At 61.4% G+C, this 228,836-nt stretch carries 226 protein-coding genes, 2 tRNA genes and 1 pseudogene (2 of these 229 running past the window's edge); 57 read left to right on the forward strand and 172 right to left on the reverse strand.

Annotated elements, in window-relative coordinates:
* Together EPO61_07715 and EPO61_07720 are read right to left on the reverse strand one after the other, a co-directional pair.
* Positions 1-2,244 carry the 5' portion of a vitamin B12-dependent ribonucleotide reductase gene (locus tag EPO61_07715; protein TAJ08786.1) on the reverse strand. 1,311 nt of this gene lie to the left of the window's left edge, so only the first 2,244 of its 3,555 coding nucleotides appear in the window; its start codon is at positions 2,242-2,244; its stop codon lies beyond the left edge, outside the window.
* Between the two features lie 391 nt (positions 2,245-2,635).
* Entirely contained in the window at positions 2,636-3,010 is a 375-nt protein-coding gene (locus tag EPO61_07720) for a DUF4359 domain-containing protein (protein ID TAJ08787.1), read from the reverse strand.
* A 146-nt stretch (positions 3,011-3,156) separates the two neighbouring features.
* Between EPO61_07720 and EPO61_07725 the strand changes: the two genes are divergently transcribed.
* Positions 3,157-3,450 (forward strand): hypothetical protein, encoded by a 294-nt coding sequence (locus tag EPO61_07725; protein TAJ08788.1) that lies wholly within the window; start codon positions 3,157-3,159, stop codon positions 3,448-3,450.
* 4 nt (positions 3,451-3,454) lie between these two features.
* Here EPO61_07725 and EPO61_07730 read toward each other — a convergent pair whose 3' ends face one another.
* Positions 3,455-4,639: an MFS transporter gene (locus EPO61_07730; GenBank protein ID TAJ08789.1), complete on the reverse strand. Its 1,185-nt coding sequence runs from the start codon at positions 4,637-4,639 to the stop codon at positions 3,455-3,457.
* A 127-nt stretch (positions 4,640-4,766) separates the two neighbouring features.
* On the reverse strand, positions 4,767-5,174 hold the full coding sequence (locus EPO61_07735) for a hypothetical protein (protein ID TAJ08790.1): 408 nt from the start codon (positions 5,172-5,174) through the stop codon (positions 4,767-4,769).
* 205 nt (positions 5,175-5,379) lie between these two features.
* Here EPO61_07735 and mtaB point away from each other — a divergent pair, with 205 nt between their 5' ends.
* Both mtaB and miaB read left to right on the forward strand, forming a co-directional pair.
* Positions 5,380-6,741: a tRNA (N(6)-L-threonylcarbamoyladenosine(37)-C(2))-methylthiotransferase MtaB gene (gene mtaB, locus EPO61_07740; protein TAJ08791.1), complete on the forward strand. Its 1,362-nt coding sequence runs from the start codon at positions 5,380-5,382 to the stop codon at positions 6,739-6,741.
* Positions 6,738-8,093 carry a tRNA (N6-isopentenyl adenosine(37)-C2)-methylthiotransferase MiaB gene (miaB, locus tag EPO61_07745; protein ID TAJ08792.1) on the forward strand — a complete coding sequence of 452 codons (1,356 nt, stop codon included), beginning with the start codon at positions 6,738-6,740 and terminating at the stop codon, positions 8,091-8,093. Before mtaB ends, miaB begins: the two co-directional genes overlap by 4 nt.
* Positions 8,094-8,421: 328 nt before the next feature.
* Here the strand turns inward: miaB and EPO61_07750 are convergent, their stop codons facing one another.
* The 7 genes from EPO61_07750 to EPO61_07780 all read right to left on the reverse strand — a co-directional run bounded on the left by EPO61_07750 (position 8,422) and on the right by EPO61_07780 (position 16,100).
* Complete coding sequence (locus EPO61_07750; protein TAJ08793.1) at positions 8,422-11,058, reverse strand: PAS domain S-box protein; 2,637 nt, start codon at positions 11,056-11,058, stop codon at positions 8,422-8,424.
* Between the two features lie 76 nt (positions 11,059-11,134).
* Positions 11,135-12,052 carry an urease accessory protein UreD gene (locus tag EPO61_07755; GenBank protein ID TAJ08794.1) on the reverse strand — a complete coding sequence of 306 codons (918 nt, stop codon included), beginning with the start codon at positions 12,050-12,052 and terminating at the stop codon, positions 11,135-11,137.
* Positions 12,019-12,687, reverse strand: a complete 669-nt coding sequence (gene ureG / locus EPO61_07760; GenBank protein TAJ08795.1) for an urease accessory protein UreG — start codon at positions 12,685-12,687, stop codon at positions 12,019-12,021. The genes EPO61_07755 and ureG overlap by 34 nt, the downstream gene beginning before the upstream one ends.
* A 35-nt stretch (positions 12,688-12,722) precedes the next feature.
* On the reverse strand, positions 12,723-13,406 hold the full coding sequence (locus tag EPO61_07765) for a hypothetical protein (protein TAJ08796.1): 684 nt from the start codon (positions 13,404-13,406) through the stop codon (positions 12,723-12,725).
* A 133-nt stretch (positions 13,407-13,539) separates the two neighbouring features.
* Positions 13,540-15,258, reverse strand: coding sequence for an urease subunit alpha (ureC, locus tag EPO61_07770; protein ID TAJ09003.1), 1,719 nt, complete (start codon positions 15,256-15,258; stop codon positions 13,540-13,542).
* 2 nt (positions 15,259-15,260) lie between these two features.
* Positions 15,261-15,722, reverse strand: a complete 462-nt coding sequence (ureB, locus tag EPO61_07775) for an urease subunit beta (GenBank protein ID TAJ09004.1) — start codon at positions 15,720-15,722, stop codon at positions 15,261-15,263.
* A gap of 75 nt (positions 15,723-15,797) precedes the next feature.
* A complete protein-coding gene (locus tag EPO61_07780; GenBank protein ID TAJ08797.1) occupies positions 15,798-16,100 on the reverse strand; it encodes an urease subunit gamma in 303 nt (100 codons plus the stop codon).
* Positions 16,101-16,271: 171 nt separating this feature from the next.
* Here EPO61_07780 and EPO61_07785 point away from each other — a divergent pair, with 171 nt between their 5' ends.
* On the forward strand, positions 16,272-17,312 hold the full coding sequence (locus EPO61_07785) for an urea transporter (protein TAJ08798.1): 1,041 nt from the start codon (positions 16,272-16,274) through the stop codon (positions 17,310-17,312).
* Here the strand turns inward: EPO61_07785 and EPO61_07790 are convergent.
* The 8 genes from EPO61_07790 to EPO61_07825 form a co-directional block, all read right to left on the reverse strand.
* A complete protein-coding gene (locus EPO61_07790) occupies positions 17,309-18,688 on the reverse strand; it encodes a porin (protein TAJ08799.1) in 1,380 nt (459 codons plus the stop codon). The genes EPO61_07785 and EPO61_07790 overlap by 4 nt on opposite strands.
* Before the next feature lie 180 nt (positions 18,689-18,868).
* Positions 18,869-19,579, reverse strand: a complete 711-nt coding sequence (urtE, locus tag EPO61_07795) for an urea ABC transporter ATP-binding subunit UrtE (GenBank protein ID TAJ08800.1) — start codon at positions 19,577-19,579, stop codon at positions 18,869-18,871.
* A complete protein-coding gene (gene urtD / locus EPO61_07800) occupies positions 19,563-20,372 on the reverse strand; it encodes an urea ABC transporter ATP-binding protein UrtD (GenBank protein ID TAJ09005.1) in 810 nt (269 codons plus the stop codon). The genes urtE and urtD overlap by 17 nt, the downstream gene beginning before the upstream one ends.
* Before the next feature lie 24 nt (positions 20,373-20,396).
* The gene (urtC, locus tag EPO61_07805; protein ID TAJ08801.1) at positions 20,397-21,554 is read right to left on the reverse strand and encodes an urea ABC transporter permease subunit UrtC; all 1,158 of its coding nucleotides are present in this window, start codon (positions 21,552-21,554) and stop codon (positions 20,397-20,399) included.
* 94 nt (positions 21,555-21,648) lie between these two features.
* Positions 21,649-23,250 (reverse strand): urea ABC transporter permease subunit UrtB, encoded by a 1,602-nt coding sequence (gene urtB, locus EPO61_07810; GenBank protein ID TAJ08802.1) that lies wholly within the window; start codon positions 23,248-23,250, stop codon positions 21,649-21,651.
* Positions 23,247-23,663 carry a RidA family protein gene (locus EPO61_07815; GenBank protein ID TAJ08803.1) on the reverse strand — a complete coding sequence of 139 codons (417 nt, stop codon included), beginning with the start codon at positions 23,661-23,663 and terminating at the stop codon, positions 23,247-23,249. The genes urtB and EPO61_07815 overlap by 4 nt, the downstream gene beginning before the upstream one ends.
* 81 nt (positions 23,664-23,744) lie before the next feature.
* Positions 23,745-25,064, reverse strand: a complete 1,320-nt coding sequence (gene urtA, locus EPO61_07820; protein ID TAJ09006.1) for an urea ABC transporter substrate-binding protein — start codon at positions 25,062-25,064, stop codon at positions 23,745-23,747.
* A 94-nt stretch (positions 25,065-25,158) separates the two neighbouring features.
* Positions 25,159-26,562, reverse strand: coding sequence for a hypothetical protein (locus tag EPO61_07825; protein ID TAJ08804.1), 1,404 nt, complete (start codon positions 26,560-26,562; stop codon positions 25,159-25,161).
* A 304-nt stretch (positions 26,563-26,866) separates the two neighbouring features.
* Here EPO61_07825 and EPO61_07830 point away from each other — a divergent pair, with 304 nt between their 5' ends.
* On the forward strand, positions 26,867-27,916 hold the full coding sequence (locus EPO61_07830) for a hypothetical protein (protein TAJ08805.1): 1,050 nt from the start codon (positions 26,867-26,869) through the stop codon (positions 27,914-27,916).
* A 21-nt stretch (positions 27,917-27,937) separates the two neighbouring features.
* On the opposite strand, the gene EPO61_07835 is transcribed toward EPO61_07830, so the two are convergent.
* From EPO61_07835 to EPO61_07845, 3 genes are read right to left on the reverse strand one after another with little or no spacing between them, the layout of a single operon-like run.
* Positions 27,938-28,648 (reverse strand): hypothetical protein, encoded by a 711-nt coding sequence (locus EPO61_07835; GenBank protein TAJ08806.1) that lies wholly within the window; start codon positions 28,646-28,648, stop codon positions 27,938-27,940.
* A 17-nt stretch (positions 28,649-28,665) separates the two neighbouring features.
* Entirely contained in the window at positions 28,666-29,085 is a 420-nt protein-coding gene (gene mutT / locus EPO61_07840; protein TAJ08807.1) for an 8-oxo-dGTP diphosphatase MutT, read from the reverse strand.
* On the reverse strand, positions 29,082-29,816 hold the full coding sequence (locus tag EPO61_07845) for an A/G-specific adenine glycosylase (GenBank protein TAJ08808.1): 735 nt from the start codon (positions 29,814-29,816) through the stop codon (positions 29,082-29,084). The genes mutT and EPO61_07845 overlap by 4 nt, the downstream gene beginning before the upstream one ends.
* Positions 29,817-29,970: 154 nt before the next feature.
* Here EPO61_07845 and EPO61_07850 point away from each other — a divergent pair, with 154 nt between their 5' ends.
* Positions 29,971-30,330: a pentapeptide repeat-containing protein gene (locus EPO61_07850; protein ID TAJ08809.1), complete on the forward strand. Its 360-nt coding sequence runs from the start codon at positions 29,971-29,973 to the stop codon at positions 30,328-30,330.
* A gap of 104 nt (positions 30,331-30,434) precedes the next feature.
* On the opposite strand, the gene EPO61_07855 is transcribed toward EPO61_07850, so the two are convergent.
* The 5 genes from EPO61_07855 to EPO61_07875 all read right to left on the reverse strand — a co-directional run bounded on the left by EPO61_07855 (position 30,435) and on the right by EPO61_07875 (position 32,865).
* Positions 30,435-30,827, reverse strand: coding sequence for a response regulator (locus tag EPO61_07855; GenBank protein TAJ08810.1), 393 nt, complete (start codon positions 30,825-30,827; stop codon positions 30,435-30,437).
* A gap of 71 nt (positions 30,828-30,898) precedes the next feature.
* Positions 30,899-30,975: transfer RNA gene (locus EPO61_07860), tRNA-Arg, on the reverse strand.
* Between the two features lie 346 nt (positions 30,976-31,321).
* Positions 31,322-31,398, reverse strand: a tRNA-Pro gene (locus EPO61_07865).
* Between the two features lie 102 nt (positions 31,399-31,500).
* Positions 31,501-32,118, reverse strand: a complete 618-nt coding sequence (locus tag EPO61_07870) for an XTP/dITP diphosphatase (GenBank protein TAJ08811.1) — start codon at positions 32,116-32,118, stop codon at positions 31,501-31,503.
* A 3-nt stretch (positions 32,119-32,121) separates the two neighbouring features.
* Positions 32,122-32,865: a ribonuclease PH gene (locus tag EPO61_07875; GenBank protein ID TAJ08812.1), complete on the reverse strand. Its 744-nt coding sequence runs from the start codon at positions 32,863-32,865 to the stop codon at positions 32,122-32,124.
* A 353-nt stretch (positions 32,866-33,218) separates the two neighbouring features.
* On the opposite strand from EPO61_07875, the gene EPO61_07880 reads away from it, so the two are divergent.
* The gene (locus tag EPO61_07880; protein ID TAJ08813.1) at positions 33,219-34,376 is read left to right on the forward strand and encodes a response regulator; all 1,158 of its coding nucleotides are present in this window, start codon (positions 33,219-33,221) and stop codon (positions 34,374-34,376) included.
* A 5-nt stretch (positions 34,377-34,381) separates the two neighbouring features.
* Here EPO61_07880 and EPO61_07885 read toward each other — a convergent pair whose 3' ends face one another.
* Positions 34,382-37,279 carry a GAF domain-containing sensor histidine kinase gene (locus EPO61_07885; GenBank protein ID TAJ08814.1) on the reverse strand — a complete coding sequence of 966 codons (2,898 nt, stop codon included), beginning with the start codon at positions 37,277-37,279 and terminating at the stop codon, positions 34,382-34,384.
* Positions 37,280-37,412: 133 nt separating this feature from the next.
* On the opposite strand from EPO61_07885, the gene EPO61_07890 reads away from it, so the two are divergent.
* Positions 37,413-37,919 (forward strand): hypothetical protein, encoded by a 507-nt coding sequence (locus tag EPO61_07890; protein ID TAJ08815.1) that lies wholly within the window; start codon positions 37,413-37,415, stop codon positions 37,917-37,919.
* 49 nt (positions 37,920-37,968) lie between these two features.
* Here EPO61_07890 and metH read toward each other — a convergent pair whose 3' ends face one another.
* The gene (metH, locus tag EPO61_07895) at positions 37,969-41,676 is read right to left on the reverse strand and encodes a methionine synthase (GenBank protein ID TAJ08816.1); all 3,708 of its coding nucleotides are present in this window, start codon (positions 41,674-41,676) and stop codon (positions 37,969-37,971) included.
* Positions 41,677-41,941: 265 nt separating this feature from the next.
* Here metH and EPO61_07900 point away from each other — a divergent pair, with 265 nt between their 5' ends.
* Positions 41,942-42,706, forward strand: coding sequence for a hypothetical protein (locus tag EPO61_07900; protein TAJ08817.1), 765 nt, complete (start codon positions 41,942-41,944; stop codon positions 42,704-42,706).
* A 73-nt stretch (positions 42,707-42,779) separates the two neighbouring features.
* Here EPO61_07900 and EPO61_07905 read toward each other — a convergent pair whose 3' ends face one another.
* Entirely contained in the window at positions 42,780-43,211 is a 432-nt protein-coding gene (locus EPO61_07905) for a DUF2784 domain-containing protein (GenBank protein ID TAJ08818.1), read from the reverse strand.
* Positions 43,151-43,510 (reverse strand): hypothetical protein, encoded by a 360-nt coding sequence (locus tag EPO61_07910; GenBank protein ID TAJ08819.1) that lies wholly within the window; start codon positions 43,508-43,510, stop codon positions 43,151-43,153. The genes EPO61_07905 and EPO61_07910 overlap by 61 nt, the downstream gene beginning before the upstream one ends.
* A gap of 64 nt (positions 43,511-43,574) precedes the next feature.
* On the opposite strand from EPO61_07910, the gene EPO61_07915 reads away from it, so the two are divergent.
* The gene (locus tag EPO61_07915; GenBank protein TAJ08820.1) at positions 43,575-44,015 is read left to right on the forward strand and encodes a hypothetical protein; all 441 of its coding nucleotides are present in this window, start codon (positions 43,575-43,577) and stop codon (positions 44,013-44,015) included.
* 3 nt (positions 44,016-44,018) lie between these two features.
* Here the strand turns inward: EPO61_07915 and EPO61_07920 are convergent, their stop codons facing one another.
* The 3 genes from EPO61_07920 to EPO61_07930 form a co-directional block, all read right to left on the reverse strand.
* Entirely contained in the window at positions 44,019-44,342 is a 324-nt protein-coding gene (locus tag EPO61_07920) for a DUF2007 domain-containing protein (protein ID TAJ08821.1), read from the reverse strand.
* A complete protein-coding gene (locus EPO61_07925; protein TAJ08822.1) occupies positions 44,272-44,733 on the reverse strand; it encodes a DUF1499 domain-containing protein in 462 nt (153 codons plus the stop codon). The genes EPO61_07920 and EPO61_07925 overlap by 71 nt, the downstream gene beginning before the upstream one ends.
* Positions 44,734-44,823: 90 nt before the next feature.
* Complete coding sequence (locus tag EPO61_07930; GenBank protein TAJ08823.1) at positions 44,824-45,108, reverse strand: hypothetical protein; 285 nt, start codon at positions 45,106-45,108, stop codon at positions 44,824-44,826.
* An 87-nt stretch (positions 45,109-45,195) separates the two neighbouring features.
* On the opposite strand from EPO61_07930, the gene EPO61_07935 reads away from it, so the two are divergent.
* Together EPO61_07935 and EPO61_07940 are read left to right on the forward strand one after the other, a co-directional pair.
* A complete protein-coding gene (locus EPO61_07935; GenBank protein ID TAJ08824.1) occupies positions 45,196-45,954 on the forward strand; it encodes an iron-containing redox enzyme family protein in 759 nt (252 codons plus the stop codon).
* A complete protein-coding gene (locus EPO61_07940; protein ID TAJ08825.1) occupies positions 45,951-46,838 on the forward strand; it encodes a formylglycine-generating enzyme family protein in 888 nt (295 codons plus the stop codon). Before EPO61_07935 ends, EPO61_07940 begins: the two co-directional genes overlap by 4 nt.
* Before the next feature lie 9 nt (positions 46,839-46,847).
* Here EPO61_07940 and EPO61_07945 read toward each other — a convergent pair whose 3' ends face one another.
* The 3 genes from EPO61_07945 to EPO61_07955 are packed head-to-tail and all read right to left on the reverse strand — an operon-like array spanning position 46,848 to position 48,089.
* A complete protein-coding gene (locus EPO61_07945) occupies positions 46,848-47,516 on the reverse strand; it encodes a hypothetical protein (GenBank protein ID TAJ08826.1) in 669 nt (222 codons plus the stop codon).
* A gap of 1 nt (position 47,517) precedes the next feature.
* Entirely contained in the window at positions 47,518-47,841 is a 324-nt protein-coding gene (locus EPO61_07950) for a hypothetical protein (GenBank protein ID TAJ08827.1), read from the reverse strand.
* A gap of 23 nt (positions 47,842-47,864) precedes the next feature.
* Positions 47,865-48,089, reverse strand: coding sequence for a zinc ribbon domain-containing protein (locus tag EPO61_07955; protein ID TAJ08828.1), 225 nt, complete (start codon positions 48,087-48,089; stop codon positions 47,865-47,867).
* Positions 48,090-48,253: 164 nt separating this feature from the next.
* On the opposite strand from EPO61_07955, the gene EPO61_07960 reads away from it, so the two are divergent.
* Positions 48,254-48,520: a hypothetical protein gene (locus EPO61_07960; protein TAJ08829.1), complete on the forward strand. Its 267-nt coding sequence runs from the start codon at positions 48,254-48,256 to the stop codon at positions 48,518-48,520.
* 146 nt (positions 48,521-48,666) lie between these two features.
* Positions 48,667-49,791 (forward strand): radical SAM family heme chaperone HemW, encoded by a 1,125-nt coding sequence (gene hemW, locus EPO61_07965; GenBank protein TAJ08830.1) that lies wholly within the window; start codon positions 48,667-48,669, stop codon positions 49,789-49,791.
* A 2-nt stretch (positions 49,792-49,793) separates the two neighbouring features.
* On the opposite strand, the gene EPO61_07970 is transcribed toward hemW, so the two are convergent.
* The gene (locus EPO61_07970; protein TAJ08831.1) at positions 49,794-50,150 is read right to left on the reverse strand and encodes a hypothetical protein; all 357 of its coding nucleotides are present in this window, start codon (positions 50,148-50,150) and stop codon (positions 49,794-49,796) included.
* 194 nt (positions 50,151-50,344) lie between these two features.
* Here EPO61_07970 and EPO61_07975 point away from each other — a divergent pair, with 194 nt between their 5' ends.
* Positions 50,345-50,542 carry a hypothetical protein gene (locus EPO61_07975; GenBank protein TAJ08832.1) on the forward strand — a complete coding sequence of 66 codons (198 nt, stop codon included), beginning with the start codon at positions 50,345-50,347 and terminating at the stop codon, positions 50,540-50,542.
* Positions 50,543-50,648: 106 nt separating this feature from the next.
* Here the strand turns inward: EPO61_07975 and cax are convergent, their stop codons facing one another.
* The gene (gene cax / locus EPO61_07980; GenBank protein TAJ08833.1) at positions 50,649-51,722 is read right to left on the reverse strand and encodes a calcium/proton exchanger; all 1,074 of its coding nucleotides are present in this window, start codon (positions 51,720-51,722) and stop codon (positions 50,649-50,651) included.
* A gap of 58 nt (positions 51,723-51,780) precedes the next feature.
* On the opposite strand from cax, the gene EPO61_07985 reads away from it, so the two are divergent.
* Together EPO61_07985 and EPO61_07990 are read left to right on the forward strand one after the other, a co-directional pair.
* Positions 51,781-52,473 (forward strand): hypothetical protein, encoded by a 693-nt coding sequence (locus EPO61_07985; GenBank protein ID TAJ08834.1) that lies wholly within the window; start codon positions 51,781-51,783, stop codon positions 52,471-52,473.
* A gap of 52 nt (positions 52,474-52,525) precedes the next feature.
* Positions 52,526-52,822, forward strand: a complete 297-nt coding sequence (locus EPO61_07990; protein TAJ08835.1) for an adaptor protein — start codon at positions 52,526-52,528, stop codon at positions 52,820-52,822.
* 66 nt (positions 52,823-52,888) lie between these two features.
* Here EPO61_07990 and EPO61_07995 read toward each other — a convergent pair whose 3' ends face one another.
* Positions 52,889-53,206: a hypothetical protein gene (locus EPO61_07995; GenBank protein ID TAJ08836.1), complete on the reverse strand. Its 318-nt coding sequence runs from the start codon at positions 53,204-53,206 to the stop codon at positions 52,889-52,891.
* Positions 53,207-53,524: 318 nt separating this feature from the next.
* Between EPO61_07995 and EPO61_08000 the strand changes: the two genes are divergently transcribed.
* From EPO61_08000 to EPO61_08020, 5 genes are read left to right on the forward strand one after another with little or no spacing between them, the layout of a single operon-like run.
* Positions 53,525-54,199 carry a DUF3386 family protein gene (locus tag EPO61_08000; protein ID TAJ08837.1) on the forward strand — a complete coding sequence of 225 codons (675 nt, stop codon included), beginning with the start codon at positions 53,525-53,527 and terminating at the stop codon, positions 54,197-54,199.
* 2 nt (positions 54,200-54,201) lie between these two features.
* A complete protein-coding gene (locus EPO61_08005; protein ID TAJ08838.1) occupies positions 54,202-54,645 on the forward strand; it encodes a DUF5069 domain-containing protein in 444 nt (147 codons plus the stop codon).
* 2 nt (positions 54,646-54,647) lie between these two features.
* Positions 54,648-55,166 carry a heme-binding protein gene (locus tag EPO61_08010; protein ID TAJ08839.1) on the forward strand — a complete coding sequence of 173 codons (519 nt, stop codon included), beginning with the start codon at positions 54,648-54,650 and terminating at the stop codon, positions 55,164-55,166.
* 34 nt (positions 55,167-55,200) lie between these two features.
* Positions 55,201-55,899: a hypothetical protein gene (locus tag EPO61_08015; GenBank protein TAJ08840.1), complete on the forward strand. Its 699-nt coding sequence runs from the start codon at positions 55,201-55,203 to the stop codon at positions 55,897-55,899.
* 54 nt (positions 55,900-55,953) lie between these two features.
* A complete protein-coding gene (locus EPO61_08020) occupies positions 55,954-57,108 on the forward strand; it encodes a hypothetical protein (protein TAJ08841.1) in 1,155 nt (384 codons plus the stop codon).
* 101 nt (positions 57,109-57,209) lie between these two features.
* Here EPO61_08020 and EPO61_08025 read toward each other — a convergent pair whose 3' ends face one another.
* The 8 genes from EPO61_08025 to EPO61_08060 are packed head-to-tail and all read right to left on the reverse strand — an operon-like array spanning position 57,210 to position 61,915.
* Positions 57,210-57,428, reverse strand: coding sequence for a ribbon-helix-helix protein, CopG family (locus EPO61_08025; protein TAJ08842.1), 219 nt, complete (start codon positions 57,426-57,428; stop codon positions 57,210-57,212).
* Positions 57,425-57,817: a putative toxin-antitoxin system toxin component, PIN family gene (locus EPO61_08030; protein TAJ08843.1), complete on the reverse strand. Its 393-nt coding sequence runs from the start codon at positions 57,815-57,817 to the stop codon at positions 57,425-57,427. The genes EPO61_08025 and EPO61_08030 overlap by 4 nt, the downstream gene beginning before the upstream one ends.
* Positions 57,814-58,080 (reverse strand): CopG family transcriptional regulator, encoded by a 267-nt coding sequence (locus EPO61_08035; protein TAJ08844.1) that lies wholly within the window; start codon positions 58,078-58,080, stop codon positions 57,814-57,816. The genes EPO61_08030 and EPO61_08035 overlap by 4 nt, the downstream gene beginning before the upstream one ends.
* 54 nt (positions 58,081-58,134) lie before the next feature.
* Positions 58,135-58,863: a TPM domain-containing protein gene (locus EPO61_08040; GenBank protein ID TAJ08845.1), complete on the reverse strand. Its 729-nt coding sequence runs from the start codon at positions 58,861-58,863 to the stop codon at positions 58,135-58,137.
* Positions 58,857-59,627, reverse strand: coding sequence for a nucleotidyltransferase domain-containing protein (locus EPO61_08045; GenBank protein ID TAJ08846.1), 771 nt, complete (start codon positions 59,625-59,627; stop codon positions 58,857-58,859). The genes EPO61_08040 and EPO61_08045 overlap by 7 nt, the downstream gene beginning before the upstream one ends.
* A 7-nt stretch (positions 59,628-59,634) precedes the next feature.
* Positions 59,635-60,972 (reverse strand): monooxygenase, encoded by a 1,338-nt coding sequence (locus EPO61_08050; GenBank protein TAJ08847.1) that lies wholly within the window; start codon positions 60,970-60,972, stop codon positions 59,635-59,637.
* Positions 60,973-60,979: 7 nt separating this feature from the next.
* On the reverse strand, positions 60,980-61,540 hold the full coding sequence (locus tag EPO61_08055; protein ID TAJ08848.1) for a hypothetical protein: 561 nt from the start codon (positions 61,538-61,540) through the stop codon (positions 60,980-60,982).
* Between the two features lie 3 nt (positions 61,541-61,543).
* Positions 61,544-61,915 carry a hypothetical protein gene (locus EPO61_08060; protein ID TAJ08849.1) on the reverse strand — a complete coding sequence of 124 codons (372 nt, stop codon included), beginning with the start codon at positions 61,913-61,915 and terminating at the stop codon, positions 61,544-61,546.
* Between the two features lie 179 nt (positions 61,916-62,094).
* On the opposite strand from EPO61_08060, the gene thiS (EPO61_08065) reads away from it, so the two are divergent.
* The 9 genes from thiS (EPO61_08065) (at position 62,095) to EPO61_08105 (ending at position 67,642) form a co-directional block, all read left to right on the forward strand.
* Positions 62,095-62,295: a sulfur carrier protein ThiS gene (gene thiS / locus EPO61_08065; GenBank protein ID TAJ08850.1), complete on the forward strand. Its 201-nt coding sequence runs from the start codon at positions 62,095-62,097 to the stop codon at positions 62,293-62,295.
* Complete coding sequence (gene cysK / locus EPO61_08070) at positions 62,292-63,221, forward strand: cysteine synthase A (protein TAJ08851.1); 930 nt, start codon at positions 62,292-62,294, stop codon at positions 63,219-63,221. Before thiS (EPO61_08065) ends, cysK begins: the two co-directional genes overlap by 4 nt.
* A 104-nt stretch (positions 63,222-63,325) precedes the next feature.
* Entirely contained in the window at positions 63,326-64,132 is an 807-nt protein-coding gene (gene moeB, locus EPO61_08075) for a molybdopterin-synthase adenylyltransferase MoeB (GenBank protein TAJ08852.1), read from the forward strand.
* A 14-nt stretch (positions 64,133-64,146) separates the two neighbouring features.
* Positions 64,147-65,397, forward strand: coding sequence for a threonine synthase (locus tag EPO61_08080; GenBank protein ID TAJ08853.1), 1,251 nt, complete (start codon positions 64,147-64,149; stop codon positions 65,395-65,397).
* Positions 65,394-65,669, forward strand: a complete 276-nt coding sequence (locus EPO61_08085; protein TAJ08854.1) for a MoaD/ThiS family protein — start codon at positions 65,394-65,396, stop codon at positions 65,667-65,669. Before EPO61_08080 ends, EPO61_08085 begins: the two co-directional genes overlap by 4 nt.
* Positions 65,670-65,909 (forward strand): FeS-binding protein, encoded by a 240-nt coding sequence (locus tag EPO61_08090; protein ID TAJ08855.1) that lies wholly within the window; start codon positions 65,670-65,672, stop codon positions 65,907-65,909.
* 11 nt (positions 65,910-65,920) lie between these two features.
* The gene (gene moeB, locus EPO61_08095) at positions 65,921-66,724 is read left to right on the forward strand and encodes a molybdopterin-synthase adenylyltransferase MoeB (protein ID TAJ08856.1); all 804 of its coding nucleotides are present in this window, start codon (positions 65,921-65,923) and stop codon (positions 66,722-66,724) included.
* A 1-nt stretch (position 66,725) separates the two neighbouring features.
* Positions 66,726-67,205 carry a M67 family peptidase gene (locus EPO61_08100; GenBank protein ID TAJ08857.1) on the forward strand — a complete coding sequence of 160 codons (480 nt, stop codon included), beginning with the start codon at positions 66,726-66,728 and terminating at the stop codon, positions 67,203-67,205.
* 98 nt (positions 67,206-67,303) lie between these two features.
* The gene (locus EPO61_08105; protein ID TAJ08858.1) at positions 67,304-67,642 is read left to right on the forward strand and encodes a hypothetical protein; all 339 of its coding nucleotides are present in this window, start codon (positions 67,304-67,306) and stop codon (positions 67,640-67,642) included.
* Positions 67,643-67,746: 104 nt separating this feature from the next.
* Here the strand turns inward: EPO61_08105 and EPO61_08110 are convergent, their stop codons facing one another.
* The 14 genes from EPO61_08110 to EPO61_08175 form a co-directional block, all read right to left on the reverse strand.
* Positions 67,747-67,956, reverse strand: a complete 210-nt coding sequence (locus tag EPO61_08110) for a hypothetical protein (GenBank protein TAJ08859.1) — start codon at positions 67,954-67,956, stop codon at positions 67,747-67,749.
* A 30-nt stretch (positions 67,957-67,986) separates the two neighbouring features.
* Positions 67,987-68,181, reverse strand: a complete 195-nt coding sequence (locus EPO61_08115; protein ID TAJ08860.1) for a hypothetical protein — start codon at positions 68,179-68,181, stop codon at positions 67,987-67,989.
* A gap of 159 nt (positions 68,182-68,340) precedes the next feature.
* Positions 68,341-70,065, reverse strand: coding sequence for an ABC transporter ATP-binding protein (locus EPO61_08120; protein ID TAJ08861.1), 1,725 nt, complete (start codon positions 70,063-70,065; stop codon positions 68,341-68,343).
* Between the two features lie 114 nt (positions 70,066-70,179).
* Complete coding sequence (gene def / locus EPO61_08125; GenBank protein ID TAJ08862.1) at positions 70,180-70,710, reverse strand: peptide deformylase; 531 nt, start codon at positions 70,708-70,710, stop codon at positions 70,180-70,182.
* 127 nt (positions 70,711-70,837) lie between these two features.
* On the reverse strand, positions 70,838-71,674 hold the full coding sequence (locus tag EPO61_08130) for a HEAT repeat domain-containing protein (GenBank protein TAJ09007.1): 837 nt from the start codon (positions 71,672-71,674) through the stop codon (positions 70,838-70,840).
* Between the two features lie 48 nt (positions 71,675-71,722).
* Positions 71,723-74,836 carry an efflux RND transporter permease subunit gene (locus EPO61_08135; GenBank protein ID TAJ08863.1) on the reverse strand — a complete coding sequence of 1,038 codons (3,114 nt, stop codon included), beginning with the start codon at positions 74,834-74,836 and terminating at the stop codon, positions 71,723-71,725.
* A 49-nt stretch (positions 74,837-74,885) separates the two neighbouring features.
* Positions 74,886-76,028 (reverse strand): efflux RND transporter periplasmic adaptor subunit, encoded by a 1,143-nt coding sequence (locus tag EPO61_08140; protein ID TAJ08864.1) that lies wholly within the window; start codon positions 76,026-76,028, stop codon positions 74,886-74,888.
* Positions 76,025-77,419, reverse strand: coding sequence for a TolC family protein (locus EPO61_08145; protein TAJ08865.1), 1,395 nt, complete (start codon positions 77,417-77,419; stop codon positions 76,025-76,027). The genes EPO61_08140 and EPO61_08145 overlap by 4 nt, the downstream gene beginning before the upstream one ends.
* 115 nt (positions 77,420-77,534) lie before the next feature.
* Positions 77,535-78,638 carry a spermidine/putrescine ABC transporter substrate-binding protein gene (locus EPO61_08150; GenBank protein ID TAJ08866.1) on the reverse strand — a complete coding sequence of 368 codons (1,104 nt, stop codon included), beginning with the start codon at positions 78,636-78,638 and terminating at the stop codon, positions 77,535-77,537.
* A 113-nt stretch (positions 78,639-78,751) separates the two neighbouring features.
* Positions 78,752-79,066 (reverse strand): hypothetical protein, encoded by a 315-nt coding sequence (locus EPO61_08155; protein TAJ08867.1) that lies wholly within the window; start codon positions 79,064-79,066, stop codon positions 78,752-78,754.
* Between the two features lie 133 nt (positions 79,067-79,199).
* Complete coding sequence (locus tag EPO61_08160; GenBank protein ID TAJ08868.1) at positions 79,200-79,970, reverse strand: ABC transporter permease; 771 nt, start codon at positions 79,968-79,970, stop codon at positions 79,200-79,202.
* Positions 79,967-80,914, reverse strand: a complete 948-nt coding sequence (locus EPO61_08165; GenBank protein TAJ08869.1) for an ABC transporter permease — start codon at positions 80,912-80,914, stop codon at positions 79,967-79,969. The genes EPO61_08160 and EPO61_08165 overlap by 4 nt, the downstream gene beginning before the upstream one ends.
* Positions 80,869-81,966, reverse strand: a complete 1,098-nt coding sequence (locus EPO61_08170) for an ABC transporter ATP-binding protein (protein ID TAJ08870.1) — start codon at positions 81,964-81,966, stop codon at positions 80,869-80,871. The genes EPO61_08165 and EPO61_08170 overlap by 46 nt, the downstream gene beginning before the upstream one ends.
* 14 nt (positions 81,967-81,980) lie before the next feature.
* Entirely contained in the window at positions 81,981-82,295 is a 315-nt protein-coding gene (locus EPO61_08175; GenBank protein ID TAJ08871.1) for a hypothetical protein, read from the reverse strand.
* Between the two features lie 123 nt (positions 82,296-82,418).
* On the opposite strand from EPO61_08175, the gene glgC reads away from it, so the two are divergent.
* Genes glgC through EPO61_08190 form a run of 3 tightly spaced genes read left to right on the forward strand, consistent with a single transcriptional unit; the run spans position 82,419 to position 86,600 of the window.
* Positions 82,419-83,657, forward strand: a complete 1,239-nt coding sequence (gene glgC / locus EPO61_08180) for a glucose-1-phosphate adenylyltransferase (GenBank protein TAJ08872.1) — start codon at positions 82,419-82,421, stop codon at positions 83,655-83,657.
* Complete coding sequence (locus EPO61_08185; protein ID TAJ08873.1) at positions 83,632-85,488, forward strand: hypothetical protein; 1,857 nt, start codon at positions 83,632-83,634, stop codon at positions 85,486-85,488. The genes glgC and EPO61_08185 overlap by 26 nt, the downstream gene beginning before the upstream one ends.
* Before the next feature lie 56 nt (positions 85,489-85,544).
* Positions 85,545-86,600: a DEAD/DEAH box helicase gene (locus EPO61_08190; protein TAJ08874.1), complete on the forward strand. Its 1,056-nt coding sequence runs from the start codon at positions 85,545-85,547 to the stop codon at positions 86,598-86,600.
* Between the two features lie 110 nt (positions 86,601-86,710).
* Here EPO61_08190 and EPO61_08195 read toward each other — a convergent pair whose 3' ends face one another.
* From EPO61_08195 to EPO61_08295, 21 genes are all read right to left on the reverse strand, one after another.
* A complete protein-coding gene (locus EPO61_08195) occupies positions 86,711-91,210 on the reverse strand; it encodes a hypothetical protein (protein TAJ08875.1) in 4,500 nt (1,499 codons plus the stop codon).
* Positions 91,211-91,255: 45 nt separating this feature from the next.
* Positions 91,256-93,010 carry a hypothetical protein gene (locus EPO61_08200; GenBank protein TAJ08876.1) on the reverse strand — a complete coding sequence of 585 codons (1,755 nt, stop codon included), beginning with the start codon at positions 93,008-93,010 and terminating at the stop codon, positions 91,256-91,258.
* A 143-nt stretch (positions 93,011-93,153) separates the two neighbouring features.
* Positions 93,154-94,632 carry a glycogen synthase GlgA gene (glgA, locus tag EPO61_08205; GenBank protein TAJ08877.1) on the reverse strand — a complete coding sequence of 493 codons (1,479 nt, stop codon included), beginning with the start codon at positions 94,630-94,632 and terminating at the stop codon, positions 93,154-93,156.
* A 47-nt stretch (positions 94,633-94,679) separates the two neighbouring features.
* The gene (locus EPO61_08210) at positions 94,680-95,063 is read right to left on the reverse strand and encodes a hypothetical protein (protein TAJ08878.1); all 384 of its coding nucleotides are present in this window, start codon (positions 95,061-95,063) and stop codon (positions 94,680-94,682) included.
* 83 nt (positions 95,064-95,146) lie between these two features.
* Positions 95,147-95,503 (reverse strand): DUF971 domain-containing protein, encoded by a 357-nt coding sequence (locus EPO61_08215; protein ID TAJ08879.1) that lies wholly within the window; start codon positions 95,501-95,503, stop codon positions 95,147-95,149.
* 136 nt (positions 95,504-95,639) lie between these two features.
* Complete coding sequence (locus EPO61_08220) at positions 95,640-96,920, reverse strand: adenylate/guanylate cyclase domain-containing protein (GenBank protein TAJ08880.1); 1,281 nt, start codon at positions 96,918-96,920, stop codon at positions 95,640-95,642.
* A gap of 546 nt (positions 96,921-97,466) precedes the next feature.
* On the reverse strand, positions 97,467-98,402 hold the full coding sequence (recO, locus tag EPO61_08225; protein TAJ08881.1) for a DNA repair protein RecO: 936 nt from the start codon (positions 98,400-98,402) through the stop codon (positions 97,467-97,469).
* Complete coding sequence (locus EPO61_08230) at positions 98,287-99,297, reverse strand: hypothetical protein (GenBank protein TAJ08882.1); 1,011 nt, start codon at positions 99,295-99,297, stop codon at positions 98,287-98,289. Before EPO61_08230 ends, recO begins: the two co-directional genes overlap by 116 nt.
* A complete protein-coding gene (gene mgtE, locus EPO61_08235) occupies positions 99,294-100,634 on the reverse strand; it encodes a magnesium transporter (GenBank protein ID TAJ09008.1) in 1,341 nt (446 codons plus the stop codon). The genes EPO61_08230 and mgtE overlap by 4 nt, the downstream gene beginning before the upstream one ends.
* Positions 100,635-100,828: 194 nt before the next feature.
* Positions 100,829-101,713 carry a GTPase Era gene (locus EPO61_08240; GenBank protein TAJ08883.1) on the reverse strand — a complete coding sequence of 295 codons (885 nt, stop codon included), beginning with the start codon at positions 101,711-101,713 and terminating at the stop codon, positions 100,829-100,831.
* A 6-nt stretch (positions 101,714-101,719) separates the two neighbouring features.
* Positions 101,720-102,076 (reverse strand): septum formation initiator family protein, encoded by a 357-nt coding sequence (locus EPO61_08245; GenBank protein ID TAJ08884.1) that lies wholly within the window; start codon positions 102,074-102,076, stop codon positions 101,720-101,722.
* Positions 102,077-102,100: 24 nt separating this feature from the next.
* Complete coding sequence (locus tag EPO61_08250; GenBank protein TAJ08885.1) at positions 102,101-103,384, reverse strand: phosphopyruvate hydratase; 1,284 nt, start codon at positions 103,382-103,384, stop codon at positions 102,101-102,103.
* 70 nt (positions 103,385-103,454) lie between these two features.
* A complete protein-coding gene (gene gatB / locus EPO61_08255) occupies positions 103,455-104,879 on the reverse strand; it encodes an Asp-tRNA(Asn)/Glu-tRNA(Gln) amidotransferase subunit GatB (protein ID TAJ08886.1) in 1,425 nt (474 codons plus the stop codon).
* 3 nt (positions 104,880-104,882) lie between these two features.
* A complete protein-coding gene (locus EPO61_08260) occupies positions 104,883-105,203 on the reverse strand; it encodes a YtxH domain-containing protein (protein ID TAJ08887.1) in 321 nt (106 codons plus the stop codon).
* Positions 105,193-105,603 (reverse strand): DUF948 domain-containing protein, encoded by a 411-nt coding sequence (locus tag EPO61_08265; GenBank protein TAJ08888.1) that lies wholly within the window; start codon positions 105,601-105,603, stop codon positions 105,193-105,195. Before EPO61_08265 ends, EPO61_08260 begins: the two co-directional genes overlap by 11 nt.
* 92 nt (positions 105,604-105,695) lie before the next feature.
* A complete protein-coding gene (gene gatA / locus EPO61_08270; GenBank protein ID TAJ08889.1) occupies positions 105,696-107,162 on the reverse strand; it encodes an Asp-tRNA(Asn)/Glu-tRNA(Gln) amidotransferase subunit GatA in 1,467 nt (488 codons plus the stop codon).
* A gap of 28 nt (positions 107,163-107,190) precedes the next feature.
* On the reverse strand, positions 107,191-107,541 hold the full coding sequence (locus EPO61_08275) for an aspartate 1-decarboxylase (GenBank protein ID TAJ08890.1): 351 nt from the start codon (positions 107,539-107,541) through the stop codon (positions 107,191-107,193).
* A 62-nt stretch (positions 107,542-107,603) separates the two neighbouring features.
* Positions 107,604-107,891 carry an Asp-tRNA(Asn)/Glu-tRNA(Gln) amidotransferase subunit GatC gene (gene gatC, locus EPO61_08280; protein ID TAJ08891.1) on the reverse strand — a complete coding sequence of 96 codons (288 nt, stop codon included), beginning with the start codon at positions 107,889-107,891 and terminating at the stop codon, positions 107,604-107,606.
* 105 nt (positions 107,892-107,996) lie between these two features.
* Positions 107,997-109,826: a glutamine--fructose-6-phosphate transaminase (isomerizing) gene (glmS, locus tag EPO61_08285; GenBank protein TAJ08892.1), complete on the reverse strand. Its 1,830-nt coding sequence runs from the start codon at positions 109,824-109,826 to the stop codon at positions 107,997-107,999.
* A gap of 6 nt (positions 109,827-109,832) precedes the next feature.
* The gene (gene glmU, locus EPO61_08290; GenBank protein TAJ08893.1) at positions 109,833-111,449 is read right to left on the reverse strand and encodes a UDP-N-acetylglucosamine diphosphorylase/glucosamine-1-phosphate N-acetyltransferase; all 1,617 of its coding nucleotides are present in this window, start codon (positions 111,447-111,449) and stop codon (positions 109,833-109,835) included.
* Between the two features lie 72 nt (positions 111,450-111,521).
* A complete protein-coding gene (locus EPO61_08295) occupies positions 111,522-112,202 on the reverse strand; it encodes a DUF502 domain-containing protein (protein TAJ08894.1) in 681 nt (226 codons plus the stop codon).
* Between the two features lie 122 nt (positions 112,203-112,324).
* Here EPO61_08295 and EPO61_08300 point away from each other — a divergent pair, with 122 nt between their 5' ends.
* The 9 genes from EPO61_08300 (at position 112,325) to EPO61_08340 (ending at position 122,345) form a co-directional block, all read left to right on the forward strand.
* Positions 112,325-113,008: a dTMP kinase gene (locus EPO61_08300; GenBank protein TAJ08895.1), complete on the forward strand. Its 684-nt coding sequence runs from the start codon at positions 112,325-112,327 to the stop codon at positions 113,006-113,008.
* Positions 113,009-113,098: 90 nt separating this feature from the next.
* Complete coding sequence (holB, locus tag EPO61_08305; GenBank protein ID TAJ08896.1) at positions 113,099-114,130, forward strand: DNA polymerase III subunit delta'; 1,032 nt, start codon at positions 113,099-113,101, stop codon at positions 114,128-114,130.
* Positions 114,131-114,171: 41 nt separating this feature from the next.
* Positions 114,172-116,172, forward strand: coding sequence for a methionine--tRNA ligase (metG, locus tag EPO61_08310; GenBank protein TAJ08897.1), 2,001 nt, complete (start codon positions 114,172-114,174; stop codon positions 116,170-116,172).
* Positions 116,173-116,188: 16 nt separating this feature from the next.
* Positions 116,189-117,037 (forward strand): hypothetical protein, encoded by an 849-nt coding sequence (locus EPO61_08315; GenBank protein TAJ08898.1) that lies wholly within the window; start codon positions 116,189-116,191, stop codon positions 117,035-117,037.
* Positions 117,034-119,046: a hypothetical protein gene (locus EPO61_08320; protein TAJ08899.1), complete on the forward strand. Its 2,013-nt coding sequence runs from the start codon at positions 117,034-117,036 to the stop codon at positions 119,044-119,046. Before EPO61_08315 ends, EPO61_08320 begins: the two co-directional genes overlap by 4 nt.
* Positions 119,043-119,756, forward strand: a complete 714-nt coding sequence (locus EPO61_08325; GenBank protein ID TAJ08900.1) for a class I SAM-dependent methyltransferase — start codon at positions 119,043-119,045, stop codon at positions 119,754-119,756. The genes EPO61_08320 and EPO61_08325 overlap by 4 nt, the downstream gene beginning before the upstream one ends.
* 333 nt (positions 119,757-120,089) lie before the next feature.
* On the forward strand, positions 120,090-120,425 hold the full coding sequence (locus EPO61_08330) for a glycosyltransferase family 2 protein (GenBank protein ID TAJ08901.1): 336 nt from the start codon (positions 120,090-120,092) through the stop codon (positions 120,423-120,425).
* A complete protein-coding gene (locus EPO61_08335; protein TAJ08902.1) occupies positions 120,425-120,793 on the forward strand; it encodes a hypothetical protein in 369 nt (122 codons plus the stop codon). The genes EPO61_08330 and EPO61_08335 overlap by 1 nt, the downstream gene beginning before the upstream one ends.
* 43 nt (positions 120,794-120,836) lie before the next feature.
* On the forward strand, positions 120,837-122,345 hold the full coding sequence (locus EPO61_08340; GenBank protein ID TAJ08903.1) for a B12-binding domain-containing radical SAM protein: 1,509 nt from the start codon (positions 120,837-120,839) through the stop codon (positions 122,343-122,345).
* Here the strand turns inward: EPO61_08340 and EPO61_08345 are convergent.
* The 4 genes from EPO61_08345 to EPO61_08360 all read right to left on the reverse strand — a co-directional run bounded on the left by EPO61_08345 (position 122,317) and on the right by EPO61_08360 (position 126,216).
* Positions 122,317-122,853, reverse strand: coding sequence for a phosphatase PAP2 family protein (locus tag EPO61_08345; GenBank protein ID TAJ08904.1), 537 nt, complete (start codon positions 122,851-122,853; stop codon positions 122,317-122,319). The two genes, EPO61_08340 and EPO61_08345, sit on opposite strands and share 29 nt — an antisense overlap.
* A 68-nt stretch (positions 122,854-122,921) precedes the next feature.
* Positions 122,922-123,368 carry an energy transducer TonB gene (locus EPO61_08350; GenBank protein TAJ09009.1) on the reverse strand — a complete coding sequence of 149 codons (447 nt, stop codon included), beginning with the start codon at positions 123,366-123,368 and terminating at the stop codon, positions 122,922-122,924.
* A gap of 45 nt (positions 123,369-123,413) precedes the next feature.
* On the reverse strand, positions 123,414-125,846 hold the full coding sequence (locus tag EPO61_08355; protein TAJ08905.1) for a TonB-dependent receptor: 2,433 nt from the start codon (positions 125,844-125,846) through the stop codon (positions 123,414-123,416).
* A 94-nt stretch (positions 125,847-125,940) separates the two neighbouring features.
* A complete protein-coding gene (locus EPO61_08360; GenBank protein TAJ08906.1) occupies positions 125,941-126,216 on the reverse strand; it encodes a hypothetical protein in 276 nt (91 codons plus the stop codon).
* A 242-nt stretch (positions 126,217-126,458) separates the two neighbouring features.
* Between EPO61_08360 and EPO61_08365 the strand changes: the two genes are divergently transcribed.
* A complete protein-coding gene (locus tag EPO61_08365) occupies positions 126,459-127,535 on the forward strand; it encodes a 3-deoxy-7-phosphoheptulonate synthase (GenBank protein ID TAJ08907.1) in 1,077 nt (358 codons plus the stop codon).
* A gap of 5 nt (positions 127,536-127,540) precedes the next feature.
* On the opposite strand, the gene EPO61_08370 is transcribed toward EPO61_08365, so the two are convergent.
* On the reverse strand, positions 127,541-127,957 hold the full coding sequence (locus EPO61_08370) for a transcriptional repressor (GenBank protein ID TAJ08908.1): 417 nt from the start codon (positions 127,955-127,957) through the stop codon (positions 127,541-127,543).
* 144 nt (positions 127,958-128,101) lie between these two features.
* On the opposite strand from EPO61_08370, the gene EPO61_08375 reads away from it, so the two are divergent.
* Positions 128,102-128,881: a TatD family deoxyribonuclease gene (locus EPO61_08375; protein TAJ08909.1), complete on the forward strand. Its 780-nt coding sequence runs from the start codon at positions 128,102-128,104 to the stop codon at positions 128,879-128,881.
* On the opposite strand, the gene EPO61_08380 is transcribed toward EPO61_08375, so the two are convergent.
* Positions 128,868-129,401 carry a hypothetical protein gene (locus tag EPO61_08380; GenBank protein ID TAJ08910.1) on the reverse strand — a complete coding sequence of 178 codons (534 nt, stop codon included), beginning with the start codon at positions 129,399-129,401 and terminating at the stop codon, positions 128,868-128,870. The genes EPO61_08375 and EPO61_08380 overlap by 14 nt on opposite strands.
* 141 nt (positions 129,402-129,542) lie before the next feature.
* On the opposite strand from EPO61_08380, the gene EPO61_08385 reads away from it, so the two are divergent.
* A complete protein-coding gene (locus EPO61_08385) occupies positions 129,543-130,925 on the forward strand; it encodes a hypothetical protein (protein ID TAJ08911.1) in 1,383 nt (460 codons plus the stop codon).
* Positions 130,926-130,937: 12 nt separating this feature from the next.
* Positions 130,938-131,672, forward strand: coding sequence for a tRNA pseudouridine(38-40) synthase TruA (truA, locus tag EPO61_08390; protein ID TAJ08912.1), 735 nt, complete (start codon positions 130,938-130,940; stop codon positions 131,670-131,672).
* A 246-nt stretch (positions 131,673-131,918) separates the two neighbouring features.
* Here the strand turns inward: truA and EPO61_08395 are convergent, their stop codons facing one another.
* The 21 genes from EPO61_08395 to EPO61_08495 form a co-directional block, all read right to left on the reverse strand.
* The gene (locus EPO61_08395) at positions 131,919-132,821 is read right to left on the reverse strand and encodes a GIY-YIG nuclease family protein (GenBank protein ID TAJ08913.1); all 903 of its coding nucleotides are present in this window, start codon (positions 132,819-132,821) and stop codon (positions 131,919-131,921) included.
* 601 nt (positions 132,822-133,422) lie between these two features.
* A complete protein-coding gene (locus tag EPO61_08400) occupies positions 133,423-134,754 on the reverse strand; it encodes a caspase family protein (protein ID TAJ09010.1) in 1,332 nt (443 codons plus the stop codon).
* 242 nt (positions 134,755-134,996) lie between these two features.
* Complete coding sequence (cysE, locus tag EPO61_08405; protein TAJ08914.1) at positions 134,997-135,632, reverse strand: serine O-acetyltransferase; 636 nt, start codon at positions 135,630-135,632, stop codon at positions 134,997-134,999.
* Between the two features lie 59 nt (positions 135,633-135,691).
* Complete coding sequence (locus EPO61_08410; protein ID TAJ08915.1) at positions 135,692-136,060, reverse strand: four helix bundle protein; 369 nt, start codon at positions 136,058-136,060, stop codon at positions 135,692-135,694.
* Positions 136,061-136,094: 34 nt separating this feature from the next.
* Complete coding sequence (locus tag EPO61_08415; protein TAJ08916.1) at positions 136,095-136,577, reverse strand: 2-C-methyl-D-erythritol 2,4-cyclodiphosphate synthase; 483 nt, start codon at positions 136,575-136,577, stop codon at positions 136,095-136,097.
* Between the two features lie 59 nt (positions 136,578-136,636).
* Positions 136,637-137,305: a 2-C-methyl-D-erythritol 4-phosphate cytidylyltransferase gene (gene ispD / locus EPO61_08420; GenBank protein ID TAJ09011.1), complete on the reverse strand. Its 669-nt coding sequence runs from the start codon at positions 137,303-137,305 to the stop codon at positions 136,637-136,639.
* Between the two features lie 43 nt (positions 137,306-137,348).
* Complete coding sequence (locus tag EPO61_08425) at positions 137,349-138,371, reverse strand: TRAM domain-containing protein (GenBank protein TAJ08917.1); 1,023 nt, start codon at positions 138,369-138,371, stop codon at positions 137,349-137,351.
* An 81-nt stretch (positions 138,372-138,452) separates the two neighbouring features.
* The gene (locus EPO61_08430; GenBank protein TAJ08918.1) at positions 138,453-140,012 is read right to left on the reverse strand and encodes a DegQ family serine endoprotease; all 1,560 of its coding nucleotides are present in this window, start codon (positions 140,010-140,012) and stop codon (positions 138,453-138,455) included.
* 54 nt (positions 140,013-140,066) lie between these two features.
* Positions 140,067-140,990: a class I fructose-bisphosphate aldolase gene (locus EPO61_08435; GenBank protein ID TAJ08919.1), complete on the reverse strand. Its 924-nt coding sequence runs from the start codon at positions 140,988-140,990 to the stop codon at positions 140,067-140,069.
* Positions 140,991-141,025: 35 nt separating this feature from the next.
* Entirely contained in the window at positions 141,026-142,036 is a 1,011-nt protein-coding gene (locus EPO61_08440) for a class 1 fructose-bisphosphatase (protein ID TAJ08920.1), read from the reverse strand.
* A gap of 118 nt (positions 142,037-142,154) precedes the next feature.
* Entirely contained in the window at positions 142,155-142,850 is a 696-nt protein-coding gene (locus EPO61_08445; GenBank protein ID TAJ08921.1) for a DUF3108 domain-containing protein, read from the reverse strand.
* A gap of 113 nt (positions 142,851-142,963) precedes the next feature.
* On the reverse strand, positions 142,964-144,364 hold the full coding sequence (locus EPO61_08450) for a phosphomannomutase/phosphoglucomutase (protein ID TAJ08922.1): 1,401 nt from the start codon (positions 144,362-144,364) through the stop codon (positions 142,964-142,966).
* 62 nt (positions 144,365-144,426) lie between these two features.
* Positions 144,427-145,893 carry a mannose-1-phosphate guanylyltransferase/mannose-6-phosphate isomerase gene (locus EPO61_08455; protein ID TAJ08923.1) on the reverse strand — a complete coding sequence of 489 codons (1,467 nt, stop codon included), beginning with the start codon at positions 145,891-145,893 and terminating at the stop codon, positions 144,427-144,429.
* 69 nt (positions 145,894-145,962) lie between these two features.
* Positions 145,963-146,439 (reverse strand): HAD-IIIA family hydrolase, encoded by a 477-nt coding sequence (locus EPO61_08460; protein ID TAJ09012.1) that lies wholly within the window; start codon positions 146,437-146,439, stop codon positions 145,963-145,965.
* Between the two features lie 141 nt (positions 146,440-146,580).
* Entirely contained in the window at positions 146,581-147,588 is a 1,008-nt protein-coding gene (locus tag EPO61_08465; GenBank protein TAJ08924.1) for a GDP-mannose 4,6-dehydratase, read from the reverse strand.
* Between the two features lie 21 nt (positions 147,589-147,609).
* Entirely contained in the window at positions 147,610-148,452 is an 843-nt protein-coding gene (gene rfbD, locus EPO61_08470) for a dTDP-4-dehydrorhamnose reductase (protein ID TAJ08925.1), read from the reverse strand.
* Positions 148,440-149,468: a dTDP-glucose 4,6-dehydratase gene (gene rfbB / locus EPO61_08475; GenBank protein ID TAJ08926.1), complete on the reverse strand. Its 1,029-nt coding sequence runs from the start codon at positions 149,466-149,468 to the stop codon at positions 148,440-148,442. The genes rfbD and rfbB overlap by 13 nt, the downstream gene beginning before the upstream one ends.
* 2 nt (positions 149,469-149,470) lie before the next feature.
* Positions 149,471-150,232, reverse strand: coding sequence for a spore coat protein (locus EPO61_08480; GenBank protein TAJ08927.1), 762 nt, complete (start codon positions 150,230-150,232; stop codon positions 149,471-149,473).
* A 20-nt stretch (positions 150,233-150,252) separates the two neighbouring features.
* Entirely contained in the window at positions 150,253-151,257 is a 1,005-nt protein-coding gene (locus tag EPO61_08485) for an SDR family oxidoreductase (protein TAJ08928.1), read from the reverse strand.
* Between the two features lie 132 nt (positions 151,258-151,389).
* The gene (locus EPO61_08490; GenBank protein ID TAJ09013.1) at positions 151,390-152,085 is read right to left on the reverse strand and encodes a glycosyltransferase family 1 protein; all 696 of its coding nucleotides are present in this window, start codon (positions 152,083-152,085) and stop codon (positions 151,390-151,392) included.
* A gap of 467 nt (positions 152,086-152,552) precedes the next feature.
* Entirely contained in the window at positions 152,553-153,320 is a 768-nt protein-coding gene (locus tag EPO61_08495; GenBank protein ID TAJ08929.1) for a class I SAM-dependent methyltransferase, read from the reverse strand.
* Positions 153,321-153,463: 143 nt separating this feature from the next.
* Between EPO61_08495 and EPO61_08500 the strand changes: the two genes are divergently transcribed.
* Complete coding sequence (locus tag EPO61_08500; GenBank protein ID TAJ08930.1) at positions 153,464-154,381, forward strand: glycosyltransferase family 2 protein; 918 nt, start codon at positions 153,464-153,466, stop codon at positions 154,379-154,381.
* Here the strand turns inward: EPO61_08500 and EPO61_08505 are convergent.
* The 34 genes and pseudogenes from EPO61_08505 to bamA all read right to left on the reverse strand — a co-directional run bounded on the left by EPO61_08505 (position 154,311) and on the right by bamA (position 189,670).
* Positions 154,311-155,330 (reverse strand): class I SAM-dependent methyltransferase, encoded by a 1,020-nt coding sequence (locus EPO61_08505; protein ID TAJ08931.1) that lies wholly within the window; start codon positions 155,328-155,330, stop codon positions 154,311-154,313. The two genes, EPO61_08500 and EPO61_08505, sit on opposite strands and share 71 nt — an antisense overlap.
* On the reverse strand, positions 155,331-156,263 hold the full coding sequence (locus EPO61_08510; protein TAJ08932.1) for a glycosyltransferase family 2 protein: 933 nt from the start codon (positions 156,261-156,263) through the stop codon (positions 155,331-155,333).
* A 4-nt stretch (positions 156,264-156,267) separates the two neighbouring features.
* Positions 156,268-157,152, reverse strand: a complete 885-nt coding sequence (locus tag EPO61_08515; GenBank protein ID TAJ08933.1) for a glycosyltransferase family 2 protein — start codon at positions 157,150-157,152, stop codon at positions 156,268-156,270.
* 174 nt (positions 157,153-157,326) lie between these two features.
* Positions 157,327-158,655 (reverse strand): SGNH/GDSL hydrolase family protein, encoded by a 1,329-nt coding sequence (locus tag EPO61_08520; protein ID TAJ08934.1) that lies wholly within the window; start codon positions 158,653-158,655, stop codon positions 157,327-157,329.
* Positions 158,655-158,942, reverse strand: a pseudogene (locus tag EPO61_08525) (hypothetical protein). The gene EPO61_08520 and the pseudogene EPO61_08525 overlap by 1 nt, the downstream one beginning before the upstream one ends.
* Positions 158,943-159,908: a glycosyltransferase family 2 protein gene (locus EPO61_08530; GenBank protein ID TAJ08935.1), complete on the reverse strand. Its 966-nt coding sequence runs from the start codon at positions 159,906-159,908 to the stop codon at positions 158,943-158,945.
* The gene (locus EPO61_08535) at positions 159,842-160,732 is read right to left on the reverse strand and encodes a glycosyltransferase family 2 protein (protein TAJ08936.1); all 891 of its coding nucleotides are present in this window, start codon (positions 160,730-160,732) and stop codon (positions 159,842-159,844) included. Before EPO61_08535 ends, EPO61_08530 begins: the two co-directional genes overlap by 67 nt.
* Positions 160,733-160,761: 29 nt before the next feature.
* Positions 160,762-162,612, reverse strand: a complete 1,851-nt coding sequence (locus EPO61_08540) for a hypothetical protein (protein TAJ08937.1) — start codon at positions 162,610-162,612, stop codon at positions 160,762-160,764.
* A gap of 220 nt (positions 162,613-162,832) precedes the next feature.
* The gene (locus EPO61_08545) at positions 162,833-163,228 is read right to left on the reverse strand and encodes a hypothetical protein (GenBank protein ID TAJ08938.1); all 396 of its coding nucleotides are present in this window, start codon (positions 163,226-163,228) and stop codon (positions 162,833-162,835) included.
* Positions 163,225-164,922 carry a hypothetical protein gene (locus tag EPO61_08550; GenBank protein TAJ08939.1) on the reverse strand — a complete coding sequence of 566 codons (1,698 nt, stop codon included), beginning with the start codon at positions 164,920-164,922 and terminating at the stop codon, positions 163,225-163,227. Before EPO61_08550 ends, EPO61_08545 begins: the two co-directional genes overlap by 4 nt.
* A gap of 113 nt (positions 164,923-165,035) precedes the next feature.
* On the reverse strand, positions 165,036-165,512 hold the full coding sequence (locus EPO61_08555; GenBank protein TAJ08940.1) for a hypothetical protein: 477 nt from the start codon (positions 165,510-165,512) through the stop codon (positions 165,036-165,038).
* A complete protein-coding gene (locus EPO61_08560) occupies positions 165,488-165,811 on the reverse strand; it encodes a glycosyltransferase family 2 protein (GenBank protein ID TAJ08941.1) in 324 nt (107 codons plus the stop codon). The genes EPO61_08555 and EPO61_08560 overlap by 25 nt, the downstream gene beginning before the upstream one ends.
* A gap of 26 nt (positions 165,812-165,837) precedes the next feature.
* Positions 165,838-167,448, reverse strand: coding sequence for a hypothetical protein (locus tag EPO61_08565; protein ID TAJ08942.1), 1,611 nt, complete (start codon positions 167,446-167,448; stop codon positions 165,838-165,840).
* 117 nt (positions 167,449-167,565) lie between these two features.
* Positions 167,566-168,534 (reverse strand): glycosyltransferase family 2 protein, encoded by a 969-nt coding sequence (locus EPO61_08570; protein ID TAJ08943.1) that lies wholly within the window; start codon positions 168,532-168,534, stop codon positions 167,566-167,568.
* The gene (gene rfaQ, locus EPO61_08575) at positions 168,470-169,504 is read right to left on the reverse strand and encodes a putative lipopolysaccharide heptosyltransferase III (GenBank protein TAJ08944.1); all 1,035 of its coding nucleotides are present in this window, start codon (positions 169,502-169,504) and stop codon (positions 168,470-168,472) included. The genes EPO61_08570 and rfaQ overlap by 65 nt, the downstream gene beginning before the upstream one ends.
* A gap of 11 nt (positions 169,505-169,515) precedes the next feature.
* Positions 169,516-170,649 (reverse strand): glycosyltransferase family 1 protein, encoded by a 1,134-nt coding sequence (locus tag EPO61_08580; protein ID TAJ08945.1) that lies wholly within the window; start codon positions 170,647-170,649, stop codon positions 169,516-169,518.
* On the reverse strand, positions 170,646-171,425 hold the full coding sequence (locus EPO61_08585; protein ID TAJ08946.1) for a glycosyltransferase family 2 protein: 780 nt from the start codon (positions 171,423-171,425) through the stop codon (positions 170,646-170,648). Before EPO61_08585 ends, EPO61_08580 begins: the two co-directional genes overlap by 4 nt.
* A gap of 8 nt (positions 171,426-171,433) precedes the next feature.
* Positions 171,434-172,279, reverse strand: coding sequence for a hypothetical protein (locus EPO61_08590; GenBank protein ID TAJ08947.1), 846 nt, complete (start codon positions 172,277-172,279; stop codon positions 171,434-171,436).
* Positions 172,276-173,052: a glycosyltransferase family 2 protein gene (locus EPO61_08595; GenBank protein TAJ08948.1), complete on the reverse strand. Its 777-nt coding sequence runs from the start codon at positions 173,050-173,052 to the stop codon at positions 172,276-172,278. The genes EPO61_08590 and EPO61_08595 overlap by 4 nt, the downstream gene beginning before the upstream one ends.
* Complete coding sequence (locus EPO61_08600; protein TAJ08949.1) at positions 173,045-174,064, reverse strand: glycosyltransferase family 9 protein; 1,020 nt, start codon at positions 174,062-174,064, stop codon at positions 173,045-173,047. The genes EPO61_08595 and EPO61_08600 overlap by 8 nt, the downstream gene beginning before the upstream one ends.
* A gap of 19 nt (positions 174,065-174,083) precedes the next feature.
* Positions 174,084-175,121 carry a glycosyltransferase family 9 protein gene (locus EPO61_08605; GenBank protein TAJ08950.1) on the reverse strand — a complete coding sequence of 346 codons (1,038 nt, stop codon included), beginning with the start codon at positions 175,119-175,121 and terminating at the stop codon, positions 174,084-174,086.
* Positions 175,121-176,875, reverse strand: coding sequence for a lipopolysaccharide heptosyltransferase II (waaF, locus tag EPO61_08610; protein ID TAJ08951.1), 1,755 nt, complete (start codon positions 176,873-176,875; stop codon positions 175,121-175,123). Before waaF ends, EPO61_08605 begins: the two co-directional genes overlap by 1 nt.
* On the reverse strand, positions 176,868-177,902 hold the full coding sequence (lpxK, locus tag EPO61_08615) for a tetraacyldisaccharide 4'-kinase (protein ID TAJ08952.1): 1,035 nt from the start codon (positions 177,900-177,902) through the stop codon (positions 176,868-176,870). The genes waaF and lpxK overlap by 8 nt, the downstream gene beginning before the upstream one ends.
* A 17-nt stretch (positions 177,903-177,919) precedes the next feature.
* Positions 177,920-179,299, reverse strand: coding sequence for a 3-deoxy-D-manno-octulosonic acid transferase (locus tag EPO61_08620; protein TAJ08953.1), 1,380 nt, complete (start codon positions 179,297-179,299; stop codon positions 177,920-177,922).
* 130 nt (positions 179,300-179,429) lie between these two features.
* Entirely contained in the window at positions 179,430-180,038 is a 609-nt protein-coding gene (locus EPO61_08625; GenBank protein TAJ08954.1) for a DUF374 domain-containing protein, read from the reverse strand.
* Between the two features lie 67 nt (positions 180,039-180,105).
* Entirely contained in the window at positions 180,106-181,860 is a 1,755-nt protein-coding gene (msbA, locus tag EPO61_08630) for a lipid A export permease/ATP-binding protein MsbA (GenBank protein ID TAJ08955.1), read from the reverse strand.
* Positions 181,848-182,987, reverse strand: coding sequence for a lipid-A-disaccharide synthase (locus tag EPO61_08635; protein TAJ08956.1), 1,140 nt, complete (start codon positions 182,985-182,987; stop codon positions 181,848-181,850). Before EPO61_08635 ends, msbA begins: the two co-directional genes overlap by 13 nt.
* Positions 182,988-183,068: 81 nt before the next feature.
* A complete protein-coding gene (locus EPO61_08640) occupies positions 183,069-184,031 on the reverse strand; it encodes a Gfo/Idh/MocA family oxidoreductase (GenBank protein TAJ08957.1) in 963 nt (320 codons plus the stop codon).
* Positions 184,028-184,888, reverse strand: a complete 861-nt coding sequence (locus tag EPO61_08645) for an LpxI family protein (protein ID TAJ08958.1) — start codon at positions 184,886-184,888, stop codon at positions 184,028-184,030. Before EPO61_08645 ends, EPO61_08640 begins: the two co-directional genes overlap by 4 nt.
* Positions 184,889-184,891: 3 nt before the next feature.
* On the reverse strand, positions 184,892-185,695 hold the full coding sequence (locus tag EPO61_08650) for an acyl-ACP--UDP-N-acetylglucosamine O-acyltransferase (GenBank protein ID TAJ08959.1): 804 nt from the start codon (positions 185,693-185,695) through the stop codon (positions 184,892-184,894).
* A 64-nt stretch (positions 185,696-185,759) separates the two neighbouring features.
* The gene (fabZ, locus tag EPO61_08655; protein ID TAJ08960.1) at positions 185,760-186,248 is read right to left on the reverse strand and encodes a 3-hydroxyacyl-ACP dehydratase FabZ; all 489 of its coding nucleotides are present in this window, start codon (positions 186,246-186,248) and stop codon (positions 185,760-185,762) included.
* A 1-nt stretch (position 186,249) separates the two neighbouring features.
* Positions 186,250-186,828 (reverse strand): OmpH family outer membrane protein, encoded by a 579-nt coding sequence (locus EPO61_08660; GenBank protein ID TAJ08961.1) that lies wholly within the window; start codon positions 186,826-186,828, stop codon positions 186,250-186,252.
* A gap of 15 nt (positions 186,829-186,843) precedes the next feature.
* Positions 186,844-187,389 carry an OmpH family outer membrane protein gene (locus EPO61_08665; protein ID TAJ08962.1) on the reverse strand — a complete coding sequence of 182 codons (546 nt, stop codon included), beginning with the start codon at positions 187,387-187,389 and terminating at the stop codon, positions 186,844-186,846.
* Between the two features lie 25 nt (positions 187,390-187,414).
* On the reverse strand, positions 187,415-189,670 hold the full coding sequence (bamA, locus tag EPO61_08670) for an outer membrane protein assembly factor BamA (GenBank protein ID TAJ09014.1): 2,256 nt from the start codon (positions 189,668-189,670) through the stop codon (positions 187,415-187,417).
* Positions 189,671-190,059: 389 nt separating this feature from the next.
* Here bamA and galU point away from each other — a divergent pair, with 389 nt between their 5' ends.
* From galU to EPO61_08695, 5 genes are all read left to right on the forward strand, one after another.
* Positions 190,060-190,938, forward strand: coding sequence for a UTP--glucose-1-phosphate uridylyltransferase GalU (gene galU / locus EPO61_08675; protein TAJ08963.1), 879 nt, complete (start codon positions 190,060-190,062; stop codon positions 190,936-190,938).
* Positions 190,939-191,017: 79 nt separating this feature from the next.
* The gene (gene lon / locus EPO61_08680; protein TAJ08964.1) at positions 191,018-193,507 is read left to right on the forward strand and encodes an endopeptidase La; all 2,490 of its coding nucleotides are present in this window, start codon (positions 191,018-191,020) and stop codon (positions 193,505-193,507) included.
* The gene (thiL, locus tag EPO61_08685; GenBank protein TAJ08965.1) at positions 193,401-194,579 is read left to right on the forward strand and encodes a thiamine-phosphate kinase; all 1,179 of its coding nucleotides are present in this window, start codon (positions 193,401-193,403) and stop codon (positions 194,577-194,579) included. The genes lon and thiL overlap by 107 nt, the downstream gene beginning before the upstream one ends.
* 27 nt (positions 194,580-194,606) lie before the next feature.
* Positions 194,607-195,095 carry a DUF2062 domain-containing protein gene (locus EPO61_08690; protein ID TAJ09015.1) on the forward strand — a complete coding sequence of 163 codons (489 nt, stop codon included), beginning with the start codon at positions 194,607-194,609 and terminating at the stop codon, positions 195,093-195,095.
* Between the two features lie 4 nt (positions 195,096-195,099).
* Positions 195,100-196,512, forward strand: a complete 1,413-nt coding sequence (locus EPO61_08695) for an HD domain-containing protein (protein TAJ08966.1) — start codon at positions 195,100-195,102, stop codon at positions 196,510-196,512.
* Between the two features lie 40 nt (positions 196,513-196,552).
* Here the strand turns inward: EPO61_08695 and EPO61_08700 are convergent, their stop codons facing one another.
* The 10 genes from EPO61_08700 to thiS (EPO61_08745) all read right to left on the reverse strand — a co-directional run bounded on the left by EPO61_08700 (position 196,553) and on the right by thiS (EPO61_08745) (position 206,312).
* Complete coding sequence (locus EPO61_08700) at positions 196,553-197,200, reverse strand: hypothetical protein (GenBank protein ID TAJ08967.1); 648 nt, start codon at positions 197,198-197,200, stop codon at positions 196,553-196,555.
* Complete coding sequence (locus tag EPO61_08705) at positions 197,145-198,077, reverse strand: M23 family metallopeptidase (GenBank protein TAJ09016.1); 933 nt, start codon at positions 198,075-198,077, stop codon at positions 197,145-197,147. The genes EPO61_08700 and EPO61_08705 overlap by 56 nt, the downstream gene beginning before the upstream one ends.
* Complete coding sequence (pafA, locus tag EPO61_08710; protein TAJ08968.1) at positions 198,077-199,453, reverse strand: Pup--protein ligase; 1,377 nt, start codon at positions 199,451-199,453, stop codon at positions 198,077-198,079. Before pafA ends, EPO61_08705 begins: the two co-directional genes overlap by 1 nt.
* A gap of 107 nt (positions 199,454-199,560) precedes the next feature.
* Positions 199,561-200,244 carry a proteasome subunit alpha gene (gene prcA / locus EPO61_08715; GenBank protein TAJ08969.1) on the reverse strand — a complete coding sequence of 228 codons (684 nt, stop codon included), beginning with the start codon at positions 200,242-200,244 and terminating at the stop codon, positions 199,561-199,563.
* Positions 200,245-200,246: 2 nt separating this feature from the next.
* The gene (prcB, locus tag EPO61_08720; GenBank protein TAJ09017.1) at positions 200,247-201,014 is read right to left on the reverse strand and encodes a proteasome subunit beta; all 768 of its coding nucleotides are present in this window, start codon (positions 201,012-201,014) and stop codon (positions 200,247-200,249) included.
* Between the two features lie 129 nt (positions 201,015-201,143).
* The gene (locus EPO61_08725; GenBank protein ID TAJ08970.1) at positions 201,144-202,625 is read right to left on the reverse strand and encodes a proteasome accessory factor PafA2; all 1,482 of its coding nucleotides are present in this window, start codon (positions 202,623-202,625) and stop codon (positions 201,144-201,146) included.
* A 22-nt stretch (positions 202,626-202,647) separates the two neighbouring features.
* On the reverse strand, positions 202,648-204,417 hold the full coding sequence (arc, locus tag EPO61_08730) for a proteasome ATPase (protein ID TAJ08971.1): 1,770 nt from the start codon (positions 204,415-204,417) through the stop codon (positions 202,648-202,650).
* 84 nt (positions 204,418-204,501) lie between these two features.
* Entirely contained in the window at positions 204,502-205,143 is a 642-nt protein-coding gene (thiE, locus tag EPO61_08735; GenBank protein TAJ08972.1) for a thiamine phosphate synthase, read from the reverse strand.
* Between the two features lie 91 nt (positions 205,144-205,234).
* Positions 205,235-206,008, reverse strand: a complete 774-nt coding sequence (locus EPO61_08740; GenBank protein TAJ08973.1) for a thiazole synthase — start codon at positions 206,006-206,008, stop codon at positions 205,235-205,237.
* 73 nt (positions 206,009-206,081) lie between these two features.
* Positions 206,082-206,312 (reverse strand): sulfur carrier protein ThiS, encoded by a 231-nt coding sequence (gene thiS, locus EPO61_08745; GenBank protein ID TAJ08974.1) that lies wholly within the window; start codon positions 206,310-206,312, stop codon positions 206,082-206,084.
* Between the two features lie 120 nt (positions 206,313-206,432).
* Between thiS (EPO61_08745) and EPO61_08750 the strand changes: the two genes are divergently transcribed.
* Entirely contained in the window at positions 206,433-206,900 is a 468-nt protein-coding gene (locus tag EPO61_08750; GenBank protein TAJ08975.1) for a histidinol-phosphatase, read from the forward strand.
* A gap of 28 nt (positions 206,901-206,928) precedes the next feature.
* Here the strand turns inward: EPO61_08750 and EPO61_08755 are convergent, their stop codons facing one another.
* The 11 genes from EPO61_08755 to EPO61_08805 are packed head-to-tail and all read right to left on the reverse strand — an operon-like array spanning position 206,929 to position 215,703.
* Positions 206,929-208,275, reverse strand: coding sequence for a S41 family peptidase (locus EPO61_08755; GenBank protein TAJ08976.1), 1,347 nt, complete (start codon positions 208,273-208,275; stop codon positions 206,929-206,931).
* A gap of 37 nt (positions 208,276-208,312) precedes the next feature.
* The gene (locus EPO61_08760; protein ID TAJ08977.1) at positions 208,313-209,515 is read right to left on the reverse strand and encodes a hypothetical protein; all 1,203 of its coding nucleotides are present in this window, start codon (positions 209,513-209,515) and stop codon (positions 208,313-208,315) included.
* Complete coding sequence (locus tag EPO61_08765) at positions 209,512-210,411, reverse strand: ABC transporter permease (GenBank protein ID TAJ08978.1); 900 nt, start codon at positions 210,409-210,411, stop codon at positions 209,512-209,514. Before EPO61_08765 ends, EPO61_08760 begins: the two co-directional genes overlap by 4 nt.
* Entirely contained in the window at positions 210,408-211,076 is a 669-nt protein-coding gene (gene ftsE, locus EPO61_08770) for a cell division ATP-binding protein FtsE (GenBank protein TAJ08979.1), read from the reverse strand. Before ftsE ends, EPO61_08765 begins: the two co-directional genes overlap by 4 nt.
* Before the next feature lie 54 nt (positions 211,077-211,130).
* On the reverse strand, positions 211,131-211,508 hold the full coding sequence (locus tag EPO61_08775) for a YraN family protein (protein TAJ09018.1): 378 nt from the start codon (positions 211,506-211,508) through the stop codon (positions 211,131-211,133).
* An 8-nt stretch (positions 211,509-211,516) separates the two neighbouring features.
* Positions 211,517-212,176 carry a ribonuclease HII gene (locus tag EPO61_08780; protein ID TAJ08980.1) on the reverse strand — a complete coding sequence of 220 codons (660 nt, stop codon included), beginning with the start codon at positions 212,174-212,176 and terminating at the stop codon, positions 211,517-211,519.
* Between the two features lie 55 nt (positions 212,177-212,231).
* Positions 212,232-212,672: a 50S ribosomal protein L19 gene (locus tag EPO61_08785; protein TAJ08981.1), complete on the reverse strand. Its 441-nt coding sequence runs from the start codon at positions 212,670-212,672 to the stop codon at positions 212,232-212,234.
* On the reverse strand, positions 212,669-213,445 hold the full coding sequence (trmD, locus tag EPO61_08790; protein ID TAJ09019.1) for a tRNA (guanosine(37)-N1)-methyltransferase TrmD: 777 nt from the start codon (positions 213,443-213,445) through the stop codon (positions 212,669-212,671). The genes EPO61_08785 and trmD overlap by 4 nt, the downstream gene beginning before the upstream one ends.
* Positions 213,446-213,447: 2 nt before the next feature.
* Positions 213,448-214,014 (reverse strand): 16S rRNA processing protein RimM, encoded by a 567-nt coding sequence (gene rimM, locus EPO61_08795; GenBank protein TAJ08982.1) that lies wholly within the window; start codon positions 214,012-214,014, stop codon positions 213,448-213,450.
* Between the two features lie 10 nt (positions 214,015-214,024).
* Positions 214,025-214,306 carry a 30S ribosomal protein S16 gene (gene rpsP / locus EPO61_08800; protein TAJ08983.1) on the reverse strand — a complete coding sequence of 94 codons (282 nt, stop codon included), beginning with the start codon at positions 214,304-214,306 and terminating at the stop codon, positions 214,025-214,027.
* A gap of 50 nt (positions 214,307-214,356) precedes the next feature.
* Positions 214,357-215,703: a signal recognition particle protein gene (locus tag EPO61_08805; protein TAJ08984.1), complete on the reverse strand. Its 1,347-nt coding sequence runs from the start codon at positions 215,701-215,703 to the stop codon at positions 214,357-214,359.
* Positions 215,704-215,943: 240 nt separating this feature from the next.
* Here EPO61_08805 and EPO61_08810 point away from each other — a divergent pair, with 240 nt between their 5' ends.
* The gene (locus EPO61_08810) at positions 215,944-216,342 is read left to right on the forward strand and encodes a PilZ domain-containing protein (protein ID TAJ08985.1); all 399 of its coding nucleotides are present in this window, start codon (positions 215,944-215,946) and stop codon (positions 216,340-216,342) included.
* A gap of 117 nt (positions 216,343-216,459) precedes the next feature.
* Positions 216,460-216,717: a DUF4321 domain-containing protein gene (locus tag EPO61_08815; protein TAJ08986.1), complete on the forward strand. Its 258-nt coding sequence runs from the start codon at positions 216,460-216,462 to the stop codon at positions 216,715-216,717.
* A gap of 90 nt (positions 216,718-216,807) precedes the next feature.
* Here EPO61_08815 and uvrB read toward each other — a convergent pair whose 3' ends face one another.
* The 6 genes from uvrB to EPO61_08845 all read right to left on the reverse strand — a co-directional run bounded on the left by uvrB (position 216,808) and on the right by EPO61_08845 (position 224,987).
* The gene (gene uvrB / locus EPO61_08820) at positions 216,808-218,802 is read right to left on the reverse strand and encodes an excinuclease ABC subunit UvrB (protein ID TAJ08987.1); all 1,995 of its coding nucleotides are present in this window, start codon (positions 218,800-218,802) and stop codon (positions 216,808-216,810) included.
* A 92-nt stretch (positions 218,803-218,894) separates the two neighbouring features.
* Positions 218,895-219,173 carry an STAS domain-containing protein gene (locus EPO61_08825; protein TAJ08988.1) on the reverse strand — a complete coding sequence of 93 codons (279 nt, stop codon included), beginning with the start codon at positions 219,171-219,173 and terminating at the stop codon, positions 218,895-218,897.
* A 236-nt stretch (positions 219,174-219,409) separates the two neighbouring features.
* On the reverse strand, positions 219,410-220,183 hold the full coding sequence (locus tag EPO61_08830) for a hypothetical protein (protein TAJ08989.1): 774 nt from the start codon (positions 220,181-220,183) through the stop codon (positions 219,410-219,412).
* A 103-nt stretch (positions 220,184-220,286) separates the two neighbouring features.
* Positions 220,287-221,330 carry a potassium channel protein gene (locus EPO61_08835; GenBank protein ID TAJ08990.1) on the reverse strand — a complete coding sequence of 348 codons (1,044 nt, stop codon included), beginning with the start codon at positions 221,328-221,330 and terminating at the stop codon, positions 220,287-220,289.
* A gap of 86 nt (positions 221,331-221,416) precedes the next feature.
* Positions 221,417-222,838, reverse strand: a complete 1,422-nt coding sequence (locus tag EPO61_08840; protein TAJ08991.1) for an HlyD family type I secretion periplasmic adaptor subunit — start codon at positions 222,836-222,838, stop codon at positions 221,417-221,419.
* Positions 222,825-224,987 (reverse strand): type I secretion system permease/ATPase, encoded by a 2,163-nt coding sequence (locus EPO61_08845; protein TAJ08992.1) that lies wholly within the window; start codon positions 224,985-224,987, stop codon positions 222,825-222,827. The genes EPO61_08840 and EPO61_08845 overlap by 14 nt, the downstream gene beginning before the upstream one ends.
* 79 nt (positions 224,988-225,066) lie before the next feature.
* On the opposite strand from EPO61_08845, the gene EPO61_08850 reads away from it, so the two are divergent.
* Entirely contained in the window at positions 225,067-226,935 is a 1,869-nt protein-coding gene (locus tag EPO61_08850) for a transglutaminase family protein (GenBank protein ID TAJ08993.1), read from the forward strand.
* Positions 226,936-226,970: 35 nt separating this feature from the next.
* Here EPO61_08850 and EPO61_08855 read toward each other — a convergent pair whose 3' ends face one another.
* On the reverse strand, positions 226,971-228,836 hold the 3' end of the coding sequence (locus tag EPO61_08855; protein TAJ08994.1) for a hypothetical protein. The gene runs 4,659 nt beyond the window's last position; 1,866 of the gene's 6,525 nt are visible here — the last part of the coding sequence; the start codon falls outside the window, past its right edge — the gene reads right to left on this strand; the stop codon is at positions 226,971-226,973.

Here is a 228,836-nt window from a genome sequence, read left to right on the forward strand (position 1 = left end):
CAGCGCCGCCCCGTCGAAGCCCTTGGCTTGCAGGCTCTCATGGTTGATGAACGGCGCCCCCTTGAGCGTCCTGCGGCCGGTGCAGAAGGTGACGATCTCCTGGACCTGCGCCTCGTTGTACCCGAGGGTGACCAGCGCCGGCGGGATGCTTTGGTTGATGATCTTGAAGTAACCGCCGCCGGCCAGCTTCTTGAATTTCACGAGTGCAAAGTCCGGCTCGATCCCGGTGGTGTCGCAGTCCATGACGAGGCCGATCGTGCCGGTGGGGGCAATGCACGTCACCTGCGCGTTGCGGAACCCATACGCCGTGCCCAGTTCCAGCGCCTTGTCCCAGGCCCGCCGCGCTCCGATCAACAGATCCGGCGGGCAATATTCCGGCTGAATGCCCTGCGGCTTGATCGTCAGCCCTTCGTACTCCTCCGGCGCCGCATGGTAGGCGGCCCGCCGGTGGTTGCGGATGACCCGGAGCATGGGTTCGCGGTTCCGCGCATACCCGTCGAAGGGGCCCAGCTCGGCCGCCATCTCCGCCGAAGCCGCATAGGACTCGCCGGTCAGGATCGCCGTCAGCGCCCCGCAAATCGCCAGGGCTTTCGGGGAATCGTAGGGAATCCCCTGCCGCATGAGCACCGTGCCCAGGTTGGCATAGCCCAGCCCCAGCGTGCGGTAGATGAAGCTCTTTTCGGCAATGGCCTTGCTCGGGAACGAGGCCATCAGCACGCTGATTTCCAAGGCGATGGTCCAGAGCCGCACGGCATGGCGGAAATCATCCAGCCGCAACTGGCCGTCGGCTTCGTAGAATTCGCTCAGGTTCAGCGAGGCCAGGTTGCAGGCCGTGTCGTCCAGGAACATATATTCGCTGCAAGGGTTGGACGCATTGATGCGCCCGTCCTCCGGGCAGGTATGCCATTCGTTGATCGTCGTGTCGTACTGCGTGCCGGGATCGGCGCAGATCCAGGCGGCCCAGGCGATCTTGTCCCAGAGCTCGCGGGCCTTGATGGTCTTGGTGACCTTGCCGTCCGTGCGGCGCTTGAGCGCCCAGTCCCCGTCCTGCTCCAGGGCCTCGAAGAACCCGTTGGGAATGCGCACGCTGTTGTTGGAATTCTGTCCCGACACGGTCTGGTAGGCCTTACCGTCCCAGTTCGTGTCGTACTCGTGGAAGACGAAGTGGGTGAACCCTTCCTGGGCATAGGAGAACATCCGCTGGAGATAGGCTTCCGACACAGCCGACTGCCGCGCGGCCTTGATGGCCCGTTTGAGGGCTTCGTTCTTCGCCGGATCGATCTCGACTTTCATCGTGCCGTTGCCGTCCTGCACGTGACAGGCGCGGAGTACTTCGTTCAGCCGCTGCGCGCAGATCTTGGAGCCGGTGACCATGGCCGCCACCTTCTGCTCCTCGACCACCTTCCAGTCGACGAACTCTTCGATGTCGGGATGGTCCAGGTCCAGGCAGACCATCTTGGCCGCACGCCTCGTGGTTCCGCCGGACTTGATGGCGCCGGCCGCCCGGTCGCCGATCCGGAGGAAGGACATCAGGCCGGAGGAACGGCCTCCGCCCGAGAGGGGCTCGTTGTCCCCGCGCAGCTTGGAGAAGTTCGTGCCGGTGCCGGACCCGTATTTGAACAGCCGCGCCTCCCTGGTCCAGAGGTCCATGATCCCGCCCTCGTTGACCAGGTCGTCGTCCACCGCCTGAATGAAACAGGCGTGTGGCTGGGGATGTTCGAAGGCGTTCGTCGCCTTGACCATCTCCTTGCTCTTCGGATCGACGTAATAGTGCCCCTGGGACGGGCCGGAGAGGCCGTAGGCGTAGTGCAGACCCGTATTGAACCATTGGGGCGAGTTGGGCGCCGCCATTTGGCGCGCCAGCATGTAGCACATTTCGTCGTAGAACGAGGACGCGTCTTCGTCCTTGGTGAAGTAACCGTAGCTTTTTCCCCAATAGGTCCAGCAACCGGCCAACCGATGGAAGACCTGCCGCGCATCCCGCTCGCCCCCCAGCACCGGCGTGCTCTCCTGGGTGAGCAGGGGCTTCCCGTCGGGACCGACCTGGGGCACTCCGGCCTTCCGGAAGTATTTCTGCGCCAGGATGTCAACGGCGAGTTGGGTCCATTTCTCTGGCACATCGATGTTGTCCAGCTTAAAGACCGTGGAGCCATCAGGATTCTTGATCTCTGAGGAACGCTTGGCGAACGGCATGTCCTGATAGGGACTCTGCCCCCGTTGCGTAAATCGACGCTCGATCCTCACAATGTCTCCCTCCTGCTGGTTATGGGACCCGACTCTGGCTCAACGGCCTGTGGGTGCCAAAAAGAAAAGCGAACACCGGGAGTCCGCAGTGTTCGCTTCCGTTCAGGAAACCCCTGTTCTGGCTTGTTCGTCCGGCTGACCCTCGAGTCTGAGAGGTTCAGATCGCGTCATCTGAGGCCCTCGTTCGACATGTGCATCACCTCTAGGAAACCGGACGAACCGCAATATATGGCGAAGCCAACTGTTTGTCAATACCAAATGTTGTGGGGTCCTGTTGATCGGCAGGGAAAGGCTGTGGATAGAAAAAACGCCGCGTCCCGTGCGGTTGGGACCCAACTTGATCGTCAGATATCAACAGGCAACCGGGCTGCGGAATGCCCTTGGGAAGGACTTAGTTCGCCTGCTTGAGTCCGAGCGCTCCGATTTTTTTCGTCACTTGCTCGACGCCTTGCACGGGCCAAAACACTCCTCCGGCTCCGAGCACCAGAACCCGCTCCCCCAGGAAGCTGGTTTCAAAGAGGCTGAAGAGTCCGTAGCTGCGGCGCACCGTATTCGGACGAACGACGGCCCCGATCACTTGCCGGCCCTGCGGCGTCGTCAGTAGCGCACCCGCCAGATCCGACTTGCCTTGCGGCCACTGCTCAAGCGCCAGGACCAGACGTTGTTCCAGGAAGGCGACATAGTCCTGCGTCGTCGGATTGGTCAGCGCAAGCCAGACGCTGATCCCCAGCAGCGCCACGACGAAGCCCAAACTCCGGTTACTCATGTCCGTTCGCCCCGGCCCATGCCGCCAGACGCCGATGCGACCAATGCGGCGCCGGCCGGTTTGACAATCGCCCGCTGCTCGCCTATCTTCCGTCCGATTCGCCGTTCATTGCGCGACATCGCATCACACCAGCCTCGGAGGTTGTCATGTACGTCTGGAGCAAACGCCTTGTGATCGGATTGCTGGCCGCCTTCGGCCTGCTGCTCGTCATGTTTGTCATCGAGGGCCAGGCCGGCGGCACCAGCACGCTCAAGATGCATACGATACGCTGGATCACCCTGAACTACGCCGGCCTGGTGCTCTGGGTCTTCGTCTGGATGATCGACCAGGCGCGGGTGCGCGGGCAAAACGTCTGGCTCTGGCTGCTGCCGTTTCTGTTCGCCCCCCTGCCGACGCTCATGGCCTTCGTCTTGTTCCTCCAGCGACCGATGAAAACCTGATCTCTCACGACGCCTCCCGCGCCGCCACCTGCCTGCGCAAGGACCAGATCAACCACAGGCCGGGGATGGCGGCCAGGGCGGACAACCCAAAGAACGACGTCCACCCCAACAGCTCCACCAACTGAGCCGACGGCCGGCCCAAGAGCACCCGTCCCAACGCTTCCACCGAGGAGAGCGCGGCAAACTGCGTCGCCGTGTACCGGTGATCGCACAGCCCCATGACCAACGCCACAAACGCCGCGGTCCCCATGCCCCCCGAGAGATTTTCGATCATCACCGCCGCGATGAGCAGGACGTAGCTTTTTCCCGCCCAGGCCAGCGCCATGAATCCCAGGTTGGACACAGCCTGGAGTATCCCGAAGAGCAGCAGAGCCCGCACCAGCCCCAGCCGAGGCAGCAGCGCGCCCCCGATCATGGCGCCCCCCAAGGTGGCCCCCAGGCCCAACCCTTTCATCCCTCCCACATCGCTCGGGGAAAATCCGATGCCGGTGATCAAAAACGGGGTGTTCAAGGCCGCGGCCAGGGCGTCCCCCACCTTGTAGAGGGCCACCAGCAGAAGCAGCGCCCAAGCGGACGGCCGCCCCAGGAATTCCTTCACCGGCGCCCACACCGCTTCGGCGAGGGTGTGGGGCACATCGGGAGGAGTCGGCGGCTCCGGACTCACGACAATCGCGCCTAGTCCGACGGCCATGCACAAGACCATGAGCAGATAGGTATTCATCCACCCGACCCTGTCGGCCAGGATCAACGCCAATGATCCCGCCACCAGAAGGGCGAGCCGATACCCGGCTACCCACACCGCCGCCCCCCATCCCCGCTCCTTGGGTTCCAACACATCGGTGCGGTAGGCGTCGAAGACGATGTCCTGCGAGGCCGACAAAAAAGCCACCAACAGAGCCAGCGATCCGAACATCGGCAGGGCCGTCCGCGGCCCGGTGAGGGCCATGCCCGCCACCCCCGCCATCAAGCCGGCCTGGGTCAGAATCATCCATCCCCGGCGGCGCCCCAACCAAGGGGGCACAAATCGGTCCATCACCGGCGCCCAGAGAAATTTGAGGGTATAGGGCAACCCGACCAGGCTGAACCAGCCGATCGTCGCCAAGTCTACTCCCTCAACGGTCAGCCAGGCTTGGAGCGTGCCGGAGGTCAGGGCCAGCGGCAAGCCGGAAGCAAATCCGAGCGGTAGCATGACCCCGAGGCGACGATGGCTGAAGGTCTCGAGGAAGGAAGGCCGGCTCACCTGACCGGGGCCGACTGATGGCCGAGCAGGATCGGCAACGGAACGGTGGAGGTCCCTGTGTCATGGGACACGGGCATCAACAAGGCTGCCCGTTGAATACACAGGGTTTGAAGCGCGTCCGGTCGAAGTCGATGTTCTCTTGATAGACCTTTTCGTTCCCGTTCACCCCGTCCTGCTCCGGATCGTTCCACATCGTGTGGTTCCACCAATAGAAGAGCGGATGGGGCTCCGTATAATAGACCGGATTGCCGTAATGGCTCCGGGAATACTCCTGCACCAGACGGCCGGTAACGTAATCCACTTCCCCGTTGCCCTTCAACGAATAGAGCATGAGGAACATGCGGGCTTCATGGTCGTACAGCTCGTCCACGCGGGTGCTTTCGTCCGGTTCGACGGGCAGGGTTTCTTTCGGCCAGCCGGCAGGAGGGGCGCATAGCATCACGCCGACCACCGCAAGCGCAAACCAGGCTCTGAGTCCGTTCATTCCCGCACCTCCCTGTTCCCACTACACCGGTTCACGCCGCACGAGGCACCGGCCGGCCAACAGGATCCATGCGCAACCGCACGTTTTAAATAGTACCCAGCCGGACCGATCCTGTCAACGCTCCTTCAACCCGCTCGTGCATACGGCAGCCTCGCCCGGCGCCTCCTTGCCCCGCTCAGCTCCACTCCCCTATAATGGCAAACCTATGCACCTCGATTCGCAGACGAAACAAGTCTTGGAACCGCGGCAAGCCCGTCCCAGGGCTTCGCTGCACACGATCGGCTGCCGGCTCAATCAGGCGGAGACCGCCCTGCTGGCGGACCGGCTCAAGCGGGACGGTTACGAGCTCGTGGCGCAGGGCGAGCCGACCGACCTATTCGTGTTGAACAGTTGTTCCGTCACCGAAGATGCGGAAAAGGACTGTCGCTACCAGATCCGCCGGACCTTGCGCCATTCTCCCCGCGCCTTTGTGGCCGTGACCGGATGCTATGCGCAAACGGGCGTTGAGGCACTCCGTCGCCTCCCCGGCATCGACCTGATCGTCGGCGGTCAGTACAAGATGGAGCTGCCCGATTACCTGCCGGCGCCGTCGGGCCTCATGAAACAGCCGGCGCCTCGGGTGCTGCACACGAGAACCATCGAGCGAGCCGATTTCGTCCTGGACGGAACCGGCGACTGCGACTCCACGAGAGCCAACCTGAAAATCCAGGACGGCTGCGACTTCATGTGTTCGTTCTGCAACATTCCCTTCGCCCGGGGCCATGAACGGAGCCGGCAGCTGTCCGACGTCTTGCGCGAAGCGGAGGCGCTGATCGCGCGAGGACACAGAGAGCTGATTCTGACCGGCGTCAACATCGGACAGTACCGGCACGACGGGCGGTCCCTGCTGGATCTGATCAAGGAACTGGAGCAAGTCGACGGCGTGGCGCGGATCAGAATTTCCTCCATCGAGCCGACCACGATCCCCGATGCTTTGCTGGACCATATGGCCGCCTCCGCGAAACTCTGTCACTACTTGCACATCCCGCTGCAGAGCGGCGACGACGGCATCCTGCGGGCCATGAACCGGCGGTACCGCGCCGGCGACTACGCCTCCTTCCTGAAAAAGGCCGCCGGCCTGATCCCGGACCTGTGCCTCGGCACCGATCTCATGGTCGGCTTCCCCGGCGAAGATGACCAAGCCTTTGCCAACACCTACCGGCTGGTCGCCGACTTGCCCCTGGCCTATTTTCACATCTTCAATTTTTCCGCCCGGCCAGGGACCGCCGCGGCCAAGCTGCCCGATGCCATCCAACCGGCAGCCCTGAGCGCCCGCGCCAAAGCCCTGGCGTCGCTCTCGCGCGCCAAGCGGCTTGCGTTTTACCAGCGGTTCACGGGCCGGACCTTGCCCGTCCTCTTCGAGGCCAGGGAACCTGCCGGGCTCTGGACCGGCTGGACCGGCAACTATCTGCGCGTCGGCGTACGGAGCGACCGGGCACTGAGAAAACAGATCGAGCCGGTCGTCGTCACCGGCGCGATGGACGGGCTGGCCGTAGGACACCTGAGCGGGACCGGAGGTTCGGCATGATCGCGCGCGGGCCGGCGGCCTATCAGGTCCATATCGAGACCTTCGGCTGCCAGATGAACGAGTACGACACGGAACTGGTCCGCTCCCTGCTCAAGGCCAAGGGCTTTGCCTTCACCGAGGATCGGGAACGGGCCGACGTGGTCCTCATGAATACCTGCGCCATCCGCGAGAACGCGCACAACAAGGTCTATGGGCATCTGGCGACGCTCAAGACCATCAAGAAGCAGCGGAACCTCGTCGTCGGCGTCCTGGGCTGCATGGCCCAAAACCTGAAACAGGAATTGATGGAGCAGGCATCCATCGTGGACGTGCTGGCGGGGCCGGACGCCTATCGCAAACTGCCGGACCTGCTCACCCGGGCCATCGAGGCGCAGGAGCAGGGCCTCACCGCGAAGGGCCTTGCTGTCGACCTCTCCGAGTACGAGACCTACGAAGACATCCTACCGCAGCGGGCCGAGGGCCTCAACGCCTGGATCGCCGTCATGCGGGGCTGCGACAACTTCTGCACCTTCTGCGTGGTGCCCTATACCAGGGGCCGGGAACGTTCGCGGGACCCGCAAGGGATCATCCGCGAGGCCGAACACCTGGCGGCCCACGGCCACAAGCAAGTCACGCTCCTGGGACAGAACGTCAACTCTTACCGGCATGACGGATGGGATTTCGCGCGGCTGCTCACGGCCGTCGCGGAGGTGCCCGGGATCGCCAGGGTCCGCTTCACCTCCCCCCACCCGAAGGACTTTCCCCCGGCCTTGTTGGACGCGGTCGCGGACCATCCGAAGATCTGCAAGCACATTCACCTGCCCCTGCAATCGGGCAACGACCGTATCCTGCACCTGATGGACCGGACCTACAGCCGCAAGGAATATCTGGCCCTGGTGGAGGAGATCCGACGCCGGAACCAAAACATCGCGCTGACCACGGATGTCATCTGCGGGTTTCCCGGCGAGACCGAGGAGGAATTCCTCGACACGTATCGGACGGTGCAGGAGGTTGGCTATCACCAGGTCTTCGTCTTTGTATACTCCGAGCGCAAGAACACGATCGCAGGCAGAAAATACCCGGACGATGTCCCGGATGCGATCAAATCCGACCGCGCCACCAGGCTTGTGGAAAGGCAAAAGCTCATTGCGCTTCGGAAGAACCAAGACCTGATCGGCTCAATCGTCGAGGTCCTCGTCGAAGGCGACGCGAAGAAAGCTTCCACCCAATGGATGGGCCATACGGACTCCAACGTGACGGTCGTCTGGGGAAAGCAGGGGGCCCACGCCCGCCTCGGCGACCTCGTACCGATTCGCATCACCGATGCCTCCGTGACCACCCTCTATGGCCACGAGCTTTCGGCCCGTTCTTAGTTTCACACAACCGTCCGCATGGAGACCCCGCGCCAATTTAGGCGGGCAGAGGACAAACTTTGCTCCTGCCACAGGCCGGACGCTTGGCAGACCAAAGCCCAAGCCATAATTTTTCCAATGAATTACCATGCCCGCGCCTCCTGCGGGAGCTGGCATCCTGTTTGCTTTTTCACAGGGCGGCGTCTTCCTGGCGAGGGAACCGGCATGAGCGTCGAACGGATCATCTCGGTGGGGCTGCTGGGCTGGCTGGTCGTCGGCATCGTCCTGATGGGCCTGGACATTTGGTAGCCGGGGCCGCCGCACCGATGCAGGGTCGGGACGGCCTGAGTCAGGTGCTCGTCGAGAGGAGCGTCTCCCGCACCTTGCTGAGCAGCACCGAGGGCGTGAACGGCTTTTGCAGGAACACGTTTCCCTTGCCCGACAGGCCATGAGCCAACACATCTTCGCCGGCATAGCCCGACATAAAAAGAATCTTCATGTCCGGTCGGAGGGGTAACAGGCGGCGCACCACCTCCGGCCCGCTCATCAGGGGCATGACCACATCGGTCAGCAATAGGTGAATCGTCCCTTCGTGTTGCTGCGCGAGACGGACGGCTTCGTTGCCTCCGCGAGCTTCCAAGACCCGATATCCGTTCTGGTCGAGAACGGATCGGACCATATTGCGAACGATGTCTTCGTCTTCCACCAACAACACCGTCCCTGTCCCTGCGGTGACCTCCGGCGCCTGTATGCCCTGAACGTCTCCGGCCGCCTCTTCCACGAAGGGCAGGTAGATCGTGAACTTCGTGCCGCGGCGAGGTTCGCTCTGCACCTCAAGACACCCGCCGCTCTGGATGACGATTCCGTACACGGTAGAGAGTCCCAGACCCGTTCCCTTCCCGGTCTCCTTGGTCGTAAAGAACGGCTCGAAGATCCGCTCCAAGGTCCCCGCATCCATCCCGCAACCGGTGTCGGCAACCTCGACCATCACGTACGGGCCAGGCTGCACGGAGCCATGCCGATTCGGTCCGATCCGACCGGCCTGGACGTTGGCCGTTTCGATCGTCAAGCGTCCGCCCTGGGGCATGGCGTCCCGCGCGTTGAGCACCACGTTCATGAGAACCTGTTGCACCTGTCCCGGATCGGCCTTGACTTGTCCCAAGGCAGGAGCCAGCCGCGTGCCCAATTCGATGTGCTCGCCGATCAGACGACGGAGCAGCCGCTCAAGATCGGCCACCACCAGGTTCAAATCCAGCACTTTGGGTTGCAGGACCTGGCGACGACCGAAGGCCAGCAACTGACGGGTCAAGGCCGCGGCCCGGTCCCCGGCTTTTTTGATCTCCCCCATGTCGGATCGCAGCGGATCCTGTTCGCCGATCCGTTCCAGGGCCAGGTCGCAATATCCGAGAATACCGGTCAGCAGGTTATTGAAGTCGTGGGCGACGCCCCCGGCAAGCTGCCCGACCGCCTCCATTTTTTGCGACTGACGGAGCTGCTCTTCCAAATGCTTGCGGTCGGTGATGTCTTCCGAGAGGCCCAACAAATACCTGGGGCGCCCCTCCTGATCCAGGATCGGAACTTTCAGCGTGCGCAGATACCGCAGCCCCTTGTGCCGGGTCTGGATCGGCTCCTCCGGTATTTCGAGCAACCGTCCGCTGGCCAACACTTCCCGATCCTTGGCGGTAAAGAAATCGGCTTCGTCTTTGGGAAAGAAGTCATAGTCGTTCTTGCCGATCATCTCCTCCCGCTTGTACCCCACCAGTTCCTCGCCGGCTTTGTTGAACAGCACGAAGCGGAGATCCTGGGCATCCTTGACGAAGAACATGTTGGGGCTGTGTTCGACGATGGAGCCGAGCAGCGCCTGCACACGCCCCGCCTCCGCTTCAGCTTTTTTACGGGCGGTAATATCGCGGATGGCGGCCAGGCGGGCCTTTCGTCCCTGATATTCGTAGGTCCGGCTAATGACCTCGCAAAACAAAAGGGTGCCGTCTTTACGGACTTTCACCGCCTCATACGGGGCTTCCAGCGCTTCGCGGACGCTCTCACTAACCAGTGTCCTCGATTCGGGCGCCACAAAGTCGAGCACATGCTTCCCGATGACTTCGGGAACCGTATAGCCGAACATCTTGGCGTAGGCTTCGTTGGCTTCAAGTATCACTCCGTTCTCATGGATCGCGATCGCATCGAAGGTCGCTTCGATGATATTCCGGTAGCGGCTTTGAGTTTCCCGCAACCTGTCTTCCGCCAGCTTGCGTCCGGTGATATCTTGGATCTGGCCAATAAAATGGACGGGCTGCCCCTGCGCATCCTGCACCAGCGACACGCTCAGGAGAATCCAGACGATGTGCCCTCCCTTATGGAAATACCGTTTCTCCATCTGATACGAACGAATCTCCCCGGCCAACATCTGACGCACATGCGCAAGGTCGCGCTCGAGGTCCTCGGGGTGCGTAATGTCCTGGAACGTCGTCTGCGTCAATTCTTCCGCCGAGTACCCCGTGATCTCGCACAGGGATCGGTTCACTTTGAGAAAGCGGCCGGTCGGCGACACGAGCGCCATGCCGATCGCGGCATGCTCGAAGGCGCTCGTAAATTGCTGTATGCTGAAACGCAACGCCTCTTCGGCCCGTTTACGCTCGGTGACGTCCTGGATCGAGGCGACAGTGACCCGCCTGCCTTGCAGTTGCAGCCGAGTCGCAGTGATCGCGACATCGATGATCGTGCCATCCTTTTTTCGATGCCGCCATTCCCCCGCTTCGACCAACCCGACCGGAGTTTTCGAGAAGTATGCCAACAAGGCGGGAACATCCTCAGGCGGACGAATGTCCAGGACCGTCATGCCGAGAAATTCCTCTCTAGAGTAGCCATAATGGGCCACCGCGGCATCGTTCACGGCAAGGAATGCGAGGGTCTCCATGTCGAAGACACACATGGGTTGGGGATTCTGGTCGAAGAGGAGTTGATACTGCCGCTCAAGTTCTGGCATGCCCCCTCCGGGACGAACCGCACGATAGGCGAATCATGATAGCCGCGCATGCACACCGCGTCAAAACCCTGTCGGTTCAGTAACGGCGCAGCTCCAGCATGGGGCGATTCCACAAGCACAACCGCGCCGCAGCCCAGAGGGCGGTGAACGTCCGGGCCAGGGCCGGAGCCGAGCAGGCCAGCAGCTTGACGGCCAGGCCCGGCACGGCCGGTTCTGAGACGCCGCCCAAGACCTCCTCCGGATGCTCATCCAGGATCAGCGCCAGTTCCTCCTCCAATCTCTTCCAGCGCTCGGCGTCGACCGAATCGCCGACCAGATAGAGCGACGCGACATAGTCCCAACTCCGAGCGAGTCCCGTTCGATATGGCCCTCTGACACCGTCGAGATCGTACCGCTCGACCAACGAGCGGCCATCGGCCATGGCAATGCGAATCTCATTCTCCAGCCTGGTGAAGGCCCAGCGCTCGCCCCTGGCGATGCGGCCGCAGGCCAAGGCATCCCAGAGCAGCAGCGTCGCGCCCGGCTCCAGCCGGACATGAATGGCCTGCCGGTAGCGGGCCCCGGCGAAAGGAATCGTGAGGTCCGGAACCCATTCGAGAATGGCCCGCTCCCCGACGGACAGGTCGACGAGTTGCGCCGAAGGCTCCGACAGGGACCGGTAGACGCGGTTCGCGGAGGGAGTCGAAAAGATTACGTGGGTATCCGGGCCCAGTCCGGCGTCGAGCGAGAGCCGGTCTCCCCCGACCAGCCCGCCGGAGGGGTTCAACAACGGCTGGTAAGCGCAGCCTGTGTCGTCAAGTCGAATGGGCGGCGACAAGTGCCACGGAGTGTGGCAGCGGGAATGGGTCAGGACGGTCGTCCGATCACGCTGCTCATAGCGGAGGGTCAGTGCGCCGATCCGGCCGACCGAGCGCAAGGAGTCGGCATGAACGGCCTGGCGCCCCATGTATCGCGGCCCTTTCAGCGATTCGCTGGAATACGCGCCCGCACCCATTCCACCACCTGGTCCAATCCCTGACCGGTCGGCAGGTTGGTGAAGATAAAGGGCAGGCTCTCGCGCATCTTCTTGCTGTCACGGTCCATCACGGAGAGGTCGGCCCGTACGTGCGGGGCCAGATCGATCTTGTTGATCACGAGCAGGTCCGATCTGGTGATCCCGGGTCCGCCCTTGCGCGGAATCTTGTCGCCCGCCGCCACGTCGATCACATAGATGGTATAGTCCACGAGCTCGGGGCTGAACGTCGCGGCCAGGTTGTCGCCGCCGCTTTCGATGAACAATACGCGGACATCCGGGAACCGCCTCACCAGATCGTCCAACGCTTCCTGATTGTGCGAGGCATCCTCGCGGATCGCCGTATGAGGACAGCCGCCTGTTTCCACGCCCAGGATGCGCTCCGGAGGAAGGACGCCGCGCCGCGTGAGGAATTCCGCGTCTTCCTTGGTGAAAATATCGTTCGTGACCACGCCGATACTGTGGCTGTCCCGCAGCTTGCGGCAGAGCGCCTCGACAAGGGCCGTCTTGCCGGAACCGACCGGGCCGCCGATCCCGAACGTAGGGATCTTGTTGGCACGGGCCAGCGTGGGTTTGCCGTTGCCCTCATGATGGTGGTCGTGATGATGTCCGCTCATAGGATTGTGATTGGTGAATAGTGAAATGTGATCGGTTAAGAACGGAACAATCGCGACGCAAGGCGACTGTGCCTCATGGCATGGATGTCCTGTACCGGTGTCCAGGCGGTCATGGTCGCGTCAACGACGGCGCGACGGCTCAGACGGCTGATCATCGGAGCCCAGGCGGTCAGCAACCGCTGGCCTTCGCGTTGGCCGATCGGAAGCAGCTTGAGCGACGCGGACACGAACCCGACCGCCTGCTGGTACAGGAACGCCGTCACCGTCTGCTCCCTCGTCCATCCTGTTTCGCCCAACACCAACCCAAGCGCGACCGCCAGGTGTCCGGGCGCGCGACCGGCCTCAACTTCCCGGAGATACGTTCGAATGACCGGAGACGCGCCGTCTTCCACCACCGCTCCCCTGAGCACTTGGCGTCCCATCTGCCGGCTGGCAATCCGACTTTCCCTCCCGGTCATCATCGCGTCCAATGCCTGATCGGCCTCCCACGCCCCTTGTCCCTTGCCTCTTGCCCCTTGCCACGCCTTCGCAACCGCGACCGCTTCGCGGGTCCCCATCCCAGTGGTAAAAAGTTCCTCAACATAGCGCGAAAGGCCTTCGGAATCCTTCACCGCCCCGCCTTGCACCGCCGCCTCCAGGCCTGACGAGTAGGCAAACCCGCCGGCCGGGAAAAAACTATCCACGAACCGGATGCCGCGCAGGAGTGAAAGGGTGTTCATTTTTTTCAAAGGATGCTCAAAAAGGTCATCCACCGAGGCCGCAGGGAGTTCGGCGACTGAGACGTACGTTTTGCAATACGTCGCAGGGAGACGAGCGACCGAGAACAAAGTTGGAGGCCTTTTTCAGCATCCGTCAAAAGAGGAAGTAACGTTGTGCCATCGGAAGCAATGCCAGCGGCTCGCAGGACAGCTTCTGCCCGTCGGCACGAACCACGTAGGTCTCCGGGTCCACTTCGATCCTGGGCAGCGCGTCGTTCAATTTCAGATCGCGCTTGCCGATTCCTCGGCATTTCTTGATGACGGCCAGCCGTTTCTGGAGGCCCAAGGTCTTGGGCACTTCCCGGTCCAACGCCGCCTGCGACATGAACGTCAGGCTGGTGCTGTACAGCGCCCGCCCAAAGCTCCCGAACATGGGCCTGGTGAGCACCGGCTGCGGCGTCGGGATCGAGGCATTGGGGTCGCCCATCGCCGCGGACATGGGGAATCCGCCCTTCACCACGATCTCCGGCTTGACCCCGAAGAAGGCCGGTTTCCAGAGGACCAGATCGGCTAGCTTGCCCACTTCGACCGAGCCGACTTCGTGGGCGACGCCATGGGTAATCGCAGGATTGATCGTATATTTGGCCACATACCGCCTGGCGCGAAAATTATCGTGCGTGACGCCGGCCCCTTCGCCTGGGCCCTTGAGGTGCCCGCGTTGCAGCTTCATCTTGTGTGCCGTCTGCCAGGTGCGGATGATCACCTCTCCGACCCGCCCCATCGCCTGCGAATCAGACGACATGATGCTGATGGCGCCCATGTCGTGCAGGATGTCCTCGGCGGCGATCGTCTCCCGCCGGATGCGGGACTCGGCAAAGGCGATGTCTTCCGGCACACGGGGGTGGAGATGGTGGCAGACCATGAGCATGTCCAGGTGCTCGTCCATCGTGTTGACGGTAAAGGGCATGGTGGGGTTCGTGGACGAGGGCAGCACGTTCGGTTCGCCGCAAACCTTGATGATGTCCGGCGCGTGGCCGCCGCCCGCCCCCTCCGTGTGGAACGAGTGGATCGTCCGGCCGGCGAAGGCCTTGATCGTATCCTCGACGAACCCGGCTTCGTTCAGCGTGTCCGTGTGAATCGCCACTTGCACGTCATACTGCTCGGCCACGTCCAGACAGGTGGAGATGGCCGCGGGCGTCGTCCCCCAATCCTCGTGGAGCTTGAGTCCGATCGCGCCTGCCTCGATCTGTTCGTTGAGCCCTTCGGGAAGCGACGAGTTCCCCTTGCCCAGAAATCCCAGGTTGATGGGGAATCCGTCGGCCGCCTCCAGCATCCGGTGGAGGTTCCAGGCGCCTGGCGTGCAAGTCGTGGCGTTCGTCCCCGTGGCCGGCCCGGTCCCTCCGCCAATCAGCGACGTGAGGCCGTTGGCCAGCCCTTCCATGATGATCTGCGGACAGATGAAATGGATGTGGGTATCCATGCCACCGGCCGTCACGATCTTGCCTTCGGCCGAAAGGACTTCCGTGGCGGCGCCGACTTCCATCCCCGGCGTCACTCCATCCATCAAGTCCGGATTGCCCGCCTTGCCGATGGCGGAAATGCGCCCGTGCTTGATGCCAATGTCCGCCTTCACGATGCCCCAATGGTCCAGGATCACCGCGTTCGTGATCACGAGGTCCAACGCGCCGGCGGCGCGGGTGGCCGCAGGTGATTGCCCCATCCCGTCCCGAATGACTTTACCGCCCCCGAACTTGGCCTCTTCGCCAGGTGTCGTGAGATCCTTCTCGATTTCGACGATCAGCTCCGTGTCGGCCAGGCGAATCCGGTCCCCGGCGGTCGGCCCGTAGAGGTCTGCATATTGGCGGCGAGGAATCTTCATGGGCGCGCTCCCTTCACGAGAAAGCCCCGTTCAGCCGCGCGGGCCATGGCCTGGGCCTTCACCTGCGGATCGTCCAGACGGCCATGGGTCAGCCCGTTGATGCCATAGGCCACCCGATTGCCGCCGAGGGCTATAAGCGTCACCTGCTTCTCCTCTCCCGGCTCGAACCTCACCGCCGTCCCGGCCGGAACCAAGAGCCGGAAGCCGTAGGTCTTCTCTCGGTCAAACCTGAGCGATCGGTTGACCTCGAAAAAGTGACAGTGCGACCCGACCTGAATCGGCCGGTCCCCCACATTCGCCACCGTGACCTCCACCGTGCGACGCCCTTGCAGGGCGACGATGTCGCCCGTTCCCAGGATGATCTCCCCCGGAATCACATCGGCCGGTTGCGGGGCTTTGTGAGAGGGAGCCGGCCGGGAAGCCTTGGCCTGAACCTTGGCCGACGGCTTGGCTTTCATTTTCTTCACCGGTTTCTTCATCGCCAGACCTCGCCTCGCAAGGACATAACTAGCTCAACCGTTACATTCTATTTATCATCTAATTGGTTCATGAACTGTGACTAACTTCGTTCCGTCTGGAAAGGTCCCTTCGACCTGGATATCATGAATCATCTCCGGCACTCCCGGCATGACATCGGCCCTGGCCAGGAGCGTGGCCCCATAACTCATCAGGTCGGACACGGTCCGCCCATCCCTGATCCCCTCCAGCAGAGCCGCCGTAATATAGGCCACTGCCTCCGGGTGGTTGAGCTTCAATCCGCGGGCTTTGCGCTCTTTGGCCAGTTGCGCCGCCACATAGATCAAGAGCTTTTCTTGTTCTCGCGGTGTCAAATGCATAGGCTTTCTTCCCCAAAAACTGGCAGTTGGATGATCGCGGGCGGCGTGCGAAAACTATCACTTCTACCCACCTCAGTCAACTTGCCAACCCCATAGTTCTTGACCCCTCCCCGCCGATTACCTAGAGTGGGAGCCCTTGGCGCAGCAGGACCGCCAACCGCAGGAGCAGCGATGACGCAGGGACCGTTCCAAGACCGATTCCGAGACCATCCGAACTTTGGAATCGCGGATTGGGTGCTGCGCGGGATCGGCCAAGTCGTGTTCCAGAACAATCCGCTCTCCGGCGCAGTGATTCTCGCGGCGATCTTCTACAACTCCTGGATCTACGGGGTGGTCTGCCTGCTCGGCACGATCGTCGGCACCCTGACCGCCCTTGGCTTCAAAGCCGATAAGGGGCTGATCAAGGATGGCCTGTTCGGGTTCAACGGCGCCTTGATCGCCCTGGCCCTGGTTGCCTATACCAGCCAGGACTTCGCCCACGGCAACCTGCCCAACTGGTATCTCTGGTCCTATATCGTCGTCAGTGCGGCGTTCACCTCCGCGCTCGTCCCAGCGTTCGGCTCCCTGCTGGGACAACACAGGGTTCCAGGCCTTACCATGCCCTTCGTCCTGTCAGGCTGGTGGTTCCTGGGCGCCCTCCTGCAGTTCAGCACCATCGATGTGTCCTCCGCACTCAAACCCACTTCCCCCGCGGACTTTACCGGCCCCAGGCCGGACTATACCTGGGGGACCTGGTTCTATGGGATCACCAACGGCATCGCGGAAATCTTTTTCCAGGACGATTGGGTGTCAGGCGTGATCATCCTGGCTGGCATTGCGATCAATAGCAGGATCGGCGCCGGCATGGCCCTCCTGGGCTCGACCCTCGCCGTCGGGGTCGCCGTGGTCTACGGAGCGCACGACAACGCGATCCGCGACGGGCTGTTCGGCTACAACGCCTCGCTCACCGCCATGGCCCTCGGCGGCCTCTTCCTGGTTTTGAACTGGTCCGGGTTCCTCTACACGGTCCTGGGCATTCTGGTCACGGCCCGGGTCTGGGCCTCGATGGGCATCTTTCTGGAACCGACGGGCATGCCGGTGCTCACCTCCGCCTTCGTGTTCGTCACCTGGCTGATGCTCCTGGCCGCACCGAGCTTCACGGCGCTTAGGCCGATCGTGCCGGCCGAGGCCACGAGGCCCGAAGACCATCTCGCGCGCCGCCAGAACGGCTAGAAAAAATAGACGACGTCCAGCGTCAGCGTCGGCTGGTAATTGGTTGCACGATTGCCTTGCTGAAAGACATTCCGGTCGGACTTGTCGTACCGGTACTCCAGGCGGGTGAGGAGCGACGCGAAGGGGCGGTACTGGAGGGTGCCGGTGGTTTCCCAGAGGGTCTGAGCCACGTCACGGGACGTTCGATTCTGCGTCGCGCCGAAACAGACGTTGGCTTTGGGGAAGGATTCGGTTCCGTTGCAGGAGACGAATCCGCCTGCGTCCTCGAAGACCTCGGACCGGAATCTGAATCCCCACTGCTTCGTCACATCATAAATGAAATAGCCGGCCACCCCGTCCCAGCGCGCATTCCCTCCCCGACTGAGATCGCTGGCCCGCTCCTGGTTGGCGTAATAGGCTTCCAGAACCATCGACGCCTTCTCCGTGAGCTGGTAACTCAAGAACCCTCCGCCAAGAACACGATTCCCCTCCGACCTCGGACGCTGCCCCGGTCTCGGCCCGAAGAGTCCATAGAAGGTCGCCTTGAATCGTTCGGTCGGCGTCAGCACGAGGGCGGACTCCACCATCGGCTTGTTCGTGGAGTCCCCGGTCGCCGAGGTGATCGAATTGATCCCGCCGATCGAAAAAGAAACCTGCTTGCTGAACTCATAGGAAGCCCGCAGCCCGAACGTCGTGAAGGGCTGGCCCAGCCCGAACAGCCAGGACCGTGAATAGTTCGGGTTTTCCGGACTCTCCAGGCCCTCGAAGCCGATCAGGGTATTGATGCGACCGGCCTTGATATCCAGGCCCTTCCCGATCGGCAGCACGTACTGGGCATAGAACTCCTGGAAATCCGCATAGGGACTGAGGTTGGTGCCCCCGATAAATTGGGAGTCCTTGCCCGCGTTGAACTTGACGTGGAACCCGGCCCGATCCCAGCCGGTTCCATCCGCATGGGCTTCACGATCGAGCACGAACTTGGCGACGTTCGGCCGGAACTCGTTGGCATTGACGTCGAAGATGCGCAGTTGGTTGATGCCGTTGGAAGGGTTGTTGAAGTTCTGGGTGTAGGAACCTTCGAGATAGCCGGAGACGGATATGCCGAGAGTCTTGGAAACGATCTGTCGCCCCTGATCATCCCGCCTCCCGTCCTCAACCTTGGCCGGCTCGTCCAAAGCCAGAACGAAACCAGCTTGCCCCTGAAAGCACAAGGCAAAGAGGATCGTCCAAACACAGAAACAACTCAGACGAGACAGGATGATTCGACGCAGGTGGGCCTCCACGCAATGCGCGAATCTTGCCTGAAGCCGGATAGAAATGGAAGGGATCGGAGGACCCGGGTTGGGGCGAGAGACTAGGACGCTAGACAGGGCGACGGTGACCGAGGTTGCGCACATCGAACGAGCACCGCTTCATCGTGCGTGTTCTGCGAGCAACCCTCTTCTCTTACCTCTCACATCACGTCGGGGTGGTGCTTCTAAGGCTGGCTGGGATGCCCTCGACTGCGCGCGTCGAGCGACCACTTTCTGAAGTGGGGGCTTCGCGAGCAAGGAGGGCGCCCAGCCAGCCCCATCCTCTCACACGATCAAATGCTGCTTCACCTGCTCTTCGCTCAATTCGGCCGCCCGCCCCGACGCCACCACCGCCCCTTTGGCCATGATCACGTAGGTGTCGGCCAGCCGCGCCGCAAACTCCATGTACTGCTCCACGAGCAGGATCGCGAAGCGCCGTTCGGCCTTGAAGCTTTCAATGACGCTTTCGATCTGCTCGACGATGGAGGGCTGAATCCCTTCCGTCGGCTCGTCCAGGAGCAGCAGCTTGGGCTTGGACAACAAGGCCCGGCCGATCGCCAGTTGCTGCTGCTGCCCTCCGCTCAAGACCCCGCCAGCCCGTTCCAGCATCTGCGCGAGAACCGGGAACAGTGAAAAAACCTCGTCGTAGGCGGCTTTCTCCGAACCGCCGTTCTGGGCCAAGGGCCCCGCTTCATAGCCTAATCGGAGATTCTCCCGGACCGTCAGGTGCGGAAAAATCTCGCGCCCTTGCGGCACATAGGCGATGCCACGCCGCACGCGCCGATCCGGGGATTCGTGCGCAATATCGTCGCCGCCGAACTGCATTTTTCCGGTCCGCGACTTCAGGAGCCCCATGATGGTCTTGAGCAGAGTCGTTTTGCCGACGCCGTTCCGGCCCATCAAACAGACGACCTGGCCCGGGCCCACCTCCAACGACACATTGCGCAGGATATGGCTCTCGCCGTAATAGACGTTCTGGTTATCGAGCCGCAGCATCGTCTTTCTTCTCTTTTTTCCGGCCCAAGTAGATCTCCATCACACGCGGGTCGGATTGGATTTTCTCCACCGGCCCTTCGCAGAGCACCGTCCCTTCGTGCAACACCGTGACAGTCCGGGCGATCTGTCGCACAAATTCCATGTCGTGCTCAATGACGATGATGGAATGTTTTTCCGCGAGCGAGAGCAATAGCTGCCCTGTCTGTTCTGTCTCCTGATCCGTCATGCCGGCCACCGGTTCGTCCACCAGCAGGAGCGCCGGGTCCTGCAGCAACACCATCCCGATCTCCAGCCACTGCTTTTCGCCGTGGGAAAGGGCGCCGGCCCTGCTCCCCCGTTTGTCCTTCAGCCCGATCGTGGCCAGCCCCGACTCGATCCTCTCGGTCTCCTGTCTCGTAGCCTTGGCCCAAAGGGTGGCAAAGACTCCCTTGCTGGCCCGCTTGACCGACAACTCCAGGTTTTCCCAGACCGTCAGGTTGCCGAAGACCGACGGCGTCTGAAACTTGCGGCCGATGCCCAGCGCGGCGATCTGGTTCTCGCGCAGGGGCAGCAAGTCCTGGTCCCTGCCGAAAATCACGCGCCCGGACTGGGGCTTGGCCTTGCCGGAGATCACGTCCAGCAACGTGGTCTTGCCGGCCCCGTTGGGCCCGATCACCACACGCAGCTCGTGATAATTGACGATGAAGTTGAGATCGCGGAGGGCCTTGAACCCGTCGAAGTCGACCGTGACGCCTTCGAGGTAAATGATGGAGCCCCGCTCGGCTGCGACGTGCACTGTCTCTTCGTCCTGCATGGTTCCGTTCATCGCATGCCCACGTTAACGGGGGCCCGGCTCGGAGGTCGCGAGCGGTTTGTCCAAACCGTTGCCGGCTCGCCGCGACGACCAGCTGCCACCCAGTTTCCGCAAGAGGCCGACGCAGCCATCGGGAAAGAACAAGACGACGGCGATAAAGAGCCCGCCCAGGAAAAACGGCCAGAGCTCGGGGAAATGATTGGTCAGGATGCTCCGTCCCAGGTTGACGCCGACCGCACCCAGCACCGCGCCTACCAACGTCCCACGCCCGCCGACCGCCACCCAGATGACCATCTCGATGGAAGGCAACACGCCGATTTGCGCCGGGGTAATGATGCCCACTTGCGGTACGTAGAGAGCCCCGGCCAGGCCGGCCAGGGCGGCCGACACGACGAACACGAACAGCTTGTAGTTGGCCGGGGAATAGCCGGAAAAGAGCACCCGTTGCTCGCTGTCACGGATCGCCACCAGCACCTTGCCCGTGCGGGACTTGATGATCCGGCGACAAAGAAGGTAGGCGGCCCCCAGGAAAAAGACCGTCACGACATAGAGGGCCCGCTGCGTGCCCGGTTCGCTCAGGCGGAACCCGAAGAGGGTTTTGAAGTCGGTCAACCCGTTGGTGCCACCCAGGTTGGTTTCGTTCCGGTTGAAAACCAGCCAGGCCGACAGGGCCAAGGCCTGCGTGATGATCGAGAAGTACACGCCCTTGATCCGGCTGCGGAAGGCGAGAAATCCGAAGATCGCGGCGAAGATCGTCGGGACCAGGATCGCCGCGGCCACCGACAGCCAGGCGCTGGAGAACGGCCTCCAAAACAGCGGCAGCTCCTTGACTTGGTTCCAGACCATGAAATCCGGCAGCGCGCTGCCGTAGACGCTCTCGGTCCCGATCGAGAGCATCATATGCATCCCGATCGCATAGGCCCCCAAACCGAAAAACACCCCGTGGCCGAGGCTCAGAATGCCCGTGTAGCCCCAAATCAAATCCAACCCGAGCGCCAGGATGGCGAAGGCTAGGAACTTGCCGAAGAGATTCAGGGTGAAGTCGGACACGTGCAGCGGAGAATCCGTTCCGGGCAGCACGTTCAACAGAGGCAGGACGATCAACAGGACAAAGCCGACCAGCCAGAAGGAAAGCCCTTCGCCCCGCTGGGTGGTGTGGTCGCCATTCTGTTCTTCACTCATCTTGGTCTAGGGTCATGTTGCGGTGAAGTGTTCATTGTGAGTGATGAGGTATCAACTCGCAACTCAAAATTCAACACGCAGCACTGATTCTGATTTATGATTCGACGTGCCGCCCCTTGATCGTAAAGAGCCCCGAGGGCCGCCACTGCAAGAACAGGATCACGAGGACCAGAATGAACACCTTGCCGTAGACCGCGCCGAAACTCGGCTCCAACAGCTTGTTCAAGCCCCCGATCCCCAGCGACGCCACGATCGTGCCCGCCAACTTCCCCACCCCGCCCGTTACCACGACCATGAACGAATCCACGATGTAGTTCTGCCCCAAGCCCGGCTCGACGTTGCCGATGAGCGTGAGCGCGCACCCGGCCAGCCCGGCAAGGCCGGACCCGAAGGCGAAGGTGTAGGCATCCACCTTGCGGGTCGGAATCGCCAGGCAAGCGCTCATGTTCCGGTTCTGCATGACGGCCCGGACCTTCAAGCCCACGCCGGTGCGGAACAACAGGAAGTAGATGCCCAGCACGCAGACGGAGGCCAGCCCGATGATGAACATGCGATTGTACGGGAGCTGCACGCCGACCATCAACTGCATCCCTCCGCTGAGCCAGCTCGGCGCCACAACCGACGTCAGATCCCCGAACACCACACGCGCCCCTTGGATCAAGATCAAACTGACGCCCCAGGTGGCCAGCAGGGTTTCCAGCGGACGTCCGTACAGGAACCGGATCAGCGACGCCTCCAGCAACAAGCCGAACAGGCCGGCCGCCAGGAACGAACAGGGCATGGCCAGCAGAAAATAATAGTCGAAGAGGCCCGGAGGCAGCCACGCTTTAAATCCCTCCTGCGTCAGAAACGTCGCATAGGCTCCCAGCATCATGAACTCGCCGTGGGCCATGTTGATCACGCCCATCAGCCCGAAAATAATCGCCAGGCCCAGGGCCATCAGCAACAGAACCGAACTCAAACTGATGCCGCGAAAGAGGGTCTCGATGGCGCTGGTCCAGCTGCTCCATGTTTCGATGCGCTCGATCGCCTCCGCGGCCGCCTTGGCGACCAGGGCCTGCCCCGGTGCCTGATCTCCCGATCCGGAACCGGCCGCCTGCTCCTGCCCGGGAATCGCCGAAGGAGCCTGGCCTGATCCAGTCGAAGAACCGGCCAGCTCTTTCAAGGCCGGAACGGCATTCTGACTATGCAACTCGCCCAGTTTGGTTGCGGCCGCCGCCTTGAGGGCCGGGTCGGCGTCGGCCAGCTTGATCAGGCCGATCGACTCTTCGATCTGGTAGCGGACCCACCGGTCCTGCTCGGCCGGGAGCGCCGCCTCCAGCCAGACCAGGGCCATCGGATTACCGGTCGTGGCCAAATCGGCTGCCGCCGAACGCCGATCCTCCTGCTTCTGACTCGTCAGTTTCGTCTTGTTCTTGAGCAGATCCAGGACCGGCTTGATCGCCATCCGCAAGCTGCGATCTCCCTCCGCCCGCATCGCCTCCAACTTCGGCAAAAGGCCGGCGTCGCCCCGGGTAATCAACGTCTGGACCGCCGCTTCTTGAACCGCCGCATCTTCGCTGGCCAGGCCCTTGAGCGCCTCATCAATCATAGCCGACACAGTCGATGGAGCGGTTTGGGCCGGTTCCTCAGCCCAAACGCCAACGACACTGCCGCACAAGACGGCCAGCACCACTATCCACCACACCTTCTTCATGCGGGCTTGCCCGATCCCGACTGCGATGCAACCATCACCGCATCCGCTTCGATTTCCACGAGCATCTCCGGGGCGATCAGGCGGCTGACCTCCAGCACCGTCGCAGCCGGGCGAATCTCGCTGAAGAATTCCCCGTGCGCCTGGCCGACTCTTTCCCAATCCGCCATCCGCGTCAGGTAGACCCGCGTGCGCACGACATCCTGCAACCGGGCGCCGGCCGCCTGAAGCGCCTTGTCGATTTTCTTGAGGATCTGGACGGTTTGCGCATAGGCGTCGTTCTGGCCGACGATGTGGCCCGCGTCGTCAGTCCCCGTGGTTCCCGACACGAACACCTGCGCGCCGATCCGGACCGCACGCGAATAGCCTATTTTCGATTCCCACGGGCTTCCCGTTCCGATATTTTGCCGCGTCATGTCCCCCCCACGCCGGCCTCACAACATAGGTGTGGCGCGACAAGATACTGCCGCGCCACACCCGGATGCCCTCAGACCTGCTTAGGCCTTTTTCTGATAGGTGCCCTGGTGGCTAATCCAGTCGCAGCCCTTGTCGGGATTCGTGTATTCGCTCCAGGGCTCAGGCTTCACCAATCCCTTGGACCGCCAGACCGTCTTGAACTGCCCGTCCTTCAAGATCTCGCCGATCAGGACCGGCTTGTTCGTATGGTGATTGGCCTCGTCCATCTTGATCTCGCCGCCCGGCGCCAGGAACTTCTGTCCGTACACGGCCTTCCGCACCGAATCCACGTCGGTCTTGCCGGCCTTCTCGACCGCCTGCTTCCAGACATGGACGCCGAAGTAGGCCGCCTCGATTGGGTCGTCCGTAACCCGCTTGTCTCCGTCCGGCAGATTGTTCTTCTTGCAATAAGCCTTGAAGTTGGCCACGAACTGTTTGTTCTGCGGCGTATCCACGCTCTGGTAATAGTTCCAGGCCGCCAGGTGCCCGACCAGCGCGGTCGTGTCCATTCCGCGCAGTTCGTCCTCCGCCACGCTGAAGGCCATGATCGGGGCATCCTCGGCCCGCAATCCCTGATTGGCGAATTCCTTGTAGAAGGGCACGTTGCTGTCGCCGTTGATCGTGCTGATCACGGCCGCCCCGCCCCCCGCGGCGAACTTCTTGATCTTGCCGACGATGGTCTGATAGTCCTGATGGTGGAACGGCGTATACTCTTCCGCGATGTTGGCCGCCGGCACTTTCTTGGCCAGCAACATGGCCCGCAAAATCTTGTTCGTCGTGCGGGGGTACACGTAGTCGGTGCCGAGCAGGTAGAACTTCTTGAACCCGCCCCCTTCCTTGCTCATCAGGTATTCCACGGCCGGCACCGCCTGCTGGTTGACCGCCGCGCCCGTATAGAACACGTTGTGGGAGCACTCCTCCCCTTCATACTGCACCGGGTAGAAGAGCAGCCCGTTGTTCTTCTCGAAGACCGGCAGCACGGACTTGCGGCTTACCGACGTCCAACAGCCGAAGGTCACCGCCACCTTGTCCACCAGCAGGAGTTGTTTGGCCTTCTCCGCAAAGAGGTCCCAATTGGACGCCGGATCCACCACCACCGGCTGGATCTTGCGGCCCAGCACACCGCCCTTGGCGTTGATCTCCTCCACCGCCATCAAGACCACATCGCGCAAGGACACTTCGCTGATCGCCATCGTGCCGCTCAAGGAATGGAGCACGCCGATCTTGATGGGCTCCTTGTCCGCCGCATAGGAGAGGGCCCAGTTGCCCAAATCTCCCAGCAGGGCCGCAACGCCAAGGCCCGCGGCCACCCTCGTGCCTTTTACCAGAAAATCGCGCCGGGACTCCCCGACCCCGGTCATGTCCCCGCCCTCGACTTGCTGATCGTTCTTCTTGGAAATCGGTGCCATGGTTGTCGCTCCTTTCAGATGAGTCCGAAGGACTCACGTACCGCTCTCAAAAGTTGTACCACACGGACATGTTGTACTGCTGGCCCGAGAACCGTTCCATGGTGGTCCATTGGGTCCAGAGGTTCTGGAACTCCGCCCCGAAGTAGAAGTCGGCCCAGATCGGCCGGACGTAGGTCGCATACATCCGTTGGTTGGAGAGGTACTGGATGTTCGCTGCCGTCGTGCTGCCGCTCAGGTCGTTCTTGTTGGGATTGTCGAAGCCATAGCCGACCAGGATCGTGCTGGGCGAGTGCGACGGAGCATAAGACAATTGGCCCCAACCGACCAGGGCCCGGACCGGCTTGCCGGTCGTCAGGTTCAACTCCTGGTTGAAGCGGAAGAACTCCACCCCCATGGCCTGGCCATAGGCAATTTCGCCGGAGAATTTCAGGTTCTTCGTGAGCGGATGCACCGCTTCGACGCCGAACAGATACGAATTGATGTCTCGCCCGGCTTGAAACGTCGTATTGCCTGTAATCGGCGCGGAGCGGTAGTACCGATAGCCGACGCTGGCCGCCAACATCGAACCTTGCAGGTTCCCGGTCCCGCTGTAGGCCAGTCTGCCTCCATAGTAGGGATTCTGCACCGGGTCGTTGAACGGCGCGACGTTGGTCGGACCGCCGCCGACCTGGGCCGACGGGATCGTCGTAGGCCTGGTTTGCGTATTGCCGCAGCAGGCCGACAGACCACGCTCGAAGCGCATGACCGTCACCAGGCCCTCGAGGTTTTGATTGAATTGGTGCCGCACCGTGACTTGCGGCAGACGTTGCCAGAGGTTTCCGCCGTAGCCCATGATCGAGAAGTCGATCAGGTCCGGGTGCAAGGACATGATCGGCGTCCAGTCCATGCCGGCCGTCAGGCTGGTCTTGTCGTTCGTATACTTCACGAAAGCCAGGCGGAGACGGGGCGAGATGTTGCCCGCGTTGTCCGTCTGTGAGTAGAAATCCGCCTCGACCACACCGGTCAGAGAATGCTTTCCATCGGTCCGGTCAGCCCGGAGGCCAAATACGCTGTAGCGCGGGTTCAGCGTCGAGGTGGCGTTGTTGCCCTTGCCGGCCGCCGTGGCATATCCGTTGAACTGTCCCGGGTCCAAGGGGTTGTTGTTGCGGCTGCTATAGATCGCATCCAACTCGATGCGTCCATAGGGGGTGATGCTCCCCTTGCTGCCTTCCGTGTAGATGGCCGAGAGGCAGCCGGCGCAGAGGTGCGTCGCTGGTTCTTCCTTGCGAATCAACTGCCCGGCTCCTTCTTCTTGCTGCGGCGCCACCTCCTGCTTGTGCAACTCCTCGAGCATGGGCTTCGGACCGCCATCCTTCTGTTCCTGCGCAAATGCCGGCGCCGCGCCGACCATGAGCACTGCGGCCAACAGCGTCAGGCTGATGCCGCCCCACATACCAAATCTCTTCAACATGACCTCCTCCGTATCCCCAAATCGTTCAATGTGAAAATGAGACCGGAGGGCTTCAAGGCAAAAAAAAACGCCCTTCCGGTCCGCCGTGGACCAAAAGGACGCCATTGTCCTTCACCGTTGTCGACGCCGAAAGCGTGGACGACATTGTCCGCCGCGCTCGCGCCTACGTGTATTGGGCGCCACTTATACCAATCCACCCGATTCCTGTCAACCATTTGTTTCCCGATTCTTTCTTTCTGCCCGGCCCGGTCTTTGTGGTACACTGCGGCGCACTGAATCGGAACCCAACCCAAGCCCTGCTCACATGATGCCACCTCCTTCGCATCGGTCTCCACGGCCCTTCGCGTCTCTGCTGGCCGCTGTGCTGACCGGCTTGTTTTCGGCCGGCTGTGTGTCGGCCGCAGGCCCGGAGATCATCGTCTACGACAGCCAGCATGGACGCGTCTACTTGGAGGCCCTGCCGGACAAGGCCCTTCAGGCCGCCCATCCCATCACCCTCCCGGCAAGCACGATCACGCAGACGCTGCGCGGGATCCAGGTCGTGGGGGACAAGAGTACGGTCCAAGGCCTGTTCGACGGCAAGCCCAAGCCGACCCGGGTGTTCACGGACGAAGAAGTCGCATTCCTCACCCCGCCTCTGATCAAAGCTCTGGCCCAAGCCAGCGCATCACAGCAAGTGGGGTTTCGGGTCTCCCATCTGGTCAGCCCCATCGCCTACCAGGAGCGAGAGGGCGCCGCTGTGGGCTCTTCCGAGTCGCCGCCTTACGGTCCGGAGCCGGAAACGACTTCCGGAAGTCTCTATGTCCACGGCCTGTCCTTGCACCTCACGCTGGCGGAATACCATCATCGGCCGACGCGGCCCGATGCGATCAACATGCCGAACCGTCAGACTCCCGACCGGACTGGATTAGACCGGCTCCAGGTCCTGTTTACGCCGGAGGCGGCCAAGCGGCCTGATTCGTTCAAGCAGTCCGGCTTTTTCGGCGACTCCGACGCCACGACCCTGGTGATCGACTACCAGCTTTTGGCCAAACTGCCGGTCGCAGCGCCCGCCCAACCGGCCGCGCCTTCGTCCCGGCCCCTGCCGGCGAAAGATACAAGCGCGGCGAAGGGAGCAACCGTACCGGCGCCGGCCAAAGCCCTGGCCCAGCCTCAGCCGGCCCAGGCGGAAGGCTCGGCCTCGGAGATGCAGTCCGTCAAGGACCTCTTGATCAAGAAGGATCTGGAGATGCAGGAGCTGAAGGAGGAACTCCGCGCAATCAGGAAGCAACTGGCCGAGCAGGATGCAGAGAAACAGAAGCTGAAGAAGAAAAAGAAGCCGACTCCTGCGCCGACTACGCCACCGATCCCCTGAGCGCCGCTGGACGCACGGACCTCACCGCACCTCGATCAATTCTTTCATCGCCAGCACCTGGTCGCGCGGCAGGAGCGGCCGGTAGTTCATCCGGCAGTAGCAGGCATAGGTCACGTAGGTGTCCTGCAAGCAATACTCAGCGATCTCCCTGCCCTGACCCTTGGCCCACATCTCCGCCACCTGCTTGCCGCTGCCCGACTTGCTCTCGACGTTCAGCGCCCGCGCCAGCACATCCAGCTTGACCCAGCCCCGATTGTCCCAGTTGCTCCAGACGGCCATCGTATCGTAGACCGGCTCGGTCCTGAACTTGGCGAGGTTGATCTCCAGACTGGGCTTCACCTGATGAATGACGGATCGCTTTTTGATAAACGGCAGGTCGAACCCCAGGCCGTTGTGGGTGATGAATGAGGAGGGGCGCAGTTGGCCCAGCTTGGCCCAGAATTGCCGCAGCAACTCCTGCTCGTTCGCGCCATACCAGGACACGGCCCCCAGCGGGTCCAGCTGGTCGGACAGTTGAATGAGGCCGATGCAGACGATCCGGCTGAAGGTCCCGTCGAACGAGGCCCGTTCGTACTGCTCGTCCTCGTTGCGCTTTTGCGCGTCCGCTTCGGCGGACGCGAACAAGTCGTCGGCCGGCTCCCCGTCCCCGGCCGGAGGGCCGGCGAGCCCCACCAATCGCGCCCATTCTTCGCGGGGCGGCTGCACAGTCTCGATATCGAGCACGACTTTCATGGAATAGCCTTCGGCAATCAGCTCTCAGCCATCAGCTCTTCGAGCAGCGCTCGATCGGCTGCGGGGAATTCGAACCGGCGCAACTCCTCCGGCGCCACCCAGCGGAGTTCTTCGCAGTCCAATGCCCGCGCCTGTCCGGCTCGAATCGAACAGCGGAAGAAATGCAGCTCGACCGACTTCTCCGGATACTCATGGCGGAGGACCCGATAGAAGACCGGCTGTGCAACCTCGATCCCCAGTTCCTCGCGCAGCTCCCGGCGCAAGCAGTCCTCCAACGATTCCTCCGCTTCCCGCTTGCCGCCCGGAAACTCCCAGAGGCCGCCCAGATGGACGCCGGGTTTGCGACGTGCGATCAAATACCGGCCCTCCTGCACGATCAAGCCGGCCGCAACTTGAACGACTGTCGTTCGTTTCTCGTCGCTTGCGTCACGCTTCACGTTTTTCGTCCGACGGGTCCGTCAAAGGGGTAACTTTTGCAGAACGACTTCATCGGACAGAGCAAGCAGTAGGGATCGCGGGCCGTGCACAGGAGGGCGCCGAAGTCCATCAAGGCTTGATTGAAGTCATAGCCTTTGCCCTTGGGAATCAACGCCTCGGACAAGGCCCAGAGCCGGGCCTTTTGCGCCTTGGGATCGCCCTGGCCGACAAAGACCCGGTGCAACACCCGCATCACATTCGTGTCCAGGATCGGCGCGTCTTCGTTGAAGGCAAAGGACCGGACGGCTCCGGCCGTATACCGGCCGATCCCCTTGAACGAGAGCAGCTCCTCCGGATCGTTGGGCAGCGTCCCCCCATAGCGGGCCACCGTTTCGCAGGCGATGCTGTGTAAGCGGTGGGGACGGATATTGTAGCCCAGCGGGTACCAGGTCTTCCGCACTTCTTCCACGGGCGTCTGGGCCAGATGCCGAAACGACGGGTACCGCTCCAGAAACTCATGGTACTTGGGAATGACGCGATCCACCTGGGTCTGCTGCAGCATCACTTCGGAGACCAGAATCCTATAGGGATCGGAGGTTTTCCGCCAAGGCAGGTCCCGCCCGTGCTCCCGATACCATTTGAGCAGCCGCGCCTGAAACCGCCGCTTGGCCCCCGGTTCGACCTGCACGGACGGGGCGACGCTCTTGGCCCGTTTGCGCTTTTTCTTTTGCTTGAGTTTGGCTGACTTCATGCGGGTCACCGACCAGCCCAAACCATACTCCGCCGGTACCGCCAAATCAACGGGCGAGCCTGCCACAGGAGAGCTCTCAAGAATCCGGCCCAACCTGCCGACAAGGGGGTGAAGCGTTGATCAGGCCGCCGCTGCCTGCTGAAGGGAGACCCCCATGCCCCCGACGATAACCAGAGGCGGACTCAGGTGCCCGCCTGACCGGATGTATCAACTCCTGCGCGAGGGCAACATCAAGGAGTTCAACGCCATCAAGGCGGGGGGCGATAAGGCCGATCTGACCGGCTGCGATTTCCGAAACGTGGACCTGCGTGGGCTCGACGCTCAGGGGCTTGATTTCAGCGACTGTTATTTCCGGCAGGCAGACTTGCGCGGCGTCGACTTCCGCCACTGTCGCTTGGAGGGAGCCAGCATCAACGCCTCCAAGGTTTCCGGCGCCTATTTCCCGGCTGAACTCTCGGCTGAAGAAATCACCATGTCTCTGGTCTATGGAACCCGCCTGCGGTGCGGACGCTGATCCGTTTGTGGACAGCCCGGCCCATCGACTCCATCGAAGCCTTGGGGTGAACGCCCCGCCATTCTGCCGGTACCCGCCCCCCATGCCACCGGCATAACGGACCGTTAGTCCCGGCTCTGCAGCGCATCCTGGACTTTTTTGAGTAAATCTTCCGCGTCGAACGGTTTTTGAAGAAACGCCGCGCGCGCGTTCAGACCGAAGTTCTGCTTGAGCAAATCAGTGTCAAAGGCAGAGATGTAGAGGAGGTGGATCTGAGGGTGAAACGCCTGGATGTTGGCGGCCAGCTCCGGGCCGCTCGTGTCGGGGATGACGACATCCGTGAGCAACAAGTGGATGGGGCCCGGGTGCTGTCGGCACAGCGCAAGGGCCTGTGTCCCATCGTGGGCCTCTAGGACCTGGTATCCTTGTACGGCAAGGACCCTGACGATGAACCGTCGGATTTCAGGTTCATCCTCGACTAGGAGCACAGTAATTGCCGCCGACGGTTCTGCCATCATTTTTGCCCTACATCCGCATCTCACCCATCCTTACATGTCCGATATCGGACGCCGGTTGCCAAACTTGAGGGTGGCGCGCCCGGCAGGAATCGAACCTGCGACCCCGAGCTTAGAAGGCTCGTGCTCTATCCGACTGAGCTACGGGCGCGTAGCGACACCTCGTTTAGCGATCAAACGCCATGGCCCGCCGGTACTGCTGGCGCGCCACTGCCTGATTCACAGCCATCTGTGAGCACCTGTCGCGCCAAACGACGAGCAAGCGAGACGCGCAATCGTTGAAGATATTCGGCGGCGGCGCCTATCGGAGGGTGCGCCACCTCAATAGCCATGAGCGAAGCGAGGAGTGGTCGGGGCGAGAGGATTAGGTCTCCGGCGCCAGGCTCCGCCTGCGCCTCCGACCGGCCAGCTCGCTGCCGGGCTAACATAGCCTCTTCCTCCCTATTCGGTCGGCGCTCGCTGGCTTCAAATCCTCTTCAAGACCCATTCTGTATTTTTGGTCGGGGCGAGAGGATTTGAACCTCCGACATCCTGCTCCCAAAGCAGGCGCGCTACCGGGCTGCGCTACGCCCCGAACCTTAGCTCGTATACAGGCAACGGCGATCTCGGCACCGACGCTCGCTAACCCTTAGGTCATGCATCTATGATTTCATCTCGGAAAGGGTTGAAGCCCATTTCATTTAATCCTTGGAAGCTTTCCTCCCAAGAGTTCTTTGACTTTGGCAAAGGCCCTGGCCCGGTGACTCACGCGGTTCTTTTCTTCCGGGGTGAGTTGCGCAAGCGTCTTGCCGAGCTCCGGCACGAAAAACACCGGATCGTATCCGAATCCTTGGCTGCCGGCCGGCGCTTCGGCGATCACCCCTTCGAGCGTTCCCTCCACGACATCCACAGGCTCCAGCCCCGGCCAGGCCACGGCTGCCGCCGTGACGAACCGCGCCCGACGCTGCGTCCGAGGCACGCCCGTCAGTTCCCGGAGCAACTTCCGCCAGTTATCTTCATACGTGGCGTGCTCCCCGGCATAGCGCGCCGCATAGATGCCGGGCCGTCCCCCCAGCGCATCCACCATCAACCCCGTGTCGTCGGCCACCGCAGGCAATCCCGTATGGCGCGCAATGGTCTTGGCCTTCTTGATCGCATTGGCCTGGCAGGTCTCCCCATCTTCAACCACTTCCGGCGCATCCGGAAATTCGGTCAACGTCCTGGTCCTCACCCCCAGATCGCCCAGGAGTGCGGCCAGCTCCGCGCCTTTGTCCCGATTCCTCGTCGCCAGCACCAGTTCCGTGACCAGGCGCATCCTTTACGCCAGGCTCCCCACCAGTTCTTTTTGCAGCGCCACCAATTCCTGGATCGCATGCCCGCCCATCGTCAGAAATTCGTCCAGGTCCTTCTTGGCAAACGGCAGGCGCTCGGCGGTTCCTTGAACCTCCACGAACCGGCCGTTGCCCGTCATCACCAGATTCATATCCACTTCGGCCCGCGAGTCCTCTTCGTAGGCCAAGTCCACGAAGACCTCGCCGCCCACGCGGCCGATGCTCACTGCGGCCAGGTAGTCCGTCAACGGGCGGGCTTTGATGAGCCCCTTGGTCTTGAGGACCGCCAAGGCGTCCGCCAGCGCGATGAACGAGCCGGTGATGGACGCGGTTCGCGTCCCCCCGTCCGCCTGAATCACGTCGCAGTCGATCCAAATGCTTCGTTCGCCCATCTGCTCCATATCGGTGACCGCCCGTAGCGCGCGCCCGACGAGGCGCTGAATCTCCAGGGTCCGGCCCCCTTGCTTGCCTTTGGCGGCCTCGCGCTGAGTCCGCTCATGCGTGGCCCGCGGAATCATGGCATACTCGGCCGTCACCCACCCTCGCCCCTTGTCCCTGAGAAAGGGCGGCACCCGTTCCTCGATGGAGGCCGTGCAGATGACCTTGGTGGCGCCCATTTCGATCAGCACCGAGCCTTCGGCCCACTTGATGAAATCCCTCGTGATCTTGACGGGCCTGAGTTGATCCTTCCGGCGCCCGTCCTGGCGCAAAAGCCGTGCGGCCTGATTCATGCGTGCCTCCCCTTAACCTTAAGCCCAGGCTCCGGAATTATAAAGGAAACGACGAGAGGAACAAAGCTCAATCACCGGGACGCGCCGATGCCGTTTCGTCCGGCTTCCCTCCACGCACGGACACAGCTCGAGCCACCCCTCGCCGCCTAGCCAGCCATACACGAACGACCAACAGCCCCAGGATCAGGACGCCGACGCCCAGGACAAACAGTTTTTCATGAGGGAAGACATAGGGCACGACACCAGCCTAACCGGTTCCCTCTCTGCTGGCAACCCTTTTGGACACCGCTCGCATCCCAGTGCCTTTACCGCGCACTTACCGGTTGACTGGGGTTATCCCTGATCTATAATGCATGCAGCGGGAGGCCGGACCACCCATGGCACAATTCGAATCCGAACAAGCCGCCAGCATTCTCATCGTCGAAGACGAAGATGCGACCCGGCGCCTGCTGGGCCGACTGCTCGAAGGATACGGCTATGCCTGCACCCTCGCCGGAGACGCGCAGGAGGCCCGCCGCCGGCTGAGCGAACGGGAGTTCGCCCTGATCCTCTGCGACGTCAACATGCCGGGCGAATCAGGCCTGGACTTGGTCCGGCAGGTCCTGAAGGACTATCCGCAGACCGCGGCCGTAATGGTGACGGGGCTGGACGATCCCCAATTGGCCAACGTCGCGCTGGAGTCGGGAGCCTACGGCTACATCCTCAAGCCCTTCGAGACCAACGAAATCCTCATTAATATCGCCAACGCCCTGCGCCGGCGGCGTCTGGAGATCGAGAACCACGCCCATCGGGAACATCTTGAGCAAATGGTGCGGGAACGGACGGCCGAATTGAGTCTGGCCGTCACGCGCCTCGAAGAGGCGGAACAAAGCCTCCGGCTCTCCCAGGAAGAGACCGTCCAGCGCCTGGCCATTGCCGCAGAGTTTCGGGACAAAGGCACGGCCCAGCACATCAAGCGCATGAGCCACTACTCGGCCCTGCTTGCGCGGCGTTATGGATTGGACGCGGACCACTGCGAGCTGATTCGCATCGCCAGTCCCATGCACGACATCGGGAAAATCGGGACCCCCGACCATATTCTGCTCAAACCCGGCGGATTTGGACCCGACGAGTTCGCGGTCATGACGCGCCATACGGAAATCGGCTACCAGATCCTGGCCGGGTCGGATTCCGCACTGCTGCAGCTGGCCGCCACCATCGCTCTGACCCATCATGAAAAGGTCGACGGCAGCGGGTACCCGAAGGGCTTGGTGGGCGAGGCGATCCCGCTCGAAGGCCGGATCGTGGCCATCGCCGATGCGTTCGATGCCCTAACCACCAAACGCGTATACAAGCCGGCCTTCTCGGTGGAACAGACGACCGATATCATGAGCCAGCAGCGCGGTACGCATTTCGACGCGGCCTTGCTGGACCTGTTCTTCGGCTCGAGGGCTGAGGTCTTGCTGATCAAGAACCGGTACGGAGACCGAGAAGGAGAGAGCGCCACGCCAGGAGAGACCGTTCCCCGTTGATCCGCTCAGCGAGCAGACGCCGGATTCTGCATGCGGGCATCCAGCGCCGTCCGGATGGCTTCCGCCAGCGCGGCAGCCGAAAAAGGCTTGGACAGGAAGGCATCGCCCAAGTTTTGGACGCCCTGCTGAAGATCCTGATCTTCGGTATATCCGGACATATAGAGCAGGCCGGCGCCGGGCCGCAAGACGGCAAACCGCTCGGCAAGCCCGCGCCCGTTCATGCCCGGCATCACGACGTCGGTCAGCAAGAGATCGATGGGCGCCGGATCGCGGCCACATAGCGCTAGGGCTGCCTCGCCATCGGCGGCTTCGAGCACCCGATATCCATGAGACCGCAATACGGCCCCCACAAAATTTCTGACCGCTTCTTCGTCTTCCACCACCAGGACCGTCTCCGTGCCGCCAAGAGCCTGGGCTGGCGCGGCCGGAGCCGAACCCGTTTCGATCGCATCTCCGGCGGCGGGGAATTCAATCGTGAAGGTGCTGCCCAGCCCCGGCTTGCTCTCCGCTGCGATCGTGCCGCCGCTTTTCGTCACAATGCCATATACCATGGCCAGCCCCAATCCCGTTCCCTTCCCCGGAGCTTTTGTCGTAAAGAAGGGCTCGAAGATATGGGCGAGCGTGTTCTCATCCATCCCCTGTCCCGTATCGGACACCGAGAGCCGAACGAGCGACGACCCCGGCGCCTGGCCGGGCTTCGCCACGGACTCGGCCGGAACGTTGACCGTCTCGAGCACGAGGCTGCCCCCCTGTGGCATGGCATCGCGGGCGTTGATGGCCAGATTCATCAGGACCTGCTCCAACTGCCCCATGTCGGCCTTGATCGGGAACAGCTTCGGTGCCAGGCGTGTCTCCAGCTCAATATGCTCGCCGATCAGACGTCGGAGCAGCCCCGCGGTATTGCCGACCACCCGATTCACATCCAATGCCCGCGGCTGCACCACCTGCCCCCGGCTGAAGGCCAGAAGCTGGGCGGTCAGCGCGGCGGCCCGTTCGCTGGCTTTCAATATCTCCTCGGCATGGTCGCGGAGCGGACTGCCGGGGGCCAGCTTCTGGAACAGCATCTCGCCGTATCCGGTGATCGCCGTCAGGAGGTTGTTGAAGTCATGAGCGACGCCGCCGGCCAGGCGGCCGATGGCTTCCATCTTCGCCGCCCGCTGGAGCTGTTCCTCCAGATGTTTACGCTCGGTGATGTCGCGCATGAAGCAGTGATGCCCGGATTCTGACGGCGATCCGGCCACACTTTTGACCATCATGATGTGCTTATAAAAGACCGTGCCGTCCTTGCGAACCGCGCGCACTTCGGATTCGGCTTTCCCTTCCCGCAGCATGCGGTCGTAGGTTTCACGGACGATCCGGTGATCGTCAGGATGAACCGTCTGCGTCCGGGGCATCCCCACCATCTCCTCGGGGGTATAGCCCAGCAAACCGGCATAGATGGGATTGACTTTCACATAGCGTCCCTGCGCATCGATTTCAGAAATGCCCGGCATCGCCTGTGCCAACGCCACGTTCTGCTCCCGGAGGATGGCCTCGGCGCGCTGCCGTTCGAGTTCGGCCCCGGCTCTGGTCGCAAAGATGGCCAGCACCTGTCGGATTTTTTGCTCATCATCCAGCGGCCGATCATGCAGGACGACCAGCAGCCCCAAGACTTTTCCCTGGCGGTCGACTAGCGGCATCCCGCAATAACCTTCGGCCTGCAACTCGGCCAGAAAGGGATAGTTGGGAAAGTGCCGCTGGACTCCCTGCCCGAAATATTGGGGGTCCTCGGCCACCACACGCTCACAGGGCGAATCCGCCAGCGCGTACTCGAAGTTCGGCCTAAAGTCTTTCCCCGCCCAGACCGCGATTGTGCGGATGTGCGTCTTGTCCCGCACCACTTCCCCGACCAGCGCATACCGCACCTTCAGCGCGATGGCCAGGTGGGAAACCAGCGAGTGAAAGAAATCATCCCCCGCCGCCCGGGCCGTCCCCTTCTCGATCGCGCCGAGGGCTTCGGCCTGGTCTCGAATTTTCTCCATCGCCGCTTCGATGCGATTCGCCTGATCGATGACGGCTTGATCGTGGGCCTGGATCAGTTGCTCCTGCACGGCCATCCGTGCCTGCAACCAATTCACCACGTTGATCGCCCGCTCGCCCTTCGCGAGGGCGGCTTCACGGGGCTCCTCCCGCTCGGTAAAATCCGCCCGACCGTCGAACGGCAGGAGCGCGATTTTGACGCTCAGCGTCAACGTCCGGAACAGCTCGGCGGTGTCCCGTGGAATGGGCACCCTAGAGAAGAGGATCACGGTAAAGAGCGAGCCGGACGGCAGCAGACCGCCGAAGCCCAGCACCGACCGCACGCCGTACGGCACCACGAACTGCGCCTGGCCCGGCACGTAGGGACTACCCAGTGCCTCGGAAACGTGGAAGACGTTGTAACTGGTCTCGTGCCGATCCAGGAGCAATTCCGTGTGCGACTCCAAAATCGTCCCGAGCTCCACGCCGAACTGGGTCATGAGTTGGGAAAACATGGGGAACTGGGAAACGAACTGATGGTCGGCGATCGGGATGGCTTTGAAGCGCTTGGATTGATGCCGGTCGTTCCATTCCGGCAAGAGCCCGGCCGTGGCCATCAAGGTGAAGCAGGGTATACTCGGCGCCGCAGGCCTCGTCCCCAGCAGACCCCTGGCGTAGCGTTGGAGCTCCTGATCCAGCCCGCCGAACGGATGGGTCTTGAACAGCCGGACGAGGACACAGTCTTTCTTTCCCGTCTCCGAATCGCCAAGGTGTCCATAGAGGTGGCGGACGATCCGGCCGGCCGCCTCTTCCAGGCTCTGCGCTTCAGCGCCCAGCTTGCGAAGCTCTGCGCCGCATTCGGCCATCTCCTTAAGGGAGAAACGCGCCAAGTGATACATTGACATCCGGCCCCCATTGGCCTTATATTCTACGTCGTTTACGCCGGTGAGTCCTCAGGGTTCGTCCTGCCAGGCACTGAATCCGGTCAATTCAAATCCACGTCAACCAAACGCTCTCCATCGAGCGGAGGAGTGTGTCATGCCAACGTGCGTTGCCCCCCAATCGTCCCGCAACTGGCTCGGGTATCTCTGCGAATCGCAAATGTCCAACGGCTCGATGCCTTCCTGGGAAGCCGCCGCCTATTTTACCGACAACCTGTTTGGAGAGGCCCCGAATCCCCGGCTGCATGAATCGAAATCCCCGTATGAGTCCATTTCGCTGTTCTTGCAGCGGGTCTACAACCCGATCGTGGAAGCCGCGACCAGGGCGGTGGACCTGCCAGCCTCCTCGATGATCCACGTTTTCACCGACATCAGCCTGATCGGCAATTCCGCCGTGCTGGTGGTCTATTTCCCCGGCGAGAACCGACCCCATCAGTTGTTGCTCCTGGACGCCGCTCGGGCCTGGGACCTTGTGTTTCCCGATGCCGATGCGTTCAACGCCTGGGCCGAAGAGCGGTACAACTGGATCATCTCGGCCCTCCAATCTGCCGTGGCCAGACAGATGGCCGAGCCCGAGATCGAAGCCGCGACGGCCTCCGTCTAACCGATAACCTCCTGAGCCTCTGCGGAGCGCACCCCCGTCTCCGCAGAGCTCATGATCCCGCCCCCCCCGCCGGATCGTAATTCAAGTTGGGCGCCAACCAGCGTTCCATCTCCCGCAGATCCATCCGCTTGCGCCGGGCGTAGTCCGCAACCTGATCGCGGCCGAGCTTCCCGACGGCGAAGTACGTGGATTCGGGATGGGCGAAATAGAGCCCGCTGACCGAACTGGCCGGACACATCGCAAAACTTTCCGTGAGCGTGATCCCCGCCTGTTTCTCCGCCTGCAACAGATCGAACAGCAGCCGCTTCTCCGTATGGTCCGGACAGGCAGGATACCCGGGAGCGGGACGGATGCCCCGATACTTCTCCTTGATCAACTCCTCGTTCGAGAGCCGCTCGATTTTGCCGTAGCCCCACTCCTCCCGAACCTGCTGGTGCAGACACTCCGCAAAGGCTTCCGCCAGCCGGTCGGCCAACGCCTTGGCCATGATCGAGTTATAGTCGTCATGGTCTTTCTCGAACCTGGCGCAGAGGCGGTCCAGGCCGACGCCCGTAGTCACGGCAAAGACGCCCAGGTAATCCGCGAGCCCGGTGAATTTGGGCGCGATATAATCGGCGAGAGCCAGATTGTGCTGATCCGCCGGCTTCTCGCTCTGCTGGCGGAGCGTGTGAAAGACCGTCCGTACGACCCGGCGGGTGTCATCCTCATAGACCTCGATGTCGTCCCCGACCGAATTGGCCGGGAAGAACCCATAGACCCCGCGGGCGGTGAGCAGTTTGCCGGCCACAATCTCCTTGAGCAACTGTTGCGCCTCCGCAAACAATTCCTTGGCCTTGGCGCCGACCGTCGCGTCCTCCAGAATCTGGGGGTAATGTCCGCGCAACTCCCAGGCATGGAAAAACGGCGACCAGTCGATGAACGGCACGAGCCGCTCCAGAGGAAACGCCTCCAGCACTTTGGGGCCGAGGAACGAAGGCTGGGGCCGGTCCACGGCCGGCCAGTCGAACGAAGGCTGGCCCTGCCGCGCCTGCTCCAGCGTCAACAGCGGCTTCGCCGTTTTGGTTTGATGCGCGTGACGGATCTGCTCCTGATCCGTTCGGGTCTTTTCGAGAAAAGCCGCTCGTTGGTCCTGACTGATCAACTGACTGACCACCCCGACCGCGCGGGACGCATCCAGCACATGCACCACGGGCGATGCGTAGGCCGGCGCGATCTTGACCGCCGTATGGGCTTTGCTGGTGGTCGCCCCGCCGATGAGCAGGGGCACATGAAACCCCTCGCGCGCCATCTCGCCCGCAACGTGGACCATCTCATCCAGCGAGGGGGTGATCAGGCCGCTGAGGCCGATCATATCCACCTTCAGGTCGCGCGCGGTCTGGAGGATCTTCTCGCAGGGCACCATGACCCCGAGGTCGGTGATCTCATAGCCGTTGCAGCCCAGCACTACGCCGACGATGTTTTTCCCGATGTCGTGGACATCGCCCTTCACCGTGGCCAGGAGCACCTTGCCCTGGGCCTGGTAACTACCCAGCTTCTGCTTCTCGGCTTCCATGAAGGGCAGGAGATAGGCCACGGCCTTTTTCATGACCCGCGCGCTCTTCACCACCTGGGGCAGAAACATCTTGCCGGCCCCGAAGAGATCGCCGACGATGTTCATGCCGGCCATCAACGGACCTTCGATGACGTGCAGCGGCCGATCGTATTTCTGCCGCGCCTCCTCCACGTCAGCTTCGATGTGCTCCACGATCCCCTTTACCAACGCGTGCGAGAGCCGTTCTTCGACCGTGCCCTTCCGCCAGACATCCTCCTCCACCACTGCCTTGCCCCGTTGCTTGACCGACTCCGCGAAGGTCACCAACCGCTCGGTGGCGTCGGGGCGCCGGTTCAGCAGCACGTCCTCCACCAGCTCCAGCAGGTCCTTGGGAATCTCCTCGTACACGGCCAGCTGTCCCGCGTTGACGATGCCCATGTCCAGCCCGGCCTTGATCGCGTGGTAGAGAAAAGCCGAATGCATGGCTTCCCGCACGACGTTGTTGCCGCGGAACGAGAAGGAAATGTTGCTCACCCCCCCGCTCACCTTGCACAGGGGGAGCGTCGCCTTGATCCGCCTGGTCGCTTCGATGAAGTTCACCGCATAGTTGTTGTGTTCCTCGATGCCGGTGGCGACGGTCAGGATGTTCGGGTCGAAGATGATGTCTTGCGGCGGAAATCCGACCTTCTCGGTCAGCAACTTGTAGGCGCGGGTGCAAATTTCAACCTTGCGCTCCAGCGTATCCGCCTGACCGACTTCGTCGAAAGCCATCACGACGACCGCCGCCCCGTACCGCCGAACCAGGCGCGCCTGGCGGAGAAACGCCTCTTCCCCCTCCTTCAGGCTGATCGAGTTCACCACCGCCTTGCCCTGCACGCACTTGAGGCCCGCCTCGATGACCGACCATTTGGAGCTGTCGATCATGATCGGCACGCGGGCGATGTCCGGCTCGGAGGCGACCAGGTGGAGAAATTTCTCCATCACCGCCTTCGAATCCAGCATGCCCTCGTCCACGTTCACGTCGACGATTTGCGCGCCGCCCTCCACCTGCTGCCGGGCGACGCTCAACGCCTCTTCGTACTGGCCGCCCAGGATCAGCTTGGAGAACTGGGGGGAGCCAGTCACATTGGTCCGCTCGCCGATGTTGATGAAGTTCATGTCCGGCCTGATCGTCAGCGGCTCCAGCCCGCTCAGGCGGGTATAGGGCTCCGGCTTGGCCGGCACATGGGGCGGACAATCCCGGACCGATTCGGCGATGGCCCGGATATGAGCCGGGGTCGTCCCGCAGCAGCCGCCCACGATGTTCACCCAGCCCTGCGAGGCGAAGTCCCGCAAATCGGCGCCCATAATCTGCGGCGTCTCGTCGAACCCGCCGAAGGCGTTGGGCAGGCCGGCATTGGGATAACAGCTGATGGGGACCGGCGCGATCCGGGCCAGTTCTTCGATGTAGGGACGCATCTCCTTGGCGCCGAGCGCGCAGTTGATCCCCACGCTGAGCAGCGGCATGTGGGAGATGGAGTTCCAGAAGGCCTCCACCGTCTGCCCGGAGAGCGTGCGCCCGCTCCGGTCCGTGATCGTCACCGAGACCATCACCGGCACGCGCCGGCCCGCCTCCTCGAAATACTGATCGATCGCGAACAGGGCGGCTTTGAGATTCAGCGTATCGAAGACCGTTTCGCACAGGAGCAGATCCACGCCTCCGTCCATCAGGCCGCGGACCTGCTCGGTGTAGGCCGCCACCAGTTGATCGTAGGTGACCGCCCGAAACGCGGCATTGTTCACGTCGGGGGACATGGAAGCCGTACGGTTGGTGGGCCCGACCGCCCCGGCCACAAAATGCGGGCGATCCGGCGTGGTTTCCATCACCGTGTCGACGGCCCGGCGGGCGACTCTGGCCCCGGCCAAATTCAGGTCATAGGCCAGCGACTCCAGCTTGTAGTCCGCCATTGAAATGGACGTGGAATTGAACGTGTTGGTTTCGATGATGTCGGCGCCCGCCTCCAGAAACTGACGGTGGATGCCGGCCACGATCTCCGGCTGCGTGATGCAGAGCAAATCGTTGCAGCCCTTCAGGTCGTGGCTATGCGCGGCAAACTGCCGTCCCCGAAAGGCGGCTTCATCCAGCTTGTGCGTCTGGATCATCGTACCCATCGCCCCGTCAATGACGACGATGCGGCGCTGCATGATCCGACGGAGAGTCTCAGCCCCGTCTATTTCTCGTCCCATTGTTCCTCTCGGAATATGACTGTAAACCGGCTCTACATCTGAGAATTCGCACTATACTGGAACACCGGAAACCGCGCAAGACGCGGCCTTCCCGCTGCCGTGATTCCCGACCGCACCAGAACATTGACAGCCGTGCGCTACCGTCATCCGTTGCCTTGACTTTGCACAGACCCGTGGATAGGATGCGCAGGGACTGAGGGTTTTCGTGACTGCGCACACCTTCAACGTTTCTCTCCCGTTCATTTTTCCCCCTCTACGGCTATCCTTGCGTTCGTTCGCGGCCTCTGCGCTGGGACTCTTTGTGGTGCTTCTTCTCGGTCCGAGCCGTTCCGAAGCCGCCGCCATTTTCGAGGATGGTTACCTGGGGCTCACGCAAGTTGAGCTTCGTGCCAAGCTGGGCCAGCCTCAGGCCGTCCGCGACCGGAAAGCCGCCCTGCGGGTATTCAACTACTATTCCTTTTCGGATTGGGAAAAATTCTACAAGAAATTGGTCGCCCCGCAGAACGGCGAGGATGTCTACACGTACAAGCGGGACGGCGTGGATGTCCGCTACTCCTTCGGCTACGTCACGGACCTGAGCGACACGTCGGATGCTCCGCCGCTCTATGTCAATCTGGTGGACATCGAGTTTTCCCCCGCCGTGCCGATCGAGCGGATATCCTCACTGGTGCCTGAATTCCGCCCGCCGGTTGAACCGGCGGCGCCGGCGTTTCGCTCCAATATCTGGGTGCTGGTGTTCAAAGGCCAGCCTTCTCCTGCGGCACGCTTTATCGTGCGCGAACAGGCCAAAGACCGGCTGGACTGGACCCTGGCATTCCAACTGTTCACGTTGCAGGGCCTGCCGGAGTTCCTGACTCTCAAGGCCCCCATCGACCGGCTGGAGATCAGCGCGCAAAGCATCCAACTGGTCAAGCAGCGCCAACGGCTCACACACGAGCCGATCCTCAACCCTTTCTCTCCGGAATTTTCCCGCCAGGCCCCTCCGCCGCCTCAGGCCAAAAAGATTCCCCTGCCCAAGTACGCCGACTAGCTAAAAGTTGGAAAGTCCGTAAAGCCCATCAAGTCGTCAGGTCTGAAGTCTCACTTTGATAACTTTACGACTTTCAGACTTTTCGCCTGTAGACCCAGACTGAGAGTCCGACCACGCACATAGTGGCAACCAGCAGCATCAGCGGAGGGACCCGCAGATAAACCAACCGTTCGGCGTAATGGGCGAGGAAGTCTCCTGTGTACGTCAAGGTCGGATCGTGTTGCCGGCGGAGCCAGACCTCCAGGTAGGTCAGGGGACAGACCCAGTGGAACAGTTGCAGGCAGACACTGAACACCAGGGCTCCCACATGAAGCCATTTCCCCCAGCGACACCGTCGGACCAGCAGCGCGCCGAACAGGAGAAAGCCGATCCAGAGGAGATGGATGAGGACGACGAAGTCAGCAGCCAACTTCCAGGCCATGGCCCTCCCGCAAATAGCACCGTCTACGCTTCTTCGAAACGAATGTCTTTGGCATCCGCCAGGGAAAGATAGGGCTCGCCCCATTGCCGGGGGCTAAGCAGGCTCCACTCTTCCGCCAAGGCAACCGGTTTCATCCTGATGCCCCAAAGCCCCCCAAAGACCAGATAGGCCAAGCCGGCCCCGGAATCCTCGACCAACTGTGCAGAGGCGGGACAGAGCGGATGCTCCTGATCATCCGTCCAGCCGGTCACCCAGCACCACTCTCCTTGCGCACTCCGTTCGTAGCTCCGGACCTGCGTGACCCGCTTCGCCAGCCCCGCCTCCTTGAACCGGGCAAAGACCGACTGTTCGCAGTTGGGATTGCTCTCAACCTCAACGAACATGGCACTCATCCGTCACCGGTTGGCTTGACGGTCCTTTCATACGGCTGTTAGACTGCGCCGCGTCATGACAACATCTCACGGTCACATCCAGGATACTCCCCGGCCCAACGCTTTGGCTGCGTCCGACCTGGCGCACGCGCAACCCCCTGCCGATCCGGTCCCGTCCGAGCCAACGTCATGGATGTGCCGGAAACCGGTCCGGGCCGCAATCTACACCGGCATGGCCGTGCTCTTCCTGCTCATGCTGACCTGGCGCTACCTGCCGGGCTACCTGGACCCGACGTTCGAAAAGCACATCCAAAACAAGCAGGTCATGATCGGCATGACGAAGCAGCAGGTCCTCAAGGCCTGGGGCTCGCCCTATACGATCAACGTGAGCTATACGAAAGAGGGTATCAGGCGGGAAGAATGGATTTTCGAGGACTGGAAGGACTCGGCCACCGTCAAGCACCGCTACCTCTACTTTGAAGAGGATACCCTGGTGAGCGGCTGGTATTACCAGTAAGCGTCACCCGGCTTCGCCGAGATCGTGCGGCAACGTCAGCCGCCCCAACAACGTGCCGGCCCGCCCCAATTCCGATTCATGCACCATCACCTCGCGCCGATTGAAGGGCAAGGACAGCCCAGGGTACAAGCCGCCGAAGTGTTCGTTCTTGACAAAATACCGGATTCCGTTGCCGTCCAACAGGCTCTTGATCAGCGCCAGCTCTCCTTCGTCCTGCGGCTCGATCAGCCTGACCATGTCCATGCAACCCTCGTTGCTACCGATGTTCGTCGGGACGTTGCAGTTGGGCATCCAGCGCTTCGAAGAAGGCGCGAATGTTTCTGGCATTCTGTCCGAAGTCCCCTTTCCCGACACGCGAGGCGGACCGGACCGACACCACCGTTTTGCCCTCTTCGTCCCGCACCCGGATCGTCACATCGTCCACAAACCGGAAGAGACGGCTGGTGGCCTCGGCTCTGATCTCCCCCGACTCAGGCCGATGAGCAACCAACGACCAGCGTGGAAGACGATGGATCGCATGCAGCGCCGCGTCGAACACCAGCTCTGGCTTGGCCGCATAGGTACGTGGGACGAGATCCGGATATTCCGGCGTCTTGCCGGTTTCCACATCATTGATCACCGGCCAACAGCCAGTCAGCGAAACGAGGAAGACGCCCAGGACAGCCAGACCGACGAGGACCGTCATCATGCCGGTGCGCAAGGCCTCTCTCCGTTCCATTGTGGCCCGATTGTCTTTTGCTTGTCGAACCCCGTACACTCAGTGTGGCCAGGGGAAAGATAGAAGACCGCCTGGGCCTGAGAGCCTCTGCTACGGGGTCTCGGTGATCTGGACGCGACGTTCTTTTCCGGCTCCACCCGACACGGTCAGGACCCGCTTCCACTCACGGATTTGATAGGTCGCCCAGGCGTTCGGCTGGTCTTTGAAGAACGCCTCCGGGTCCTCGCCGGCGGCGTTCAGATAGATCGGCTCGGTGAATCCCTCGTCGAGGACGTAGTCCAGCAGACAGTCCGTGGTGAAACCTTTGCCACGCAGGGAGACCTCGGCCAGGAGATTGAGGATAGCGTCCGGATTTTGAATCGTGATCGGGTTCATGCCAACGACCCCATGGGCATCACACAGGCGTCCAATGAATGCATGCTGGATTCTAGACAGAGGTCCCAACGAAAGCAAGGCGGACGCATGGTAAAGAGCCCTCTGCCGCCCGATCAGTTCCGCGAGCGATTGCTCCGTTTCCTGGACCGCAAGGACCATTGGGCCTGGCCCCATTTCAGCGAGGGCCTGGCGACCAGAGAGCAGCTCAAGATTCACTTCCAGCAGGAATATGCCGTCTATGTCCGGGATTTTCCCGTCCTGCTCGCCCGCATCCACGGCCGGAACCCGCCCGCGCAGGTCCGGAGCATGCTGGCGAAAAACATCTACGAAGAGGACACGGGCGGCCTGTCGCTGGGCCGTTCCCACCCGGACCTGCTCCTGACGATGATGGAGGGCCTGGGCTTTCCCGCCAAGGATTTTGAGCGAGTGCGCCTGCTGCCGGCCAGCCTCGCCTATCGCCGCTGGCTGGATCGAGCAACAGACAACCGGGACTGGGTGGTCGGCGCCGCGGCGCTGACGGTCTTCGTGGAAGGCAGCCTCAACGACCGTCAGGAACTCCTCCATCCCTCCGAACCGAAAACCGAGGCGGAGATCGAAACCCATATCGCCCGACATCCGCTGGTTCGCCACTATGGCGTTCCCGCTGCGGCCATGGACCTGACCCGGGCCCATCAGCTGGTCGAGGCAGGACACAGGCACGACGCCTACGACATGGTGCTTGGCTGTGCGACGACGGCGGCGCAGCAACGGGCGGTGCTGGCCTGCCTGAAGACCACGCTGGCGCTCTGGCTCCGCTATCGCGACGGCATCGCCCGCGCGTGCGGCCTGAAGCAACCCAGATCGTGATGCGATATACCTTCCTGGCCGTCTCGGTCTGGTTGAGCCTGATCGGCTGCCAATCGCTCGCCCCTCTCCTACACGACGAACCTGACATGGTCCTGATTCCCGCCGGCCCATTTCTTATGGGCAGTCCGGAAGGAGAGGACGGGTTTTCCGACGAACGACCCCAGAGGACCGTGACCCTCCGCGCCTTCTGGATGGATCGGCATGAAGTCACCAACGACAAGTACGAGCAGTTCATCGCTGCCACAGACCACAGGCCCCCTAGTAACGTGAACCCGGATGTCACGCTCTGGTTTCACGGCAAGCCGCTCCCGGATAGCAGGCGGCATCCGGTGGTGAATGTCGCGTGGCACGATGCCGTCGCCTACTGTCAGTGGGCCGGCAAACGTCTCCCGACCGAAGCGGAATGGGAAAAGGCGGCCAGGGGCCAGGACGGGCGCCGCTACCCCTGGGGAAACGAGTGGGCCTTGAAGCGGGCCAACAGCGCCAGCTACTGGGCCGGCCGCACCGTCGAATTCAAAGATGGAGCTGAGTGGAAAGCCTTCTGGGTCACGGGCGAGGGGTCGCGCCTTTCGGAGGAGCGAGGCCTCAGGGGAGAAGTGCTGACCTTGCCGGTCGGGAGCTTCCCTGAAGGAGCCAGCCCCTACGGGCTCCTCGATATGGCCGGCAACGCCTCGGAGTGGGTGCAGGACTGGTTCGAGCCCTATTACTATCTCAAAGCGCCTCCCGCCGATCCCAAGGGACCGGACGGTGTGCTCTTGAAAGTCGTGCGCGGAGGATCCTGGTTGAAACCGGCGAAGAGTTTGCGGACGGCCGACCGGGATTACGGATTTCCGGACGACCGCCAGAGCGGGACCGGCTTCCGCTGCGCGAAGGATGTGTCGTAAGCCTTCCACTTAGCGGAGCAACAAACAATCCACCCGCTCGATTCGCACGACCGGCATGATCAGGCCCCGGCCTTCCTCCTCGTGCGAGAAGTCATAGACCAACGACTCCTCCGGGATCAATCGGCCGGTCATGGCTATGTCGATCTCAATCCGCTGCCCTTTTTCGAATTTCCGGCGCAAGGTTTCCCGCAAGCTGGGGTTGGGAATCGCCGTCAGGTTGGAGGGGAGATTTTCCGGCTTGAACCTCACGACGCCCCAGCCGGTTGGGTTGAACTTCGGACCGAGCGCCACGCTGAACCCGCCGGTTTTGGGATCGTACCCGGACAAGACGCCCGACCAGAGAAACGTGACCAGCCACTGGAGCGCCGGCTTCCCGACACGCTTGGCGTCACGTTCGCGATTCAAGGCAAACAGCCGGTCGTCATGACCCGGATCGTGATGCCCCTGTCCATAGACCGGCGCCCAATCGGGCGGCATCCCGTCCAGCGCATGCAGGAACTGCTCGATCGCGGCGGTTTCGACAAGGAGATGAGTACCGGACGGGAGAAGGGACGGTAGCTTGTCTCGTTCCACCACCAGCAGGGGGCGAACGCCGGTGACTTCCTGGCCGAAGAGGAGCGACGGATCGGCCGTCGCGAGGCCGATAATCGCCAGCACCGCCAGGCCTCGCACGGTCATGCTACTTCGCGCCGGCCAGCGCCTGGTCGAACGTCTTGCGGAGCGACGCCACGGCTGCATGGTCATCCGCCAGCACCCCGGCTTCAATCAGCACCGCCAGGCGGGGCGAGGGGTCCAGCCGCCGCAAGGTCGTGGCGTCGAACGCCAAACCCCTCTCGATGACGTGCCGGTAGGTACCCAACCAAGCCTCCGTGATAGCTCTGAGGCCCGCATCGGTCGGCTTCATTTTTCCCAGCTTCACCTGCTGGAGTAATTTCGGGATGGGATCGGCTTGCGAGAGGGTCGCAATGGCTTGCCGGACGGCTTGCTCGTCGGTCTCGCTCATCTGGAAGACTTTTTCAACGGCCGCTAGTTCATCGAACAGGCGCCGGGACCGCGCGGATCGCCGCAAGACCCGCAGCCGCCTCCGGCGCCGCCGGAGGAAGGCACGCCGGTCGCGCCCACGGCAAAACCGGAAATCAGTTTCTCCAGCCTCGTCGCCTTGCAGGAAGGACAAGCGGGTACGGTGGAACCCTGGACGATCATCTCGAACTTATGCTGGCACTCCCCACACACATATTCAAAAATCGGCATCGTTCCTCTCCCCTGTTAACTCATGTGGGTGCTATTATAGGGCCTCGCGCCGCATACCGCAACGGTGCCGGAGCGGTTCGCAGCGCTCACTGTCGGCAAAAAGCCTCTCCGGCCCCAGTTGATCGAAGGGGCCGGTTCAAGCGAAGCTTGGTATGGAGGATGACATGTTTCAAGAGGAGAAGACGTTTTCGTTCCGCTTCAGCCTCGAAGCTTCCTTTCCCGACGACTATGAAGGCGAAGTGGACAACTATGCCTGGGTCCAGGAATGGGAACGGTTGGTCAAGCCCGAACTCCTCCGGGTCCTCTTCGAGTCCCTCCGGCGGCATCCGTCCTGGTCGGCTCATGTGCGGAACCGCGGGCTTTCTCCGCTGGATGAAATTGAAATTTCCCTGGTGAAGGATTTCTCGAAGCCCTCGCTCGGCTTGGGCTGAGACTTAACGTTCACTGTCGGCAAAGGATCTCTCCGGCCCCGGCTGATCGAAGGGGCCGGCCTAGCAAGCTCGATCATATTTCACGGGCGGCAAAAAACTTCTCCGGCCCCCTTTGATCGAAGGGGCCGGCTCAAGCGAAGCTTGGTATGGCGCTTGGCATTTACATTCACGTCCCCTTCTGCCGCACCCGCTGCAGCTTCTGCGCTTTCTATCTCCGCATTCACCGGGAAGACTGGGCGCAAGCCTATGTCGAAGCACTGGCTCGCGAGATCTGTCTGCATGCGGCGCAGAATAGTTTGGGGGGCTGTCTGCCGGACAGCCTCTACTTCGGCGGCGGGACCCCGACCACGCTCCATCCCGGGCAGCTCGTCGAAATTCTCGCCCTGGTGCGGGACAGCTTCGGGCTGGCCAGGCAAGCGGAAGTGACCGTGGAAGCGCACCCGGACTCGGTCACCGAAGAAGGGCTGCAAACCCTCCGCGAAGCCGGGTTTAACCGGATCAGCTTCGGCATCCAGTCAGCGGACAAAGAGGAATTGCTCCAAGTCGGCCGCAAGACGGATGGGGCGTCCGTCGACCGAGCCGTCGCCCATGCCCGAGCAGTTGGTTTCGCCAACCTCAACCTGGATCTGATCTACGGGTTGCCGGGCCAAACCCTCGCCAGCTGGCATGAGACGCTGGCGCAAGCGTTGGCCTTGGCTCCCACCCACCTGTCCTGCTATGCCCTGACCGTCGAAGACAAGACCCACCTCCAAGTCTCCCTGCACCGAGGCGACCTGCCTGAGCCGGACCAGGACCGACAAAACGCCATGGAAGATGAAGCCGCGCTCCGTTTGACGGAAGCGGGATTCGACCGGTACGAGATTTCCAACTACTGCCGGCCCGGCTCTGCCTGCCGCCATAACTTACTCTACTGGCAAGGGGGAGACTACTTGGGACTTGGCCCCAGCGCCCAATCCTACCTCGACGGCTGCCGCTTCGGAAACGTGGAAGACCTGACCGCGTATCAGGACCAGCTGGCGGCCGGCCGGCTTGCCACAATGCAGACGGAGCAATTGAGTCCCGCGCAACGTCAGCGGGAAGCCTTGGTGTTCGGGCTGCGCCTCACCGACGGAGTCCGGCTCAACGGATCATTGGCACAATCGGCGGACCAGTGGAAGCAGAAGCTGCAACGGTTGGAAAGAGACGGGTTGATCGAGCTGGAAGCGGACCGAGTCCGGTTGACTGCGTTGGGGCGGCGATTTGCCGACCAAGTGGCGGTAGAACTGTTGTAACGCTAGCGTGTGAGTAAGTAATGCAGTGCCGTGTCGGCCAGAATCGCCCCCCAGGCCGTCATGTTGAGCGCGGCGAGCGTCCGATCCTTCCCCCACATGTGGAACAAGGCCAGAGCCAAGACCACCTGGGTGACCAGCGAAAAAGGCCGATGCACGTGGGCGGAGATGGCTCCCCGTTCGCTGGCAACAGCGGCAATCGCCGCCAGCAGGTAGCCCCCCAGGGCTCCCGCCTGGAGCCAGACCGTTGTGGAACCGCTGGAACGACGCACCACATGGACCAGGGCCCACGTCAGGCACACCACAACGATCAGGAGCAAGAGAGGAAACAGCGGCCACAGGACTTTGGCACTCAGGACCATGGTGCATCTCCGAATTCAGGCCGCCCCTGACGCAAGCCGGCCAAACGGCGCCAACTCTAGCAGTCAGGTCGGAATGAGTCAATCACGTGAATGTGCACAGGGGCTTGCACAGAGCCCGCAGCAGGGACCTTGACAAAAGGCCGGCGCGGCGGTAGGAAGAGGTCTGAGCCATCCAGCAAGATACGAGGGTCATCATGCCGGTGAACATGGATCCCAAGAAGCGTAAGAAAGCGGCGGCGCAAGACGCGCAGGCCGGCGGCGATTCTGCCTCGGGGACGAAAAAAGAGAATCTCGAAGAAGTCACCGAGCGGGACAAGGAATTGGCCGCGGCGGACGCCGAGTGGAAGAACCTCTGGGACGCCACCGAAGTCATCGACATGGACCGGTGGTAACGAACCGAATTATGAATTTAGAATGGTGAATTCTGAATTGATAGAATCAACACGCTGAGCACAATAATTCATCATTCAACATTCATCATTCACAATTTATGAGAGACTAGGCGGGCAGGAAATAGAACGCGAGCGCTAAGATCAGATAGACCCCGATCAACATCGCCCCTTCCATCCAGTTCGACTCCCCATCCATCGACACGAAACCGACCACCAGCACGGAGATGGTCACCGCCGCCACTTCGAAGGGCGTAAAGATCAGATCCAGCGGCATCCCCATCAGGTAGCTGGCAAACACCAGCACCGGCGCGACGAACAAGGCAATTTGCAGACTGGACCCGATCGCGATACCCAAGGCCAGGTCCATCTTGTTCTTCATCGCCACCATGACCGCCGTCGAATGCTCCGCCGCGTTGCCGACCAGGGCCACAAGAATGACCCCGACAAACACCTGCGTCAGGCCCAAGCCCTTGGCGGCCGGCTCGATTGCGCCGACTAGGATTTCGCTCATCACCGCCACGGCAGCCGTCACGACCGCCAGCACCCACACGGACTTGCGGAGCGGCCACGCGTCCTCGCCGGTTTCTTCCGCATCAACCGCCTCCCCCACATACAGGTGCCGGTGGGTCTTGAGCGAGAACAGCAAATTCAGCAGATAGATGGCAAAGAGAATCACCGCGATACCGAGGCTCAAGGCCCGGTCCACCGCCACGCCTTGCTCCTTGGCGGTGACATCCGAGATGGCCGGCACGACCAGGCCGACCGCAGCGATCAGCAGGAGGCTGGCCCCCACCCCCGCGGCAGTGCGGTTGAACCGTTGCTGTTCGTGACGGAGCCCTCCCGCCACCATGGAAAAGCCCAGGACCAGCAGAATATTGCCGATGATCGAGCCGGTAATGGAGGCCTTAACGACGTCGTGCAACCCCTCTTTGAGCGCCACGAAGGCGATGATCAACTCCGCCGCGTTGCCGAGCGAGGCGTTCAACAATCCGCCCAGCCCGGCCCCCACGTGGCTGGTCAAATGTTCCGTGGCCTTGCCCAACAGGCCGGCCAATGGGACAATCGCCAAGGCGGAGGAAAAAAAGACCAGCATGGGATCGGCATGGAGCAGCTCCAATGCCACAGCCAGCGGCACGAAGAGGAACAGGATATTGAGCCCGAGGGTGAACCGCTTGAACATCGCGGCAGAGTAGCATAACCGGCTCAAGGCGGCATAGCCCCAGAAACGGACTCGTTCTATGGCTGACTCAGTCTCCCCGTCACCATCTCGCCAGGCCCTTTACTACCCGTTTCACCTGTGCCACGAGCGGACGCTCACGCGCCTCCTGGATACATACGCCTCCGTCCATTTCAGGGACTACATGGCCTTGCAACTGACGCAGTTCAGCGGCACCACCGCCTACGCAGACCGGATGGGCGGCTATCACGAAGCCCTGTTCAAGGCGGGCCGCATCGTCCAGGGGTATAACGTCAGCGGCCCGCTCAATGAAGAAACGATCGCCGCGGTGAACCGGGATCTGGCCGACCCGGCCTGGCGAGCGGAGTTCCATCGAGCCTTGCGGGAAGACCGGCGTTTTCAGCGGGGACTCTTCGACCTGTCCCACGGGATGCGGATCGGGAATCAACTGGTGCCCGGCCCGGCCGTCCTGCTCAGGCTCATCGAAGCAGAGCGGGTCGCGCACCCCTGGACATTCGCGGAGCTGCAGCGGTCGAGCGGATCGTCGTCGTCATTGGAGGACAGCTACGGCTACGAGTACGGGCTGGCCCTGGTCAAAACGTCCGCCGCGCTCGCCTACACGATCCGCCTCGCTCGCCAACACGGGCTGGAGGCGGTGACCGACTCGGAATCTCACTTTCGCTTATTAACTCGGACCTGCGACAGGGACGGAATTGCACTGCCCAACCAGTGGCTCCCCAGAGAAGGCTACTGAGAAGAGGACCGGGCTTGGCAGGCCGGCAGGCTGCTTGTTAGAATATTCGGCAATGGCTGAGTCTCCAGGCACAGTTGCCGTTCCCGAGACCATCGAGGAAGAACACACAGGCGTCGGCGATGGGCTGGAAGCCCGTGTGATCGTCTACAACTGCAACTGCCACACCTATCAACAAGTCATTGCCCTCTTTTGCGAAGTCATTCCCGGCATGACCCCCGCAAAAGCATTCGAGCTCGCCTGGCGCATCGACCATGAAGGCAGCGCTACGGTCTATCAAGGTGAGTGGAAGACGGCCGAAGGCATCGCGAAGTTTCTGGCCGGCGGTGGGCTACGGGTCGCGCTCCAATAACAAGAAAGGGGCAGGCGATGCTCTCGCCTACCCCTCCCGTTCGTCAATATTGGTGCGTTAGGACGGTTACCGGTGCGAAACTTTCCGGCGAGGCCGTGCTTTGCTGGTGGCAGCCCGCTGAGTGGATCGCGCCGACCGTTGGGTGACCTTCTTCCGAACGGAGGCCTTCGGCTTCGCATGGCTCTTCCCGTCCTTCTGATGCGCGGTGGGCCAGGCCGGAATCCGGCTGGGCTTGCTCAGAAGTTCGCCGCTATACACCCGAACCTGGTACAGTTCGAAAAGCTTGGTGATCGCCTTCGGATCTCCCTTGCGGGCCGAGTTCAAGAGTCGGCGCCGCTGATTCAATTCTTCTTCTTCAGTGTGGGACGCTGCTCGTCGTTCCATATCCCCCCTGACCTTTCTCCAGCCCACTCCTTTGGGTTGGACTTCGTAATGCTGAGATAGAATGGCAGAATATATACTAAGAGCCCTCATTTTTCCAGCAAAATGGGCATTTTTACTGCACAAGGCCTTAAATGGGGCTCTTCAAACCTGTTGACAGTGAACGCAAGTTATTGATATTGCAACAATATGTTTGATTGCGGTGTTCCGCATACAATCGAAGCCGCGACTGTAGGTTGTCCCAGGCGAAAACCGGCGATATAATCGCCTGCCCTTTCATGCGCACAAGATAACGCCCCATGACAAAAAGGAGCCTAACCGATGGAAATGTATAAGCGAGAAGAAGGAAAGACCGACGTCCAGGACGACCCCAAAGCCCGCGCCCTCTTAAAAGGGGCCTTCGAAAAGACCTCCCGCTGGCAACCGGACTTCAAAGGGTTCACCGCCGACCTGACCGTGAACGTGAACGGCAAGGAAATCCGGGGCAGCGTCACTGTGAAAGGACCGCGCGACGTCAGCGTCAGTCTGCCAGACCCGGAAGTCCAGAAGTGGGCGGAAGGCCAGATCGGCATGATCGCCGTCCACCGAGCCCCACGCAAATTCGAGGAGGCGGACGGCAAGTACTCTCTGACTTTGGGAGAAGATCGCGACCATCCGCTCGGCCCCAAGCTGACCATCCATGGGGACGGGATGCACTCGTACTACCGGGTCAAGGGCGACCGGATCACCCAGATCAACCGCAAGATGCCGCACACGGCCTTCACGATCAACGTGGAGGACAGCGCCCTGACCAAGGACAACAAGTTCCTCACCACCCGCTACACGGTCTATTACTACAACCCGCAGGACAGCAAGCTCACCAACGTGGAGAGCTTCATTGACACCCACACCCGCATCGGCTCGTCGGACTTGCCGGCCGGCCGACAAATTATCACCTACGAGAACGGAGAGGTGGCTGCCAGGTCTCTTACATTTAAAAACCACAAGATGCTGTGAGCATGGATCTTCGCAAGCAGTTCCCACGCAGCCCCAAAGACAAGCTGGTCGGCTATGTGCACTTAGCCCGGATGATCGACAAGTGCCGGGCGACATTGGCCAGCACGCAGGGCGAGTACAAATACCCCTGCCCGATGGACCAACGGCTTTTGGATTTTGCCGGCATCACAGCGGAGCAGTTCACAGAAGCGGCCCGCGGCATGACGGACCCAGCCCTGGCCGAGTGGTTCAAGAAGAGCGCCACATCGCACAGTCCCGCCGAAATTGAGCAATGGAACGCACGGTTCCTGACCTGGGAGCCGGACACAGAAGAAAAGCGGGTCTACTTCAAAAAACTGCGCGATGCGGTGGACCCAAGCAGGCCCGACATCACCGCCTGGGCCGACCTGCTGGACTTGGATGAAAAACGACCTGTGCCGAAACGAACGGCGAACGTGAGGGGATAAGAATGGAACTCGTGAAATGGATGGGTCTGCTGACTCTGGCCGTGATGATCAACGGGAACGTCCTCGCGGTCGCCGAAGACCTGCCCCGCGAAGCGGTCCTGCCTCTGGCCCTGGCCAACAAGGCCGCGGCGGCTGCGGTCGAGAAGTGCAAGCAGGACGGTTACAAAGTGAGCACCTCCGTCGTGGACAAGGCGGGCGTGCTGAGGGCCTTCCAACGGGGCGACGGAGCCGGACCACACACGGTGGATAGCAGCAGAAAGAAGGCCTACACGGCCGCGAGCCTGGGCAGGACCACGAGCGAACTGGGTGAACTCGTCGTCAAGATGCCGCACCTGCAAGCCATAGGAAAGATGAACGAGAGCATCATCATCCTGGGTGGTGGGCTCCCGATTCAGTTCGGCAATGAAGTCGTCGGCGGGATCGGCGTCGGCGGCGCCCCAGGCACCCAGCTCGACGACGCCTGCGCCCAAGCGGGTCTGGATGCGATTGGGGCGGTATCGAAAGTAGCTGGAACGAAATAGGCGACTCTGCGTGAGTTCATATACAGAGCGATACGTGGCCTTTCTTGATGTTTTGGGCTTCCGTGATTTAATTCACCAGTCTGTCGGTCAGAATGCACCAGTCACCGTGGATCAGATCTGCTCCATATTAGACATCCCGCCGCCAATTGGCGAAGACAAGATGATCCTTGGACGTATCGGAGATATATCAAGGTCTGGCCATCGATTGACCGCTTTTTCAGATAGTATTGTCCTCACGACAGATCCCACCGAACAGGGGCTAATGCACTTGCTCCATCATGCGGCAAAGATCGGCTTTAACTTGGCTCGCCTCAACGCTCTATATCGAGGGGGTGTAGTGCGAGGGCTCGTTTACCATGACGACCAACAAGTTTTCGGTCCAGCAGTGGTCACTGCGCATGACATAGAGAAACATGGAAAATGGCCACGTGTTGTTCTGAGCGAGGAAGTCATACGAGCAGGCCGCTCGGCCGAAGAACCTGTCAGGACCGTGTTTAGCCGTCTTACCCGAGTTGACGATGATGGGAAAGTATTTGTTCACTATTTGAGAGTTCTTCGCATGGTTGCAGATATGAGTGGGCCCCTCCCCGCTGATATGCGCACCATTCATGAAGGAATTACTTCGTTCATAATGAACGAACTTTACCGACTTAAAGATAGGCCAAATGATAGGGAAAAGGTCGAGTGGTTCCGATCCTACTTCCATTGGGCTATAAATGCGCCTACGCCTTAGACAGATAGCTACTGGCTATCTTACTGACTAACACTAGCTTACACTTCGCATGGTATGAGCGAACTAATTTACCATCCTAATCGTTACGCTTATTGCCGACCATTTATAAAAACTCTTCTCTCAATTTACAAACAAAACGCTGGAACGGGAACGCCGACAATGGAAGCTCTCAATGCCATTGGCGATTCTTATATGCAGCTATACAACACTGCCGTCCAAAAGATGCCTTTTGAGCAACGCCCAATGAATACGGGCTTCATGAGCAAAGAAGTATCGCTTTTTATGCACTTCGCAAGGTTCGAAGCAAATGGACGAAATATCTTTCACTTTCAACCCGCGCTTACCTCGCTTCTGCGGAAAACGGATGTGGACGATGTTCTGCTCCACACCATTAGGTTGCCATATGATTGTTTTCACATGACTTTTGAAAAGCAGCCAGACTTGAACCTTTGGGGACAAGGTTACTTCGTAGACGGGGCCTACATTTCAACAGTTTCAAGCAGGACAGCAAACATACTGCAAATTCTATTGACCACGCTTAGGACTGACCTCGATTATTCAACCAAGCCCAATTTTATATTGCATCCTGATCGTTACTATTATTTTTCTCTCGACCTTATTCCGAAAGAAACAAATGTAAAGACCGCGATTGAGAGATCTCTGAAAGAACATCAGCCCTTCAGCCCCAAGGATATTCCCGACACTACGGGCACTTATAGAGTTGAAGGTAAGACCATTTCGCTTATTGATCGAGGAAAACTTTCGCAGATTGAGGTTGCTGAAGAGAATCGACTGGGATTCCCGATCTTCCTCGAAGCAATCAAACTCGTCATCAATGGACTTTGCTATCTGTCTTCACAACATAAACAAGTCAACACTCGTTTTCCTGAAAGTGTACCAACGGCGCTCCTTCAGAAACTCCAAGCCACAAAAAGGCCTACTGAAATTTCAAGGACAACTCGCAAGCTCGCCAGTATGGGATATACGAGAATTCACTTCTGTGGTGATGAAATACAACGGGAAGCCAACTGCCTGCCCACCGGGCAAGAACTTCCCACTCATTGGAGAAGGGGTCATTGGAGAAATCAAGCCTTTGGTGAGCGATTTTCCGAGCATAAACTTCTGTGGATTAAACCTACGATGGTTCGCAAGGACAAAGGTGAACCTTCACAAGGCCACATCTATGAGGTTGAAAGCGCCGACAATTGACCAACCTGGTGCGTCGTTCGTCACCCCAGCGCTTCACTTCAGTCCTTCTCCGCCCATCCCCCCGCCGAAGCCGCATTGGCCGCTGTTACTGAGGAGATCCCTCAGGACACGCCCATGAGAACATCTTCGTCCGTCAGGTAACCGTGCGCCCGAGCGAAAGGCATCGCTTTGCGCCGGAGCCGCGCAAGCAGAAGCAATGAAAGCTGACGCCGCAGGGCGTCCCGCACCACCTCGCTTCGCTTGCGTTTAGAGCGGCGACAGACCCGGCCCAGCATTTGCGCCAACTCATCATCCAGCCTGACAGTCACTATGCGTTTCATGTGGTGAGATATTCTCGCAATGAGATCAGCCGAATCCCTCGATATTCCTTCAGGCCCAGCATCGCCTTATCGCCTGTGACGATGCAATCAGCCTCGCCCGCTTCGGCGCACTCCAGGATTCGGTTGTCCGGATCATCTGCGAACACCTTGACCTTGTGTTCTGGCCTTACCAACTCGCCCATTTCAGTTAATGTGACGGCCAGGTGGCTTAACGTGTCTGGATCATGACTAAATTTCCCGGCCAAGGTCGAGAGAACTTCATCAAGGATCGCTTTGGAGATCAGGAGATCGTCTGCGCCATCGAGGATTCGGAGCAAGGCTTTTTCGGCTTGGCTGCCCGGGAAGATCAACGCCGAAATGTAAATGTTGCTGTCAAACACCACCCTCACTTTTGAGCCAAGTACTTGCGAAGGTCTCGCTCCGTGAGGATTCCCTTCTCTCTGGCTTTCTTTGTCCAATAGCCCTGCGCAACGAAAAAACTCTGTTTGAGCCGTTCGCGCTTGGCCGCCCGCAATGCCTCCTGGATCACTGCGCTAACCGTCTTGCCTTCTTCGCGCGCCAGTTCATCCAGCTCTTTCGATAGCGCGGGAGGAAGAGAAATGGTTTTCTTGACAGCCGTGCTCATGGTGCACCTCCGGTATGAAAAAATCATACCACAGTCGCCCGCACCACACCAGTCAGGAGGACACAATCGAGCTTGCGCCCCCTACTTCAGCCCCTCTCCGCCCATCCCCCCGCCGAACCCGCCGAAGTTGCCGCCGAAGCCGCCCTGACCGCTGCCCCAATATTCGCCGCGGCGCAGACGGCCGAAGGGATGGCGTAAGTCCGGACGGCTGATCCACCAGAGAAAGGCCAGCGCGCCGAAGCCGGTGAAGAGGGTCAGAAAGATGCCCAAGCCCTTGAGATGCGAGCGGGGCGGATCGCCGACTCGGATCTCCTGCGCGGCTGAGGCCAGGGCCACGGAGGTTCGGTAGAGCCCTTCTTCAAACTGTCCATGCCGGAACGAGGGCTCGATGTACTGTGTGCTGACTTGTTCCAAGATCTTCGGCGTGATCACGCCCAACAGGCTCCGCCCCATCGTAATGGCCGCCTGTCTCTCCTCCACTGCCGCCAACACCAACACCCCATGGCCCCTCTGGGCGGTTCCGATCCCCCACCGTTGATAGAGAGCCTCCGCATAGTCGTTCGCGGTTTTGTACGGCTTGATCGTCTTGACCGTGACGATCACCATCTCGACGCCGGTCTTCCGTTCCAAATCCTGGCAGACGGACCGGATATTCGCCTTCCACTCGACCCCGATCACCCCCGCATGGTCTGTGACATAGCCCAGCGGTTCCGGCAGCGGTGTCTTCTCTCCCGGCAAGGCAAGCGCCGGACCGGCAGAAGCGGCCCATGCCAATATCACCACCCATGCTGTGACAAACGCCTTCACCATTTGCCTTCCGCTTTCAATTGTTCCACCCGTTGAATCACCCCTTCCAGCGAGGCGACATACCGGTCGAAGAGCCTTGGCACTTCCAGCGGCCCAGGCGTGCTCTGACCGCGCTTAAGGCTCAGCACTTCTTGAAATCCAGCCGGGTCTATGCCCAATTGGGCTTGGAGTTGATCGAAGAACCCCTCGCTCTGGGCCGGCACGGACAGGCCCTTGATCCGCAGGAGACCCCTCAGGCAGGGCAAGAGCGATGTCAGGGACAGGGGCAGGAGGATCAGGATGGCCTCCTGCTTGCCGCCGCCTTCGACGAATCGCTGCCGCAACCGGAGGAGATTGCCCCGGATTTCCTGCTTACATTGCAGACCAAGGTTGCGCTGATCCACGTGCAGCGAAGGAAAGGGATCGCGGCCGACGAGCAGCACATGCCGTTCCTTCATTTCCAGATATTCGAGCGGAAAGAGAGCCGCCGAGGCCTGTAACTCTTGCTGCGTCAAAAACAGCGGCACGACGATGCGCTCCTTACCCCAGCGTTTATGAATCTTCGCATACTGTTCCAGCAATGCCGTGTCCTGCTTCGCGAGTATGATGAGAACATTGAGATTGGACCGGTCCGGCAGGAACTCTCCGCCCGCAGCGCTGCCATAGAGAATGATCGCTTCCAAGGCCTGGCCGAAGAGTTTCGTCACCTCCTCAAGATAAGACCGGAGCGTTTGCCGCACCTCGGCCGGCAGGTGCTTGGGGATACCTTCTGTTGAATCCTGACTCATCTTCTATCTACGCCCCCCTTACCGTTGCGTCCGCCGGCAGCTGATCCGCATGGGGATCGGGCAGGAACCCGGCAATCATCAACCGATCCAACAGTCCAAACGGCGGCTCGGATCGAAACCCGGCCGTTGTGGCCAGCACCCGATAGCTCAGCCGCTTGTTGCGCTCCATGCCCTTGAACACCCGGTCGCGCAAATAGGCCAGCAAGGGATTGCCCGTGTTCCAGAACAGGACTTGCTCGTCCGCCAATTTCTGGAGCATGTCCACTTGCGGCCGACGGACCCGTTCGTACTCGGCCAAGGCCGAGGCCGACCAATCGTTGCGCTCCAACCACCGGGGGATGAGATCAGCCAGGGCCATCGCATCCACCATCGCTTGCATCCGGCCCTGCGAGGCATGGGGATTGATCGCATGGGCCGCATCGCCGATCAGCACGGCCCCATCGGCCACCCAAGTCTTGGCTTTCACCCGGCCTGTGGGCAGGTAGGCGGTCTGCTTCCAGTCCACCAGACTCTCGGCCATCGGCGCCAAAGTCGGATCAATGGCCAGCCATCGTTTTCGCAGCGCATCGAGTCCCGCGTCCTTGATCTGCTGCATGGACCCGGCCGGAATCATATAGAACAGATAGGCCTTGTCGCCTGCCGCCGGAAAGGCCCCGAGGATCGTCTTCTTCCCCACAAAATAGCGGGCCTCTTCCATGTCCTTGGGCCGCTCCAGGATGGCAATCAGATAGCCCTCCGGGTACATGTACAGCTTGGCTGCAATGCCCAGGGCTTCTCGCACGTGCGACCGAGCCCCGTCTGCTCCCACGACCAGCTTGGCCGAGACGGTCATGGGCCGACCGTCACATTCCACCTCCACACCGACCACGCGGCTCCCCTCGCGCAGCAGCTTCTTAAATGTCGCTCCGTAGCGAAGGCTGCCTGGGGCCCGAGTCTCCAGTTCCCTGAGAATCGCATGGTGGGCCACGTTCGGCAATGTCACCAGCGCCCGATTGTAGGGAGGGGGCAACATTCCATAGTCAATCGTACACAATCGTTCACACCCGCCCGCCCTGGGCGCGCCAAGACACGCCCCTTCCCGTGCGCCACCCACGCGGCAGAAGTGAAAATACCGCACCGGCCTCGTGGCATCCGCCGGGAGCTTGTCGAGCAGCCCCAGGCGATCCAAAATCTGCTGCCCGTTGGGCTGGAGAATCTCCCCCCGCAGGCCTCCGGGTGGCCCAGGCGCCTGCTCCAGGACCAGCGCCTTGATCCCCTTCTGCGCCAGCGCGAGACCCAGCACGGCCCCGCCTCCGCCTGCGCCAATCACCACCACATCCGTCCGTTCTGTCATCGCAGCAGCCACGAGGTCCTCATCGCCAGTCCCCATACCGGACTTGGTCTTTCCACATGGACAGGAACTTCTCTCGCGCGTGCACACTGGTCGCATGGTCGGTGATCACATCCAGCCGCTCGTCGTTGTACCGGTGGCCGCTGGTGGTCTGGTTCATCGAGCCGGAGGTGTTGATCTCGTCGTCGATGACCACTTGCTTCAAATGCATGAGCCCGTCGTGCTGGTTGACCTTGATGGGAATGCCGGCCAGTCTGAGCGTTTCCAGCGCCGCCCTCTGCTTGGGGTCCTTGAGTTTCTCCCGGTCGGTGATCACGCGCACATCCACCCCCCGCTTATGAGCTGTCACCAAGGCCTGGACCACCGGCGGAAAGGTGATGCCATACACCGCCACGTAAATGTATCGCTTGGCCTTGCCATAGAGGGCCACGAGCTTGTCGCCGGGCAAGTCCTCCGGCGCATAGTAGAGGTCGATCGTCGCAGCTTCGGCGGTTGGAAGCGAAGGGACCGGCAGGGCCCAGCCGATCCCCAACAGCCCCAACAGTAGAACCGGCACCAGGCGCCAGACAGGAAGAGATGTCATGTGTCAGTCTTCGAAGAGGTCGCGGAAGTGATCCTCGGACGATTCCCAGGCCTGCGGTGATGTCTTTTGAAGCCACTCTTTGAGGAACGCCTTCTGGCCGGGAGTCAGCATTTGCTTGATCTGATGCGAGCGACCCTGCAGCGGTTGCAGGAAGCCGGCCCGCTTGTTGAAGTCCAACGTGGCGGTGCGGACATAGATGTTCGTGTAGGCCTCGGGCGATTCGTCCCCGTCTCCCTGCACCCAGACGGAGAGAAACTTTTCCAGCTTGAGTCCGGCACTATCCAACGCCGGATCCTGGTCGTGAAACAGCTCGTTCTCGGACTCTTTCAGCGGCACCGCTTCGTTGTGTCGAAACAAGAAGTTCTGCTTCCACATGCAATCAACAATCCCCTTCGTTGAATCCTTTGCCCATCTCGTGCCTCGTACGGGCACGAAAAGTGGCCATACTGTAGGGGAAACCCTTGGAAAGTCAAGGCGGTCTCCTTGACAAGGGCTTGCTGAGTTTGTTAGCGTTTGAAACTTCTTTTCTCTCTCACGGACTCAGGAGCCGTTGCATGCAGGTGAAAATCAACGGGAAATCGGAGGAAGTCCAGGGTGCGACGGTTTTGGACCTCCTCAAAGCCAAGAATATCGACCCGCACATGGTCGCCGTCGAGTTGAACAACACGATGCTGGAACGAGACCATCTGGGGACCGCCCAAGTGAAGGACGGGGACCGCCTGGAGTTTCTCTTTTATATGGGAGGTGGCCGTTGACCGCTCGCTCCCACAAGACCATCGTCGAACTCATCGGCAATACACCGCTGGTGCGGTTGAACCGCCTGTCCCCCGAAGGCGGCGCCACGATTTACGCCAAGGTGGAGTACTTCAATCCCGGCGGCAGCGTGAAGGACCGCATCTGCCTCAACATGATCGACGAGGCGGAGCGGCAGGGCAAGCTCAAGCCGGGCGGGACGATCGTCGAGCCGACGAGCGGGAACACAGGGATCGGGCTGGCGCTCGTGGCCGCGGTGCGCGGATACAAGCTGATCCTGGTCATGCCCGAGAGCATGAGCATGGAGCGGGCGAGCCTGCTCTCTTCTTACGGGGCGCAACTGGTGCTGACGGCCGCCTGGGAAGGGATGAAGGGCTCGATCAAGGAAGCCGAGAGCATCGTGGCGCAGAACCCGTCCTATTACATGCCCGATCAGTTTTCCAATGCGGCCAACCCGGCCATGCACCGGAAGACGACGGCGTTGGAAATTTGGGAGGCGTTGGACGGCAAGATCGACGCCTTCGTGACCGCCGTCGGCACGGGCGGGACGATCACCGGCTGCGGCGAAGTGTTCAAGGAACGGAAGCCCCAGGTGCAGGTCATCGCGGTCGAGCCGGCCGGATCGCCGGTGCTCTCCGGCGGAGACCCGGGCCCGCACAAGATCCAGGGCATCGGCGCCGGGTTTGTTCCGAAAGTGTTGAACCGAAAAATTCTGGACCGGGTGATCACCGTGACGGATGACGAAGCTTACCAGACCTCCAAGCAGCTCGCGAAGAAGGAAGGGCTGCTCGTGGGCATTTCGTCCGGCGCCAACGTGTTCGCCGCCCAGAAAGTGGCCCAGGAATTGGGACCAGGGAAAAACGTGGTGACGATTCTCTGCGACACGGGCGAGCGGTACATCAGCATCGAGAAGTACTTTAACATTTGAGCCAAATGGTCAAAAAGTCGACAAGTCGGAAAGTCTTCAAGTCGCTCGGCCAAAGATTTTCTGCTTAACGACTTTCGGACTTTACAACTTTCGGACTCACAGATATGAACTTCACCGACGAACAGATCACGAGATACAGTCGGCATATCCTCCTGCCCGAGGTGGGCGGGAAGGGGCAGAAAAAGATCGCCCAGTCGAAGATCCTGATCGTCGGGGCCGGCGGCCTTGGCTCCCCTGCCGCCTTCTATCTGGCCGCGGCCGGCGTGGGCACCATCGGATTGATCGACAGCGACCTGGTGGACCTCTCGAACCTCCAACGGCAGGTCATTCACCAGACCCCGGACGTCGGTCGCTCCAAAGTGATCTCGGCCAAGGAGAAGATCGAGGCGATCAACCCGGACGTGAAAGTCCTCACCTACGAGGACCGACTGGTGGCCAAGAACGCGTTGGACCTGATTCGCGCTTACGATGTCGTCATCGACGGCGTGGACAACTTCCCGGCCAAGTTCCTGATCAACGACGCCTGCTTCTTCGCCGAGAAGCCGTTGGTGCACGGCGGTATCCTGCGGTTCGACGGGCGCGTCACGACGATCATCCCGAAGAAGTCAGCCTGCTACCGGTGCGTCTTCAAGACCCCGCCGCCCCCGGGCCTGGTCGCGAGCTGCCAGGAAGCCGGCGTGATCGGCGTGTTGGCCGGGATCATCGGCACTCTCCAGGCCACGGAAGCCCTGAAGCTGGTACTGGGCATCGGCCGGCCGCTCACCGACCGGATGCTGGACTTCGACGCCCGCCGGACGACGTTCCGGGAGATCAAGACCAAACGGAACCCGAACTGCCCGCTCTGCGGTTCTCATCCGACGATCACGGAACTGTTCGACCATGAGCCGGAAGTCTGTGCCGTTCGGACCTAACTGGTGGTGATGTCATGGCCAAGATGAAAGCGCTGATCTGCCGGGAATGCGGGAAGGAATACCCGACCAAGGCGATCCACGTCTGCGAGCTCTGCTTCGGCCCGCTGGAAGTGAAATACAACTACGAGGAGATCAAGCAGAACATCTCCCGCAAGAAGATCGAGTCCGGACCGCACAGCATGTGGCGGTATATCGACCTGTTGCCGGTCGAAGGCGCGCCCTCCGTCGGCCCCCATGCCGGCTTCACCCCCATGGTGCGGGCGAAGAACCTGGGCGCCTTCCTGGGCCTGGACGAGCTGTACATCAAGAACGACACGGTCAATCACCCGACCCTCTCCTTCAAGGACCGGGTCGTGGCCGTGGCCCTGACCCGGGCGCGTGAACTGGGCTTCGAGACCGTCGCCTGCGCCTCGACCGGCAACCTGGCTAATTCCGTGGCGGCCCATGCGGCGGCCGCCGGCATGCGCTGCTACGTGTTCATCCCCGGCGATCTGGAAGCGGCCAAGGTGCTGGGCAACCTGATCTACAAACCCAACGTGGTGGAAGTCGAGGGCAACTACGACGACGTCAACCGTCTGTGCAGCGAGATCGCCGGCGAGCACAAGTGGGCCTTCGTGAACATCAACATCCGGCCCTACTATGCCGAAGGGTCCAAGACCCTGGCCTTCGAAACCGTGGAGCAGCTGGGCTGGCAGGCGCCGGACCAAGTGGTGATCCCGATGGCCTCCGGTTCCCTGCTGACCAAGATCAAGAAGGGCCTTCAGGAAATGGAGACCTTGGGGCTGATCGGCAAGGTCAAGACCAAGATCAACGGAGCCCAGGCGGAAGGCTGCTCTCCGATCTCGACCGCCTTCAAGGAAGGGCGCGACTTCTTCAGGCCGGTGAAACCGAAAACCATCGCCAAGTCGCTGGCGATCGGCAACCCGGCCGACGGCTACTATGCGTTGAAGGCGACGGCCGAAACCGGCGGGGCCATGGACATGGTGTCCGACGAGGAAGTGGTCGAGGGGATCAAGCTGCTGGCGCAAACCGAAGGCATCTTTGCGGAGACTGCGGGCGGCGTGACCATCGGAGTCCTGCAGAAGCTGGTCAAGCAGGGCATCATCAAAAAAGGCGACGTGACCGTCGCCTACATCACCGGCAACGGGTTGAAGACGCAGGAAGCGGTGATCGACGCGGTCGGCCGCCCCGTCCGCATCCAGCCCAGCCTGGTGAATTTCGAACGAACCTTTAAGATGGGGAAGAACGGAGGGGCCGACGCATGATCAAGGTCCGCATCCCGACCCCCTTGCGCCCGTTGACCAAGGGCCAGGGCGAAGTCGAGGCAAAAGGAGCCAACATCGAGGAGATGGTCAACCATCTGGAAGGCGCGCACCCGGGCATCAAGGGCCGGCTCTGCGACGAGAAGGGCGAGCTGCGCCGGTTCGTGAACATCTACGTCAACGAAGAAGACATCCGGTTCCTCAAGGGCAAAGACACGATCTTGAAGGACGGGGACGAAGTGTCCATCGTGCCGGCGATCGCGGGAGGCAACTAAATGCCCAGCTTGCGCTTCCACATCCGATTCCCGGAGCAAAAGATCAAGGAGCCGATCATTTACCAGATCGGCCATGAGTACAAGGTCGTCACCAACGTCCGGCGGGCCGACGTGCGCGAGACCACCGGCTGGATGGACGTGGAGCTGACCGGCGAGACGGGCGAAATCGAACGGGCGGTCGATGGACTCAGAAAGAAAGGGGTCCTCGTGGACCCGATCGAGCTGAACGTCGTGGAGTAAGGGCCGCACCGATGGAATTCACCGACGCACAAGTCCAACGCTACAGCCGGCACATCATCCTGCAGGACGTGGGCGGCAAGGGACAGAAGAAGCTGGCGCGCGCCAAGGTCCTGGTGATCGGGGCCGGCGGGCTCGGCTCCCCTGCGGCGCTCTACCTCGCGGCGGCCGGCGTGGGCACGATCGGTCTCGTGGACGGGGACGTGGTGGACCTGTCCAATCTTCAGCGGCAGATTCTCCACACGACCGCGACGCTCGGCCAGCCGAAGGTGGAGTCCGGACGCAAGATGCTGGCGGCGCTGAACCCGGACATCACGATCAAGACCTATCAGGAGAACGTGTCGGCCGACAACATTATGGGGCTCCTACACGACTACGACATCATCCTGGACGGGTCCGACAACTTCTCCACCAGGTTTCTCGTGAACGACGCCTGCTTCTTCGCCAAGAAGACGCTCGTCTCCGGCAGTATCTTCCGGTTCGAGGGTCAGCTCACGACTATCAAGCCCCATGAAGGCCACCCATGCTATCGCTGCCTCTATCCGGAACCGCCCCCGGCCGGCTTGGTCCCCAACTGCCAGGAAGCCGGCGTCCTGGGCGTGCTGGCCGGCACGATCGGCGTACTGCAGGCCTCCGAGGCCATCAAGGAAATTCTCGGCATCGGCGAGACGCTGGCCGACCGGCTGCTGCTCTACGACGCGCTGGAAATGAAGTTCCGCAAGCTGGGACGTCCGAAGGACCCGGACTGCCGCCTCTGCGGCCCCAATCCGACTATCACCAACCTGCTCAGCGACTACACCGTCTCGTGCAGTTTGTGACGTGTCGCTTCTGAAGATTCCCCGCCAGATCCTCGACGAGATGGTGGCCCACGCCCGCGCGCTGGATCCCTACGAATGTTGCGGTCTGCTGGCCGGCACGGACGGAGCCGTGTCGAGACACTATCGCATCACCAACACCGTGGCGAAGGACGCGCAGGCGGTGGAGGTGTTCGACGCGGCCAACGTCAAGCAGCTCGCGGACCTGTCGGAGGCCCAAAAAGCCGAAGTCGCCTACTTCATGGACCCCAAGGAGATGCTCGCCGCCTTCAAGGACATGCGGGAACGGAGCCTCGACCTCGCGGTGATCTACCATTCCCACACCCATTCGCCCGCCTATCCTTCCATGACCGACGTGGGCCTGGCCCTCTATCCGGACGCGGCCTATCTCATTATCTCCCTTGAACTCAAGGCTGCGCCAGACTTGCGGATGTATTCCATCAAAGGCCAGCAAGTCACCCAGATCGAGTTTCAGGCGATTTGAACCTCGGCGCAACCCTGCCCGTTCGTCGAGCCAAAATCCAGTAGACCGTTCCCGCGAACGATGCCATAATAATTCCAAACTTCTTCAGGGAGGGTCCCGTGCAGATCGCTACCCACTTTTTTCGATTCTTCCTGGCCGCTATGGTACTGGCCTGCTTCTCCTGGGTCGTGCCGGCCGCCGCGGAGGACAAGAGCATTTATAGTCCGATCATCTTCGTGGACAAGGAGAAAGGCTTCATCGTGGTGTCCAACTCGGGGGCGGTCTTCGGCGTGGAGGTTCCCGAGGCGGCCAAACCACATCTCGACAAGCTGCCGGTGTCCGGTATGCTGGACATCGTGGTGGAAGTGAGGCCCGGAAACGCGCCGCTGCTCAAAACCTGGAAACTTGCAGCGGGCGACTCGGCCTGCAAGATATTCGACGGGAAGACCTGCAAGTAGGCAGAAGGGCGGCAAGTCGAAAAGTCTGAAAGTCATCAAGTCAGAACAATCGGCGGCAACCCAACATTCTCGATTTTCTAACTTGTGGACTTTCAGACTTCGGATTATTCGGAACTGCCGAGCATATCGTCGATCAGCGGACGGTTGATGTCGGTACACCCCAGACAAATCGCGTCGAAGAGCGCTTCGTGATCGGCGACGTAGTTGCGGCCGTCCACCAGCTTGTCGGCAAGCACGTGCTCATGGCACGTGTCGCAGAGCATCATGAAGCCCCGCATCACGGACACGGTCTTTCGCCCGGCACTCCCTTGCATGTTTTTATCTCCCGGCCCGATGAGACAGAGCTACACGGACCCCTTCATTTGCGCATGCCAGAAATCCTCGGTCTCCAACTCGATCCCGCATCGGGGACATTCGTAGGGTTTGTCCGGCGGGGGGACTGAGAGCGACGTATTCTGAACCTGCCCCAGACAGACGTGAAAAAAATGCCCCCTGGCATGCTCGCTATCCAACGGTTCGTTTTCGTACAACAGCACCATCGCTCCGACTCCTGATTTCACCAGGCCAAAGTATACCCATCCATTGCTCGTATCCGCAACCGGATACGCCGGGGCACGCTTGACTATGCGGGCCATACCAAGCTGCTCGCACAGATGCGATAGATAGGTGGACCGGAACGCGGGGTTGGTTGTGCGGAGCTAGACCTGAAACTGAGCCTCGTAGAGGCCGGTATAAAGACCGCCTCGCGCCAACAGCGCTTCATGGGGCCCCTCCTCTACAATCCGGCCCTGCTCAACCACCAGAATCCGGTCCACGTCATGCAGGGTGGACAGGCGATGGGCGATGATGAACGTGGTTCGCCCTCGGGTCAGCACGGCCAGCGCTTCCCGGATCTTCACTTCGGTCTCGGTGTCGATATTGGAGGTCGCCTCGTCGAAGACCACGATCGGCGGATCCTTCAGCAATACCCGCGCGATGGACACCCGTTGTTTCTGGCCGACCGACAGCTTCACGCCCCGCTCTCCGATCCAGGTGTCATAGCCCTCCGGCAACGAGGCAATAAACTCATGGGCGCGGGCCGCGCGGGCCACCTCCTCAAGCCGGTCCTGGCCGGCGGCCAGGTCTCCATAGGCAATGTTCTCCCGCACCGTGCCGTTGAAGAGAAACGGCTCCTGCTGCACCAGGCCGATCTGGCCGCGCAAAAAAGCCAGGGGAAGGGTGCGGATGTCATGGCCGTCGATCACGACCGCCCCTCCCCGCACATCATAGAAGCGCATGAGCAGCTTGAGCATCGTGCTCTTGCCGGCCCCGCTGGGACCGACCAACGCAATACGTTCCCCCGGCTTGACGGCCAGCGAGACCTCGCGGAGGATCGGCACATCCGGCCGGTAGTGAAACAACACCCGCTCGAATTGCACCGCCCCGACCAACCGCCGGCTGGGCGAGACGGCCCCCGGCCGGTCGCCGACTTCGGGCTGTTGATCCAGAATCTCGAAGACCCGTTCGCTGGCGGCCAAGGCATGCTGCAGCATGTGATTCACCGAATGGATCTGGTTGATCGGCACGTAAAACAGCGCCAGGTAGGACAGAAACATCACCAGCTCACCGACCGTGAGGACGCCGCTCAGAACCTCGCCGGCCCCGTACCAAAGGATCAACAGACTTCCGAGACTGCCCACAAAGATCATGCCCGGTGAATACACCGACCAGAGACACATGGCCTGCAGGTTGCTCTCGCTATATTGACGGCTGATAGCGCCGAATCGCCGTTCTTCGTAGGCCTGCCGGTTGAATCCCATCGTCTCCCTGATGCCCGAGAGGGCATCCTGGAGATAGGCGTTCAGGTCGGCCGCGTGCTTGCGGATCTGGTGGTAATAGCCATGCACGCGCTTCGTGAAGAACATGGCGGAAAGGATCAGCACCGGGATCGGGAGCATGGAGAGCAGTGCCAGCTTCCAGTTCAGCGCGAACAGCATGACCGTGATGCCGGTGAGGGTCAACGAAGCCGTGAGCATCCCTTCGAGGCCGTCGATGAAGATCCGTTCGACGTGCTCCGTATCGTTGGTGACCCGCGACATGATCTCGCCGGTGGAGCGGCTCTCGTAGTAGCTCACTGAGAGCCGCTGCAGGGCGGCAAACACCTGCTCGCGCAGCTCATGCACCACCCGCTGCTCCAGCGTGTTATTGAAGCGGATACGGAGGGAGGCGAACACATTTTTCAACGCATAGGCAGCCAGCAGGCCGGCGATCACCCGGGGCAGAAGATCCGGGCGGCGGGCCTGGATCACATCGTCGATGACGACCTTGATCAGCCAGGGCGGCACCAGCTCCAGCGCCGTGACCAGGCAGGCACAGAGCAGCGTGAACAGGGCCAGCGCACGATAGGGTCGGAGATAGCGAAGGACTCGCAGGAGAGATTTCACGGGCAAGCAGGAACGGTGAATGATGAACGATGAACGTGCGTCAGAGGCGGGATGTAACGACAGTGTCCGCGAGGCCGAACTCTACATTCCGCATTCATCATTCACACTTCAAATCTAGATGACAGAGGTCGGTTCCTTCCGCCAGTATTGATCGAATTCCTCGAGCTGGGTGAGCGTGGAGAGGTCGGCCATCCGATCCAGGAACAGCTTGCCGATGAGGTGATCCATCTCGTGCTGGATGCACACGGCGAACAGGCCGGTCGCATCGAACTCCACCGCCGCCCCCTGCCGGTCCAGCGCGCGGACCCGGACCATCGAGGGCCGCGTCACCTTTCCGCGGAGCCCGTCTACACTGAGACAGCCCTCCCACATCTCCTCCTGTTGAGGACCGTAGTAGACGATCACCGGATTGATCAGCACGGTATCCGGAAACCCGCCCTCTCCCGGGCACCCCATGACGAGGAGCTGCTGGGAACGGGAGACTTGCGGCGCCGCCAACCCGATGCCCTCCTCTTCGTGCATGGTTTCGAACATGTCCTCGATGAACTGCTGCATCGCCTTGGATCGGATCTCAGCCGGATCCACGGGGCGGGCAAGTTGCCTGAGAACCGGATTGCCGACTTTCGCAACGGGCAGGACCGCCATCACTGCTGCTCCTTGCACAAGCTACGTCACGCAAGGTGCCACCACCTTGCGCACATTTTATAACACAGGCCCCCGCGGAGCCGCAACCAAAGGCCCGGGCAAGAATCCACGTGATAAATCAGCCGGTTCAGCCCTGGGGCTGCGGATTTTTCGGACGGCGCGGATCGGGCAGCTCAAAGGTATCCCGGACCGACGTCCACCAGTCCGCCCATTCCTGGGCCCATTCCTGGCGATTCTCCTTGCTGGAGGAGTCCCAGTCGTGGATCTCGCTCTCATGTCTTGTCAACAGCCAAAGCGAGTGAATGGCCGAGATCGACACGAACCGCTCCGGATCGGAGAGCAGACCGATCAAGACTGGCACGACGGCCTTCTGCCGGACATACCGCGCTTCGAACGCCGCCACCTTCCTGACCGAAGCATTTTGGTCCTTGGCCATCGCCTCGATCGCCGGCGGCGCCAGGGCCGGGTTGAGCCGGACGGTGGCCCGCAAGGCATGCTCGCGCACACGGGGCATGTCATTCGATTCTTTGGCGGCCTCCACCAACGCCGGCGCCGCGCTGGGATCCTTGATCATCAGAAGGGTTTCGATCGCGTTGTACCGGATTCTGGGGCCCGGCATCGTCAGGGCTTTGATCAGCACCGGTACCGCGGGCGCCCCCAAGTGGACGAACTCCCCCATCGCCCAAAATTCCTGTTTCCCTTCCAACAGCGGCAGGAGCGCCTCGGCGCGCTTCAGCTCCTCCGGCCCAAGCGGCTGGTTGGACGGAGGCACCGAGGTCGCTGGCCCCGCTTCCACCTTGGGCGGCAGATCGTAAGGCATCTGCACCGGAACGGGGCGGGCCCACTCCCCTTCCTCGCCCGTCGCCCCGACAAGCCCGGGGCACAATATCACCGCGCTGCAGAGGAGAATGGTGCGCAAATCGCACCCCTCCCGCTGCTTGTGCCGGCTCCGACAAAATTTCATGAACGCCATCGCCAAAATTCCTTTCGACCGTTCGTTGTCGTTTCCAAACTATTCGTCCCCTGGCTGTAGTTCCAATGGTTCGGCAACCCGCGCTTCCCGTTCTCCGCTTCGCCCACGATACACAAGCTGGTAGAGAACCGGCAAGACCATCAGGATCAGCACGGCGGAGGTGAGCATTCCGCCGACCACCACGCGGGCCAACGGCTGCTGAGATTGCGCCCCGATCCCGGTGGCCACCGCCGCCGGGAGCAGCCCGATGGCGGCCGCCAGGGTCGTCATCAGCACGGGACGCATCCGGACCTCCGCGCTCGTCAAGATCGCGGTCCGCAGGTCATGTCCCTCTTCCAAGAGGTCGCGAATCCGGACAATCAGAATCAGACCGCCCTGGATCGCGACCCCGAAGAGAGAGATGAACCCCACCGCGGCGGAGATGCTGAAGTCGGTGCCCGTGAGCACCAGCGAAAAGACGCCGCCGATCAGCGCGAACGGCACCGCGATGAACACCAGCACCGCATCCTTGAGCGAGTTCACCGCCAGGTATACGAGGAACAGCACGATCACCAGGCTGATCGGTACAATCGTGGCCAGCCGTCTCTTCTCGTCCTGCAGTTGATCGTACTCCCCGTGCCATTCGATCCGGTATCGCTCGGGCAGCTGCACCTGCGTGCGGATCCGGGCTTCCGCGTCCTTCACCGTGCTTTCCAGATCGCGGCCTCGGACGCTGAACTTGATCGGGATATAGCGTTCGCTGTTCTCTCGATAAATGATGAACGCCCCGGTTTGATTGGTGATCTCGGCCAGCTGCTTGAGGGGAATCCGCGCCCCTTCCGGCGTGCTGACCTGGATATTTCCGATCGTCTCCATATCCTGGCGGAACTCCGGCAGGAACCGGACCACCAAGTCGAACCAGCGATCCCCTTCATAAACCTGTGTTACCGCCTGCCCTCCGATCGCCGCCTGCACGACGCTGTTCACATCCGCCACCTGCAGTCCGTACCGGGCACACTCTTGCCGATCCACCTTGATGACCAGGTTCGGTTGCCCCAGCAGTCGGAAGATGCCCAGGTCCTTCACGCCCGGCACCTGCCGCATGACCTTCTCGATCTCGACGGCCTTCTCTTCCATCAACTTGAGGTCTGTCCCAAACAGTTTGATGGAGTTCTCGCCTTTGACCCCGGACATCGCCTCCTGAACATTGTCCTGGATAACCTGGGAAAAGTTGAAGTTCACCCCGGGGATCTTCGCGAGCTCCCCTTCGATCTCCTCGATTAGCTTATCCTTCGAGCTCACTTCCAGCCGCCATTCCTTTTTTGGCTTGAGGCTGACCAGAAATTCGGCGTTGGAAAAGCTGGTGGGATCGGTGCCATCGTCCGGTCGGCCGAGTTGCGAGACCGCCCGGTCCACCTCGGGGTAGCGGCGGAAAATACCGCGGATTTCTGCGGCCAAGCGGTCCGCCTGTTCGAAGGAAATGTCCACCGGCATCGTGGCGCGGACCCACAGATTGCCTTCTTCCAGCGCCGGCATAAATTCCCCGCCCAGAAAGGGCACCACCGCCAGCGCAACCAGCAGCAGCGCAACCGCCACACCGACCACGATGAACTCGTGGCTGAGGGCCCAGTGCAGTGCGTCCAGATAGACGCGCCGAATCCAGCGGACCGGGGCCGTTTCCTCCTCGCTGATGTGCCCCGTGAGCAACAACGAACAGAGCGCCGGAGCGAGCGTGAAGGCCATCAGCAAGGCCCCGGTCAATGCGAAGCCATAGGTCAGCGACATGGGGGCGAATATCTTGCCCGGTACGCCGGTCATCGTGAACAGCGGAATGAAGGCGACCACGATGATCGTGGTCGCGAAGAAGATCGGGCGGCCGACTTCCCGCGCGGCCCGCATAATGTGCATCGGGACCGTCAAGCCTGGCCCGGCTCGGTGGGACAGGTGGGCGAAGATGCTCTCCACCATAATGAGCGTGGAGTCCACGATGATGCCGAAGTCGATGGCACCGAGCGAGATCAGGTTGGCCGATTCTCCGACCAACACCATCATGCTGAACGTGAACAACAGCGCCGCCGGCACCGTCAAAGCCACGATCACCGCGGTCCGCATATGTCCCAGGAACACGTAGAGGATGATGAAGACCAGCACGATCCCGCTGATCAGGATGTCCATAACGGTCTCGACCGTGGTGTGGATCAGCACCGTCCGATCGTAAAAGGTCTTCACCTGCACGCCCTTGGGCAATTTCCACGTGTTCAGTTCTTCCACCTTTGCCTTGACCTTCTCGAGCACCGGGAGTGCCTTGGAGCCGCGGGCGAGCAGCACCACCCCTTCCACCACGTCATCCCGATCGTCGATGCCGACCTTGCCCAGGCGGACCCGGTGTCCGACGCTGACCTTGCCCAAATTCCGGACATAGATCGGCGTCCCATCCTTTTCGGCCACGACGACGTTCTCAATATCGTCGAGGCTGTCGATCAGTCCGACGCCCCGCACGTTGAAATTTTGCGCCCCCGCGGTGAGGTAATTGCCGCCGACATTGGCATTGCTGTTGGTCAACCCCGTCATCACTTGGGGCAAGTTCACGCCGTAGCTAATCAACGCACCGGGGTTGAGATCGACATGATATTCCTTGGTCGTCCCACCGAACGCCGTCACATCGATCACGCCCGGCACCCGCTTGAACTCCCGTTGCAGCTTCCAATCCTGCAGGGTTTTCAGCTCGGTGAGAGAGGTTCCGTTTCCGACCAGCTCGTAGCGATAGATTTCGGCAATGGCCCACCAGGGAGACAGGGTCGGCTGAGCCGGGTCCGGGAGATTGAGCATCGACAGGCGGTTGAGCACCTCCTGCCGGTCCCGGAAGTACTCGGTGCGAAAATCGAAGTACACCTTGATGTCGTTGAGACCGAAAATGGACAAGGACCGGGTGTCAGAAAGCCCCGGCATGCCGGCCAGGCCGATTTCAATGGGGATGGCGATCTGACGTTCGATCTCCTCCGCGGACCACCCGGGATACTGGGTGATGATCTCGACCATCGGAGGCGACGGGTCTGGGTAAGCGACCACGTCAAGGATATGGAAGGCGTAAAGCCCCCCAAAGAGCAGCAGCAGGCCGAGGGCGCAGACAAAGAATCGTTGCCGGAGGGCGAACTCAACGATGTGTGGAATCATCGGATTGCACGGATGGGTGAACGATCGGACGGGAACCGCTCGGCAGACATCATCCTTTGACCTCCTGGCCTTTGACCAAGACGGCCCCTTTGGTCACGATTCGCTCCCCCGGTTTGAGCCCATCCACCACCCGCACCTGGTCTCCCGAAGCCGTCGCGATCTTGACCTCGCGCTTGAGATACTTGCCGTCTCCTTGCACGACGTAGACGAAATGCTTGCCGTCCGCTTCCAAGACCGCTTCCTTGGGCACGGTCAGGAAGGCGCTGGCATCGCCGACCTGGATGTGCAGACGGGCGAACATTTCAGGCTTGAGCTTGTGCTCCACATTGGTCACCCAGGCCCGGACCTTGATGGTCCTGGTGTTGGGGTCCACGACATCGCCGATCGCCGCAATGGCGCCGGGGAAGTTGGTAGTGGGATAGGCCTCCACGGTCACAACCGCCACCTGCCCGACGTGGACCAGATCCAAGTCCCGCTCGTACACATCGGCCACGACCTGAAGATTGTCCAAGTCCGCCACCGTAAACAGCACCTGGGACTGGTCGCCGCCCACGATGGAGCCGGGCGTGACGGTCCGCTCTACCACCGTGCCGGTCAGCGGGCTCTTCATGTCGAACCGGGCCGTGATCTTTTGTTCGGCCAACGGCTTGTCCAATTCCCCGGCCGGAACCCGCAGCGAAAGGAGCCGTTCCTTCGCCCGACGAAACTCCGCTTTCGCCTTGACCAGGTCGTTCTCCGCTTGTTTGTAATCCTTGAGGGGAATCGCCTTGTTCTCGTACAAGTCCTTGGCCAGATCATAAGCACGGATGGCAAAGTCCATGTCGGACGCTTCCTTGATGAAATCGGAATAGGCGGAGGTGATGTCCGGGCTGTCGATGATCAGCAGCACATCTCCCGCCTTTACCCGATCGCCCAATTTAGCCCGCACCTCCAAGACCCGTCCCTGCAGGGGAGAGGAAATGCGCGAGTAGCGGTCCTCCCCATACGCAACCTTTCCGGACAGGGTCACGACCGGATTGACCTGGCTCGTTGAGACCACGGCGGTTTCGATGCGTCCCTGCCCGGTTCCGGAGGGAGCGGGAGCAAGGTGGGGGGTCGCCGCGCTGGACGCGGTCGGCTCTTCATGCTGCCCGCAGGACGACAGCAGCAGGAACGGCGCGATCCACAAAACTGAACGAAGCCATCGGATCATGATGTAATCTCCCGCCCGACTGCACTTTCCAACAGGAACACGTTTCGGAGATAGCTATACAGCGCCTCGATATAGCTCTGTTGAATCGTCCGCGACGTCCGGGCCGCGTCGAGCAGGTCCAGGATGGTGGCTCCACCCCGCTCGTAAGCCCGCTCCACGATGGTCAAGGTCGAGCGGGCGTCCTCCAAAACGCCGGCCCGGTAGGCCTCCACCAGCCGACGACTTTGCACCAAGTTGATATAGGCCACGTCCACCTGGGTCTCGACCTGAATCAAGGTCTTGCGAAGATCCGCCTCGGCCTGCTGCACCGAGACTTCGGCTTGCACGATGCCGCCCTGATTGCGATTGAACAGGGGCAACGGCACGCCCATGTTGAGCACCACCTGTTGCTGGTTGTCCGGACCGTGAGCCCCCTGAAGCGCATAGCCACCCCCAATGGTAATGTCCGGGTACTTGTAGGCCTGGGCCAACTTCAGATCGGCCATTCGCTGGGATTGGGTCAGACGCTTGACGCGAATATCCGGCCGGGTCTCCAAGGCGATGATCCGCAACGCATTGATGTCCGGCTCGAACCGGTGGTAGTCCAATTCCGTGGTCAGCACCAGTTCCACAACCGGCCTGAGGTTCAGGAGCACGCGCAAGTCGGCTCTGGCGTTCTCCGCATCCTGGATGGCCTGGATGACTTGCGATTGAAAATCCACCACCTGGAGGCGGATTCTGATCAGGTCCACCTCCGCGATGTAGCCCTTTTTGAACCGGATCGTATTTACCTCCAGGATGCGGGCAAAGCGATCGCGGTTCTCCTCGGCCAAGGCCAGACGCCGCTGGGCCAACTGCACCCGGTAATAGGCATCCTTGACGGTGAAGCTGAGCTGACGGATCGTGTCTTCGAAGTTGGCCTCGGCCGTTTTAGCCCCGAAGGCGGCGCTCTCGATACGGAATCCGCGCTTGCCGGCCATTTCAAAGAGTTGCTGGATCTGAGTGGTAATTTGCCCGCTATCGGACATCGTTTGGAGACGGCCGTTTGATTGGGTATAGGCGCTCAAGGTCCCGATGGACAGATAGGGGTTCGGAAACAAGGCGGCCGTGATCTGCTGGCCCTTGGCCTGATCGATCCCGAACTTGGTGATCAACAGGTCCAGGTTTTCGCGGAGAAAGAGTGCGATCGCTTCGTCCAGACTGAGCCTTGAGACGGATGGTAAGGACGAATCAACCGGCGGCAGCATCGCCTGTTTCGCTGCCGGCTGGGTCCCGGCCTTCACGGAAGACTCGGCCGCGGCAGACCGCCCGGGCAGAAGGCAGACGGCCAACAGAATCACCGTGATCCCAACGCTTCGAAGCGCCACCCCGCACACAGACCGATACCCGCCGCTCACCATGTCAAAAACCATAGTTCCCTTTGCTCGGACCGGGAAACAAGACCTGCCTCTGCGAGGCTCAGTCACATTGACTAATCATTATAGCGAGTTCCCGCAGGCTGTAAAAGCTCAATTTCTGCCGATACCTTCATTGCAACTTCACCTCGGTCCAGGCCCGGTCGTACAAACGGGCGGCTTCGCCCAGATCCGACATCCATTCCAGCCGATCAAAGACGGAATCCGGGGGATAGATGGCAGGATTGTCCCGATATTGCGCCTGCACCAGCGCTTGCGCCTCTCGATTCGATGTCGCAAACAACAGCCGCTCCGTGGTCCTGGCGGCCACGTCACGGTCCAGCAAATAATTGATGAACCGCATGGCCAGTTCTTTGTGCGAAGAGGCCTTGAGCACGACCAGACAGTCGGCCCAGATCGTCGCGCCCTCCTTGGGAATCACATATTTGATCGAGGGACGCTCGGCCATGGCCCTTGCCACCGTCCCGCCCCACCCATGGGCCAGCGTCACTTCGCCATAGGCCAAGAGTTGCTGGTAGTTCTCGCTCGTGTAGGTCTTGACCAGGTCTTTCTGTCTCGTTAGCTTGGCCTTGGCCCTGGCGATCACCACGGGATCGACGGCGTTGGCGGACTGCCCCAGCGTCCGCAGCGCCACCCCGAATACCTCCCGTTGATCGTTCAACATGCTGATCTTGCGCTTATAGCGAGGCTCCCAGAGCGCCTCCCAGCTGTCGGGCGGCACGGGTATCACGGCTGAATCGTAGCCGATGCCCACCGTTCCCCAGAGATAGGGAATGGAGTACTGATTGTCGGGATCGAAGGGCAAATGCTGCAATCGTTCGAACACCAACCGGACGTTCGGAATCCTGTCCAGGTCCAGCTCAGCCAGCAAGTCCTGCTTGATCATGATGGCGACCATGAAATCCGACGGCACCACCACGTCATAACCGCCGGCCCCGCTCTGCAGCTTGGCCAGCAGCTCTTCATTGCTCCCGAAGGTGTCCACCACGACCTTCACGCCGGCCTCCCGCTCGAAGGCCTGGATCACATTCTTGTCCGCATAATCGGACCAGGTGAAGTAATGCAGCGTGACCGGCGGACCTCCGGCGAACCTGGCCGGCAGCCCGCTCATAAGGCCATCGCCGGGCCATTGCTGATGGACCACAAGGAGGACTAGGGCGGACAACAACACACCCTGCACTATTTTCCACGGCCACTGGTATTGTGAGAGATTCATATGTGCTCGCTATATAGAAAAGGGTATCCCCATTCAGACCTGGACGAGCCCATCCTCCACGGCGGAAGGCATGGCACGCACACGATGGTTTCAGGCGTCGAGACGGAACGGATTTAGCGAACCGGGGGGGCGCGAGCGACGGAAAAACGGAGCAACAGATACGAAGAGCCGCCAGGGCGCTGCGGATCGGACGTGCTGCGTGCAACGGCAGGCGACAGCAGGGACAGATAGCAGCCGGCGAAGTCCTGCTGGTGATCGGACAGGGGGAGTGCCCCCTTGTCTTCAGCCGGATCCGCTTCGTCCCAATCCTCCAACGCCGCCTGCGTGAGTGAAACATCCGAGGCCTGACTGGAGGGAAGCCCGACCAGACATACAAACAACAAGAGCGCGACGAAGAAACAGCCCCCCGCTCGCAAAGATGGGAGCATGGAGGCACGCCGGCTTCGAGTTATCGTCAGTTTCACGCCAAGCCTCGGCATCAATAAAAACGCGCTCTTGAAGCTTCGGAGTTCCTACTCCCTAACACAGGTTTTTACGTCTGTCAACGAACCGGCCGCTTGTTCACCGCCGCTGCAAGGCCAGTGAAGCGCCGATCAGCGCCATGGAGACCGCGACCAGGACGGCCGAGAGCGCATTGATCGCCGGCGTCACGCCGGATTTGACCATGGAATAGACATAGAGCGGCAAGGTTGTGGACCCGGGTCCCGCCGTGAAAAAGGTCACAATGAAATCGTCCAGTGAAATCGTGAATGCCAGCAGGACCGATCCCAGAATCGCCGGCATCAGCAGCGGCAACGTCACGCGGCGGAACGCCTGCCACGACGTCGCCCCCAGATCGCGCGCCGCCTCTTCCAACGACGGGTCCAGCTTCCGCAGCCTGGCCCTCACGATGACCAGCACGATCGGCACATTAAACGCCGCATGGCCGATCGTGACGGTGATCAGGCTGAGCGGCAGCTTCACCAGCAGGAAGAACAGCATCAACGAGACGCCCATCATGATTTCCGGAATCACCAGCGGCAACAACATGGCCCCTTCCACGACCTCCCGCCCGCGGAACGGACGCCGCTCCAGCCCCACCGCGGCACACACGCCCAGCCCGGTCGCGACCACGGTCGAGACCACCGCGACCACCAGGCTGTTCCGGACGGACAGGCCCAGGGCCGTCTCCTCCGCCAGCAGCCGATACCACTCCAGCGTGAACCCCTGCCAGGTCGCCGACAGGCGCGACGCATTGAAGGAGAACAGGATCAGGACAATGATCGGCGCATAGAGAAACACCAGGTTCGCCACGCTGGCGCTCAACAACCAGGGCTGTCGTCGGCTGCTCATCCTCGTGCCCACTCCTTGCCCCTGCCGGCCCCCTCCGCACGCAAGTAGATCGCCAGACCGAGCAGCACCGACGCCATCAGCACCAGCGAAATCGCCGATCCGAAAGGCCAATCCCTGGCCACGAGAAACTCATGCTGGATCAGGTTGCCGATCATCATGGTCCTCGCGCCCCCCATCAAGTCCGGCGTCATGAAGGCGCCCACTGACGGGATGAACACCAGGATGCAGCCGGCCGCCAGCCCCGGCTTCGTGAGGGGCACGATCACGCGCCACAGGACGGCCCAGCGAGAGGCATAGAGGTCCCAGGCCGCTTCTACCAGCGAGGGAGACAGCCGTTCCACCGCCGCATAGAGCGGCAGGATCATGAAGGGCAGGTAGCCATAGACCAGGCCGATCACGATGGCCGTTTCGGTATAGAGGACGTCGACCGGACTGCCGATAAGGCCCAGGCCGGCCAGCACCTGGTTCATCAGGCCCTCGGTGCGGAGAATGAAGATCCAGGCATAGGTCCGGACCAGAAAGTTGGTCCAGAAGGGAATCATGACCAGGAGCAGCCAGATGCCCTGCCGACGGGCGGGGAGCCGCGCAATGTAATAGGCGATCGGGAACCCCAAGGCCAGACACAAAGCCGTCGTGACGAACGCCAGGAGGACCGACCGGAGAAAGACCTTCACGTAGAGGGGGTCGAGGACGTTCGCATAGTTGGCCAGACTCAGGATCCATACCACCCCGCCGTAGGTCCCGCGCGACGCGAAGCTGATGGCCAGCATCAGCGCCAGCGGCACGAAAAAGAAGAGCCCCAGCCAGGCCAGCGCAGGGAGAAGAAGCAGACTGGGAGGGCGCGGAACGAGAGTCGCACGAACGGATGCAGGCCGGTCGGGTGCAAGCACATCGGGGTTCACTCGGGCAACACCACCGCTTCCTCGGCACGCCAGCGGAGCCATACGGACTCCCCCGGTTGGTAACGCTTCTGCCCGTTGCCGGTATTGGGAACCAAGGCCTGCCAGGAGAGACGATCGGAGAGCGCCAGGAAATACTGCGTCTCGCTCCCGTTGTAAATGACTTTGCTGACCCGGGCGGGCAGCACATTATCATAGCCGTCCACCTGCACGTCCGCCGAGAGGTGCAGCCGCTCCGGACGCAGGACCAGCGTCGCCGGACTGCCGATCCCGACGCCGGCCGGACAAATGGCCGCCACAGGGAACGTCGCAGGCAGATCGGCTGCTCGCACCGTGCACCGGGGCCCGCTCACCGTCTCGATCCGTCCGGTCAGACGGTTGGACCGGCCGATAAAGTTGGCCACGAACACCGACTGGGGCGCCTCGTAGATGTCCCGCGGGCTGCCGACTTGCAGCAACCGCCCCTGCCCCATCACCGCAACACGGTCGGACATCGTCAGCGCTTCTTCCTGGTGATGGGTCACGCAAATAAAAGTCAGGCCCACCCGTTCCTGGATGGTTTTGAGCTCCACCTGCATGTCCGTGCGCAACTGCTGATCCAACGCCCCCAAGGGCTCGTCGAGCAGCAGGACCGCCGGCCGATTGACCAGGGCACGCGCCAGCGCCACCCGTTGCTGCTCCCCGCCCGACAGCTGCGCGGGTAACCGGTCCTGCTTGCCCTGCAAGCGCACCATGTCCAGCGCCTCCTCCACGCGCGCGGCAATGTCGGCGCGGGGCACGCGGCGCATCTCCAAGCCGAAGGCGATATTGCCGGCGACGGTCAGGTGGGGAAACAAGGCGTAGGACTGGAAGACGAGATTGACCGGCCGCTCATTGGGAGGGACCCCGCGCACCGAACATCCGTCGATCAGGATGTCGCCCGCGTCGGGCGACTCGAAGCCCGCCAGCATGCGCAAGATCGTCGTCTTGCCCGACCCGCTGGGCCCCAGGATGGAAAAAAACTCGCCGCGCCGGATGCTGAGGGAGACCCGGTCCACGGCAAGGGTATCGCCATGCCGCTTGCTGACGTCCCGCAATTCGACGCTGGACTCAGCCATGCCCTGCACGCCCGCTACCGCGCCAGACCTATCTTCGAACGGCGTTGCCGCGTCTGCTTCCGCAATCGCACCAACTCCCGGTGCTCCTCCAGCAACTCCCGCCGCAATACTTCATGGTCTGCGCTCACGATCCTGACCAGACGGTCGGCATCCTCCGCATGGTCCCGCACCAGCTCCGACAGGGTCCTGACCTGACGCTCCAACCGATCCACCCGCCACAGCAGACTCTGCAACAGTGGTTGCGTGGCACCGTCCAGCGGCAGCTTGTCCAACCGCTTCTTGACTTTCGCGAGGCCCGTACTCCGCTTCGGCGTTGCCTGCCTGGGCATGCTCCCTCCTCTGTGCATCAATGCGCTGCCGATATTAAGGGGCTAGTATCGTCCGACCGGCGGCGGCTGTCAATCGTTCCGCGGCTTCCTATTTGATTGCGCTCCTGTTACAATTTCGCCCGTATGCAAAGCATCCTCGCTATGGTCCTGGCCGGCGGCAAAGGGGAACGCCTCTTTCCATTGACCCAGCATCGCGCCAAACCGGCGGTGCCCTTCGGCGGCAAGTACCGGATCATCGACTTTACCCTCAGCAACTGCCTTAATTCCGGCCTCCGGAAGATCGCGGTGCTGATCCAATACAAATCCCACTCCCTCGACCGCCACATCCGGACCGGCTGGAACATCCTGAATCCGGAGCTTGGAGAGTTCATCGCCTCGATCCCGCCCCAGCAGCGCATCAGCGAAGACTGGTACCGGGGCACCGCCGACGCCGTCTTCCAGAACCTCTTCCTGCTGGACAACGAGCAGCCGGCCTTCATCCTGATCCTGGCCGGCGACCATATCTACAAGATGGATTACTCGGAGATGTTCGACTTCCTGCAAGAGAAGCAGGCGGATGTGGTGGTGGGCGCCATCGAGATCCCCATGCAGGAGGCCGGCCGGTTCGGGGTCATCGGCGTCGACGAGCAATACCGAATCCAGCAGTTCGCGGAAAAACCCGAGCACCCTACGCCGATCCCGAACGACCCCGACCATGCCTTTGTCTCGATGGGGATCTACCTATTCCGAACCGACGCGCTGCGCGATCACTTGATGCGCGACGCCAAGGAGGACAGCCTTCACGACTTCGGCCGGAACATCATTCCCCGCATGATCCGGGAGAACCGGGTCTTCGCCTTCAAGTTCCAGGATGCGAACCGTAAAGCCGTCAAGTACTGGCGCGACATCGGGACGCTGGACGCCTACTGGGAAGCGAACATGGACCTGGTCGCCGTGGACCCCCTCTTCAATCTCTACGACCAGCACTGGCCGATCCGTACCTATCAAGGCCAGTTCCCGCCCGCTAAGTTCGTATTCGCCCAGGACTTCCAGGGGGGGCGGATGGGCGTGGCGCTCGATTCCATTGTCTGCGGCGGTTGCATCATCTCCGGCGGCCGGGTGCAAAATTCCCTGCTCTCGCCCAACGTCATCGTCCAGGACCATGCGGATGTCCGGGAGTCCATCGTGATGGAAAACGTGACGATCGGTGAACAGTGCCGCATCCGGCGCGCCATCATCGACAAAGACGTCGTGATCCCGCCCAAGACCGAGATCGGCTATGACATGGAGGCCGACCGGAGCCGCTTTACCGTGACCGAGTCCGGCCTAGTGGTTATTTCCAAGGGAATGAAATTGCATGCCTCCGTCAATCCATCCGGTTGACCTGATCAACGCCCTGCGCGCCAAGCACCTGACCCCGGCCATCGTCTTTCTGACTTCGCGCCGCGCCTGCGACGACGCGATGCAAGCCTTCGAGCGCAGCCAAGTCGAAATCCCGCCCGCGCGCCAGGACGCCATCGCGGCGGTGCTTGCGGAGCTGGTCGCGCAGTATCCGAGCATCGCCGAGCATCCCCTCCAATCCGTGGTGCAGCGCGTCGGCGTGGCCGCGCACCACGCGGGGCACCTGCCGTCCTGGAAAATCGCCATCGAAGAACTCATGCGGCAGGGTTGTTTAGACGCCGTCTTCGCCACCACCACCCTGGCGGCCGGCGTGGATTTCCCGGCCCGCACCGTGGTGATCACCCAATCCAGCGTGCGCAAGAGCCGGGACTTCACCGACCTGACCATCAGCGAAGTGCAGCAACTCGCCGGCCGGGCCGGGCGGCGCGGGAAAGATCTGGTCGGCTTCGCCGTGCTCACCCCCTCCCCCTACATTGATTTGAGCGTGATCACCAAGGGCCTGACCGGCCAGCCGGAGGCGATCGACAGCCAGTTCGTCATCTCCTATCCGATGATCCTGAATTTGCTCAAAGCCCACCCGCTGGATCAGATCCAGGCCATCCTGGCCAAGAGCTTCGCCCAGTTTCAACTCAACCGCCGGGCGGAAATCTTGGAAAACAAGCTGGATGTCCTGCACGTCCAGATGGAGCCCTATGGCCCGCGCGTCTGCACGGACTGGATCACGCAATGGCAGGTCTTCGACCATGCCCGGAAACAGAAAGCCAACCGCGTGCAGATCAAACGGCACGAGTCGCCCGAGCTGACCGCCAGGCTGCAATTCCTGACGCCCGGCCGGGTGGTCGGGGTGCCCAAAGCCCGCGGGATCATCCTGCGCCAGTACCGCAGCAAGGGCCAGAGACAGCCAATGCTCACGCTCCTGCGACCGGGCGGAGCCGTCACGGAATGTCCGGCCTCAACCGTCATCCAAGTGTTCGACAAGACCTTCGAGGTAGCCGAAGCCCCTGTGTATCCCTGGTGCACGCCGGGCTGCCTGGATGAGCTGACGCACCAGGCGGACGACCTGCCGGTGCGGATGCCAGTGCTGCCCATCCTCGTGCAGGAGAAACCGGAAGAAAGCCAGATCGTGCAGACATTGAACGACGAGTTCCCCTGCCCCACCTGCCCGTCGCGGCCCGCCTGCCAGAAGGACCATGCGGGGGCGCTCAAGCTCCGGCAGGAGGTGCACCGGAACCAAAAAATGATCCAGGCCCTGCACACGGGGCTCTGGCACCGCTTCCAGTCCCGCACCGAGGTCTTGCAACAGCTCGGCTACCTGACACCCACCTGCCAGCTGACCGAGATCGGCGAATGGGCCAGGCTGATCCGGATCGACCACTCTCTGCTGATCACCGAACTGATCCGCGCCGACGCCTTCAGCGGGATCGAGCCGCAGGTCCTCGCCGGTATCATGTCCAGCATCGCACACGACGACGACCGCCCCGGCGCCTTTCCTCGCATCAGTCCGGGGTTGGCCTCGCTCTTGGGGCAAGTGCGACACCTCGCCGAGTCGTTGGAGCCGCACGAAGCCCCCCCGCTCCTGCGCGCCGATATCGCGGCCGTCACGGAGCGGTGGATCGGCGATCCGACCTTGACCTGGATCGGCCTCTGCCGCCTGACCACCATGGCCGAAGGCGACATCTACCGATTGCTGGCCAGAACCCTGGAATTTCTGTCACAGATCCATACGCTGCGGGGCACCCATCCTGGCCTCGCCGACTGTGCCAGCCGCGCGATCAAGGCCTTACGGAGGGGCGTGCTTGAAGAGTTACCGTAAAACACGATGGATAAGGCATAACACATTAGATTTAAAGTGAAATAAATCTGAAATATATGACCACAGACGAACTTGAAAAACTCCTCGAAGAACAGCCGGTCAGCCGTCTGCACCGGCTGGCTCGGGGGCGCATCCACCGGCACTTCCGTCTGGGCAAACGCCGGCTGATCGAAGCGTTGTTGCGGTGCACGCCGGAGAACCGGCCCGGGCTGGAATCCGACCTGCAAGCCCTCATGCAAGAGCCGCTGCCCGCGCCGCCCGTTGCCGCCAAGGAGCGGCGCCCGGCAGGCCCGCAGCCGGCCAGGTCCGGCAGCCTACGCAGCGCCCATCCGGCCCAGGCCGAACCGACCGAGCCGGCCACCGATCTCACATCGTTCCTGGAGGGCATCGGCGTCCCAGCGCCCCAACCCTTCGTGCCGGATGGCTGGCAGGAGGAGGCCGTGGCGCACCTGGCCACCGGAGACGTGATCGTCAGCGTGCCGACCGGCAGCGGCAAGACCTATGTCGCGCTGGAAGCCACCAGGAGGGCGATCGCGGCGGAGCGGACCGTGATCTATACGTCGCCCCTGAAGGCCCTGTCGAACACCAAGTTCACCGAATTCTCGCGGCTGTTCGGGCCGGACAAGGTCGGGATCCTGACCGGGGACCGGAAGGACAACGCGCAAGCCCCGCTCCTGATCATGACCACCGAAATCTTGCGGAACCTGCTCTACGACGCGGCGAGCGGCGAGATCGACGTGCGGTTGGACACCTTGGGACTGGTCATCATGGACGAGTCCCAATATATTTCCGATCCGGAACGCGGCGTGGTCTGGGAAGAGACGATCATCTTCTGCCCGGCCCAGGCGAAGCTGCTCCTGCTCTCCGCTTCCATCGGCAACCCGCAGGATGTGGCCGACTGGCTCACCAGCATCAGGCCCAGCCCCTGCCACCTGATCCGGCATAACCGCCGCACTGTGCCCTTGCGGGCCGGCTACCTCCACCCCAACGGCAAACTCTCGCCCCTCTTCCGGTCCGTCGGCATTCCTCACGGACAGGGAGGCGCCCTCCACCCGGAGGCCAAGCGGCTCTTTGCTCAGTATGAGGAAGAGACCATCAGGCCGCGCCGTTAGCATCTCGAACAATACGCCCAGCTCCAGTCCGCAAGCTAGAAAGATGCATGCAGAAGACCGGACTTATTGCTGCATTGCAAAGCCTGCCTCGAAACTTTCTTCGTCGACGCTCAGCGCCGGCCCTGGCCAAAAGCACCGATATAGGTCCCTCCCGTTCCCTTAGAAAGCAACGGCGAGCCGGGTCTCAGCCGGAAATCCCCCCGCATGTCGTCCACGAACAATGGATCGGCTGAGATGTTGGTGCCGGAAGGGGTGACGTCGAGGTAGTTGCCTTCGGGGTTGCCGTAGACATTGTTGTGTTCGATCCGGGTTTCGGACTTCCGCACGACGATGCCCTTGCTGTTGAAGGCCACGATGTTGTTGTAGAGCGTGACCTTGCTGCCCACCTCTCTGCCGGGTGAAAATGCATCGGTATAGACGCCGATGTAGACCCCGCTGCCGCTGTTGCCATATTTGCGCGACTCGGCGGAAGTATTCCGCACGATCGTATTGTTCTCCAGCGCCACCTCCGATCCGAGAATGTCCAGGCCAATGTCGTTGTCCTGAATCAGGTTATGTTCCAGCTTGACGTTCTGCGCGTTATTGATGCCAAGGCCCATCCCCCAGCCGGAGACCACACAGTTCTTGATCAAAACCGGCTTGTTGCCTCCTACCCGGATGCCCTCGATCAACTCGCCCTTGTCCGTGCGCTTGGCATAGCCGAGGAAGTGGACGTTCTCCAGCGTCAGGTCCTCGTTGTAGGTAGAGAAGTCCCCTCCCCGTATCGTCATCCCGCTGATCTTGATCCGTCTGGGCTCCTTGCTGTCCCAGCCGAAGGTGATCGCCGGCCCCCGTGACGCGCGCATGCTCTTCGTGAACTCGTCCTTGGGGGTCATGTCCACCAGGACCTTTCTCGGATCGGTCGAATTCCCCAGCAGCGTAACAGAAACCTCGATCGAGAAATCGGGTTCCACATAGGTGCCCGGCTCGATCTTCAAGGTGTCGCCGGCGAAGGCCTCCTTGAGCGCCTGCGCGATGGAGGTGTAGTCGCCGCTGCCGTCCGCCGCCACCAGGATCGTCCTGGGCCCGGATCCGGTGCGGCTGGCGGTGCGATCCTTCTTGCGCAGCTCTCCGAGGTAGTTCTTGCAGTCGTAATTGTCCGGCTCCACCTGGAGCGCCCTGGTGCAATCGGCGATGGCGGCCCGGAGATCCCCCTTCTTTTCTCGCATCTGGGCTCTTTTGAAATAGAGTCGGCCATATTTGGGTTGGAATTCGATGGCCTTGGTGTAGTCCTTGATGACCCCTTCCACCTCTCCCTGCTGCTCGCGCAGCTCCGCTCGTCGGATATAGGCCCAGGAATCGGAGGGATTGCGTTCGATGGATTTGGTGTAGTCCTGCATCGCCCCGGCAAAATCTTTCATTTCGATCCTGAGAGCGCCTCGAATCTGATAGTAATCGGTCCCGGTCCCCTTGGGTTGCAGGGCGATGGCCTGGGAGTAGTCCTGCAGGGCTCCGTCTAGGTCCTTCAATTCCCTTTTGAACCCCGCCCGGAAGCCATAGACGTCAGGATTGTCGGGCAGCAATCGAACGGCCTGGTTCGCGTCTTCCAAGGCGCCCTGCAGATCCTGAAACTGATTTTTTCTGAAGTTCGCCCGTTTCTGGTAGTTCTCGGAGGTGGGGCTCATCCGGATGATCTCCGCATAGTCCTGAAGAGCGCCTCTCGGGTCCTTTAAGTACACCTTCACGTCGATCCGGTTGAAATAGAGATTGAGGTTCTTGGGGTCCGCGGCGATGGCGCGGTCGTAGTCCTGCAAGGCGCCCACATAGTCCTGACTGGACGATCGCGCGCCGGCGCGCCGCACATAGAGCTGCGAAAGGTCGGGCGCCATCTCCAGCAACCGGCTGTAGGTGGCCGCCACCTTCTGCGACCGCTGCGTGTAATCCTCCTTGCCGGTCAAGCCGAAATCCTCGATCGCCGAATAGGTCCAGTAGTCGTCTGGATTCTTCCTGATCACCGCCAGGGCGTCCTTGAGGGCGCTGTCCATGTCACCCTGCCTGGCCCGAATGCCAGCCATCTTGAGCTGCAGGCTGGGGCTCGGCGACAGCTCATAGGCTTTGGAGTAGTCCTGCAGAGCCCCGTAGAGATCGCTGAGCTTGTTTTTCCGAAACTCGGCGCGCGTCTCGTAGTTGGACCCGTCGGACTGGACCTCGACGGCCTTGGAGTAGTCCTCCAGCGCCCCGTCCAAATCGTTGAGTTCGATCTTGAGCTCCGCCCGGTTGCGGTAATACCAGTCATAGCCCGGGTTCAGCTCGATGGCTCTGGTGGTGTCCTCGATCGCCCCTTTCAGATCCTTGAGCTCATATTTCTTAAAGGAGGCCCGATCCCAGTAGCCCGAGGCGGTCGCCACCATGCGGACATACTGTTCCATGTCCTGCAGGGCGCCGGGGATGTCTTGCGCCTTGACCTTGAGCTTGGCCCGAAACGTCAACAGACCGGCGTCCCGTGGATAGGCCTGCATGACTTTGGTGGCGTCGTCCAGCGCACCCTCGAAATTCTTGAACACGTCGGCCTTGAAGGTGGCCAGGTTCTTGTAGTTGTCTACGGACGGGTTGAGCTGGACCGCCTTGTCGTAATCCTTAAGCGCGCCCTCGTTGTCCTTAAGACTGGCGCGCCAGCCGGCGCGCAGCCTGTAGGCGTCGTCCTGATTCGGCGCCAGCTCGATGGCTTTCGTCGCGTCCTCGACCGCGCCGGCCACGTCGCCGATTTGATAGCCGCTCCGAAACGTGGCCCGGCTGAGGTAGCTGGCGGCGACGGGCTGGACCTTGATGAGCTGGGCGTACTCCTTCAAGGCCCCTTCCTTGTCCTGCAGGGCCAGACGAAGGTCGGCGCGGGCTTCATAATGGCTCGGGTCGTTCGGAGCCAGTTGCATCGCCTGGGTCACGTCAGCCAGGGCGGCCTGCGGGTCATTCAAGGAGTAGCGAGAAAAGTAGGCGCGCTTCCGGTAGTTCTCGGGGGTGGGGTGCCTCCGGATGATCTCGTCATAGTCCTGCTTGGCGCCTTCCGTATCTTTCAGCTTGAGCCTGATCTCCGCCCGATAGGTGTAGCCCTCGTCCTCTGCCGGCGCAATGTCCACCGCCTTGGTCGCATCGGCCAGGGCGCCGTTCAGATCGTTCAGCTTGTCTTTCTTGAATGAGGCCCGGCGGCGGTAGTTGGCCGGAGTCGGCTGGAGGCTGACGACTTTGCTTAGGTCCTGCAGCGCGCCGTCTCTATCGGCCAGATCGGCCCGGAGATCGGCGCGGTAGCCGTAGTTATAGTCGTAGGTTGGCTCTAACTCGATGGCCTTGTTGACATCCTCCAGCGCCGCCTTGAGATGCTTCGTCGTGTAGCGCCGGAAGGAGGCGCGCGACATGTAATTTTCAGGCGAGGAATTGAGCTCAAGGGCCTTGGCATAATCCTGACTCATGCCCTCCGTATCGCGGGATTCCCTGAGCCCGGCCCGGTAGATGTACGCCTTGTCGTTTCGCGGAGACAGCTCAATGGACTTGTTGGCGTCATCCAGAGCTCCCTTGAGGTCATTCAAACTGTAGCGTCGGAAATACGACCGGTCATGATAGGCGTCGCTGCTTGGGTTCAGGCTGACCACCTTGGCCCAATCGTCCCCGGCGCCTTTGACGTCCCCGAGCGTGAACTTGAGCGAAGCCCGCTGCCGGTAGAGCCAGTCGCTCTGGGGGTCTGTCTTGACAGCGACGTCAACCAGCTCGAGCGCTTTCGTCCAGTCGCTCTTTGCTCTTGCCTTCGTGTCCGGTCCGGTGGTGTAGGACAACAGGTCCCCGCGCATCTTGAGCAGCCGCCATTCCTTCGGAGCGAGGGCAATGGCCTTGGTGTAGTCCTCGATCTGGGCCGGCCGTGGCTGCTGGGTTTGAGCACGGTAGGCGTAGAGCCAGGGATTGTCAGGGGCACGCCGGAGGAGGGCCGTGAACTGCTCGAAGGCGGTGGAATTCGCCGGCTTGGTGTAAAGGAGCGTCCCATAGGCCGGCAGGCTTTGGGGCTCGATAAGGATCGCCTTGACGAGATCCTGCACCGCGCAGTCCCGGTCGCTGAGAGCGGTCCTGGCTTTGCCTCTGATCTCATAGGCCAGCGCATATTGAGGGGCACGTTCGATCGCTTGCGAAAGGTCGCGAACGGCCTCCGTATGTTGCTTGAAGACATAGAACCCGATGCCGCGGACCAGCCAGTCGTCGGCTGTGGCGGGCTGCAGCGTGAGGATCGGTTGCGCCTCCCGCCTGGCCCAGTCCGCCCGGCCAAGTTCAAACTGGCTCAACGCCCCCAAGGCCCGGGCCAGCGGCCAGTCGCCCTTCTGTCCAAGCGCCTTGGCGAACTGATCGATCGCGCCCTGCAGATTATGCCGGTCCCGCTCGAGCTTGCCCTGAACGAAGGATTTCCAGGCCGGAGCCGATTCCCCCGCGCCGAGGAGACCCTGTTTTTCAACCTTGCCGCCGGTGGGTTGCGGACAGGAGCCGGACTGCTGGCCGTCTTTCTGCAACAGCTCGGCTGAGGACAGCAGTGGATTCGACAGCGGAAGCAGCACAACCAGGAGGCAGCAGGCAAGCCGGAGGATCAGCGTCATCATCACACCCTCATTTCTTGGAGACTCCGGAGCAGAGCAGAAAAACGGTCAGCGCTCGGCGTCCTGCGCACAGCGGAAGCCGATAAAGCCGGTCCGCATGGTCGGCGCGTAGGACATCCGGCTCACGGTCAGGAGCGCCCGCGCCTGGAAATCCCAGGAACCGCCGCGGATCACCTTCTCCTCTCCGCTAGCCGGCCCGGAAGGATTCTGGTTCGGCCCGTGTCGGTAGTAGTCCTCGTCGTACCAGTCGGCCACCCACTCCCAGACATTGCCAGCCATGTCATGGGCTCCGTAGGGACTCTTTCCCTCCTCATAGCTTCCAACCGCCTTCAGCCCAGCCGTGGATGAATATCCGCTTTCAACCTGATAATTGGCCAGCCTGGGATCGGGCGGATCGTTGCCCCATGGATAGAGCCGTCCATCTGTCCCTCTGGCCGCCTTCTCCCATTCCGTTTCGGTGGCCAGCCGCTTGCCGGCCCATTGACAGTAGGCAAGCGCGTCGTCCCAGGTCACACCGGTGATCGGCTGGCCCGCTTGATAGGTATAGGAGTTGCCCCAGTTTTCCGGCTCTTTCCTCTTCGTCGCAGTGAGAAACTTGCCGTATCGCGCCACAGTGACTTCATACTTGTCTAGATAGAATGCATCGAGGGCGACGCGACGTGTGGCCGACCCGGAGGCCATCGTGAATTCGCCTGCCGGGACCAGGACCATGGGCGCGCCGTCTTTCCCGATGATCTCCTTGATCTGGTAACGCGGTTGCTCATAGGGCCGCGCCCGGGCCACGTCCACGGACTTGGACGGCTGAGCCGGTTTCGCCTGTTCGGCCAGCTTCCGTTCCATCTCTTCCATCCGCTTCTTCATGGCGGCGACTTCGTCCGCAGGGAGGGCGGGTACACGTGTCGGCGCCTCGGCTATCGCCGGCGCCTTGGCCGACGGCGCAAAGAACACGAATTCCCCCTTTTCCGACGAGAGCGCCCAGAGCTCCGGCCGTTGCTGGCCCTCGGACTCGGCCGGCACACGGCCATCGAGGTAGGCATACAACTCGGAAGCTGGGATCACGCCATCCTGATTCAGGTCCGCCAGACCATCCTTCAGACCCTTCAGGATAAAATAGGTGAATACGCTGTGCCCCCATTGCGGTCCCTCAACCACCTGCTGGCCCGCTCCGCCCGCCGTGATGAGCTGCCGGCCTGGCTCTTTGGTGATTTGCTTCAGATAGGACTCCGTTTGCGGGGGCAGGCTACGAAACTGCTGACCGGCAATGCCGCCATAACAGACATCCACGAGAAAGAGCACGTGCTTCGACGGCAGAAGCGCTGCCAGGTTCCTGATTTCGGCCATATTGATGGCCGTGCCATGCAGCCGCTCACGATACGCATCCACCGGCAGCAGATAGCCCATGGGTTGGCCGCCGCTGATCGTCCGGGTTTCGCCATGTCCGGCATAAAAGACCAAGAGCCGATCCTCCGGCTTCATCCGAGCGGGCAGCTCATCTCCCAGCACCGCGCGGATCCGCTCGCCGGTAGCCTGCTGGTTCAACAGCCGAATGACGGTAAACCCTCGCCGTTCCAGCTCTTCGCCGATGGCCTGGGCGTCGGCCACGGCATAACGCAGTTTCGGAATGTTGTGCTGGTACTCGTTGATCCCGATAACGACGGCCCAGGACTTGCCATAGTGGGTGCTGATGTATGCCGCCGGATCCTTGCCCTCGATCTTCACCCCGCGCGTCTCGGCGAGGGCTGGCGCAAAGCCAACCAGAACACATGTGGCGAAGAGCAGGCTGAAACTGATGAGGCGGCGCATGGGACACCTTTAGACAAGTGTATGCGGGCATGCTAGGCCAAAACACGCAGCGGGTCAATACGCCGAGCGGCGTGCGCACTTGCGCCAGACGTCTGCCAATGCAAACAATCCGGCGCTTTCAGCGCGATCTATCGAAGCAATGGCTAGGTATGAGAATGGAGGGTCGTCACCTGCTCGTAGAGGTCGGAATAGGCGCGGGCAGACTTGGCCCAGGATACATCCGTTTTCATGCCGGCCTGCATCAACGGCGCCCAGCGTTTGGGGTGGGCATAGACGACCAGGGCCGCGCGGATGGTCGAAAGGAGCGCTCCGGCTGTCGCCTCTTTGAAGGCAAATCCGGTGGGGTTCTCGCTCACCCCGTAGGACACCACCGTATCCGCCAGCCCGCCGGTTTGCCGGACGATCGGAACCGTTCCATACCGAAGACTATAGAGCTGGCTCAAGCCGCAAGGCTCGTAGCGCGAGGGCATCAAGAGCATATCCCCGCCCGCCTGAATGCGATGGGCCAACCCGTCATCGAATCCGATCCGCAACCCGAACTTCTGCGGCCACTGTTCCTGTAACGACCGAAACCGTACTTCCAGGTCCGGATCGCCGGATCCCAGCAGGACCAGCTGCAGATCCTCCGTCATCAGCGCCGGCACGATGTCGGCCACTAGATCCAGGCCCTTCTGGTCCGAGAGCCGGGAGATCACGACGAGGAGCGGGACGTTTCGCACCGGCAGCCTCATTTCCTGTTGCAAGGCCACCTTGCACACCGACTTGCCGGTAATCGTGGTCAAGCTGTAACGGCTGGCGAGGTAATGGTCCGTTTCCGGGTCCCAAACGTCCGTATCGATGCCATTTGCGATCCCCACCAGCCGGCTTGCCCGCTCCCGCACCACTCCCTCCAACCCGAACCCGAACTCGGGCGTTTGGATCTCGCGGCTGTAGGTCGGGCTCACGGTCGTGAGCCGGTCGGCGAAGAGCAGGCCGCCCTTCATCAGGTTCAGCTTGCTGTAGAACTCCAGACCGGCCGGCGTGAACAAGTCCACTCCCAGCCCGGTCCTGGAATAGTCGGCCTCGGGGAAGTGGCCCTGATAACCGATATTGTGGATCGTAAAGACAGTGCCAAGATGATTCGCCTCCGGAACCTGCGCGTAGAGGGTCCGGGGATACACCATGCAGAGGGCGGTTTGCCAATCGTGGGCGTGGAGCAGATCGGCGGTCCAGCCGTCCTGCGCCAGTCGCGGGAGCAACTCCATCACCGCACGGCACAAGAAGGTGAACCGATCGAGGTTGTCCGGATAGTCGAGCCCTCTCTCCCCATACAGACCCGCCCGCGCAAAAAACGGATCGTGCCGCACGGCCAGGACCGGGATCTTGTCTTCCGAAAAGAAGCCGCGCTCAATCACGGCTGGGATCAGCCCGGAAGCGGAGGGCACCTCCATCTTGATCCATTCCTTGAAACCATAGGCAGCCCCGTCAATCGAGCCATAGCGTGGGATGACGAGACGGACCCGATGGCCCAGCTTGGCCAAGGCACAAGGGAGGGCGCCGGCCACATCCGCCAGACCTCCGGTCTTCGCAAACGGAGCGGCTTCGGGAGAAACGAAGAGAATATTGAGGGGCTTGTGGACCATCAGCAGGATGGAGGGTGAGCCAACAACGGCAGACAGAGGCTCCTGGGTTACTTAGGCACCGTGAGAGACTTTTCCAACCCGGTCTTGTAGATGTCTTCCTGCTTCCAGACCTTGCCGATCGTATGGAGATGTTCGGCCCCTAATTTCTCGCGGGAGACCAGCCGGCCCTCCAGGAATCCGAGCAACTCCCCACGCTCCAGATAGATCATGAAATAGCCGTCGCCGGTTCGAATGGTCGCATCCCAGCCGGCCGGCGCCTGGCCCATGGGGATCCGGAAACTCGGCACCCAGTTGCCGTTGTCAGCCGGGAGAAACTGGGCATGCTCCCCATGCGCATAGGTAGGCGGGCCCCAAACCTGCACAAAGGCCTCCGGTCCCAGGACCTGTCCGATCAGCTCGTTGTTCTTGATGTGGGCTTTCTGCACATCCATGGGCGGCAGGAGCTGTAAGTCGATCGGCAAATACGAACAGGCCGTCAGGAGCAGACAGGACAGCAGGAAAATGATTAGACGCTTCAGAGGAGCCTCCGGCTCTTGGGCTCTTGGGGCTTGACCGGCACACAGGTATCACATTGGCAGGCGCGCCGCAAGAAGGTATAGGAAAAGAGCCCCGTATCGTGCCCGTCGCTGAACGTGAACTTCAGGGCATACCGCCCGACCGGTTCGATGTCGTTAACCGCCACGAACATTGGAATGTCGTCGGCCTTCAAGCGCAATTCCCCGGTCCATTCATCGGTGCAGGCCGCACAAGGACAGTGCAGGCGCAGATAGCGGACCGGATAGACCCCCTTGTGCCCGTCGGACCAGTCGATCCCGAGCACTCCCTTCTCCAACCAGCTCATGTCTCTGGGTTCAAGAACGCTAGTAGCCATGCCTGCCCGCTCCCCTACCATCTCTGTCAGGCGCACCATACCAGAGACAGACAGACTCCGACAAGCTGGCACCCATTGATCACAACAGGATAACGGAGGAATTGAGCAGCGGACGAGTACCGCGGAAGGGACTGCGTCAAGCCTGGGGTTCTTCGGCGACCATCGAGCGAAGCACAGCCTGGATCGCAGGCTGATCGACGCGGATCACCTCGGTGACAGACAAGTTGGCGATATCGGTCGATTTGGGAATGCGCTCCAGATTCGGCAGGTCTACAACACGGGAATAGGTCTTGGGAATAAACAGGTCCCGCCCCTCCATCGGCCGGCGGATCCCATACTCCACATGATCCAGTATCTGCGAGGGCAAGGCGCTCAGCATATGCTTGCTCACCCACAAGCAGCCGTTCCGCCCTATGCCCGAGACGCGCGCTGTCACGTTGACCGTATCCCCCAATGCGGTGAATTCCGGAGTGGAAGCCGAGGGGATGTAGCCGATCCATTCACGCCCCTCGTGAAGCCCGATGTTCAGCACCAGTTCATTGAGCCATTGTTTCTTCCGCTTCCACTCCCGGTTGATATCCGCCATGGAGCACTGAATGGCATTCGCACAGAGCAGGGCATTGACACTGTGGCCGAACGCATCGCCCGGCTTGGCCAGGAAGAACTGCACCACCCCGTCACCCACATGTTTGCCCGAATAGCAGCCATAGTCGCGGAACGGCTTTTCCAGCCTAGCCCACATGGCCGTAATCAGGTCAAAATATTCCTCGGGCGGCAGGTCGGCCGAGATTTTCACGGAGTTCTGCAAATCAGCCACCAACACCGCCATGGCGCGCATGGCCGGCAGCTTGTTGATGAGCAGATCGTTGATGATGTTCCGCCTACCGGTCAGCAGATCCAAAACCGGTGCCAAATTCACGACGGTTGGAATCCAGATGATCAGGATCCCCTCCCGGAACATGGCCGCAACGCGGTGATACCCCTCGCACCGCGACGACTTGAAGCGAAACCGCTCTTCCCGATAGTTGATCTGGGGCAAGGCCTCGACCTCGTCCGGCCAGATTCGGCCCAGCCAACTTACGGTATCGATACCCAACGGCACCAAAAGCGGATTCCGGGACGGCGGAGGGATATCCCCCTGGACCAGCGGCAAGTGGCTCTTGATGAAGCCATCGAAATCCGTGACGAGGTCGCGGGTTTTGCTCGTGAACGCCAGCGAGAAGAAATGCCGTTCTTCGATATTGCGGAGCGTGCGGACCGACTGCCCGAAGATCAGCTCCTCGGCTTGGGGATTAATCCATTCAATATCCCACTGCCGATTGACCATGTAGGCGGGATACGCGATTTGGGTAATCGCCTCCGGAATCGTCGTCTGTGTTTTTGCACGAATCGCCATCACGTCCTCGAAACTTCCCATCTCCTACTAAGGGAGTTCTGCTTAGAGAAACCACACCTATCTAGATTTGTCAAACAAAAGACGATTTGCCGGCTGGCACGTAAAACTAGACGAACATTGCGTGCAAGAGATGAATAGCCAAGCAATGCAGGACGTTACGGCACCCGTTTATCGATTATAGAGCCCTTGTTGCGTGGAGTCCGGTCCTATGCTAGCGTCGAGACGGCAGCTGGAGGTCCTGCCATGAGAATCTTGCTTGTTCTTACGCTTGCCCTGCTGGCTACCACGGCCGCTGCCGAGGTTGGAGTCCCAATCAGGCCGGGCTCGTCTGAAAACCAGCCGGCGGTGATGGAATCCCTCGGCACCGGTACGGGCGTGCCCGTTTCGCCTGACGCTGTCCCGACTCCCATGGTCCCGCTCGCACCTCCACAGGCTCCAGCCTCTAGAGTTTCTCCCGGTCCTTCTCCGTCCTCTTCTTCCTTCTCTTCTCCGCAGACCGGCGGCGAGCCTCCGCCGCAATTCGACCCTTCTATCCTACCGCAGATGAACGATCCGCCCCGCCCCGATCTATATCGGCCCGACTTGCGGTAAAGCAGGCTTCACCTCATATGGTGGTTCCGGCTCGGCGACCAGGAAGTCCACCGGCGGGAGGCGTTTGCCCGCCACAATCGTGACATAGGCTTCGATGGCCAAGTCCAACTCGATCCGCACCTGGCCCGAGGCTTTGAGACGGCTCAACATTTCCGGGGTCATCCGCAGCGCCTGTTGCAGAAAGGCGAGGCTGCCGGGAGACAGGAACAGGTACCGGTCGGATCGACGGCTCGTACAGCCGTCGCAGACGAGCCCGCCGGCCAGGGCCGAGAAGCGCCCCGCCGAACCGACCCCCGAGGCCTGCGTATCCCTACCGCAAGCAACGCAATGGTCGGTCTGCGGACGAAACCCGGTGAGTCCCAACAGTTTGATCTGAAACAGCAGCGTGGTGAGGCCCGGATCGTGACCTTCGTTGAGCGAACGGAACCCCCGCAAGAGCGTGTCGAAGATTTTGGGCGCCGGGTCTGCGTCCGGCGTGATGGCCGTGACCAGGTTGGCCATGCGGGCCGCCCCGGCCATAATCGCCAGGTTCTCGCGCAAGGCCGGGAAGGTTTCCCTGATGTCCGCCTGCGAGACGCGGTGCAACGTGTCGTTGGGTTTCTCAAACAGGTTCAAATCGCACTGGACGAAGGGTTCCAAGGCGCTGCCGAACCGGCTCTTGATCCGCCTGGCTCCCCGCGCCACTCCGCGCAGCTTGCCGAACCGCAGCGTGTAGAACGTGACGATCCGGTCCGCCTCGCCCCACTTGCGGCTCTTGAGTGTGATGGCGGGGGTCTTCAGCAGCGGCATGCGCCCCTCATCGTTTCTTCCCCCCTCGCGGCTGGGGCACAGGCTTCGGGGCGGCAAAGTCCACATGCACGTCCACGTAGGGATCGGCAATGTGCTCCGGAAAGGGCGGAAAGGGATGGGCATCGACGACACTGTCCATCCCCGCCTGGTCCACCTGCTGGCTTCCGGAGGACCGTTCGAGCGCAACCATCCTGGCAACACCGTCCCAATAGAGCCGGAATTGCACGCGCGGCAACCGGATCGGCGACGTTTTGGCCCGGACCCTTTGCCTGAACTGTGCGGTGACGCGCTGTTCCAGCGCCTGCCAGTAGTCCATGGACTCCACGGATACGGGGATCGGTTTGGGCAGGGGTAAGTCCGATTCCGTGATAACCCCATCCAGTACCGGAGAGACCGGCTCCCGTTCGATGCCCGGCAGAGGAGCCGACTCGGTCATGACGGCAGGCGCGACCGGTTGCGTAACTTCAGGAACCGCCTCCGGCTGGGCCGGTTCCGGCTTGGCCTCAACCTTGCGCTCAGGATGCGGCTCCAGGTTGATATAGACGGAGCGATGCAGAAACGGCGTGAGACCCATGCCCCGCAACCTGGCGAACGATACGTCCACCCGGTGAAACCGCTGCCGGAAATCGCGCCGAGCGGCTTGTCCGTTCGGCGAAGGCTCCTCTCCCCCTCCTGTTGTCGTGGCCGGCAGATCCAGGCTCACTTCGGCCTGCCAGGAACGGGGCCCTTCGCCAGGAGCCAGAGAAACCATGACTCGGGTCAGGAGGGTTCCTTCGACGATGGCCACCATCTCCTGTGGCCCTGCCGGCTCACCATGCAAGCGCAGGGTCAGGGTAGCCCGTGGCTCGGCCTGGAGCGGCCCTTGTCCCGGTTGTTCCGCCAGTTCGAAGACCACGGATCGGCCCCCGCTTTCGTGGAGCGCAGCAGGAGGCGCGGCCGCCACAAGCCCGCTGAGGCCAAGGCTTGTCCAGAAACAAGCCGCGCCAACAGTCCAATGGGCCCAACGGGCACCCGTCATCGGAGATGTTCCAGCAGAAGGGTCGAGAGGGCGAGATAAATCGTGATGCCGCTGATGTCGTTGGCCGTGGTGACAAAGGGCCCGGCCGCCACCGCCGGGTCCACACCGATCCGCTTGAGCACGACCGGCATGATCGTCGCCATGCTGGTGGACACCAGAAAGGCGATCATGAGCGAGGCCCCGACGACCATGCCGAGAAACCATTGGCCATGCCAGAGCCACCCGACGATGGTAAGCAGCACCCCGCAGGTCACCCCGAGGATGAAGCCGATGCGGACCTCGCGGAAGAAAACCTTCCACACGTCCGACAGCTCGATCCGGCCCGTCGCCAACCCCCGGATGATGAGCGTCGAGGATTGGAGTCCGACGTTGCCGCCCATCGCCGCGATGACCGGGATAAAGGTGACGATGGCCACGACTTCCTGAATGGTGAACCGAAAGAGCCAGAGTATCCAGCCCGAGACCAGGCTGCCGACGAGGTTCGTGAACAGCCAAGGCAGGCGCCGGCGCGACGAATCCAGGCTGGAGGACTCCATGAGGGCGTCCTCTTCCGTGGCCCCGGCCATCTTTAACATGTCTTCCGTGGCCTCTTCCCGGATGACGTCCACCACGTCGTCCACCGTGATGATGCCGACCAGCGTGTTGTCCTTCTCGACCACGGGAATGGCCAGCAAGTTGTAGCGCGCCACCTGGCGGGCCACCTCTTCCTGGTCCACATCCACTGCGACGCTCATCACGTCGGTGGCCATGATGTTCTTGAGCGGCGTCCCCGGTGGGACGGTCAGGAGCTGGCGGAGCGACAGGACCCCGACGAGATGCTCGTCCTTGTCGGTGACGTAGATGTAGAAGACCATCTCGGCGTCGGTCGCCTGCTGCAGGCGCCGGATGGCCTCCTGGGCCGTCGCATCCTCCGGCAGTGAGAAGAACTCCGTGGTCATGATGCCGCCCGCCGTATCCTTGGGGTACTTCAGAATCTCGGCGATCTCGGTGGAGTCCTCCGTCTTCATCAACGTGAGAATCTCCTGGGCCTGCTCGTCCGGCAGCACGCCCAGGATGTCGCCTACGTCGTCCGGCCCCAGGTCTTTCAGCAGCGCGGCCACTTCCGAGGCGGGCATGTCCGCCAGCACTTGCGGCACGCTCCCGTGATCCAATTCGCTGAGCACCTTGCCCCGTTCCGCCTCTCCGCGCACCAGCTCGAACACCGTGCGCTTTTCCTTCTGCGAGGACAGGTGCGCGATGACCTTGGCGATATCGGCCGGATGCATGCGGCCCATCATCTTGCCCAGATTGGTGATCGCGCCGCGGCGCAGCAGACGCTGGAAGGAGGCCAATACCAACTCGAACTTGCCCTGCCCCTTCTCCGGGACCTCCTTGGAAAGGTCCTTCAGCAGGTCCTTCTCGGCTTGTCGGGTACGTTCGGTCGGCTGCATCTCTAGTCTCTCACGTCAACAAGCCGAAAAAGTTGGAAAGTCTCTTGGTGTGCGGTTCTTCAACGTTACACACTTTCAAACTTTTCGACTTTCTCACTTATTTAGTAGCCCAGCTCGACAAGCGTCTGCTCGTCCTCGCGCCAGGACTCTTTCACGGTCACCCACAGCTCCAAGAACACTTTCATCCCGAAGAGCTTTTCCATTTCGACCCGCGCCTCGGTCCCCACCGTCTTGAGCAGCTCCCCGTGCTTCCCGATCACGATCGCCTTCTGGGAGTCCCGTTCGACGAAGATCGAGGCCTGAATGCGCGCCAGCTTGCCTTCCTCCTTGAAGCTGGTGATCTCCACCGCCACCGCATAGGGCACTTCGTCGCGCGTCAGATGAAGAATTTTCTCCCGAACGATCTCGGCCGCCAGCGTGCGCATGGGTTGGTCCGTGAGCATGTCCTCCTCGTATCCCGCCTCCCCTTCCGGCAGCGCGGTGACGGTCAGCTCCAGGAGCCGGTCCACGTTGATCCCGTTCTTGGCGGACAGCGGTACGATCTCCGACCAGTCCAGCATCTTCCGGTAGGCGTCGATGAGCGGCAGCACCCGGCTCTTGTTGACCGCATCCACCTTGTTGATCAGCAGGAACGCCGGCGGTCGCCCTTCCTTTCGCGCCTCGCGCACCTGCTCGATCGCGAACCGGTCGCCGGGCCCCGGCGCCGCCGTGGCCTCCACCATGACGTAAAACAGGTCCGCTTCCTTCATGCAGTCCATGGTGGTGCGGACCATCCGTCGATTCAGTTGATGTTGGGGCTTGTGAATGCCCGGCGTGTCCAGCAGCGCGAACTGCGCGCCGGGGAGGTGCACCACGCCCAGGATGCGGGTGCGGGTGGTCTGGGGCTTATCGGAGACGATTGCGATTTTTTCTTTGAGGAGCGCGTTCAGCAGGGTGGATTTCCCCACGTTCGGGCGCCCGATGATCGCCACCGTTCCCGTCTTCATGATCCCTCACTTCGTCGGCTCAACCTGTCCGATCTTGACCGGTTCGTCCACAACCTGATAGACCGTCTCGCCCTTACGGACGAACCCCAGCCGCTCCCGGGCCACTTCCTCGATGCGCGCCGGATCGCTCTGGAGCCGGCTGATATCGGTCCGCAACTCCGCGTTGGCCTTGGCCATGGCCTGGATTTCAAGCTCCAGCGCCTGGGCGTTTTTGCGCATCTCCAGATATTTCGGAATGCTCATCTCTCCGAAGAAGGAGGCCGCCACGAGGGCCGCCATGACACCGCCCACCAGCCATGGCGCCCGCCGGAGCGTGAGCTGATGCCGGTGCAAGGTGTTATGGCTGCGGTTTCGTCTGGTCACCACACCTCCTCCGGGGTGCTGGCGCTAGCGGGCGGCGTTGACGGCCCCGCGGCCGCGGTAGACCGCCTGAGCGCCCAACTCTTCCTCGATGCGCAGCAGCTGGTTGTACTTCGCCACCCGGTCCGTCCTCGACAGGGAGCCGGTCTTGATCAGGCCGGTGTTCAACGCTACCGCCACGTCCGCAATCGTCGTGTCCTCGGTTTCGCCGGACCGGTGCGACACGACCGCCGTGTAGCCGGAACGCTTGGCCAATTCGATGGCCTCCAGCGTTTCGGTCAGCGTCCCGATCTGGTTCAGCTTGATCAGGATCGAATTGCCGATCCCGTCCTTGATCCCCCGCGAGAAAATCTCCACGTTGGTCACGAAAATGTCGTCGCCCACGAGCTGCACCCGGTTGCCCAACCGCTCCGTGAGCATCCGCCAGCCTTTCCAGTCCAGCTCGCTCAGCCCGTCCTCGATGGAGAGGATCGGATACCGGTCCACGAGCTTGGCGTAGTAGCGGATCATGTTCTCGGAGGACTTCTCCTCTTTTTCCGCCTCGAGCACGTACCGGCCCTTCTCGTAGAACTCGCTGGCCGCCGCGTCCAAAGCCAGGGCGATGTCTTTGCCTGGCCGGTACCCGGCCTGCTCGATGGCCTGCATGATCAGGCTTAAGGCTTCTTCGTTCGACTTGAGGTCCGGCGCGAACCCGCCCTCGTCCCCCACCGCCGTATTGAGCCCGTGCTTCTTCAGCAGGGATTTCAAGGTATGGAAGACCTCCGTGGCCATCCGCAGCGCCTCGCTGAACCGCGCGGCGCCGACCGGCATGATCATGAACTCCTGGAGGTCGAGGCTGTTGTCGGCATGGGCGCCGCCGTTGATGATGTTCATCATCGGCACGGGCAGGACCCGCGCATTGGCGCCGCCGATGTAGCGGTAGAGGGGCAGGCCCGTTTCGGCCGCCGCCGCCTTCGCGACGGCGAGGGACACGCCCAGAATGGCATTGGCGCCGAGCCGGCTCTTAGCCCTGGTGCCGTCCAGCGCGATCATGGTCCCGTCCACCGCCGCCTGATCCAACGCTTCCATCCCCAGGAGCTTCGGCGCGATGGCCCGGCTGATGTTGGCAACCGCCTTGGAGACACCCTTGCCCATCCAGCGCTTCTTGTCCCCGTCCCGCAGTTCAATCGCTTCCTTCTCGCCCGTGGACGCGCCAGAAGGCACGGCCGCCCGTCCCTTAGCCCCGCTCTCCAGCGTGACATCCACTTCCACCGTCGGGTTGCCGCGTGAGTCCAGAATCTGCCTCGCCCTAATTTCCCTGATCGCGCTCATTCCTCACTCCAGTTAAAAAGTCCGTACGGTCGCCTCATCTCAACGTCGCGTGCCCGTGCAGCCGCGACTTCTATCCCGCCAGTTTTTTCTTCAGCAACTCGTTCACTTTTCCCGGATTGGCCTTGCCACCGGAGGATTTCATGACTTGGCCGACCAGGAATCCGAGCACAGCTTCCTTGCCGCCCCTGTATTGCGCCACCTGCGCTTGGTTCCTGGCGATCACCTCATCAATGATCTTCGCAAGCGATCCTTCGTCCGAGACTTGCGTGAGCCCCTTTTCTTTGACGATCTGTTCGGGAGACTTCCCGCTGGCGTACAGCTCCGGGAATATCTCCCGCGCGACCTTCAGGCTGACCGTGCCCTTCTCCACCAACTGCAACAGGCTGACGAGCCGCTCCGGGCTAACCGGCGAGGCGGCAGCGGACATCCCCGCGTTATTCAACTCACGCAGCAGTTCCCCCATGACCCAATTGCTCACGGTCTTGGGCTGAGGAAAGAGCCTGACACAAGCCTCGAAGTAATCGGCCAGGGCCTTGCTGCCGGTCAATACTCCCGCATCATACTCCGGGAGGCCGTGCTCGCCGACAAAGCGCCGCTGGCGGACCGCCGGCAACTCGGGCAGGGTCTTGCGCAGGTCGTCGATCCACTCGGGGGCAAGACTGAGCGGGACCAGATCAGGGTCCGGAAAATACCGATAGTCGTGCGCCTCTTCCTTGCTCCGCATCGTGGCGGTCTCGCCCTTGTCCGAATCCCACAGGCGCGTTTCCTGGGCGATCTTCCCGCCTTCATTCAGCACTTTGGTCTGTCGCTTGATCTCATACTCGATCGCCTCCTTCACGAATTTGAAGGAGTTGATGTTCTTCAGTTCGACCTTCGTGCCGAATTCTTTTTGTCCGACCGGCCGCAACGAGAGATTGGGCTCGCAGCGCAGACTCCCCTCCTCCATGTTGCCGTCGCAGACCTCCAGGTACATGAGAATCTCCCGCAACATCTTCAGATACGCCACCACTTCGTCGGCCGAGCGCATATCCGGCTCGGTCACGATTTCCAGCAACGGCGTGCCTGCCCGGTTCAAGTCCACGCGGCTCCCGTTGACGCCGGCTTCATGGATGTTCTTGCCCGCGTCCTCTTCCAGGTGCGCACGGCGGATGCGAACCGGCTTCTTCGCCGGGCCGACCTCCACCGACCCGTGCTCACAGATCGGCGCTTCGTACTGCGAGATCTGGTAGCCCTTGGGCAAGTCGGGATAGAAGTAGTTCTTGCGCGCGAACCGGTTCTGCTCGCCGATCCGACACTGCAACGCCAGCCCCGTCCGGACCGCCATCTCGACCGCCTTCTTGTTGATGACCGGCAGGGTGCCGGGCATCCCCAGGCAGATCGGGCAGGTCTGGCTGTTGGCCGGCAAACCGAATTTGGTCCCGCAGGCGCAGAACATCTTGGACTGCGTGAGCAGTTGGGCATGGACTTCCAGCCCGATCACAACTTCGTACGACACCCGTTAACCTTTCTTCTCTCCCGCCAGCCGATCCCGCTCGCGCCGCATGGCCTCGCGGCCGGCATCGAGGGCCTCGCTCAGAATGGACTTCTTTTCGTGGATGGCCTCGCGCCCCTTCTCGACCACATGGTCGAACGCCTCGGTGGCCTTGCCGGCCAGATCGCGCAGGTCATCTTCGGCCTTCCGGGCATAGCCGCGTAATTGCTCCCTGGTGTCGCGGCCCGATTGCGGAGCCATTAACAGGGCGACCGCCGCACCAACCAGAGCCCCGCTTAAAAACGCCAACCCGACTGCCCCCGGTGAAAATCCGCGATCATCCGCCATTGGACTGCCCTCCTTCTCCATGAGACATCCGTGCTTTCACCACCGACGACGCGGCTTTGAATCCGGCCACCAGGCCGGCCACATTCCTCAGCCACGCACCGTTTCGCCCCCGGACCGTGTCATGCACGTTCTGCACGGTCTCGCCGACTTCTCCGACCGCGTGGAGGAACACCGCCGCATGCTCGATCCCCTCCCGCGTATACTCGGCCAGCTGGTTCAAATTCTGGGTCGTCTCGCGCATCTCTTTCAGCAACGACGGCAGATCCCGATTCATTTGGGCCAGCAAGAGTCCCGATTCCGCCACGGTCTTCTTGAGTTCGATCAGCACTGGGACTAGGACGCCGACAAACACGGCCACGCCCAATGCCACCACGATCGCCGCGACTTCTATGCCCGTCATGCTTCTCCTCCGTTAAACGCGAACGGCAAACAGTGAATTCGAGCGAGCCCTCTTGTCTTTCTAGCCCCCCTCACTATTTACCGCTCACCTTTTCACCTGATATTCGGCCGCTTGGCCCGCCAGCCGGTCGCCTGCTCGTAGGCATAAGCGCCGCGCAAGAGTGTTTCCTCTTCGAACGGCCGACCGATGAGCTGTAGCCCGATCGGCAGCCCCGCCTTGCTGAACCCGCAGGGCACCGAAATGGCCGGGTTCCCCGCCAGGTTTACGGAGATCGTATAGATGTCCGAGAGGTACATCTGCAACGGATCTTCGGATTTTTCACCCAGCTTGAACGCCGGCGTCGGCGTCACCGGCGTGACAATCAGATCCACCTCGCGGAACGCCGCCTCGAAATCCTGCCGGATCAAGGTCCGCACCGCCTGGGCCTTGCCGTAGAAGGCATCATAGTAGCCGGCGCTGAGCGCATAGGTACCCAGCATGATCCGCCGCTTCACCTCCGGCCCGAACCCTTCCTGCCTGGTCTTCATGTACATGTCCAGCAGGTTCCCGGTTTCTTTGGACCGGAGCCCGAACTTGACCCCGTCGTACCGAGCCAGGTTGGAGCTGGCCTCCGCCGTCGCAATCAGGTAGTAGGTGGCGATCGCCGCATCGGTCCTCGGCAGGGCGATCTCCTTGACCTCCCCCCCCAGCTGCTTGATCTCTTCGATGGCCGCCTGCACCGCTTGCTCGACCTCCGGGTCCAGCCCTTCCGCGAAATATTCCCGCGGCACGCCGACCTTCAACTTCTTGAAGTCTTTCTTCTTGAGTGCCTTGGCATAATCCGGCACCGGGAGGTTGGCGCTGGTGGAATCCAAGGGATCGTGCCCCGCGATTACGCCCAGCAACATCGCCGCATCCGCCACGTCTTTGGTGATCGGGCCGATCTGATCCAGCGATGACGCGAAGGCCACCAGGCCGAAACGGGACACCCGCCCGTAGGTGGGCTTCAACCCGACCACCCCGCAACAGGCAGCCGGCTGCCGGATGGAGCCGCCCGTATCCGATCCCAACGCGGCGGCGCAAAGATCCGCCGCCACGGCCGCCGCCGATCCGCCGCTGGACCCGCCCGGCACCCGACTCAGGTTCCATGGGTTCCGGCTCGGACCGAAGGCCGAGTTCTCCGTCGAAGAACCCATGGCAAATTCATCCAGGTTGGTCTTGCCCAGCAGGAGATAGCTTTGGCCGCGCAACCGCGCGATCACGGAGGCATCGTAGGGCGGCACGAAGTTGCCGAGCATCCGCGAGGCACAGGTCGTCAGCACGTTCTGCGTGCAGATATTGTCCTTGACCGCCACCGGCATGCCCATCAGCGGCATCGTACGACGCCAGCCCTTGAGCTTTTCATCCAGGGCTGCCGCCTGGGCCAGAGCGGCCTCCTTTGTCAGCGTGATGTAGGCCCGGACCTTGGGCTCCAGCTGATTGAGACGCAGCGTATAGGCCTGCACGATCTCGCAGGCCGTGACTTCGCCCTTGGTGAACTTCTCCTGCAGTTCGCGCAACGTCAACTTGTAGAGCGACATGAACCCTCGACACCGGATGACTTACGGTTTACCTTACAATCTTGTTGCGCTCGCCCACTCGGATGATCTTGGGCACATGACGCTTAATCTCATCCTCCGCGTAATACTCGTAGCAGAAGATGATGATCTGGTCGCCCACCGCTCCCTTACGGGCCGTCGGGCCGTTCAGGATCACCTCGCCGCTCCCCCGCTTTCCGGCCATCGCATAGGTCGTGAACCGCTCACCGTTGTTCAGGTTGGAAATGACGATGGCCTCGTAGGGCAGGATGCCCGCCGCATCGAGCAGATCCTCGTCCACGGTCAGACTGCCCTCGTAGTCCAGGCAGGCATCGGTCACCGCCGCACGGTGTATTTTGGATCGCAGCATTTGTCGAAACATGATTGTCCTCTATGTCAGGTCTGTGTATGTTGCATGGCCGCGGTCCGTACGAACTCCGCCGCCTATTCCAGAATCCGCGGCACCCGAAAATGTCCGCTTTCACTTTCCGGCGCGTTCGCCAACGCCTTCTCCACCGGCAGGCTCGGCCGCGCCTTGTCCTCCCGAAAGACGTTGGTCTGTTCCAACACCGTCGCGGTCGGCTCCACACCAGAGGTCTCCAACGTCTTCAACTTCTCCACATAGGTCAGGATTGCACTGAGCTGCTTGCTGAACGCGTCCCGTTCCATCTCGGTGATCTCCAGCCGCGCCAGCTTGGCCACGTGCTCGACGTCTTGCTTGGTGATCTGCATCAAAAACCTCAGTCCGAAAGTTTAAAAGTCCGAAAGTCGTCAAGTCATGAAAGCCGCGGACTTGACGACTTTCAGACTTTCCAACTTGAGAGACCCCCAGATTTACTATTCCACCGTCACGCTCTTGGCCAAATTCCGCGGCTGATCCACATCCGTACCCCGCAGCACCGCGATGTGGTAGGCCAGAAGCTGCAACACCACCGTAAACAAAATCGGCGTCAGCAGCGCCGGCACCTCGGGAATCGTAAAGACCGCGTCCGCCACATTGCCCAAATCGCGCTCGCCCTCGCTGACCAACGCAATCACCGGCGCATTGCGGGCCTTGACCTCCATCAGGTTGCTGACCGTCTTTTCGTAGAGACGGTCGCGCGGCGCCAAGACCACCACCGGCATGTCCTGATCGATCAGCGCGATCGGGCCGTGTTTCATTTCCCCGGCTGCATAACCCTCCGCGTGGATGTAGGAGATCTCTTTGAGCTTCAACGCCCCCTCCAGCGCGATCGGATAATTGATCCCGCGTCCCAGGTAGAGGAAGTTCCGTTTCTCATAATACCGTTTCGCGATCGCCTGAATCTCTCCATCGCGTCTCAGAATCTGCTCGACCAGCGACGGCAGGGCCACGAACCGCTCCAGCCATACACGCCCGTCGTTGGCGTTCAGTACCCCGCGCACGCGGGCCAGATGCAAGGCCAGCAAATAGAGCGCCGCGAGCTGCGCCGTGAAGGCCTTGGTCGAGGCCACGCCGATCTCCGGCCCGCAGTGGGTATAGAGCACCCCGTCGGATTCCCGCGCCAGCGTGCTGCCGACCACGTTGACGATGGAAACCACGCGGGCGCCCCGCTGCTTGGCTTCACGGGCCGCCGCCAGCGTATCCGCGGTCTCCCCGGACTGGGAGATCGTGACAAACAAGTCGTCCTTTTCGACCAGCGGGTTCCGGTACCGGAATTCCGATCCGATATCGACTTGCACCGGCGTCCTGACCATCTCCTCGATCAAGTATTTGCCCACAAGACCGGCATGCCAGGAGGTGCCGCAAGCCACAATCCAGACGCGCCCGATCTGCGCAAACTGCTCGTCGGTCAAGCCGATATCCGGCAAATCGGCTTCGCCGGTTTCGAACGTGTACCGGCCCCGCATCGTGTCCCGGATCGCCTGCGGCTGTTCGAAAATCTCCTTGAGCATGAAGTGGGCGTAGCCGCCTTTTTCCGCCGCCGCTGCATCCCAGGACACCCGCGTGACCGGCCGGCGCACCGGCGCACCCGCGGCATCCGTGATCGACACCTGCGACGGGGTCATCAGGGCCACGTCCCCCTCCTCGAGATACGTTACTTCCCGCGTATGGGCCAGCATGGCCATCACATCCGAGGCGACCAGCGTCGCGCCGGCGCACTGGCCGATCACCAACGGACAACCGGACCGAGCCGCGACCAGCGTCTGCGGTTCCCGCTCGCAGATCGCGGCGATGGCATAGCTGCCACGGATGTCTTTCGTCGCCGCGCGCACGGCCTCCACTAAACGCATCCCCCGGTTCACATTCCGGCCGATCAAGTGCGCCACCACTTCCGTGTCGGTTTCCGATTCGAACCGATAGCCGGCCTGCTGCAGTTCCTGTTTGAGCGCAACGTAGTTCTCGATGATGCCATTGTGGACCAGCACACAACCACCAGAGCGATGCGGATGCGCGTTCTGCTCGGAGGGCTTCCCGTGCGTGGCCCAGCGCGTATGCCCAATGCCGGTCCGGCCGGAGATCGCCCGGTCGGCCAGCGCCTTTTCAAGATTGGCCAACTTGCCGACACTGCGCCGCACCTCGATGGTGCCGTCGTGCAGGACGGCAACCCCGGCCGAATCGTAGCCGCGATATTCCAGGCGCCGCAGCCCATCCAGCAGAACAGGCACGGCCTCCTGATCACCGACATATCCGACGATGCCGCACATATCCGTTCAGCCCTTTGCTTTTCTTGTTTTTCGTTTGGCCATACCGCCCTTCGTGAGGCGCGAGGGATGAGGCACGAGGGGTTTTCGGAGCGTCACCTCCCGTTTCACGTCTGACGCCTCTCGGCCCTCTGAGGCCATCAACACCCGCCGGCGCGCCGCCCAACCGGGACGGTTGACTTGCGCGGCCCGCGAGACGGCCAAAGCATCAGGCGGCACATCCTGCGTCACCGTCGAACCGGCGGCGATCACGGCCCCACGGCCGACCTTCACCGGCGCAACAAACTGGCTGTCGCTGCCCACGAAGACGTCGTCTTCGATCACGGTCTCGTGCTTATGGACGCCATCGTAGTTGCAGGTGATCGTCCCGGCACCGATGTTCACGCCTCGCCCGATCCGGGCGTCGCCCAAATAGCTCAGATGGTTGGCCTTGGACTCCTCGCCCAGTTCGGTTTTTTTGATTTCGACGAAGTTCCCGACCTTGGCGCCTTTCCGAAGCACCGTACCGGGGCGGAGATGCGCGAAGGGCCCGATCGTGACGCCCTCCTCCAGGCATGCGTCCTTCACCACGCAGCCATCTTGCACCACGACACGCCGGCCCACCTCGCTGTTCGTCATACGCGTCTGGGCATGGATGATACAGTCCTCGCCGATTTTGGTATGCCCTTCCAACGTCACGTTCGGATAGATCACCGTGTCCTGCCCGATCTCGACATCGTGATCGATCCACGTCGTGGCCGGATCGCGCAGCGTCACCCCCGCCTCCATCCACCGGTCGCAGATCTCCCGCCGGATGATCTGCTCGGCTGTCGCAAGTTGCTGACGCGTATTGATACCCAGCGATTCCTCGGCGCTTGGCGCAGCCATCGCCGCCACCGTCATCCCCCGCTCCACCGCCAAGCCAACGATATCCGTGAGGTAGTACTCCCGCTGCGCATTCCGCGGCGCCAGTTTATCCAGGGCTTCGAACAGAAAGGACCCGTCCACGACATAGGTGCCGACGTTGATCTCCCGGATCGCCGTCTCGATGGCGGTCGCATCGCGATCCTCCACGATGCGCAACACCGGCCCGCCGGCGCCTTGCCGCACCACACGGCCGTAGCCGGCCGGGTTGTCCAAGAGGGCCGTCAGGATCGTCACCGTCGCTCGTTCGGATTCGTGCAACCGGATCAACGCCCGAATGGTCCCCTCCCGCAGCAAGGGGGTATCCCCGTTCAGGATCACATAGGTCGAGGCCGGCGCGCCCCGCGCGCGCAGGAACGCGCCGCGGGCCTGCATCACGGCATGGCCGGTGCCCAACTGCTGCTGCTGCTCGGCGATGAGAATCGAAGGCGTCGAAGCGGCCCCTCGACCGACATGGGCCGTGAGCCCCTTCTCGCGCTTTGCCGAACCACGCGCGCCGGCCGCGCCATGAGCGTCGATCACCGCCTTCACCTGCTCCCCCTGATGGCCGACCACGACGACCGTCCCCGCGCCGGCCAGCCGAGCCGCCAAATCCAGCGCATACAGAATCATCGGACGGCCCGCCACTGCATGCAGGACTTTGACCTGCTTGGACTTCATCCGTTTCCCCAGCCCCGCCGCCATGACAATCGCGGCGAGACCTGCAAGGGGAGATTTGTGCATCTGTTGATCTGTTGCTTGCTTCATTTTCGGACGACAATCACTCCATCACCAGATCGCCCAACCAACAAACTCTCATGCGATCGGAACCTCCACGCCGGGGCGCTCGGCCGACGCCGGCGCCGACTTGGGCTGCACGACCGCCGGCATGGACGGCGTAGGCTGGTAGAGTCCGCCCGATACGATCAGCTTCATCGCTTCTTCCACACTGATGTCCAGCGACACGACCTCTTGCTCGGGCACCAACAAGAAATAGCCCGAGGTAGGGTTCGGCGACGTGGGCACATAGACGTTCAACAATGGCTCCGTGGAAATCTGCTGCACTTCGCCACGCGTGATGCCGGTCACAAACGCGAAACAGTAATGGCCGTTTTTGGGAAACTGGATCAGGACGACGCGGTTGTACTTTTCCTTGTCCTTGAAGGACAGGATGTCCATCATGGCTTTGAGCGTCGCGTAGATGCCGCGGACCACCGGGACTCGGTGCAACCAATCCTCCCACAGCTTGACGACCTGCCCCCCGATGATGTTGGTCGCCAGCAGACCGGTGGTAAAAATCAACGCAATCAGGGTGAGGATGCCGATCCCTGGTACGTAGTACTCGGGAATCACGAACTTCGCCAGCACGCCCCCCAAGATCCCGTCCACGGTCAGGAACAAGGTCTTCAGAATGAGCACCGTCCCCCAGATGGGGGTAATGACCAGCAACCCCGTCAGGAAGTAGCGTTTGAGGGAAGCTTTGAGTGTCTTCACCAGGGTGCTCTCCTTGCGGCCTCATCATACAGTCTTCAAAATGGTGTCGCAAGCCTTTTCTTGCTATTTTCAAGCACTTGGACTAGGATCGCCCGTCTCAAGCAGCGGAGAATCGGGAGGGGGAAATGGGTGCCCAAAGGGGGGGCCGTCGAGGCCTCCTGATCACCGTCGAGGGGGTCGAAGGAAGCGGGAAAACCACCCAGTGCGCGAGGCTGGCCAAACGCCTCCGGGAAGCAGGCCACCGGGTCCTGGAGACCAGGGAACCGGGCGGGACGCCCCTGGCCGAACGGATCCGCTCTCTGTTCCTCGGCACAGTTGTCGGCACAGACCCGGCCGAACCGATCACGCCGGAGTGCGAAGCCCTGTTGGTATTTGCCTGCCGCAGCCAACACGTCAGGCAGGTGATCGAACCGGCCATCAGGGAAGGGACGATCGTCCTCTGCGACCGTTTCGTGGACTCCACCCTCGCCTACCAAGGCTATGGACGCAGGCTGGACGTCAAGACTCTCCGGACCCTCAATCGGTTTGTCACCAACGGACTCGCCCCTGTGCTGACACTGCTGTTCGACCTCCCGGCTCAGGCGGGCTTGGCCCGTCGGCGGCGCAATGAACTGGAATTAAATCGTCTCGATCGGGAAGCCAAACAATTCCACGAACGGGTGCGCCGGGGATTCCTCGCGCTGGCCGCCCTAGAGCCGCGCCGCGTCAAAGTGCTCGACGCCCGAGCGGACCCGGACCAGGTGGAAGCAGCGGCCTGGACGCTGGTCCAGCGATGCCTGGCAAAACATCAGAAAGTCTCCAAGTCATAAAGTCTGGAAAGTCACGCTCATGGTAAAGAACCCCATTCCCCCTGCTTATGGCGACTTGATAACTTTCCGACTTTACGACGCTTTCTAACCATGCCGTTTAACCAGCTCATCGGACACGACCGGCCCAAGGCGATCCTCAAGGCCTCGATCCTCCACGACCGGATCGCCCACGCCTATCTCTTCCATGGAGAAGAAGGCATCGGGAAAAAACTGGCCGCCACCCTCTTTGCCCAAACCGTCAACTGCGAAACGCCCTATGGCGCCCAAGGCCCCGATGCCTGTGGTACCTGCCGCTCCTGCGCTCAGATCGACGCACGCACGCACCCGGACTTTCTCCTGATCGAACCGGACCGCGAACTGGCCAACCCCCAGATCAAGATCGAGCAAGTCCGCCAGTTGGAAGAACAGATCGTCTATCGTCCCCTGGTCAGCCCCTGGAAGGTCTACCTCATCGACGACGCGGACCGGCTGACCCAGGGCGCTGCCAACGCGCTGCTTAAAACGCTGGAGGAGCCGGCCGCACACAGTCTGTTCCTCTTGGTCAGCAACCGACCGTCGGCCTTGCCGACGACCGTCCGCTCGCGCTGCCAGAGCATCCGCTTCGTGCCGCCCGCCAGAACCCAGGTCGAAGCCGCCCTGATCACGCAGCGGAACCTGCCGCCGGACGATGCGCACTTTCTGTCCATGATCGCCCAGGGCCGGATCGGGCTGGCCCTGCGGACCGACCTGGCCGAGGCCCGCAAACAACAAGACGAGTTTTCTTCCCTCACCGACCCAGCCGCCCTGCGCTCCATTGCGACGATTTTGATGGCGGCCGAGTCGCTCCATAAATCGGACCGGGCCCTCGAAGCCCTGGAGTGGATGGCACGCTGGGGCCGCGACCTTCTGCTAGTCCGCCTGGGCGCCGACCCGGACCATCTGCTGAACCGAGACCGCTTGCCGGAATTACAGCGGGCGGCTGCAACCGTCCAGCCCCAGCTGCTAGCCGAGGTACTGGAGGAGATTCAGGCGGTCGAGCGCAACGCCGGTCGCAACCTGAATCTTCAAATGGCCCTGGAACAGATCCTCCTCCACCTGCGTGATGCGGTCGCCTCGCCGGCCCTCGCCGGCCCTCCCCGATAATCTAGCTTTCGAGGCCGCCTCCCTGCTATCTTTAGCCTGCCATGCCGAAGACTTTCTACATCACGACGCCGATCTATTACGTCAACGACGTGCCCCATATCGGACATGCCTATACCACCGTGGCCGCCGACGTGCTCGCCCGCTACCGGCGACTCCGTGGCGATGACGTGTTTTTCCTGACCGGCCTAGACGAACATGGACAAAAAGTCCAGCAGGCTGCAGCCAAGGCCGGGGTCGACCCGCAAACCCATTGCGACCGCCTCGCCCCCCAGTTCAAGAACCTCTGGCAGAAGCTCAACATCTGGAATAACGGTTTCATCAGAACCACAGATGTCAGGCACAAACGGATAGTCCAACAACATCTTCAGGAATTATTCGACAAGCAATTGATTTACAAGGCTGACTACACCGGATGGTATTGCACATTCGACGAGCGTTTTTGGACCGAAAAAGATGTTGTGGATGGCCTCTGTCCTGATTGCAAACGCCCAGTCGAACAGCTCAGTGAGCACAATTATTTCTTCAAGATGGGGCAGTATCAGGACCGCCTGATCGACCACATCAAGGCCCACGAAAACTTTATCCGCCCCGAGTCACGCCGTAACGAAGTACTGGGATTCCTCCAGACTCAAAAGCTCGGCGACCTCTCCATCTCGCGGCCGAAATCCCGGCTCTCCTGGGGTATCGAACTCCCCTTCGACAAAGACTACGTCACCTATGTCTGGTTCGATGCGTTGGTAAATTACATCTCTGCTTTGGAGTACCTGGTCAAAGATGGAAACGGCTCGCGCTTCTGGCCCGCCACGATCCATTTGATCGGCAAGGATATCCTCACCACCCACGCGGTCTACTGGTCCACCATGCTCATGGCGCTGGATCTGCTCCTGCCCCAAACCATCTTCGCCCACGGTTGGTGGACCGTGAACGGCGAGAAGATGTCCAAGAGCCGCGGGAACGTGGTGGATCCCTATGCCATCGTGGACGAGTTCGGCGCGGATGCCTTCCGGTATTTTCTGCTGCGCGAAGTTCCGTTCGGACAAGACGGCGACTTTTCCAGGGAGGCATTGATCGGCCGCATCAATAGTGAGTTGGCGAACGGCATCGGAAATCTTCTCAGCCGAACATTGACCTTGATCGAACGGAATACGGGTGGCCGCATCCCAGCACCCATTTCATCAGCAGAAACCGCGCTCGAATCAGAACTGCGCCAGGCCTGCCTCGATCTGCTCGACAAGCACTTCCCTGAAGCTATGCAACGATTGGAATTCAATCGAGCACTGGAAGCAATCTGGCGCGTCGTGCAACTCGCCAATCAATACGCCGACAAAACCGCTCCCTGGAATTTGGCCAAGCAGCCGGAGAACGCCCAGCGCTTACACACGGTGCTGTACCACATGGCCGAAACATTGCGGATATTGAGCCTATGCCTCTCCCCGTTTATGCCCGACACGGCAAACGGGATGAACCACCGGCTAGGGTTGCGAGACCGATATGATGATTATGCCCACTTATCCATAGACTGGTCGTGGGGATCATCGGGACGCCTCGATCCCGGCCTAGAGATTCGAAAGGGTCACGTCTTGTTCCCTCGCATCGAATTGAAACCACAAGGAGCAGCACCCGTGAGCACTGAACAATCCACGTCTCCGACACCTTCATCGTCTCCGACCACGGCCCCGGCCACATCGCCACAGCCAGCGCCTGCCGCCCCGGCAACTGATCAGATTTCCATCGACGAGTTCATGAAGATTCAACTCAAGACCGCGACGGTCCTGACCGCCGAGCGGGTCCCCAAGTCCGAGAAGCTGCTCAAGCTGCAAGTGGACCTGGGCGGCGAGCAGCGCCAGATCGTGGCCGGCATCGGCAAGAAGTACGAACCGGAGCACCTGATCGGCAAACGGATCGTGATCGTGGCCAACTTGAAGCCGGCCAAGCTGATGGGAATCGAATCGCAAGGGATGGTCCTGGCGGCCGGCGACAAGGATGTCGGCGGGCTCGTGACGGTCATTGAAGACGTGCCGCCCGGCACGAAGGTGAAGTGAGCAAGGGCCGAGGCCGGTGAAACTCGCTGCAACCCTCATCGCCCTGTTCCTTCTGACCTGCTTCCCGCTCCACGCAGCAGAGGCGCCCGCCATCGCACCTCTTCCAGCCGACCAGCCCAACGAGTCGGTCGCCACCGACGTGTTGGTGCGCGTCGTGGCCCACGGAGCGATGGTCCTGGGGGACGACGTGGGCGGCGCCCGGATCACGATCACGGATGTGGCGACGGGCCGGCTCCTCGCCACCGGCCTACAGCGGGGAGAGCCGGGGGATCAGACTCAAATCATGCGCACCCCGCGCATCATGGAAGAGCCGCGCTATTCCTCTCGCCCCTCCGCCTCGTTCAGCACCACGTTGTTTTTGGACCGGCCGACCCTGGTCGACATCGCCGTGCAAGGCCCGCTCGCCTACCCCTGGGCCATGCAACGGGCCAATAAGACCGTGCTGCTGATTCCCGGGCAGGCGATGAAGAACGACGGGATCGTGCTGCACCTCTACGGATTCATCGTCCAGATCGAAGCCCCGGCGCCGGGCACTCCCTTGATCGCCAAGGAGGACGTGACGTTGAAGGCCTCCGTCCGGACTCTCTCCGGTTCATTGGTGCGGCCGTATGGAGACTGGGATTCCCGCAAGGTGAAGATCTACGGCGAGGTCCTGATCGGCCAGCACGTGGTCGAACGGCTGCAGATGTTTTATGCGGGCGACAAGAGCCGCTTTGAAGCCCCGTTTTTCGTGCCCCTCCCGACCGAGGCCCCGGACGGGATCACCCTACGCGTGGTCGCAGCAGACGAGACCGGAGACCATTTCGGCGCGGGTGAGGCGAAGTACCCGGTCTTGCCGGAGCAACTCAGACCGTCCAAGCGATGAGCGATCCCCCACCCGTTTCCCGATGCCACCCGATCCCCGTGCTGCTCTGCGCAAGCGCCATCGTGCTCCTCGGCACGGCGCTCATAGACCCACCCCGCCTCTGGCTGCTCCTCATTCCCCTGTCCTTCCTGCTGTCGGCCTACGGAGCCGGCACGTTGATGGGTCGGTTCAGCGCCGACACTCTGCAAGACATCGCTGCCCCCACGATTCTCCGGACCGCCTGTATACTGGGCGTCGGCTTCGCGGCCATGGCGCCAGTGGCGGCCTTCTGTTCCATGGGCGGATGGTTCCAGTCGGCCGGGGCGGCGATCGTTGCTTGTCTCCTCTATGGACTCTGGACCCTTGCTCTGAGCGACCGGCGCGTACCTGTTCGCGGGTCGCTCCTGGTCTCCCTGGCCGGCGGGACGGTGCTGGGCGCGAGCTGGCTCCTCGTCTGGCTCTGGGCCACCATTCCCCCGACCTTCTACGACGAGCTGACCTACCATCTCGTCATCCCCCAGCGAGCCCTCGCGACGGGCAAGGACCAGTTCCTCCCCTGGGTCTATCATACAGCCATGCCCCACGTGTCGGACCTCCTGCTGGCTTGGGGCATGGTCCCAGCCGGCGAGGTCGGCGCCAAGGCCACCCACGTGAGCCTCTGGATGCTCTGTACGGTAGCTGCTTGGGGGTTGGCCGAAACTATGGCCGCCTCACGGGCAACGGCCTGGACCGGTCCGTTGGCGATCGTCGCGCTAGCCTCGTCACCGACCCTCTGGTTCCTGGGCACTCTCTCCTTTGCTGAAACGGCCCTGACTGCCGCCATGGTAACCGCCGGTTGTCTGCTGTTTGGCGCTCCTGCGGTCAGACCTTGGCTGGCCTTAGGGCTGCTTCTCGGCTTGGCAGCCTGCGTCAAACTCTCCGGCTTGGCCTGGGTCCTGGCTACGCTTGTTGCCGCCGCCATATTGGGCTGGGACAGGCGCCACCTGGCGAAGGCCTGCCTTGTCGCCGTCTTCTGCATAGCCCCCTGGTGGGTCCGCGCATGGCTCGGCACAGGGAGCCCGATCTTTCCTCTGGCCTCCGGTCTCTTCGTCAGCCCCTACTGGAGCGAATCCAACCAAGCCAGGCTCAAAGGCGAGATCCCCCCCTCGATCCAAGACCTGGGCCTGGATGGACTCTTGCGGCTCCCCCTCGATCTCATCCAACATCCGGAACGATTCGGCTCCGCCGGCGATGCGGGCATCCTCACAGTGGCAGGCGTTGGGGTCCTTGCAATCCTGCCGCTGCTCGCCAGACTGCTTGGATGGACCGAACAGGAACGCCGCCGAGCGGATGCGGCGGGAGCCTTCACCTGGCTGGCAGGGCTTGCATGGCTGACCACGAGCACGACCGTCCGATTCTTTGCCCCGGCCCTCGTGCTTGGATTGGTCGGCTTGGTGGGAATTACCGCCCGCCTGAGTCGCCCAGCCCAAGCCATCGTAGCTGCGTCGTTTATAATCCTGGGGCTTCTAGGGAGCAGTCGTTTCATCGAGCAACAGGAGAGTGTTTTTTCAGCCACCGATGTCGCGTTGGGGCGGGAGACCGGAGACGCCTATATGACACGCAGATTGGACCAGGATGCGGCGGCCCGATTCGTGCGCGAGCAAGTCCCCCGTGATGCGCGGATTTTGTTCATCGGCGAAGCTCGCGCCCTGTACTTCGAGCGGGACGGGATGGCCCCCTACCCGGTCAGCGAACACCCGCTCGCCCAATGGGTCATCGAAGCGGCGTCGCCGGAGACCCTGGCTCAACGGATCGCGGACGAAGGCTTCACCCACGTCGTGCTCAACGTCCGCGAGTTCAAGCGCCTGCACGACCAGTACGGCCTGTTGGCCTTTCAAGGTCCTGATGCCGCAACGCTGGATCAGCGACTCAAAGAGTTTCCTCGCGCCTTAACGCCTCTTTTCTCGAAGAACGGAGTCTACGTCTTTCAGGTGAATCAGGTTCGGCACCATAGCTCTGCCGTCACGAGCGACAAGGAGGGCACCCCATGACATTGTCTGCGCCCACTGTGATTCGTCTGATCCTCGTCCTGACCCTCTGGGCCGTGCCGGCATTGGCCCAGACCGAGCACCGGCACGGAGGACAGGAAGAACAGGGCAAGCACCGGAATCCGACAGACCTGAAGAGCTACCTGGAACACCTGGACAGTGCCGAGCGGGACAAGGACCAGCAGCCGGCGCAAGTCGTCGAGGCGCTGGCGCTCAAGCCGGGGATGGCGGTGGCTGATTTGGGGTCCGGGTCGGGCTACTTCACTCGCCGATTTGTGGAGGCCGTCACCGTCGGTGGGAAGGTCTACGCAGTTGATGTGGAACCGGAAATGTTGGATTACGTAAAAGCCAGCTTGGACCGCTCCCACAAACCCTACTCAGTCGAGTTCATTCTGGCCGCTCCGGACAGGCCTCAGTTGCCAAGGGAGTCCACAGACCTGATTTTCATCTGTAACGTGGCTCATCATCTCGAGGATCGGGCAACCTATTTCGCCAACGTGAAGACATCGCTCAAAGCCGGCGGCCGCATCGCGATCATCGATTTCTACCCTGACGAACGGTCCGGCAACCTCGGCTTTCCTAAACGCCATCTGGTCGCACGCGACACCCTGGTCGCAGAAATGGCCAGAGCCGGGTATCGGCTGTTGCGGGAACACAGCTTCTTGCCCAAACAGTATTTTCTGGAGTTTGTCCCGTCCGATCCTAGGTCCTGATAGTCCGGACGTTACGCAAAAAACGTCCCTCGTGGCCAGTATTTGTCCCTGTTCTCTCCAGGAACGGCCCCTTCATTCAATAATCCCGTAGAGATTTTTTCAGGCTTCGTGCACGAGTTTGGCAATAAACAAAAGTGCGGGCGACCTGAGACCGACCGCATCCGTGGACGATCAAAATGCTTCCCACTCTTGCCAGCTTCCACGGCACATTTCCTGCTCCTCCTAACGACTGTCCGGGATCGGCCGTCATAATGGAAATGTCCTTGACATCATGGGCAGAAGACCACAGGATGCGCACAACCTCTACCTGAGCGGGAAGACCGGATCCACCCCATGAAGGTATCCATCATCATCCCGTCGTTCAACGAAGCAAAGACCATCAGGATGGTCATCGACCGCGTTGCGGCGGTTGACCTGGGGAGCGTTGAAAAGGAAATCGTCGTGGTGGACGACGGGTCCCACGACGAGACGCTGGATATCCTGAAAACCATCCCCGACATCCATACCGTCGTCCATTCCCGCAACGCCGGCAAGGGTGCAGCCGTGACGACCGGCATCAAAGCCGCCGGCGGCGATGTGGTGCTTATTCAAGACGCCGACCTGGAATACGACCCCAGCGATTACCGACGGTCATCCAGCCGATTTTGGATGGGACCTGTGATGCGGTGATGGGATCACGATTCCTCTACGAACGCCCCGTATTCTTCGGAAAACGCCGCTCCCCCTACTTTACCCACTACCTTGGCAATCTCCTCATCGTAAAGGTGACCAACTTGCTCTATGGACAGCGCTTTACGGACTACGAAGGGTGCTACAAAGCCTTCACCAAGCAGGCGCTCGCCCAGGTGCCGGTTCAGGCGAAGGGATTTGAATTCGACAACGAGCTGATCTGCAAGATGTTGCGCAAAGGGTTCAAGATCGTCGAGGTGCCGATTCAATATAAGCCGAGAACCTACGCGACCGGCAAGAAGATTACCTGGAAACACGGAATGAAGATCCTCTGGACCATCGCCCGGTGGCGCTTCGCGCCGGTATAAGTCTGATGAAGCACCCGCCGCATCGAACCTCGCAGGGTCCGTCATGATCAATCGTGTCTGCCTCATCATTCCCCCTTCCCCCTTTCTGCTTGATGAACGAGTCTTCATGTCGCTCGGCATCCTGAAAGTCGCCGCCATGCTGGAACGTGCTGGCGTAGGGGTGGAGCTGCTGGACCTGTCGGGGGTGGAGAATTTTGAGGAGGTGGCCGCCGACTATCTGGCCGGCACCGAGATCTCCTGCTTCGGGTTGACCGCGACCACCCCGCAATTGCCGGCGGTCACGCGCATCGTGGCGGTCATCCGACGGTTGAAGCCGCACGCCAGGCTTATCTTGGGCGGGCCTCATGTCACCCTCGTGCATGCGGCTCATGTCCAGGAGAAAAAGCGAGGGCATGCGAATCGCGCCACCGGCGCCTTGGCTCAATTGGAGAATATGTTCGACGTCCTGGTAGCCGGCGACGGCGAACTGGCTGTCTTCGAGGCCCTTGGCGCTTCTCCGCCGCGTCTGCTCGACGGCGACAACCCGAAGTCGGATTGGTTTCTCGAGAATGCACAACTGACGAACCTCCCCTTTCCCGCCCGGCACCTCATCGACGTGACCAGCTATCGGTACGCCATCGACGGGGTTGGGGCGCTCTCATTGATTGCACAGTTGGGCTGCCCCTTCGGCTGCGGGTTTTGCGGAGGGAGACTCAGCCCCTCCCTGCGCCGGGTGCGGATGAGGACATCGGAGAACATCGTCCAAGAGATGGTGCATTTGTACAAAGCCTACGGCGTCAAGGGATTCATGCTCTATGACGACGAGTTGAACGTGAATCCGAAAATGCTCGAGCTCATGCAAGCGATCGCGGAGGCACAAAAAACTCTGGGCGTGGAGTTCAGACTTCGAGGGTTCATCAAAGCCGAGTTGTTGACGGACCAGCAAGCCGAGGCGATGTATCGGGCCGGATTTCGATGGATCCTGGTGGGGTTTGAATCAGGCCATGAGCGGATACTGACCAACATTCACAAACAATCCACGCTTGCAGACAATACGAACTGCATCCGGATCGCCAAGCGGCATGGGTTGAAGGTGAAGGCCCTGATGTCGTTGGGCCATCCCGGCGAGTCCGAATCCACGGTGCACGCGACCCGGGCGTGGCTGCTGGCCACCAAGCCCGATGACTTCGATGCCACCGTGATCACGACCTACCCGGGCACCCCCTATTTCGACGAGGCGATCGAAACGGCTCCGGGGATCTGGACCTATACGTTCCCGCGCACCGGCGACAGGCTGCACAGCCTGTCGGTCGACTATAGCCAGGTGGCCGAGTATTACAAGGGCATCCCGGGCTCGTACCGATCATTCGTCTATACCGATCACCTGAGCGCGGAAGACCTGGTGAGACTGAGGGACTGGCTGGAAGAAGATGTCCGGCGGACGCTGGAGATTCCCTATCCGGCTGCTGCGGGAGCCACACGTTTTGAGCACTCCATGGGCCAGGGAGAGCTGCCTTCAAACATTCTAAGAATTTCGCCTCCCGTCAGTCCTCAAGTCGGCTCAAGGGGATAGCTGAGGAGGCGCCTCCTGCCGGCCTGAAGTAGCGCGATCGCACGAGAAGAAGGCCTGCCAACGTTCCGACCGCCCCCCCGATGACCCAACCGCCCAGCACGTCGGTCACATAGTGGGCGCCGACATACACGCGGGATAACCCGATCAAGGCAACCAGCGGCCAGGTGATCCAGCCGGTCTTGGGATAGAGCACGTGGGCAAAGGCGGCAGCCGCCGCCGTATTCAGCGCATGGTTGGATGGAAAACTGCCCGTCCCGCCGCAACCAACGAGCAGATGCATATCCGTGAATGTTTGACAGGGCCGCACTCGCCCGACCAAGTGCTTGATCTGGGCCCCGACCTGATCCACCAGGACAATGAGCAAGGCGAGCGCCCCGACTCCGATCAACGCCTCCCGCCTGTTCGCCCAGACCCAATAGGCCAGGACCAAGGCTCCCGGAAGCCACAAGCTGTTCGGTTGGGCCAACGTCAGCATGGCTGCGTCGGCCAAGCCGGAACGGCCGGCCAAACTGTTGATACTGACGAATAGTGCCCGGTCCCAGTCCAGTGTCGTCTCCTAATCCGACTCGTCTGCGGTTATTTGGTCCGGAAATGGATACGGACGGTGATTTCCCCGTCCACCGGCTCGTCCCCCTTCAACTGGGGATCGAATTTCCACTGGTTCAACGCGGTCAGACCGGCGCCGGTTAGTTCCCGGTGTTTGCAGGGCTCCAGCACCACGACGGTGACCTGCGCCTCTTTGTTCACGAGAAACCGCGCCTTCATCCAGTCGTCCAACTCCTGCCCGTCCAGCGACGAGGGAATCTTCGGCCAGGGCATGTAAGTCGGCACCGGCCCCAGTTGCTGATCCTTGTTCAGCGGCAGGCCGTGGACGTGAACGTCCGGCAGGACGACGTCCACGGCATCGTCCGCATGGTCGGCCTGGTGCGTCGCCGCATCGCCCTCCGCCGCGCCGGCCCATGCCGGAGCGAGGCAACAGGCGGCGCCGATCAGGCACGCCAACCAACCGGAACGGAAGAGGATCTTCGCCTTTTCCTGCAAGGTGTCACCTGCCACGCTTGACGCTCCTCAGAAAAACCATTGGCCGCGGAAGAAGAACGACCGGGGCATGTTGGCATGGGCCACGCCCAGCCCGATACTGCCCTCGCTGGAATTGTAGAAGAATCCCTGGTTGAACAGGTTGACAATATCGAAACCCAGCAGAAACTTTTGGTGATACGGAAGCGGGATTTCCCGCGTCAACGAGGCATTGTAGATCGTATACGACGGCATGTGGGTCGAGTTTGTCTTCGCCCCCGGCAGCGAGGTGCGCAGCCCGGACCCATAGAACATCTGCCCGGAGATCGTATTCTGCTCCAGGAAGCGATAGGTCAGGTTCGCCGAGCTCGTCATGGACTGCATGTGGTCGGCAAAGACCCCGCCCTTGGAATTGATGTCGTTGATCTCGGCCTGATTCAGCAGGAAATGTCCAGACTGCAACCCGTAACCCTTGGACTGTCCCCAGGCGACATTGCCACGGCCCGTCAGGTTATCGGTGAAGTTGACTTTCACAATACCGTCGATCCCGCGCTGCCACCCGCGCTGAAACGAAAAGTAATTCAGCAGCGGGGTGGTCCCGAACTGCCCTGCGTCCGACATGTTCTCGTTGATCTTGTAGTATCCTGTGATCTGCAAGGTCGCCAGACGGCCAAACGCATGATACCACCCGGCCTCCGTATAGTGCGACCGTTCCGGCTTGGGCGTGCGGACCGTTGAGTTGTCCGGCTCCGCCGTGGTCCCGGCCGTATTCGGCACCAGAAACGCCACGGACTCCAAACTCGGGGGCGTGAACAGCCGGCCATAGAAGACGTGGAACACGTTGGATTCGTCGGCCTTGTAAGTGGCCCCGATCCGAGGGCTGATTTGCCAGGAGTCGGTCAAGGCCTGGATCTGGTCATACCGTAGCCCCAGGTTCAAGGTCAATTTATCCGTGGGCGTATACTGGTCCTGGACCCAGAACTCCTCGCGCCAGCCGATAAGCCGCCGATCTCCGTCGATGTTGATAACGGGGCCGGTCGGATCGCCCGCCCCGTCCCGCTGAAAGGCAAAGAGTCGACTCTTATTGCTCGCCTGGGTCCGGTCGATCTGGAATCCGTACTTCAGTAGGTGCTGGTTCGCGACTTGGTTGGTGTAGTCGAGCCGGACGCCCAGCGATAAACCCATGCGGTCCTGGCTGGCGGTGGAGAAGGGCTCCGTCGTATTCGGTGTGTAGGCGAGCGAATTGAACGGGTCGGTGATGAACGTGGCCCGCGACTGGCGGACATAGCCGGCCAGGCTGAAGAACTGCGTGGCATCCACGTCGTGCCGCCACACCATGTGTCCGTACTGGTTGTTCTCGCGCTGGAACTGGTTGACGTTCTGCGAGGCCACCGGGTTGAAATTCGGCTCCTGCGCCTGGAGCAGCCCGACCACCGTGGGGTTGGCATCCTGCCCCGGCGAGGTTGGAATCTGATACTTCGCCACGGAATTCAGGAACAGCCAGGTGAAGTTGTTGCGGTTGTCGTGCTGGTAGTCGCCTCGCAGATAGGTTTGATTCCGCGTATGGTCGTCGTGAAAGACGGATTTCCCCAGCGTCGGGGGATCGATGCCCCGGTTCGTGGAGGTGTAGCTGTTCATGATGTAGTACCGGAACTTCTCCCCGATCGTGCCTCCGTATTCGAAGGACGGATTGACCGTGGCATTGGAGCCGCCGAAGTACTGAAGCGAGCCGAATCCCGGTTTGGTGCCGCTCTTGCTGGTGATATCGATCACGGCCGCCGTCCGGTTGCCGTACTGCGCTTCCAGGCCGCCCAGAATGACATCCGCGCGCTCCCAGGTCCGCGGCGAGACCACGTCGGAAAACACCGTCGAGATGGTGTCCGGAATCGGCACTCCGTCGATGCGGAGCTGGAGGAGCGCATGTTCCTGCCGGATATGGAGTTGTTTTAACGGGGCCATGGCCGCGCTGGGTATTGTTGCGAGGACTTCGTTTAGGTCGTTGTTGTTGCCGCGGGGCAACTGCTCGATCTCCTTGCGGCTCAGGCTGTAGGTCTCGCTGGACGCCTTGTATTGAATCGGCGGCAAGGGCGCCACGATGTCCAGCGCGATTTCCTGGGTCATCGCCAACGTCAGCTTGAGCGGGGCCGGTTTGTCGGCCCCGACCTTGATGACCACATATTGGCTGCGATAGGTGTCCTGGATCGCGCTGACTGAGTAGGTGCCCTCCTGGGGGACGACGGCCGAAAATTCCCCGGCATCGTTGGTCACCGAAGCCTCAACGACCTCCCCTTCTTGATTGCGAATCTCCACGATGGCCTGCGGAATGCGCCGCAAGTCCTGGTTTTCGACGAACCCGGTGAGCGTCCGCCGTTCGTCGGACGATTCGGCCGGCTGGGCCAGCGCGACGGAACCAGCCGGAACGAAAGCCGTCTGGCACGGCACAATGAATAAGGCCCAGATGAGGCCGATGACGATACGCCGCATGCCAATCTTCCGATTCCTGATAAAAACGAAGAGACACCCAGTGCGGAGGCACCTGCCACCGACCGGAGAGTCGGAACGCCTTCATACGAGGAGATCAGGAACGGGGCGGAGCGCGCGACGCGCCGGAACCAGTCAGCGTCGCCGAAACGAGAAGAGCCGGAGCGGGAAGCGGATGGACGTCGGGAACGATGAGGGCGACCAGCGTCGGCACATCGCTCGACAGGGACTGACCGGTATGGTGCTGGACCCACTGGCAGAGGTCTGAGTCGGAATGTTCGTGGCCGTCATGATCGGCCGCGGCCAGTTCGTGGTGGATCTCGAGAGCGGCCGCAAAAGGCGCCAGGGTCAGAAGGACGCCCACCAAGGCCATGGCAAGGCCCCGTCCAACCATCAGGCAGACAGCTCTGGAGAATAGACCGGTCATAGACTCAGCGAGCCTATCAAAGCATTGCCGCCCTGTCAAACGCAGGGCGGCGGACTTGCGAAACGTCGGCTTGCACGTAACCCCTTGTCCTGCGCGGCGTTCGGCCTGACGACCGACAGGCGTCTGCTTGACACTTCTACATACTTTGCAGTAAGGTGATGTCTTATTTCTGCTCCTGAGAGTTGACCATGCGCGAGCCGGTTGACAATAGGAACGTCGGCGAGATCAGGCCGCTCCCGCCTCCCCGCGAGGTCAAAACCAGTCTGCCGATCACGCCGACCGCCGCCGAACTCGTCGTGCAGACCCGCCATGCCATCCGGGACATCTTGCACGGTACGGACAAGGACCACCTGCTCGTCATCGTCGGCCCCTGTTCGATTCATGACCCGCAAGCCGCCGTCGCATATGCGGAAGCGTTGAAGCGAGTCGCCGATGCCACCAAGGACCGACTCTTGATCGTCATGCGGACCTATTTCGAGAAGCCCCGCACGACCGTCGGCTGGAAAGGGCTCATCAACGATCCCCACCTGGACGGCACCTGCGATATCGCAGCCGGTTTCGAATTGGCCCGCAAGGTGCTGCTGGAAATCAACGAGCACGGCATCCCCTGCGCTTGCGAGCTGCTGGACCCGGTGACCCCCCAGTACATCGCCGACCTGCTGAGCTGGGTCGCCATCGGCGCGCGCACGACCGAGAGCCAGATCCACCGCGAGATGGCCAGCGGCCTCTCCATGCCGGTGGGATTCAAGAACGGCACGGACGGAGGCCTGCAAGTGGCGGTCAACGCCATGACCACCGCCCGCCAGCCCCACAGCTTCGTCGGCATCAACGCGAACGGCGTCACCTCGATCATCAAGACCCTCGGCAACCCGGACCGGCACATCGTCCTGCGCGGCGGGGGCGGAAAAACCAACTACGGGCCGGAAGATGTGGTGCGCGCCGCGGCGCTGGTGGCCGGGGAACAGATCGCCCGCCCGATCATGGTGGATTGTTCGCACGACAACTCCAGCAAGGATCATCGGCGGCAAAGCGAGGTGGCCCGATCCGTCGCCCGGCAGTTCACCGGCGGACAACGGGCGATCATGGGCCTGATGCTGGAAAGCAACCTCCACCCCGGCAAGCAAACCTGGAAAGCGGGGGCCCAACTGGCCTACGGCGTGTCCATCACCGATGCCTGCCTGGGATGGGACGAAACCGAGTCCCTGCTCCTCGAACTCGCCGACGTGCAGGCGCGCAAAGCCGCGCCGGAACCCGTGTCCTCCTAGCCCCGCTACTGGCACTTCGGACACCATCCGAAAAACTCGAGTGAATGTTCCTCGACTGTGAAACGGGTTTCCCGCTCCACCAGTGCGGTTAATTTCTTGAGCGGACAGAGCATGAGGTCGGCGATGCGGCCGCATCCGCGACAACGGATGTGATGGTGATGCTCCCGGCCGTGGCGGGTTTCATAGCGGAACTGCCCCTCCCCCAGCTCCACCTGCGCAATCAGGCCGAGCTTCTTCAAGACGGCCAGGGTCCGGTAGACGGTGACCAGATCCACGGCCACCTGTTCCCGCTTGAGCCGCGCATGGACATCGGCCGCACTCAGGGGATATTTCGATTTCTCCAGGACGTCGAGAATGGCCTTGCGGGGACGCGTCAACCGTCGGCCCTCGGCACGCAACCCGGCAATCAGATTCTTGATCATGTCGCCCTCGCCGTTAATTGCAACTGGTTTGCATGTACCACGCGCACCGGAACCCTGTCAATCCTGCACCGCTTCTCACCGCCACGCCCCCTGTGCTAGGATGCCGCCGATTCGGACCTTCCAGCCAAGGAGACCCTCTCGTCCATGTTGATCGACACCCACGCCCATCTGGACGATACCCGCTACGACGACGATCGGGAAGCCGTTATCACGCGCGCGCGCGACGCCGGGGTCGAGACCTTCGTGACCATCGGATGCGACCTGGCGACCAGCAAGGCCGCCGTGGACCTGGCCGCCCGTTACCCCTTCGTCTACGCGGCCGTGGGCGTGCATCCTCACGAAGTGAAGCACATCGAAGACGGCTGGTACGACGAATTCCGTCGGCTGGCCGGCCATGAAAAGGTCGTCGCCTACGGCGAGATCGGGCTGGATTATCACTACAACCACTCCCCACCCAAGCTCCAGCGTGAACGCTTTCGCGAGCAAGTCGGCTTGGCCAAGGAGCTACGCCTCCCCCTGGTCATCCACACGCGCGAAGCCCAGGAGGACACGATTGCGATTCTCAAAGAAGAGAAAGCCGGTGACGTCGGCGGCGTCTTCCACTGCTTCTCCGGCGACGCCTGGCTGGCCAAGGATGCGCTGGACCTTGGGTTTTACCTGTCCTTCTCCGGCGTCATCACGTTCCAGAACGCAGCCATGTTGCGGGACATCGTGAAAACCGTCCCCCTCGACCGAATCCTGGTCGAGACGGATTGCCCCTACCTGACGCCGGTCCCCTATCGGGGCAAGCGGAACGAGCCGGCGTTCGTCAAACTGGTGGTGGAGAAAATTGCGGAAGTGAAAGGGCCGGCAGAGGTGGCCGGCGTGGAAGAAATAGGCCGGATCACGTCCGACAACGCCCGACGCCTGTTCAAAATCCCCTGAGCTGTCGGCTCCGCTTGCGAAGCGCCTTGGGTAGTTTTCGCGGATTACCCTTCTTCTCCGGATTCCGTCGCGGCAGGTCGTCCTCGGGTCCATCTTTCTGATAGGGACCGCTCTGGGCCGTCACGGCTGGCCGGACCCGGAGCCTGGATTCAAACTCCGCGGCGGCGATCACGAAGGCCCCGCAAGCCCTGGCAAAGTCCGCGACCTCCCGATCCGAGGACACGACGGCGCAATCCCGCCCATACTCCTCCGCCAGACGCTGGATCACCTGATCGGCCCGTTCCCCGCGCCGGGAATAAACGACCAGCAGTCCGGCCCTGTGTTCCTGACGTTCTGCTTCTCCGCCCTGCTGCCAACCGTCGAAGACCACTGTGATCGGATGGCCCTTGCGCTGCCGATACGCCGACAAATCCCGCAGGAGTTGTTCGCGGGCCGCTTCGCCACCGGCAGCACCAGTGCGCCCGACCTGCCCCCTCACGCCGAGGAGGTTATAGCCATCCACGATCACATGCCTCGCCATGAGAACGGAGCCTAGCCGACCGATTTCCTCCTGTCAATTTCAGACAGGCCTATGCCGAAGGAGAGAGGACAGGGGTAAACACTTGACAATCAGGCTGGCTTCTGACAAGTTTTCTTAAGATTATCGCGACCCTGGACCACTATGCCGACTCGCTTCCTGCTGACCTATGGCCTGACCGCTTGGCTGCTGTCCCTCGGCATCCCGGCCCCTGCCTTGTCGGTTGCCGGACCGCCCTCGCTCCCCCACGCCTCCTTGGGAATAGTTCATAGCCTGGCCCACAAGGTCAAGAAGCCCGTACACAAGAATGTCGCCCAACCCCAGGACGGCGCGTTGGTGCAAAACATCCGGGTGAAAGACTACTCGGACTATACGCGCCTGGTGCTGGATCTCGACCAGCAGACGACCTTCACCCAGAGCCGCCAGGAAAGCCCGAACCAGGCGATCGTGGAATTGCAAAACACCAGACTCAGCGAGCGCTTGCGAGCCAAGCTCAGCGGCAGAAAACTGCCCAATGAAGTCTCCATCGCTCAACCGCACACCCATTCCGTGACCGTGTCCGTCAACCTGAGCCAGGTCCGCGACTATAAGCTGATCGCCCTCAGCAGGCCGGAGCGGCTCGTGGTGGACCTCTACCATCGAAGCGAGAAGGACAAACCGGTGCTCGGGCAGCCAGTCGAGCCAGCGGCACCCACGACGACCGTAGCCAGGACGCCCGCCCCAGCCCCTGATCCGATTGCCGAACCCATGCCACCGGCCCAGACAGCCCAACCGACTCCTGCAGCCCATCCGGCTCCCGTGCCCTCACCGGTTCGTTCCCAGCCACGCTCCGCACCAGGGAAGGACATCAAGCTGATCGTGATCGACCCGGGGCACGGAGGCAAGGACCCGGGCGCCATCGGCCAGCAGCACACGGCTGAAAAGGACGTGACCTTGCAGGTGGGGCTGAAGCTCCGCGACCTGATCACCAAGTACCTCGGGACCCAGGTGCTTATGACGCGGGACCGCGACGTGTTCGTGGAGCTGGGCGATCGGGCCAAGTTCGCCAACAGCAAGGACGCGGACCTCTTTGTGTCGATCCACGTCAACTCCCACCCGCAACGCAACACCAAGGGACTGGAGGTTTACCACTTCGGCGAGGCCAGCGACCGGCGCGCCCTGGCCGTGGCCGCGCGGGAAAACGGCACGCCGATCGAGAGCACCGGCGTGGGCTGGCAGTACATCCTGGCGGATTTCGTCACCAGCAAGAAAATCGAAAAGTCGCAAGAACTAGCCTGGACGACCAAACAGGCCATGGTCGCCCACTTGGACGACCATTACGACGTGGTGGATCACGGCGTGAAGACCGCGCCCTTCTATGTGATCCGCTTCACCACCATGCCCAGCATCCTGGCCGAGATCGCCTTCATCTCCAATCCTGCCGAAGAGAAGCTCATGCGGACCGATACCTTCACTAGCCGCATGGCCGACGCCATCTTCCAAGGCATCCGGGACTACGTCAACCCCATCCAGACTGCCGCGCGCTGACCGAGGCAGGCAGTGCCGACCTTCAAGCTGATTCTCGAATACGATGGAACAAGCTATGCCGGCTGGCAGCGGCAGCCGGACCAGCCGACCGTGCAAGCCGCCTTGGAAGATGCCATCCAGAAGATCACGCAGACACACATCGCCGTGATCGGCGCCGGCCGGACCGACGCAGGCGTCCATGCCCTCGGCCAGGTCGTGAGCTTCCGCTCGGACAAGCCTCTGACTCCTCGCGACTGGCGGCGCGCGCTCAACGCCCACCTCCCGGCCGACATCAGCGTCCAGGCAGCCGAATCGGTGTCAGACGACTTCCATGCCCGCTACTCGGCCAAGGCCAAGCAGTACGAGTACAGGATTCTGAACCAGCCAGAACGGCCAGCCCTGGACCGCAACCGTGCCTGGCACATCTATGGCCCGCTGAATTTCGACGCGATGCGCCAGGCAGCCGCCTGCTTAATCGGCAAACAGGACTTCGCCTCGTTTCAAGGGCACCCGACCGACACGACGGATACGATCTGCGACTTACAACGGTTGGATCTCGTCCAGGAAGGGCCTTTGGTACGGATACAATTTCTCGGCGATCGGTTTCTCAAACAGATGGTCCGCGCGATCGTGGGAACCTTGGTCGAGATCGGCCAAGGCAAGCGGCCACCCGAGGGCATGAAGGATATCCTGGAGGCAAAAGACCGCCGCTCCGCCGGCTACACAGCTCCCCCGCAGGGGTTGTATTTGGTGAGAGTGGATTACTGAACGACGAAGGAACTGAGGAGTCTCGGCTGACGAACGAACTGGTTAATACCCAACATCACCTCTGTCAGCGCCCCGCCCCACACCTCGGGCGTGGAGAGATATTGACCTACACGTGGCATAACGAAATGCTCGCTCGCCTGCGCCATTGCAATCACTGCGTATCTCGGCATGACGTTCTTCGGCCCTGGCCAAGTACAGCGGCGGTTCGGCGAGGCTCTCGTGATGACGACGAACCTTGGGGCGCAACTAATTCTCGTTGAGGCCAAATTCCCGCGTGTGAAGTCTGGTTTTCCAAGTCTGTTCCAATCGAATGACTTCGTCGGACGGCATATCAGGCGAAACACGTTGAAGGATACTGAACTTGAAATAGTTCGGGTCGCGCTTTCGTAGCTCTTTGTTTCCGCCGTGGCCGGATATACCGTAATTGAGCCATCGCCCCAGAATATTCACGGTGCTATAGGCTGCGCCAACGTATCCGCGGCCATCTGAGGAATCCAAAATGTAGTAGATACCACGCCACTCCTTCAGCGAAGCCTTCCACTTCGAAGGTAGTACCTTCAACTCTGACCACGTTACGACCAGCTCGTCCCATGCCGGCATAACCGCCTCGAAAGCGCTTGATTCGCAGATCGCGTGAATTTCAAATGTATTGCGATCTGCCCATCGCCACCAAGATCGTTCAAGCCCCGGCCAACGAATGACCAAACGACCACGCCAGGAGGAATAAAACTTGGCATTGAGGACTAGATCAAACCAAAGGGTCGCGGGTCGATCACCGCCAAAACCGGTCATACCGAAAGACTCATGGAGTTCTTTGTTCGCGGCAATCTTCCAAAACCCTTTCAAGCCGAGCGGCCGCCAACTCTTCACCGCATAGAGCCCAGCAAACAACGCCGTACCTGCATCAACGCCGATGAATGAGGCAATGTACTTGGCTCGCGTAAACGCCTTCTCCACCTTCGGGAACTGCGCTTGCTGGTATGCGTTGTATAGATTGGGCTTCTCAGCCACGAGCCACGGAAGAGTCTTACGCAGTTTCGGTTCTTGCGGGCGATGACGCAGTACCAGCACATCCGCTGGCGATATCCCGTGTTTCCGCAGAAGATCATTCAGATGCAATACGGCTTTATCATTCACACAAGTGCTCATGATCCGCCTGCCTCACTGAACTAATGAGTATACTGATCGGCATATCCTGCTCCTGCTAGACCGAGCGGCGATTGCGCGATTCTCATCTGATTTCGACTGCTTGTCAAGAATCGCACAGCGCAGACTAGCGTGATATGCCGATAGGTAGCCTTGTTTCACCATTGTTTCCCCAAAGGGTGTGTTGGGGCACAAGCCGACTTCACCGGAGGAGCGAAACAGACCGGCGAAACTCTGCCGGGAAGGAAAGCGGAAACTGACTGAGTCCGCGAAGGAATTTCCGAAGGGCGCACGGCGCGATGAATAAAGAGCGCCACGTTTGTGCGCGCCGCCGAGTCGGTGAGGCGGCCGGAACTCCGCCCGGCAGAGTCCGAGGGGCCACTCCGAAGGTGCGGAGGCGAGGCGCCCCGACACACTCGCACTCCGCCCTTCGTCAGCCGAGTCTTAATCAATCTGGAAAGAGCCGCCCGCCCCGGCCATCCTTCGACAGGCTCAGGATGAACGGGCTTAGGGCTTTGGCTGGTTCTGCTTTCGAGTTTCTTACGGAGTTCGGTAATCTGCTCTTGAATGTGAATCTGGTAGCGTTATGGTCTCTGCAATCGGCCTATCGCTTGGTTCGGTCGATCAGCTTCACCCCTTTGTTGATGATGTCCTGACTGCCGATCAGCTGCGGCGTCTGGTCGTTGTTATATTCCCGCCGCGCCACCCGCTCGACTTGCGGCTTCACATAGGCAAACAGCTCGCCCAACTCGATGACTCCGTCCTTATTTTGATCCGCCTCCCCTTGCAATCCCTTGAGAAAGAAGTAGGTCAGGAGCCCGTGACTCTTCTGAGCGTAGGTGCTGGACACTTGCTCTCCTGAGCTGGCGGCGAAGACCACGGTTTTGCCCCCGGCGACCAAGGAATTTTCGACCGACAGGACCATCGGCCTGGCCCCCTTGGCCAGCACGGATCGTCCGCCTGCTCCCGAAAAGCAGGAGTCCAAGAGAACGACCACTTCTTTGGCGGGAAGCTTGGCCAGGTTCTCATACAGCCGCTTGAGCGGATAGCCCGTGGTTTCGATATAGGCCGGGTCGCCGTCGAACGGCACCAAATAAGCGTCGCCGGTCTTGGGATTCGGCGCCCCGTGGCCAGAAAAATAGACGAAGACCGAGTCGCCTTGGTCGACCCGATTCCCCAGCCATTTTTCGAAATACTTTTCCAAGTCGGTCCGGGTGGCACGGTCGTTCGACAGAAACGCCACGTTTTCTTCCGGATACCCCAGACTCTTCACCAGATAGTCCCGCATAATCCTGGCGTCATGGTCGGCAAACTCCGCCTTGGGGAGGCCCTGCCGATATTGCTCGATGCCGACCACCACGGCGTAGGCGGGCCGCTTCCTGGGCGGACCGCCGGCCGGCGCCATATCCACGTCGCTGGACGGAACCGGCCGCGAGGTCGATCCTGAGGCGACGTCCGGCCCACCCGATTCTCGTTTGACATAGGCGGCCACGCGCCCGTCGCTCTGCACATCGGCGACCACAGTTCGAACCATGTGGGGCATTTCCTTCTCAACCGCTTCCAGGATCGAATCCCCGACCGCATCCGTCATGCAGGGAGCCGTGATCGGACTCAATAGAAAGAACGTAAACGCTTGCAGGATATTGCACGCATGAAACTGCCCACTGGACAGCCAATTGCCGGGCACGCGCTTGGTTTGCGATTCCTTGGCGAGGACGACTCCGCCGCGAAGGTCTTTCAGCGTGAGGTCCAATTTGGTTTCGAAGAGCGGTGTTGACGACATGCCGCCGCTCGCGATCACATCAACATTGACCGATGCCAGCAGGTCATGATCCTTCGCTTTCGATTTCTCCTCGACCACCGTGACCTGCGCGAACACCGTTTGCAATTCCTGCTGCAGCGCCTTGCCGACGGCCTGATAAAAATCGAAGTCCATGTGAAACAGCGCTACGCCGGATTGGGCGTCAAACGTCACAGATTTCGCATGCTCATCCACCAACAGGGCAACCTTGTAGGGAAGCTTCTGCCCCACCTCGTCAGCCTGTGCATGATAAAAATCTTCCTTGATCGCACCTCGATAGGTACAAGCCGATCCCGCCAGCAGGACAAGAACCAACACCGCCAGCACGCGCAATTTTTCCACAGGGGTACCTTTCATGGGCTGCAGGACTAACAGGTTCATCGTGGATTTTCGAGTTTCTTGCGGAGTTCGATGATTTCGCGTTCGAGGGCTTCGAAGCGGTCGGCGATGGGGTCCGGCAGGTTGATGTGATCCATGGTGGCTTCGGGCAGGCGCTCCCCTTCCATCTTGATGATCCTGGCCGGCACGCCGGTCACCGTGGAGTTGGGCGGCACGGACTTGAGCACGACGGAGTTGGCCCCGATCTTGACGTTGTCTCCGACCTTGATGCCGCCGAGGATTTTAGCCCCCGCCCCGACGACGACATGATTCCCCAGCGTGGGATGGCGCTTGCCATGTTCTTTGCCGGTCCCACCGAGCGTCACGCCCTGAAACAGCGTCACATAGTCGCCGATCTCGGCCGTTTCGCCGATCACCACCCCCATCCCGTGGTCGATAAAGAAACTCTTGCCGATCTTGGCCGCCGGGTGAATCTCGATTCCCGTCAGCCACCGGGCCAGTTGCGAAATGGCGCGCGGGATGAACGGCACACTGTGCGTGTTGAGCCAATGCGAGACCCGATAAGCCAACAAGGCGTGGAACCCGGCATAGGTCAGCACGACCTCCAGCTTGCTCGTGGCCGCCGGGTCACGGTCAAAGACGGCCTGTAAGTCCTGTTGAATCCGCTGAAACATAAGAGTCTTGAAAGTTCGAAAGTCGTAAAGTCTAAAAGTCTTCGGAGAAATGCAGTAAGCTACATTTCAGCGCCCAAATAGGTTATGAAGCCGGAGAGTGCTCTTGAGACCTCTTCGGCCCTGGCTTTTAGGTCGGCAAACTCCTCGACGGTAAGATACCCCAAATCCGATGCCACATATAGTTGGCTGCGGACCTCTCCTGCGGAACCTTTGGCCATATAGAGAAATCTCTGAAATTCTTTTTCCGATCCCCTCTCGAACCCTTCCGCAATGTCGGATATCACGGAAACAGCCGCTCTTCTGATTTGGTCGCGAAGGCCAAAGTCCGTCGAAAACCTACCCTGACCGCTCGCTCGATATACAGCTGCGACAAGCTCTCTTGCTAATTGCCAGGCTTTGATCTCCTCAAATCGTTCAATCTTCGGCAAAGGCCTCCTCCAGCAACTTGCCGACTTTCTGACTTTACGACTTTCCAACTGTTTCGATGAGACAAATTGCCTGGGCGGCGATCGCTTCTTCCCGCCCGACCGCATCCAGCCCTTCGCCGCTCTTGACCTTCACGTTCACGGCGGCCCGCTCGATCTTCAGCACTTCCGCCAGCCGGACCGCCATCGTTTCCAGATGCGGGCCGAGCCTGGGCGCCTGGGCGATGATCACCGTATCCACGTTCACCAGGCAATAGCCCTTCTTGGCCAGCAACCCGTTCACTTCCTCCAGCAGGATCAGGCTGGAGATGTTCTTGTAGCGCGGATCGGAGCTGGGATAATGTTTCCCCAGATCTCCTTCCCCCATGGCGCCCAGCATCGCATCGCAGACCGCATGGACCAGCGCATCAGCATCCGAATGGCCGACCAGGCCCTGCGTATGAGGGATCTCGATGCCCCCCAGAATCAGCTTCCGCCCCTTGCCCAACGGATGGATATCATATCCCAGCCCAACTCGCATGCGCCTTCCTTTCATACAACGGAATAGTCCGAAAGTCCGAAAGTCGAGACTTGAAGACTTTATGGACTTTGTGACTTTGCGACCTTTTGTCGCGCCGCCAGGATCGCCTCGCCGATGGCGAAGTCTTCCGGCCTGGTAATCTTGATATTCTCTCCGCTCCCCTCCACGATCGCCACCGGATATCCGAGCCGCTCCACCAACTGCGTGTCGTCGGTCCCCTGCACCCCCTCGAGCGCCGCCTTGCGGTGCGCCTCCTCAAAAATCGCCCGTCGGAACGCCTGCGGGGTCTGGGCCAGCCAGAGCCGGCCCCGGTCCACCGTGCCGCTCACCAGGCCGTCCGGGCCGACTTGCTTGACCGTGTCCTTCATGGGGATCGCCACCAATGCCGCCCCATGTTTGGCCGCCGCTTCGATCACCAGCCGGATCATCTCGCGGGTGACAAACGGCCGCACGGCATCGTGCACCAGCACGAACTCGACCCCGTCGCTCACGGCCTGGAGCCCGTGATGCACGGAATCCTGGCGCTGCGCGCCGCCGGCCACGATTTTCCTGACTTTGGTGAGACGGTGGGGGGTGACGATCTCCCGCAAGCAGAACTCGCGGTCCGCCTCGGGCACGGCCAGGATGATCTCGACGATCTCCTCCGCCGCCTCCAGCGCCCGGAGCGTATGGACCAACAGGGGAAGACCCCCGAGTGCCAGAAACTGCTTGGGGGTCGAAGCCCCCATGCGAACCCCGCGCCCGGCGGCCGGTACGAGAGCAGACGTTCGGTTACCCACGCGCGACTTGAAACTCCTCCTTCTCCGTCTCCTCGCGCAAGCGCGTGAAGATCATCCGACCCGCCGTCGTCTGCAGCACGCTGGTGACGATCACGTCCACGTTCCGCCCGATGCAGCGTTTGGCGTTGTCCACCACGATCATCGTCCCATCGTCCAGGTAGGCCACGCCTTGTCCGGCTTCCTTGCCCTCTTTCAACACGAAGACCCGGATGGTCTCGCCCGGCAACACTACCGGCCGGAGCGCATTGCACAGTTCGTTGATGTTCAGCACACGCACGCCCTGTAGCTCCGCGACCTTGTTCAGATTGAGGTCGTTCGTGATGACCTTGGCGCCCACTTTCTTGGCCAGGACGACGAGTTTGGAATCCACGTCTTTGACGTTGGGAAAATCGTCGTCGATGATCCGCACGTCGATATCCACCATCTTCTGGATCTTGTTCAAGATGTCCAGCCCCCGCCGGCCCCGCGCCCGCTTCAAAGAATCCGACGAGTCGGCGATGTGCTGCAGCTCTTGTAGAATGAATTGCGGCACCAGAAAGGTGCCCTCCAGGAAACCGGTCTCGCAGAGATCCGCCACCCGCCCATCGATGATTACGCTGGTATCGAGAATCTTATGATTGCCGGTCACCACCGCATGCTCGGGATGCTTGGACTGCCCCGTGATCCGCTCCCGGCCGAACTTCGCTCCCAGCACCAACCCCAGGTAGGGCAGCCCCAGGAGAAACAACAGCCCGCCGATGTGGAATAGGAACGTCTCGACATCGAAGATGGCGCTGCCGACCCATTCGACGAGGCCGGTCAGGACCAGCCCGATGGCCAGCCCGCCGGTTCCGCCCACGACCAGCCCGAAAGACGCCTTTTGAAGCAGGTACTCTGCAATAAGAATAAGGCCGCCCGTCAATGCTCCGATGGCAAACCCGGCTGCGAGCAGGGGACCCGTCGGATCCTCCCCGCGCAAAAATAAAGTCATCCCTGCCAGGGCGCTCAGGAGCACGAAAACGATTCGCCGTGCCATCGCATCACCCCCTTTCGGTCGACCATTATAACACTGCCTGCCGCAAACGCCGGCCGCCACAGTCTACCCTACCGCCGGAGGCTAAGACTTCAACGTGAGGTAGGTCGTGAGACCCTGGCGTTTGATCAACAACAGAACAGCCTCGCCTTTGCCGGATTTGGCGGCCGCCTGCTCGTAGGCCTTGAGCGTCGGAGTCGGTTTCCGGTTCACTTCCAGGATCAGATCGCCCTCTTTGACGCCCGCCTCCTCTGCCGCGCTGCCGGAGCGGACTCGCGCCACCACCACCCCTTTTTCGTTGCCTCCCAGCCCAAACCGACGGGCCCACTCGCTGTTGAGCTCGCGCACGTCCAGGTCCGACAGGAGACCGGACGGCCTGATCCCCTCCCCGCCTTCATCGCCGTCGCCGTCACCGCCGCCGGCTTGCGCCATATTCTTCGGCTGCTCCGCGATCGTCACATCCACCGTGCGCTGGCCCTTGTTGCGAACGAACTTGACCGTGGTTTTCTTGCCCACCGGGGTCTGCGCCACAATATTCCTGAGGTGGGTGGGGGTCTCCACGGACTTGCCGTCGAACTCGAGGATCACATCCCCGCGCTCCAGCCCCGCCTTCTTGGCCGGACTGCCGTCCAGGACATCGCTGACCAGGACCCCCTTGGATTCCGACAGCCCGAACTGCGACGCCAGTTCCGGCGAGAGCTCCTGAATGGACACGCCCAGCCAACCCCGCACGACTTTGCCGGCCTTGACCAGCTGCTCCAGGATCGACCGCGCCATGTTGCTGGGCACGGCGAACCCGATGCCCATGTTGCCGCCGCTCTGGCTGAAGATCGCCGTATTGATCCCGACCAGTTCGCCGCGCACGTTCACCAGCGCACCACCCGAGTTGCCGGGGTTGATGGCCGCATCGGTTTGGATGAAGTCTTCGTACTCCGCAATCCCCATGCTGGCCCGCCCGACCGCGCTGACAATGCCCATGGTCACCGTCTGGGTCAGCCCGAAGGGGTTCCCGACAGCGAGCACGAACTCCCCCACCTCCAGCTTGTCCGAGTCGGACCAGGGAATCGTATGCAAGCCCTCCGCTTCGACTTTCAGCACCGCCAGGTCGGTCTTGGAATCCGTCCCGATCAACTTGGCTTTGAACTCACGTTTGTCGGACAGGAATACCTTGATCTCATCGGCCTTGCTGACCACGTGATTGTTCGTGATGATCAGGCCGTTCGGGTCCACGATCACGCCCGACCCCAGGCTCCGCTCCTTCCGCTCGCGCGGGGCCTCGAACCGCTTGAAAAACTCGTCACCGAAGAAGCGGCGAAAGAACGGGTCGTCGAAGGGCATGGCCTGGGGCCCCTCCCCGCTCTTGCCGCTTCGCGTGGTGAAAATGTTCACCACGGCCGGCTTCACGCTTTTGGCGATCTGGACGAAATTCTGATTGCTCCCGATGACCGATGGCGGCGCCGGCGTCGGCGAAAGCCCGGCCACGGGCGGCTCGGGCACCGCATGCCCGAACGGCAGCCAGCCCATATCGGCCGCCACCACCAATCCGATCAGCACGCCCAGTCCGATCAACAGGATACTGGCCAGCCAGGACGAACGCCGCCGATTCCGCGCCGGCGCCTTTTCTTCCAATTGCTCCATCCCCATAGCCGCTAGATCGCCACAAGAATATGTCGACTGCCTGCTTGCCGGACAGCCCGCTTACTGAATCTCTCCCGCATAGATGCCCATGACCGTCTGCAGGAACTTAATCGCGTCGGCCTTGGGCCGCTGGAACGAATTACGCCCGATGATCGAGCCGAACCCGCCGCCGTCGCGAATGGCGCGGGCCTCTTCGAACACATTCTTATCGTCGCTCTTGGCCCCGCCCGAGAAGATCACGATGCGGCGGCCGTCGAACGAACTCTGCACGACATGGCGCACCCGTTCGGCCAGGGTCTTGATCGGCACCTGTTCGGCCTCGTATACCTTTTTTGCCGCCGCCTGTTCCAAATGGGCGGTGGGCAACTTCACCTTGATGATGTGCGCGCCCAATTGCGCGGCAATCTGCGCCGCATAGGCCACGACGTCCACCGCGGTTTCCCCTTCCTTGCTCAAGGCGGATCCGCGCGGATAGGACCAGACCACCACCGCGAGGCCGTTGTCCCTGGCCTCTTCCGACAGCTCCCGCAACTGCCCATACATGGTCTGGCTATGGGCCGAGCCCGGATAGATCGTAAATCCGATGGCCGAACAGCCAAGCCGCAGCGCGTCCTTCACACTGCCGGTCACCGCGGACAGCGGGTCTTTTTCGTCATGGAGCACATCGTGGTTGTTCAGCTTTAAAATGAGCGGAATACGGCCGGCGAACTCCGCCGCACCCGCCTGCAAAAATCCCAGCGGGGCCGCATAGGCGTTGCAGCCAGCATCGATGGCCAGCTGAAAGTGGTAATGGGGATTGTAGCCGGCCGCGTTGGGCGCAAAGCTGCGGGCGGGCCCATGCTCGAACCCCTGATCCACCGGCAGGATCACCAGCTTGCCGGTGCCGCCCAGCTTGCCATGCCCCAGCAATCGCGCGAGATTCATCCGCGTGCCGGCATTGTCGCTTCCATACCAACTCAGAATGTCCTGAACGCGCTTGTTCATGCTCTTCCTCCTGCCACGTTCCGCAACAACAGATGTTAAGAAGTCCGACGGCCTTGGATAAATCCTTCTGCGGTCTCGACATCCTCCCGGCTGCCGATAATCAGCGGGACCCGCTGGTGCACGGCCGTCGGCTTGATCGAAAGAATCGGCTCGACGCCCGTACTGGCCCGCCCGCCCGCCTGCTCCACCACCATCGCCAGGGGATTGGCCTCGTACAACAAGCGCAGCTTGCCCTCCGGCTTATCCGTCTCGCCGGGATAGAGATAGATGCCGCCGCCCAGCAGAATGCGGTGCACATCCGCCGCCAGACAGCCGGAATAGCGGCCGCTGTAGGGCCTTCCGCCGGCCTTATCCTGCGCCTTGAGATAATCGATATAGCGCTGCGTGCCGGCCGGCCACTTGTGATAGTTTCCCTCGTTGGCCGCGTAGACCTTCCCTCTGGCCGGCATGCGAATGTTTTCGTGCGACAGCAGGTATTCGCCCACGCCCGGGTCCAGCGTGAATCCATGGACCCCGTGGCCGGCCGTGTAGACCAGCATCGTGCTCGACCCATACATGAGGTAGCCGGCCGCCACCTGCTCGGTGCCGACCCGAACCAACTCGGCGTCCGACGGCAATCCTCCCTTTCCCTCAAACCGCAGGACCGAGAAGATGGTGCCCAGCGGCATATTGACATCGGTGTTGGAGGACCCGTCCAGGGGGTCGAACAGCAACATGTACTTGCCCCTGGGCCAGTTTTCTTCCAGTTTCACCGGCTTTTCCATCTCTTCGGAAGCCAGGGCGCAGACCAAGCCGCTGTGCTGAAACACCTTGACGAAGATCTCGTTGGCGATTTCATCCAGCTTCTTGACGGCCTCCCCCTGCACATTCGTGTCGCCGGTGTAGCCCAAAATATTGATCAGGCCGGCCCGGCGGAGATCCGAGGCGATCATCTTGCCGGCCAGCCCGATCTGGGCCATGAGGGCCGAAAATTCCCCCGTGGCGCCAGGATGCGCAGCCTGCGCTTGCAGAATATGTCGGGTCAAGGTGATGGGAAACGGCCTCACGGCTCAGTCCTTCCTTACCGGCATCATGTTATGACGGGCTTAATAGCGGTGGATTATATAGGTTTTCAACGAAGCGGGCAATGGACGCAGCCTGCGGACGAGGATTGGGGCGCGCCTGTTACGGGGCGCCCGGAACCTGAAAGCCTTCGACCAGGCTGGCCACCACGGACCCGATTTTCACCTTGGCTTTCATCATCACCGGCACCCGACGGCTGTCGTTGGTGAACCAGACCCGGATGTTCCCTTCATTGAGAAAAATGCCTTGAAACGGCATGATCGCCAACACCCTCACCGTTTCGACCTCCCCCCAGGCTCCCTTGATGGTTTCGACCGCCTCGACTCGGATCTCCAACTTGTACGTCTTCTTGTCGTGATGGACGCTAAAGGTGGCTGAGGCCCCCGGCACCAGGGAAGGCAGCGTACGGACATAATAGAGGCAAGAAATCGAGTCGTAGGTCTGCGGGGGCAAGGGCAACTGGTCCATGACCCCGTCCTTGATCGAGGTGATGGTACCTGCGGCTTGGTCGAAGGCGACATCGAAGTCGTTACTCCGCTTCCCTTCACGCCTTCGAAACCGCATCCGGTGAGGCAGCATCTTCTCGGCGTCTACCAGCGACTCCACCCGGTTGTCGACCGGATAGAATTTTGTCACCAAGGGGCTGGAGACCGCGGTCGTCAGGAGACGAAGCGTCGCGCGCCCCTGAACCGGCGCAGCGCCTGCCACTTCAAGCACGGCGGTGCCGGCACGGATATTCAGCCACGTGAGGGCATAGGTCAACCGCTCCCCCGGCATGAAGGGGCGCTCGGTGGACATGGACGGAGCGGAAGCCGGTTCAGCGCAAACCGACGGGGAAGAGATGGCCGCACAGCAGAGAGCGGCCGCGGTCGACAGAACGGCAAGGCGTCGGAAGGCAGCGCGCCGCACCGTTAGGCTGCGAGAGTTCGTCTGGCTTGGTCCAGCTCTGATTCGATCAACGCCCGAATCACATCCAGGCGCTGGGGAGAGGAGGCTTCGAAGCGCAGGACAAGAGCCGGCTGCGTGTTGGACGCCCGGATCAAGCCCCACCCGTCCTCGAACATGACACGGATGCCGTCGATCGTCACCACGTCCCGGATCACGAGCCCCTTCTCACCGGGAGCCCGACCGGCCTTGGCATAAGCCAGGAGGCGCGCCTGGACTTGCCCGACCAGATCGAATTTCACATGGTCGGGACAATCGACTCGGATCTCGGGCGTCACCGAGGTCGCCGGCAAATCCGCCAGCAGAGCGGACAACGGCTGCTTGTTCTTGGCCAGGATTTCGACCAGCCGACATGAGGCATAGATCGCATCGTCATAGCCGAAATAACGGTCGGCGAAGAACATATGTCCGGACATTTCGCCGGCCAAAACCGCCGACTCGGTTTTCATCTTGGCTTTGATCAGCGAATGGCCGGTCTTCCACATGATCGGCCGCCCCCCGCGCCGCTGAATGTCCTCATAGAGGCTCTGCGAGGCCTTGACTTCCGAGATGATCGTACTACCAGGCCGGACGGCCAGGATGTCCCGGGCATAGAGGACCATGAGACGGTCACCCCACAGAATATGACCCTGCTCATCCACCGCACCGATTCGGTCCGCATCCCCGTCATAGCCGATCCCGACATTTGCCCCGGTTCTTTTCACCGTTGCGATCAAATCCCGGAGGTTCTCCACCACCGTCGGGTCCGGATGATGGTTGGGGAACCGGCCATCCAGGTCGCAATAGAGCCCGGTGACACGGCAACCCAGTTGTTCCATGGCTTGCTTGGCCACAAGCGCAGCCGCCCCGTTCCCGCAGTCGATCACCACATGCAAATGACGCGCATCGACCGACGCGAAGCTGGCCTTCAAATAGGCGAGATAGTCCTGGAGGAGCGGGCGGAGGGATACCGTCCCGGGCCCACTGGAGAAATGACCTGCCTCCATCACCTTGCGGAGCTGCTGGATGGCGTCTCCATGGAGCGCCTCTTTCCCAATGCACAACTTGAAGCCGTTATACTCCGAGGCATTATGGCTGCCGGTGATCATCACGCCGCCATCGACCGGCAATTGGAACAGGGAAAAGTACAGCACGGGGGTGGGGCAGACCCCGATATCCAACACATTGAGTCCGCCGGCCGTCAGACCTTGGACCAGCCGGTCGCGCAAAGCAGGGGAGCTTTCCCGCCCGTCACGCCCCACGCTGACCGTCTTCGCGCCCTTGTCCCGGGCAACGGTGGCAAAGGCCCGCCCGATCCGCTCGGCCAGATCCTCCGTCAGTTCCTGGCCGACGATGCCCCGAATGTCATATTCACGAAAGAGCGCCATGGCTACGGCCAATCAATACGTCTAAAGTTGGAACGTCTGCACGTCTTTGACTTGATGGACTTTCAGACTTGCGGACGGCGCGGCGCTTTTACGCCGCGCCCATAATCGTCATGAAACCGCACGATGTCATCTTCGCCGAGGTACGGACCGTTTTGGACCTCGATGATGTGCAACTGCTCCGAGCCAGGGTTCTCCAGCCTATGCCGCGTGTTCTTCGGAATCCCCGTGCTCTGGCCAACGTTGATGTCGAATACACGGCGCCCACAAGTCACTCGGGCCACCCCGGCAATCACCACCCAATGTTCGCTGCGTTGGTGATGCAACTGCAGCGACAAGCGGCCGCCGGGATTCACAGAGACCCGCTTGACCTTGTACCCCTTTCCCTCTTCCAACACCGTATACGAGCCCCAGGGACGGAAGACCGTCCGGTGCTCCAGCTGTTCGGGAGCCCCTTGCTTCTTGAGGATCTCAACGATCGCTTTGACGTCCTGGGACCGGTCTTTGGGACAGACCAACGTGGCATCGGGCGTATCCACCACCACCATGCCGGAGAGCCCGATCGTGGCGACCAGCCGGCGATCTGCGTAAAGAATCGAATCGCGGCTGCCGAGGTCCACGACCTTGCCGCTGACCACGTTCCCGGCCTTGTCGCGCGCGGCCACTTCTTCCAGGCTGCTCCAGTTCCCGACATCGGACCAGAGGAATTCCACCGGGATCACGGCCGCCCGGTCCGAGCGCTCCATGACACCATGATCAATCGAAACCGGGGCCAGCTTGTGGTACAAGCGGGCCAGTCGGTCACCCGAACCGGACCGGAGAGCCTGCCCGATGGGCTTGAGCGCCACGCCTAAATCCGGCTGATGCCGGGCAATTTCCTCCAAAATGGTGCTGGCCTGCCAGAGGAAAATGCCGCTGTTCCAGTAATACTGGCCCGATTTCAGATACCGGATCGCCGTCTTGGCATCCGGTTTTTCCACAAATCGGGCCACCGGGTAGCCGGTTAATCCTCCTTTGCGCCCCAAGCGGATCTTCCGATCCGGTTGGATATACCCATACCCCGTTTCCGGCCTGATGGGAGGAATACCAAACGTGACGAGCTGTCCTTGCTGGGCCAGTTGCACCCCCAACGACACGGCGGCTTGGAAATGCCGATTGCCTTGAACGACATGGTCGGCCGGCAATACCAACATCACCGCCAGAGGATCTCGGCGGACCAGTTCGGCAGCCACCAGCCCGATCGCCGGAGCCGTATTCCGGCCCTCCGGCTCAATCACGAAGTTGTCCTGAAGCGCATCCTTCCACTCCCCGAGTTGATAGCGGATCGAGTCAGCTTGTGCCGGGGTGGTGGAAATCATGATCCGCTCCGGAGGCACGCACCGCAGCACCCGTCGCATGGTCTGTTGAATCAGCGTTTCGTCACCGATGATCCGAAGGAGTTGCTTGGGGTAGAGGTGCCGGCTGAGGGGCCAGAAACGGGTCCCGCTGCCTCCGGCGAGAATCACCGCATAGAGATGGACATCAGATTTCATAGGCACACAAGACCCATCGATCAAGAGAGGCCCGACGATCCTTCTTCGCGAGAACACCGAGGAGGTGGATTACGTTCTCTTCGCTGACGGACGTGCCTGTGCAGCCAGAATCAGATCGGCCACTTCTCGAACCGCTCCTTCCCCACCTTTTTTTTTACACACAAAATGAACAGTCTTGCGGACAACCGGAACGGCATCGGCCGGAGCCGCCGAAAACCCGACCGCCCGTAACGTCTCCAGATCGTTGACGTCGTCGCCGATATACGCCACCTGGCTCAGATCAAGCCCATGCCGCGAAACAATGTCACGCAGCACCGCCAGTTTGTCGTGCGCACCCTGGTGCACTTCCGGAATCGTAAGCTTCTCGGCCCGTCGAGCGACCAGTTTCGTCTGCTCCTGGGTGATCAACGCCGTAAGCAATCCCGCACGCTGCAGCAACTTGATGCCCATGCCGTCGCGCACATGAAACCGCTTCCACTCATCGCCAGAATCCGAATAGCACATGCCCCCATCAGTCAACACCCCGTCCACGTCCGTTGCAAGCAGACGTACCTGACGGAGCGGAGAGGCCTGCTTGCGGCCTTTGCGCTTTTGCGACCAATCAGCGGTGCCGTGGATGGTAGCCAATGGACCTTCGTATCCTTTGCAATGCCGGCGATCTTAGCAGAGCCCGCCAAACGAACACAATTAGGGACGCGGACGCCCACGCATTACTGCCCCATCCGCTTCGCTCAGGAGCTGCACATCAGCTTCGACCATCTCGCGCACCAACTCCTTAAATTTGATCTGGCAAGACCACCCGAGCTGTTGTCGGGCTCTCGTGGCGTCGCCCAATAGAATTTCCACTTCGGCCGGCCGCTTCAGCCCGGGATCCAGGACCACGTGCTCCCGGTAGTCCAACCCGAGGTGCGAGAACGCCGCCTCGGCAAACTCGCGCACCGTATGCGTTTCGCCAGTAGCAATGACATAATCTTCCGGCTCGTCCTGCTGCAACATCATCCACATGGCCCGGACGTATTCACGGGCATGGCCCCAATCCCGTTGGGCATCCAAATTGCCTAAGCGCACTTCCTTCGCCAACCCGAGCTTGATCCGAGCCGCATGGGAGGAAATCTTCCTGGTGACAAATTCGAAGCCCCGACGAGGCGATTCGTGGTTGTACAGAATCCCGCTCGCGGCCTTGATCCCATAGGCCTCCCGGTAATTGCGGGTCAGGTGGAACCCGGCCACCTTCGAGATGCCATAGGCAGACCGAGGATGAAACGGCGTCATCTCCGTCTGGGGCACCTGTGAGACTTTGCCGAACATTTCGCTCGATGCAGCAAAATAGAACCGGCATTGTGGGACACAATCGTGCAACGCAGAGAGAACGTAGTGGGTGCCGTTGATGTTTGAGTTCAGGGTTGAAAATTCGTCTTCGAATGAATAGGTGACGAAGCTTTGCGCCGCGAGGTGATAGCATTCATCCGGCTCGACCGCCCGGAAGACTCGATAGATGCTCGGCAAGCTTTCCAAGGAGGCGGCATGAAGTTTGACCCGGTCTTTGATGTGCAAAATCCGCCAGAGGCGATGCTCGGGATCTTCTATCGCCACACGACGCACAATCCCATGCACCTCGTAGCCTTTCTCGAGTAGAAACTCGGCCAGATACGAACCATCTTGACCTGTAATGCCCGTGATGAGAGCGCGCTTCATAATCGTTCCTCAGATTGTCCCTTAACGAGCAGTCGCTTGCATATCCTGCATGAACCGAACCAATGCATCTTCCCAATGTGGCATCGTAATTCCCAATTGGGCCAAGGTTCGATTTGCAAGGACCGTATAGGGGGGGCGAATCGCCGCCCTCCGTGCCTCTTCTGTTGTGATGGGACGTACCGCAATTGCCACTCCCATTAACGAGATGATTTTGGAGGCAAATTCATGCCACGTACAGCTACCGCTCCCGGTTGCATGGGCTATTCCCCGCAAGTCGACTTTCACTACCTTCGCAATGGCAGCAGCGAGATCACCAGCATGGGTTGGGCACCCCCGCTGGTCGGCCACTATGCGTAATTCTTTCTGCTCAACTGCTCGTTGCATTATCGTTTTAACAAAATTGTTCCCATGTAAGCCATACAGCCATGCGGTCCGAATGATGAGCGTATTGGAACAGTATGCCAATGCGCGACGTTCTCCTTCAAGCTTCGATCGCCCATAAGCATTGAGGGGATTGGTCGGATCCGTTTCCTCATAGGGCGCCCCCTTCTGTCCATCAAACACATAATCGGTAGAGAGGCAAATCAGGCGAGCGCCTATCTTGGAGACAGCTCTTGCCACTCTTTCAGTACCGTCCGCGTTCACAGACATGGCCACATCAGGCTCCTGCTCAGCCTGTTCCACGTTTGTATAGGCTGCCGCATGGATCACAACATCTGGGCAAGCGTCCGTGACAAACGACTCAATCTCTGGCTTCAAGAGATCAAACGCTGGATAGATACCGAGTATGAGGTCATGACAACTCAGCGTCCGCTGCAACTCATGACCCAGTTGGCCATCTGCCCCTGTAATCAGGATGCGCACGACGTCCCATCCTTGAGCCGACGTCCATACATCTGTTCATAGTAGGCCCGGAACTCACCGGACTTGATTTTCCGCCACCAGGCCTGATTGTTCCGGTACCAATCCACCGTGGCACGGAGGCCTTCCTCAAAAGACACTGTCGGAGCCCATCCCAAGGCGCGTAGGCGGCTGCAGTCCACGGCATAGCGCCGATCGTGACCCGGCCGATCTTGCACGAACCGGATCAGGGACTTGGGCTTGTCCAAGTGGACCAGGATCATATCCGCCACCGCGACATTCTCGCGTTCGTTGCCGCCTCCGATGTTGTAGATCGTGCCCGGTTCCCCGTGACGGAAGACATGCTCGATGCCAGCACAGTGGTCGAAGACGGAGAGCCAATCCCGCCGATAGCGCCCGTCGCCATACATCGGAAGCGGCTGGTCTTCTAGGGCATTGGTCACGAACAAAGGAATGAACTTTTCCGGGTACTGGTTCGGCCCGTAGGTGTTGCTCCCTCTCGTGATCATCACCGGGAACTGGTAGGTAGTCCAGTAACTACGGACAAGCAGGTCGCCTCCGGCCTTGCTGGCCGAGTAGGGACTGCGAGGATCCAAGGGATCGCCCTCTTTGGAGGACCCGGTTTCCACGCTCCCGTAGACTTCATCGGTGCTGACATGAAGGAATCGCGCCACCCCAACCCGTCGCGCCTCGTCGAGCAGGACCGCCGTGCCGATCACATCGGTCTTGGCAAACGCCCCTGGCTCGACGATCGATCGATCCACATGCGTCTCCGCTGCGCAATTGATGACGCCTTCGATCCGGTGCTCTTTCATGACTCTGGCGACCGTCGGAGCATCGCAGATATCGGCCTGGACGAACGTGTAGCGCGGGTGACCGGCCACATCGGCGAGATTCTCAAGGTTTCCGGAATAACGGAGGGCGTCCACATTGACGACCGAGTCGGACCCATTGGCGAGCAAGCGCCGAACAAGGTGCGATCCGATGAAGCCCGCGCCACCCGTGACCAGGATCCGCATCGCTAACTCTCCTGCTTTGCGTTAGAGGCCCCGGCATCCAACTTGTTCGCACCGCTCTGAGCAACCAACTGATTGGCCAGCAGCAGCGATTCAATCGTCCCGGCGTCGGTCCACCAACCCTCCAGAACGTCCCAGGTCAGCTGTCCAGCCTGGATGTAGGCATTATTCACGTCCGTGATTTCCAGTTCCCCCCGGCCTGACGGCTTGAGCGTCTTGATGATCTCAAAGACCCGGGCATCGTAAAAATAAATCCCCGTCACAGCATAGGTCGATCGCGGATTAGCCGGCTTCTCCTCGATCTTGACCACCCGCTCCCCTTCCAACACCGGCACGCCGAAGCGCTGCGGGTCCTTCACTTCCTTCAACAGGATCTTGGCCCCGACCTTCTGCTTCCGAAACGTCTGCGCGGCACGCAGCACATTCCCTTCAATGATATTGTCGCCGAGCATGACGCAGACCGATTCTCCTTCCGCAAAATACTCGGCGAGCCGCAGGGCATCCGCAATGCCGCCCTCTCCTTCCTGATAGGTATAGCCCAGATGCCTCAGCCCGAATTCCTTGCCGTTCCCCAGCAACCGGAGGAAATCTCCCGCATTATTCCCGCCGGTGACGATGAGAATCTCGTGGATCCCGGCGTTCACCAAAGTCTGGATGGGATAGTAGATCATCGGCCGGTTATACACAGGCAGCAAGTGTTTATTGGTAACTTTCGTCAACGGATACAGCCTGGTCCCCAGACCGCCAGCCAGCACCACCCCTTTCATAGCCCCTCCCGCATCGGCCGCTACAGAATCTTCCGGAAATACTCGATGGTCTGTTTCAGCCCATCCTCCAATGCAATGACCGGCTCCCAATCCAGCAGCGCCTTGGCCCTCCGAATGTCGGGCCGGCGTACCTTCGGGTCGTCAACCGGAAGCGGTTTTTGCATGATGGGACTCTGCGATCCCGTCAACTTCAGCACCAATCTGGCGATTTCCGCGACGGTCAATTCACGAGGATTCCCAATATTGACGGGCTCGTGCACGGTCTCGCGGGTTCGCTCTGTCCGCTGGGCGAGAAATTCGGTTCGATCCGTCCGTTCCGCAACGCTCGTGCCCGACTCGATCATGAGCAAGGCCACGATCCCCCGGACCAGATCGTCCACATAACAGAAGCTGCGGGTCTGCGACCCGTCTCCGAACATCGTGAGCGGGTGACCCTGCAGCGCTTGCACAATGAAGTTGGACACCACCCGGCCATCATGCGGCCTCATGCGAGGGCCGAAGGTATTGAAGATCCTGACGATGCGCGTATCCAGGCCGTGGTACCGGTGATAGGCCATCGTCATCGCTTCCGCGAACCGCTTGGCTTCGTCGTAGACGCCCCGCGGGCTCATCGGATTAACGTTGCCCCAATACGACTCCGGCTGGGGATTCACCAAGGGATCCCCGTATACTTCCGAAGTACTGGCCAACAAAAACCTCGCCCCCTTGGCTTTCGCCAGCCCAAGCGCCTTGTGGGTGCCCAACGCGCCCACCTTCAAGGTCGCGATCGGCAGGTCCAGATAATCCTGCGGGCTCGCCGGCGAAGCGAAGTGCATCACCGCATCCAACGGCCCTTCCACATGCAAATAGTCGCAGACATTATACTTAATAAAGGAAAACCGTTCGTCCCCCATCAAATGGGCGATGTTCTCCGGCCGGCCAGTCACCAGATTATCCACCGCGAGCACCTGATGCCCCTGGCCGATCAGAACGTCGCACAAATGGCTTCCGAGGAACCCGGCCCCGCCCGTGATCAAAATGCGCATCCGCCCTCCATGCCAGCTCGCTGGAACCGCCGCTTTCGCTCAACTTACGGCGGAAAAGTGTTGTACCTCAAGTGACTTTTACGTTACCCCCGAACAAGGGCCTCTCTGTACAAAGCCTTTTGCGCCAGAGAATCAGGCGGCCCGATCAACTTGACCCACGACCCGACGATAGACCGCCACAGTTTCTCTCGCCGTCCGATCCCAGGAAAACTGAACAGCCCTGGCCAAGCCACGCTCACGCAGATCGGTCCAGAGCGCCCGATCCGTCAACACCCGTTCCATCTGCCGCGTGAACCCGTCAACGTCCGAGGGCTCGACCAAAATCGCCGCATCCCCCGCCACCTCCGGCAACGACGAAGCGCTGGAACTGATGACCGGACAGCCGCAGGCCATGGCTTCCAAGACCGGCAGTCCGAACCCCTCGTATCTGGATGGAAACACAAAGAGACTCGCCCGCTGATAGAGATCGATCAGACGCTCGTCGCTGACAACCCCGGTGAAAACCGTCTGCCGTTCGATGCCCGTCTGCCGGACCAGCTCGTGCAGATCGAGCCGTCGGCGAAAATCTCCGGCGAGAACAAGATCATACCCTTCCCGAAGCGCCCCCGGCAGACGGCTGAACGCCTCCACCAATGATTCAACGTTCTTGGTCGGATCGGCTCCGGCCACACAGAGCACATAGGGACGATCCGCCCCGCCACCCGTTTGAAGCACCGGGGCAGGACGAAAGCGCTCCAGTTCAACTCCCGGGCAGACCACGGTAATCCGAGCAGCCGGCACCCCAAGCCGCTCCACGATGTCCCGTTGCGAGCACCGGGAGTCCGTCAGAACGTGATCGACCCGGCTCCATCGGTCGCGAACCAGCGCCCGCTCGATCAGCTCGTTCACATTTAACCACCGACGCCGACCGGTTCCAAAGATCAGCGGCTTCACATCGTGGACCGTGGCCATAAACTTGCCGCGCTTCCAGGCCACACAGGAATCATAGGGAAAATGCAGCAGGTCATATCGCCCGGCCAGGCAGGGCGCCACCTGCTCCCAGAATCGCCGCCTGAAAACCGGAAACCGGATCAGCCGATACCGCATATTCGGCCGCTCCGGAAACCGGTACGACTCATCCGGCATCAATATCTCATACTGGTTTTCGGCATCCACCCGTCCCAAGGCCTCGATCAAGGCTCGGCTATAGCGCCCAAGGCCGACGTTGAAATCCTTGAGGTGCCACGCGGCAATCACCACCTTCATACGAGCAAGCCCGCGCGCGCCCATATAACCGAGCGGTTTCCGTTCGTCAATCATTTTCCAGACTCCTGGGAAACCGCTACGACCTTGGTCGCTCCGATGATCAATCCCTCGCCGAACAGGACGGCATCGGAGAGAAGCGCATGCCTCACCGAGGCGACAGAAGGATGGGTCGCGGCAGACCGTTTCCCCTTGGTCTGAAGCAGCCACCGGATCGCCTGATACAGCCATGAGCCCTTCTTGAGTTGCCGGTTGGCCTGGACCAGGTCCACCCGGAACCCCCAGCGGCTCAGGACATACCGCAACTCCAAAAATCCGATCGGATTGATGTGCGCGATCGGCTGCTCCGCTCCGGTGGCCGGGTCAATTTCGACCATGTAATGAAATTGGTCCGGGTAGCCCCGCAATAAGTAGCTGAGCCGCGAACGGATGGACAAGACATTAGGCGTCGTGACGTAGAGCATGCCCCCCTTGTGCAAGATCCGGTTGGCCTCCCGAGCCAGCAAGTGCGGGTTTTCGATATGCTCGATCCCCTCGACGCAGGCGACCGCATCGAATGTCTCGCTCTCGAACGGCAGGACGGTATTGAGGTTCACGCGGACAGCGGAGCGGCCGGGGACGACGAATCCCTCCGGACACAAATCGGCCGAGACGACCTCCCGCCCGCCCGCCAGCAGCAATTGGGTCAAGGCGCCGGTCCCGCAAGGAACATCCAGCACCAATCGATGTCCTGCATCCAGGATCAGTTTGGCCACGTGGAGACGAGTCATATGAACGGTATTAGGCCCGTGATGATCTGGATGCACATGGTCAAAAGTCATCGCTCAGTCTCCGTGTCGGTCGCACCTAGGCGACGCCAGGATCACAAAATCTTGGCACAGAACCGCCCCCTGCTCTGCCACATTGACACCATCATCTGCTATGATGGGGCCCGCTCAACATGGTAACCCCCTTGCGGTGAGGAATGCCCCTCGTCAGCGCCATCATCCCTGCGTATAACGGTGCGACCCGTTACCTGGAGCAGGCCATCGGCAGCGTCTTGGCCCAAACATGCCAGGACCTGGAACTCATCGTGGTGGACGATGCCTCGACCGACGAGACGGCCCGGCTCGTCTTGCAATTTCCCCAGGCTCGCTACTTCAAGCGGCCCGAGAACGGCGGGCAAGCGGCGGCGCGCAACGACGGGGCCCGTCTCGCCGGCGGTGCCTATCTGGCCTTCCTCGACCAGGACGATTTGTGGGCCCCCTCCTTCATCGAGGAAACCCTGGCATCGTTGCAGACCCGGCCCGAGGTGGCGGTAGTCCACTGCGACGGGTACCAGGTGAACGAGCGCGACGAACCCTTGCATTACGATGCCGCCATGAAGCAGGGACAGACCATCACGCAACTACTGCGCGGCGGCCACGATGTCGCCACCTCCGGCTCCCTGTTCCGCAAGACCTGCTTCGACGCCGTGGGGGGCTACGACGACACCTTGGCGGTCTGGGAGGACATCGACCTGGCGATCCGACTGTATCAGCGCTTTCCCCTCCTGCACTTGCCCAAGCCACTGTACCGCCATCGGCTCTATACCCGCAACGTCTCACGGGACATTCCCTCAGAGCGGGCCTTAACAGGACGACGGCGGTTCCTCGAAAAACATGCCCCTTCCTGCCCCCCGCGCACTCAACTGGCCAAAGCCCTTGCCCGCGACTGGGCCCACTATTACGGAGATCTTGGGAAACACCACTTTGAAAAACGTCGGATCGATGAAGCCCGTTGTGCATTCTGGCTTTCGCTGCAACAGCGCCCCTTCAATCATAAGGTGTGGCTCAGACTGCTGCGCACCTATCTAATTCGCTCCGTTCAGACCCGCCCTGCGCCTTCACGGCATACACCGTGATCTCGGTTCCATAGCCAAGATTCCCCACCACCAAGCAAAACGGCCGTACCAGGAGCCTTTCAATCCATTTCTTTGCATGCAGCGCTCGGCCACATTTGCGAGTCCAGACTCGCTCCAAGCTCGTCATGAAATGGGCGGAGGTGACCCCGGTTCTGCTCCTCACCACGCGAAATCCAGCCCGCTCTAAGAGCCGGCCGAGCGTAGTACGAGTAAAATGGCAGAGATGCCGAGGAGGGTCCCAGTTCACCCACCACCGACCGAACAACTTGGCCTCCAAGCTGTCCGCGTTGGGCACCGCTATCACAAGCACCCCGTCGTTGTCCAAGATACGCCTCGCCTCCGCCAGCACTGCCGGTAAAGCATACATGTGCTCAAGCGAATGGCTCATCAACACCACGTCAAAGGCACAATCCTCGTATTTGACCGACAACAGGTCACCTACGTCCACGCGGGGTCCGAGAAGCCCCCGGGCATGTTCGACGGCTGTTTTACTCAGATCAAGCCCCTGCACTTGCCACCCTTGTTGCTTCAGGAGCGCTGCATTGACCCCATGGCCACACCCTACATCCAAAAGCCGGCCTCGACCAACCCATTGCAGACTGCCCCTCCCACAGAGGTCACGTCGAACTTTCTCCGGCCACAATAGGAGTGTTCGCAATCGACGCCAGAGTCCATGCGTGGCCCCATCCGGATACCCGTAAAAATCCGTTACAATCCAGGCCTTGACCTTGCTGAACCGCCTGGGCGGTGAAGCAGGGCCAAAATACTGGACTGGATAGAATCTCCCGATGTCTGCTTGCGTCGGCCTGGGGTTCAAATAAAGGAAACCGCAGTGTATGCACCGCACAATATAAAACTCGTCCGTGGTGATGCCATGAAGCAGGTCTCGCTGCTGAATGACGACCTCGGCGTGATCGGTGCGGCAAAACTCGCAGACCACATTTTCCACTTATCGCACCCTTTTTGTCGCAAATGAAAAATAAGACCTGACTATCCGGCTCATGGCTCGCCGGGCCGCCTTCCAACTCCAGACATCACGGACACAGCAACGCAACGCCTTGAGCAAGTCGGCACGCCCTGCCAGATCCCCTTGTTGAAGACGCCACTTACCCATGTCAGCAAAATATACGGCTCTCTCTTTCATAAGGTAGCGTCGCTTGTCATATTCGTGACCGAACCGCTGCAAGAGCGCCTCGTTCAGCAAGATCCGATGTCCCAGCTCCACTTGTGGCGGCTTATCCTCCCCATGACGATGATATGTGAGCGGCTCGTCAATCAAGACGATCTCGCACTCCCGCGCAACCCTGGGCCAAAATTCATGGTCATCCAGTCCGGCTGAACCAAAGCGCTCATCAAACCCCCCGACCTGATGAATAACCGATCGTCGGAGCATTACAGCAGAAGGGGTTGGACCAAATCCCTTGACAAACAATTGATAAAATTCGCTCGGAGGACCGGTTGGAAAATTTTCCAGAGGTTGCCCGTAACAATTCATATGCACGATGCCCGTCGTCACCATTCCAATTTCCGGCCTTGCCTTCAACATTGCCACCTGCTTGGCAAGCTTCGTTGGCGCCCAAAGATCATCGTGATCAAGCAACGCGATATAGCTTCCGCGCGACAGGGCAATGCCACGGTTTCTCGCTTTGGCCACGCCTCCGTTCTCGAACGCATAATATCGCACCCGCGCGCCGAATGCTTTGACGATTTCCGCCGATCCATCGGTGGATCCATCATCGATCACGATGATCTCCCGATCCGTCCAGGTTTGTGCCAACACGCTTTCAATCGTTTCCTTGATCACGGAAGCCCCATTGTACAGTGGGATGACCACACTGACCGTGACAGGACCATTCATGCCTTCCTCGACCCCATTCGACATGATGCTAGAGATACGACCGAAATAAACGCGAATAGGTCCTGAACTTGTGGGGGTTCAAATGCAGTGATCGCAAGAGCATCCGACGGCCCTCGCTTCCCCTGCCTGACCTCACCTCATGCATGCCCCAGTCCGAATAGCATTCTGCCAGCATGACACTGATCAGCTTTTGCTTAAGCTCGTCGGCCACGTACAGCGCCTTCATTCGAAGCAGGAAGCGTTCGCGGCTTTGCACCACCGTTTCTTTGCCCGCATGACTTAAGCTGGCCGAATGGACTCGGTAACACATACCTGACTCTTCCAGAAACACGAATCGGCCTTCTTGCTTGAGGCGCGCACACAAGTCAAAGTCCTCGAACCCGCGGAGCTCCTCATCGTACATCCCCGCCCGCTCAAACGCATCCCGACGAACAAGAACAGCCGATGACAGCAGCTGGTCTGCTTCCATCAAACGGCCCAAAGGAGAATCTCTCATCGTTGCGCGCTCGATTAACGTCGCCCCCACTTGCAACAAACGGCCCTCTGCATCCATCCTATCCGAGTTGCAAAGCACAAGAACCGCATCAGGTTCCGCACTCAAGACAGCTACCTGCTGTTCGAGCTTGCGTGGGTACCAATAATCATCATGGTCGAGGAAGGCGATATATTGCGCCGTCGCTTTTCGAACTCCTTCATTCCGTCCTCCGCAGGGTCCCCGGTTCTGCCGCCGCAAGACTCGTATGCGTTCCCCGTACCCTTCCAAGATTGACCTAGTTTCATCCGTAGAGCCATTGCCTATGCAGATGACTTCAAAATCACGGAAGGTCTGTGCAAAGACGCTGTCCAAAGCTTCCTTGATATACCGCGCTCCATTATAAACGGGAAGAACTACCGTCACTTGTGGCATACCCATTTCCCCTGCAACGACTCCATGTGAATCTGGAAATGTTTCTTCCCCGCTAGACTTGAGATAACAGCGACGGCGCGCTCCATTAGCCCGTGCTTAGCAACCCCGTTCTCCCCAATAAGCAACCCCTGTCCTGTCGACCTCCCTAATCTCTACGCGAACGACTCTTGAGGACTCAGCCTAGTGAGAAACACCGTCAACCGATACCTTCCTCGTGATGAAATCGGCAACCACCGCATGGCCATACCCGTTCAAGTGCGAGTCATCCTGCCACCAGAGCAACACTCCGTATGCATCAAAACTTCTCTGAGATTCTGTTACGAAGTATGATTTACTATCGAAACACTGAAGTCGAACTCGCTGGCACGCACCGAGCACCGCTAGGGCAAAACCAGAAGGGCCTGCGTCTTCGACCCTCGGCAACCGACTCTCAAGTATCCAACGATAGACCTCACCCTTCGTCGGAAGAATCACAATCCCTACCCGCATCCGACGCGCAGTCGCCAAGTCTCGCACAGCCTCTAGCGATCGTTCCAGGCCGGGAAAGTTTTGGTGTCTCTCCACCTCCTCACGAGACAGCTGGGACCAAGCTTCATGCGCGCGCGCAAAGAGCACAGGCCTCCCGTCGGGAAGCCGACGCTCGATCACTCCATCGCCGGGACCGTTCATCCGCGCCCGGAGTCCTGCCATCACCTGATTGAGCGGCGAGCGGTTCCGGAAAGTGCGGAACTGTACCATCCGGGCTGCCAGCCAATTGTTGCGAGGCAACGCTCCCGGGTCCCAGACGATTCCATAGCCATCATCGAGGTCATTGCCTTCATAGAGCGTCCAGATCAACCAGGCCCCGGGGGCCAGAGATAGGCGAGGCCCTTCGATGGCAAAATTCACAAATTGGTCGTAGGGCCCGCCGGGATAGGACAAGTTATAGACACGATGGCCACTCTTCTCCAGCAAACTGGCAAACACTTGATCTTGCGTCGTGCCCACACCGGCGCTGAAAGAATCCCCCAAGACTACGACATCAACCGGGCCTTCGATGTCGCGATTGCGAAACCCCGCTGCATCGGTTTCAAAAACGATACTTCTGGGTTCTCGCAAGGCCGGCTCCCCCGCGATGGCCGCCAAATCACCATATGCCTCTCCGCGATAGGCGACATGGGGATCCCAACGGCCGACAATCGGGAGTTCTGGCAGCTTACGGGTAAACATGTTACTCGGCGTGTAATGCAGTCTGGTGCCGATGATCGGCCGGAGGCAGAGATCCAACCCCGAGACGGCCAGGCACAGAGAAATGAGCGAGACGAGCAAATTCGGCAAAAGGAAGGAAACCCGAGAGGCCAGGAAAAACCACGCGACCGGCGCCAGCAAAACCACTTCGATCCAGCCGGACTTGAGAACCCCCTCGGCATAGAGCGTGGCGGTGGCCAGAGCGGCGGCCAGGGCCAGCGGGCCCCGTTCCCTGAGACGGGTCCAGCCTAGGCTCGTGTCTCTGTCCGATCCGAGCAGCATCAATCGAGTTGGAACTCGGACCGCCAATCCGTGTTCGAAGCCAGCGGTTGTTGGACAGCCTTCAGCACCAGGCAATTCCCCAAGACCAGCGCATCCATTTCGGTGCGCATGAAGCAGCGGTGGGCATCCGTCGGCATACAGACGATTGGCTCCCCTCGCACGTTGAACAAGGTGTTCACGAGCAGGCCATAGCTGGTTCTGGCCTCAAACGCCTAGAGCAGGACATGGAATCTCGGGTTGGTCTCTTTGGACACGGTTTGGATGCGCGCCGAATCACCTATCGGCACTTACAAATACGAGCGAACCAACCGATTGAGCGAGCGCCACGCGATCTTCATATTGCAGGATTCCCGCAGACACAACCCCAATGACTCTCTAAGATACGCTCGCCCCCCCGCCTGATCCCCTTGCATTAGTCGCCACTTTCCTAAGTCCGCCAGAGAAGCCACACGCTCTTCGAGCAAGTATCGGCGTTTGACCCGATCATGGCCGAATTGTTCCATCAACGCCTCGTTCAACAGAAAACGATGGCTCAGTTCGACTTCCGGCGGTTTAACCTCCCGATGACGATGATAGGTCAACGGCTCATCGATCAGCACGATCTCACACTGCTGGGCAATCCTCGGCCAGAATTCATGATCGTCCAATCCGGCCGAGCCAAAACGCTCGTCAAACCCTCCTGCCTTTTCAATGACTGATCGACGAAGCATGGCCGCGGACGGCGTCGGGCCAAAGCCCTTCACGAACAATTGATAAAAGCGGCTGGGCGGTCCCGTGGGGAACTTCTGCCTGGGCCGGCCGTCCCTCTCAAGATGTACGATGCCGGTAAAGACCAGCCCCACTTCCGGCCTGGTCTCTAGCACCCTCACTTGCTTTTCCAGCTTGGTCGGATTCCACAGGTCGTCATGGTCCAAGAGCGCGATGTATTGCCCCCGCGACAGGGCGATTCCGCGGTTTCGTGACTTCGCCACGCCGGCATTGTCGAAGTGAAAATAGCGAACCTGGTCGCCAAACGTCTTGACGATTTCGGCCGAGCCATCCGTCGATCCATCGTCGATGACCAGGATTTCACGATCCACCCAGGTTTGAGCCAACGCGCTACGAATCGTATCGGCGATAACTTCGTCCGCGTTGTACAAGGGAATGACGATACTGACCGCGACTGAATGATCCACGTTTTTCAGCCTTACCGCCCTAGCAGTAATAACGAACGAAATAAACGAGTGTAGGTTCGAAATTTGAGCGGATTGCATCGCAACGATCGAACCAACATGCGTCGTCCATTGGCACGGCTCCCAGCTTTCAGTTCTTGTAGCCCCCAATCCGAATAACACTCCGCCTGCATCGCGTTGATAAGCGATTCTTTGGTCCGATCACCGGCATAATGCACCCGCATCCGATCGAGGAAGCGCGCGCGGCTTTGAATGACGTGGAGCCCTCCGGCCCGACAAAACCCTTCCGCATGGACCCGGTAACACATGCCCGAATCTTCGAGGAAGATAAATCGACCCTGTTGTTTGAGCCTCGCGCTGAGATCAAAATCCTCGAAGCCCCGGAGCATGAGGTCAAACCCTCCGACGCGTTCAAACGTGTCCCGGCGTACCATCATCGCCGATGGGAGAATCAACCCTTCTCCGGTTAGGCGTCCAAGTGGTGACTCCAATGCGGTCTCGTTTTCAGCCAACGTCGCCCCCACCTGCAACAGTCGTCCTTCGTAGTCCATTCGATCCGAATTGCAATACGCGAGCACCGCGCCAGGATCGGACTCTAACGCCACAACTTGTTGCTGCAGCTTATGCGGATACCAGCGGTCATCCTGATCAAGAAACGCCACGTAGGCACTCACCCCTTGCCGCACACCTGTATTGCGCGCTGCGCCTTGTCCTGCATTCGGTTGCTGGATCAGCGTTACTCGCTCGTCATAGCCCTTGATAATCGCCACCGACCCATCCATTGAGCCGTCGTCCACACAGATGACTTCATAGTCACGGAAAGTCTGAGCAAACACGCTATCCAGCGCTTCCCCCAGATACCGCTCACCATTGCACACCGGAATTACAACGCTAACTTTTGCCATCAAGACGCTCTATCAAGCAAACATACCTTCTAGTCCAGTTGAAACTCTTTTCGCCAATCAGAGTCAACTGCATGCGGATGCTGAGCTTCCTTTCGAAGCAGACAATTTCCCACCACCAGTGCATCCATCTCGGTCCGCATGAAGCAGCGGTAGGCATCCGCCGGCGTACACACGATCGGCTCCCCTCGTACGTTGAACGAGGTGTTCACGAGCACAGCATAGCCGGTCTTCGCCTCGAAGGCTTTGAGCAGGGCATGGAATCTCGGGTTGGTCTCTTTGGACACGGTTTGGATGCGCGCCGAATAGTCCAAGTGGGTCACGGCCGGAATGTCCGACCGAGACCGATTCAGCCGTTCGATCCCGAAGAGGCGCCGATCCGCCTCGCTCAAGGGCTTCCGTCTCGACTCCCGCACGCCTGCCACCAGCAACATGTAGGGCGACGGTTCATCCAACTCAAAATAGTTCGCCACCCGCTCTTCCAGGACCGCCGGCGCGAAGGGGCGGAAGGATTCGCGGTATTTGATCTTCAGGTTCATCACGGACTGCATCTTGGGCGAACGGGCATCCCCGATGATCGAGCGGTTGCCCAGGGCGCGAGGCCCGAATTCCATCTGTCCCTGCACCCAGCCCACGACCGACTCCTGTGCCAGCAACGCGGCCACCGTGTCGAACAGGGCCTCATCCGTCAGCCGTTCGAACGGCGCTCCCTGGGCTTGCAGCCAGCCTTCAATCTCTTCCTGGCCGTATGCGGGCCCCAGGTATGAGCCGGCCATGCCGTCAGCCTGTCCGATTGGAAGGACCCGCTGTTCTCCCGCATGGACATAAGCGGCGGCCAGCGCCGCCCCCAAGGCCCCGCCTGCATCTCCGGCTGCCGGTTGAATCCATAACCGGTCGAAGATCCGTTCCCGGAGCAGCCGGCCGTTCGCGACACAGTTGAGAGACACTCCGCCCGCCATGCAGATCGCCTTCATTCCGGTCTGGCGCCGCACATGCCGGGCAATGCGAAGCACGGCGATTTCCATAACGTCTTGAATCGAACGGGCCAGATCCATCTCCCGTTGCGTCAACTTCGACTCGGGCTTTCGAGGCTCGCCCCCGAACAGACGGTGGAACCGCTCGCTGGTCATGCGCAGGCCCGTGCAATAGTCGAAATACTCCATGTTCAGGCGAAAAGACCCATCCTCCTTCAGATCGATGAGGTGGGTGAGAATCAAATCCACATACTTCGGTTCGCCATAAGGAGCCAGCCCCATGACCTTGTACTCGCCCGAGTTCACTTTGAAGCCGGTATAGTAGGTGAACGCCGAGTAGAGGAGCCCGAGGGAGTGGGGGAAGGTGATGTCGGCCTGCAGGCTGAGCGACGAGCCACGCCCCACCCCAAAGCTCGTGGTGGACCATTCCCCCACCCCATCCATGGTCAAGACTGCCGCTTCTTCAAACGGTGAGGGGAAGAAGGCGGACGCCGCGTGGGAAAAGTGGTGCTCAGGGAAGAGGATCGGCCCGGTCCATGTCGCACCGCCGGCCACGTCCCGGCATTGATCGAGTTCCTGGCGCAGCAACCGTTCCAGAAAGAGTTTTTCCTTCAACCAGACCGGCATGGCTGCGACAAAAGACCGCCAGCCACGGGGCGCAAACGAGAGATACGTTTCCAGCAACCGTTCGAATTTCAAGAGGGGCTTGTCGTAAAAAGCCACACGATCCAGGTCTGCCAAACCCAGCCCCCCCTGCTTGAGGCAATAGGCCACAGCTTGATGCGGAAACCCGGCATCATGCTTCTTGCGGGTAAACCGCTCCTCTTGGGCCGCCGCGACGATGCACCCGTCGACGACCAAGGCAGCCGCCGAATCATGATAATAAGCTGAAAGGCCCAGCACCTTCATGCGTCGAATCCGCCCGCTCTAGAAGAGGGTATAGATGAACGGCGCCACCGCAGACCCCTCGGTCAAGACCAGCAAGGCGCCGAATACCACCAGGACCAGGATAATCGGCAAGAGCCAGAACTTCTTCCGCTCTCGCATGAAGGCCCACAATTCCTTCAGAAATGAACCCATGCCAGCCCTACCTCCTCCCCAATGCGCCCGTCGTTGCTGCTAGCCTGATTCAGAACTGCCGCTCCATACGGCTTGCCGTAAATTCATCCGCGCGGCGCGTGCGCCAGTAGGAACCGGCTCCCTCCGCGTGCAATTGGATCGGCTGCTTTCCGAGCAGGCGAAGCAGCAGCGCGATCGGCGTGATCAGGAGACCAAACAGGACCGTCAGCAGGATCCGCTGATTGACGAAACCCAGCACCGACGCCAGTTTCATCCAGGCAGTTCGAAACGGCGTCAACAGGCCCGGCACCAAGAGCGCCATCGCACAAAAAGCGCTGCCCAGCCCGATCAACCACCAGACGACCGTTCCGGCCACTAGAAAACGTAATAAGGCCAACGCCGCCAACCCGCCCGCCATGACCAGACCGAACGACCGATTAAGCTTGTCCGGACTTGGTTGTTTCATAGCCCCTTGCTTCCCTTCACTTTGCCGAGCGCTCCCAGTTGCGCCTGCAACACCGGATCAATAACCTGGGCAGCCAACCGGTGGCCTGAGGCCGTCAGATGAAAATCATTCCTGAAATAGAGGGTTTCAGGGCTCCCGGCCGCCTCAAACGCCGGCAGCAGATCCACCAGGGGAATGCCCTGTTCACGACACCAAGCCAAGAGTAGCCGCTGCGGCTTGTAAAAATCGTAGGGCTCCGCCGCCTGCCCGATGCCGGCAAGATACTCCCTTTGCAGTGCCCCATCAAGCTGGATGTGATCGGGAATCGCCACAAGGAGCAAAGGGATTCCCCGTTTTGCAAGGAACTCCCGGAGCGCCAGCAACGTATCTTGAGTCCTGGCCCAATGTTGGGCGAAGAACCGGGTATCTTCGGCCAGATAAATGTCGCTGCGTTCGTAAATGCCACGGACATATCGTTCATGGGAGACGAGCGGCGCAAATTCACCGGACGAGGCTGCACTGGGAGCCCTTTCCCCCTCCCCGCTCAGAGCCTGTCGGACCCTGGCGCCGCCGACCCTGAACAGATAATTGAGGTCATGGTACAGATACCAGCGGTCCGGCCCGATCCGGTCATGGAGCCAGTTGCCGTTACTGTGCACGTAGTAGCTCTGTCCCGCCACGATTAGGAACTGGGGCAGGGACAGATCGTCGCCTCGTTTATTCTGAATATCGTTGCCGATGAAGAAGCTCAACATGACCAGATCCGGCTGGAAGCGGATGCCATAGGCCTTGAGGAGATGAAATTCTTCGTGCGGGCCCCAAGCCGGGACCCCAACATTAATGACTTCAGCTGCCGGTTCATCGGCCTGAAGTCTGCGTTCGAGCAGAGTGACGAAGGCCTCGTCGTAGCTGACCCCAGCCCCCCAGGTAAAAGAGTCTCCCAAGGCGAGGACACGCGGAACTGGACTGATCCGCTCCACCACACGTTCGCGATCACGAAACCCTTGAGCGTTGCTGAACCCGATCGTGCCGCGAACCGGAACATGGGGCTTCAAGTTCGCGGGGGTATGCTTGTCCCCGAACAAGCCGCTCCTGGCAAGAAGCGGATCGGCCAGCCGGACCGTGGCCTCGCCCACCGCTAGAAAAACCACCAGATTCACCAACGCAACGTTCACCCAATGAACCAGCCGGCCATCCAACGCTCGGGCCAGGCTTTGCGGCCTGGCCAGAAACCAGCCGCTCCACACAACGGCAACCAGCAACCCGATCAGAAACTTGTCCAGATGATGGGCTTGGGCTGGAGTCGGATAGTTGATCAACATGATCCCGCCGAAACAGACGCCCCAGAGAACCATCAACCAGGGCGACCACCCGACGGCAATTTCCTGGTGAAGAGAATCTCGCCTCCAGATTCGCCACGCGGCCAGCCCAAGAAGCAGCCCCAGCGAAGAAGCTAGCAGCAGAATCACGACCAGGAGACCAGGATGCGGCGGATTCGCCAACTTGGATGAGGTCAGTGCCCACAGGTAGGAGACCAGGTCCCCGGCTGTAAACCATGCCCCGATAGAGCCGATTCCACACAACCATAGGAGTAGCGTTTCGCCCCCCTGCCCTTGCCTCACGATAGGCCCCGCCGTTGCCGCCGCCGACTCGATGAACGGATCGGTCAGCGAGGAATTCTTCGGACTATTCTCGGCAACCAAGTCGACTCCCATACTCCTACTCGGCGTACGATCGAACGAGTCGTGAGAGGCACCGCCAGCCGGTCTTGATGCTGTGCGCCCGGTCCAGGCTGAGCGCCAACCCCTTCGCAAGCAGGGCCCGGCCCTCACGAACCTGCCCGCCCGCGATCAGATGCTTGCCGACATCGCAATAGTAGCAGGCCTGTTCCCGGAGAAGATACTGCCGTCGTTCGGGCAGGTCGCCGAACCGCTTGAGCAGCCGCTCGATGAGCAGGGCTCGATGTTCCAACGCAATATGCGCGGATTTCACTTCGCGGTTCCGATGAAAGGTCAGGGGGCTCCTCGATGTTGGCAATGGTGCAGGCCGCGGCAATCCTGGGCCAGAGATCATGGTCATCCATGCCGGCCGAACCGAAGGCCTCGTCGAAGCCGCCCACCGCGTCCAAGACCTTTTTCCGAATCATCGCCGCCGAGGGAGTCGGCACGTAGCCTTGCACGAAGAGCCGGGCAAAGTCCTCGCTGGGATTGCATCCGGCGCCAACGATCCCCATCGGCTTCCCGGCCCGGTCAATGTGCGCCACATCCGTGATCACCATCCCTACCCCAGGCCGCTCGTCCAGCATCTTGACCTGCCGTTCAACTTGGTCGGATGCCACAGATCGTCATGATCCAGAAGCGCGACCGCTTCCCCCTGCGCTTCGGCAATGCCGCGATTTCTCGCCGCCGCCACGCCGGCGTTCTCCTGCCGGAGATAGCGGAGGCGCGGGTCGAGGGTTCGGATGAGATCCCCGGCTCCGTCGGTGGATCCGTCGTCCACCACCACGAGTTCGAAATCCCGCCACGTCTGGTCCAGCACGCTCCTGACCGTCTGAAGAATCACATCCCGTGCGTTGTAGAGCGGGATCGCGCCCCTGACCTTCATTGAAACATCATTCGCCTGCTGACACACTACGGCGTCCACTGCCTTGATCGATAAAGAACAAAATTCTCATCTTCCCGAATAGCTCCCTTGAATTCAGCGACTTTGTCAAATGGAAAGCTCCGGAGGGATTCCTCTTCGGCATAAGAGCTGACCACCAACACGTCTTTTCCGAGAGATTGCGCTGATTGTAGGCAGTTGTTGAGTCCTATATTCTTACGCCTTTTCTGATCCCAAACAACATAGGACCCCCATCGTTCCCCCTGCGGATAATATATATTCTTGATGCCGAGATAGCCGACGACCGTTTGAGCTGAGAAGTCAAGGCATCCAACGATGTGCTTGCTTTGCCATCCGTGTGATTGGATATATTGTGCGACATACTTTCCATTCGAATACGGCCTGATAAGGTCTTGATACGCCATCCTGATCCCGAACAGGCTCTGACTCATGAGGATGAGCGTCACGACAATGTCCAGGATTTGACTCTGTCGATCCCACACAGGATGCAAAGCGGCCGGCCTTGTCAGACGCTCAAGCCAATACCCGACAAAGAAAATAATAAAAAGCATTCCGTGATGGTGCGGACCGCCCGAAAAGATTCCCGAGAAAAACACCAGCAAGCCGGTGAGGCCAAACCCGTACAGGATCAAGAGCGAGAAACGGTCACGCACCTGATAGAGGAGAAACAGATGCGCCGCAAGCCCTATCAACGCAAATGCCTTGATGCCCGGAGCGCCGACGATCGCCCCCAACACACTCGCATCGAGATACAGCACTGCCCCGATGATTCCCAAACCACACACCAAAACGAACGACAACCGATCCTGCAGCCAGCATAGGAGAGAGAGGAGCCCTGCCAATCCGACGAAGGATATGGCTCCGATCGCCAGGGCATGGCTTCGAAGGTCCCGTGCGGTCGAATCGGTCGGCCCTACGTAATGGCTGTCAGGAATCAAGTGCAGCAAGGAGGTCACCACTCCAAGCGCGATCAAGGCGAAACCGAGAACAAACCCCCGGATATGCGTCAAGTCAAATGCGCTTCGATCGTGCACGATCGCCCCGCCGACATCCACGGCCAGACCAATCCCAATGGCTGCCACAAGCATGAGGACCAGGGCATGGGTGTGAGCCGCAAGCATCAAGACCAGACCCACCAACGGGAACAGTCGATACCGAATCGGGTAGAGCACGCAAAACATCACAAGCAGCAGAATGCCCAGCGCATAATCCCGACTGACAACGGCATACTGCCACAGAATATAAAACCCCAAGGGGAACAGCATCAATTGCAGACGCGATAGCGGTGCGTATCTGGAAACAAGATACACAGTCAGCGTGGCGATCCCGAGGTGCAGCGCCTGCATGGCTTCCGGCACATACGACAACCTGGCGAGTGGCGTCAACAACAGGTACCAGAGCGCCGGATGCCCCTCGTTTTGCAATGTGCCGAGTAGCTGTCGGATTGATTCACTGTCGCGCGCAATCAGCCACGCTTCCATTTCATCCCGCCACATCTCATGCCGGGAAAGAGCGAACCCCACAAGCAGGCAATAACCGAAGGTGATGAAAATAGCTGGCCCTTTGGTGGATTTCCAGCTTCCATTCCACTCGTCGAACAATTTCGCTAATCGCTGCATGCAGATGGGCCGAAGGTCTTGGTTCTGGTTGAACAGAATTGAATCCCTGTGTCTTACGCCAGGTCCAAGGTGTGTACAGAGAACGGAGACTGGAGACCGCTTCCTAACATAGGCTGTCTAAACGTGTGGACTCCGGAAGATGCTGCGCAACCACCGTGTATACGGCCGCAAGCGCCACGGCACCTTACGCATCGCCTGGCGGTACAAGCTCCGCGCCGCGGAAGGGTGCCCGGCCCGCTCCGCCTCGCCGCCGCGCGCCACGTAATAGTTGGCCCATTCGCGGTCCAACGCCGCCCGTTGCGGCCCCGTCTGCGGCCCCATCCGTTCCACGCCTTGCAGAAACCGTTCGCGGCTGGCGAGGATTTTCTCCTTGTGCTGCGCCTCGTCGAACGCCATGTCCCGATAGCCGTGCCCGCGCTGCAGCTTGCGGACCAGGACCCGGTCCACGCACGCGAACGGCGTCGCAGCGTACAGCCGGATCGCCAGGTCCGAATCCTCGGACCCATAGAGGTCCGGGTTCAACGTCCCCACTTTCTCCAACACTGTCCTTCTGATCAACAGGGTGGACGGCAACGCCACGTGCCCTCCGCAAAAGGCTTGCACGAGCGGTTCTCCGCTGTGTCGAGCCCGTACCGTTTCCAACACCGTCCCCCGCTCGTCCACCGATTCGAAATCCGTATGCACCACTCCCACATCGGGATGATCGCGGATCAGGGCCAGCTGGGCCGAGAGCTTGTCGGGAAGCCAGACATCGTCACAGTCCAGCAACGCCACAAATTCCCCGCGAGCCTCGGCAAGCCCCCGGTTTCTGGATCGCGCCGGCCCTCCATGGTCTTGCTGAAACCACGTGATCCCCGCCGTTTGTTGCAGGTCGGCCAACACGGCCTGGGTCCCGTCCGTAGACCCATCGTCGACCACCAGGATCTCCACCCCCTGCACGGTTTGAGCCCGCACGCTGGCGACGGCCTTCGCCACAAACGGCGCGCCGTTGAAGACGGGGATCACCACGCTGACCAGGGGCTCAGACACGTTCACCCATCCGCTCCCGCGATTCCAGCAACGTTCCGGCGGCGGCACAGACCTCATCCACCGAAATCCGCTTCATGCAACTCTCTTCGCCCCGCTCACAGGTGGGGTGGAAACAAGGCCGGCAGTCGAGCCCTTTATACAGAACCCGGACCTCTGGGCCCCGCGGCCCCCATTCGTCCGGATTCGACGGGCCGAAGAGCGCGACGACCGGGACACCCAACGCTGCGGCCATGTGCATAGGGCCATTATCGTTGCCGACAAACAACCGACAGCGTTTCAGGACCGACGCATAGGTGAGCAACGGGGTCCGCCCGGCCAGCACCGTCGGCGTCGACCGGGCCAGGCGGCGCACCTCTTCGGCCAACGGCCGCTCCGATTCGCTCCCCCCGATGACGACCCGACAGCCGAACGATTCGCTCAGCCGCTCCGCCAAGGCCGCAAACCGCTCCGCCGGCCAGGCCTTGAACCAGTACCGGGCCCCCGGCTGAAACATGACGAGTGGGCCCCCGGCACCAGCCAAGCCTGCCTCTTCAAGCAGGCGGGCGGCCCGCTCGTCGTCTTCGAGGGACGTATACAGCCTCGGCTGGCTTGCCTTTGGTTCGATCCCCAGCGGCAACAGCGCCCGCAGATCATGATCCACACGATGGACCGTTCCAGGAAGAGCCGGCGCAATCGTCGTAAAGAGGAGCCCCCGCCAACGGTGCTCTTCATTGAACCCGATCCGCAGCGGCGCGCCGCTCAGACCGGCCAGGGTGGCGGCGCGGTCCCCGTCGGTCAGGTCGATCACCGTGTCGAAGCGGCGGCGGCGCACCGCTCGGAGAAAACGCAGTTGCGCTGCCAATCCCCTCTTCTCAACCACCATCACCTCCTGCACATCGGGATTCCATTTGAGGATCTCCTCGGTTCCCCGATTGACCGCCATGGTCAACCGCGCCTCCGGAAACCGCTCACGGAGGGCCCGGAGCACCGGCGTGGCCAGGAGCACGTCCCCAATATACCGGAGCTTGATGACCAACAGATTGCGCATGCGCTTCCGCTCTAGACCACCGCGCACAGTTCACGATACAGGTTCATCGTCAACCGTGCCGACCGGTCCCAGGTAAAGCCCTTGACTCGCTCGAACCCCTTGGCACGAAGCGTCGCTTGGAGCGCCGCATCTTCAACCATGCGCTGAAGCGCATCGCCCAAGGCCTCCACATTCTCCGGATCGACCAGCAACGCCGCGTCCCCCGCGACTTCCGGCAACGACGTGCTGTTGGAGGTGATCACCGGGGCTCCACAGGCCATGGCTTCCAGCACCGGCATGCCGAACCCTTCATAGATCGACGGAAACACAAAGACCGTGGCCTGCGAGTAAAGCAGCCGCAGATCGGCCAAGGACAGCCGGCCCGGACAGACCACATGCGATTCGAGGCCCAACCCGCGCGCCGTCTCCATCATATCGCCGAACCGATGCTGAACGTCACCCACCAGCACAAGGCAATAGTCCGAGAGCCGATCCGCTCGCTGCGCGCAGGCCCGGAGGAGCGCGCGATGATTTTTGCGCGGGTCCGCTCCGCCGACGAACAAGATAAACCGATCAGTGGGAAGTCCGAAACGACGGCGAACCTGCGCCGGCCCATCCGGATCCTGCAGAGGACAAAAATCATCGGAGACCGCATTGGGAATCACCGCAATCCGATTCCGTGGCAGCCCATAGAGCGACTCGATATCCCGCGCCGAAGCTTCGGACACCGTGATCACGCGCCGGGCCCGCCAGGCCGTCCGCTTCGTGCGATAGAAGGAAGCCCGCTGGCCCAACAGTTTCGTACTGTACTGGGGGTACCGATCGAGCCACAAGTCATGCACCGTGACCACCCCGCCGAAACGTCCGCTGGTGCGCATCTTGAAATTGGTCCCATGGTAGAGATCCAGCCCATCCATTCGTCCGCGCCAACGCATACCGAATTTGCCCGCCTCCACCCAGCGCAAGCGTCCTGCCGCCTCGGCCGCTTTGAAGGGTTCCAGATCGGCCGCATAGGTGTTCAACGCCCCCGGACGGACATAGGCGACGAATTCAACCCGACCGTCATTGTCCTTGAGGTCCAGAAGCGCCTTGAGCAGATGGTAGGTATGCCACCCCACACCGCCTCGGTCTCCGAGTATCGGAGTGGCATCGATTCCGATCCTCACCCGCCCCCCGTCGTGTTACGCTTCGCCTCGGCCCAACGCATTTCGACCGCCTTGGCATATTTGACGAACGTATGCATCCCCGCAAAGATGGCCACGATGATCCCGTGCACTCCGTCTTGATAGCCGCCTCGCAGCACGTACGTCTTCAGAATGGTGCCCAGGTGGTTGCCGGCCAGGTCCAGCCAGCCGATCCGGCTCCGGCTCTTGAGTTTTTCCTGGGCTCCGAGGGTCGTATACCGCGCCATCTTGCGGACGTGTTCGCGGATTCCCGGCATGCTGTAGTGGTCGAGCGGCTGAGTCAACCGCTCGATGCGCCCCGTCAAATGCAGCCGTTCGTGGAGCAAGACGTCGTCGTACCGGCCGGCGGACCGGCGGAACAGCCGCAACTGGTAGTCCGGATAGATCCCGCCGCCCCGGATCCAACGCCCGTAAAAGAAATTGCGCCGCGGAACCTCGAACCCCGCGATGTCAGCCGAAGGCCCAGCAGCCAACCGCCGTCGGATTTCTTCGCGCAACGTGTCCGTCACCCGTTCGTCTGCGTCCACCACCAGCAGCCAATCGGCCTTCGCCTGCTCGAACCCGAAATTCTTCTGCGGCCCATAACCAGGCCAGGGCCGCACGAATACGTGAGCGGTATAGCGGCTGGCGATGGCCACGGTCTGGTCCCGGCTCTCCGCATCCACCACGATAAGCTCGTCCGCCCAGCGCAACGATTCGAGGCAGGCGCCGATGTTCCGCTCCTCATCCTTGGTAATCACCACAGCCGCAAGGCTCATACTCGGCTCTATCCCCTGAAGCCCCGTTTGACGATGGCACGGTAGAAGGCCGGCTCCAGCCAGCGGTTTCGCCCCGGCTTGAGCACCGGGTACCGGCTCACCCGTGCCTGCATCACGGCCGGATGAGACCCGGTAAAGTTCTTCATGATGTCGTATTCTTCGAACTCGTAGGCCTCGCGGGCCAGCATCTTGGCCTGCTCGGCGCCGGGGTTGTCGCCATGGTGCCGGGCCACCTGGTAGCGGAACTTATCCAGCAAGACACGCGGCTGCTTGACCCAGCCGTAATGGTAGATCGTCGCGCCGGAAGGCCGGATGCGGTCCTTGTGCACGCTTTGCATCCAGCCCTGATCCGCCTTGAGCCAGAATCCAACCGCATCCCCGCAGGACTCCACCTGGCCGTCGTTTCGGATGATCCGCACCGCACGGTGGTAGAACCAGGGATTTAAGGACCGATAGTCGCCGTAAAAGTGATGATAGCGGAAGGTGAAGCCCAGGACCGCCGGATTCCCAAGATGCTCCCGAAGCGACCGACTGATGATCTCGTGGTCGGCCTCGTGCAGCACCTCGTCGGCCTGGAGGTACAGGGCCCAGTCGCCGGTGCAGCGGGCCAGCGCCTTGTTGGTCTCGTACGAAAATAACAAGCCGTCCTGTTTCATCGAATCGTCCCAGATGGAATCGAGGATCCGCACCTTGTCGGAGCCGATCGACCGGATCAACTCGCGCGTGCCGTCCTCCGACTGCCCGACGTTCACGATGAACTCGTCCACGATCGGCAGGGCGGACCGGATCACCTCGACGATCGGGTAGTCGAACGAGACCGCATTCCGGCAGATCGTGAAGGCGCTGACTTTCATCGCAGCCCCTCCCCGACGGCCGCCGGCCCCCGCTGCAACTCCCAGAGTTTCGCATACTTGATAAAGGTGTAATAGGCATAGAGTCCCGACAGGATCAGGCCCGGCCTTCCGTCCAGAAAGCCCAATCGGCCGAGATACATTTTCAAGAACGTAAAGACCGGATGGCTGACCAGTTGGTGCGTGCGGAACCGCCGCCCCTGTTCGACCATGCGCCGGGCCATCAAATCGGAATAGCGGTCCATCTTGGCCAGGTATTGATCGATGTCCTGGAAGGGGTACTGCAGCACATGCTCCTTCAGATGCCCGACCGTGCCGTGTAACTCGAACGTCTCATGCACCAGTTGATCGCAATATTTCATCCGGTCCTTGCGAAACAGCTGCGGCTGACGGTAGTCCGGATACCAACCGCAATGGCGAATCCAGCGGCCGAGAAAATAATTCTTGCGCGGTACAAAGTAGGCGTCGGCCTCGGGCCCCCGGTCCAGGAGCCGCCTGATCTCGTCCCGAATCTCCGGCGTGGCCACCTCATCGGTGTCCAGACTGAACACCCACTCGTGCGACGCATGGGCCACGGCCTCGTTCCGAAGCCGGCCGAATCCGTGGAACTCGTGCTGGTAGACCTTATCCGTGAACTCCCGGCTGATCTTCTCGGTGGCATCGGTGCTGTGGGAGTCCACCACGATCAGCTCATCCGCCCAGCGGACCGATTCCAGGCAGGCCCGGATCGTGGTCTCGTTGTTGTAGGCGATCACATAGGCAGACACCTTAGACATGCGCCACCGCCATAGCCTCCGGCTTGGTCACGACCTGCCGGATCCGAGCACAGACCTGCTCGACGGAAATGCGGTCCAAGCAGTCCCAGTAGGGACAAGCTTCGTAGATGCATTTCTCGCAGGTGGGCACATCGGGCCGTAACACCATCCCTTGACCTAAGGGTTGCCAGCGGGTCGGCAGCTGGTTCCGCCGGGGATCAAAGAGGCTGACGGTCGGCACCCCGAGCCCCGCGGCAATATGCGCCGGCCCGGTCGAGCCGGACACCAGCGACTGGCTCGCCCCGATGATCGCCATCAACTGCCGCAACGTTACAGTTCCCATCACATCCAGGATCGAGCCATGGGCCGATCCCCTCCAGCCCGTCTCCTCCCGAAAGCGGTCCCGTTCGGTCTGGCTGCCGCTCAGCACCACCCCATAGCCCTCCTTGACCAAACGTTGCGTCAGATCGAGGTAATGCTGGAGTTTCCATTGGCGGGAGGAAAATCCACCCGGGTGCACCACAATGCAAGGCGACGGGATCGCCTTCAGCTTCGCGGCCGCCTCCTGCCGCTCATCGTCTGTCAAGAACAGTTGCGGGCGGATCAGCTCTCCCGGCTCAAGCCCCAAGCCCCGCAAGAGCCCCAGATTGTACGTCGCTTCGTGCCGGGAAAAATCGCTCCGATGTTCGTAGACCCGCCGATTGGCCAGCAGGCTGTACCAGCGATAGCCGGTTGCCACCCGCACCGGAACCCGCGCCACGAAGGCCGCGGCCATCAAGCGGCGGAACGGCTTCAAGAAAATCGCCGCATCGAAACCCCGTCGAAACAGCGCCACCAGATCAGCGAACCGCTCCCGCCCGTTCAGAGTTAGGATGGCAGCCAAGTCCGGATGCTGCGCCAGCACCGGCGCCGCATAGACGCTGGAGAGAAACGAAACCTTCGCATCCGGCAGTAACCGGCGCAACGCCGTGGCGACCGGAAGACAAAGAATCTCATCCCCGATTCCATCAGGCCTGACCAGCAAGATGTTCATCCAGACCGCCTGTTTGTCGTCACTGGGCCAACCTGACGGCCAGTTGCGCCCGCGCCGCCTCCAATACCCGGATAGGCGAAATATCCGTCAGACATGCGAGCCGGACCTGGTTGCGGCATTGCCGGCTAAAACAGGGGCTGCACGCAACGCCGCTCGTCAGCGCCAGATGAGGCCTGCCGTATGGGCCGGTCCTGACGGGGCTCGTCGGGCCGAAGAGAGCCACGACGGGCGTGCCGACCGCTGCCGCCACGTGCATCGGCCCCGAGTCATTCGTGATCAGCAACGATGCCGATTGTAACAGGGCGGGCAACAGCCCCACCTTGGTCTGCCCGGCGAGATCAGCCGGCGCCGTACGCATCAGATGCTTGACCGCCTCGGTGTCCGCTTGCTCATCCGGTCCCCCGATCAGCACCACGCGCCCCAACCCCTCTTGCTGCAGACGATCCGCCACCTCGGCGAAGGACTCCCTGGGCCAACGCTTGGTGGCCCAGCGGGCCGAGACATTCATCGCGACCCATGATACGTCGGCCGGCACGCCCTGCCGGTTCAACAGATCCGACACATGGGAGCGATCGTCGCTCAACGGACGGAACCGGAACTCCGGCTCGCCAGGGGCGACTGCGCCGAGCGCCCGCGCCACAAGTAGGTACCGATCGACCGCATGCATCTCCGTATTGGGGACCGGCACTCTCTGGGTGTAGAACCAGGAACTTCCTTCCCGCGCATTGGCGAAACCGATGCGCGTCGCGCAGCCGGACAGCCAGGCCATTCCGCCGCTGCGGAAGAGTCCCTGCAGGTCGACGACCAGATCGAAGCCCTGGGCGCGCAAACGCGGGACCTGCGAGAGCCATCCGGCGAGACCCGGCTCCACGGCCCAGACCTCATCCACCCCCTCCACTCGCTCGACGATGCCCGCCCACTGCCGCTTCACGAGCCAAGTGAAGGAGGCCCGGGGAAAACACCCACGCAAAGCGGCCAGCGTGGGCATCGCCTGCACCACGTCGCCGAGCGAACTCGGCTTGATGAACAGGATCCGCCGATAGTCGCGTCCTGCCATTACGGCTCCAACCCTTGTCCGAACCCGGCCCCCTCCCGGGAAGACACGAGGGGTATCCCTGCCGTCGACCGGCTGGCCGCATCCGTGAGAATCCAGGCCGCCGCATCGGCCAGCCCCGCCGCGACATGATCCGGCTTGCGGCCTTCCCGTTCCAAGACCGCCAACGCCTCCAAGCTTGCGGGACCTGTGGTCACCAAGACCCTGCGGGCCCCGATGCGGCTCCCCAACTCGATGTCCCTGCTCTGGTCACCCACAACATAGCTGGTCGAGAGGTCCACCCCCAGGTCCGCCGCCGCCCGCTCCGCCATCGCCGTCCCGGGCTTGCGGCAGAGACACCCGTCGTCCGGATGATGCGGGCAGAAGTAGATGGCGTCCAGAGTGCCCCCGCCCGCTTCCAGCAGGGCCAGCAACCTGGCATGGATGGTTTTGAGCATCTCGACCGTGAAGAGGCCCCGCGCGACCCCCGACTGGTTGGTCACCAACACGAGCGTGGCGCCGGCCTGTTTCAGGCGCGCGACCGCCTCGACGACGCCGGGCAGCAGGTGCAGCTCTTCCGGTGTCTTGATGTAGCTCGTATCCCGGTTCACGGTCCCGTCCCGATCCAGAAAGACGGTGACGCCCTTCAGCGGAGTTGAAAAGCTTGAAAGTCCGAAAGTCGAAAGTTTTGAAACAGCCTCCGGCTGACTTTCCGACTTTACAGACTTTCCAACTTGCAGTTGTTTCACAGCCGCCGCATGCACCTCGTCTACCGTGACCCTGGTCATGCATCGATGGTCGATCGGGCACTCGCGCAACAGACAGGGCGCGCAGTCCACCGGCTGCCGCACGATGGCATATCGCTCGCCGACCGGGGACGTGGTCCGGTGATCGGTCGGCCCGAACACGGCCACCACAGGGACCCCGAAGGCCGCCGCAATATGCATCGGTCCCGTATCGTTGGTGAGAAAGAGGTCGCAGCGCTTCGTGACCGCCATGAGTTCCCGGACGGTCGTCTGTCCGGAGAGCACGACCACCGGCAGACGCAGCCGCTCCGCGATGCTGCGCGCCAAGGCTTCTTCCCCCTTGGCGCCGACGATCACGACATGCGCCTGCCGACCGAGCCGGTGCTGATCGTCGGCGACCCGCTGGACCGTCTCCGCAAACCGATCCGGCAGCCAGCGCTTCGCCCCGCCATAGGTCGAGCCGGGATTGAGACCAATCACCAAGTCCCCTGCGCCCACCCCCCGTTCCGCCAGTGTGGCGGCCATCTCCCGCTCTTCCTGCTCCGACAGAAACAACCTGGGAGAGGCAACCGATCCGTCGGCGCCCAGCGGCCGGAGCAGATCCAGGTAATACTGGACCTGGTGCTTACGTACGGTATGGGGGCCACGCTCGACGGGATCGGTGAGGAGCCAGCCCCGTCCGTCCGTGGCATAGCCATAGCGGCGGGCAATCCCCGCCAGAAAAGAAATCAGCGCCGCTTCAAATGCGTTCTGAAACAGGATCGCCAGGTCGAACCGGCGGCGGCGCAACTCCTCGGCCAAGGCCCATTTGCCGGCCAAGCCCACATGCTTCCGGCGATCTTCGTAGACCAGCGTGTGGTCGACCGCCGGATGGTGCGCCAACAACTCCGCAATGGTCGGCTTGACCAGCAGCGTCACCTCCGCTTCCGGAAAGAGTCCGCGGACCGCGCTCAACGCCGGTTCGCACATGACCGCGTCCCCGATCCAGTTCGGCCCCCGCACCAGCAGACGCCTGACCGACTCCTTACGCAAGCTCCCTCCCTCCGAAAACGACCCGCTCCATCCGCTCCCGCCCGTCCACGATGTCCGTGCCCAGTCGCAACGCCAGCACCCGCTCGCCCGGCCTCAACAAGGGGGCCACCTTGACGGCATCCTTCTCCGTCGTCACCAGCAGCTGCGCGCCGCAGCGCTTCGCCTGATCGTTAACCCGCTCCAGATCGCCGTTCCGATAGGCATGATGGTCCGGAAACCGCACCTCCTCCACCACGTTCACGCCAAGACCGGACATCGTCGCCCTGAACGAACCACTATTGCCGATCCCGCTGAAGAGCAAGGCTGTCCGTCCCCTCACTCCCTCCAATGCCTGCGCCGCTCCGCTCGCCACATCCACGAACATGTCCGGCGTGAACCGCACGAGAATCGGCTGATCCCTGCGGCCCAGGGCTCGGACCGTGCCTGCGACCGTCTCTTGCTGCCGGACCTGATCGACGCGGGTCATGAGCACCAGCGTTGCGCGGGCGGCGGCCGCGAGCGGCTCCCGCAAACGCCCGGCCGGCAGCAGCGCGTCCAAGTCTTGGGGCGCCGAGGCGTCCACGAGCAGCAGGTTCACATCGCGATGCAGGGCCAGATGCTGAAACCCATCGTCCAGCACGACACAGTCGAGGGGAAACCGGCTCAAGACCCACTGCCCTGCCCGGTACCGATCCGCCCCCACCGCCACGACGACGCCGGGGCAGCGGGACGCGATCAAATGCGGCTCATCCCCTGCTTCGGCCGGCCCGGCCAGGACGGTCTCCCCATCCGACACCAGCAGGAATTCCTCCCCGCTCTGCCGCTTGTAGCCGCGACTCAGCACGCCCACGCGCAGGCCGCGTAGCAACAACGATTGTACCAGCCAGATCACAACCGGCGTTTTGCCCGTGCCGCCGGCGGTCAGGTTCCCCACGCTGACCACCCGGCAGGGCAAGGTCCAGGTCGGGAACCAGCCGGTTGCATAGAGCCAAGCCCTGGCCCGGACCACCAGCCCATAGGGAATCGACAAGAGCCGCAGCAGCCACATAGGGCCCACCCGGCCCCTCACCCTCCTCGTTCTCCCGGCAGAGGGGCAAGAGCATCCTTGCGAACCAAGCCGGCGGAAGGACCGCACACCCCGGCGCCTCTCGTCCCAATACCTGTGTCAAGCACCTTGCCGATGTGATCCAAACTGCGTCGGAGGGCTCCACGGTTCTCATTCACAACCTGTTGCGCGGCCAACCCGACCTTCTGGAGGTCAGCCCGGCGCCTGAGCAGCTGCGCCATGGCCTTGGCCAACTCCGTTCCGTTCCTGGCAGGCACCATTCCTTCGGCCCGGCTCAATTGGGTCGCAATTTCGGCGCAATGGTCCGTGAAGGGACCGAAGAATACCGGCTTGGCCCAAACGGCCGGCTCCAAGAGATTATGCCCTCCGACCGGAACCAGCGTGCCGCCTACGTAAGCCAGCACCGCCTCGCGATAGACCAATGCCAATTCGCCCCTCGTGTCCAGAATCAGCACCCGCGGCCCGGACAGGCTCGGCGTGACCGCAGACGCTCTCAACAGGCTCCGCCGCAGAGCCGTGAGTCCAATGCCCTTGACCGCGGCTTCGACCTCCGCCGCCCGTTCGATATGCCGGGGCGCAAGCACGAGCACTAGCTTAGAGAACTCGCGGACCAACGTCTGATAGGCAGTGAGCAGCTCTTCTTCCTCGCCTGGGTGCGTGCTGCCCGCCACGATCAATTCTTCGCCTTCTGCCAGCCCCAGCACCGCCCGAGATATAGCGCCGGGGCCGTTGATCTCGCCTGGCAAGGGCTGATCGAACTTGATGTTCCCGATCCGCATCACTCGATCCGGCCGCGCGCCCAAGGCCACCATACGCTCGGCGTCCCGATCCGATTGCATCAGGCAGGCGGTGACGGCTCCCAACACTTGGCGCAAGAACGACCGGATCAACCGATATCGGCCGAAGGAGCGCGAGGACAGCCGGCCATTGACGAGGACAGCCGGAATGCCGCTGCGTCCCAGTTGCCGCAGCAGATTCGGCCAGAGCTCGGTTTCGACAAACAGGAACAGGGAAGGATTGAGGTGCCGCACCATCTTGGCCACCACCCAGGGAAAGTCCAGCGGCGCGTAACAATGGTCGGCCACCCCCGCCAGCCGCTGCTCGACCGCTTCCCGCCCGGTCTCGGTGACGGTGGATACGATGATCCGATAGGCGGGGTAGCGGGCATGAAAGGCCTTGACCAGCGGCGCGACGGCCACCGCTTCTCCCAACGACACGGCATGGACCCAGAGCAACGGCCGGCCGGCCGACACCCCACCGGGCAGAACCAGTCCCAGCCGCTGGGGCAAGCCGCGCCGGCACCGTGGCTTGGCCAGCAACATCGCGAGGATCACGGGGGAGGCCAGGAGCAGGAGCCCGTTATAGAGGAAGTACCACATGGTTCTTCTCGTGAGGGATGAAGCGTCAGGTGTGAAGGGAAAGATGGTCCCTTTTGCCTTCTCTTTCGCCTGCCCCTTACGTATCACGCCTCACGTCGTACGTCTTCATCGGCTTCGGCCGTCAACCGGTTCAACACCGATTCCAACTCACGCCGCTTGGCTTCCATCTCGTCCGCCGAGGCTTGTCCCGTAACCCGGATCGGCTCCCCCATCCGGAAGAGCCCGCGCCCGAACGGATAGGGGACCATGAAGCGATCCCAGCTCGCGAAGAGTTTTTTTTTGAGCAGCTGAAGGTTACGGGGACGATCGGCAAGCCCGTCGCCTTGGCCAGATGGATGACCCCCATCTGCGCCACCTGCCTGGGCCCCTTGGGCCCGTCCGGCGTGATGGCTAGGTCCGCCCCGGAGCGGCCGAGCTGTACCAGCTCGCGCAGCGCCGTCGCCCCGCCTCTGGTCGTCGAACCCCGGACCGAACGGAAACCGAACCGGGACACAATGCGCCGGATCAACTCTCCGTCCCGATGCCGGCTGATCAAGATGTAGATCTGCGAGCCCCGATAGGCCAACGGCATCATGAGCTGGCGGCTGTGCCAGAAGGCAAAAATACAGCGCTGCCCCTGCGCATACAGAGCCAGCATCGGTTCCGCCCCTTCCGTTCTGATCGTCAGAGACTTGCCCAGCAACCGGACCAGCGCGGCCCCGATGGGCGGGAGCAGATTCAATTTCAACCAGTTCAACATACAAGCAATGTCGAATGATGAGTGCTGAATGCTGAATGGAAGATGAATTTCTTTTCCGTTCTCACGTTCATCGTTCAGCGGTCATCGTTGTTTCGCTGAATTGGATGGCATGGAGCCGCTTATACAGCCCTCCGTGCCGGAGCAACTCCTCATGCGAGCCGGCCTCTACGAGGCGGCCCCGCTCCAGCACGACGATCCGATCGGCCTTCTGCACCGTCGCCAGACGGTGGGCGATTACCAGCGTCGTGCGGTTCTTCATCAAGTTGGCCATCGCCAGCTGCACGATCCGCTCGGACTCGGCATCCAGGGAGGACGTGGCTTCATCCAGAATCAAAAGCGGAGGGTCTCGAAGAATGGCGCGGGCGATGGCGAGCCGCTGCCGCTCGCCGCCCGACAACTTGACCCCGTTCTCCCCGATCAGCGTGGCATAGCCCTCAGGCAGACGCCTGACGAACTCGTCCGCGTAGGCTGCCTTTGCCGCCTCCGTCACCTCCCGGTCGGTCGCATCCGCCCGGCCATACGCGATGTTGTTCCGCACGGAATCGTCGAACAGGACCGTGCTTTGCGACACGATTCCGATCTGCCGGCGCAGGGACGCCAGCGTGCCGCCCCGGATATCCTGACCATCAAGCAGGATGGCGCCCTCCGTGGGATCGTAAAATCTCGGCACCAGGCTGACCAGCGTGCTCTTGCCAGCCCCGCTGCTGCCGACCAGGGCGACGATCTCCCCGGCCCTGACCGTCAAGTCGATCCCGGCCAGGGCGGGCCTGTCGGTCCCCTCGTACTGAAACGTCACCCCCTTGAACTCCAATGTCCGGTTGATGGCGGAGAGTTCACGTCGCCCCCGATCCCGCGCCTGCTCCGTTTCCAGGTCCAGCACGGCGAAGACCCGCTCCGCTCCGGCCAAGGCCTGTTGGACCGTATTGTTGGCCCCGGCCAGGCGCCGGATCGGGGTATAGGCCATGAACATCGCGGCCAGGAACGAAAAAAACGCCCCCGGCGTCATGGCTCCACGGATCACCAGATAGCCGCCGTACCAGATGATGGCCGCCACGCCCACCACACCGATCACTTCCATATGCGAGGAGGCCAGAGAGGACACTTGAATCGCCTTCATCGCCGTACGCAGATAGGCTTTATTGCTGCGCGCGAAGCGGTCGGTCTCGGCCTCTTCGCAACCGAACGCTTTCACGATTCGGATGCCGGTCAACGACTCCTGCAGTGAGGAAGTCATGTTCCCGACTTGTTCCTGTCCGCTCGACGCCAATCCCCTCAGCCGCTTTCCCATACGGACCATCGTCAACGAAGAAATCGGCACCACCACGACCGAGACGGCCGCCAACTTCCAGTTTTGGTAAAAGATCACCCCCAGCATGGCCAAAAACGTCAGTCCCTGCTGGAACAAATCCTTGAGCACGCCGGCGACGGCATTCGCCATGAGGCTAACGTCGTTGAAGACGCGGGACATCAGGCGGCCGGAGGTATTGGCATCGTGAAAGCCGACGGGCAGCCGCATGAGATGGAGAAACAGCTCCTCACGGATATCCGCCACCGCGCGCGTGCCCACGTAGTTCATCAGGTAGCTTTGCCCGTAGTTGAACAGGCCCTTCAGCGCCGCCACCGCCAGGATCGCGACCGGCAGCACCATGAGCATCCATTCGTCTTTCTTGATGAAAATGTCGTCCAGAACCGGACGGACCAGCCAGGCGTAGGCGCCCGACAGGCCCGCCACCAGGGCCGAGCAGACAAAGGCCGCACCCAGCCTCACCCGGTAGCGGACAAGGTACCGCATGAGCCGAACAAACACCTTCATGGCGAACACTCCGCCAGAATCGCCTCCGCCGCGCGTCTGGAGGCGCCCGGGGTGCCGAGCGCGGCCCGGACCTCCTTGAACGCATCCTTCATGGCTCGATTCGCCTCCTCGTCGGACAACAGCCGACCGGCTTCCTCCGCAAGACGGTCGGGCGTCGCGTCGTACTGGATCAACTCCGGCATGATGCTCCGGCCCGCCACCAGGTTGGCAAGTCCGATCCACCGGACCTTCACCAGTGCCCGCGCAACCCGGTAGGTCAACCACGTGGTCCGATACAGGAGCACCGTGGGCGTTCCAATCACCGCCGCCTGCAACGTCGCCGTCCCGGAGGCGGCCAGCAGCAGGTCGGACGCCGCCATCACCTCATGGGGCTGATCCCGGATGACCTGCACCTTCACGCCGGCCCCGGCGATCAACTCGTCGATGAGCCCGGACGACACCGAGGAGGCCTGCGCCAGGAGAAAAGTGAGCGGACCGCCCGGCAGGCCGGATCGGTTTAGAAGGGAGGCGGCTTCGAGCATGACCGGAAACAAGTCGCGCACCTCCCGCTCCCGGCTCCCCGGCAACAACCCGACGACCCGGGCGCCCGGTTCGACCCCGAAGCGCCGACGCAGGTCGGACCGGTCATAGGCGGGCGCGACCGCGTCCAACACCGGATGCCCCACGAACCGGCACGGCACCGCGGCGCGCCGGTAGATCGCCTCTTCGAACGGCAGGATGACCAGCACCAGATCCACCACCCGCTTGATCAGATGAATCCGGCTGGCATGCCAGGCCCAGATCTGCGGAGCGATGTAGTAGATGGTCCGATGCCCGGCCCGTTTGGCCGCTCGGGCCAGTCGCAAGTTCAGCCCGGGATTGTCGATGAACACGACGGCGTCCAGCCGGTTTTCCTTGAAGAAGCGCGCCAGCGTACGGTACGTGCGGAACGCCTGCCGGAGCTGAGCCAGCCCGGGGAGCCCCATCGCGTCCAGCCGCTCGATGCCCTTCATCAATTGGACGCCGGCCGCGGCCATCTTGCTTCCCCCGACTCCGAGCAGCTCAAGGTCCGGTCGTTGAGCCTTCAACGCCACAGCCAAGTTGGCCCCATGCAAGTCCCCCGAAGCCTCGCCCGTAACGATCAGAATCCGCGGCATGGCGACAACCGTGCGACATCAGGCCTCAGGCGTAAGAATCGCCACGGCCCTTTGACTGATCCATGTCCTTCTCCCAACCCTTCACCCCTCACGTGGTGCATGGTGGCGCTGCGCGAAGGCCCCGATCGCATCCAACACCCGATATGCCAAGTCCAACGCTGCAGCCCCGTCCGCTCCGGTGACCGGAGGCGGCTGTCCGGTCGCGCAGGCAACAAGAAACGCCTCCAACTCCAGCTTCAGCGGTTCGTCCTCGCTTCCCTTGACCGACTCCGTTTCAAGGACGGGCCGTTCCCCCGCCCCGGTTCGCCGGCGGCAGACCATGCCCTGGCGCGTCTGGAAATCCACCGACAGGTAGGCGTCCCGCTGAAACAGCCGGAGCCGCCGCATACGGGAGGTGGAGACGCGACTGGCCGTAAGATTGGCGACGCAGCCGCTCTGAAACTCGATCCGGGCGTTGGCGATATCATTGCTCGACGTCAGGACCGGCACGCCGGCGGCGCGGATGTCCTCGACCGGCCCCGGCTGCATGGAGAGGACCAGATCCAAGTCGTGAATCATCAGGTCCAGCACCACGTCCACATCCGTGCCCCGCTCGCCGAACGGGCTCAGCCGGTGACACTCGATGAAGACCGGCTTCCCGATGTGAGGACGCATGGCTTGCATGACCGGATTGAATCGTTCGATATGGCCGACCTGCAGCACCAGCTTCCGTTGCTGCGCCAGCTCGACCAGTTCCCAGGCCTCAACCGGCGTGACGGCGATGGGTTTTTCCACCAGAACGTGGACCCCGGCCTCAAGACAGGCTTTGACGACTTCGTAATGGGCCGAGGTCGTCGCCGCGACGCTGACCGCCTCCACCTGTTTCAGCAGCGCGGGCAGATCCGCCATCACGGATGCGCCGTGCCGACCCGCAATCAACGCGGCCCGCGGTGCATCGGCATCCACCAGGCCGATCAAACGGGAACCGGGCAGACTCGCGTAGAGGCGGGCATGGTGTTGGCCCAGGTGTCCGACCCCGATGACCCCGACCCGTAACGGTGTCACGGTCTCGGCTCACCCGCAAGCCCGACGACGGCGATCCCCGCCCGTTCCGCCTGCGCCAACATCTCGACCCGGTCCAACAAGACGCTGCGTCCAACCTCCAACACCAGCGCCGACGCCTTGACCGACTGCATGGCGGCGATGGTCTTGGGGCCGGCGGCCGGCAAATCGAACCGGAGGTCCTGCTGCGGCTTGCAGCGCTTGACCACCACCGCTCCCTCTTTCGCCAGAGTCCCGCCGCGCCGGATCGCCTCATCCGTTCCTTCCACCGCTTCCACCGCAACGACAACCCGGTCTTTCACGACTACGCATTGGCCGATATCGAGCACGCCGATCTCCCGGGCCACGTCCCAGCCGTAACGAATATCCTCCCACTCCCGTTCGCTGGGCTGACGGGACGTCTGCACCCCCTCCTCCATCAGCACCCCGGTGAGGCCGAAGGTCGATTCGCGGATTTGAATGCCCTCCCGCTCCAGCTCCGCCGCAAATTCGCGCAGGATGCCATCGTCCTTCCAATGCTTCAGGCGGCCGAAAATCGCCAGCGCCCGGAGGTCCGGCCGGACCGTCGTGAACACGTGCGTCTTACTGATGCCACCCAGCATCACCGCCTGCCGCACCCCGTCTTCCTTCAGCGCCTCGATCAGCTTGTTGAACTGGCCGACTTTGATCCAGTGGATTCGATCCACGTACTGCGCCAACTCGGGCTCCGTCTCCCCGATATGCGCCACGGCGGATACCGTGTAGCCCAGCCGCTTGACGTTCTCGGCAAAGATGATGGGGAACCGCCCGTTGCCGGCGATGAGCCCGATGCAATCTCCCTTCGCCTGCGGCGCGTTTCTCTGAGCGTAGGCCTCTGGCACGGGCTACTCCTCGTTCTCCTCGTCCTTGCTGAGCGAGCGGCAAATACCCCGCTTGGACCCGTCCAGAAACGCCACCAGAGCCATCACATCCTGCTGGTCTTTGAACTCCTCCTTGACCTGCTTCACCGCTTCGGCCAGCCGCAGCCCGGACCGGAACAAGAGTTGATAGGCCTGTTTCAGTCCGCGGATACGCTCCGCGGAAAACCCGTGGCGCCGCAGCCCGATGGAGTTCAGACCGTGGAGCCTGGCCCGATCGCCGCTGGCCCGCGTGAACGACGGCACGTCCTGCGCGACGGCGGCACACCCGCCGACCATGGCATAGTCGCCGATGCGCACATATTGATGAATGCCCGCCAAGCCGCCGATAACCGCGTGATCGCCAATGGTAATATGGCCGGCCAGATTCGCCGAGTTCGCCATAATGATGTGATTGCCAAGCAGACAATCGTGGGCGATGTGCGAATAGGCCATGAGAAAATTCATGTTGCCCAGTTTCGTCAGCCCCCCGCCTTCGACCGTGGCACGATTGACCGTGACGTACTCCCTGAGCACGTTGTCGTGGCCGATGACAACCCGGGTCGGCTCGCCCTTGTAGTGCAGATGCTGGGGCGGAGTTCCGATCGACGCAAAGGGCCATACGGTGCACCGCTCGCCGATTTCGGTCCATCCGTCCACCACCACGTGTGACACCAGCCGGGTGGCCCGGCCGATCCGCACATGCTCGCCGATCACACAATAGGGCCCGACCTCCACATCCGGCCCCAATTCAGCCTTTGGATGCACCACCGCCGTCGGATGAATCTGCACTCGTTCGCCTCCTCAGTAACGTCGCTTGTCTCCGTCGCTCATCCCGGACTGTGCGCTTCACGCGTTACGTGTCACGCTTCACGTCTTTTTCTTCCGTCACCATGGCCGTCATCTCGGCTTCGCAGGCCACATCGGCCTCCACATAGGCCTTGCCGTGCATCTTCCAGAAGGGGGGACGCTTCTTCAGCACCTCCACCTCCAACCGCAGTTGATCCCCCGGCACAACCGGCCGGCGGAATTTGGCGCCGTCCACCCCCGTCAGATAGACCACCGGCCGGCCGCCGGCCGGCGCAGACTTCAAGGACAGCACGCACCCGGCCTGGGCCAGGGCTTCCAGGATCAGCACACCCGGCATGATCGGACGGCCGGGGAAATGTCCCTGGAAAAATGGTTCGTTGATCGTCACGTTCTTGATCGCGACGATCCGCTGCCCCGCCTCCCACTCTTTCACCCGGTCCACCAGCAGGAACGGATAGCGGTGGGGAAGGATGGCCAGAATCTCGTCGTGGTTCAAGGTCTTGCCCGCCTCGTCTCCGGCTCCCGTCGTCGCCATGCTACTTGTACCTCCGGTCGAATTCTTTGAGGACGGCCTCGGTCAGATCAACGGCCGGCTGGGCGTAAATGACGATCTTGAGCGTCGCGTCGCTGCCTTTGTCCAGCACGGCCGTGAACCCCTGCTTCTGCGCCACGTCGCCGACCACCTCTTTGATCTTCTTCTGATACTCGGCGTCCAGCTCTTTTTGCTTGGTCTGGACTTCGCGCTGAAAATCCTGAAGGCGGCGCTGGTAGCCCTCGTACTTGACCCGAAACCGCTCTTGTTTGTCCCGCTTGGCGGCCTCGCTGAGGTTCGGAGGGGACTCGCGCAAGTCCTTTTCGAGCCCTTGCATCTCCTCGCTATCGGCGGCCAGAATCCGCTGGCGGCTCACCGAAAACTCTTTCAGCGTCTCCAGAGCCCGCTTCCCGGCCACGCTCCGCTCCACCACCGCCTGCTGATCCACCACCGCGACCTTGATCGTATCAGCCGCCTCGCCTGCCCCGGCCAGGCCCAGCGTCAGCACCACCCCCAGCGCGCTCCACCCTGCTCGCCTCATACCCACTCCTTTCACCCTCCACCGGCCTGTGACGTTCCCCATTGCCTATGGCCCTACTTACGGCGTTGCCTTGTTCATTTCGTCGATAACTTTGGCGGTGATATCCAGCGACGCATCGCTGTAAGGGACCGGCGCCCCGCGGCCCTTCTCGAACACGACAAGCAAGCCGAGTTGTTGCGCCACCTTCGCCACCGCCCGATCTGCCTTCTCCCTGAACCCTTCCTGCACTTCCTTCTGCTTCTCCTGCACCTCGCGGCTGAGTTCACCGGCCTTCTGCTGAAACTCCGCCGCGCGGCGGCGAAACTGCTCCTCCCGCTCCCGTTTGGCGGTTTCACTCAACACGCTGGCCTGTTTGGTGAAGTCCTCCTGCAGACGCTTGAGTTCTTTTTCCTCCAACTCGACCAGCGCCTCACGATTTTTGATGAACGAATTCAGCGAATCCAGATTTTTTTTGCCGAGCGTGGTGTCGGTGAAGACCTTCTGGAATTCGACCAGGCCGATCTTGGTCGCCGACTGCATCGTCCCGGCGGTCCCGCAACCGGCAACCCCCACCAAGACCAAGGCCAGAAACGGGCCGGAACGAATCATGCGATGCCCTCTCATTGATCAGATTCTCCTGCGCAAGCTATTAGAACAGACTGCCGACGGAAAATTCGAAGACACCCTTCCTCTCACCCGGCTGGCCAGGCGCCTCTTTCAGTGGCGCCAGATTGATCCCATAGGCTGCACGCAACGGCCCGAAAGGCGATATCCAGCGTCCCTCCAACCCGGCCGACTTGCGCAGGTTGAAGTTGAACGACTCGCCATCTGCAAAGCCCTTTCCGTAATCGAAGAAGATCACGGCGTTGAGCTTGGCCTCCGCCGAGACCGTGAAGATAAAATCGTAGTTGAAGATCAACTCGCGGTTCGCGCCGACCAACGTGCCGGCGGAGGTCAATGGCCCGGCTCGGCCGAACTGGAAGCCACGCATGGTGTTGATGCCGCCCACGAAGAACCGTTCAGTCAGCGGGATCGGCTTGTTCCCTAACCCTTCGGCGGCCCCGACCCGGAAACGAAAGGCATTCCGGATATCGTAGGGCAACGGGACGTAATAGATCGTATCGAAAGCATACTTGACATAGTTGTTGCTGCCGCCCAGGTAGGGCGTCCCCAGATCGAAGTTGATGGCATTGCGCATCCCGGACCGAGGGTCCATGTAATAGTCCCGGGAGTCCCGGGCCACCGAACTGCGGAACCCGGTCGTGGTCTGCTGGCCGATCTGCAGCAAGATGATTTCCGGCGCTTCCGGTTGAGGCTCGTAAAACCGCAGTTTTTCCGCGAACAGGGCGAAGCTGGCGGAGGTATACTCGGAAAACCATCGCCCGAGCGTGACGCTGGCGCCGCTCTTGTCTTCGAAGTAGGTCAGGTAGTTCGTAACCGAACTGTAGACATCCACCTGCATGGAAGTCAGCGAGTCGTTCCAGTAGGGGTCGCGGAAGGTGATCATCCCCAAGCTGCGCCGCTGCCCCAACTGGCCTCTGATCCGGCCCAAATACCCATTGCCGCCCAGGTTGCCCTCGGTGATATCGGCCACGGCCACGAACTGGTCCAGGGTGCTGAACCCGCCGCCGACGCTGAACTGGCCGGTGGATTTCTCCTTGACCTTCACATCCAGGTCCACCTTGTCGGCATCCACCGGCTTGGGCAAAATCTCGACGGTTTCGAAGAACTGGAGGTTGTTCAGCCGCTGGAAGCTCCGCTTGATCGCCACTGTGTCGATGACGTCCTGCTCGTCCAGCCGTAGCTCGCGGCGGATGACGTTGTCGCGGGTCTTGTCGTTGCCCGTGATCTGAATCTCGCGGATCCGGATCAGTTCTCCCTCCTTGATGTGCAAAAGGACTCGGGCGGTCTTCTTGTCCTGGTCCGGTGTCACCGTCGGGCTCACATCCGTAAACGCATAGCCCTTCCCCCCGTACAACTCGGTCAAGCGGGTGATTTCATCCCTGACCTTGGCGCGCTGGAAGACCTCGCCGGTTTTCACTTTCGACCCCACCATGAGCTCCGGCTCCTCGAACACCGTGTTGCCGCGGAACCCGACCTCCGACACCGTAAACGGCTCGCCCTCGACGATCGGATAGGTGATGATGAACCACTTCTTGTCCGGCGTCAGCTCCATGGTCGGCAAGCCCACCTGGATGTTGAGGAACCCCTTGTTCAGGTAGACCTCCCTGATCCGCTCGACGTCGTTATTCATCTCTTCCCGCTTGAGAATCCCCGCATCCGTGAAATTGGAAAGGAGGTAGATCCACTCGCGGGTGGCCATCGTCTTGAACAGCTCTTTCTTGGTGACGGATTTCGCGCCGTCGAAGATCACGCTCTTGACCTTGGCCCGATCGCCTTCCTTGACGAAAAACGTCAGTCGCTTCCGGTCCTCGTCCAATGTCTGGATGATCGGAATCACCTGCGCGCTGTAATAGCCGTCCTCCTGGTAAGCCAGCCTGATCTTCTCCGCGCTTTCCTTGGCCTGTTGCTGGTCCAGAAACGACTGGCTCCGGATCGTCGTCTTCTCCTGCAGCTTGTCGTCGCTCAACTGTTTATTGCCGTCAAACACGATCTCAGTGATGAACGGCTTTTCCCGGACGACGAACGTGAGGGTGACGCCCCCGATGACCCGCTCGGTTTCGATCTGGACGTCCTCGAAAAACCCCATCTCGTAGATGAGCCGGATCTGAGCACGGATGGATTCGGCTGTATACGGGTCCCCCGCCTTGAGGGTGATCCGGCCGCGCACGGCTGTGGTTTCAATGCGCTTGTTCCCGCGGACGTCGATGGCCTTGACCTTCAACGCACTGTCCTGGGCTTGCACGAAACCGGAGGAAAGAGTCAGCAGCGTGACGATTGCCATCGCCACAAGACCAATCCAACCAGTCCCGAACCGATTGGTCACTGCAGCCTTTCCGCACAAACCGGCTGATCGCCAGACACCGCCACGGATATGGACGCAGGGACGCCCCTGCGAGGCATGTGCGTATCAACCACCGTATTGCTTGATGCCATCATGGCGCGACAAAACCTGCTTGCCTGAACCTCAGGCGGAGCCTGTGGGAGCCACGGCAATCCCCACCGTTCAGACCGGCCACGACTCGGCAAAAGAGTTTGAAAAATCTCAGGAATTATAGGGGCAGGCCGGCGTAATGTAAAGAGAAATTCGCCGCTCTGGCACAGGCCTATCGCCTGATCCTGGCCCTCCCGTTTCCTTGACTTTCTTTGGATGCTTCCCATAGTATCCACAGCATGTCGTCCGTCGCCGTTCGGAAAGCCATTATTCCCGCCGCCGGCCTGGGAACCCGCTTTCTTCCGGCCACCAAGGCCTCCCCCAAGGAGATGCTCCCGCTGGTGGACAAACCGCTCATCCAGTATGCGGTCGAGGAAGCCGTCGCGTCAGGCATCGAAGACATCATCATCGTCACGGGCCGCGGGAAGCGGGCCATTGAAGACCATTTCGACCGGTCGTTCGAGCTGGAAGAAAACCTCAAGGGCAACGGGAAATCCCAACTGCTCAAGGACATCCGCCGCATCTCAGAAATGGCGAATTTCTGCTACGTGCGGCAGGCGGCGGCCCTGGGCTTGGGCCATGCCGTCCTCTGCGCCCGACACCTGATCGGCAACGAACCCTTTGCCGTACTGCTCAGCGACGAGGTCATCGACCACCCAGTCCCGGCGCTGCGCCAGTTGATCCAAGTCTACGACGAAGGCAACGGCGGGGTCATCGGTATCCTCAAAGTGCCGAAGCCCGAGGTGAGTCACTATGGCATTGTGGCCACCGAGCCCCTGGCCGACGGCCTGCATCGCGTGCGCGACTTGGTCGAAAAACCGGCTCCGGCCGACGCCCCCTCACAATGGGCCGTCATCGGACGCTATGTCCTGTCTCCGGACATTTTTGCCTGCCTGGAGGAAACCGAACCTGGGAAAAACGGCGAGATCCAGTTGACCGATGCATTGCGCCTCCTGACCAGGAAAGCGTCCATCTACGCGCAGGAAATCAAAGGACAACGGCACGATGCGGGCGATAAGCTGGGGTTTCTCAAGGCGACGGTAGATTTTGCGCTGAAGAATCCCACGCTAGGCCCCTCATTCGCGCGCTACCTCAAGCAAGTAGTGACAAGTAGTTGATTGACAGGCTGCAGAGCCGCCCGTTCTCCGGTCGTCTCCACACTTGATATATCCATGAGGGTCTGACTCTATGCCAGCGATGCCAGCAGAACCGACCGAGTCCGAACCCCAGAACGTCGAGATCCCGGACCAGCTGCCCCTGCTCCCGGTCAGGGACATCGTCGTCTTCCCATACATGGTCCTGCCCCTCTTTGTCGGCCGCGACATGTCGATCAAGGCCATTGAAGCGGCGCTGGCCGGGAACCGGATGATCTTCCTGGTCACCCAGAAGGCCTTGGACGTCGAAAATCCCCAGCCGGAAGACATCCACCGGGTCGGCACCATCGGGATCGTCATGCGGATGCTCAAACTCCCGGATGAACGGATCAAAATCCTGGTGCAAGGCCTCGCCAAGGGCAAGATTCAGAGCTTCATCCAGACCGATCCCTATTACTCGGTCCGGATCACGAAACTGGCCGAGGCCAAGCCCGTCGGGACGTCGCTTGAATCGGAAGCCGTAATGCGGACGGTCAAGGAGCAGCTCGAACGGATCGTGGGGCTCGGCAAGACCCTGATGCCCGACGTCATGGTCGTGATCGAGAACCTGGAAGACCCCGGCCGGCTGGCCGACATGATCGCCTCCAACCTGGGCCTGAAGGTGGAAGTCACCCAAGAGGTCTTGGAGGTGGAAGACCCCATCGCCCGCCTGCGGAAGGTCAGCGAGATTCTCGCCAAAGAAGTCGAAGTCCTGTCCATGCAGCAGAAGATCCAGGCCCAGGCCAAGGGAGAGATGGACAAGACGCAGCGGGAATACTTCCTGCGCGAACAGCTCAAGGCCATCCAAAAAGAACTGGGCGAGTTGGACGAACGGGCGGAGGAAATCGCCGAATTCCGCAAGCGCGTCAAAGACGCCAAGATGCCCGACAAGGTGCTCAAGGAGTGCGACAAGCAGCTCAAGCGACTCGAAAAGATGCATCCCGACACGGCCGAGTCGGCCACGGTCCGGACCTATCTGGAATGGATGGTGGATCTGCCCTGGAGCAAACGGTCCAAGGACAATCTGGACATCAAGGCGGCCGCGAAAGTCTTGAACGAAGACCACTATGACCTGGAAAAGGTCAAAGAACGTATCCTCGAATACCTGGCCGTCCGAAAACTGAAAGAGAAGATGAAGGGGCCGATCCTCTGTTTCGTCGGCCCGCCCGGCGTGGGCAAAACCTCGCTCGGGAAATCCATCGCCCGCGCTCTGGGGCGAGAGTTCGTCCGCGTCAGCCTCGGCGGCGTGCGCGACGAGGCTGAGATTCGCGGCCACCGGCGCACCTACGTCGGCGCCCTGCCCGGCCGCATCATCCAGGGGATCAAGCAAGCCGGTACCAGCAACCCCGTGTTCATGATGGACGAAGTGGACAAGGTCGGGATGGATTTTCGGGGCGACCCGTCGGCCGCGCTGCTGGAAGTCCTGGACCCGGAGCAGAATCACGCGTTCAGCGACCATTACCTCGGCGTGCCGTTCGACCTCACCGAGGTCATGTTCATCACCACGGCGAACCTCATGGACCCGATTCTCTCCGCCTTGCGGGACCGGATGGAGATCATCGAGATCCCCGGCTATACGGAGGAAGAAAAACTGGGGATCGCCCAGCGCTACTTGATTCCGCGTCAGCTGAAGGAGCACGGCATCACCGAAACTCACATCAAGATCACCGAGCCGGCCTTGCGCCAGGTCATTGCCCAGTACACGAGGGAAGCCGGCGTGCGGAACCTGGAGCGCGAAATCGCCAACCTCATGCGCAAGGTGGCCAAGAAAGTAGCGGAGGGGAAGGTCCAGTGCTACCAGATCACGCCGGCCAACTTGCACAAGTCGCTCGGCGTGCCCAAGTTCCTGCCGGAGTCCGAGCAAGAGACGGACGAAGTCGGCGTTTGCACCGGTTTAGCCTGGACCGAAAGCGGCGGGGATGTGCTGTATATCGAGGCGACTTCGATGAAGGGCAAGGGACAGCTGACGCTCACCGGCCACTTGGGCGATGTGATGAAAGAATCGGCCCAGGCCGCTCTGAGCTACGTTCGCTCGCGGGAAACGCTGCTGGGCATCAACCCGGACCTCTTTGCGAAAACCGATATCCACATCCATGTCCCGGCCGGAGCGATCCCCAAGGACGGCCCCTCGGCCGGCATCACCATGGCCACGGCCCTCGCCTCCCTGCTGGCGAACATTCCCGTCCGCCGGGATGTCGCCATGACCGGGGAGATCACGCTGCGCGGACGGGTGCTGCCGATCGGAGGCCTGAAGGAAAAGATTCTTGCGGCCAAGCGGGCCAAACTGTCGACCGTCATTCTGCCGAAGCGAAACGAGAAGGATCTGGAAGAAATCCCCAAGCATCTCTTGAAAGGGATCCGGCTCGTGTTCGCCCAGACGATGGACGACGTGATCAAGGCTGCGCTGCGGCACCACCCGGAAAGGGCTCCCAAGCCCGCCAAACGGCATGGCGCCATCAGGAAATCGGGGCAGACAGGGCCCGCTCGCTCCAGATCCGGGCGGGGCAGAAAGGTGGCCGCCGCTTCCGTCAGATCTTCCTCGCCGGTTCGTTGACATGCCTCCTCGCCATTCTCGCCTGCCCTCTGCCGGACGGCTGGCGGAATTTCCGCTCATCGAAGACCTCGCCCGCCGGTTCGGAACCACCGGCCGGTCCGTGTTGCGTGGCATCGGGGATGATGCCGCCATCCTGAGCCCTCCGTCCGGGGACCTCTTCTTGCTCACCACCGATCTGCTGGCTGAAGGGGTCCACTTTGACCGAACCACGGCCACGTTCGAGGACATCGGTTACAAGGCCGCCGTCGCCAACCTCAGCGATATCGCCGCCATGGGCGGCACTCCCCGCTATCTGCTGGTCTCGCTGGCCATTCCTGCCGGCCATACCCAGGCGGAAATCCGCCGGCTCTATCGAGGCATGATGAGTGCCTGCCGGCCCCATCGTGTGGAATTAATCGGCGGTGATACCTCCTCCTCCCGTCAGGGCCTCTTCATCAACCTGACCCTCGCAGGAACCGCCAAACCGGGACATGCCCTGTCCCGCAGCGGCGCACGGGTTGGCGATCTCCTGTATGTGACCGGGACATTGGGCGATTCCCTGGCGGGGCTACGGTTGCTGAAAGACGCGCACGGCAGGCCCCATCGCGCCGGCATCAGCCTGAGCAAGGAGGCCCGTCGCTACCTCGCCGAGCGGCACTTGCGGCCCGCCCCAAGGCTGGCGGTCGGACAACTCCTGGCCAAACACAGACTGGCCACCTCCGCCATCGACCTGTCCGATGGGCTCTCGGGCGACCTGGCGCACATCTGCAAGCAAAGCCGGGTCGGAGCCGAACTGGATATGCTGACGCTCCCCCTCTCGCCCGCTTGTCTGGACTATGCAGAGGCCTGCCGCAAGAACCCCTTCGAGCTTGCACTGGCCGGAGGGGAGGACTATGAGCTGCTTGTCACCGTCTCCCCCAAGAATAAGACGAAAGTAGAGCGGCTCGCCCGATCGTTCGGCTGCCGGCTGTCCTGCATCGGCAGAATACAATCGCAGAAGCGAGGCCTGACAGTCATTGAGCCGGACGGGTCCGCCCGCAAGCTGGCGATCACCAGTTATCGACATTTTGAAGCACCGTCGAGCGCCCGATAGCAGCCCCGAAGGAGTCTCATGGTATCCATCGCCAACATCCGCGCACACCTTGAACAGGTCCTGCACTTGCACGAATCCCCCCACCGCACGGCCCTTGCCTTTGCCGTCGGCATCTTCATTGCCTTCTCCCCTACCTACGGGCTGCACACCATCAGCGCCGTCTTCTGCGCCTGGGCGTTTCGACTCAATGCCGTGGCCCTGATGACCGGCGCCTTCGTCAACAATCCCTGGACCGTCGTCCCGATCTTGGCCGCCACCTTTTGGACCGGCTTTCACGTCATGGGCGTGCCGGAGGGGGCCCCGGTGCAATGGAGCCATCTCACGTTGGAGGGACTCTACGCTCAGATCCAGACCTATGCGCTGCCCTTTTTCGTCGGGGGCATCCTCCTGAGCCTTCTGGTCACTCTGCTCGCCTATCCGGTCGCCTACTGGATTATCGTTCAGGCCAGGGCGCGAAGGTCCGCCGACCCCGTCCAGGAGTCGGTTGCCACTCAGAACCCGCCTGAGCTAAGATGACACCGTGAAGGCCCATCCCATCGCTCCCAACGCCCCCTACGATGGCACGGCGCTCATCGCGGACCCGATTCACGAATACATCTCCTTCACCGTTCCCTACGCAACATCCGGCTCCACGGAGCAGACCGAAAAGGACCTGATCGATTCCCCCTGGGTCCAGCGGCTCCGCTACATCTCCCAGCTCCAGAGCGCCCGCTGGGTCTATCCGTCGGCCGAGCACAGCCGATTCGTCCACTCGCTCGGGACCATGCACGTGGCCGGCCGCTTTGCCCGCCACCTTTACCCCTTCCTTGCACAAACGGTCCGCCATGTCCCCTCGGCCAACTACGTTGAAGAGTTGCTGCGGGTGACGGCCCTGGTGCATGACATCGGCCACGGTCCCTTTTGCCATTTCTTCGACGAGAACTTTCTCGAGGAGTGGGGCCTGACGCACGAGCGGCTCGGGCAAATCATCATCCGGGAGCACCTCGGGCCGATCATCAGGAAGATCCGCCGGAGCCCGACCGGGCCGTTCGCAACGGGGGAAACGCTGGATCCGGATCAGATTGCACACCTCATCCTGAAGGACAAGGGCAAAGACCATTCGCGGCTGCCGGAATGGCTCAAATTCCTGCAACCGGTGATCTCCGGCAGCTACACCGGCGACAATCTGGATTACGTGCTACGCGATTCCTACATGTGCGGGGTGGCGGTCGGCCCCGTGGACTTGACGCGGCTGATCCACTATACCCTGATCACCCACAAGGGCTTCACGATCCACAAGACCGGCCTGCCCGCGTTGCAAATGTTCCTGAACACTCGGATGTACCTCTACTCCAACGTGTACTATCACCGGACGACCAGAGCCATCGACATCCATTTGCGGGAGATCTTCGGCGACACGATGCGCCTGATCTTCCCCCATGACCCCCGCAAGAACATGGAGACCTACCGGTTGCTCACCGACTGGTCCCTGATGGAAGAGGTCAGGGGATGGAGAACATCCCGGCAAGCAACCAGGCGAAGGCTCGGCGCGGAATGGGCGCGCATCCTGGGGCGGGACGTGAAGTGGAAGATGGCCTACGCGACGGTGCTGAAAGAAAAAGGCCAGGAACGAGGCATGGATTTTCCAAGCCGCGAGCAGTTCGAGCAACAGATCAGGAAGGAACTACCGGCTCCCCTGCGCCAGATTCCGTTCAAGGTGGACATGGCCCCTCTGGACCCTCGACCGGACCCCAAGGACCAGCGAGGCATTCCTCTCTACGTCTACGACCATGGCACAGGCAGCGTCTCCACGGAGCCGTTGGAAGAGTTTCTGGACCTGCTACCCACGCGCCTGGTGCAGTTCCGCCTCTTTGCCCTCTCCCACCAGCACGACGCAGCTTTATCGCGGGCCGCCGCCACGGTGTTGAATAAAGGCATCCCGGCGAACAGCTGAACGAGCGGCGCGAGGCACCGCAAAACCGGCAGGAAGAGTCCTACTGTCGCAACTCCCCGAGCGGATTGGACTGGATGTAGTTCGGGTCCTGCTTATCTTCCCAGACATCCATGCCCTCGTCCCCGTAGCCCCAGCCTTTGAGGTACAGCCCGTCCAACACGGGCTCCCCACCAAGGCTGCGATCATGTGTCGGGTCCGGCTTGGGCGGTTTCGCGTCCGAGATCCACCCCACCACCGTCGCCCTGGCCCAATTACGATAATTCCTGGGCAGACTGTCCTGTTCCACAATCACCCAGTAGAGGGCGGATTCGGACGGAATCAGCGTGGCATCCCGATGAGGCACATAGTCCGCATCCAACGGCCGATTCTTCATCAAGAGCCAGATCCGGCCGGCCTCCTGCCGTTGCTCCACAATCACTCCGCCCAAGATCACCGTCTTCCCCCGATACGTAGCCGGGTTGATCTTAAGTGCTGTCAGCGTCACCCCCGGCTCCGCCTGCTTGAGATAACGACTCGGCACCGCCGGGGCACAGCCCCACAGACCGGCCGCTATGACACAGACCAGAAGGGCACTAGTGACGCCCCGTTTCCGGATCGATGCGTGACGCACGTTGTCCCTTCCTGTTGATCGGCTATTGGCGCGCGGACAGGGGATGGCCCACCGACAGCGCCAGCAATGAGTAGGGATTCACGCGGGCCCCATTCAACCGGACCCCCCAATGCAGATGCGGGCCGGTGGCGCGTCCGGAGGCGCCCACCTTGCCGATCACCTGGCCTCGCTTGACCCGCTCCCCATTCTGCACCGTAATGTCCAAGAGGTGAAAATACATGGAGTACAGCCCCAGCCCATGGTCGACGAACACCCCCTTGCCGGAGAAGAAATGGTCCACCGTCAGGCGCGCCACGCCGTCGTTCATCGCCACGACGTCGGCGCCCAGGGGCGCCGCGATATCTTCCCCGTTGTGAGGGCTCCGCGCCTGGCCGTTAATGATCCGCACCCGGCCGAATGCACCGCTGATCGTCCCGTGGACCGGCTCAACGAACCCCCCTTCCCAGAAACGCTCAGGGGAGACTTCCTCCAGCGCCGTCTTGACTTGCTCCTGTTCGGCCTTGACACGGACCAGACTCTCTTCGTCCAGATCGACCTTGTCCTTGGGCAAGGTCAAATGCTGCACCGGGTACTTTTCCTTGATGACCAGCACGTTGTAACTCAAGCGCCTGCTTCCCTGGGCATCGGTCACCTCGACGGAAAGTTCGTGCGTGCCCGGAGCATCTTGCATGTCGATACCCAGCAAGCCCACCGGCCCCGATGCGCCCTGGAAGAAAGGCACACGCCGGCTTAAGAACCGGCCAGCGATGTCCGCCGGCTGCCCCTTGACCGGCACATGGACCAACAGAACCTGCCCCTGCTTGCCATTGAGCTGCCCATCAACCCCATGCTGTCCATGCGGCCCTCCCGGAAACAAGTCCACGGGGAACACGCTGGCCAACAGCACGATCGCGACGATCGCCCACAGATCCGGGCGACGCCCCTTCCCCGACCGCCAATATGGTCGCGCGAACATCATCGGTAGAACCTCAGCCCCGAAACTTGCGCGATCAACTCCTCGACCCGCCGGTTGACCGCACTAAACGGGTCCATGCACAGAATCGTTTCTTCCCAATAGCCGTTGAGTTTCAAATAGGTCCAGTCCACCGTATAGGACCGGTTTTTGGCTCGGGCAAACCGGATGAAATCGCCGCGCACCTTGGCTCTGGTGGTCTGCGGCGGCACCGACATGGCCCGCTGCACCGCCTCTTCATCCACCGCACGCTCAGTCAGACCGCGCCCCTCCAACAGGTAGTAGAGCCCGCGAGTCTGTTTCACATCGTGATATTGAAGGTCCATGAGAAAGACCCTCGGATCGTCCATCCCGCAGCCCTTCTTCTCGATGTAGCGATCGATCAGCACCTTCTTGCTCACCCAGTCCACCTCGCGCGAGAGCTGCATCGGATCCTCCTCGAGCCGGTCGAGGATGTCCTTCCACTTGGCCAGCACGTCCTCCATCACCAGATCGTGCACCCGCGTGGCCAGATAGTCCTGCGCGCGATCGAGATAGGTGCGCTGGATTTCTATCGCGGTCATCTGGCGGCCGTCGTCCAGCTTGACCTTCTTCTTGAGCGTCGGGTCGCGGGAAATCTCCCGGATCGCCTTCACGGGATCTTCCAGCTCGATCCCGGTCACGGTAAAGCCGTCCTCGATCATGGACAGGACCAGCGCCGCGGTTCCGACTTTCAAGTACGTCGCATATTCAGACATGTTGGAGTCGCCGACGATGATGTGCAGCCGACGGTACTTCTCCGCGTCCGCATGGGGCTCATCCCGGGTATTGATGATGCTGCGGGAAGAGGTCGTCGACGAGGAGGTCTTTTCGTGGATATGCTGGGCCCGCTGGGAGATAAAATACTGGGGCTTGCCCGAGACTTTCAGCACTTTTCCAGAACCGGAGTAAATCTGCCGGCTCACGAAAAACGGGATGAGTTGCTCGGTGACTTTCCAGAAATCTACGTCCCGGCGCATGAGATAGTTTTCATGGCAGCCGTAGGTGTTGCCCAACGAATCCGTATTGTTTTTGAAAATGTAGATCTCGCCCGAGAGCCCTTCCTCCTTGAGCCGTTCCTCCGCCGCCGGCAGGCAGGCTTCCAACAGCCGTTCTCCCGCTTTGTCATGGACCACCAGATCCATGATGTTGTCGCATTCGGGGGTCGAATATTCGGGGTGGCAGCCGGTGTCCTGATAAAAGCGGGCGCCGTTGACGAGAAAGGCGTTGGAAGGCCAACTGTTGGGAATAAGGCCTTCGAAGATGTACCCCAGGACCTTCTCCATCGGCAGGTAAATGCGGCCGTTCGGGGAGAAGATCAGGCCATACTCGTTCTCGAGACCGAAGATGCGCTGTTGCATGCGGGTCGGGCCAGCGGTGAATCGAGCCCTTTCAGCATACACTCCCGGGCAGGGTTCTTCAACCGCGTGAACGAAACCGGTGGGAACGGCCGGGGCCGAAACGGCAATCAGGAGAGGAGCAAACGGGATTCGCTGACTGGAATACGCCGAAACTTGCGGCCGGTCCGGGTGCGATCCAGCGCCGCGATCTCGATCCCTTCGAGCGGCAGTTTCTGATTGGTAATGCTCTCGAGGGCCGACGTACACAAGGCCAGGGCCGCCTTCAGGGTCGGCGGCTCACCCTTGTACCGTTCCTTGAGGAACGACTGCAAGGCTTCGGACTTCCCGCCGATGGCCGCATAGCCCCGCTCGTCGAAGATGCTCCCGTCGAAAGAGATTCGATACATTTCGTTCTGGCGACCAAGCTCCCCAACCTGCGCAACCAGGATTTCCACCTCCAGCGGCTTGATCTCCTGGCTGAAAATGGTGCCCAACGTCTGCGAGTAGCCGTTGGCGAGGGACCGGGCGGTCACGTCCTCCCGGCTGTACATGAACCCCTTGAGGTCCGCATGGCGGATGCCGGCCTTGCGCAGATTCTCGAACTCGCTGTACTTGCCGGCTCCGGACAACGCGATGCTGTCGTAAATCTCGGAGATCTTAAAAAGGGACGCGCTCGGATTGTCGGCCACCAGGAGCACGCCCTGTTCATATTCCATCGCAATGATTGAACGGCCTTTGGCGATGCCCTTTTTGGCGTACTCCGCCTTGTCCTGCATCATCTGTTCGGGCGAGACGTAGTAGGGCAAGGGCATGGTCAGTTCTCCCTCTTGCGGGCGTCGATCAGCGTGGCATAGACCGTCGCGATCTGCGGCTCCTCCACGTCCTTGATGCCGGCGGCCGAAACCTGTTTGGCCGTCGGATAGATGCCACGCACCAGATCCGGCCCCCCGGTGCCGACATCTTCTTCCGCGGCATTGTAGAGCGCCAACAAGGCGATCCGCAACGCGTCGGCTTCGCTCAGATCCTTGCGGAAATGTTCCCGCATGCTGTTGCGCGCGTCCTTGCCGCCGGAGCCGATCGCATGATAGTCCGATTCCTCGTAGCGGCCGCCGGTGATGTCGTACTTGAAGATCCGCCCCTCGTCCCGCTTCTGGTCGTAGCCGACGTAGATCGGAAGCACGACCAGGCCCTGGAAAACCATCGGCAGGTTGGCTTTGATCATCTGGCCCAGCTTGTTCGCCTTGCCCTCGCAGGAAAGCTGGACCCCTTCCAGCTTTTCGTAATGTTCGAGTTCGGTCTGAAACAGTTTCGCCATTTCGATGCAGGGACCGGCCGCCCCGGCAATGGCCATGGCCGAATGTTCGTCGATCTTGAACACCTTGTCCATCCGGCGGCCGGCGATCTGATAGCCCTCGGTCGCCCGCCGGTCCCCGGCGATCACGACCCCACCCTGATACTTGATCGCCAGGACCGTCGTACCATGAGGCAAGGGCTGGAGCGGGGCCATCCGATTGTCGTCGGGCAAGGACGAAACGGCAGGCCACGCCCGGCCGGACGGAACTAAGTCCGGACGTTGTCGCATCAGGTAATCGAAAAAGCTGGATCCTGGGTCGTCAGGGGTCAAAGACACCGCTGTCACTCCTTCTCCAGACCGCACCTGCTATGTCCCCACATGCGGGGCACGGAGCGGCACGCACGAATCGGTTGGAAATCAGCCGGTCAGTTTGGCAAGCAGCGACTCGGCCGAGTCGCACCCCTCGAGCAACTCGCGCGTGAGCGCCTCGGACCCGCGCAAGGGATCCATCAAGGGAATCTTCTTGATCGTGGTGTTGCCCACATCAAACAGCACCGAGGTCCAGCTGGCGGCATAGACCTGCCGGGGAAACTTTTTCAAACAGCTGCCGCGAAAAAACGCCCTGGTGCCGGCGGGCGCGTTCCGCTCGGCCCGGTCGATCTCGCTGTCCTGCAGCAACCGATCTACCAGATTGCTGCGCTCCAGGGTAAAGTAGAGCCCCTTTTCTGGCCGCACGTCGTGATACTGGAGGTCCATGAGAAAGACCCGTGGGTCATCCCAGCCACACCCCTTCCGTTCCATGTAGGACCGAATCATCTGGCGCTTGGCCACCCAATCCAGCTCCCGCACCAGCAGCAGGGGGTCCCGCTCCAGCTTGTCCAGCACTTCCTCCCAGCGCACCAGCACGTCCTTGGTCACCTGGGGCAGTTCGTGGCAGGCAAAGTAGTCCTGCGCCGTCCGGAGGTAGGCACGCTGGATGGCGATCGCCGACGTAACCCGCCCGTCCGCCAGCTTCAGCGTGCCTTTCAGGTCCAGGTCACGCGAAACCGCTTTGATCGCCCGCACCGGCTCGTCCAACTCCAGCCTGGGGAATTCCACGCCGGCCTCGGCCATCTCCAGCACGATCGAGAGGGTTCCGACCTTGAGGTAGGTGGAGAGCTCGCACATGTTCGCGTCGCCCACGATCACGTGCAGCCGGCGGTACTTGGCCGGATCGGCATGGGGCTCATCGCGCGTGTTCACGATCGGCCGCTTGACCATCGTGTTCAGATCCACCAGACATTCGAAGAAGTCGGCTCGCTGGGAAATCTGATAGTCCGTCGGACTCGTTTGGTTCTCCGCCCCGACTTTTCCGGACCCGGCAAAGATGGGCCTGGTCACCAGAAACGGCACCAGCACTTGCACAATGCGCTCGAAGGAGAGGGAGCGGGCCAGTAAATAATTCTCATGGTACCCGTAGCTGTTCCCCTTGCCATCCGAATTATTCTTGTAGAGGACGAACTTCTCGCTCCCCCGATCCCGGGCCAGGGCCTTCAGACAATCGGCCATCACCCGCTCGCCGGCCCGCTCGAAGGCCACGACCTCGCGCGCATTCGTGCACTCCGGCGTGGAATATTCCGGGTGGGCGCCGTCCACGTAGAGGCGGCCGCCATTGACCAGCAGCTTGTTCAGCAGCCGGTTGTAATCGGGGCCCGGTCGTTCCCGCTCGCCCTCCACTTCGAAGCCCCGCGCATCGAGCAAGGGGTTTTCGTTTTCGTAGTCCCAGAGAGCGTGCGGCGCAGGCAGGCCGGGATAGTGGCCGATGAGCTGGATGGAGTTGGAAACCGGGTCCAGGGCATCCGGCTCTCGCGCCGCAATGCCGAATTCCGTTTCCGTTCCCAATACCCGCGGCACGATCATGGTGTGGGTCTCCAGGCTCTGCTCAGAAATAGTGGCCAGTGCTGATCGTTTCGATGCTCCGGGATTCGTTGGAGCCGGCCGTGATCGTCCGCACGTGCACGATCTTCTCGCCCTTCTTGCCGGCGATCTTGGCCCAGTCGTCCGGATTGGTCGTGTTCGGAAGGTCCTCGTGCTCCTTGAACTCTTCCCGGATGGCCCGGAGCAGATCGTCCGCCTTGAGGCCTTTCTCGTTCGTCGCGATGGCCCGCTTGATGGCGAACTTCTTGGCCCGCGAAACGATGCCCTCGATCACCGCTCCGCTGGAGAAGTCTTTGAAGTAGAGGGTTTCCTTCTCGCCGTTCGCGTAGGTGACCTCCAGGAACTTGTTCTCCTCGGAGGTGGCGTACATGGACTCCACGGTCATCCCGACCAGCCGCTCCACCATGACGCTCCGGTCCCCTCCGTGCCGCTCCACTTCGTCGGCGGCGAAGGGCAGGTCTGCCGTCACATACTTGGCAAAGATTTCCCGCGCCGATAGGGCGTCGGGCCTGGAGATCTTGATCTTGATGTCCAAGCGACCCGCACGAAGCACGGCGGGATCGATCAGATCCTGCCGGTTGCTGGCGCCGATCACGATCACGTTGCGCAACCGCTCCACCCCGTCGATCTCGGAGAGAAACTGCGGGACGATTGTGGATTCGATGTCCGAAGAAATCCCGGAACCGCGCGTGCGGAACAAGGCGTCCATCTCGTCGAAGAACACGATCACCGGATTGCCGTCGGCCGCCCGTTCCTTGGCCTTTTTGAAGACCTCGCGGACCTGCCGCTCCGATTCACCCACATACTTGTTCAACAGCTCCGGCCCCTTGACGTGCAGAAAGAAACTCCGCAGTTGCTTGCCCGTGAGGTGGCTCAACTTCTTGGCAATCGAGTTCGCCACGGCCTTGGCGATCAGCGTCTTGCCGCAGCCAGGCGGGCCATAGAGCAACACGCCCTTGGGCGGGTTCAGCTTGTGCTCGGCAAACAAGTGCGGATGGAGGAACGGCAGCTCCACCGCATCCCGTACCTGCTCGATTTCCTTGGCCAGACCGCCGATGTGGTCATAGCTGACGTCGGGCACCTCTTCCAGAACCAGTTCTTCCGCTTCGGACTTGGGCAGTTTCTCGATCACATAACCCGAACGCGGGTCGTACAGCAGGTGGTCCCCGACACTCAGGTGTTCGATGAGCAGCGGCTCGCCCAGTTCCGCCACTTTTTCTTCGTCGAAATGTAGGGTTACGAGCGCGCGCCGGCCCTCCAGCAGGTCTTTGAGGCGGACCACTTCTCCCTGCCCGTCGAACCCGCGGGACTCGATGATGTTAAAGGCCTCGTTGAGGACCACCTCCTGTCCCTTACGCAGCTCCTTCGGCTTGATCGAGGGATGGAGGTTGACCTTCATCTTGCGACCCGTCACGTACACGTTGGCCGTCGAATCGCCGTTCAGACTGGAAAAGATCGCGTAGGTCGAGGGCGGCGCCGTGAGCTTCTCGACCTCGGCCCGCAGCGCTTCGATCTGGGTCTTGGCTTCCTGGAGGGTGGCGGTCAGCCGTTCGTTCTGTCTGTGGACTTGATCCGCCTGGTAGCGGGATTGCTGCAGCCGACGCAACTCCTCCTCCAGCGTCTGGATCTGGAGCCGGAGTTTCTCCACCTCACGGCTGTCGTCGTCGCTCTTTCTCACGGGGGGCGCCTCTCCATCGGACAGACGTTCGGTAAGCTTCTTGACCGAATCCCGGAGGGTGCGCAGACGGCCTGGATTTCGCTTCGACTCAGCCATGATCCCCTACATCCATCGGTTCACCATGTCGAGCAGGCAACGAACCCAAGCCCTGGCGAATTCTATCATCGCCCCCACATGCGGTCAACTCTCGCTCATGGTTCCATGCGACGCAGCCAGCAAGGCACGCGTCGCCGAAGCCACCGATTCAGCCGAAAGAATCGCCGAGATCACCGCGGCTCCCTGGGCCCCGGCGCGCCGCACCTCGCCCAGACGAGCGGCCGTGATCCCTCCGATGGCAAAGACCGGCAAGCGGCACCGCCGCGCTGCCTCTTCAATCGGTCCAAGCCCGAGCGGCGCCCCATAGGCCAGCTTCGAGGGAGTCTCATAGATAGGCCCCAGCAGGGCGAAATCCGCCCCCGCCGATTCGACGCGCAAGGCCTCCGTAACGGAATGGACCGACACCCCGATCAAACGCCCAGGCCCCAACAACCGGCGCGTCACCGCCACCGGCAAGCTGTCGGCGCGCAAGTGCACCCCGTCGGCTTCGACGGCCATGGCAATGTCGAGCCGGTCGTTGATGAGCAGCTTGGCTCCGTACTCGCGCGTCAACGCACGGACCTCGCGTGCCAACTCCAACAGGGCTCTGGTCGGAAGGTCTTTTTCCCTCAGTTGTACGGCATGCAGCCCGGCGGCCAGCGCCTCGCGCAGCAGAGTCAGGAGCGGCCGGCCATCGGTCTGATTCCGATCGGTGACGAGGTAGAGTGAGAAATCAATGCGGGGCATTGCGGGACAATGATAAATGATGAATATCGAATGATGAATGAGCCGCCGACCCAACGTTCATCATTTATCGTTGTGCAATCATCATTATCTTTTACAACATCCCCTCGATCGGGCTGCTGGCGGTCGCGTAGAGCTTGCGGGGAATACGGCCGGCCTTGAATGCCAAGCGGCCTGCGTCCACGGCATACTTCATGGCCTCGGCCATCATGATCGGATCTTTCGCGCCGGCGATGGCCGTGTTCATCAGCACCGCATCGGCCCCCAACTCCATGGCCAGCGCCGCATCGGACGCCGTGCCGACTCCCGCATCCACGATGATCGGGACCTTCACCGTCTCCAGAATGATTTTGAGGTTGTAGGGATTGCGGATGCCGAGCCCGGACCCGATCGGCGCGGCCAACGGCATCACCGCCGGGCACCCAATGTCCACCAGCTTCTTGGCCACGATCGGATCGTCGTTCGTATAGGGCAGCACGATGAAGCCTTCCTTGATGAGAATCTTGGCGGCTTCGATGAGCCCGGCCGTGTCGGGGAAGAGCGTCTTTTCGTCCCCGATCACTTCCAGCTTGACCAGATCGGAGACCCCCGCGGCGCGGGCCAACCGGGCATAGCGCACCGCGTCCTCGACCGTGTAACAGCCGGCCGTGTTGGGCAGAATCGTATATTTCTTCGGGTCCAGATAGTCGAGCAGGTTCTCCTTGGAGCGGTCGGTGATATTGACCCGACGCACCGCTACCGTCACCACATCGGCGCCGGAGGCCTCGATGGCCTTTTTCGTCTCGACGAAATCCTTGTATTTGCCGGTCCCGACCCAGAGGCGGGACTTGAATTCGCGGCCTGCAATTACCAGCCGATCATCACTCATAGTTGACTCCCTGGAAACGCTATCAGCACTCAGCCGTCAGCTCTCAGCTTTCGGGAAAAACCCAATGCTGTCCTCAGCTGAAAGCTGATTGCTGAAGGCTCTTCGCTCCTCCTCCGATGAAACTGATGATCTCGACCCGATCACCTTCTTGCAAGCTCCGCTGCGCAAAAACCCCTTTGTCCAAAATCTCCAGATTCACTTCCACGGCCACACGATCCGGCTTGATGTCCAGTTCGCGCAACAAATCCGCTACCGTCGTGCCGGCCTTGGTTTCTCGTGATTCCCCGTTCACCTGAATCCGCATAGACAATGATGGTGCATCCTACGGGACGCTCAAAGCCCTTGTCAACAAAGGCTGGAAGGCGCTAGCGGAGCGCCCCTTGCCCTTGCTACCATAGGGACTGTCCCGTCAGAAAGGAAGCTGATGACCGCCAACAATAAAGCCTTAGCTCAGATCTTCGTCTCGATGGCGGATAGGCTGGCGACCCAACAGGCTAATCCACATCGGGTACGGGCGTACCGGCGCGCGGCTGAGTCGCTTATGGAGTTGGCAGAAGATGTGTCCGTCATGGCCGAACGGGGCGCCCTGCAGGAGATTCCCGGCATAGGAAAAGACCTGTCAGCCAGGATTCAAGAATTTCTCAAAACGGGCAAGATCCGGGCCTATGAAGAGATGAAAACCCCTCTACCGCCGGAGGTGGCCGGCTGGGCGACGCTTCCTGGCCTCTCGGACAACGTCATTCAACACCTCTATGGCCGACTCGGGATCAAAACGCTGGACGACTTGGAAAGCCTCGTCCGCTCCCATCTCCTGCGCACCCTCCCCGGCGTCACCGCCTCGGACGAGGAGCTGCTGACGGCGATTCAAACCCGCCGCCAAGCAGCCCCTTGACCACATCTGGACGCTGATCGAAGAACCGTTACAGCGGCTTAAGATCCTTGAAGATCTTCCACGTCTTCAACAATTCGACCGCCTTCTGGAGCTGGACGTCATCCTCCAGCGAAGCCTCGCTGGCCGAGTCGCCCGGATTGCTTTTGGCACTGGACTCGTCCCCAGGCTTGGCGCCGCCTGGAGGAGTCGTCGGAGCCTTCGCGGCCGGATGGGGCGCCGCCGGCTTGCCCTCCCCTTCCTTGTCCTTATCCGTAGCCTTGGCCACAATCACCGGAGGCTGGGGTTTCACGACGATGTCAGGGGTGATGCCGGTGGACTGGATTGAACGCCCTTTGGGGGTATAGTACTTGGCGGTCGTCAGGCGCAAGCCGGACCCATCAGCCAGCGGCAGGATCGTCTGCACCGACCCCTTGCCGAACGTCGTGGTCCCGATGATCACGGCCCGTCCCCAATCCTGCAAGGCGCCGGCCACGATCTCCGAGGCGCTGGCCGACCCTTCGTTCACCAGCACGATCAGCGGATACTCTTCGGGCGCTTCCTTCATCCGGGAGAGGTATTCATCCTTCCGCCCGTCCCGCCCTTTGATGTAGACGATCAGCTTGCCCGGCGCGACAAATTGCTCCGACACCTCCACCGCCGCCGTGAGCAAGCCGCCGGGGTTGTTCCGCAAGTCCAGGATCGTGGACTGGAGCTTCTGCTCCTTGAATTTTTTCAGCGCCTTGCTCAGATCCCGGCCCGAGGCTTCCTGGAACTGGGTCAACCGCACGTAGGCGATGTTGTTGTCAATGACCTTCGTGCGGACGCTCTCGATCTTGATGATATCCCGCTCCAAGGCAAACACCAGCGGGTCCGCCACCCCGTCCCGCTGGACCGTGAGCGAAACCTTGGACCCCTTGGGCCCACGCATCTTCTGCACGGCATCCATCAGGGTCAGGTCCTTGGTGGACTCCTCGTTGACCTTGACGATGAAGTCTCCGGCCTTGATCCCGGCCCGCTGCGCCGGCGTGCCCTCGATCGGCGCAATCACCGCCAAGCGGTTGTCCTTGATGCCAATCTGGATACCGACCCCGCCGAACTCCCCCTTGGTCTCGACCTGAACCTCCTTATACATCTCCGGGGTCATATAGGCGGAATGAGGGTCCAGCGTGGAGAGCATTCCCCGGATGGCGCCTTGCACCAGTTCCTTGGGCTTGACCTCCTCGACGTAATGCTTCTGGATCTGGGTCAGCACCTCCGAGAAGGTCTTCAGCTCCTCGTACGTTTCCGTTGCGTGGCCGGTCCGCTCCCACCCCTTCCCGATCAACACGCCCACGAACAGCGTGAGCACGACAAGCGGGCCCAGATACCACGATCTCCGTTGCGGGTCCTGTTGCATAGCTGAATTTTCCTTTCCCTTATCCCTTCGATCTTGCTTACCGCCGTTTGGCCAACCAGGCCAGAGGATCCACCGGCTCCGCGCCCTCGCGCAACTCGAAGTAGAGCGTACTTTCCCCGGTCAATCCCGTATCCCCGGTCTCTCCGATCACCTGGCCCGTCTGCACCTGGTCCCCGACTTTCGCCATCAGCTTGGACGCATGCGCATAGAGCGAGAAGAAGCCGTTTACATGGTCCAGGATCACCACCAATCCATAGCCCTTGAGCCAATCCGCATAGGCCACCGAGCCCGGCATCACCGCACGGATCGCGCTGCCTTCTTCGGTCCGGATCTCGATACCCTTCTTCTGCACGTACGTGTCGAACGTCGGATGTTTCTGCCGCCCGAAATGAGACACCACCTGCCCGTCGGCCGGCCAGTGCAGGGAGCCTTTGAACGGATGGATGCCCGCCATGTCCTTCCTGGGCTTGGCGGCCGCCGCCCGCCGACGCGCTTCCAGTTCCTTGAGCAGCGAATCGATCCGACCCGCAGACCGTTCCAACTCCTCGACCATCCGGTCATAGGCCTGCTTCTCATGCGTGACCTTGGCCAGGAAAAGATTCTTTTCCCGCTTGAAGCCCTGAATCTCTTCGAGCTTCCGCTCCGTATGTTGTTTATAGACCAACATCTCTTCCCGGGCCTCCGCCCTCTGCCGTTCGATCCGTTGCAGCCGCCCCACATCATCCTGGTAGGCGTCCAGCAGATCATACTCCCGTTTGGAGACGGCGGAAAGGTATTGGAACCTCCGCTGCAGGTCCCCGTAATTGTCCACGGACAGCAAGGCCTTCAAGTACCCGAACCGGCCTTCCATGTACTGGACCCGGATTCGCGTGAGGATCGAGCTGCGCCGGTTGCCGATCTGCGTGCGTAGGGACCCGATCTGGCCGTTGATCTCCTCGATTTCACGGTCCTTCTGCGCCAGCTTGCGACCGATGTCCTGCCGCTCGTGGCGGCTTTTCATCAGGCGCTCGTCCAGGTCCTGGATCGCCTGCATGGTAAACTCGCGCTTCTTTTCCGCCTCGACCGCGTGCTTCTTCTTTTCCTGGATCTCGTCCTTCAACTTCTCCAGATTCTTCCGCTCGCGCTCGATCTTCTGGGAGATGGGGTCGCTACGATCTTTCGCGGCCAGAGCCGGATCGCCCGCCGCCAGCCAGCCGCCCCCTGCGATTCCGATCAGCAAGGCCAGCCTCACGACTTTCATGCCCGACTCCGCTCCAGGCCGACCAGCGAGATGAGACTGCCGACGGTGCCCAGGAGCAGCCCGGCCAAGACCAGCCAGACCGACACCTGGAAGGGAAAAAACCCGAGCCGCGGCGCGAGCCCCAGCACCCGGCTCGGCAGGCCCAGATGGAGGGTCATGAACTCGAACCCGCCCTTGAGCAGCGCCAGGGCCAGCATCGCACCCAGCGTCCCCAATACCGCCCCTTCCAGCAGGTATGGGATTTTGATGAAGGCCCCGGTGGCGCCGATCAACCGCATGATCTCGATTTCTTCCCGCCGCGCATACAGAGTCAGGCGAATCGTATTGGCGATGATGGTCACCGAGGCCGCGGCCAACAGTATCCCCACGGCCACCGACGCCAGCTCTACATAGCCGATCATGGTTGCCAGATTGTCGATCCAATCCCGGCTGTACTGGACCTGCGCCACCCCGGGCACCGCCTTGAGCCGATCAGTCCAGCGTGTGACTGCGTCGGCCGATCGATACCGTGGCGCCAGCGTCACTTCGAACGAAGCGGGCAACGGATTTTCTCCCAGGCCCTGCAGCAGACTCTGCTCCGACGGGAACTGGGCGCGGAAATCGGCCAGCGCCTTGTCCTTGGACACGTAGGTCAGCTCCGCCACCTCCGGCTCTCCGCTCAACCGTCGCTGGAGATCCGCCAGTCCTTGCGCCGACAGGTTGTCGTGCAGATAGACGATCACCTTGATGTCGTCTTGAAGCGAACTGACGGCGCCCCGGAGATTCAGGTACAGCAGCAGAAATACGCCGAAGCAGGCCAGCGTGAAGGCTGTGGTCAGGATGGCGATAAATGTGGTCGTCCGGTTGACCCGGATATTGGTGAAGGCCTCGTGGGCCCAATAGCCGAGCCGTCTCATTGCCCGGCCCCCACATCCGAGGCCAGCTTGCCTTCAGCCAGCGTGACGACGCGCCGGTTCACCTGCTCCACCACTTGCCGGTTGTGTGTCGCGATCAAGAGCGTCGTACCGCGCGCATTGATCGTCTTGAACAGATCCATGATTTCCGCGGCGAGGTCCGGGTCCATGTTGCCCGTCGGCTCATCGGCCAGGAGAATCAGCGGACTATTGACGATCGCCCGCGCGATGCAGGCCCGCTGCTGCTCGCCGGCCGACAACATGGCGGGGCGGCTCTCCTTCTTGTGCTCCAGTCCCACGGCCTTCAACGCCTCGGAGGCTTTCCGCCGGATATCGAACAACGAGAGGCCCTGCACCAGCAGCGGCAAGGCCACATTGTCGAAGACAGTTTTTTTCTGGAGCAGTCGAAAGTCCTGGAAGACAAACCCCATCGTGCGCCGCAAATAGGGCACCCCCGAGGGCTTGATGCGGGCCACGTTCTTGCCCTGGATCAGAATCTGGCCGTCGTCGGCCCGCTCCGCGCAGAAGAGCAGTTTGAGCAGCGTCGTCTTGCCCGCCCCGCTGGGCCCCATGAGCAGGACGAACTCGCCCTTCTCGATCTGCAACGTGATGTCGGACAGGGCCGGTCGCTTGGCATAATGTTTCCAGACGTGAAAGAGTTGGATCATGCCTAACGCCACGCCCGATCGGAGCGGCCCACGTGCCGTCTTGGTAGGTGCCGGCTATCCCCGCAACACATGCGCCGGCACCTCAAAGGCATTCTGAATATGCTCCAACTGACCGGGCCGATCCTGGCCGCCCCGGCACACCACCACGTCAAACCGGCAAACCGGGGCGACCAGACGGTGTTGCGCCAGGTACTGGGAGGCCAGTTTGATAAGCTTGGCCCGTTTCCGTCCATCCACCGCATGGACCGCGCCGCCCATGGCATCCGTTTGCCGTGCCTTGACCTCCACGAACACGAGCACCTCGCCATCCTTGGCGACCAAATCCAGTTCGCCCACGGACGAGCGGACATTGCGGCCCAGAATTTTGTAGCCCTTTCGGCGTAACAAGGTTTCGGCATCCGATTCGGCTCGACGGCCGAACAGCTGCCGCAGGTCCGCGCTCACCGGCCCACCCCAAGACCTCCGACACCCCCGGACAGGACGGCGAGCTCCGACACCGGCCGGAAACTCCGACGGTGGATGTCACAGGGACCATGCTCAGCCAGCAACCGCAGATGCTCAGGGGTCGGATAGCCCTTGTGCACCTGGAAATTGTAGCGAGGGAAGCGCCGGTGGTAGTCCAGCATCACACGGTCTCGCGTGACCTTGGCGATGATGGAAGCCGCCGCGATGGAAACGGAAAGGCTGTCGCCTTTGATGATGGGACGCTGCGGCACGGACAGTCCCGGGAGGGCCAACGCATCGGTAAGCAGAAAATCGGGCCGGAGGGAGAGGGCCTGGATCGCCCGGCACATCGCCAGCCGGGTCGCTTCCAGGATATTCAAACGATCGATCTCCTGCGCGCTGGCCTGCCCCACGCCCAACGCCAGGGCCCGCGCGGTGATCTCCTCGTAGAGCCGCTCCCGTTCGTTTTCAGCCACCTGTTTGGAGTCGTTGAGCCCCCGGAGAACGCACCGGCGAGGCAGAATCACCGCGGCGGCCACGACCGGCCCGGCCAAAGGTCCTCGGCCCGCTTCATCCGCACCCGCCACCAGACGGTACCCGCAACGCCAAGCTTCCGTCTCAAAGCAGTCGGTTGGCTCCACGCAGGCCCCCGTCACATGGCCACGCGTCCGACGGCGCGGGCGCGCCCATGGCAGAACGATCGAAAAGCGGTCAGGCCTTGCCGGCGGACGCAGCCTCGCCCGACGTTGGATCTGCCCCCGCTACCTTGGTGGCCGCCGCGGCGGCGGCCTGCGCCCTGGACTCCGGCGAGAACTCGCGCTCGCCGACCTTCGCCGTCTTGCCCTTCCGGCCCCGCAGGTAGTAGAGCTTTGCCCGGCGCACCTTACCCTGGCGAACCACGTCCACCTTGGTCACGATCGGCGAGTGCACCGGGAAAATCCGCTCGACGCCCACGCCGTAAGAAATCTTGCGCACGGTGAAGGTCTCGCTGTTGCGCCCACCTTTCCGGCTGATCACCGTGCCTTCAAACACCTGGATACGCTCTTTCTCGCCCTCCACGACCTTGACATGGACCCGGACCGTGTCCCCGATTTCGAACGCCGGCACCGTTTTCTTGGTCAGCGATCGTTGGATTTGCTCCAACCGATTCATGATAGTCTCCCTCCTCCTGAAACATCACAGACATTCGCCCGTTCCTGCATCACTTCATCCAACAACCGTCGATCTTCGTCGCTCAGCAACCGGTCCCGCAACAAATCCGGGCGCTTGCGCCAGGTATTGCGCAGGGCCTCCTTCCGCCGCCAACGGCGGACCGCCTCATGATTGCCCGACACCAGCACATCCGGCACCGCCAGTCCCCGTACCTCGGCCGGGCGCGTGTACTGGGGAAAATCCAGCAGGGAGTCGGAAAAGGACTCGGCCAGCGCCGACTCCGGATGCCCCAGCACCCCGGGGATCAACCGCACCACCGCATCAACCACGACGAGGGCCGGCAGTTCCCCGCCGGTCAGAACGTAATCGCCGATCGAGATATCCTCCGGTTCCAGCCCTTCCCGCACCCGCTCATCGATGCCCTCGTAATGGCCGCAGACGAACACCAGCCGGCGCCGCTCCGCGGACAATTCTTCCGCCACCCGTTGGGTGAACGGCCGGCCCTGCGGGGACGGCATCAACAGCCGCATGTCCGCCCCATAGTCCGCGCGCAACGCGTCCACCGCGCGGAAGATCGGCTCCGCCTTCATCACCATCCCGGCCCCGCCGCCGTAGGGCGCGTCATCCGCCACCTGGTGTCGGTCCAAGGTGTAGTCCCGCAGATTGAGGACGCGCGCCTCCAAGAAACCCTTGTCCTGGGCCCGCTTGAGCATGCTCTGTCCCAAGACCGGCAACACCAGATCCGGGAACAGCGTCACGATGTCGCAGCGCAAGGTCATACGTCCAACAATTCCTCAATGCCCCGCACTGTCATGGTCCGCCTCGCCAGATCCACCGAGACGACGACGCTCCGAGTCGCGGGAATCAACACTTCTTTACCCTCCCGGCGGACTGCAAACACAGGATGGCCGCCGGTCGCCATAATCTCTTCCAGTGTGCCCACGAGCTGCCCGGCCTCATCCCGGACCGTCACGCCGATCAGATCGCATTCGTAGTACTGTCCGTCTGGCAAGGGCGGCGCTTGGTCGCGCGCGATCTGAATCAGGCCGCCGCGAAACACCGCCGCCTCTTCCGGGGTCGAGAAGACATCGAACCCGACCACGAACCCGCCACATTCCTCGCGAAGCCTGGTGACCAATGCCGAAACCGTCCGGCCGGAGGGCGCCACCAGCATCACCTGTTTCAAGCCCTGGATCCGTCCGGGTACGTCGCTGAGCGACAGGACCCGCACGTCACCCCGCACCCCGAATGGTTTCACGATTTTCCCGACCGCGACCCAGTCTGTTGCAACGGTCGTTGCGTCGGCCGTCGCCTCGGTGGATGACGCTTCAGGCTTGCCCATCGCTTGTACCTTATGAAGCCGGTTTGGCCTTGCGCGATTCTTCGAATTGCTTCCAGATACCCGACCGGCGCAACACGGTCCGAACCGTCACGGAAGGCTGCGCGCCCTTCTTCAGCCAGTCCAGCACGCGCTCCTGCTTGAGCTGGATCACCGGCGGATTCTTCAACGTGTCATAGGTGCCCAGCACTTCCAGATACTTCCCATCGCGGGGCTTGCGGGAATCCGCCGCCACCACGCGATAGAACGGGAGTTTGTGCCGACCCGCCCGCGTCAACCGTAAATGAACTGCCACTGGTTCCTCCTTACGTTAAAAAGCTATCCGTTTCGAGCGATCAGTTCTTTTCAGAACGACCGCAAGGCTTGCGCCAACTGCCGCCGTCCGCCCCCGACCGTCAGGGCTTTCATCATCTTGCGTGCGGCCAAATACTGCTTGATCAACCGGTTCACATCCTGCACCGTAGCGCCGCTGCCGCGGGCGATCCGCTTCTTGCGGTTGCCGTTGATGACCGTGTGGTCGCGGCGTTCGCGCGGCGTCATGGAGTCGATCATGGCCATGACCCGCTTGATTTCCTTGTCGGGCACCCCACCCCCGGCCAGATCCTTGAGGCGCTGGCCCCCGGGCAGCATCCCCAGCAATTCCTCCATCGAACCCATGCGGTTGACCTGGGCGATCTGTGCCCGAAAATCCTCCAGCGTCAAGGTCTTGGCCGTGAGCTGCTTCTGGATCGACTCTGTCTGCTCCCGCGAATAGGTTTCCTGCGCCTTCTCGATCAACGACAGGACATCGCCCATCCCGAGAATACGAGACGCCATACGATCCGGGTGGAAGACCTCGAGCGCATCAAGCTTTTCTCCGATTCCCAGAAACTTGATCGGCTTGCCGGTGACCGCCCGGATGGACAACACGGCCCCGCCGCGCGCATCACCCTCCACCTTCGTGAGGATCAGACCGGTCAGGCCGACGCGCCGATCGAACTGCTCGGCCATGGACACGGCATCCTGCCCGGTCATCGCATCCGCCACGAGGAGGACTTCCTGCGGCTGGACAGCCCGCTTGACCGCCTCCAGCTCGCCCATCAACTCATCGTCAATGTGCAGACGACCGCCCGTATCGAGCACAACCACATCGTAACCCTGTTCGCGCCCTCGCTCCGCTCCCTCCACGCAAATCCGCACCACATCCGTGGCCGAGGCATCAATCCGGTCTGCCCGATAAACCGGCACGCCCAGATCGGCTCCCAGACTGGCCAACTGATCGCCGGCGGCAGGGCGGCGCGGATCCGCCGCCACCAGAAGCACGCGCTTGCCCTGCTGCTTGAACAGACGCGCAAGCTTGCCGGAGGTGGTGGTCTTACCCGCTCCCTGCAGCCCGACCATCATGACGACGGTCGGCGGCTCGGAAGCCAGACGCAACCCGGCTTGGTCACGGCCCATCAGCTCGCGGAGTTCCTCCCAGACGACCTTGACCACCTGATGGCCGGGAGTCAGGCTCCGCAGGACTTCTTGCCCAATCGCCTTTTCTCGAACGCGTTCGGTGAAATCCTTGACGATCTTGAAATTGACGTCCGCTTCCAATAAAGCCAGGCGCACCTCTTTCAACGCCTCGGCGATATTGGCCTCCGTTAGGACCCCCTGTCCGCGGAGTTTTTTCAAGACCTTGTCGAGTTTTTGGCTCAGACTCTGGAACAAGACTCGCGACCTCTCAAGACAGACCTATACACTCGAAATATCTATAAAAAGAGTATCGGGTAGTCTAAACAACAGGGGGTTGATAAGTCAAGGACGTGAGGATCTGGCCGCCGGGCCAAACTCACGTTAAAAACAGCGGTAACATCCAAGGCAACCCCCGAAAACCTCAAGTTTTCCAGTGGCCGGACCGATCCTGTATCAGATAGGCCCGGGCATGCCGAAGAGGAGATCTGAAGGCCGATGTCGCACAAGCCACCCATAGATGCTTCCATAGAGCAGCGCACGTTTTTCCGCATCGACACGGTGCTGCGGCTGTCATTCTACCTCGACGGCGAACTGGCCCAACCGCTGCCCAAGCCAACTCCGGTCAATCTAAGCATGGGAGGGGCCGGGTTGTTGACGGAACGGAGCTTTGCCCCTGGAGACACCCTGGCATTGACCCTCTTTCTGCCGTCGGGACCACCAATCCAGACCCATGCCAAGGTGGTCCGGAGCGCTCTCATCACCAATCTTGAAATGGCTTCGACTTATCAGATCGGCCTCCAGTTCACCACGCTCGATAAGAGGGACCAGGAGCGCTTGAACAAATATATTTTCCATCTCCAGGTCGAACGCCGGCGCACCCGCTGCCACGTCTAACCACTCTCCCTTCGAGACACAATCCCCGCAGCCACTCCTTGACTTCCTGCGGTTATTTCGCTATCGTACCCGCAGTTTTCCTTAAGACAATCTCGGTTCTTGTCCTGACGGGGTTGCATGAAGAAATCGCCCTGGGTCTTACTGCTCTTCATCCTGCTGGGAGGTCTGCTCGGCGGGTTGTTGGGCGAGGTCTTACGGGTGATCGCTCCGCAGGGCATGATTCAAACGCTGTTCTCAAAAGCGCCCCATATCGGAATCCCCACCCTGACGGTCGACTTGTTCCTGCTGACCTTCACGGTCGGCTTCACAGTGAAGATCAATCTGTTGACCATTCTCGGAGCCTTCCTGGGCATCTACCTCTACAAGCAAGCGTAACGTAAGTCGAAAAGTCACAAAGTCTGAAAGTTATAAAGTCGAAATGCCTTGGGACATTTCAAACTTTTCGACTTGATAGACTATCGGACCTCAGACCTCTAATTCTTTAAGGCGCACCGCACGAATCCGGTCGCGCAGTTCGGCAGCCCGCTCGAACGCCAGTTCCTTGGCTGCCGCCTTCATCTCGGCTTCGAGTCGGCGGATCAGTTCCTCTGAATCCCCGCTGTAAGCGGCTTCGGGCTCGGCGGCCAACTCCAACTGCACATAATCCAGCTCCGCCATCTTGTATTCCAATGCCGGGATGCTCTTCTTCACGCTCTCCGGCGTGATGCCGTGGACCTGGTTGTAGTCAGCCTGGATACGGCGGCGGCGCCCCGTTTCCTCAATGGCCAACTTCATGGAGTCCGTCACACGATCCCCATAGAACAGCACCCGTCCCTCACTGTGCCGGGCCGCTCGGCCGGCTGTTTGAATCAACGACCGATGCGATCGCAGATAGCCTTCCTTGTCCGCGTCCAGAATCGCCACCAAACTGACTTCCGGGATATCCAACCCCTCCCGCAGCAAGTTAATGCCCACCAAGACGTCGAAGACGCCCCGCCTGAGGTCCCGTACGATCTCGGCCCGCTCCAGGGTTTTGATGTCGGAATGGAGATACCGGACCTTCACGCCCAGATCGTGATAGTACTCGGTCAGGTCTTCTGCCATCCGTTTCGTGAGGGTCGTAACCAAGACCCGGCTGCCACGCGACACCTCAGTCTTCACCTGCCCGAGCAAATCGTCCACCTGCCCGCGCGCCGGCCGCACCTCAATCTGGGGGTCCATCAGGCCGGTCGGCCGGATGATCTGCTCAACCACGGAAGCGCCGGCGTGCTCCAGTTCATAGGCGCCGGGCGTAGCCGACACATAGACGACCTGATGGATGATACGCTCGAACTCCTTAAAGGTCAGCGGCCGGTTGTCGAACGCCGAGGGCAGGCGGAACCCGTAGTCCACGAGGCTTTTCTTTCTGGACCGGTCGCCCTCGTACATCCCCTGCACTTGCGGGATCGTCGCGTGGGACTCGTCGATGATCATCAAGAAGTCCTTGGGGAAGTAATCCAGCAACGTCGGCGGAGGCTCGCCGGCCGATCGGCCGCTCAAGTGGCGAGAATAGTTCTCGATACCGTGGCAGTAGCCCATGGCCCGGATCATCTCCAGGTCAAACTTCGTTCGCTGCTCGATGCGCTGCATCTCCAGCAGTTGATCGTGGGTTTTGAACTCGGCGATGCGCGCGTCCAATTCCGTCTCGATGCCGTTCAAGGCTCGCTCGTAGCGATCCGGCGCAATTAAATAGTGGGTATTCGGATAGATCGGCACTTTCGGCAGCTTGGCCAGCGACTTACCCGTGAGCGGGTCGATTTCGTGTATCGCATCCACGGTATCGCCGAACAGCTCGATGCGCACCGAGTGGGCATCGGAGGCGGCGGGAAAGACTTCGATGACATCGCCGCGGGCTCGGAAGGTCCCGCGGTGAAAGTCCGTATCGTTGCGGGCATACTGAATCTCCACCAGCTTGGCCAGAATTTGCTCGCGCCGGATCTCCATCCCTTCTTCGAGATAGAGCAGCATGTTGTGGTAGACCTCCGGCGAGCCAAGACCATAGATGCAGGAGACGGAGGAGACGATCAGCACGTCGTTCCGCTCCAAGAGCGAGCGGGTGGCGGAATGCCGCATCTGGTCGATCGCGTCGTTGATCGACGCGTCTTTCGCAATGTAGGTGTCGGTCTGGGGGAGATAGGCTTCCGGCTGGTAGTAGTCGTAGTAGCTGACGAAGTACTCGACCGCATTGCGCGGGAAAAAGGCCTTGAACTCCTGGTAGAGCTGCCCGGCCAGGGTCTTGTTGTGCACCAGAACCAGCGTGGGCTTCTGGACCTGCTCGACCAGGTTGGCCATCGTAAAGGTCTTGCCGGAACCGGTCACCCCCAACAACACCTGGTGGCGCTGGCCGGACCGCACGCCGACTGCCAGCTTTTCGATGGCCTGTCTTTGATCCCCGCAAGGCCTGAACGGGGCTTCCAGAACAAATTGCTTGTCGGTGGACATGGTTACTCTCCGGCCTTGCTCAAGGCCTGGCCGATTTCCTCCAGTACGGACCGCGACTCAGGGGTCGCCCTCCCGCCCGCCTCCAGGTCGGCCTAGGCAGACAGGTCCAAGAGGTGTTGGACCCGTTCCGCCAGACCCCGGACTGCAAACTCCCCGCCGATATCCGTCTGGTGGCGGCGCAGGGCCAGCAGAAGGGCGCCCCCTGCGCCATCGCAATAGGTCACTTGCGGGGCACCCACGAGCAATCGGGAGGGCTTGGTCTCTTGCAGGTGACGCAGAGTCTCCCGCCAGATCTCGCCGGTACCGTCCACATACAGCCGATCTGCCAGCGAGAGAGTCTGCGCTCCATCGCTCGCCGCCTCGGCGCTCATCGTGGCTGCACTCGCCTGTTTAGCATGGCCGTCATCTTACCACAGAACGCTCCTTGACAGTACGTAGGGAACGCCCGCAAGTCCCCATACTTCCAGGGCGAATACCGCGCACCACCGCTCCAGGACAGGTATGGGGGATGACCGCTACGACACGGCTCCCGCCCAGTCGACGGTTTTCAGACCCGACCTCGACAGGGCCTTTAAGGCGATGTGTGACCGTTTGTTGTCCGACCGGCTCAGTAGGCCGCTGGTTTCGAGAGGGGTTTCTGCGAGTAGAGTTGGATGGCGTGGAAGTTGTCGAACCCGATGGCGGCGTCGCCTCTGGTCACCAGCCCGATCTGCCCCCCGAACTGGGCCTTGTCCCAGGTGGAGTAGATGATCTTGCCGTCGAAGGCCACCTCGATCAGGTCCTTGCTGAGGATCGTATTATGGAGGACCCGCAAGAGGTGCCAGGGGCCGGCTTTTGGCTTGACCGATTCGTGCGTGATCACCGTGACCTGCCCGTCGACGACGCGTATGAGGTCCAGGCTGTTCGTAGCCAGATCCGCAATGGCGGCATAGAAGTTGCGGGCATCCTTGGCCCGGAAGATGACTCCGCCGCCCCCGGCCGCCTGGGGCTTATTCCCGGCGGGACGGAGTCGCACGGACAGATCCACGTAGTCGTAGATTACTCCGTCTGCCAGCAGGATCTGCAGGCTCTCTTTGTTCGGACCCGCCTGGCCTTGGGTCAGGCGATGCGGCGCGGTCGGGGCCTGGGCATCCGGCTCGATGCTCCATTGCCCAGCCGGCCCTTCGCCCGTCGTGCCAGCCGAGAACCCGGCCGGCGGTTGTCCCGGCTTTTCTCCGTCGAAATTCCAGAGGTGCCGCCGGTCTAATTCGGGCTGGATGGCATCATTGGCATTGCTCCCCCCTTGCGCCTGGACCGGCGCCGGCCCCGCACTCGACATGAGGCACCATCCCAGCAGGAGTCCCGTCAGGAGGCCATACCGCTTCACGTTCATAATCCTCATAAGCAGCCGCCGTCGATTCGCAGACACGATCAATGATCGTGTCTGTCGTTCACTTTTGCCACGCCGGCGCACGCTCCGTCAAGCCCTCGCCTGACGACTCCTTCTAGGCTTGCACGATCCCGTTCCCTGCCTCCTTTAATCTGGCTACGGCATCCGTCTCGCCCAGCACCACCAAGGTGCAACCCGGCCTCAACAGAGCGTCCGACGGAGGCACATAAAGAAACTTATCGGCTCCCGGCTCCTTCAGTGCCATCACCAACACGTTGGAATTGGCGATGATGCGCTCCACCAGTTTCGTGCCGGCCAACGTGCTACCGGGTTGCACTTGGACTTCCTCCACGCGCATGGCCTTATCCATGTCGCGCAGCATCAAATCCAGAAAGCTGACCACGGTGGGGCGGACCATCTCGCTGACCAGCCGCATCCCGCCGATGAACTGCGGCGACACGACGGCGTCGGCCCCGGCGCTTTTGATGCGATGGGACAGTTTGACATCGTGCGCCTGGGCCACAATCCGGATCTTGGGGTTGAGCTGCCGACAGGTCATAGCCAGCACCAGGTTGTCCCGGTCGTTGGGCAGGGCGCACAGGACGCCGGCGGCGACTGTGATCCCGGCCTGCGCCAACACCGCTTCGTCGGTCGCGTCCCCCACGACGTAGGGAAACGGCTGTTTGGCCGCCAGTTTTTTGACCTGCGCTTCATCCGTATCCACGGCCACGAACGGCCGCTTCGTCGCCAACAATTCCTCAATCACATAACGCCCCACATCCCCCGCGCCACACACCAGGCAATGGTCCCGCAAGGCCGCGATACTCTTCTCCATCTTGCGCCTCTCTATGATCTCTTTCAGATCGCCCTCGACGACGAAGGCCGTCATTTGGCTCAACGCATAACCCATAGTGCCCAGGCCGATCACGATCACGAGCATCGTGTAAATCCGGTCCGCCGCCGTGGTGACCGGCACCAACTCCCCGTAGCCCACAGTAAAGGTCGAGACCACCGTCATGTAGAGACATTGCAGGTAGGTGATCTCTGATCCGTCCTGATTCGTGCGGCCCTGGTTGATCATCCAGTAGCCGCCCGCCAGCGCGAGATTCACGCCGGCGATCAACACGAAGGCAATGATGAGGCGACGGTAGCGGGCCATCGGTCTATGCGAGGCTCCGGGTCATACGGTCCCGTCAGAGAGGACGGCAGAGTCTAGCCGGGCATGAGGGGAAAATCCAGCGACGATCACCGTTCGCGGGCGGATTCCTTCAGAGACTTCAGCAACGGGCTCAGGATGAACTCGATCAGACGCCGCTGGCCGGTCTGGATATCCACGGTGACGGCCATCCCGGGCGAGAGCGTCACCACCTTGTCGCCGAGATCGATGGTCGAACGCTCCATGCTTACCCGAGCCGCATACACCAGGCCGACCTTCTCCTGTTCAATCGCGTCGTCGGAGACCGTCAACACCTTGCCGGGAATCGCGCCGTAGATGGTAAAGGGAAAGGTTTCAATCTTGACTTCGACCGGCTGCCCCTCTTTGACGAACCCAATGTCCTTGTTCTCGACCATGGCTTCCACTTCCAGTTGGTGCTCCCTGGGCACCACAAGCATCAACTGTTGCGCGGGCGTCACCACCCCACCGATCGTATGGACAGCGAGCTGCTGGACGACGCCATCGATCGGCGCGATCAGCCGCTGCTGGCCGGTCTTCTGGCCGGCTTTCACCGCTTCCTGGGCCAGCGAGGAGGCTTTAGTTTCGTTGGCGGCCAATTCGGCCATCCGACCCTGCTGGATATCCGACTTCATCCGATCGTAGTTCCGCTCCGCCTCAGCGAGCGCCGCCTGGTCCTGATTCAGCCTCTTCTTCTGGCTTTCCAGGTTCTGCACCGCTTCGACCCGGGCTTGCTCCGCGTCCAGATATTGCAACTCCGCCACATACTGGTCCTTGAGCAGCTTCCTATAGGCTTCGGCTTTTTGCGTGAGCATCGGCAGCGTGGTTTGAAGTTTCGTGATCTCGCTCTTGGTGCCGTCAATTGCCGCCTTGCGCTGCTCGACCTGCTGCTGCACGGCTCCCAGCCTGGCCCGCTGCTCGGCCAACTGATCGTGCAGGAGCTGAAGTTGGAGTTCCACATAGTGGGGATCCGAACCGGGCGGCACTTCGATCGTGTCTTTCCACGCAAGCAGGGCGCGCAAACGCGCGCTCTCCATTTTGGCGGCGCGGTACTCGTTGGCGGTCTTCTCCTCGTCCGCCGCATTCATCGTCGAATCCAGGTCGATCAGGACGTCGCCGGCCTTCACTTCTTGCCCGTCCCGGACGTGGATCGCGGAGATGACGCCGCTCTCCAGCGGTTGGATCACTTTCGAATAGCCGCTCGGGATGATCTTGCCCTGCGCGACCGACACGATGTCCATCGTCCCGACCGTCGCCCACACGACCGCCGATACGAAGAGCCCGATGATTAGCCAGGTGATCGCCCGGCCGATCGGCGAGGGCGGGGACTCCTGGATTTCCAACACAGCAGGCAGGAACTCCGCTTCCCTGGCGCTCAGCGCGAGGCTCTTGGCTTCTTTCTGCTGCTCCAGCCAGGCCCCGCGCCAGACATCCAAGTGCCGGCCAAGCGTGGCGGGCGGCCCTTTGCCGCCTTCGGATTCAGGCGATGGCATAGAGCCCTCTTTGTTGCCGGTAGAGGCGGGCGTAATAGCCGTTGAGCCTGAGCAGGTGCTCGTGTGTCCCCTGCTCCGTGAGTTCGCCCTTCTCGATGACAAGAATGACGTCGGCGCGTTGGACCATGTTCAGCCGATGCGCGATCATGAAGACCGTCCGCCCCTTGCAGATCTGGGCGAGGTTCTGCTGGATGATGGCCTCCGACTCATAGTCCAACGCGCTCGTGGCTTCGTCGAAGATCAGCAATCGCGGATTGGTGATCAGCGCGCGGGCGATCGCGATTCGTTGACGCTGTCCGCCGGACAAGGTGCTGCCGTGCTCCCCGATGACCGCGTCATAGCCTTGCGGGAGCTCCATGATGAAGTCGTGCGCCCCGGCCAGTTTGGCGGCCTGCATGACCCGGTCCATCGAAAAGCCCGGATCCGCCAGCGCGATATTCTCGCGGACCGTCCGGTTGAACAGGTAGTTCTCCTGCAGCACCACCCCGATCTGGCGACGGAGCCACGCCGGGTCCACCTGGGCCAGATCAATCCCGTCCACCAGCACGCGGCCCTTTCCCGGGAGGTACAAGCGCTGCACGAGTTTGGTGATCGTGCTCTTGCCGGACCCGGACGCGCCCACGATCCCGACCATCGCGCCGGCCGGCACCTCAAACGACACCTTGTGGAGCACCTCAGGCCCGTCCGCCCGGTAGCGGAACTCCACGCTGTCGAAGGTCACGGCGCCGGCGATCCGCGACAAGGTCGTCTGCCCGGGTCGATAGGAAGGCTCCGTCGGCGCGTTCAGAACATCTCCCAGCCGTTTGACCGAAATGCCCACCTGCTGAAACTCCTGCCACATCTGGGCCAGGCGCATGATGGGACTGGTGACGAGACCGGCGATCATATTGAAGGCGATCAATTGCCCCACGCTCAAGTCCCCACTCAGCACCAGCTGGGCGCCCGCCCACAAGACCGTAATAGTCGTGACCTTTTGGATAAAGACCGCCGCCTGGCCTCCGAACGTGACGAGGGTCGCGGCGCGGAAACTGGCCGTGACGTAGGCCGCCACCTGCTCCTCCCACTTGCGCTGGAAGGCCGGCTCCACCGCCATCGCCTTGACCGTCTGGATCCCCGTAACCGTTTCCACCAGGAAGGCCTGGTTCTCCGCATTGCGGTTGAACTTCTCGTTGAGCCGGGCGCGGACGGTCGGGGTCACGAGGAACTTGACGCCAGCGTACAGCGGGAACGAGCCGACCACGATCATGGTCAGGATGGGGCTGTAGACGAGCAGAAGTCCCACGAAAACCAGCGCAAAGAATAGGTCGATGACGAGCGTCACGGAGGTGCTCGTCAGGAAGTGCCGGATGGTTTCCAACTCACGGACGCGGGCGACCGTGTCCCCGACCCGGCGGGCCTCGAAATAGCTCAGGGGGAGCGTCAACACGTGCCGGAACAGCTGCGCCGCGAGTCCGACGTCGATTCGGTTGGTCGTGTGGGAGAAGAGGTACGTCCGCAAGGCTCCGAGGCTCGCGTCGAAGACCGCCATGGTCAGCATGCCGACGGCCAACACGTTGAGCGTCGTCAGGCCCTTATGGATGAGAACCTTGTCAATGAGCACCTGCGTGAAGAGCGGCGTCAGGATGGCGAAGCCCTGGAGAAAAAATGAGGCCAGAAGGACTTCGCCGAGCAGGGCCCGGTATTTGACGATGGCCGGAATGAACCAGGTGAAATCAAAATGACGATCTTTATTGCTGAGGGAGGCCCGTTTGGCTAGAAAGAGCAGGCGGCCCGTCCAAGCCGGCTCGAACTGTTCGCGGGTCTGCAGGAGAGGACGCGGGTCACGGGGATCCTGGATCAAAACCCGCTCGGCATCCGCCTTGGCGGCAACAACAAAGCGCCCATCCGCGAGCACCGCGATCGCCGGCAGGGGAAGGACGGCGAGGCGGGACCAGTCGCTGTCCATGACCCCGGACCGGAACCCGAGCTGTTTCGCCGCCTGCAGCAACTCGGTCTCCCCGAGTGGGGCGCCACCCTGGGCAAACTGATGCCGCAACTGTACGCCGTCCGCGGGGACGCCGTGAAACCGCGCCACAATCAGCAGACAGGACAGCCCTGTGTCGATCGCAGCGGAATCTGTGGGAGCTTGAGGGGTTACGTCTTCTCCCATGCGCTAGCCAGGTATGGAGTCACCGGCGCGAGGACCTCGCGCGGGGCAGGTCATTATTTCCACTGCATGCTAACGCTCTATGCCATTGAAGGTCAAGAGATTTTCAGACATTTTCGGCCTTGCCGCACTCCACTTCTGCTGGACTTTTCCCCAGCCAATCTCATATGATCGCAGGTACCGTATGCTCTCCGTAAAACTTTATAGGCCCACTGCCACACTTGGGCGTTCACTATCATTGCTCGTGGCGATGGTGCTGCCCCTTTCCGCTTCATCTTCCCTGGCGCGGACCCTCGTGCTGGACGGCGGCCTGGCTTCCACATTCCACGTCACCGATCGGGCACTGCTCGGCATGCCGACCGGGATCGAACAGTTCTCCTACTTCGTCGTGCCGCCCCCCACGATCGCCACAAAGACCTCCAAGCAAACCGTGTCGAATTACCGCTATGCGGCCCAACCCAAACCCTCGTCGGTCCAAGAGGACACCGATCCCTACGGGAACCGGACCGTGAAGCTGACTTGGCTGGCCCCTGCCGGCGAAATCCAGATTACCAGCGACTACGATGTCCGTGCCTCGGTGGATTTTGCGCCTCTGCCTATGGCCGCCCCCTACCCGCTCCCGACCAGAAGTCTGCCGCGCGACGTCGCCCAATATCTGCAGCCTTCGGAACAGGTGCAATCACAGGACCAGGAAATCCGTTCCCTGGCGGCCGAACTCGTCAAGGGCGCGACAACGGAACAGGAAGCGGTGACCAAGATTCTCTACTGGGTGGTGGACCACCTGCATTACCAACTGGAGCCGGCCGGCTACGATGCGCTGCTGACCAAGCGCGAAGGGAAAGGTAATTGCCAGAACTACTCGCACCTGTCGGCCGCCCTGCTACGCGCCGCGGGCATTCCCGCTCGCATGGTGCGGGGCCGGACGCTCGACAAGGCCTGGGAAGTGGACGAAGGCAACGGCAAACGACGCTGGACCAGCCGCTGGGCGGCGGGCCGCCATGCCTGGATCGAGATCTACCATCCGGACCAGGGCTGGCTCATGTATGACAGTCAGGCCTATCACCTCTTCGTCTCCACCCGCTTCATTCGCATGGAAGTGGGCCCGGACAACAAGGCCGTGCATACCGACGGGTTGATGTCCTGGCGCAGCCGCAGCAACGAACAGCCCAAGATTCTGGACATACGAGTGGAGGCGGAATTTTCCCAAGATCAGGACGTCGTCAAAGCCCAGCGCGTGGATGCGGCCCCGCAGAAGCTGCTCTATGCACCGAATTTGACGGGGGCCACTGTCCCGCCGCCCCCCGTACCGGTGCTTCCTCCTCCTGCCCCACCGACGCCCCCGCCGGCCGCTAAACTGAAACCGTCAGACTTCGACTTTCCGGTCGTGTTTGGAAACCTTGAATTCCCGAGCGAGATTCGACTGTTTGAGCCGGTCAAGCAAGAGGAAGGCGGCCAGTTTTCGATGGAGGGGAGCTATGTCGTCGAGACCGCCGAGTATGTGTCCGGGGATCAACTCTATGCGCAAGCGCTCGAACCGGAGCGCCCCGTCCTGGTAAAGGATTTTTCGCTGGCTCTGCATCGGTTCGGAGGAGACCAGGGTGACTTGTGGGTGGAGATTTACGACGAGGGCGGAGACGGGCCAGGGAAACTCGTCGCCAAGAGCCGCCCGGTACGGGCGTCGGCCATCCGCACCCCGCCCAACCGCTACGCATGGGTCCCCTTCTCCTTCGAGGGCACGAACACGATCTTGCCGGCCGGCCGGCACTGGATTCTCCTCCGCCAGAACGGGGACGCCATCGTGAACTGGTTTTATTTGTATGGAAAAGTCGTGAGCCCGGAGGATGGCACGAGGACCAGGCCGAAGGAGGCCAAGGGGCCGGCCTGGAATCAGATTCTGAACATCGAATTCAACTTCCGGCTGCGGGGACTGGTGTCGCTCAGGGATTCTTAAACTCGCCGCAGTCTGCCCTTGAAGTCCGGTCTGTCTTAATCGTCATCCCGCCGATAGTCCCGATCCCACGCCGCAGCCAGAATCGGGTCGAGCAAGTGCGGCATCGCCGCAGGCAACCCGCCACTGGATGGCAGCGGGGCGAAGGAGGCCATCGCCTGTCGCAGCTGATCGACGTCCTTATCCTCCAGCTTCCACCCGTCGTCGGTCCGGAACTCCTCCACATGGTTTTTCTTGCTGCTATACCAATCGGTCACGGTCAGCGAGTCGTTGGACCCGGCGCCGCCTAGGATCGAGACCACCAGGTTATTCCCGTCGCGAGCAAACCAGAGGTCGCGGAATGAGATCCCGGCACCGAACTGCACCGTGTCAGCCTGATTGTTAGACAAGCCGACCAGCTGGTCCTGGCCGTCGCCGCGGCCGAAGAGAATCGTATCCTGGCCATCGCCTGAATCCAACCGGTCGTTGCCCGCCCCGCCGGCCAACACATCTTCCCCTTGACCGCCGCCCAGGAGGTCATCGCCCGAGCCGCCGTCCAAAGAATCCCGGCCCTGTCCGCCGGAGAGCGTATCGTTGTCGTCTCCGCCGGCTAGGATATCCTCCCCCTGACCGCCATTGAGAATGTCCTCGCCGCATCCTCCGTCCAAATAATCCCGCCCCTGGCCGCCATTGAGGATATCGTCGCCGCCCTCGCCATAGACTTTGTCGCCGCCTTTGCCGGCATAGACAATATCGTTGCCGGTGCCAGCATAGATCTGGTCGTTGCCCTTCTGGGAATAAATGATGTCGTCATTCCGGCCCGTCCGAATGATATCACTCGCTTTCGTGCCATACGTGGTCAGGGTTTGGATGGTCAGGTCGGTCAGCGACGCCGTGTGTCCATCGGCGAAGGTAAACGAGTCGATGGGCGAGGTATTGCCAGCGCCCAGGGTGATATCCATCCCCTGACCGGCCGTTTCACTTCCGCAGGCGTCCAAGAACCGCAGTTGCGCGACCGTCTCGCCCGCGATCTGCGCCAGCCGGACGACGGTGTTGTCGAAGGAGATGCCCGAACCGAAGGCCACCGCATCGGTCCCCCCCGCATCCGACACCCGATCCAACCCGTCGCCCAGATTATAGGCAAACCGGTCGTCGCCCAGGCCGCCGGTCAGCTGGTCGTTGCCCGTCCCGCCGGTAAGGATATCGTTGCCTGCGCCGCCGTCGAGGCTGTCGCTCCCTGCTCCGCCGGCCAATACGTTGGCATTCGCGTCGCCGGTGAGGTTGTCGTCAAAGGCCGAACCGGTCACATTCTCGACACCGGACAGGGAATCGGCGCCGTCGGCCCCCGAGGCGATGCCGATATCGAGGTTCACGATCACGCCGCCGCCCGCGTTCTCATAGGTGGCCGTATCGATCCCGATCCCGCCATCCAGCAGATCGTTGCCGGTCCCGCCTTCCAGCAGATCATTGTCCCCCTCGCCGAACAGGCAGTCGTCGCCCCCGCCGCCCCGCAGGACATCGTCGCCGCTCCCGCCGAAAAGACAGTTGTCGTTCGCATCCCCGGTCAGCTGATCGCTGAAAGCCGATCCGGCTACATTCTCGATGCCGCTGAGCGTATCGGTGCCATCAGCACCAGAAGCCATGCCGGCGCCCAGGTTGACGGTCACGCTCCCAGCTGCATCGGCATAGAAAGCCGTATCCATTCCCGTGCCGCCGATCAGCTGGTCGTCACCCGACCCACCGGCCAGCGTATCGTTGCCCGCACCACCATCCAGGGCGTTACCGCCCGCATCGCCGGCAAGCAAGTCGTCAAAGTTGGAGCCGGTGACATTCTCGATACCGGAGAGTGTGTCGGTGCCATCCGCGCCCGTCGCAACCCCTGTGCCGAGGTTCACGGTGACCCCACCGGCCGCCGTTGCATAGGA

This window comes from Nitrospirota bacterium (assembly GCA_004296885.1).
Lineage (GTDB): Bacteria > Nitrospirota > Nitrospiria > Nitrospirales > Nitrospiraceae > SYGV01.

What these genes read in the sequence shown, in the direction of transcription:
- EPO61_07990 (TAJ08835.1), top strand. Translation starts at nt 52,526, where the DNA reads ATGGCTGAGTCTCCAGGCACAGTTGCCGTTCCCGAGACCATCGAGGAA.
- EPO61_07930 (TAJ08823.1), bottom strand. Translation starts at nt 45,108, where the DNA reads ATGAACCCGATCACGATTCAAAATCCGGACGCTATCCTCAATCTCCTG.
- EPO61_07850 (TAJ08809.1), top strand. Translation starts at nt 29,971, where the DNA reads ATGCCCCCGACGATAACCAGAGGCGGACTCAGGTGCCCGCCTGACCGG.
- EPO61_08530 (TAJ08935.1), bottom strand. Translation starts at nt 159,908, where the DNA reads ATGCAATCCGCTCAAATTTCGAACCTACACTCGTTTATTTCGTTCGTT.
- EPO61_08825 (TAJ08988.1), bottom strand. Translation starts at nt 219,173, where the DNA reads ATGAGCGCCGAGGCGGCGAGCGATGGAGCGCAGACTCTCTCGCTGGCA.
- EPO61_07870 (TAJ08811.1), bottom strand. Translation starts at nt 32,118, where the DNA reads ATGCGCCTGGTCACGGAACTGGTGCTGGCGACGAGGAATCGGGACAAA.
- EPO61_08605 (TAJ08950.1), bottom strand. Translation starts at nt 175,121, where the DNA reads ATGGCAGGACGCGACTATCGGCGGATCCTGTTCATCAAGCCGAGTTCG.
- EPO61_08520 (TAJ08934.1), bottom strand. Translation starts at nt 158,655, where the DNA reads ATGCTGCTCGGATCGGACAGAGACACGAGCCTAGGCTGGACCCGTCTC.
- EPO61_07945 (TAJ08826.1), bottom strand. Translation starts at nt 47,516, where the DNA reads ATGACCGTGCGAGGCCTGGCGGTGCTGGCGATTATCGGCCTCGCGACG.
- EPO61_08385 (TAJ08911.1), top strand. Translation starts at nt 129,543, where the DNA reads ATGCCGACTCGCTTCCTGCTGACCTATGGCCTGACCGCTTGGCTGCTG.
- urtB (TAJ08802.1), bottom strand. Translation starts at nt 23,250, where the DNA reads ATGAAGAAGGTGTGGTGGATAGTGGTGCTGGCCGTCTTGTGCGGCAGT.
- moeB (TAJ08852.1), top strand. Translation starts at nt 63,326, where the DNA reads ATGAACTTCACCGACGAACAGATCACGAGATACAGTCGGCATATCCTC.
- EPO61_07955 (TAJ08828.1), bottom strand. Translation starts at nt 48,089, where the DNA reads ATGCCGATTTTTGAATATGTGTGTGGGGAGTGCCAGCATAAGTTCGAG.
- EPO61_08635 (TAJ08956.1), bottom strand. Translation starts at nt 182,987, where the DNA reads ATGCCGCGGATTCTGATCGTTACGGGCGAGGCTTCGGGGGACTTGCAT.
- hemW (TAJ08830.1), top strand. Translation starts at nt 48,667, where the DNA reads ATGGCGCTTGGCATTTACATTCACGTCCCCTTCTGCCGCACCCGCTGC.
- miaB (TAJ08792.1), top strand. Translation starts at nt 6,738, where the DNA reads ATGATCGCGCGCGGGCCGGCGGCCTATCAGGTCCATATCGAGACCTTC.
- EPO61_07845 (TAJ08808.1), bottom strand. Translation starts at nt 29,816, where the DNA reads ATGAAGTCAGCCAAACTCAAGCAAAAGAAAAAGCGCAAACGGGCCAAG.
- EPO61_08550 (TAJ08939.1), bottom strand. Translation starts at nt 164,922, where the DNA reads ATGGGAGTCGACTTGGTTGCCGAGAATAGTCCGAAGAATTCCTCGCTG.
- EPO61_08115 (TAJ08860.1), bottom strand. Translation starts at nt 68,181, where the DNA reads ATGGTGCTGTTGTACGAAAACGAACCGTTGGATAGCGAGCATGCCAGG.
- EPO61_07735 (TAJ08790.1), bottom strand. Translation starts at nt 5,174, where the DNA reads ATGAACGGACTCAGAGCCTGGTTTGCGCTTGCGGTGGTCGGCGTGATG.
- EPO61_08535 (TAJ08936.1), bottom strand. Translation starts at nt 160,732, where the DNA reads ATGGCAAAAGTTAGCGTTGTAATTCCGGTGTGCAATGGTGAGCGGTAT.
- EPO61_08005 (TAJ08838.1), top strand. Translation starts at nt 54,202, where the DNA reads ATGGATCTTCGCAAGCAGTTCCCACGCAGCCCCAAAGACAAGCTGGTC.
- urtD (TAJ09005.1), bottom strand. Translation starts at nt 20,372, where the DNA reads ATGCAGGACGAAGAGACAGTGCACGTCGCAGCCGAGCGGGGCTCCATC.
- EPO61_08135 (TAJ08863.1), bottom strand. Translation starts at nt 74,836, where the DNA reads ATGATTCCACACATCGTTGAGTTCGCCCTCCGGCAACGATTCTTTGTC.
- lon (TAJ08964.1), top strand. Translation starts at nt 191,018, where the DNA reads ATGCCAGCAGAACCGACCGAGTCCGAACCCCAGAACGTCGAGATCCCG.
- EPO61_07825 (TAJ08804.1), bottom strand. Translation starts at nt 26,562, where the DNA reads ATGTTGAAGAGATTTGGTATGTGGGGCGGCATCAGCCTGACGCTGTTG.
- EPO61_08545 (TAJ08938.1), bottom strand. Translation starts at nt 163,228, where the DNA reads ATGAAACAACCAAGTCCGGACAAGCTTAATCGGTCGTTCGGTCTGGTC.
- EPO61_08705 (TAJ09016.1), bottom strand. Translation starts at nt 198,077, where the DNA reads ATGTTCGCGCGACCATATTGGCGGTCGGGGAAGGGGCGTCGCCCGGAT.
- metG (TAJ08897.1), top strand. Translation starts at nt 114,172, where the DNA reads ATGCCGAAGACTTTCTACATCACGACGCCGATCTATTACGTCAACGAC.
- EPO61_08360 (TAJ08906.1), bottom strand. Translation starts at nt 126,216, where the DNA reads ATGGCCTTGGTGGGCGTCCTTCTGACCCTGGCGCCTTTTGCGGCCGCT.
- galU (TAJ08963.1), top strand. Translation starts at nt 190,060, where the DNA reads ATGTCGTCCGTCGCCGTTCGGAAAGCCATTATTCCCGCCGCCGGCCTG.
- EPO61_08080 (TAJ08853.1), top strand. Translation starts at nt 64,147, where the DNA reads ATGGCCAAGATGAAAGCGCTGATCTGCCGGGAATGCGGGAAGGAATAC.
- ispD (TAJ09011.1), bottom strand. Translation starts at nt 137,305, where the DNA reads ATGGGGGCTTCGACCCCCAAGCAGTTTCTGGCACTCGGGGGTCTTCCC.
- EPO61_08725 (TAJ08970.1), bottom strand. Translation starts at nt 202,625, where the DNA reads ATGATCGTGCCGCGGGTATTGGGAACGGAAACGGAATTCGGCATTGCG.
- uvrB (TAJ08987.1), bottom strand. Translation starts at nt 218,802, where the DNA reads ATGTCCACCGACAAGCAATTTGTTCTGGAAGCCCCGTTCAGGCCTTGC.
- EPO61_07910 (TAJ08819.1), bottom strand. Translation starts at nt 43,510, where the DNA reads ATGTTCGTTGAGGTTGAGAGCAATCCCAACTGCGAACAGTCGGTCTTT.
- EPO61_08060 (TAJ08849.1), bottom strand. Translation starts at nt 61,915, where the DNA reads ATGTGGAAGCAGAACTTCTTGTTTCGACACAACGAAGCGGTGCCGCTG.
- EPO61_08750 (TAJ08975.1), top strand. Translation starts at nt 206,433, where the DNA reads ATGACCGCCAACAATAAAGCCTTAGCTCAGATCTTCGTCTCGATGGCG.
- EPO61_08740 (TAJ08973.1), bottom strand. Translation starts at nt 206,008, where the DNA reads ATGAGTGATGATCGGCTGGTAATTGCAGGCCGCGAATTCAAGTCCCGC.
- pafA (TAJ08968.1), bottom strand. Translation starts at nt 199,453, where the DNA reads ATGCAACAGCGCATCTTCGGTCTCGAGAACGAGTATGGCCTGATCTTC.
- EPO61_08265 (TAJ08888.1), bottom strand. Translation starts at nt 105,603, where the DNA reads ATGACGGGCATAGAAGTCGCGGCGATCGTGGTGGCATTGGGCGTGGCC.
- EPO61_08260 (TAJ08887.1), bottom strand. Translation starts at nt 105,203, where the DNA reads ATGGCGGATGATCGCGGATTTTCACCGGGGGCAGTCGGGTTGGCGTTT.
- EPO61_08010 (TAJ08839.1), top strand. Translation starts at nt 54,648, where the DNA reads ATGGAACTCGTGAAATGGATGGGTCTGCTGACTCTGGCCGTGATGATC.
- EPO61_08425 (TAJ08917.1), bottom strand. Translation starts at nt 138,371, where the DNA reads ATGGCACGGCGAATCGTTTTCGTGCTCCTGAGCGCCCTGGCAGGGATG.
- EPO61_08085 (TAJ08854.1), top strand. Translation starts at nt 65,394, where the DNA reads ATGATCAAGGTCCGCATCCCGACCCCCTTGCGCCCGTTGACCAAGGGC.
- ureG (TAJ08795.1), bottom strand. Translation starts at nt 12,687, where the DNA reads ATGAGCGGACATCATCACGACCACCATCATGAGGGCAACGGCAAACCC.
- EPO61_08495 (TAJ08929.1), bottom strand. Translation starts at nt 153,320, where the DNA reads ATGACTTTTGACCATGTGCATCCAGATCATCACGGGCCTAATACCGTT.
- EPO61_08195 (TAJ08875.1), bottom strand. Translation starts at nt 91,210, where the DNA reads ATGATGACGCTGATCCTCCGGCTTGCCTGCTGCCTCCTGGTTGTGCTG.
- EPO61_08150 (TAJ08866.1), bottom strand. Translation starts at nt 78,638, where the DNA reads ATGAATCTCTCACAATACCAGTGGCCGTGGAAAATAGTGCAGGGTGTG.
- EPO61_08370 (TAJ08908.1), bottom strand. Translation starts at nt 127,957, where the DNA reads ATGATCAAGAATCTGATTGCCGGGTTGCGTGCCGAGGGCCGACGGTTG.
- EPO61_08165 (TAJ08869.1), bottom strand. Translation starts at nt 80,914, where the DNA reads ATGGCTCCGCTGGCGTGCCGAGGAAGCGGTGGTGTTGCCCGAGTGAAC.
- EPO61_07730 (TAJ08789.1), bottom strand. Translation starts at nt 4,639, where the DNA reads ATGCTACCGCTCGGATTTGCTTCCGGCTTGCCGCTGGCCCTGACCTCC.
- glgC (TAJ08872.1), top strand. Translation starts at nt 82,419, where the DNA reads ATGCAAAGCATCCTCGCTATGGTCCTGGCCGGCGGCAAAGGGGAACGC.
- EPO61_08190 (TAJ08874.1), top strand. Translation starts at nt 85,545, where the DNA reads ATGACCACAGACGAACTTGAAAAACTCCTCGAAGAACAGCCGGTCAGC.
- EPO61_08665 (TAJ08962.1), bottom strand. Translation starts at nt 187,389, where the DNA reads ATGAGAGGGCATCGCATGATTCGTTCCGGCCCGTTTCTGGCCTTGGTC.
- EPO61_08045 (TAJ08846.1), bottom strand. Translation starts at nt 59,627, where the DNA reads ATGAGTCAGGATTCAACAGAAGGTATCCCCAAGCACCTGCCGGCCGAG.
- thiE (TAJ08972.1), bottom strand. Translation starts at nt 205,143, where the DNA reads ATGCCCCGCATTGATTTCTCACTCTACCTCGTCACCGATCGGAATCAG.
- EPO61_07835 (TAJ08806.1), bottom strand. Translation starts at nt 28,648, where the DNA reads ATGAAAGTCGTGCTCGATATCGAGACTGTGCAGCCGCCCCGCGAAGAA.
- moeB (TAJ08856.1), top strand. Translation starts at nt 65,921, where the DNA reads ATGGAATTCACCGACGCACAAGTCCAACGCTACAGCCGGCACATCATC.
- EPO61_08595 (TAJ08948.1), bottom strand. Translation starts at nt 173,052, where the DNA reads ATGTCTAAGGTGTCTGCCTATGTGATCGCCTACAACAACGAGACCACG.
- recO (TAJ08881.1), bottom strand. Translation starts at nt 98,402, where the DNA reads ATGCCCATCCCTTTCCGCCCTTTCCGGAGCACATTGCCGATCCCTACG.
- EPO61_08365 (TAJ08907.1), top strand. Translation starts at nt 126,459, where the DNA reads ATGCGCGAGCCGGTTGACAATAGGAACGTCGGCGAGATCAGGCCGCTC.
- EPO61_08380 (TAJ08910.1), bottom strand. Translation starts at nt 129,401, where the DNA reads ATGGCGAGGCATGTGATCGTGGATGGCTATAACCTCCTCGGCGTGAGG.
- thiL (TAJ08965.1), top strand. Translation starts at nt 193,401, where the DNA reads ATGGCGCCATCAGGAAATCGGGGCAGACAGGGCCCGCTCGCTCCAGAT.
- prcB (TAJ09017.1), bottom strand. Translation starts at nt 201,014, where the DNA reads ATGCGACAACGTCCGGACTTAGTTCCGTCCGGCCGGGCGTGGCCTGCC.
- EPO61_07970 (TAJ08831.1), bottom strand. Translation starts at nt 50,150, where the DNA reads ATGGTCCTGAGTGCCAAAGTCCTGTGGCCGCTGTTTCCTCTCTTGCTC.
- gatA (TAJ08889.1), bottom strand. Translation starts at nt 107,162, where the DNA reads ATGTCGCTCTACAAGTTGACGTTGCGCGAACTGCAGGAGAAGTTCACC.
- EPO61_08810 (TAJ08985.1), top strand. Translation starts at nt 215,944, where the DNA reads ATGTCGCACAAGCCACCCATAGATGCTTCCATAGAGCAGCGCACGTTT.
- EPO61_08510 (TAJ08932.1), bottom strand. Translation starts at nt 156,263, where the DNA reads ATGTCGAATGGGGTCGAGGAAGGCATGAATGGTCCTGTCACGGTCAGT.
- EPO61_08275 (TAJ08890.1), bottom strand. Translation starts at nt 107,541, where the DNA reads ATGTTTCGACAAATGCTGCGATCCAAAATACACCGTGCGGCGGTGACC.
- EPO61_07890 (TAJ08815.1), top strand. Translation starts at nt 37,413, where the DNA reads ATGCCAACGTGCGTTGCCCCCCAATCGTCCCGCAACTGGCTCGGGTAT.
- EPO61_08000 (TAJ08837.1), top strand. Translation starts at nt 53,525, where the DNA reads ATGGAAATGTATAAGCGAGAAGAAGGAAAGACCGACGTCCAGGACGAC.
- EPO61_08760 (TAJ08977.1), bottom strand. Translation starts at nt 209,515, where the DNA reads ATGAAAGTCGTGAGGCTGGCCTTGCTGATCGGAATCGCAGGGGGCGGC.
- fabZ (TAJ08960.1), bottom strand. Translation starts at nt 186,248, where the DNA reads ATGGCGACGACGGGAGCCGGAGACGAGGCGGGCAAGACCTTGAACCAC.
- EPO61_08415 (TAJ08916.1), bottom strand. Translation starts at nt 136,577, where the DNA reads ATGCGAGTTGGGCTGGGATATGATATCCATCCGTTGGGCAAGGGGCGG.
- EPO61_07905 (TAJ08818.1), bottom strand. Translation starts at nt 43,211, where the DNA reads ATGGGGCGAGCCCTATCTTTCCCTGGCGGATGCCAAAGACATTCGTTT.
- EPO61_07880 (TAJ08813.1), top strand. Translation starts at nt 33,219, where the DNA reads ATGCAGCGGGAGGCCGGACCACCCATGGCACAATTCGAATCCGAACAA.
- EPO61_08570 (TAJ08943.1), bottom strand. Translation starts at nt 168,534, where the DNA reads ATGAGGTCTGTGCCGCCGCCGGAACGTTGCTGGAATCGCGGGAGCGGA.
- EPO61_08830 (TAJ08989.1), bottom strand. Translation starts at nt 220,183, where the DNA reads ATGAGGATTATGAACGTGAAGCGGTATGGCCTCCTGACGGGACTCCTG.
- EPO61_08335 (TAJ08902.1), top strand. Translation starts at nt 120,425, where the DNA reads ATGGGATCACGATTCCTCTACGAACGCCCCGTATTCTTCGGAAAACGC.
- EPO61_08555 (TAJ08940.1), bottom strand. Translation starts at nt 165,512, where the DNA reads ATGCTGGACGAGCGGCCTGGGGTAGGGATGGTGATCACGGATGTGGCG.
- arc (TAJ08971.1), bottom strand. Translation starts at nt 204,417, where the DNA reads ATGGCTGAGTCGAAGCGAAATCCAGGCCGTCTGCGCACCCTCCGGGAT.
- glmS (TAJ08892.1), bottom strand. Translation starts at nt 109,826, where the DNA reads ATGTGCGGCATCGTCGGATATGTCGGTGATCAGGAGGCCGTGCCTGTT.
- EPO61_08375 (TAJ08909.1), top strand. Translation starts at nt 128,102, where the DNA reads ATGTTGATCGACACCCACGCCCATCTGGACGATACCCGCTACGACGAC.
- EPO61_08755 (TAJ08976.1), bottom strand. Translation starts at nt 208,275, where the DNA reads ATGCAACAGGACCCGCAACGGAGATCGTGGTATCTGGGCCCGCTTGTC.
- def (TAJ08862.1), bottom strand. Translation starts at nt 70,710, where the DNA reads ATGGCGGTCCTGCCCGTTGCGAAAGTCGGCAATCCGGTTCTCAGGCAA.
- metH (TAJ08816.1), bottom strand. Translation starts at nt 41,676, where the DNA reads ATGGGACGAGAAATAGACGGGGCTGAGACTCTCCGTCGGATCATGCAG.
- EPO61_07720 (TAJ08787.1), bottom strand. Translation starts at nt 3,010, where the DNA reads ATGAGTAACCGGAGTTTGGGCTTCGTCGTGGCGCTGCTGGGGATCAGC.
- EPO61_08515 (TAJ08933.1), bottom strand. Translation starts at nt 157,152, where the DNA reads ATGGGTATGCCACAAGTGACGGTAGTTCTTCCCGTTTATAATGGAGCG.
- EPO61_08055 (TAJ08848.1), bottom strand. Translation starts at nt 61,540, where the DNA reads ATGACATCTCTTCCTGTCTGGCGCCTGGTGCCGGTTCTACTGTTGGGG.
- rfbB (TAJ08926.1), bottom strand. Translation starts at nt 149,468, where the DNA reads ATGCGGATCCTGGTCACGGGTGGCGCGGGCTTCATCGGATCGCACCTT.
- EPO61_08590 (TAJ08947.1), bottom strand. Translation starts at nt 172,279, where the DNA reads ATGAAAGTCAGCGCCTTCACGATCTGCCGGAATGCGGTCTCGTTCGAC.
- EPO61_08785 (TAJ08981.1), bottom strand. Translation starts at nt 212,672, where the DNA reads ATGAATCGGTTGGAGCAAATCCAACGATCGCTGACCAAGAAAACGGTG.
- EPO61_07750 (TAJ08793.1), bottom strand. Translation starts at nt 11,058, where the DNA reads ATGCCAGAACTTGAGCGGCAGTATCAACTCCTCTTCGACCAGAATCCC.
- EPO61_07875 (TAJ08812.1), bottom strand. Translation starts at nt 32,865, where the DNA reads ATGAATCAGGCCGCACGGCTTTTGCGCCAGGACGGGCGCCGGAAGGAT.
- EPO61_08340 (TAJ08903.1), top strand. Translation starts at nt 120,837, where the DNA reads ATGATCAATCGTGTCTGCCTCATCATTCCCCCTTCCCCCTTTCTGCTT.
- EPO61_08620 (TAJ08953.1), bottom strand. Translation starts at nt 179,299, where the DNA reads ATGTGGTACTTCCTCTATAACGGGCTCCTGCTCCTGGCCTCCCCCGTG.
- EPO61_08160 (TAJ08868.1), bottom strand. Translation starts at nt 79,970, where the DNA reads ATGAGCAGCCGACGACAGCCCTGGTTGTTGAGCGCCAGCGTGGCGAAC.
- EPO61_08320 (TAJ08899.1), top strand. Translation starts at nt 117,034, where the DNA reads ATGAGCGATCCCCCACCCGTTTCCCGATGCCACCCGATCCCCGTGCTG.
- mtaB (TAJ08791.1), top strand. Translation starts at nt 5,380, where the DNA reads ATGCACCTCGATTCGCAGACGAAACAAGTCTTGGAACCGCGGCAAGCC.
- EPO61_08230 (TAJ08882.1), bottom strand. Translation starts at nt 99,297, where the DNA reads ATGACGGGTGCCCGTTGGGCCCATTGGACTGTTGGCGCGGCTTGTTTC.
- EPO61_08170 (TAJ08870.1), bottom strand. Translation starts at nt 81,966, where the DNA reads ATGGCTGAGTCCAGCGTCGAATTGCGGGACGTCAGCAAGCGGCATGGC.
- EPO61_07785 (TAJ08798.1), top strand. Translation starts at nt 16,272, where the DNA reads ATGACGCAGGGACCGTTCCAAGACCGATTCCGAGACCATCCGAACTTT.
- EPO61_08625 (TAJ08954.1), bottom strand. Translation starts at nt 180,038, where the DNA reads ATGTTGAACTGGTTGAAATTGAATCTGCTCCCGCCCATCGGGGCCGCG.
- EPO61_08040 (TAJ08845.1), bottom strand. Translation starts at nt 58,863, where the DNA reads ATGGTGAAGGCGTTTGTCACAGCATGGGTGGTGATATTGGCATGGGCC.
- EPO61_08430 (TAJ08918.1), bottom strand. Translation starts at nt 140,012, where the DNA reads ATGGGGATGGAGCAATTGGAAGAAAAGGCGCCGGCGCGGAATCGGCGG.
- EPO61_07915 (TAJ08820.1), top strand. Translation starts at nt 43,575, where the DNA reads ATGACAACATCTCACGGTCACATCCAGGATACTCCCCGGCCCAACGCT.
- EPO61_07755 (TAJ08794.1), bottom strand. Translation starts at nt 12,052, where the DNA reads ATGGGTGCGGGCGCGTATTCCAGCGAATCGCTGAAAGGGCCGCGATAC.
- EPO61_08850 (TAJ08993.1), top strand. Translation starts at nt 225,067, where the DNA reads ATGCCATTGAAGGTCAAGAGATTTTCAGACATTTTCGGCCTTGCCGCA.
- EPO61_08145 (TAJ08865.1), bottom strand. Translation starts at nt 77,419, where the DNA reads ATGGTTTTTGACATGGTGAGCGGCGGGTATCGGTCTGTGTGCGGGGTG.
- glmU (TAJ08893.1), bottom strand. Translation starts at nt 111,449, where the DNA reads ATGCACAAATCTCCCCTTGCAGGTCTCGCCGCGATTGTCATGGCGGCG.
- cysE (TAJ08914.1), bottom strand. Translation starts at nt 135,632, where the DNA reads ATGTTTCAGCGGATTCAACAGGACTTACAGGCCGTCTTTGACCGTGAC.
- EPO61_07780 (TAJ08797.1), bottom strand. Translation starts at nt 16,100, where the DNA reads ATGCATTTGACACCGCGAGAACAAGAAAAGCTCTTGATCTATGTGGCG.
- EPO61_08835 (TAJ08990.1), bottom strand. Translation starts at nt 221,330, where the DNA reads ATGGCCCGCTACCGTCGCCTCATCATTGCCTTCGTGTTGATCGCCGGC.
- ureB (TAJ09004.1), bottom strand. Translation starts at nt 15,722, where the DNA reads ATGAAAGCCAAGCCGTCGGCCAAGGTTCAGGCCAAGGCTTCCCGGCCG.
- EPO61_08600 (TAJ08949.1), bottom strand. Translation starts at nt 174,064, where the DNA reads ATGAACATCTTGCTGGTCAGGCCTGATGGAATCGGGGATGAGATTCTT.
- EPO61_08540 (TAJ08937.1), bottom strand. Translation starts at nt 162,612, where the DNA reads ATGAAGGTGCTGGGCCTTTCAGCTTATTATCATGATTCGGCGGCTGCC.
- EPO61_08250 (TAJ08885.1), bottom strand. Translation starts at nt 103,384, where the DNA reads ATGAGCGCGATCAGGGAAATTAGGGCGAGGCAGATTCTGGACTCACGC.
- EPO61_07995 (TAJ08836.1), bottom strand. Translation starts at nt 53,206, where the DNA reads ATGGAACGACGAGCAGCGTCCCACACTGAAGAAGAAGAATTGAATCAG.
- EPO61_08220 (TAJ08880.1), bottom strand. Translation starts at nt 96,920, where the DNA reads ATGGGAAGTTTCGAGGACGTGATGGCGATTCGTGCAAAAACACAGACG.
- urtC (TAJ08801.1), bottom strand. Translation starts at nt 21,554, where the DNA reads ATGAGTGAAGAACAGAATGGCGACCACACCACCCAGCGGGGCGAAGGG.
- EPO61_08020 (TAJ08841.1), top strand. Translation starts at nt 55,954, where the DNA reads ATGAGCGAACTAATTTACCATCCTAATCGTTACGCTTATTGCCGACCA.
- EPO61_08565 (TAJ08942.1), bottom strand. Translation starts at nt 167,448, where the DNA reads ATGCAGCGATTAGCGAAATTGTTCGACGAGTGGAATGGAAGCTGGAAA.
- thiS (TAJ08850.1), top strand. Translation starts at nt 62,095, where the DNA reads ATGCAGGTGAAAATCAACGGGAAATCGGAGGAAGTCCAGGGTGCGACG.
- EPO61_08185 (TAJ08873.1), top strand. Translation starts at nt 83,632, where the DNA reads ATGCCTCCGTCAATCCATCCGGTTGACCTGATCAACGCCCTGCGCGCC.
- EPO61_08400 (TAJ09010.1), bottom strand. Translation starts at nt 134,754, where the DNA reads ATGGACTTCGATTTTTATCAGGCCGTCGGCAAGGCGCTGCAGCAGGAA.
- EPO61_08210 (TAJ08878.1), bottom strand. Translation starts at nt 95,063, where the DNA reads ATGGATGTGCAGAAAGCCCACATCAAGAACAACGAGCTGATCGGACAG.
- EPO61_08325 (TAJ08900.1), top strand. Translation starts at nt 119,043, where the DNA reads ATGACATTGTCTGCGCCCACTGTGATTCGTCTGATCCTCGTCCTGACC.
- EPO61_08130 (TAJ09007.1), bottom strand. Translation starts at nt 71,674, where the DNA reads ATGAAATTTTGTCGGAGCCGGCACAAGCAGCGGGAGGGGTGCGATTTG.
- EPO61_08330 (TAJ08901.1), top strand. Translation starts at nt 120,090, where the DNA reads ATGAAGGTATCCATCATCATCCCGTCGTTCAACGAAGCAAAGACCATC.
- EPO61_07815 (TAJ08803.1), bottom strand. Translation starts at nt 23,663, where the DNA reads ATGACGCGGCAAAATATCGGAACGGGAAGCCCGTGGGAATCGAAAATA.
- EPO61_08845 (TAJ08992.1), bottom strand. Translation starts at nt 224,987, where the DNA reads ATGGGAGAAGACGTAACCCCTCAAGCTCCCACAGATTCCGCTGCGATC.
- EPO61_08445 (TAJ08921.1), bottom strand. Translation starts at nt 142,850, where the DNA reads ATGTCCACCGAGCGCCCCTTCATGCCGGGGGAGCGGTTGACCTATGCC.
- holB (TAJ08896.1), top strand. Translation starts at nt 113,099, where the DNA reads ATGCCGTTTAACCAGCTCATCGGACACGACCGGCCCAAGGCGATCCTC.
- EPO61_08485 (TAJ08928.1), bottom strand. Translation starts at nt 151,257, where the DNA reads ATGCGCATTTTGATCACGGGCGGGGCCGGGTTCCTCGGAAGCCATTTG.
- EPO61_07885 (TAJ08814.1), bottom strand. Translation starts at nt 37,279, where the DNA reads ATGTCAATGTATCACTTGGCGCGTTTCTCCCTTAAGGAGATGGCCGAA.
- EPO61_08215 (TAJ08879.1), bottom strand. Translation starts at nt 95,503, where the DNA reads ATGGCTACTAGCGTTCTTGAACCCAGAGACATGAGCTGGTTGGAGAAG.
- EPO61_08175 (TAJ08871.1), bottom strand. Translation starts at nt 82,295, where the DNA reads ATGCCCAGGCAGGCAACGCCGAAGCGGAGTACGGGCCTCGCGAAAGTC.
- EPO61_08765 (TAJ08978.1), bottom strand. Translation starts at nt 210,411, where the DNA reads ATGAGACGGCTCGGCTATTGGGCCCACGAGGCCTTCACCAATATCCGG.
- ftsE (TAJ08979.1), bottom strand. Translation starts at nt 211,076, where the DNA reads ATGATCCAACTCTTTCACGTCTGGAAACATTATGCCAAGCGACCGGCC.
- EPO61_08110 (TAJ08859.1), bottom strand. Translation starts at nt 67,956, where the DNA reads ATGCAAGGGAGTGCCGGGCGAAAGACCGTGTCCGTGATGCGGGGCTTC.
- EPO61_07975 (TAJ08832.1), top strand. Translation starts at nt 50,345, where the DNA reads ATGCCGGTGAACATGGATCCCAAGAAGCGTAAGAAAGCGGCGGCGCAA.
- lpxK (TAJ08952.1), bottom strand. Translation starts at nt 177,902, where the DNA reads ATGTGGCTGCTGCGGCTCTTGTCGATTCCCTATGGGCTGGTGGTCCGG.
- EPO61_07925 (TAJ08822.1), bottom strand. Translation starts at nt 44,733, where the DNA reads ATGGAACGGAGAGAGGCCTTGCGCACCGGCATGATGACGGTCCTCGTC.
- EPO61_08155 (TAJ08867.1), bottom strand. Translation starts at nt 79,066, where the DNA reads ATGCTCCCATCTTTGCGAGCGGGGGGCTGTTTCTTCGTCGCGCTCTTG.
- EPO61_08450 (TAJ08922.1), bottom strand. Translation starts at nt 144,364, where the DNA reads ATGGCGCTCTTTCGTGAATATGACATTCGGGGCATCGTCGGCCAGGAA.
- EPO61_07985 (TAJ08834.1), top strand. Translation starts at nt 51,781, where the DNA reads ATGGCTGACTCAGTCTCCCCGTCACCATCTCGCCAGGCCCTTTACTAC.
- EPO61_08465 (TAJ08924.1), bottom strand. Translation starts at nt 147,588, where the DNA reads ATGAAGCGCGCTCTCATCACGGGCATTACAGGTCAAGATGGTTCGTAT.
- urtA (TAJ09006.1), bottom strand. Translation starts at nt 25,064, where the DNA reads ATGACCGGGGTCGGGGAGTCCCGGCGCGATTTTCTGGTAAAAGGCACG.
- EPO61_07830 (TAJ08805.1), top strand. Translation starts at nt 26,867, where the DNA reads ATGATGCCACCTCCTTCGCATCGGTCTCCACGGCCCTTCGCGTCTCTG.
- EPO61_07935 (TAJ08824.1), top strand. Translation starts at nt 45,196, where the DNA reads ATGGTAAAGAGCCCTCTGCCGCCCGATCAGTTCCGCGAGCGATTGCTC.
- EPO61_08815 (TAJ08986.1), top strand. Translation starts at nt 216,460, where the DNA reads ATGAAGAAATCGCCCTGGGTCTTACTGCTCTTCATCCTGCTGGGAGGT.
- EPO61_08500 (TAJ08930.1), top strand. Translation starts at nt 153,464, where the DNA reads ATGCCCCTCGTCAGCGCCATCATCCCTGCGTATAACGGTGCGACCCGT.
- EPO61_08560 (TAJ08941.1), bottom strand. Translation starts at nt 165,811, where the DNA reads ATGAAGGTCAGGGGCGCGATCCCGCTCTACAACGCACGGGATGTGATT.
- EPO61_08025 (TAJ08842.1), bottom strand. Translation starts at nt 57,428, where the DNA reads ATGAAACGCATAGTGACTGTCAGGCTGGATGATGAGTTGGCGCAAATG.
- EPO61_08035 (TAJ08844.1), bottom strand. Translation starts at nt 58,080, where the DNA reads ATGATTTTTTCATACCGGAGGTGCACCATGAGCACGGCTGTCAAGAAA.
- EPO61_08355 (TAJ08905.1), bottom strand. Translation starts at nt 125,846, where the DNA reads ATGCGGCGTATCGTCATCGGCCTCATCTGGGCCTTATTCATTGTGCCG.
- EPO61_08435 (TAJ08919.1), bottom strand. Translation starts at nt 140,990, where the DNA reads ATGAACAAGCGCGTTCAGGACATTCTGAGTTGGTATGGAAGCGACAAT.
- EPO61_07725 (TAJ08788.1), top strand. Translation starts at nt 3,157, where the DNA reads ATGTACGTCTGGAGCAAACGCCTTGTGATCGGATTGCTGGCCGCCTTC.
- EPO61_07920 (TAJ08821.1), bottom strand. Translation starts at nt 44,342, where the DNA reads ATGCCAGAAACATTCGCGCCTTCTTCGAAGCGCTGGATGCCCAACTGC.
- bamA (TAJ09014.1), bottom strand. Translation starts at nt 189,670, where the DNA reads ATGGCAATCGTCACGCTGCTGACTCTTTCCTCCGGTTTCGTGCAAGCC.
- EPO61_08455 (TAJ08923.1), bottom strand. Translation starts at nt 145,893, where the DNA reads ATGAAATCTGATGTCCATCTCTATGCGGTGATTCTCGCCGGAGGCAGC.
- thiS (TAJ08974.1), bottom strand. Translation starts at nt 206,312, where the DNA reads ATGCGGATTCAGGTGAACGGGGAATCACGAGAAACCAAGGCCGGCACG.
- EPO61_08300 (TAJ08895.1), top strand. Translation starts at nt 112,325, where the DNA reads ATGGGTGCCCAAAGGGGGGGCCGTCGAGGCCTCCTGATCACCGTCGAG.
- EPO61_08090 (TAJ08855.1), top strand. Translation starts at nt 65,670, where the DNA reads ATGCCCAGCTTGCGCTTCCACATCCGATTCCCGGAGCAAAAGATCAAG.
- urtE (TAJ08800.1), bottom strand. Translation starts at nt 19,579, where the DNA reads ATGCTGCGGCTCGATAACCAGAACGTCTATTACGGCGAGAGCCATATC.
- EPO61_07765 (TAJ08796.1), bottom strand. Translation starts at nt 13,406, where the DNA reads ATGAACACCCTTTCACTCCTGCGCGGCATCCGGTTCGTGGATAGTTTT.
- EPO61_08240 (TAJ08883.1), bottom strand. Translation starts at nt 101,713, where the DNA reads ATGAAGACGGGAACGGTGGCGATCATCGGGCGCCCGAACGTGGGGAAA.
- EPO61_08395 (TAJ08913.1), bottom strand. Translation starts at nt 132,821, where the DNA reads ATGAGCACTTGTGTGAATGATAAAGCCGTATTGCATCTGAATGATCTT.
- EPO61_08480 (TAJ08927.1), bottom strand. Translation starts at nt 150,232, where the DNA reads ATGAAAGGGGTGGTGCTGGCTGGCGGTCTGGGGACCAGGCTGTATCCG.
- EPO61_07960 (TAJ08829.1), top strand. Translation starts at nt 48,254, where the DNA reads ATGTTTCAAGAGGAGAAGACGTTTTCGTTCCGCTTCAGCCTCGAAGCT.
- rfaQ (TAJ08944.1), bottom strand. Translation starts at nt 169,504, where the DNA reads ATGCGCAATCTGTTGGTCATCAAGCTCCGGTATATTGGGGACGTGCTC.
- EPO61_08140 (TAJ08864.1), bottom strand. Translation starts at nt 76,028, where the DNA reads ATGATCCGATGGCTTCGTTCAGTTTTGTGGATCGCGCCGTTCCTGCTG.
- EPO61_08200 (TAJ08876.1), bottom strand. Translation starts at nt 93,010, where the DNA reads ATGCGCCGCCTCATCAGTTTCAGCCTGCTCTTCGCCACATGTGTTCTG.
- EPO61_07790 (TAJ08799.1), bottom strand. Translation starts at nt 18,688, where the DNA reads ATGTGCGCAACCTCGGTCACCGTCGCCCTGTCTAGCGTCCTAGTCTCT.
- glgA (TAJ08877.1), bottom strand. Translation starts at nt 94,632, where the DNA reads ATGGTCCACAAGCCCCTCAATATTCTCTTCGTTTCTCCCGAAGCCGCT.
- prcA (TAJ08969.1), bottom strand. Translation starts at nt 200,244, where the DNA reads ATGCCCTTGCCCTACTACGTCTCGCCCGAACAGATGATGCAGGACAAG.
- EPO61_08660 (TAJ08961.1), bottom strand. Translation starts at nt 186,828, where the DNA reads ATGGGGAACGTCACAGGCCGGTGGAGGGTGAAAGGAGTGGGTATGAGG.
- EPO61_08585 (TAJ08946.1), bottom strand. Translation starts at nt 171,425, where the DNA reads ATGAGCCTTGCGGCTGTGGTGATTACCAAGGATGAGGAGCGGAACATC.
- EPO61_07855 (TAJ08810.1), bottom strand. Translation starts at nt 30,827, where the DNA reads ATGATGGCAGAACCGTCGGCGGCAATTACTGTGCTCCTAGTCGAGGAT.
- gatC (TAJ08891.1), bottom strand. Translation starts at nt 107,891, where the DNA reads ATGCAGATCACCAAGCAAGACGTCGAGCACGTGGCCAAGCTGGCGCGG.
- EPO61_07950 (TAJ08827.1), bottom strand. Translation starts at nt 47,841, where the DNA reads ATGAGCGAGACCGACGAGCAAGCCGTCCGGCAAGCCATTGCGACCCTC.
- EPO61_08840 (TAJ08991.1), bottom strand. Translation starts at nt 222,838, where the DNA reads ATGCCATCGCCTGAATCCGAAGGCGGCAAAGGGCCGCCCGCCACGCTT.
- rimM (TAJ08982.1), bottom strand. Translation starts at nt 214,014, where the DNA reads ATGGGCAAGCCTGAAGCGTCATCCACCGAGGCGACGGCCGACGCAACG.
- cax (TAJ08833.1), bottom strand. Translation starts at nt 51,722, where the DNA reads ATGTTCAAGCGGTTCACCCTCGGGCTCAATATCCTGTTCCTCTTCGTG.